Genomic DNA, 230,686 nt, shown 5'->3' with positions numbered 1-230,686 from the left:
ATGGTTTGCGTCGCCACGCGGCGCGCGAAGGCCATTTCGTGGGTGACGAGGATCATGGTCATGCCGTCCTTGGCGAGGTTCTCCATCACGGTCAGCACTTCCTCGGTCAGTTCGGGATCGAGCGCCGAGGTCACTTCGTCGAACAGCATCACTTTCGGCCGCATGGCAAGCGAGCGGGCAATGGCCACGCGCTGCTGTTGGCCGCCGGACAGCTGGTCGGGATAGGAATCGAATTTCTCCGAAAGGCCGACCAGCTGCAGGACCTCGCGGGCGATATCCTTGGTTTCCGATTTCGGCACATCCTTGACGATGCGCGGCGCCAGCATGATGTTTTCGCCGACCGTCAGGTGCGGGAAAAGATTGTAGCTCTGGAACACGATGCCGACGTCGGTGCGCAGCTTGCGCAGAGCCTTGGCATCTTCGCCGATCGCATGACCGGCGATTTCTATGCGGCCGGAATTGATCTTTTCCAGCCCGTTCATGCAGCGCAGAAGCGTGCTCTTGCCCGAGCCCGAGCGGCCAATGAGGGCGAAGACTTCACCGCGGCCGACCGAAAGCGACACGCCTTTGAGGACTTCCAGAGCGCCAAAGCTCTTGTGAACGTTTTCAACGATTACTTCCGGCATGAAGCCTCCTTTCCAGCCAACGCGACAGCTGGGACAACGGGTAGCAGACGATGAAATAAAGAATGGCCACGGCGACGAAGACGCGGAACGGCTGGAACGTGGCATTGTTGATGAGCTGCCCTGCTCTTGCCAGTTCGACGAAACCGATGATCGATGCGATGGACGTATTCTTGACGACCTGAACGGCAAAACCCACGGTCGGCGGCAGGGAAATCCGCATCGCCTGCGGCAGGATGACGTAGCCATATTGCTGGGCGCGGGTGAGAGCGAGTGATTCCGACGCTTCCCATTGCTGCTTCGGCACCGCCTGAATGCAGCCGCGCCAGATTTCGGCGAGATAACCTGACGTATAGATGGTCATCGACGCGCCGGCGGCAAAAAGCGGCGGCAGTTCCAGCCCGGCAAGGCTGAGGCCGTAATAGGACAGGAACAGGATCATCAGCACCGGAATCCCCTGAATGACCTGGATATAGGTGCCGGCGGCAATGCGCAGCAGCTTGCTGTCCGAGGTGCGGGCAAGAGCGATAAAGAAGCCGACGATGCCGCCGCCGATCAGCGCAATGATCGTCAGAAGCACGGTCCATTGCAGGGCGGTCAAAAGGAAGCCGAATTCGTTCCAGCCGAAAGTTCTAAGGGTCATGACTGCACCTCCGGCAAAGCGGTTATCGTCTTGCGGGCGACACGACGGCCAAACAGCCACATGCCGACAAGGGCAAGGATGAGCCGCAACGAAAGCGCCAGCGCCAGATAGATGAGCGTGACGACGATATAGACCTCGAAGGAGCGATAGGTTTGCGATTCCACGAAGGCTGCGGCCGCCGCAAGCTCATGGGTGGAAATGGCCGAACATATGCTCGATGCCAGCATCATCAGCACGAACTGGCTGCAGAGCGACGGATAGACCTTGGCGATGGCAGGCACGATGATGACGTGGCGATAGATCTGGTACTTGGTGAAGCCCAGCGCCTCGCCCGCCTCGATCTGCGACTTGTGCACCGCCTCGATGCCGGCGCGGATGATTTCCGTCGAATAGGCCGCGAGATTGATCGTCATGCCGATCAGCGCCGCGGTATCCGCCCCGACGCGAAAGCCCAGGCCCGGAAGGCCAAAATAGACGATGAACAGTTGCACGAGAAACGGCGTATTGCGGATCACCTCGACATAAGCGTCCACGATGATGCGGACGATGCCGCCATTGATGGAGCGAAGCGAAGCGAGAAGAATGCCGAAAGCGCAGCCGAGCACGATGGAGAGGACCGACAGTTTGATCGTCAGCCATATGCCGTTCAGAATCTCATTCTGATATTGGGCGAGTGCGCCGAATTGGAATGTGTAGGACATGCGTCACTCCGTTGACATTTCCCGGCCCGCCGGAAGCCTTCCCGGCGGGCGCGTTGAAAGGCTCAATCAGAAGCTTGGCAATTGCGGCAGCGGACGGCCGGTCCACTTGACCGAGATGCGGTCGAGATCGCCGGACATCTTCATGAGATAGATGGAGGTGTTCAGCCACTGGCGCAGCTCGAAATCCTCGAGCTTCGTCGCCATGGAGTTGCCCTGCTGGAAGAAGGTGAACCCAACCTGCAGACCGGCTTCCGGACGCTGTTTGATGATCGCCTCGCCGACTGTGGAGGGCAGTGCCACGGCATCGACCTGACCTGCAAGCAGTGCCTGGGCGCTGGTGGAATCGTCCTCGTAGACAACGATTTCCAGACCTTCGATATTGGCCTTGCGCAGCGCGGTTTCCTGCGAGGAACCGCGATTGACCGAAACGCGCTTGCCCTTGAGGCTGTCGAGATTTTCGAACTTCTGGTCCTTGCCGGAGATGATATCCATGTTGAAGGCGCTGTAAGGCTGCGTGAACATCACGGTCTTGGCGCGTTCGCCGGTCGGGGCGAGCGTCGCGACAAGGAAGTCGACCTTGCCGGTCTGAAGCGCGGGAATACGCGCCGGCGGCGTCAACGGCACCAGTTCGACCGGCAGAGACAGGTAGGAACCGATGAGATTGGCGACATCGACGTCATAACCGGAAGGATTGCCCTTCTCATCCACCATGCCCATGGGCGGTGCACCGGTCAGAACGCCGATCTTGACCTTGCCGCGCGCCGTGATCTCGCTAAGCGAGACAGCATGAGCGGATGTGCTGGCGGCAAGTGCCGCTGCGGCAACACCGACGGCAACGGTAATGTTTTTCAAAAATCTGGATATGCTCATGGTCTCTCCTCCAACCTTTTAAGCGGCTGCCCCACGCGGAACAGCGATCTTGCGCAAAGCGAAAAATGTTCTCGATAACATTTTACCGCGATTGACAAAAACTCCTCCCAAGAAAGAACGAAAGCTCGAAACGACGACATTTTTCGTTCTGTTTCAGCATTTTATCGGGGCGATCGATTTTCCTCTTGTCGACACTCTCTCTCGTTCTTGGCAGGATCAATAATGCATGTTATCGGTATCATTGCAAGTCTGATCTGCGGCCCTGTTGCATTGGACAGTCATTCGGGAGGAAAACCATGTATACACGCTCGGCAATTTTCGAAGGCAAGATCCACCCCGGCCGGGAGGAGGAGTTCTTCCGCATCGTCGAGGAAAAATTGCTGCCAGTCTGGAAACGTATGCCGAATGCACAGGCGGTGCGGGTGATGCGCACCGAGCGCACGGACCCGGACGCCGCGTCGATCATCATGGTGCAGGAAATCGACTATCCGTCGATGGAAGCAGTGGAGGAAGCGCTGGTTTCCCCCGTCCGGCTGGAAGGCCGGGCGCTGACGGATGAGATGATGAGCATGTGCGACGGGCGTTTTTATCATCTGGTCTATAGCCGCGTCGCATAAATCCGGTGCACGCCGCATTGATATCAAATCATACGGCGTGCTTTCCCTTGATATCTTCGTGTATGTCTTGTCCTGAACCGGTTCGAATTTCGGGAGACATGCTTTGGTGGAGCGCACGCCCTTGGCCGCAGCGTTAGTCACGTCAAAAAAAGCTACCATGAGCGACGTCTCGAAACTTGCGGGCGTCTCCAAGATGACCGTTTCGCGGGTGTTGGCCGATCCTGCCCTGGTGTCTGAAGAGACGCGCCAAAAAGTGATGAAGGCCATCGAGAAGCTTGGCTATGTGCCGGATCGAATCGCCGGTTCGCTCTCTTCCCGGCGCACTAATTTCATCACCGCTATCCTGCCAACACTCACCAACTCCAACTTCGCCGACAGCGCGCAGGGGATGGCCAAAGCGCTGCGCGCGGCCGATTATCAGTTGCTGATCGGTTATACGATGTATGACCTGCAGGAGGAGGAGCGCGTCATCCGCACCATGATGGAGCGCCGCCCTGATGCTATCGTCGTCGCCGGCACGGTGCACACCAAGATGGCGAGCGAAGTGTTGATGCGCGCCGGTATCCCGATCGTTGAAATCTGGGACGTGCCCGAACATCCGATCGACCACGCGGTCGGTTTTTCCAATTACGAAGTGGGAAGAACCGCCGCCAAACATCTGATATCGCTCGGCTTCAAGAGAATCGGCGCGCTCGGCTCCAGGGCCGATGGTGATGTGAAGGACTGGCGCGGCGAAAGCCGCTTGCTCGGTTTCGGGGCCGCCCTGCGCGAAGCCGGCATTTCCGACGATCTCATCATTCGTGAAGGCAGCGCGCCGGTCTCCTACGATCACGGGGCAAAGACGCTCGGTTCGCTGCTGACAAAGGCGCCGGATGTAGAAGGTATTTTCGCCGTCTCCGATATTTCCGCCGTTGGCGCGCTGATGGAGTGTCACCGCCGCGGCATTGCCGTGCCCGATCAGGTTTCCATTCTCGGCTTCGGAGATTTCGATATCGGCCGGCAATGTTATCCGGCGATTTCGACTATCCGGGTCGATGCGCAGATGATCGGTCGCAAGGCGGGCGAATTGCTGCTTTCGATCTTGGAGCCGGAAAAGGATGCTGCTGTTCCCGAAGGGGCACGAGTGGATGTCGGCTTCGAGCTGATCGTGCGGGAGACGACAAAGCGGCTGGCTCAGTGAAGCTTTAGCGTTTCAGAACGAGCGGATGTCGCTTGTTTCTTCTCCCCGCCAGGGAGAAGAAATATGCGGCACCGCTGTGGCGTACTCAACATTCCGCCTGAGTGACCTTTAACGCCCTTACCTCGCACCCCAGGTATCCGTCAGCCGATACCCCTCCGGCCATGGATCCGACGGATCGAGCATGTGCTGGTGTATTCCGGTGATCCAGCCTCGGCCGGAGATTTCCGGCAGGATGGCCGAGCGGTCGCCGACTGTTGTGGTTCCGAGGATACGGCCCGTGAAGGTCGAGCCGATCAGCGACTCCGCCGTCAGCGTTTCGCCTTCCTTCATTTCGCCGCGTGCATGCAACACCGCCATGCGGGCCGAAAGCGCTGTACCGGTCGGCGAGCGGTCCACCTTGCCCGGCTGGATGGCAACGGCCGCCCCTGCCCGCAGGCCCTCGGCTGTGCGTTCTACCTTGCCAGCGAAGAGGCAGAAGGAAAAATGTTTCCAGTCGGGGTTTTCGGGATGGTCGAAATCCAGAGCCTTGTTGGCGGCATTGGTGATGCGCACACCGAGGCGGGCGATCTCATGCGCCTCTTCCGGCTTCAGGCTGAAGCCCATCGCCTCGGCATCGACAATGACGAAACTATCACCGCCATAGGCGGTATCCACTTTCAACTTACCGAGACCTTCGACCTCAAGTTCCGCATCGAGCTTCGCGGCAAAGCTCGGTAGGTTCTGCACGAAAATGCGTTCGGCCTTGCCGTTACGGCATTCCGCGCGCACCTTCACCAGCCCACCCGGTGCTTCCAGCAGCATATGGGTTTCCGGCTCCTGCATCGGCACGATGCCGCCATCCAGCAGCACGGTGGACACGCAGATTGAGTTAGAGCCGGACATGGGCGGCGTATCTTCCGGCTCCATGATGATGAAGGCGGCATCCGCATCGGGATGTTTCGGCGGCACCAGCAGATTGACGTGGCGGAAGACGCCGCCGCGCGGCTCATTCAGCACGAAATTGCGCAGGGTTTCATCACGGGCGATGAAGCGGCTCTGTTCCCAGATCGTCTCACCCGGCGGCGGCTTCACCCCGCCAACTATCACATCTCCCACTTCACCTTCCGCATGGGCGGAGATGACATGAACGGTCTTGATACTGCGCATTAATTTCTCCTCAGGAAAGCCAGGAAGGAAGACGGGAAACGGCTTGGCCGGTCAGCGCGCTGTCGACACAATCGGCAAGGCTGCCGAAACGCACCGCGCGGCCGCTTAGACCAGGGCCGTAATGGGCGTATTTGCCGGAATTGGTCATGAGCGCACGGGTCTTCGTCGGAAAAACCGGCTCGGAAATCGAGCACCAGCAAAGGTCAGGCAGCACCTGCACGCCACTATCTTTCAGACGTTGCAGTGTGCCATCCTGTTTGGCCGCATCGATAATCTGCTGGCCGGCAGTCACGATGACGGCGACATCCGCATGGCGGTTGCGGCCGTTGAACGCGGCGGCAAGGGCGCGGCACTCTTCCAACGAGGCATGAGGGCTACCGATGGCAACGAGTTGCACCTCTTCCGGCCCCTCGTTCAGAAGCGACCACCCAGCGGCCATATCGGCGAGCGAAATGGTTACGGTGTCGGCGGTTTCGAGCGGCGCAAGCTCCGCCTCCGGCGTCACCCCCTCGATATGCAGCATGGGCGAGGCGGAGGTGGTGCCGAAAGCGGCGCAAAGCGCTTTCAGATCATCCCGCGAGGGCATTGCGGAACCGAGGCCGCGCAGCAGCGGAATGCAATCCGGCGCGGCCTTGCCGGCGAGATAGCCGACGAGCGGCCAGAAGGCGTCATCGATGCCAGCTGGCAACGCCACATCGATGATACGCTGCGGGCGGCGGTTTTCTTCGAGATACACCCCAGAAAGCGGCGCCCTGCCCGTCATCGCAATGCAGAGATCGAGAAAATCCGGGTGCTTTGCGGTGCGGGCACCGAGCACCGTATTGGCGAAAATCACCGCATTCGATTCGGCCCAGCCAATCGATTCGCCGGCGCCTGGAGCGCTATCCAGCAGGTAAGGCGAACACGTGAAGGTGGGACGACAGCCCATGCGCACATAGGCATCCGCCAGCCTTGCGGCCGGATCGCCGAATTCCTCCGGCACGCCTTGCGCCCGCCAATGCGCCTTGTCCACCGAAATGGCGTTCATGGTCGTCGCCACCCGCACCTTGCCGCCCATGTCAGCCATTTTTTCCGCAAAGGTTAGGTTGGCGGGACTGGCATAGATACAGCCATCGATATGGCCCTGCGTTACATTCACAAGCGCCGATGCGCCCTGCTGTGCGGCCATGGCGACGATGATGCGCATGGCCTGCCGTACAGCGATACCATCGCGACCATCAAGCATTGCCCCATCGTCCTCCTCAAGGTCGAGATGGGCCGTGGCCGGCGGCGCGATGGTAAGCGAGATACCGTCGGCCTCAATGGTGTTCTCGTTGATGCTGACATGCGCGGCACGCGAGAAGCGGTCGAAATTATCCGCATCAAGACGCACGACCGGCAAAGCCTTTTCGAACATTTCCGCCGCCACAAGCGCGCCGAGCGTCAGAACATCTTCAGCCTCACAGAAAACCAGCGCCGAGGGCGCACGGCCGGTGAGGATAAGATCAAGCAGAACGCCCGAACCTGTGCATGAGCCGCGGCTGGTCGGCATGAACAGCACGCCGCCGGTGAGACAGACGCCATGCAACGGGTGGTGAACGTCGATCACCTTGCCGGTAGCAGGATCGACCCCACCCCAGAAACTCAGCGCCTCGCTCGTAGCGATGACCGCGCCCTCGGCAACGCCCGTCAGAATGGCGTTTGCCTTAAGCGCGATGGTTGGCGAAACGGTAGAAGACATCGAAAATCCCCCTCATGTATTTCCGTCAAACCGTTTCATTGTTCTGCACCTGGAAATACCAAACAAAAGCGCCAAAGAATTTGTCCGTTGGTGGCTAGCCAAAACTCTCTAGAAACGTTGCGGCGAAAATGCCCCTGTATCGATCGCGGGTTTTTGGCCCGTCAGAAGATCGGCGACGATGCGGGCGGTGCCGGCGGATTGCGTCAGCCCCAGATGGCCATGACCAAAGGCATAAATCACCCTCGCCGTGTGCGCTGCTTCACCTATCGCCGGCAGGCTGTCCGGCAACGAGGGGCGAAAGCCCATCCACTGCTTGCCGCCTTCCGTTTTCAAGCCCGGCAGAAAAGCCTTCGCCTTGGTCAAAAGCGCCTCGGACCGGGCGAAATTGGCCGGAAGCTCCAGTCCGCCGAGTTCCACCGCACCGCCAACGCGAATGCCGGAGGATAGACGAGTAACGACGAAACCATGGCCACCGAAGGTGACCTGCGTGCGCAGGTCGAAAGCGCCGGACGGCAGGGTGGTATTATATCCCCTTTCCGTTTCCAGCGGAATTTTTTCCCCGAGCGAACGGGCGATGCGGTGCGAGAAAGCCCCCGCCGCCAGCACCACCTTGCCTGCCCTGCGCGTGCGGCCATCATGGCTCAACACCTCGACGCCATCGTCCAGGGGTCGGAGCGAGGCGACATCAAGGCATTCGATACGGCCGCCAATGGTGCGGAAGTGGTCGGCCAGCGCCAGCGTATAAAGCTTGGGATCGGCGATGGAATACCAGCCGGGCGTAAAGGTGCCGCAGGAAAAACGCGGCGCGATGCCGGGCTGTATCTCGGCCATCTGTTCGGCGTTCAGATGCCGGAACTCGATGCCATGGCGTTCGCGCGCCTTCCAGCCGGGAAGCGAGGCTTCGAATTCGGCCTCGCTTTCATAGACCTGAAGGTTCCCCTCCTTGCGCAGCATCGCAATCGTGTCCGTCTTTTTGAGGAACGGCTCCAGCTCTGCCTTGGAAAGGTCCATCAGCGCCGTCTGGGCGACGGTGGAATGTTCGACTTTCGATGCCGCACAGGCCCGCCAGAACCGGAGCATCCACGGCGTAATCTTCAACGCGTAAGAAGGTGGGACGCTGAGCGGACCCAGCGGATCGAGCAGCCATTTTGGTGCTTTCCACAGGATGCCCGGCGATGCGAGCGGCAAAATATCGGTAAAGGCAAATGCGCCTGCATTACCAGCCGAAGCGCCTGCGGCCGGTCCTTCGCGGTCGATAACGGTAACCGAAAGACCGCGGCCCTGCGCCGCGATTGCCGCCGAGAGGCCGACAACGCCGGCCCCGATGACGATGACATCATTTGCAGGCATTACCGAACGCTCGCCAGGAACTTCTGCGTCTCAGGATGCTGCGGCGCGCCGAAGAGCTGATCCGGCGTGCCGATTTCCGCCATCACGCCCTGATGGAAGAAGGCCACGCGGTTCGAGACATCACGAGCGAAGGCCATTTCGTGCGTGACGCAGATCATCGTCATGCCCTCATCCGCCAGCATCTTCAGCGTATCGAGCACCTCGCCCACCAGCATCGGATCGAGCGCGGAGGTGACTTCGTCGAACAGCATGTATTCTGGCGACATGGCGAGCGCGCGGGCAATCGCCATGCGCTGCTGCTGGCCGCCGGACATGCGGTTCGGGTAGACCTTCAGCTTTTCGGCAAGGCCGACATGGGTCAACTGTTTGACTGCGATTTCCTCGGCCTTTTCTTTGGAAATCCCGAGCACCTTGCGCGGCGCCAGCATGACGTTTTCAAGCACCGTCAGATGCGGAAAGGCGTTCCACTGCTGGAAGACGATGCCGACCTTGCGGCGCAGTTTGTTGAGGTCGGTCGACTTGGCGTGGACCTCGGTGCCGTCGATGACGATCTTGCCGCTGTCGATCGGCTCAAGGCCGTTGATGCAGGTAAGCAGCGTCGACTTGCCGGAACCGGAGCCGCCGATGATGGTGACCACCTCGCCCTTGTTGACGGTGAGGTTGATCCCTTTCAGAACCTCCAGCGGGCCGAAGGATTTGCGGACGTTTTCGATCTCAATCATTGGGGGACCACCGTCTTTCGAGATACCCGCCGAAACGGGCGATGGGGAAGCTGATAAGGAAGTAGATGGCGCCGCAGATCATCAGGATGGTCAGCGGTTCCTGCAGGCGGGTGACAAGGATCTGCGAGGCGCGCAGAAGCTCGATGAGACCGAGCCACAAAACAAGCGCGGAATCCTTCATCACGCCAAGCGTGAGGCCTATCCATGCCGGCAAGGATACTCGGGTAGCAAGCGGCAGGACGATGAAGCGCATGTCCTGTGACCAGGTCATGCCGAGCGACCGGCAGGCCCGGCGGGTGTTCGACGGCACCGCTTCGATGCCGCCACGCACGATTTCCGTGCAATAGGCCGCGGTATAGAGCGACAGAACCACGCAGGAAGTCGTGAAGGGTGGCCAGCCGAGCTTGGCGATCGACTGGAAGGCATTGCCGAGAACCAGCTGGATGAGCAATGGTACGGAACGGAAAATATCCAGAACGAAAGTCAGCGGCAGCGACCAATAGGGTCCGAACTGGAAACGGATGATGCCGAAGATGATCCCCATGATGGTGCCTGCCGAAACGGCAACGGCGGTGACGGCAAGCGTCATGCCGGCACCCTTGGCCAGGAAGACGAGATCACTCCAGGTGAGAGCGGTTTCAAACATGGCTCACCTCTCTCAGTAGCGGAACAGACGCGCGGCCAGCAATCGGGCGGCGAGCGTGACGATCTTGGCGATCACATAATAGATGACCGCGGCAAGCGCGAAGAACTCGAAGGTACGGAACGAGCGGGCGTTTAAGGCCTGCGTGACACCGGCGAGATCGGTGTTCATTCCAACCGTAACCCCGAGCGAGGTCATGAGGATCGCCCAGACCATCTGGTTTGTGGCAGGCAGAAAAGCAACGCGCAGCATCTGAGGCATAATGATGAGACGGAACGTCTGCATCGACGTCATGCCCAGCGAGCGGCCTGACCGCGTCTGCGTATCCGGAATGGCTTTCAGCGCACCGCGGAAATTCTCTGCGAGATAACCGGCATTGTTGAAGGCGATGCCGACGAGAAGGGCGGTATAGGGGCTGAGGTGAATGCCGAAATTGCCAAGGCCGAAATGCGCCATGTAGATCTGGAACAAGGCCGGCGTGTTGCGCGCGACTTCTACCCAGACAGCAGCGAAAGCACCCAGGATCCGGTTGCCGGAAAGCCGAAACAGCGTCAGCACAATGGCGCATGCGAGGCCGATAACCATCGACAATATGGCGATCTGGAGCGTCACCACCGCACCGTCCAGAAGCTGTGGCAAAGCCTTCAGCGCCTGATTCCAGTGGAATGTATAGTTGAACATGAAGGTCCCGCCTCCTCAGAAACGATCAACGGCGCGATCATTTCGACCGCGCCGTTTACGAAAAGTCCTGATTAGCGATAAACGCCGTTGACGGTGAGTGAAGGCACTTCGCCGCCAACCCACTTTTTGTAGAGTTCGGCGTAACGCCCTGTGCGGACCTGCTGATTGATGAAGAGGTTCAGATAATTGATGAAGCCGTATTCATCACGGTTGGTGAAGAGCGCGACATAGTCAATGTCGTATGGCGCCTTGCCGACAACGGAAATGCCTGCGAACTTGCCGCTCTTGACGTTCGACTGAGCAACCGTCGAGGTCGAAACGGTCGCGTCGATCTGGCCCTGGCTGAGAGCAAGGAAAACGTCAGCCTGAGTCTGGTACGGGCGGAATTCGCCGACTCCCCATTCCTTGACGGTCTTTTCAAGCGCGATCGCCTCGAAGGTGCCGGCAGTCGCACCAACCGTCTTGCCCTTCATGTCCTCGAACGACTTGACGCCCGACTTGTCGTTAGCAGTCACGGCCATTTCGAAAGCGAAATAAGGCACGGTCATGCCGACCGTTTTCGCGCGTTCCAGCGTATCGGAGGTCGAGGCAACGCCGACATCAACGCGGCCGGACATCAGTGCCGGAATACGCTCGGGGAACGGGGTCTCAACGATCTCAGCGGTGACGCCGAGCGCCTTGGCGAGATCGTTGCAATAGTCAACGTCAAAACCGATCGGGTTGTTGGCGTCGTCACGCGCGCCCATGGGCGGGAAGTCAAGGACGACGGCGCAGCGCAGCGTGCCGGACGAAATAATGTCGTCGAGCTTGTCGGCCTTGGCCGGGGTGATTGCGGAAGTGGCGGCCAACAGGCCGGCGAAAATGGCCGATTTTTTCATTTTTGATTTGCTCCCAGAATTGGTCTGCCCTTGAGGGCCAGGCCACTATTTCCCCACCCAAGCGAGAAATCAATATAAAAATACAAGGAGTATACAAAAAGAATTTTTGCACGTGCGAAATTGGAGGAGGCACCCGTTAGACTGGGTAGGAAAACCGCTTTGGAATCAATTGGGCAGGAGGGACAGCTCGACGCTGCCTCAAAGTGATGCTTTGCGCCGGCACTCACCCGATGCGCATTTGAATCTTTCGCGCCGATCAGCAGGTAGGGATTTGTTTGACTGGTCTAGATCTGCGAAAGCATTGGTAAATGGCTCGATTTTCGCCTCCTTATGCCTAAAGGAGCCGCGCGCTCTCGGAAGGATGAATAAAATGAACCGTTGCATTACGTCGCCCTTTGTATACTTTATGTATTCAAATTGTGCGATCCTGTTGGAGGACTATGATGAGCGACACGACCACCTTGACCGTTGAGGCACTCTTTCAGCGGGTCGAGTCGATTTTCCTGAGGGCCGGTCTCAATGATGTGCAGTCCGCTGCATTGGCGCGCGTCATCACAGCAGGTGAGCGAGATGCCTGCAAATCTCATGGAGTTTACCGTATCGAGGGCGCGTTGCGGACCGTTAAGTCCGGCAAGGTCAAGCCGGATGCAATACCGCAAGTCGCGGAGGACGATGGAACGGCAATTGTTAAGGTCAGTGCCAATGGCGGCTTCGCCAACCCCGCTTTCGAGCTTGGCCTGCCGGTTCTGGTGGAGCGCACGAAACGCCTCGGCGTCGCAGCGCTTGTCATCAATGACTGCACGCACTTTTCGGCACTCTGGCCCGAAGTTGAAGGGCTGACAGAAAACGGGCTCGCCGGGCTGGTGATGTGCCCGAGCTACGCCACCGTCGCACCCACGGGCGGTAGCAAACCCTTGCTCGGTACAAATCCCTTCGCTTTCGGCTGGCCGCGCAAGAACACCTCACCTTACGTCTTCGATTTCGCGACGTCGGTCGCTGCCCGTGGCGAGATTGAACTACACCGCCGCGCCGGTAAGGCCCTGCCAGAGGGTTGGGCCGTGGACTCCAATGGAAATCCCACCACAGATCCTGAAGCAGCCCTTGCCGGCGCCATGCTTCCTTTTGGCGGCCACAAGGGATCAGCCATCGGCACCATGATAGAACTTCTCGCTGGCATCATGATCGGTGACCTGACAAGCCCAGAAGTGCTTGATTATCTTGGCACGACCACACTTGCGCCCTTCCATGGCGAGTTGATCGTCGCCTTCTCGCCGGAAGCCTTCGCCAAGGGCCGCCCCGGTGACCCATTCCAGCGCGCGGAAGTGCTGTTCGAAGCGATCGTCGGCCAGGGTGCCCGCTTGCCCTCCGGCCGTCGCTTCGCGGCGCGTGCCAAATCCGAAAACGAAGGCATCACGCTCACCGCCGCCGAAATGGCCGGCCTTGACCGACTGCTGGAGAAGGGGCTTGACGCGGTCTCCTGACATTTGGATGGGGAAATGAAAAACGGCCCGCAATTGCGGGCCTTGATAGCGACAACGTCACTCAGCGTTTTTTTTGCGACTGCATAGCATCCCCGCGCCGGCACACCTGACTAGATCCGGCTTCCAGCGCGATCAAGTCCTTGATAGCGGAAAAGTCCTTTCACGGCGCAGACGCGCCGTGGCTGGATGCCGGATCTAGTCCGGCATGACGGAGGAGAAATATCAAGGCTCATCTCATGCAAAAAAGGCCCACAGTTGCGGGCCTTTCTTTCACAGCAGCGATATCTCAGGCAGCCTTGCAGGCCTGCACTGCGCCCGGAAGCTTGCTCCAGTCAGCGTACCAGCTGTTGAACAGCTTGAACTGCGCCTCGACATAACCGCGCTGGCTGTCGGTCAAGGCATCGGTTTCGTTGAAGTGGAGCGTGTATTCCTTGTCGCCCTTCAGCACCATCATATGCTTGAAGTAGAGGACAAGATCCGGGCCTTCATCGAAGGACGATAGTACGGCGAGCGCCTGCTCCAGTTCCAGCGCGCGGGCGCGGGCATCCGCATCACCCTTGGCGGCCGCCTGCGACAGCTTGCAGAGATGAATGACTTCCTTAGGGAGCACATTGCCGATGCCGGTGATGGCGCCGGTTGCGCCGCAATTGACGAAGCCATGGAAAACGGCGGTATCGACGCCAATCATCAGGGTCACGTCGTCGTCACGGCTGGTGATGTTTTCAGCCGCATAACGCATATCGGCGGGACCGCCGAATTCCTTGAAACCGACGAGGTTCTTATGCTCGGCGCGCAACGCGAAGAAGAGATCGGCGCGGGTCGCGAAGCCGTAATAGGGGCTGTTGTAGATGACGGCCGGGATTTCCGGAGCAGCCGAGAGAATGGCTTTGAAGTGGGCCTTCTGCGCAGCGATAACAGAACCGCGCGACAGGACGCGGGGAATGACCATCAACCCCTTGGCGCCAACCTTCTGGGCGTGGGCAGCATGAGCAACGGCAGATGCCGTGTTGACCGCCCCGGTACCAACGATGACAGGAATGCCAGCCTTAACCAGACGCTCGACGCCTTCCATGCGCTGCTCGTCTGTCAGGAGCGGCCAGTCGCCCATGGAGCCGCAATAAACGACGGCGGACATTCCGTCGGCGATGAGTTCCTTGCCCTTGCGGACAAGCGCATCGAAATCAGGTGTGCGATCTGCCTTGCATGGGGTCATCAAAGCAGGGATTACGCCGGAAAAAATGCTGGCCGTCATTATTAGCTCCTAAGGCACAGGGTTCTCAGGAATGGTCGCGGCTCCGCGCCACCCTTTCGAGGAGGACATTACTATCTTGTATTTTATTTGTCGACAAGAAATCGACAGGCTATAGACTTATTTCGAGGCGCTCGTTTCGCACCAGCAGTTTCTGCACCTGGCGAACGATCTGTTCCGCGTGTTCACGCGCCAATTTTTCTGAAAGAGCGATATCGCGCGCGGCGATCGCCGCGATCATTTCCTCATGGTCATCGACGAAGCGCTTAGGCAGGCGGTCCTCGTAGGATTGATAATAGAGCCTGAGGATACGTCGCCCCTCATCCAGCAGACGCTTGAAGAGGCTGGTGAAATAGGGGTTGCGGCCGGCCTCCGCTATCGAAAGATGAAGGGCGGCGTTGGTGGAGATCATTGCCAGTGCGTCCTGCTCCTCAACGGCTATGGCAAACTCCTTGTTATGCGCGCGAATGCCAGCAAGGTCCTCCGGCCGGTGGTATTGCGCGGCCAGTTGGGTCGTGACGCGGTACATCAAGACCAAAGCGTCGAAATAGGTGTGCATGTTCAAGAAATCGATATTCGACACCATGGTCGAGCGGTTGGGCAGCGTATCGATCAGCCCCTCACCCGACAGGCGCACCAGCGCTTCACGGATGGGCGTGCGTGACATTTTGAATCGTTCGGCCAGCTGCACTTCATCGATGGGGCTTCCCGGCGGCAGAACGAGATCGAGAATCTCGTCACGCAGCAGGTCATAAACCATTTTAACCCCGGAGCCGCGCTTGCGCTCTGCAGAAGCAATAATATCCGTCATCATTAATCCCTCTTGTCGACATAAAGAGTACTATTATTTTTTTTCGTTATCAACGCGGCGTGACACTGCTGTGACTTTGAATGCCGGAATAATCGTTCAAAAACAACAAAAAGCCGTCGCGGAAATTGCCCACGACGGCTTCAGATCATTCGATTTGTGTCGCAAGCCGGTCCAGAGCGCGGATTGTGCGATAAACGAGGATACGACTTGCTACAATGCTTCGGCCAGCGATCAGTTACGCAGACCGGTCGCCACGACGGAAATTTTGAAAGCGCCGTCGAGTGTCGGATCAAAAGACGCACCCATTACGACGTCCGTTTCCTCGCTGACGGCCTCGCGAACGAGCGTCATTGCTTCATCGATTTCGTAAAGGGTGAGGTCGTTGCCACCGGAAATCGAGACCAACGCGCCGCGGGCTTCCTTCAGCGAAGGTTCGCCGAGCAGTGGATTGGCAATGGCTGCAGCCGCCGCTTCCGACGCGCGCTTCTCTCCCTTGGCCTGTGCGGTTCCCATCAGCGCGCGGCCACCGTTCTTCATAACGTAACGCACATCGGCGAAATCAAGGTTGACCAGGCCTTCGCGCAGAATGAGATCGGTGATGCAGCGCACGCCGAGCGACAGAACCTTGTCCGCGGTCTTCAAAGCATTTTCAAACGTGGTGCCGGCGTCCGCTATGCGCAGCAGGTTTTGGTTGGGAATGACGATGACGGTGTCGGCCGTATTGAGCAGGTTCGCAAAGCCATACTCGGCAGCGCGCATGCGGCGCGCGCCCTCGAAGCTGAAAGGCAGAGTAACGACGCCGACGGTGAGGATGTTCTTTGCCCTGCAGGCTTCAGCGATCACCGGAGCAGCCCCGGTACCGGTGCCGCCGCCCATGCCGGCGGTGATAAAGCACATGTCGTAACCGCTGAGGTGGTCCATGATCTCATCGAGGGAATCGATCGCCGCCTGACGGCCGACCTCGGGATCGGCGCCCGCTCCCAGACCGCCCGTCAGTTCTGAACTGAGCTGGACGAGGCGGGGAGCGTTGGTCTTCTTCAACGCCTGCGCATCCGTATTGGCTGCAATAAAATCCACCCCGCCAATCCCTTCAGCGATCATGTTGTTGATCGCATTGCCACCGCCACCCCCGACGCCGACAACAGCGATATTGGGGGTATTGCGAGCAATGGTGGCGCGCGGAGACTGGGTCATCGTCTTGTTCTCTTTCTCAACTCATAGGGTCCGGCGCCGTAGAGATAATCGGCACCCGAATGATCGGCGGCATTGCAGCGCGTTCTTCCTGGGCGCAGGAACAACACGGTAACGCCTTGAAATTTCATGCAAGCCTTAAGGACAGATTGCGGCCAAAAGACTTGCGCACAAGCGGCGAAAGATGCGCTACGGCAACGTTCTCCCACCCCTTCCCCGGATGAAAACCAAACCGAATCAAATGCTTCACCATTGAGTGTTGATAGCCGAAAAGGGACATCGTTTACACTCCATTCACTATGTTTATCTCAAATTGGAACGAGTTACCCTCACGGGTGTTTGCTAGCCGACAGCGCCCGATGAGCGCATAGTATGGAGACAGGCAATGTTGGCAGACGTCTTGCAGAGAGAACCAGGTTACAGCACGCAACAGCCTCGCGTCCTGATCGTGGAAGACGAATTTCTGATTGCCATGGATATTGAAGACTCAATCATGCAGGCCGAAGATGATGCCAACGTCATCGGCATTGCCAACCGTCTGGACGATGCCATCGCACTCGGACGCAGCGCCGACGTCGCCTTTGTCGACGTCAATCTGGCAGACGGCCAGACCGGTCCTGAAATCGGCCGCAGACTTTCCGAGAGCGGTGTGGTCGTGATCTTCATGACCGCCAACCCTGAGGTCGTCGTTAACCTTGGTGTCGGGGCGGGCGTGATCTCAAAGCCAGTGCCGCAGGACGCGGTAGAACAGTGCCTCGCTTATGCCATTGCCAAACGCGCCGGCACCCACGCCGTGACCCCGATCGGCATGATGCCGTTCGAGTAGATCCACGTTTATAAAACGGGCTGAAAACAAAAAAGCCTGCCGCGGGAGGAGGTGCGGCAGGCTTTCTGAAAAAATGAACAGCGACTTGGGAGGAGGATAGGCGCTGTCCCCGGGGCAATCCTTTGGGAGGAGGAGTAGGATCGCCCGCTTCACGAAAAGGATGTGGGAGGAGGTACATCCGTTTCGATGAAATAAAGATACCATTTTTCTGCGCATTTGACAGGCACAAGGTTGCAGCACTGATATGCGCTGGACGCATACCCCTTGAGAGCAGTCGCCACTTGGTGGAGCGGCTAAACGGTTGCTGCCTCCGCCCGCTCTACATATTGGATTTGCGGCATGTTTTCATACCTTGGAGTAGTCGGCGAAGGCGAACCTCTCGCATGCTTTGTAGTGATCCGGGCGCTAAAGGATGAGGTCACATTCAGTGAAAAACAAAAACGCCCGCAAGGCGGGCGTTCGGGACTTGAAAATACGGAAGTGCCACTTGTTTATTTGCCAACAGCGGCGCGGGCAACGCTGGTAATCTGGCTGCGGTCGATACCGAGATCGTGCAGTTCACGGCTGCTCATACGGCCCAGTTCGTTGATCGTCTGACGATATTTGCGCCAATTGTTGAAGCTGCGTGCTACGTTCATGACATGACCCTTTCTAAGGTTTTGGTGACGTCAGTAACGTTTCGTTCCGGCGTCCTTCGATGACCTCTATATGCGCTTTTCAATGGGGACTTAACAGGCAGAATAAGGCAATCCACCCATGCGTCAGACGCAAGGGTTGCCGACCCGGCCCGGGTCGAAAAGTAACGTGGCTCAAATCCAGGACCTGGTAACGGAGCGCCTGCTTAGAACTTGTAGCGCACGCCGAAGACATTGGCGTTTGTCGCGCCCTTCATATTGCCCAATGTCTTGCCACCGCCAGACCGGTGGTGGAGGCGCCAGAAGAATTCCGTCGAGGAATCCTCGCTGAAGGAGACGTTGATCTCAGGCCCGAGATAAAACAGGACGTTGGCATTGCCATCATCCTTAATTTCCTGCTCGCGCTCGCGGCCCGGCTGTGCATCCGTGACGAGGCTGAGACCGGCGGTAAAGCTCGGGGTGATTAACAGTCGCTCACTGAGCCTGATCTGCTCATAACGCGCGACCGGGCCTGCCCACACCTCACCGGTAAGGCCCTTGCCAAATCTCGCAGCAATGCCGATTTCGCCACCCAGTTTTACATTGCCGATGCGGTAGGGATAAAACTGGTAACCGCCGCCCAGAATGACATTCTTTTCGTATTCCACGGGAATGAGGGCAGCGCTTTTCAGCATGTCTTCTTTCGTCAGCACACCGCCGAAACCAAATATCGCCTCGCTCGTCTCCGAAGCCATATCCTCCGACGCGAAAGATGGTGTCGCGGCCAGTGCGATGATAGCCACCAGCGACAAACGTGCGGCGATGTTCATCTTGTTACTCCACCAGAATGAGGTTTCCGTGTGCCGGCCGTCCTCATAACCATATTTGGCAAGGCAGAACACACCGTTACCGAACACAATTATTTTACACACGCTGGAGCCCCGCCAGGCTAACTGGACGGATGCGATGAGGCCAAAAATGGCGCTGCGGCAAAATCCACAGCGCCGTAAGCTAAAGCACCCTTACACCGCCCGCGCCCGTCTTACCTCCGCCTGCGTCCATTCCGGCAACCAGTCGCGATGGGCGAGAAGCAGATCGTCCACCATCGACCAGATTTGGTCGAGGTCGAGTTCGGCCGCCGTGTGAGGATCCATCATCGCGGCGTGGTAGATGTGCTCGCGGTTTTCGCTCATCAGCGCCCGCACCGTCAGCTCCTGCACATTGATGTTGGTGCGCATCAGGGCGGTGAGCTGCGGCGGCAATTCCCCGATGAAAGTGGGCTGCACGCCGTTATGGTCGACAAGGCACGGCACTTCCGCTGCACAATCCGATGGCAGCGAGGTGATGCAGCCATTGTTGCGCTGGTTGCCGTAAATAACCGAGGGTTCGCCCGTCCATACCGAGTTGATGATAGACGAGGCATATTCCTTCGACTGTTTGACCTCGATCTTGTCAGCCGAACGATAGGCCGCCGCTTGGCCCTTCCAGCGCTCGATCTGCTCGATGCAACGCTTGGGATATTCGTCGAGCGGGATGCCAAATTTCTCGATCAGGTCCTCGCGGCCTTCCTTGATGAAATAGGGCGTATATTCGGCAAAATGCTCCGAGCTTTCGGTGACGAAATAGCCGAGCCGCGTCAACATCTCGTAACGCACCTTGTTGGGGCAGCGCGGGTTCCAGCCGGGTTTTGGGGCACGACCCTCGCGATAGGCACGCAAGAGGTCGGGATAGAGGTTCTTGTAGCTGCCATCTGCCTGGCGGTGCTCGAACTCCAGGAAAAACGCCATATGGTTGATGCCGGCCGAACGATAACGGATTTCCTCATAGGGAATATCGAGATCATGCGCGAGTTCCATCGCCGTGCCCTGAACCGAATGGCACAGGCCGACCTGCCGGATCGTCGGGTATTTCTCCGCGATCGCCCAGGTGTTGATCGCCATAGGATTCACATATTGCAGCATGATCGCGTTTGGGCAGACCGCCAGCATGTCCTCGCATATCTTCCACAGATGCGGAACGGTGCGAAGACCGCGCATGATACCGCCGACACCGAGCGTGTCGGCAATAGTCTGGCGCAGGCCATATTTCCGCGGCACCTCGAAATCGGTGACCGTGCAGGGTTCGTATCCGCCGATCTGGAAAGCGACGACGACGAAATCCGCACCGGTGAGTGCTTTTTTCTGGTCGGTATAGGTCTCGGCTTTTGCCTTTGCCCCCAATGTCGAAATCAGCTTGTTGACGACGATGGCGCTTTCTTCCAGCCTTTCGCGGTTGATATCCATCAGGGCGATGGTTGCACCCGAAAGCGCCGGACGTTGCAGCACATCGCCAATGATGTTCTTCATGAACACCGTCGAGCCTGCGCCGATGAATGCAATCCTGGGATCTCTTGCCATGTTTACCTCCGGCATTGAAATTCAAGCGATTTCGAAGGCGGCCCGCACAAGCCGCTGAGTATATTCGGTTTTCGGATTTGTCAGCACGTCCTCGACAGGCCCTTGCTCAACGATCTGCCCGCGCTGCATGACGATGACGCGGTGGCAGAGCGCACGCACCACCTTCAGGTCATGCGAGATGAAAAGGTAGCTGAGCCCCCTTTCGTCCTGCAGCTTGCGGAGCAGATCGATGATCTGCGCCTGCACGGAAAGATCGAGCGCCGAGGTCGGCTCGTCGAGCAGGATGAATTCCGGCTCCAGCGCCACAGCACGGGCAATGGCGATGCGCTGGCGCTGGCCGCCGGAGAATTCGTGGGGGAAACGTGAGAGGATATTGCCGGGCATGCCCGCCGCCTCCAGCGCATCGCGCACGCGGTCCAGCCTTTCGGCCTTCGTTTTGCCAAGGCCATTGATGATGAGGCCTTCCTCGATGATCTGGCCGATCGTCATACGTGGATTGAGCGAGGCGAAAGGGTCTTGAAACACGATCTGCATACGAGACCGCAACGGTCGCATTTCAGCGCGGGAGCGGCCATCCACCCTCTCCCCGTCAAAGACCACCTCGCCTGCGACAGGTTCGTTCAGCCGCAGCAGGGATTGGCCGAAGGTCGTCTTGCCGGAACCGGATTCACCGACAAGCCCCAGCGTCTCATGCCGTCTTAGGGTCAAGCCGAGACTGTCGACAGCAATCAGTTCCTTCAATTCCGGTTTGAACAACCCGCCGTAGCGCATCATGAAAGAGACCCGCACGCCGCTTGCCGTCAGCAACACGCCGGAATTTTCCGGCAGCGGCTTTGCCGTTCCATGCGGTTCGGAGCCGAGCAGCCGTTTGGTATAGGGGTGCTGCGGCGCTTCGAAGAGCTTTTCGGTGGTGTTGTGCTCGCGCATCTCGCCATGCTGCATGACATAGACGTAGTCCGAAAACTGCTTCACGATCGTCAGATCATGGGTGATGAGCACCACGGCCATGCCGCGCTTCTTCTGCAGGTCGCGGATGAGGTTGAGTATCTGCGCCTGCACCGTCACATCCAGCGCAGTGGTGGGTTCGTCGGCAATCAGCACGTCGGGATCGTTGGAGAGCGCCATGGCGATCATGACACGTTGGCGCTGGCCGCCGGAAAGCTGGTGCGGATATTGTTTGAGCCGCGCTTCCGGCTCCGGTATCTGCACCTGCCGCAGGAGATCGAGCGCCCTCGCCTCCGCTTGCTTCTTGCTGAGTTTGGAATGAACCCGGATCGCTTCGATGATCTGGCTGCCGATCGTATAGATCGGGTTCAGCGAACTCATCGGCTCCTGAAAGATCATCGAGATGCGGTTGCCGCGCAGCGCCCGGCGCTGGCGCGACGAGAATTTCAGGATGTTGTCGCCATTAAAGCGGACGACGGCCGCCTTCGAGACCGTGGCACGTTTGGTCAACAAGCCCATGACAGTGCGGGCGGTGACCGATTTTCCCGAGCCGGATTCGCCGACGATGGCGATGGTCTCACCCCGGTAAAGCTGGAAGGAAATGTCCTTCACGGCCTGCACCATTCCGTGTTCCACCTTGAAGGTCACGGCAATGTTGCGGGCATCGATGATGGCGTTATCCTGACGATCATCGGCGTCGAAGCGGATGGCGGGGGCGAAGGTGTCGTTCAGGGCAGCTACCATGTCACGCTCCTCTCAATAGGGATCGACGGCATCGCGCAGGCCGTCGCCGAGCGCGTTGAAGGCAAAGACGGTGACCAGCACAAAACCGACCGGTGCAAGAATCCAGGGATAGGAGCCGATGACGGAATAGGTCGCGGTATCCTGCAGCATCAGCCCCCAGGAGATCAGTGGTGGCTTCACCGCAAAGCCGAGGAAACCGAGGAAGGATTCCAGCAGCACGACGCTAGGAATATGCAAGGTCACGGCCACGATGACATGGCTCATCACATTCGGCAGGATGTGCTGGAAGATGATGCGCCGGTCGGTGGCCCCGACAGCGATCGCCGCCCGGACATAGTCGATCCGCGCCAGTGCCAGCGTCTTGCCGCGCACCTCCCGCGACATCTGTGCCCAGCCAAGCGCCGACATGACGCCTACCACAAAAACAAGGAACACGGTGGTTGGTGCGGTGACGGGAATAAGAGAAGTCAGCGCGAGGTAGAGCGGCAATTGCGGGAAGGCGAGCACCACCTCCACGAAACGCTGCACCCAAGCATCCAGCGGCCCGCCGAAATAACCTGATATCAAGCCGACACTGGTGCCGATGACGGTAACGATGGCGACGACGCTCAAGGCAATGGCAAGGGAGATACGCGAGCCATAAATGGCGCGCGACAGCACGTCGCGTCCAAATTTATCGGTGCCAAGAAAATGCACTGGCTGGCCGTCGGTCGAGCCGAAGAAATGCCGGCTCATCGGAATGAGACCCAGAAGTTTGTATTCCGCACCCTGCACGAAGAAGCCGAGATAGACGGGATTGTCATAGTCCGGCCCGACGATGGGCTGGAAGGTAACAGGATCAAGCTCTTCCGTCTCCGCAATGGCATAGACGCGCGGCGCAAGGCTGAAATTGCCGTCCTTGTCGGTGAACCGAACGACCTGCGGCGGTGAAAAGCTGCCATGGGTTTCAAGCGGGTTCATCGGCGCAAAGAAATCCGCGAAGACGGCAATCAAGATCAGCAAGACGACAAGGACCAGGCCGACCATGCCGGTAAACGAGCGCCGGAGACGCCGCCAGACCAGTGCGAGATAGGTCTCGTTGCCATGGGTGGAGCGGTCGCGTTTCGCCGTGGCGGCAGTTTCGGTTTTTATCTCGTCAAACGCCATCATCTCAGGCCCTCCCGAATTCGCGGACGCGCGGGTCAAGCATGGCGAGCAGCATATCGGCGATGATGTTGCCGACGATGAGCGTGGCAGCCAGCACCATCATGAAGGTCGCGGTGACATAGACGTCCCCCACCGCCATGGAGCCGACGATGGCCGGGCCGACGGTCGGCAACGCGAAGATGATGGCGGTCTCGATCTCGCCACTCAGCATGTAGGGCAACACCACGCCCTGATACATGACGAGCGGGTGCACGGCATTTGGCACCGCATGGCGCATGATGACGGCGCCTTCCGAAAGACCCTTGGCACGCGCCGTCTCGACATATTGCGCGTTCAGCGTATCGAGCAGATTGCCACGCATGACGCGCATATTATAGGCGAGGCCCCCGAAGACGGCGATGGCGACCACCGGCCAGACATGGCTGACCAGATCGACGAATTTCGCCCATGACCACGGCGCACCGCCATATTGCGGTGAAAAGAAGCTGCCGATCTCCGACACGTCGAAATGAAACACCATGAGATACACGAGAATCAGCGCCATCAGGAAGCGCGGGATCGTCATGCCGAGGAAGGCAATGGTCGAGAGCAGGTTGTCGACCCAGGAATATTGCCGTGTGGCGGCCCAGATGCCGAAGGCAATGCCAAGAACGGATGCAAAGATATGGCAGACCAGCGCCAGCGCGATCGTGCGCGGCAGGCGTTCGCCAACCACATCGGCGACGGGCTTGTTGTAATAGAAGCTATAGCCGAAATCGCCGCGGGTGATGATACCGCCGATCCAGTTGAAATATTGGATGACCAGCGGCTTATCGAGCCCGTGTTCGATACGGTATGCCTGCGCCTGCGCTTCCGCCTGTTCGAAGGAAGCTCCGCCCTGGTTCATCAGTTGCGAGCGGATGTAGTCGGCGTAATCACCGGGCGGTGCCTGAATGATGGCGAAGGTCACCACGCTCAGGATCAACAGCACCGGAATGGCGGATGCCACGCGTATCGTCAGAAATCTCAGCATCGAACGGTCTTCCTCGGTTTGGACTGGCCGTGTGTTGCCGGCCGCGCTTCACGCGCGACCGGTACCGGGTGTGCTCCGGGAGGAGTTCTTCAGCGTCCTGGCGTTTTTCCGACGAAAAAGCGGTGTCCGCTTTCCTGGGAACGCTTTAGTTGATCGGCCCGCCCTCGCCCGGCTTGCCGGGAAGCTGCTCAGGGAAGAGTTCGTACTTGCCCTGCTTGTCGGCCGCGACCCACAGGCGTTCACGGATGATGGAATCTTCAGCCCAGTTGAACATGAAGATCGGGGTACCCTGCGGCACATTGGAGAACCGTTTGTTGACGATGAGCGCACCAGGATATTCGGTCAGGCCAATCGTGTAGAGGTTCTGCGTATAGACCTTCTGGTACTGCTTCATCAGCTCGGCCCGCTCGGCATTGTCCTGCGAAGAGATGAACTTGCGCACGATGTCGGCCATATCCTTCTCGAACGGCATCAGGTCGAGTTCCTTGCCTTCGGGTGCGCGGTGGTTCCAGCTGGTGCGCGGCCCGACAGGGGCCAGTTGCTCGGTATTCTGCACCACAGAGGAAAGCTCGGTGGAGTTGCGCCGCACCAGCCAGTCGAACTGCCCGCCATAATGGGCGGCGTCACGCTGGTTTGAATCGAGGCTATTGATGACAACGCGCAGGCCGAGTTTCGCCATCTGGCCGACGAGACCTTCCGCGAGGCTCTTGTCTGTTGCGTAACCGTTGTTAACGAGAAGGGTAATTTCGACATTACGACCGCCAAGCGTTTCCTTGGGGAAATTCAGGAAACCATCGCCGTCCGTGTCTTTCAGGCCAATCGAAGCCAGTGCAGCCTTGGCAGCCTCGAGGTTGAAGGGGTAATAGACCGTGGAAGCCCGATCATAGAAACTTGTCCCCGACGAAATACCACCCGGATAGATCGCCGTGAAAGGCCCCTTGACGAGCGAGTCACCGATCGCCTTGCGATCCAGAGCGGAGGTGACGGCCTGGCGGAAGACCTCGTTACGGTTCAGCTCGCGGATGGCCTGTCCGCGCTCATCCGGATTGCCCCAGCCATTGGCGGAAAAATTCATCTGCAGATTATAACCGATGAGCCGCGGCCCAAAGGCAAGGCGGGCCGGCGCATTAGGATCAGCGGCGCGTTTCAGCGAGGCTACGAAATTCTCCGGCTGCTCGAGATTGGAGAAATCGCCCGATCCCGCCACGGCCTGCACGTCGCGGTCCGCCCAGGTGGAGAGCTTGTAATGGACTTCATTGAGATAGGGCAACTGCTGGCCTTTCTCATCCACTTTCCAGTAATAGGGGTTGCGACGCAGAACGATGAGATCATCCGGCCGGTATGACACCGGCACCCAAGCGCCCATGACCGGCATGTTCATATACTCAGGCGGGAACGCGTTCTTGAACTGGTTATAGGTATTCTTGGAATATTTCGGATGCTGCGGTTTCAGAATATGCGACGGCCCAGGGCAGAAGCTCGGATAGGCCATGGTGTAGAGATATTGCTTCGGGAACGCCGCCTTGAACGTCCATTCGACGGTGTAGTCATCGACCTTCTTGAGCGTCGTGCCCTCACCGAAAGCCTCAGGTGATGCCCCGCCGCCAAGCGGTGAGACATTCGGATCGATGACGGCGTCTTCCCAGTAGAACATCACGTCATCGGCATTAAAGGGCTCCCCGTCCGACCATTTGGCACCCTTGACGAGATGCATCGTCAGCTTGTGGCCATCTTCCGACCATTCCCAGCTTTTCGCCAGATTGGGCAGCGGCTCGGTATCCTTGGCATCCACCTGGAACAGCGGGGCGGTGCGCGTCAGGCATTCGGAAAGGGCGATATCGATGCCGCCCCAGCCCTGACTCTGGCCGGCAATGTAGTTCCAGCCCTCCGGCCTGCCGCCAACCACATGGCGCATCGTATCGCCGTAAACGCCCATACCGTCGGGCATATTGCCTGTTTTGTAGACCAGCGGCTCCTCGGGCAGGCGCTCTTTCAACGGTGGCAGCTTGCCGGTCTTTTCGAATTTCTCGGTGATCCAGTCGGGTTCGCTATAATTTGGAAGCGCCTTGAATTGGAGGATCGAGTCGCGCGCTACATAGTTGATCTTGCCTTCGGCCGGAAATTGCGGCGGCTCGGGCGGCGTGGTGGTCTCGAAGGCATTCGCATTGAGTGCGATCATCGAAACACTTAAGCCCAGTGCCGCGATGATACCGATCCTGCGTTGAAGTAACATCGTTTTTCCTCCCAAATGGCAGCTCTTCGAGCGCCCACCCTCTGTGATCGTTAGACCGGACGGCGAACTCCCTTTCGCCGCCGGCCTGTTTCAATGCTTTTCCTCAGACAGCCTTTTTCAATGCCGATTTTTCGGCCCGCAACTCTTCGATGGAACGTACATTGCGGCGCGCAGCCCCCGCCCAGTCCCGCGTCTTGACGGTTGATTTCGCCAGCCGCTCCTTCGCTGCCGGAACGGCATCGTGATATTGCGGCAGCCAGCGCGCCTGCGCGACAACCATCTCGTCCACCATCTGCCAGACCTCCTCCGGCGTGGCGACAGCGCCGACCAGCGGATCATGCAACACGGCAAGTTTCAAAAGATCGATATCGCCGGTGACTGCCGCATGGACTGACATGCGCTGAACATTGATCGAGGCCATGCAGGTTGCCGCGCAAGCTTCTGGCAGCGTGATGCCCGATACCATGTTGATGCCGAAACGATCGACGAAACCGGGTGACTCGATAATGGCGTCCGCCGGCAGGTTGCTGATGACGCCATTGTTCTTGACGTTGAAATGGCCGCGATAGACACGCCCCGTCTCCAGCGCTTCGAGGATGTGGCTTGCGTGTTCGTTGGAGCGCTTTGCCGGATCGATCGGCTTGTCTGCCGAGGCGAGAAACTGCGGAAACTCGGTTTCAAACCAGTTGCGGGTCTCGGTGGAATGGCGCAGATAACCGCCGGTTTCGCCGTGAATCCAGTCGGACATATCGATCCAGCGAGCAATCTCTTCTGGCCGCTTCCGATACCAGGGCAGATATTCGGACAGATGGCCGTTGCTCTCGGTCGAATAGACGCCGAAACGCTTGAGAACATCGATGCGCAGCTTCTCCTGCTGCGAAAAGACCGGATGCGCCTCGAAAGCGGCGACCAGCTCATCTTTGCCGATCTTGCGGCCGTTAAGCCGCAGATCGATGAACCATGTCTGGTGATTGATGCCGGAGCAGATGTAATCGAGTTCCGCAGGGGATTTCGCACCGAGGATTTCGGCGATCTGTTCCGCACCGTGCTGAACGCCATGGCAGAGACCGACCGTATCCACCTTGCCATATTCGATGGCCGCCCAGGTGTTCATCGCCATGGGGTTGGCATAGTTCAGGAATTTCGCACCCGGTGCTGCGACTTCGCGGATATCCTTGCAGAAATCCAGAATGACGGGAATATTGCGCTGACCGTAGAGAATGCCGCCGGCGCAGATTGTATCGCCCACGCACTGGTCGATGCCGTATTTCAGCGGGATGCGGATATCGTCCGCATAGGCTTCGAGCCCACCGACCCGCACGCAGCTGATAATGTATTTCGCGCCCTCCAGCGCCCGGCGGCGGTCCGTATGGGCGGTCACCTTGACGGGGAAACCATTCGCCTCAACGATCTTGTCGAGGATCGCCCTGATCATATCGAGATTGTGCTGGCTGATATCCGTGAGCGCGACTTCAATATCGCGAAACTCGGGCACACACAGGAGATCGGTGAACAGTTTTTTCGTGAAACCGACGCTGCCTGCGCCAATAATAGCGATTTTGAAACTCATAACGCCACCTCTGTTGCAAATCGAACGGGTGAAACGGGCCGACGGATAATAAAATGCCGCTATAAGAAAATACCCGCGAGAATCCGGGAAAACCGGCTTTCTCGCCATTTTTTCAGCACCAATATCCTGCTGGCTGTCTCCTCGGATCGGGATTATGCTTATAAAGACATGTAGAACCAGAGAAGGATTATGCTTTTATGGGTAATTTTGTGCTGCGCGATCTGATCGATCAGGGACCGTGCATGCGCACTGTCTCCCTGCCCCGTGGACGCCAGACACTGCACACCATGCCGACCAGCAGCGGATATGAATTGCGCCGTAGCGGCAATTATGATTGGGACGGTCGCAAGCGCGGCCAGACGCCGTTTACCGTCCTGCAATACTGCATCAGCGGCCAGGGAAATCTGAGGTACGAGAACCGGCAATACGTCATCAGACCCGGGGAAACCCTGCTGTTGCTCATCCCTCACAATCACCGTTACTGGCTGGAAGAGGGCAAGGAATGGGAGTTCTTCTGGATATCCATGAATGGCGAGGAGGCGCTTCGCATCCACCGCAATATTCTTTCTGTCACCGGTCCGGTCCTCAAGCTACAGCCGGAAACGATCGACCACCTTGCAGAATGCTGTTCACGCCTCGTCAACGGTGCGGAAACACCTGGAGCGGCTTCTGCCGTTGCCTATGAAGCGGCGATGACGCTCTATGACGACGTTTTCGGGTCGCACCCCTCCTTCGGCGGCGAATATCGCACCATGCAACAGGTGCTGAGCTACATCGACACTCACCTCGGAGAACGCCTTTCCGTCAGCGATCTCGCAGCGGTGGCGGGGCTCAGTCGCGCACATTTCTCCCGTATCTTCACGGCGAGCGAGGGCCTGCCGCCTGCGGAATTCGTTCTTCAGCGACGTCTTCGCCGCGCTGCCAAGCTTTTAACGACAGCAGCCCACATCCCCATCAAGGAAGTTTCGGTCCTTTGCGGTTTCGAGGACCCCAATTATTTCTCCAAGGTTTTCAGACGACTGTACGGCACCAACCCGAGCGAATTCCGCACCACCGGCATGTATGCAAGCGTTCGTCAAGGTTGACGGCAATTCCGACTTGGTTTTGACATGTTTCGAGCGACTAACGATCGTTGTAGCGCCGTTGATGGAGACCGACCGAGGTGAACAGCAAAATCCGGAGGATCCTCGTCTTCCCCATTCGGGCGATCATCGTTCTCGCGCTGATCCTTGACGGAATTTTCCGTCCGCTCTATCGCCCGGTCATCAGGGCAATATCCCGTATTACATTCATCCAGAAGCTGCAGACCCGGATTGCCAGACTACCGCGTCTTGCCATTCTTCTCTGTCTTGCCGTCCCTTTTGCGATCGCCGAACCAATGAAGATCGTCGGCCTCGTCCTCATCGCCCATGGCGCTTTCAAGTCTGGCGTCGTTCTGACGGTACTTGCACATCTCTCGACTTTCCTCATTGTCGAGCGCATCTACCATGCCGGAAAGGAAAAGCTGCTGACCTACGGCTGGCTCGCCTGGATCATGCGCTATGTGCGCTTCGCACGCGCCTTTTACGATCGGGCCAAGGCCTCCGCGCTTAGCTGGATACGGCTGCGCCTCCTGGCGCAGCAGCGGTAACAATCACCGTTTGCGCCTCAACCTCTTCAGAAAATATTCCGCCAGGGCAGTGGATTGGAGCGAAACGAGGATAATGACAATGCCAAGTACAACGCGAGTTTCTGGCACCTCGTCGAAGAGAAAATATCCGACCGCAGTCACAAACAGGATCGACAGATAGCTGACCGGCGCAAGGACGCTTGCATCCGCAATGCGATAGGCCCGCAGGAAGCAATATTGTCCCATCTGCGCCAGCAATCCGATGCCGAGCAACGGAACCCAGTCAAATGACGCAACCGGCCTCCATGTCCAGATTGCCGGAATGGCGGTGATGACGGCGAGGCCCAACGTGTAGAACACCATCATGACAGTGGTGTTCTCCCGCCGCAGCGCCCGTGTCTGGATAACCGCAAGCGCACCGAACACCACCGATATCAGCACAACGATCACGCCCACGCCAAATTCCGCGCCGCCCGGCCCAATGACGACCAGAACGCCGACAAATGCAAGACAGGCTCCCGCCCAGCGAAAGCGGCTCACGCTTTCGCCAAGAAAGGCGACAGCCATCGCCATCGTCACCAATGGCCGGGAAAAACCAACGGCATTGACGGTCGCAAGCGGCAACAGGGTGATAGCGATGAAATTGCTGGTGAGTGCGATGGCATTGCAGCAGATGCGGAAAATGTTACGCCAGGGATATTGGATGCGCGCCATTTCTCCCCGGTGCCGCCAGATGAGTGGCAGGATGAACATCAGGCCAATCATCGCCCTGATGAAGACGAGCTGGAAGGCGGGATAGGTGACGCCTTGCGCCTTCACGAGCGCGGTCATACCGCCCGCAACAAGGGTCATGTCCAGCAACAGCCAGCCTATGCCCGCGCGGGTGTCCGTTTCGCGAGGGCCTTGCTGTTCTTCGCTTTGATCGTCGCCATTCACGCCGGTTGCACAAGATTGGCCATGAGGCGGAAAGCGCCAGGCACAAGCTTGTCCATCTGGTGATGCAGCACGAGGCTGGTATGGGTATGCCTACCCTTGCCGATGACGCCCGAAACCAGCGCACCCTTCAGCGGCTGCTCATCGACATCATGCATGGCGAGCAATGGCTCGTAGACATCATCCCAGCGCGAGGCGAAATAAAGCCCGCGCTCCTTGTCCCAGCCCCCCCAGTCAGCGGCATCAATCCTGTTCGGCCCGGCAAGCAGCGGATGGTCGGGCAAGAGCACCGTTACCTCCGCCTGAGGATCGGTCACACGCCAGCGCAGGGAAGGCTTGCCTATCTCAAGACGCCGGACTGGCGTCGTTTCCACATTCCACCCGTCAGTCGGCCGGTGATAGAGCGTGACCAGATGACCGCCGTTTTCCACGAAGCGGTGAAGTTTCTCCGTCTCGGCAGCGAGATCCCTGCGGATGCCGAAGGCGAAGATGCCAATAACGATCGTCGTAAAGGATGACAGGTCCCCGCCAAGCGCCTGAGCGTCGAGGTCGGTGACATCGAGTCCCATTCGCGACAGCCAAAGACCGACCCTGTCAGCACCACCACCGACATACCCGATCCGCGCCTTCTCGGGCAGCTTGAGGTCCAGCGAGAGGATTTTCAGAACGGACGGCGCCAAAAACCTTGCCCGACCGATGTGCGGATAAGCGATCGGCGTTATCTGAAAAGCGGGTTGGGCACCGACCAGCGCCTCGATCTGGGCAAGGCCCACGCGGGCCTTGCCGTTACGTTCGGCAATCCAGTCGCCGCCGTTCTTGCGCAGGCTCCAGCCGCCCGTATTCCTGAACGACAGCGACGCATCGGCTCCGTTTATATGCGCCTGAAAGACATGCGCCTCCTGCCCGTGTCCGAGCGGAACCAGAAGAGCGTCCGGCGCAATCGTCAGCGACTGCGCCGGCGTCACGAAAAACTGTTCCTCAAGGTCGAAGGCGGCCGAAACCGTTCTGCCTTCAACCGTTGCGGAAAGCCGCACCGAGGCATGGCCATTGCCGCCCATGGCTTTCCAGTCAGGCTGATACAGCCCGGAAACAGCTGCATCCTGATCCGCGACAAGCTTAAAGACCCGCGTCTCGCCAAGCGACTGGATGGATGACGATACACCTGATGGCAGGACCGGAGTGACCTCGACATCAATGTGAGCTGCCTGGTCTGAAAGCTCCACGGAAAGAACCGACGCTCCACCTGGTACGATCTCCGCCGGCGCGGCGTAGGCCCGCTCGAAAACATCAAGCGCCGTCAGGATGGCGGCATCGACCTGCGCCCGCTTGCGCCTGATCCGATGTCCGTGCAGTTCCGTGAAATCCGCAGTGGCGGATTCGTCCACCGTCTGCAAAAGCGCTGCCGCCGCGAGAAGTGACGCCGTGATCCGCTGCCTGTCGGGAAAGGCCGATATCGCTTCGCTTATCGCCTGTTCCGCCTTGACCAGCGCCTTTGCCAATTCGGTATCCAGGCCCGGGAACACCGCAAGGTCTGACAACGAAGACGGCAGCCCGTCGAGGATCGAGTGTTCTTGGCCCCCTGCATCACTGGCGAGTTCGAGATGCAGCGGCCAGACCTCCTGCGCCAGCTTAGGCCAATGTCCCATTCCCTGAGAAGCGTGATAATAACGCGACCATTCGCCGATCCGGTCATATTGCGCGCCAGTCGCCTGCTCCCTGCCGCGAGCATTTACCGTTACGGTCGTCTCCGGCGGCGGCACTTCGTCATCATAGGTGTCACCACCGCCCGACCACGCGGGAAGGTAATATTTCGCCACCTGCCACGGCTTCAGCCCCTCTGAAAGATGTTCAGGATAGGCCGCAGGGTCCGCCGCCAGCGCGATGGCGCTCTTTGCCGCACGCGTCATCGCTCGGTGGTGCCCATGTTGTCCCGGCACATCGAGAAAGGTCGGGATGACGATATCCGGCCGCTCCTTGCGATAGGCGCGGACCAGCCTTTCGACGATGCGCTGCTGTCCCCAGCGGCCAAAGGTCTGGTCGCCATCCTTGGAAAAACCAAAATCGTGGATGATATCCGCCGGTCCATGGCCGAGCCAACTGATATCCGCATCGATGACGCGGGCCGCCTCCTCTAGCTCCCGCGAGCGGATGACGCCGAGCGCGCCAAGCCTTTCCGGCCCCAGCGCATTCTGGCCGCCCTCACCACGTGTCGAGCAGGCGATGATGGTACGCATGCCAAGCTCCATTCGGAAATAGGCAAGCAACCCGTTCTGCTCGTCGTCCGGATGCGCGCCGGTATGCATGACGGTCACGGTAGACTTCAGCGCGCTCAGCCTGCGATGCAGGCGTATGAGCCACGGATCGGCCATCTGCCGTTCGATGCGCTCCCGGGGGTTAAGCATGGGCGGTCTCCTCCAATATTCAGCCGGGTGCCTGCGCTGCGGCTCCCATGGATGTCTCAAGTTTTGGCGTGACGATATCGAAAAGCGGCAAGGCGGCAGCGCCGAGGGCAGCAGTCAACTGCCCGGACTTGCCATGGATGACACGCGGAAGTTCCCGCTGCCTGCGACTTGCGACCGAGGTCGGCAAAGGCCCCATCCGTGCAATGATTTCACTGATGATGACCTCAGGCAGAGCGCCGCCGAGAATGACTGTCTGCGGATCGAGAATATTCTCGAGCATCGCCACCATGGGCGCCAGATGCGCCGCAGCTTCGTCGATCCATTCCCTCACCACGGGATGACCTGCCTTGAACAGGGCCTCCAGATCATCAAGTTCCGTATCTGCAACACCGGCGCATACAAGCTTTTCCTTCAGTACATAGACTGAGGCATAAGCCTCCAGGCACCCTCTCTGCCCACAGGAAGGACAAGGCCTTCCCCTCGGCGAAACAGTCACATGGCCGATTTCGCCGGCATTCCCGAATGCACCGCGATAGGGCGCACCATCCTGGATGATGCCGAGGCCGATACCGACGCCGAAATAGATCATGCAGAAATTCGGGATCGCCAGACCAGCACCAAACAGCCGTTCCCCGACTGCTGCGGCCGTGGCATCGTTTTCAACCACGACCGGCTGGCCGCAGGCTTCGCCCAGCATCTGCCGGGCATCAATACCGCCCCAGCCGGAAAGCGTCGTCGGTCCCACCGAAGTCATGCCATCGATCTCGAAGGGGCCGGGCATGACGACCCCGGTGCCGAGCAGCCTGCAGCCTAGATTTTTGGCAACGGCGTCATGCTCGGCGGCAAAGGTATTGAATATAGCATCCGGCGTCGTGTCCAAGAGCGGCGTGATGCGCTGCGTGCGAAGAACACCGGCGAGATCAAGACCGACGGTGACCATGTGGTCTGCGGCGATCTCGACGCCGATCGTTGCCCCGCCGTCAGGATTGACCGCGAACTGGATTGGCGGCTGCCCGCGCCCAGTGCGACGACGGCCCAGTTCCTTCAGCAATTCCTCGCCGACCAGCTCATCGACGATATTGGCAACCGCCTGCGGGGTGAGATGGGTAATCTTGGCAATCTGGGCGCGACCGAGTGAGCCGTGCCGCCGTACGAGGTCGAGAACGACTCGCCTGTTGTGCTCCCGGCTCCGCTCGGGATTTTTTCCGATTGCTACGGGATAATCGTCCACCGTGTGCACCGTCATCTCTTCAACTTCCCGTCCGTTAGAAAATTCATAGCGTCCAATTGGGGACAAGCGCAATATAATAATTCAAGTAAATTATCTTATTGACAAAAGCGCGCCTTCGGAGAACCGTAGAGGCCGACCGGGGGTCAGTCTTGTCGGGGCGAAAGAGGAAACTTCGCTGCCGGCAAATCGATGAGCGCGCGCGAAAGCGCGGATAATGGGAACGATCGCTCCGCATCCGGAAGACCGGGCGGAGGAAAAGGAGGCTTACATGCGCAGGGCAACTCTGTTCGCCGGCTTGGTTGCCGGTTTCAGCACATTTGCATTCAACGCCGCGCAGGCGGTTGAAATCGAATATTGGCAATATGTCTTCGACACCCGCGTGAAGGCCATGGACGAGCTGATCGCACAATTCCAGAAGGGCAATCCCGACATCACCGTTAAGCAGGTAACCTTCCCTTACGCCGACTATCAGACGCGCGTGATTGCCGCCAATATGTCGGGCAAAGGCCCAGACGTGATGCAGCTGTTCTACGGCTGGCTCGACAAGTTCGCAGCCGGCGGCATTTTGCAGCCACTGCCGACCGATACCTTCCCGCATGACAAGATCGAAAGCGAATTCTTCCCGATCGTCAGCGCCATGAAACGCGGCGACGACTATTATGGCCTGCCGACAGCGGTTCGTTCGCTGGCGCTGTTCTACAACAAGAAGCTCTTCACCGAAGCCGGTCTCGATCCCGCCAATCCACCGAAGACGCTCGATGAATTCATCGCCGCCGGGCAAAAGATCGCCAAGCACGATGCCGCCGGTAATCTCACCGTCGCCGGTTCCACGCTCGATATGGGCGGTCAGGATCACCAGTGGTGGCGTGAAGTGCTCATTCGCCAATATGGCGGCGAGCCCTATACCGACAACGACCAGAAGGTAGCTTATAACAGCGAGCCGGGCATCCAGGCGCTGAAATTCTACACCAGCCTGCAGCTTGAAAAGAAGATCGGCCAGGCGGGTTTCATGGATGAAGGTCAGGCCGCCTTCCGCGCCGGCAAGGCCGGCATGACCATCGACGGCACGTTCCGGCTGGGCTCGTTCCGCACCATCAAGGATTTCGAATGGGGCGTGACCGAGCTTCCCACAAATGACAAAAACATCCGCTCCAACTATGCCAGCTATTTCGCCAACGGCATCAGCGCCAAGACCACGGGTGAAGAGCTTGAGGCCTCCAAGAAGTTCCTCGCTTATATCTCCTCGCCGGAAGCCATGGCGATCTGGCTGAAGACGGTGGGTGAACTGCCGGCACGCCGCTCTGCGGCCCTGACCGAAGAAAATCTGAAGGACCCTATCTACGCGCCGTTCCTGAAGGGGCTGGAATACGCCCATACGACGCTGTTCATGGATGAAGCCGCCCAGCGGCAGAATGCCATCGACATGACCAACCGTGTGCTTCTCGAGGGCCAGTCGGTCGAGGATTCCATCAAGCAGGCCGCCGAGGCCGAGCAGGAAATCATCGACGCGGCGAAACCCTGAAAACCGCAGGTCCAACAATGACAGCGATCGATCAACAGGGCGCGGCATCCGGCCGCCCCGGCGGCTCCTTCGGAGATCGCCTTTCCATGCGCACCAAACGGCTTTTGTGGATCTGGAGCTTTCTGGCGATCCCGATCCTGTTTTACAGCGTCATCCGGTTTTACCCGACACTACAGGCCTTCTATCTATCCTTCACCAACTGGGACCTGCTGCGGCCGGCAAAGTTCATCGGCGTCGCCAATTACGTCAAGCTCTTCAAGGACCCGCAATTCTGGAAGGTGTTCAAGAACACCTTCACCTATCTCATCGTCGGCACGCCGATCAGCCTCGTGCTCGCCTTCGTCATCGCCTTTTATCTCGACCGCGTGCGCATCCTGCACGGTTTCATCCGCGCGCTTTATTTCCTGCCCTATCTGACGACGGCAGCCGCGATGGCCTGGGTGTGGCGCTGGTTCTATCAGCCGCCGCCCATCGGCATCATCAATGACGTGCTCGGCATGATCGGCATTCCCCAGCAACCGTTTATCCGCTCCACCGATCAGGCGCTTTATTCGGTCATGGTAACGGCCATCTGGGCGGGGCTCGGTTTCCAGATCATCATCTTCATGGCCGGCTTGCGCGCCATTCCCACGACATTCTACGAAGCCGCTCGGATAGACGGGCTGAGTGAATGGGCAATCCTGCGCAAGATCACGCTGCCGCTTCTGAAACCCACCACGGTTTTCCTTGTCGTATTTTCATCGATCGGTTTCCTGCGGATTTTCGACCAGGTCTATAACATGACCACCAATGATCCGGGTGGCCCGCTAGGCTCCACCAAACCGCTGGTGCTGATGATCTACCAGACCGCTTTCAATTCCTATGCGATGGGCTATGCGGCCGCGCAGACTGTGGTCCTCTTCACCATTCTTCTTGTCGTATCGCTGATCCAGCTCTGGGTCCTGAGGGAAAAGAAATGAGCGAAACCTCGCCACTCTCCCACGCCCGCATCCGCCCCGGCCGCATCATCGCCTGGACGCTGCTGTTGATCGGCGGCCTGATCATGGTCTCGCCGCTGCTGTTCATGTTCGCGACCTCGTTCAAGACGGCGGATCAGGTCTATGATCTGCGCCTCATTCCCTCTGCACCGACAATCGCAAACTACATGACCGTCATGGCTGATGGCCGTTTCCTGCGCTGGTTCTTCAACTCGACGCTGGTTGCGGTCCTCGTCACCGTCTCCAACTGCTTTTTCGACAGTCTGGTTGGTTATACCTTGGCGAAATTCGAGTTTCGCGGACGTTACTTCATCTTCCTAGCCATTCTTTCCACGCTGATGATACCGACAGAAATGCTTGTCATTCCCTGGTATCTGATGTCGAGCCAGCTGGGCTGGCTCGACAGCTACTGGGGCATCATGTTCCCCGGCATGATGACGGCCTTTGGCACCTTCCTGATGAAGCAGTTCTTCGAGACGGTTCCGAACGACTTTATCGAGGCCGCACGCGTTGATGGGCTCAACGAATTCCAGATCTGGTGGAAAGTCGCCCTGCCACTGGTGACACCGGCGCTCTCCGCACTCGCGATCTTCACCTTCCTCGGCAACTGGACAGCCTTTTTCTGGCCGTTGATCGTCACGACAAGCAAGGAGCTCTACACCCTGCCCGTCGGTCTTTCGAGCTTTGCCGTGGAACAGCAGATCCAGTGGGAAATGATCATGACGGGCGCAGCCATTGCGACCATCCCTACCCTCATCGTCTTCATCGTCCTGCAACGCTACATCGTGCGCGGTGTGATGCTGGCAGGCCTGAAAGGATAAATCATGGCCGATATCAACCCGCGCAAGTCAGATACCAGCAAGTTTCCCGACCCTGTCTACAAGGAAACCGTGCTGCGCCCGCTGTTTGACGGCGCCAAGAACCACCACGTCGATGGGTTCCGCCGCATAGACCGCGCCCACCTTGTCATGCTGCGCGAAACCGGCATTCTCGATGCCGAGACGGCGGCCAAGATCGCCGGCGCACTCGAAGACATCGACAAAACCATCGAACCCTCGGAGCTTGTTTATACCGGCGAAGTCGAGGATTTCTTCTTCCTGATCGAGAAGGAACTGAAAGCCCGCATCGGCGTCGATATCGCCGGCCGCCTGCACACGGCCCGTTCGCGCAACGATATCGATCACACGCTGTTCAAAATCGGCCTGAAGGAGAAGATTGACACGCTCACCGCCAAGGCGCGTGTTCTGCTGAAAGCCCTGATCGATGCCGCCGAGCGTAACCAATCCACGCTCATCGTGGCCTATACGCATGGGCAGCCGGCCCAGCCCACCACCTTTGGCCATTACCTTTCTGCCGCCATCGAAGTGTTGATCAGGGATATCGACCGCTTCGCGGAGGCGCGCCGCATCGTTGATCTGTCGCCGATGGGCGCGGCCGCCATAACCACCTCAGGCTTCCCCATCGACCGCGCACGAGTTGCCGAATTGCTGGGCTTTGCTGCACCGTTGCGCAATTCCTATTCCTGCATCGCCGCCGTGGATTATACGACAGCGACCTATGGCGCGATCGAGCTGATGTTCCTGCATCTCGGACGGCTCATTCAGGACTTCCAGTTCTGGACGAGTTTTGAGGTCGGCCAGATCTACGTGCCGAATGCGCTGGTGCAGATTTCCTCGATTATGCCGCAAAAGCGAAATCCGGTGCCGATCGAGCATCTGCGCCACCTCGCCAGCCAGACATTCGGGCGGGCGCGCACCGTGCTGGACGTGATGCACAATACGCCCTTCACCGACATGAATGACAGTGAGGGCGAGACGCAGGGCATGGGTTATGAGGCCTTCGCCTCTGCTGGCCGGGTTCTCGATCTGCTTGCCAGCCTCGTTGGCCAGATCAGCATCGATCCCGACAGGGTCGACCAGAACATCCGCCGATCCTGCATTACCATTACGGAGCTGGCGGATTCGCTTGTCCGCATAGAAGACCTGTCTTTCCGTCAGGCCCATGAAATTGCCGCGAATGTTGCCAAGAGCGTCGTCGCGCTCAAGGGCGATCTTCCGAACGACGGTTACCAGCCCTTCCTCAAGGCGTTCCACGAGCTGACAGGCCGGCATACCGGAATCGACGAGGAAAAATTCAGACAGATCGTCTCGCCCGAGCACTTCGTCGCCGTGCGCAGCCGTTTCGGCGGCCCGGCGCCTGAACCCATGCGGCAAGCGATTGCCAGCTATCGCAACACGCTTGCTGCATTCGAGGCGGAAGCACGGCGATCCGCCGATCACGAAGCGGCAAAGGCCGCGGAACTCGCAGAGAAATTCACCGCGCTGACGGGAGCCCGATGATGGCGACAATCGAACTCAATAAACTCGTGAAGCGCTACGGCAAAGTCGAGGCGGTCAAGGGGATTGACCTTGCCATTGAAGACGGAGAATTCGTTGTTTTTGTCGGCCCTTCCGGCTGCGGCAAATCCACCACCCTTAGAATGATCGCCGGCCTGGAAGAAATCTCTGACGGCGCGCTGAAGATCGGTGGCGACATCGTCAATGAGAAGGAACCGAAACAGCGCAACATCGCGATGGTCTTCCAGAACTATGCGATCTATCCGCACATGACGGTTCGCCAGAACATCGGCTTTGGCCTCTACACCTCGAAGCTTGACCGTGAAGAAAAGAACCGCCGCATTGAGGAGGCCGGCCGGGTTCTCGGACTGGAGGCCCTGCTCGACCGGCGGCCGGCGGCCCTGTCAGGCGGTCAGCGGCAGCGTGTCGCCATCGGCCGCGCCATGGTGCGCGATCCTGCCGCCTTCCTGTTCGATGAGCCCCTGTCTAATCTAGACGCCCAGCTGCGCGCTCAGATGCGTATTGAAATCAAGCGCTTGCATCAGCGTCTTAAGACGACAACCGTTTATGTCACCCACGATCAGGTGGAAGCCATGACCATGGCGGATCGCATCGTGGTGATGAAGGACGGCCACATCCTGCAGGTCGGCACTCCAACGGAGCTTTATGAAACACCCGTCGACATCTTTACCGCACGCTTCATCGGCAGCCCCTCGATGAACCTGCTGCGCGGAACCAGAGCCGGCGACTGCGTCGCGCCGTCCGCAACGGGTGAGCTTCTGATCGGCGTCCGGCCGCATGATCTGCTTGTTGGCGAGTCTGGGTCCGCTCAGGGAACGTTTACCTTGGAAGGAACAGTCACGGCAGTCGAGCCGCTCGGGCCGGAGACGCTTGTTCATCTGGACACCGACAACAGTTCGGTGATCGCCACGGCGAGAAGCAAAACTATTCCGGCCGTCGGCAGCCGGCTGCAATGCCAGGCGGAGCGAGGTTCGCTTTATCTCTTCGACGCCAAGACGGAAAAGCTTCTGGGCCGCGCATGATGTCAACGGAAAAAACTGCCGTCATCAGCGTCGGCCGGATCTATTGTGACCTCATTTTCACCGGTCTTAATGAACTGCCGGTGCTCGGCCGGGAACTGTTTGCCCGAGACATGAAAATTGCAGCCGGCGGCGGAGCCTTCATTGCCGCTGCGCATTTCGCCCATATAGGCCGCCCGGTTGCGCTGCTTGCAAGACTGGGCACCGATACGTTTTCGCGCGATATCGGTGAGAAAATGGCGCAGAGCGGCGTCGATCTGAAGTTTCTGGAACATGCAGCAGATGCCGGACCGCAAGTTACGGTGGCGACTGTGGTTGGTCAGGACCGGGCTTTTTTGACGCGCCGCGCCGGTGCCGCCCGGCCTTCGACGCTGGATGCCGCCTTTGCGTGGGATAACGCCCGGCATCTGCACATCGCCGAATTCGCCACGCTGCATGAGATGCCCGATCTGGTTTCACGCGCCAAGGCAAGCGGATTGTCGGTATCGCTCGATCCAAGCTGGGATGCTTCGCTGATCTACGACAAGGGGCTGCTCAAGGCCTGTGCCGGTGTCGACGTGTTTTTGCCCAATCTTGAAGAGGCGGAAGCAATCACGGGGCATTCTGACCCGGAACGAGCCACCCACGCCCTGTCAGAAGCCTTTCCCGTCGTGGCGCTGAAAGGCGGCGCGCAGGGCGCTTGGGTATCTTGTCGAAGGGGCTTGCAGCATCTGGCAGCCCAGGAAGTACCCGTGGTCGACACGACCGGCGCCGGCGATGCCTTTAATGCCGGTTTTCTTGATGCCTGGCTTCAAGGCTGGGACGAACAGCAATGCCTCACAGCCGGGGTTGCCGCGGGCAGTCTTGCCGTGCAGGCGGCGGGCGGCGCGCCGAGGGTGTCGACCACCGCTTGAGGCACCTTGCCGCCTCACTCGCCGCGCGGAAAACGCTGGTTTTCTTCCAGCACGTTGAGATCCATGTGGTTACGCATGTAGCGTTCCGAAGCCTTCTGCAAGGGTTGGTAGTCCCACGGGTAATAGGCGCCGTTGCGCAGCGCCTTATAGACCACCCAGCGTCGCGCCTGGCTCTCGCGAACAGCAGCGTCGAACACCGGCAACTGCCACCGCCGGCCAATTTCGGCGGAAAGCGACGAGAGCACGTCGCTGAAAGCGGGGTCGCCGGCGAGATTGGTGCGCTCTTCGGGATCGGCATCCAGATCGTAAAGCAGCGGCGGATCGACCTCACAGACGGACAATTTGTATCGGCCGTCCCTGATGGCGACGAGCGGCGAGATCGAGCCTTCGGCGGCATATTCCATCGGCACCGGGCCGCGCCCGCCGGTGCCAGCAGCCAACGGCGCCAGATCCTCGCCATCCGTCCAGCGTTTAAGCGAGGTGATATCAAGCCCCGCCAGACCGCACAGCGTCGGCGTCACATCCAGTGTCGAGGTCGGCGTATCGATCAATGCCGGCTGCCATCCTGGCGCGGCGATCATCAGCGGTACGCGGGCCGAGCCCTCGAAGAAGCACATCTTGAACCACAGGCCGCGCTCACCCAACATATCGCCATGGTCTGAAAGGAAGAGGACGATGGTGTCCTCCTCCATCCGCGTCGCCTTCAGGACGCCAAGGATTTCGCCGACCTTCTCGTCGATATAGGAGACGTTGGCGAAGTAACCGCGGCGTGCCCGGCGTATCTGCTCCGGCGAAATATCGAAGGCATTGTGGTCACAGGCTTCCAGCAACCGTTTCGAATGCGGGTCCTGCTGATCGAAAGCAATGGCCTCCGACTGCGGATCGAGCGCCGGGCAATCCTCATAGAGATCCCAGAATTTCCGCCGCGCCACATAGGGATCGTGCGGATGGGTGAAGCTGACCGTCAGGCACCACGGTCGTTCCTCAAGTCTACGAGACAGGTCGTAAAGCTTGCGTGTGGCGTGATAGGCCACCTCGTCGTCATATTCCATCTGGTTGGTGATTTCGGCAACGCCTGCACCGGTGACCGAACCGAGATTGTGGTACCACCAGTCGATCCGCTCGCCTGGCTTGGTATAGTCGGGCGTCCAGCCAAAATCCGCGGGATAGATATCGGTCGTCAGACGCTCTTCGAAGCCGTGCAGCTGATCAGGCCCGACGAAATGCATCTTTCCGGAAAGTCCGGTGTAATAACCCGCCGCGCGCAGATGGTGCGCGTAGGTCGGGATGTCGGAGGCAAACTCTGCGGCATTGTCGTAAACGCGGGTACGACTTGGCAATTGCCCGGACATGAATGACGCGCGAGCCGGTGCACAAAGCGGGCTAGCCGTATAGGTATTGGCGAAGCGGACAGAGCGCTCCGCCAAGGCTTTCAGATGCGGCGCATGGAGAAAATCGGCCGGTCCATCGGGAAACAACGTCCCGTTGAACTGGTCGACCATCAGAATGAGGATATTGGGACGCGGCATTTACACTTTCCGGCTCAGAGACCAAGCTTGCCCTTAACGGCATCCGCACCCGGTTTGCCATCCAGCGTATTTACGCCCTGCAACCAGCCATCCAACGCTTTGGGATTGGCCTTCAACCAGGCCGCTGCCGCAGCTTTGGAATCTTCGCCGCCGAGAATCGAACCCATCAGGGTATTTTCCATGCCAATATCGAACTTCAGGTTTTTGAAGAGCCCCGCGGCATTGGGGCATTTTTCCGGCCAGCCGGTGCGGGCAAGCGTATAAACCTCTGCACCGCCGAAATTCGGGCCAAAATAGGCGTCGCCGCCGGAGAGATAGGCGATATCGATCTTCTCGTTCATCGGATGCGGTGCCCAGGCAAGGAAGACCACAGCCTTTTTGTCCCTCCCCGCCCGTTCCACCTGCGCCAGCATGGCCTGCTCACCAGATTCGACGAGCTGCCAACCTTTCAGGCCGAAATCATTGGCGTCGATGATCTTCTGGATATTCTGGTTGGCCGGTGCGCCGGGCTCGATGCCGTAGATCTTGCTTTCGAATTCATCGGCATGTTTGGCGAGATCGGCGAAGTCCTTGACGCCCTTTTCCGCCATATAGGCCGGCACGGCGAGCGTGAACTTGGCGCCCTCGAGATTCTTCGTCAAGACCTCGGCAGCTTTCGCCGAATTGAGGTCATCTACGAAGGATTTCTGCGCCGGCATCCAGTTCCCGAGGAAAACGTCGATTTCGCCGTTCTTCATCGCCTGATAGCCGATGGGCACGGAGAGCGTCTTGACGTCGGCTTCATAACCCAGTGCATCGAGCAGTACCGAGGCGACGCCATTGGTTGCGGTAATATCCGTCCAGCCGGGATCGCTGAGACGGATGGTCTTGCAGGCGGCATCGTCGGCAGCCTGAAGCGGGGTTGAGAAGGCTGCCACTGACAGAAACAGACCGGCGGCAATGCGATGCAGATGAGACACTGTTTTCATTGCGGATCCCCCTTTATTAGTCCAGTTTATTGAACACCACGTTGCTTTCACCTGTGAAGCGGGTAATTTTCGATGCCTGATATAAAGGAATTTGATGGCAGAGCGACCTCTCGATCTTGGCTGGATGCGCATTTTCACCGAGGTGGCCCGCTGTGGCAGCCTGACGGCCGCGGCAGCATCGATGAGACTGACCCAACCGGCTGTGAGCTATCAGATCCGCAGGCTTGAGGATGAGCTTGGTGTCACTCTTGTCCGCCGACGACACCGCGGCATCGAACTGACGGCCGAGGGGCAGCGGCTGTTCGAGGTCGTTTCGCGCAATGTCGATGCCGTTGACCTGGTGGCGCAACAACTTCGCCGCACAAATGAGCGTCAGACCATTCGTCTGCATACCGACTATGCCTTCTCGTCGTTGTGGCTTATCCCGCGGATGCATGGGTTTCGTGCGCTCAACCCCGATATCAATATCCAGATCGTCGCCACGCAGGATCCGCTGGGTCAAGGCAAGCACGATAGCGACGTGATGATCATCTTCGGTACGCGGCAGGACGCTGGCGAGGGTTCAATCTTGCTGCTTTCGGAAAAAGTTACGCCGGTCTGCTCCCCGGCTCTTCTGTCGGACACACCGGCGCCAGCAACCATCGCGGATTTTTTACAGCGCAAACTCATTCATCTTGAAAACACGTCTCAGGCGCACTGGTTCGACTGGCCCGGCTATTTCAAGCATTTCGGCGCGCACAGGGGAGCAGAGAGCGACGGCAGCGATATCACCTTCAACAATTACACCATGGTGGTGCAGGCAACCATCGGCGAACAGGGTTTCGCGCTCGGCTGGGCCGGGCTCGTCGATCCCCTGCTCGAAGCAGGCGTGCTGGTAACGGCTGGCCCGAGTCTTGAGGCGCCGGGCCGCGGTTACTGGCTCGTTCGGCCGAAAAGCAGCGACAATGCGGTTAGAAAGCTTACGGCATGGCTGATCGACGAGCGGCGGTGACGCCGCTCGCCCTGCACATTTTCCGCTTCAGATGGGATAATGCAAGGGTCCGTCCTGAAGCGTTACCCACCGTAGTTCAGTAAATTCAGCTATACCGGCCGTACCGCCAAAGCGCCCGTAACCCGAACCCTTGACGCCCCCAAACGGCATTTGCGCCTCATCATGCACGGTCGGTCCGTTGACATGGCAAATACCACTCTCGATCCGCGCGGCAACGGAAAGCGCCCTTGCCTGATCCCTTCCGAAAACCGCCGCCGACAGCCCAAATTCACTCTCGTTGGCGATGCTGATGGCTTCATCGATCGTGCCTGCGCGGATAATCGACACGACTGGACCAAAACTCTCTTCGGAATAAAGGCGCATGGCCGGGGTGACGCCATCGACGGCAATCGCGTCAAGCATGGTGCCTTCACCACCGCCACCTGCGATCCGTCGCGCGCCTTTGGAGATCGCATCATCCACAAGTGAACGGATGCGCAAAGCTGCTTCACCCGTCACAAGTGAGCCGAGCGGTGTTTTGCCCTCACGCGGATCACCTGCGATAAGACCGCCCGCCTTTTTCGCAAAAGCATCGACAAACTCGTCAGCAATACTATCGAGCACGATAATGCGCTCGGTCGACATGCAGATCTGCCCTTGATTCATATAGGCACCAAATGCCGCAGCCGCGACCGCCGCATCGATATCCGCATCGTCCAGTACAATGAGCGGCGCCTTCCCCCCAAGTTCAAGCAACGCAGGTTTAAGATGTCGACCTGCCGTTTCCGCGATGACGCGTCCGACGCGCGTGGAGCCAGTAAAGTTGACACGCCTTACTGCCGGATGGGCAATAAGCGCTTCAACGATTTTTGCTGCGTCTTCCGGCGCATTCGAAACGGCATTGAGCACGCCCTTTGGCAGGCCTGCGGACGCAACCGCGTCAATGATCAGAGCATGAGTGCGTGGGCAAAGTTCGGAAGTCTTCATGACAATGGTGTTGCCGCAGGCAAGAGGCGTGGCGATGGAACGCACACCAAGGATGACAGGCGCATTCCAGGGCGCAATGGACAGGACAACGCCGGCAGGTTGGCGCAGCGCCATCGCCATGGTGCCCGGACGATTGGACGGAATAACTTCTCCCTTGATCTGAGTGGTGAGACTTGCCGCCTCCACCAGCATGTCACTGGCGAGCATCACATTGAACCCGGCCCAGGCCTCGGTTGCGCCGATCTCCTCCTTCATTGCTTCGATGATAGCGGGTCCAGTCGCGCGCAGCGCGTCTGCCGCGGCTAGAAGATGGCGCCGACGTTCACCGGGCGTTGTCGCGGACCACGTCGGAAAGGCGGCTGCGGCTGCATCGGCCGCTTTCGTTGCATCCTCGACAGACGCCGCGGCGGCGCTCGTCACGGCACTACCGGTAACTGGATTGTTACGCTCGAAGCGCTTGTCATTTGCAGCAGCGCAATGATCGCCACCGATGAAAAGATTGACGGTCTGCATATGTCTCCTCCTGCCGGGCCCACCTTCTCCTCAAGGTGTTTATGCCCGCAATACGCAAAGTTTAGCGAGGACATCGCCACAGGAAATGCACTAGTGTGGCTCGTTTTTGTACTTTTGAGAAAAAGATGGCGTCTCCAAATCACAAGTCCGTGGGCGGCCAGTCCACCCTCGCCCGAATATTGAGTTCACCGCTGCGGGCAAATGAGGTGAAACTCACGCCAGGCAATGCGCATCTGATCCTGCTCGCATCCGGAAACGCATGCATCACCGGCAACGACGAAGACCTTTACCTGCCGGCACCGGGCATGGCGTGGTTGCCGGCAGGGCACACCGGTCGCCTTCGGTTGGAAGCGGGAAGCAGGGCGTCACTGCTGTCCATCAACGATGTCTGCCTTGCGCATGCCTTCGCGAAGGGGACCAACGCACTTTTCCCGCGAAACGGTCTCGATCGCGTTTTGACAGAAACGCTTTCGCAGGAGCATCATGCGGAGTTGGCAGGCTATGTAAAAACCATTGCGTCCGAAAATCTCCGTCCGACGGCCGCGACACAGACGCTCATTCTCAACCTTCTATGTGTCGCATTGATCCGCATTTGCCAGTGTACCGCATCGGCAATCACAGCTACGTCCATGCCATCGAGTATCGCAGAACGTTTTGTTTTGCTGGTCGCTCAACACAAGCGCGACCATTGGAACGTTGAGACTTATGCACGCCATCTCGGCATCAGTCGTGACCGACTGGGCTCGATCATCAAAGCCGCAACTGGATTATCGCCGAAGGCTTACATCCACCGCGAATTGTTTTCAGAAGCGCGCGAGCTTCTTTTGAACTCGTCCTTTCAAGTGTCTGAAATCGCATATCGTTTAGGATTTCAAGACTCGGGTTACTTCAACCGATTTTTCACTCGGATCGAGGGGATATCGCCCGGGCGGTTGAGGCGGGCTGCGTTTCGGTTTCCTGCTGAACCTGCGCATTCTTTTGCAGCATGGCCTTGACTGCGATCAGCTATCGGCAATGCCATTTGCCTTCGTCAACACGCGATACCTTCCGATTGGCAGCATCATAGGTTTGCCGGAGGTGGGATCCTTGATCACCCGGCTTTCAATACCAAAAACCTCGCGGATATTTTCCTCTGTCAGCACCTCTTCGGACGAGCCATTGATATGCAGCTTTCCGGCGCGCATCGCGACAAGATGATCCGCATAACGCGCCGCAAGGTTGAGGTCGTGCAGCACCATGACGATGGTGGTCTGGCGGACCTGATTGAGATCTGTCAAAAGGTCCAGTACCTCAACCTGATGGCTGATATCAAGGAAGGTTGTCGGTTCATCCAAGAGCAAGATGTCTGTTTGCTGGGCTAGCGCCATTGCGATCCAGGCCCGCTGGCGCTGGCCGCCGGAGAGTTCATCGACAGGGCATTCGGCCAGTTCCACGGTGTCCGTGGCGGCAAGCGCCGCAGCTACCGCCTCATCATCCTCCCTTGACCAGCGCGCGAAGAGGCCATGATGAGGGTGTCGGCCTCGGCTGACGAGATCGGCAACAACGATGCCCTCCGGTGCGATCGGGGATTGCGGCAAAAGGCCCATACGTCTTGCCAAGTCGCGCGCGGGTAGACGATGGATCGACTTCCCATCAAGCAGGACCTGACCAGCGTGCGGCGTTATCAGCCGTGACATGCTGCGCAGGAGGGTGGACTTGCCGCACGCATTGGCCCCGACGATGACGGTGATCTTGCCGCGCGGGACAGTAAAATCCAACCCTTCGATAATGAGGTTTTCGCCGTAGCCGGCAGACAGGCCGCTGACAGAGAGGGAGTGGCCGGTCATAACGAGGCTCCGCTGCGGTTCACCCGCACGATCAGGTAAATCAGATAAGGCGCGCCTAGCGCACCAGTCACGACGCCGACCGGGTAGCGGCCTGGCAACAGGAACTGGCCGCAATAGTCACCCACCAGCACCAGCACCGCCCCAATCAGCGCGGCAGGAATGAGCAGTGAGCCATTGTTGCCAATGATACGCGCCGCAATTGGCCCAGCAAGGAAAGCCACAAAGGCTATTGGCCCGCAGACGGCTGTTGCAAAAGCAATCATGCCGACGGCGGCAATGATGACAAGAACTCGGGTTCGCCCGACCGAAACACCGAGCGCCGCAGCCGCATCGTCTCCCAGTCTCAAGGCTTCGAGATCGCGCGCGCGGCTGACAAGCAGGCCGCCGAAAAGGAGGAGCGCGATTGACAGGGGCAGAAGTTGAGCCATCTTCGCACCGTTGACGCTGCCGGTCAGCCAGCGCATCGCTTCCTGGAGCGACCAGGCCGGGGCAACTGAGAGAACATAGGCAATAAAGCTCTCCAGCATGGCTGACACGCCGATGCCAACAAGGATCAATCGAGTACCGGCTGCACCGTTGCGGAGGGCAAGAAGATAAACAACGAGCGCAACGCCGAGACCGGCGGTGACAGCGAAGACAGAGACCAGCGGCCCGCTCATCTCGAGGACAACGATGGCAAAGACGGCCGCGGCACTTGCGCCCGAGCTGATGCCAATAATATCCGGACTGGCAAGCGGATTGCGCAGCATGATCTGGAACGCGACGCCCCCGAGTCCGAAGCTCATGCCCGCCAGAAGCGAAAGCAACGCGCGGGGAAGGCGCAGCTGCCCGACGGTGAAGGTAACACCGGGAATTTCCTCCCCCATGAGAACGCGAATGACATCAGCGGGAGATGTGAAGGATTGCCCGACCATCAGCGTGACGGCCGAAGCGGCGATCAGGATCATCGACAGAATGGTGATGACAATGCGACGCCGGCTGTCGCGGGCTCGGCGATTAAGAACGAGGTTTTCGATGATGGGAGCGTGCATGGTCACAGTTCGCGCACCCTCTGGCGTCTGACGATCCAGATGAAGAAGGGCGCGCCGACGAGTGCAGTGACAATCCCGACATCAAGTTCGGAAGGCCGCGCAACCATGCGTCCGACAATATCGGCAGAGATGAGCAGACATGCCCCTCCCAGCGCCGAAAATGGTAGCAACCAGCGGTTATCCACGCCGACCAGCAGGCGGCAAAGATGCGGCACCACTAGCCCGACAAAACCGATTGGTCCGCAAACCGCGGTGGCCGCGCCGCATAGTAGAATAGCGCCCAACGAGGCGACGGCTCGGGCCAGCACGACATTCTCGCCGAGCCCGGCGGCAAGTTCGTCTCCCAGCGCGAGAGAGTTCAGCTTTCGCGCCGAAAGCAGGCTGATGATGAAACCGGCGGCCAGAAAGGGCAGCACGGTCTCGATGCGCTCGAAGGTCGCCCCGCCAACACCGCCGATCTGCCAGGATCGGACGCCGCCGGCAATATCGCTGCGCGGCAGGACGACGGCGATAACCAGCGACGAAAAGGCGACGGACGTGGCCGCGCCCGCGAGAGCCAGTTTTAATGGTGTCGCGCCGCCTCGCCCCAAAGAGCCGACGACATAAACGAAAACCGCGGACGCCCCCGCACCGGTAACCGCAGTGATGATAAAGGCCTGCGCCGAGGCAATGCCTAAGCAGACGATCCCGATGACGACGGCGAGCGATGCCCCCATGTTCACGCCGAGAATGCCCGGATCGGCAAGCGGATTGCGGGTAACGCCCTGCATGATGGCACCGGACAGCCCAAGTGCTGCCCCACACGTGAGGGCGAGCAGTGTGCGTGGTATTCGTACCGCGACCGCCGCCTCTGCAATAGTGTCCTTGCGACCGCTGAGCCCGCCAAGAATATCCAAGAAAGAAACGTCCCGCGTTCCGATGGCAACGGACAGCGCGCAAAGAAAGGCAAGAAAGGCCAGCGTGGCGCCAAGCCATATCGCGCGAACGCGGCTTGAGCGACTGCCGCGTGGCAGAGCCGTCGCTTTGCCTGGTTCCGATAGGGTCACTGCGATTTTCCCGAGGATTTGCTGGCGGCCTTCGCAAGCAGATCAGCATAGTCCTTCAAAACCCATGAAATCGAAAGCGGTGTGGGGTTCGAAGCCGTGCCAAGCGGATCGCGGCCAAGCATCACGACGGCATTATTGGAGACAGCAGGCATTCGGGCGAGAAGCGGATCAGCGCGCATGGCATTGAGAAGTGGCTCACTGCCATAGGTAACGAGGATGTCGACATCGTCGAACGCATCGACACTTTCCGCGCTGATGCCGGCTGCAAATTGCCCTGGCTTTGTTGCCTCCGCGACGCTTTTTGGAGAGCCAAGACCAAGATCGGAAAAGAACTTCACCCTGGTGTCGTTTGCCGTATAGAAATTGACGACGCTGAGATTTGTGGCGTCGAGATGAGTGACAAACATCGCCGTCTTGCCCTTCAGCTGCGGGTGGCCAGCAACGACCTGCTCTATCTCGCCCTGAATGCGTTTGATGAGTGCCTCACCCTCCACCGCCATGCCAAGGCCGGCGCTGTTCAGCCGGATCGTCTCGCGCCAGTCGGTCGCCCAAGGGGAAACCGGATAAGCAACAACAGGCGCAATCTGGCTCAGCGTATCGTAATCGGACTGGCTGAGGCCGGAATAGGCGGCAAGGATCACATCGGGCTGGGTTGCCGCGACCGCCTCGAAATCGATGCCATCCCCCTCGTCGAATAGAACCGGTTTTCCCGCATTGAGCTCGGCAAGCCGCTTTGTCACCCATGGCAGCAGCCCGTCGCCATCATCATCGCCAAAATTGGCTGCCGCAAAACCGACCGGCACGATGCCAAGCGCCAGCGGCACCTCATGGTTCGCCCAGGCGACAGTAGCGATCCGCTGCGGCTTTTTCGCGATCGTTGTCGATCCAAAAGCGTGTTTGATGACCACCGGATAGCTTGTCGCCTCCACCGCCGAGGCCGTGTGAGTTGCGATCACCGACAGGAAAAGCACAAGTGCTGGCACGAGGCCGCGGAACGGGTGAGGCATGACGAAGCTTTCAAAGATTTAAAAGTGGACTTGAGTTCTCAGCTTCAAATGCTCCCGTCAAGCCCAGGCGCGAAATACCGGTGTAGGGGTGGTGAAATTTCCGGGGTTTTTTACAAAACAGAAAAAAAATACAATACCGGACTAACATTCTCAAGTTATTGGGCGCGTCGAGAGTGGCCGTGGAAAGCGGCGATCGGGGCATCAAGGTCTGGGGCATACCAATGAACATCAAAACCGTAAGCAGGTATCGCAAAAGCGCGCGTCGTCGTTATCGGGACGCGGCGCTGCTAGCCTGCACTTCGCTGGCCGCCACCCTGCCCGGCTCCCTGTCGGCGCAAGAGGCGGCCAATACCGACAGTACCACGGTTCTGGAGCGCATCACCATCGACAGCGGCGATAATGACCAAAAGTCAATCGTTGCTACCCGCACGACGAGCGGTAGCAAAATGGCGACGGATATTCTCGACACCCCGGCTGCCGTCTCCGTTATCACTGCCAAGGAAATGCAGCAGCGCGGCGTTCAGAGCGTGGAAGAGGCGTTGCAGTACACGGCCGGTGTGACTACCGATTTTTATGGCTCAGACGACCGTTTCGACTACTTCAAGATTCGCGGTTTCGATGCCTATACCTATCGCGACGGCCTCACACTCGGCCGGCCTTTCGGTGCGTTGCGCGAAGAGACCTATGCCTATGAGCGTGTGGAAGTGCTGAAGGGCGGAAATTCCACCACGTTCGGCGTGTCGGACCCCGGTGGCTCGGTCAATTATTCCACCAAGGTCCCGAAACGAAGCCGTTTCGGCGAAGCTTATATCGCTGGCGGGTCTTATAGCCGCGCCGAGACAGGCTTCGATTTCGGCGACAACATCACCAGCGACGACACTCTGTCCTATCGTCTGACCGGCAAGCTCAGAAATGCCGATGCAGAATATGACCATTCGCGCGACGACGAAAAGTTCTTCATGGGTGGTTTGACATGGCGCCCGACCGACGCCACGAGCTTGACCGTCGTTTATGACCATCTCAACAAGGATGGTGTTCCCGGCGGCGGGGGCCATCCGGTAGGCTCACATTTCGATCGAAGCCGCTTTTTCGGCGAGCCGGGCTACAATTATCGCGGCACGAATCGCAATTCGCTAAGCGTGATGTTCGACCACGATTTTGGCTCTGGTCTAACCTTGAGTTCCAATGCGCGTTACAGCAAGGCTAATACCGATTTCGGATACGCCTATATCTCTTCGACGCCAACCAACGGTTCTACCATCGCCAATCGTTCCTATTTTGGCAACGATACCGAGACCGAGAACTTCCTGATCGATACGCGCCTGCAATATGACACGCGGTTTGAAAATGTTGAAAGTCGCAGCCTCGTCGGTGTTTTTTATAATGACTACGAATCCGGAAGCAAAAGCTACTTTGGGGCCGCGCCAAGCATCAATTGGATGAACCCGGTTTACACCGGCACGCCCTCTTCCGTTCCGCTCTATGCCAGCTCGCTTACTAACCAGAAGACAAAGGCGGTTTACCTGCAGCAGGACCTGACCTTTTTCGACAGGCTCATCGTCAGCGCCGGCCTGCGCAACGACTGGATCGATACGGACCAGACCAACCGCCTGAATAGCACGACAGCGAGCGGCGACATCAGCGAATTGACGAAGCGCATCGGGGTTTCCTACAAGATCACCAGTGAAATCGCACCCTATCTCAGCTATGCCGAGTCGGTGGTGCCGGCCTCCGGGCTAACGGTCGAACCCGAACGCGGCGAGCAAATCGAGCTTGGGATCAAATATAGGCCGGAAGCGTACCCAGCCCTGTTTACCGCCTCTATCTATGACTTGAAGAAGAACAATATCACAGTCACGAGCCCGATCACCAACCTGCCAACCACTATTGGCGAAGTGCGTGTGCGCGGTCTCGATCTCGAAGCAAAGGCGGAGGTGACGGACAATCTCAGCCTGACCGCGGCCTACTCCTATCTCAACGCCGAGATCACCGAAAACGGCACCGGCGGCAACGTCGGCAACCGCCCGCAATTTGTTCCCGAGCATCAGGCCTCGCTGTGGGTCAATTACACGCTCCAAGGTAATGATCACTTCGGAGACACGACCTTCGGTCTTGGCGGCCGCTACACCGGCGCCTATTATTTCGACAATGCCAACAAGGTCGAAACGGCAAGCAGCTTTACCGTTGACGCCGCGCTAAGCTACAAGATCCAGGAAACGGCCTCGTTGGACGTCAATGTCTCCAACATCTTCAATGAAAAACACGTTTCCTATGGCGGGTTTGGCGCTGACTTCTATAACCCGGGACGGGCGTTTTCCGTCACCTTACGAAAGACGTGGTGAGCCGACACGTTCCAAGACATGCTGGGCAGTTTCGGAACAATCAACTTATCCCGAGCCGATTCCCGAGGATGACCGAAAGTGGGATTTCAAACGAGATCGCGAGTAGACGCGATATCGATCCCACTCTCTAAAGCAACAGGTGCAACCGCCGCCACGCGGCGGGCGTGTTGCCCACTGATTGGCGGAAGGCTTTTGTCAGATGTGCCTGATCAGAAAAGCCGAGCTGAGCGGCGATATCGGCGACAGTTAAATCACTCTCCAGCAGAAGTTTCTGGGCGACGTTGATGCGCTGTTGCAATTGCCACTGCAGAGGTGTCTTGCCCGTGGTCTGGCGAAATACGGTCGCGAACCAGCTTTCCGAAAGCCCGACAATATCTGCCATTTCGGCGACGGTCACACGGTCGCCGCGCCTTTCTAACTTGGCATAGAGCTTGTTCAGTTGCGCCTGCGTCAGCCTGCCGTTCACCTGATCCCCCGGAAGACCAGGAATATCCAACAGACCGGCAACAATGCTGCCGACCAGACTTTCGGCGTAAACCGCATGCTTCGAGGGTTCCGCCAGTTCATCGACGAGCAAGCTGGCGAGGGTTTCCACAGAACCAATATCCTGAACCTCGACCGGGCGGCGTAGCGCCGCCATAGCCGCTGAACTACCAATGGAGGGCGCGAGGAAACGCAGCAAACGATCTTTATGGATATGCAGATTGAGATGCGAGAAGCGATGGGTGGCGCTGCTGCTCGTCCACATCGGCACTCCAGCAGGGACATAGATAGCCCGTGTCATCGGCCGTGCGTGATCGGTAGATTCGCCGTTGCTGTTGGACATGGTAATGCGGGAGGAGACATCATTGAAAAAAATCATGATGCGTGGGTCGGCTGCGAGATAATAACCCTTCGCCCCATCCTGGCTTTCGGCCTCCCAGAAAGCCCCGACCAGCCCGTCCAGCTGCCGCCATTTCACCGGTGCAGTAACACTGATCCCTTCGGTGTACCAGGTCATGGAATGCCAGAAACTCAATGCGCGTACCGTTCGATTTCGATTATAATCAGCTGGAATTAAATGAGGGGCGCGAAGCGCCCGTGTTTCCGCTCAGTCCAATAACATGAGTTCTTCATTCATGTTAATAGCGAAGTTTTTTGTAATGCGAAACATTTGCTGGGCCGCGAGTTCGGAACCTCTGTTGATCGCGACCGTTGAACTCACGAGACGATTTAACAAGGGAGATCATCATGGATAGCAAGAAAGAACCGGGCGATTTCGCCGAAAAGAAGCGCGAGGAGCATGGCCGTGGCGTTATCGTTGCGGGACCGGATGCCCACGAAAATGAAAAAAGCGAAAAGACGCCTACTGGACGTACGGAAAATTCCTCTCCGGAGCGCGACGTTCCCTCCTCCGACCGCCGATAAACGCGCCGATCCAGCGACCTCCGCCGGACGATTAAGCCAATCGCCTGCCGCCGTTGTCTGGCAACCAAATCAGCTCCAAAAAAACACCTCCCCGATCGCTCGGGGAGGTTTTTGCTTTGGCTGGATTGATGTCGACTTAGAGCAGGTCGAAACGGTCGGCGTTCATTACTTTCGTCCAAGCAGCAACGAAGTCGTGAACGAATTTCTCCCTGTTGTCGTCCTGTGCATAGACTTCCGCGTAAGCGCGCAGGATCGAGTTGGAGCCGATGACGAGGTCGACACGGGTTGCCGTGTATCTCGTGGCGCCCGTCTTGCGATCACGGATCTCATAGAGATTGCTGCCGGTCGGGACCCAGGAGAAGGCCATATCCGTGAGCGTCGTGAAGAACTCGGTCGTCAAAGCGCCCCGCTGTTCAGTAAAGACACCGTGCGCCGCCCCGCCATAGTTGGCGCCGATGACACGAAGACCGCCAATCAGTACCGTCAGTTCCGGTGCGGTAAGACCGAGAAGCTGGGCCCGGTCAAGCAGAAGCTCCTCAGGGCTGACCACATAGTCCTTCTTGATCCAGTTGCGGAATCCGTCAGCCAGGGGCTCAAGCGGCGCGAAGCTATCAGCATCCGTCTGCTCAGCGGTGGCATCGCCACGACCGGGCGCGAAAGGCACGGCGATATCGAAACCGGCAGCCTTGGCTGCCTGTTCAACGCCGTAATTGCCCGCAAGAACGATGACATCGGCGATGCTTGCACCGGCTTCATTGGCAATCGGTTCCAGAACCGACAGCACACGCTGAAGCCGCTCGGGCTCGTTGCCTTCCCAGTCCTTCTGCGGCGCAAGGCGGATGCGCGCGCCATTCGCGCCGCCGCGCTTGTCCGACCCGCGGAACGTGCGAGCGCTATCCCATGCAGTCGAAACCAGATCGGCAACGGAAAGGCCGGAAGCGGCGATCTTCGCCTTGACGGCAGCGATATTGTAGCTCGTGGAACCTGCCGGTACCGGGTCTTGCCAGATCAGGTCTTCAGCCGGAACATCCGGACCGAAATAGCGGGACTTCGGACCCATGTCGCGGTGGGTCAGCTTGAACCAGGCGCGGGCGAAAACCTCGGAGAAATGTTCCTGATCGTCCTTAAACTTCAGCGCAATCTCGCGATAGATTGGATCGACCTTCAAAGCCATGTCGGCATCGGTCATCATCGGGATGGTGCGGATCGAAGCGTCTTCGACATCGACGGGCTTGTCTTCTTCAGCGATGGTGATTGGCGCCCATTGCGATGCGCCAGCCGGGCTGTGCGTCAACGTCCACTCATGCTTGAACAACATGTCGAAAAAGCCGTTGTCCCACTTGGTCGGATGGCTCGTCCACGCGCCTTCGATCCCCGAGACAACAGTGTCACGGCCAATACCGCGCCCCTTGGTGTTCATCCAGCCAAGCCCCTGGAATTCAGGGCCTGCGGCTTCCGGATCGGGGCTGAGGTTTGCAGCGCTTCCGTTACCATGCGACTTGCCAATGGTATGACCACCAGCGGTAAGGGCGACGGTTTCCTCGTCGTTCATGCCCATGCGGGCAAAGGTCTCGCGCATTTGTGCTGCGGTCGCCATAGGATCGGACTTGCCGTTCACGCCTTCCGGGTTAACGTAGATGAGGCCCATCTGCACGGCGGCGAGCGGATTTTCAAGCGTCTCTGGCTTGGTCACGTCGCCGTAACGGCCATCACTCGGCGCCAGCCATTCTTTTTCGTCACCCCAGTAGGTGTCTTTTTCCGGAGCCCAGATATCTTCGCGGCCGAAGGCGAAACCGTAGGTCTTCAGACCTGCAACATCATAGGCAATAGTGCCGGCAAGAGCGATGAGATCCGCCCAGGAAATCTTGTTGCCGTATTTCTTTTTGATCGGCCAGAGCAGGCGGCGCCCTTTGTCGGTGTTAACATTGTCAGGCCAGGAATTGAGAGGCGCAAAACGCTGGTTTCCGGTGTTGGCGCCACCGCGACCGTCTGTGACGCGATAGGAGCCGGCCGCATGCCAGGTCACGCGCGCCATCATGCCGACATAGCTACCCCAGTCGGCCGGCCACCAGTCCTGACTGTCTGTCATCAGGGCGCGCAGATCGGCTTTGAGTGCCTCGACGTCGAGCGTCTTTAAGGCTTCGCGGTAGTTAAAGGAGGTTCCAAGCGGGTTGGTCTTGGTGTCGTGCTGGTGCAGGATGTCGAGGTTCAGCGCATTCGGCCACCACTCGGTCACCGATTTACCGGAAGCCGTATTGCCTCCATGCATGACGGGACATTTACCAGCCGGTTTAGAAGTTGCGTCCATTTCGCCCTCCGATGGGTTTTTACAATTAATCGTAACAGTCAACTCGACACATGCAGCAGCCGCCATCTGCAAGAGGCCGACGACAGCGCTAGTGATCTCTCACAACTACATCTTCTTTCTGTCACGAAGATGACTAACAGTCGGGTTCCATAATTTCCAATTGTATATTCTAAAGACTCCGATATGCTGAGCTTATGATTACCCTATCGATGAAACACCTCCGTTATTTTGACTCGTTAGCAAAGATTGGCCATTTCGGGCGCGCGGCGGAAGCGTGCGCCATCTCTCAGCCTGCACTTTCTTTGCAGATCCGGGAACTGGAGGAATTGATCGGTGCGCCGCTTGTCGAGCGTGGCAGCCGCCAGATCAGGCTGACCACCCTCGGTGAAGAATTTGCCGAGCGTACGCGGTCGATCCTGCGTTCTGTGGATGAATTGCAGGATCTGGCGCGCGCCGGTCAGGGCCCGCTGAGCGGTCGGCTGCGGATCGGGGTCATCCCGACGGTCGCGCCCTATCTGTTGCCGCAGGTCATCAAGACGCTGACCCGCCATTATCCGGACTTGGAAGCTCGGCCGCGCGAGGCCGTGACGCAGAAACTTATTGAGGACTTGCTCGAAGCCCGGCTCGACATGGCGATCGTTGCCCTGCCCGTCTCAGAACCGGCGCTCGAGGAGGTTCCGCTGTTTTCGGAAGAATTCATTTTGGTACGTCCTTCCGAGGACGAGGGAATGCCGGTACCGAGCGCTGACAAGCTGGGCGAAATGCGGCTTTTGCTCTTGGAGGAGGGTCATTGTTTCCGCAACCAGGCCCTTTCTTTTTGCAGCACCACGAACGCGCCGCCGCGGGTATTGATGGAGGGAAGCTCGCTATCGACATTGGTGCAAATGGTGGGCGCAGGGATCGGCGTGACACTCATTCCCCAGATGGCCGTCGATATGGAGACGCGGCAATCCTCCGTCTCGGTGTTCCGGCTGGCGGAGCCGCGTCCATCACGCACAATCGGCATGGTGTGGCGCAGAAGCAATCCGCTTTCGGCGCAATTTTCCCATATTGCGGAGATCGTTCGCGACTGTGGACTGCAGAAGGTTCAGGGCGGAGCCGTCCCTACCCGATGAAGCTCGCCAGAGCGGGCCACACAAAGCCGAGACAACAGGCGATTCTGATCCGCCTCTTTCGGCTGCTGGCGATATAGGTGGAACGGCAGCTTGCGGCTTACAGCTTTCCGCCGCTTTCTCGTTTCCTCTTGCCTTTCGGGCGGAAATCGACCAGCAGCGATTTCAGTTCAATATCCCGGACACGCCTTGCCGCTTCATCGGGGCGCACCCATTCCGAGACGCGTTGTCCGCGTTCCTTAAAACTGGCGTCAGCCTCAGTCACTTCGATCTGAAACACATCCACCATGCAGGGGACGACATCGCCGTTATCGAGCATTTTCAGATACGTATAGCGGCCGACGGCGTCCTTCCTGACGCGGCCGCGCACGCCCGCCTCTTCCCACGCTTCGATCGCCGCTGCCTGGTGCGGCTTCTTGCGTTTCATCGGCCAGCCACGCGGAATGATCCACCGGCCGCTGGTCCTGGAGGTAACCAGCAAAATCTCAACGCCCTCGCCATCGGCGGCATAACGGAAGCACAAGGCGGCATATTGCTGCCGAAAAGCGCCGGTGAAGAGCTTTTCGGGAACCGCAGCCAGTTGCTGGAGTAAGGTCAGTGGACGAGCCGGTCGGGATTTGCGGCGCTTCTTTGATGATTTCATATCCGTTGATAGTGCTGATTTTCCGGGTTGCATCAATGCCCCGCGTGGATTTATGACAGTTTTATGACAATCACCCCCAACAACTAATATAGCGCCATTGAGGGCCAATTCGCATGATGAGTATTTTTCGCAAGCTGATGCCGCGCGAGGACCGTTTCTTCGACATGTTCAGCAAACATTCCGAAACCGTCATCAAAGCGGCTGAAGCCCTTGACCAATTGCTGAGCGGGACAGACGTCGACAAGAACTGTGAGCTGATCGTTGCGCTCGAACATCAGGCTGATGACATTACCCGCGATGTGCTTCTTGCCGTCAGACGCAGCTTCATCACGCCATTCGATCGTGGCGACATCAAGGACCTCATCCAGTCGATGGATGATGCCATCGACATGATGCACAAGACCGTCAAGACAATCAGGCTTTTCGAACAGAGCGAGTTTGACCCGCTTATGAAAGAGATGGGCCATGAGATCGTGCGTGCAGCCGGACTGATCGCGGAGGCAATCCCGCTTCTCAACAAGGTCGGTGCGAACGCGCAACGCCTGTCGGCGATCGCCGAAGAGGTGACGCGGGTCGAGGGCCGCTCCGACGATCTCCATGATCAGGGGCTGAAGGATCTCTTCCGCCGCCATGGTGCGACCGGCAATGCGATGGCCTACATGATCGGCAGCGAAATCTATGGCGAACTCGAAAAGGTTGTCGACCGGTTCGAGGATGTGGCCAATGAGATCAGCGGCATCGTGATCGAGAACGTGTGATGGATGTCGCACTCGCCCTGCCGCTGCTTGTCGGCCTCATTGCCATCGCATTGTTCTTCGATTTCCTGAACGGTTTGCACGACGCCGCCAATTCCATCGCCACCATCGTTTCGACGCGCGTGCTGCGGCCGCAATATGCAGTCGCGTGGGCGGCGTTCTTCAATTTCATCGCCTTTCTCTTCTTCGGCCTGCATGTGGCAGAGACCCTCGGCACCGGCATCATCGATCCGGCCATCGTCTCACCGCAAGTCATCTTTGCGGCCCTCATCGGCGCTATCGTCTGGAACATCGTCACCTGGGTTTTCGGCATACCGTCCAGCTCGTCGCATGCCTTGATCGGCGGCCTCGTCGGGGCCGGCCTTGCCAAGGTGGGCTTTAATTCCATCGTCTGGTCAGGCCTATTGAAGACGGTTGGCGCGATCTTCATGTCGCCGGCCATCGGGTTCTTTCTGGCGCTCATTCTCGTACTGGCCGTGTCATGGCTTTTCGTGCGGCAAACGCCGTTTGCCGTCGACCGAACCTTCCGCGTGATGCAGTTCATTTCCGCCTCGCTTTATTCGCTGGGCCACGGCGGCAATGATGCCCAGAAAACCATGGGCATCATCGCCGTGCTGCTTTTCAGCCAGGGGCATCTTGGCGAAAGCTTCTATGTTCCGTTCTGGGTGGTGATCTCCTGCCAGTCTGCCATGGCGCTTGGCACACTGTTCGGCGGCTGGCGCATCGTGCATACGATGGGATCGAAGATCACCCGGCTCAACCCGATGCAGGGGTTCTGTGCCGAAACCGGCGGTGCGCTGACCCTGTTCGGCGCCACCTGGCTCGGTATCCCCGTTTCCACCACCCACACCATCACCGGCGCGATCGTCGGCGTGGGTGCGGCACGCCGTGTCTCGGCGGTGCGCTGGGGGCTTGCAGGCAATATCGTCATCGCCTGGGTCGTCACCATGCCAGCGGCGGCACTGATCTCCGCTTCGGTTTATGGACTGACCTCGCTCTTCAGCTGACATGTGACAAGCTTGGAAGGGGCTCCCGGAACAAAAGCTTATCGAGGCTGTTTGATCCGGGAGTTTAAAAAAGCAGGCGGATCTCCATCATGGCGCGGCAGGTTTTCTGGAAGGGTTATCTCAAACTGTCGCTGGTCACTGCATCCGTTTCGCTGACACCGGCAACGACGGAAAGCAATAAGGTTCGGTTCCACGTTCTCAACCGAAAAACCGGCAACCGCATCGAAAGCCGCTATGTCGATAGCGTCACTCACAAGCCGGTCGCCGCCAAAAACCAGGTGAAGGGTTTTCCCCGCGGCGAAGACGATTACGTTCTGCTGGAAGACGACGAAATCGACGCCGTGGCGCTGGAAAGCACCCGCACCATCGATATCAAGACCTTCGTTCCCAAGGGATCGATCGACTGGATATGGTACGACCGACCTCATTTTCTGCGCCCGGAAGATAAAATTGGCACTGAAGCCTTCAGCGTCATCCGTGAAGCGATGAAGGCGAACGACGTTTACGGCATAGCACGGCTCGTTATTTACCGCCGTGAAAGAGCCGTGCTCCTTGAGCCATCGGGAAAGGGCATTATTCTCTGGACCCTGCATTACGGCGAGGAGGTGCGAGACAGCATCGATGCGCTGGAACCAAAGATGAAGATCGAAAAGCCATTGCTGCAGGCGATGGAAAAACGCATCGGCAAACAGGTGACCGGCTGGAAGCCCACCCTCGTGCAGGACCCTATTCAGAAGAAGATCAAATCTCTTTTGAAGTCAAAGGGCGACGAGGTCTCCTCCTCGAAAAAGAAGAGCAGCAGCAAGCCTAAGACCGGCGGCAATGTCATCAACATCATGGATGCGCTGAAGAAAAGCATCGCCGCCGAAAAGCGAGGCTGAAGTCTGTCCGGCTCTGCATAGCGAGACAGTCATTAGCGCTTAGCGGCCTTTCTTTGGCAACGGTGCGGCAGCGGCGAAGAAGCCATCCCAGGGGTCTTTCTTCAACTTCGACAGGCGCGCGCCGATGTTGTTGACGGTAAAATAGGCGGGCCCTATGTCGGCGGTCAGTTCCGACCATTCCAATGGTGTCGAGACCGCAGCGCCCGGGCGCGCCCGCGTCGAATAGGCTGCCACCGCCGTATTGCCCCTGCCATTTCGGAGATAATCGATAAAAATGCGGCCCTTGCGTTTCGCTTTCGTGGCCACGGCGAGATATTTATCCGGCTCGGCCTTCGACATCTCCACCGCCATGGCCTTGGCGAAGGCCTTGACCGGCGTCCAGCCCGCCTGCGGCTTCAAAGGTGCGACGACATGGAGGCCCTTCCCACCGGAAGTTTTGACGAAGGCGGCCAGGCCCGCTTCCTCAAAACGCCGCTTCAGCTCGAGCGCCGCCGCGATCACCTCTTCCCACAAGACATCTTCGGCTGGGTCGATGTCCATGGTGATCATATCGGGCTTTTCCCAGTTGGCAGTTGTCGCCCCCCAGGGATGGATTTCGAGCGCCGCCGATTGCACGAGCGCCATCATGCCATCGAAATCAGTGATGCGGATCAGAGGTTCACCGCCTTTATCCTTGGGGTCCTTGATCTGCTCGATGGCTTTATTGATGCCACGCCAGGCATGTTTCTGGAAAAAGCGCTGGCCCCCGATACCCTCTGGGCAACGCAGCAGCGCCAGCGGTCGATCGACGACAAACGGTGCGATATACCGCCACACCTGCGCGTAATAATCGGCGAGCCCCTCCTTCGTTACGCCGTCATCCGGCCAATAAAGCCGGTCCGGATGGGTGAACTTGACCGACGATTGCGGCGCCTTGGTATCGGACACGGCTTTCTCCTCGCGTTCGATTTCTCCTGCGGGCTTGTCTTCGCGCAGGCCTCGGAACGAGGCGTGACGCAGATTTCCATCGCCTGACCAAGCGCGAAACTCCACCTCGGCCACCAGTTCAGGCTTCACAAAATGAAGATCGCGCCGGGCGAGCGCGGTGAGCTTTTCGCCGAAGGGGCTCTCCTTTTGCTGAAGCGGCTTCAGCCGCCCGAACAGCATCTCGGCCATTTCGACCGTATAACCCGTGCCGACACGACCGACATGCCGCAATTTGCCATCTTCATAGACGCCAAGGGCGAGCGATCCGATTGCCTGGTCTGACGTGGACGACACAGTATAACCGCCTATGACGAATTCCTGCCGCATCGAGCATTTAGATTTTACCCACTCGCCCTTCCGGCCCGACACATACTTGCTCGTCTTGACCTTGGAGATAACCCCCTCGAGGCTGAGCCTGCACGCGTGGTCGAGAACGAGCCCGCCGCTCTCTTCGAAATGCTGGCTGTAGCGGAGATGGGGGTCGCCGGCCGGCAGCAGTTTTTCGAGCAGGGCTTTTCGCTCAATGAGGGCGGCACCGCGCAGATCGCTGCCATCCAGATACAACAGGTCGAAGGCATAAAAGACGAAGCGATCGCTGCGGCCTTCACTCAGATCCTGTTGCAAGGCGGAAAAGTCGGAAGCGCCACTGTCGCGCTCTACGACGATTTCGCCATCGATCAGGGCCGTTTCAGCCGGCAGCGCCTTGAACGCCGCCGCAACCGCATCACCAAACTTCTCCGTCCAGTCCAGACCGCTGCGGGTCAGGAATTGAAGTTCGCCATGATCGAGGCGGGCCTGCAGGCGGTAGCCATCAAATTTGATTTCGTGCAGCCACCGGTCTCCCGCGGGCGGCTTTGGCTTCAGCGTTGCGAGCGCTGGCTGCACGAAGGCCGGCAACGCCTGTTTGCGCGCGCCTTTGGGCAGCGCGTGCGCCTGCTTTTTTCCCGAGGTCGATCCGACCGCCTTTTTTGAAACCGGCTTGGAATTCCAGGTATCTTTTGGCTTGGCCGCAACCTCCTCCACGCTTCGCCCGGTCTTTACCGAGTCCGGTCGTTCCTCCAGAATATCTGCACCGCCATTATGTCTGGCCTCCGCATCGTCACCTTTGATGAGCAGCCAGTTCTCGCGGCTTTCCCCCGGCTTTCCGTGCATCCGCACAAGATGCCAGCGGCCTTTCAGCTTCTCGCCTTCAAGTTCGAATTCCAGATGGCCCTTGCGGTAGCCTTTGCGCGCATCACCGATCGGCTGCCACACGCCACGGTCCCACACGATAACTGTGCCGCCGCCATATTGACCCTTCGGGATGACGCCTTCGAAGTCGCCATAGCTGAGAGGATGGTCCTCCACATGCACGGCAAGCCGTTTGTCTTCGGGATCGAGGCTCGGACCGCGCGTTACCGCCCAGCTCTTCAGCACACCATCCATTTCCAGGCGAAAATCATAGTGCAAACGGCGGGCGTCGTGCTTCTGCACCACGAAGCTTGAACCTTGCTTCTCCGCCTCAGTGCCTTTCGGCTCCGGCGTCTTATCAAAACTGCGTTTGGCGTTATAAGTCTGTAAGCCCATGGATCAGCTCGCTTTCCGGGAAGTCTTACGGCTTCCCGCTGTCGTTTTTTTCCTGCTGCCCTTCTCTTCGCCGGCGCTACGGCGCAACGCTTCTTTAAGATCGATAATGTTGTCTTCCTTGCGCTGTTGCGGCTTTTCGATCTTGCGGCCTTCGATCTTGGCTTTCACTAGCTCCGCCAGCGCATCGTTATACCGGTCGCTGTAGTCAGCGGGATCGAAGGCCCCAGCCCGCTTTTCGATGATGTGGCTGGCGAGTTCGAGCATCTCATCATCGAATTCGATATCAGGGATGGATTTGAAAACAGACGTTTCGGAACGAACCTCGTAACTGAAATTCAGCGTCGTCGCGACGAGTGCCTTGCCGCTGGGCCGGATGAGCAGCACGCGATTGCGGCGGAAAAGCACCGCTTCACCGAGCGCCGCCACCTTTTCGTCGTCCATTGCTTTTGCAAGAAGCGTCAGCGCTTCCTCACCGCCCTCGCCGCTTGGAGCCAAATAGTAGGACTTGTCGAAATAGAGCTTGTCGATCTCGTCACAGGGGAGGAAGTGTTTGATGCGGATGACCTTGTCGCTCTCCGGCATCAACTTTGCGATTTCGTCTCCCTCGATAATGATGTGATCACCATTGTCGAGCTCGTACCCTTTGACCTGATCGTCGCGAAGAACCGGCTCACCCGTATCGCTATCGACATATTGTCTCTCGACGCGGTGGCCGGTCTTGCGGTTGACGATATTGAAGGCAATTTTCTCGGCAGAGGTCAGCGCGGAATAAAGTCCGACCTCACAGTTGAAATCGGCGAAGGAAATATGTCCCCTCCAGCTGGCTCTACGGTTCATGTCCGCCGTTCCTCCTCCCGGCTGTGGGCCGACGCCTCCCGGCGCCGATCCCCGGCCAGAATGCGTTCGATAGCAGGCAGATCCGCTTCCGCCAGGACCGGCACCGGATCAGATGCCATGGCTTCGAGCACCTCTGGCGAGAGCCCGCCATTGCGAATGACCCACTCCATAGCCTCACGCGTCTGCCGCTCGGCTTTCAGCTGCGCATAAAGCGCCAGTATCAACCGGTCGCGGACATCAAAGCTTTTCAGGGCCCTGTCTGAACGTTCTGCCTGCCGTTTCATGTCGACACCCTCAAAGGTCATCTAACGACTGCGCGGGACTGCCTCAGGCAATTCCCCTGCCGCCGGTCACGCCATAAACCTCACCATTGATAAAGCTTGCATCCTGCGAGGCGAGCAGAACGTAAACAGGCGCCAATTCCACCGGTTGTCCCGGCCGGCCAAAATCGCTGTCCTTGCCGAAATTTTCCACCTTCTCGTCCGGCTGACCGCCGCTCGGCTGAAGCACGGTCCAGAACGGGCCGGGAGCAACGGCGTTGGCGCGCACACCCTTCTCGATCAGCTGTTTGGCGAGCGCCTTCGTGTAAGCAACGATGCCGGCTTTGGTGGTCGCGTAGTCCAGCAGGATCGCGGAGGGTTCATAGGCCTGAATGGAAGCGGTGGTGATGACGGAGGAGCCAGGCTTGAGATGGGGGGTCGCCGCCTGCGCAATCCAGTGCAACGCATAAAGGTTGGTCTTCATGGTGCGATCGAAATCGTCGGTGGAAAGCTCTGCGATATCTTCACGAAACTGCTGCCTTGCGGCGTTGATCACCAAAATATCGAGGCCGCCAAGATCACCGACTGCTTTCTCTACGAGTTCACGGCACCAAGCCTCGTCGGTGATGTCGCCGGGAAGCGCGATCGCCATGCGGCCTTCCGCCTCGATGAGGGCGACGACTTCTTCTGCATCGGACTCTTCTTCCGGCAGGTAGGATATCGCGACGTCAGCGCCCTCTCTCGCAAAGGCGATGGCGACGGCACGACCAATCCCGGAGTCGCCGCCGGTGATCAAAGCCTTACGCCCCGTCAGCTTGCCTGTGCCTTTGTAAGTTTTTTCGCCGTGATCTGGAAACGGCGTCATGTTCGTGACGAGACCCGGCATTTCCTGGGTGGGTGTCGAAAAGGGTGGGCGCGGATACTGGCTGCGCGGGTCCTGCGGCTCGAGGCGGTCTGTCATCTCGGTCTCTCCCATCGATAGAGGTTCTTCCGAGGCGCGCTGGGGACGGGATAAAATAACCCGCCAGGCTGATCATCGCTTGCGCTTGGGCAACCGCAACATCAACGCGCCACACGCCACCCTAACGATCTGACTTCGCTCTCGTTCCAAAGAATATCGACAGCGGGGTGACGACGGCTTCCTATCGCCGCCGTCATCTCCATTAAACGGATTGTTGCTTGCGTGTGGTGCTTTTGACAACCTGGGTCGGGGCCACATCCGGCTTTCCGAAAAGATAACCCTGGGCCTGCGCGCAGCCCTCATCGACGACCATGCGATATTGCGCGTCCGTTTCAATCCCCTCTGCCGTTACCGGCAGATCAAGGCTGCGGCCAAGGCCAATAACGGCGCGAACGATCGCGCGGGCGTTGTCATCGTCGCTCATTGCGGCGATGAAACTGCGGTCGATCTTGATCTTGTCGAAGGGGAAGCTCTGCAGGTTGCTGAGCGACGAGTAACCGGTGCCAAAGTCATCCATGACGATGGCCACGCCGAGCGCTTTCAACTGATTGAGGATGATCAGCGTCGTTTTGCGGTCTTTCAGCAATGCCGCTTCGGTAATCTCCAGCTCCAACCTGTTTGGTGAAAGCCCGGTCTGCATCAGCACCGTGCAGACGACATGGCCGAGATTGGCCAGCGAAAACTGCAGCGGCGATACGTTGACCGCGACCTTCAAATGCGGCGCCCACCCGGCTGCCTGACGGCAGGCCTCACGCAGGACCCATTCGCCAAGCGAGATGATGATGCCGCTCTCTTCCGCAATTGGAATAAAGACATCCGGTGGCACGGCCCCGCGTGTCGGGTGCTGCCAGCGCACCAGCGCCTCATAACCGACGACCTGACCACATTCGACTGACAGGACCGGCTGATAATTCAGCACCAGCTCGTCTCTGTTGATGGCAAGGCGCAAATCCGTTTCGAGTTGGCGGCGCTCGCGCGCTTCCTGATCCATGACGGGATCGTAGAACGACAAGATGCCTCGCCCGCCCATCTTGGCGCGGTAAAGCGCGAGATCAGCGGCATGCATGATGCTCTCCTGATCGTGTCCATCCCGAGGAAACACGGCAATGCCGATGCTGACGCCGACCGCCGTCGGATCGCTGGCGACATTCATCTTCACCGCGAACATGCCGAGGACCGTCTCGGCCAGCAGACGCGCCTCCTCCGCTCTGGTCTGCCGGGCCGTCAGGATCACGAACTCATCGCCGCCGAGCCGGGCAACCACGTCGCCTGGCCTTGCGCATTCATCGAGAATGGCGGCAACCTTCTTGAGAACGCGGTCGCCTTCGGCATGGCCGAATATATCATTGACGGCCTTGAACCGGTCGAGATCGAGCGCAAGCAATGCGAACTCATCCTCCTGGCTGCAATTCTCGATCTGCTGGTGAAGGCGGGTCTGGAACATGGTGCGGTTCGCAAGACCGGTCAGAACGTCGTGGCGCGCGAGATATTCGATCTCACGTTGCGCCTGCCGCTTTTCCGTCAGGTCGCGAATGGCCATGACTTCACAAGGGTGGCCGCGATATTCGATCGTACGCACGCTCAATTCAAACACCTGCGTCTGCCCGCCCCTTTCACGGATCGCTTCCACGGGCACATCGCGCGGCAGATAGGCTGGCTCTCCATCCACCGCCTTGAACAAATCGTCAGGGTTGCGACCCACCAGTGATGCTTCGTCCCGCCCAAGGAGCCCCGCAAACCGCGTGTTCAACTCGACGATACGCCCATCGCGGACGACGGCAAGACCATCGAGTGTCGCGTCGACCAGCCCCTTGAGATCGACAAGGTAACGATCAACGAGTGCCGCAATTGCTGTGGTGGCGAGGATGAGGAACGTGACGCCTGATATAGCTGCGATCATGATCAGTCGGGCGACGTTGTCGGGATCCGGACCTGCAACGGACGGATCTGGTATCAGCACTGTGGCCGACATAGCGGTAAAATGCAAAGCGCAGATGCCGAAGATGGCCGCACTCGCCGGCGCGGCAATACGTTTCCAGGAGGAGAGACGATGGAAGCAGTGAAAGGCGAGAACAAACACAGCCCAGGCGACCACAAAACCACCGAGCACCGCCCCCCATCGATAGCTTATCGTCGCCGCGACATCCATGCCGGCCATGCCGACGAAATGCATGATCGCAACCGAAAGCGTAATCAGCGTACCGATAACCGCGGCGCGGTAGCGAGCCGTAACTCGTATCATGAGCGCCAGCCAGAAACCAATAACGGCGAGAGCGGCCGACAGCGCTGTGAAGGCGAAGTCATAACCGATCGGAACCGCACCCTTGTAAGCAAGCATGGCAACAAAGTGCGTGGCCCAGACACTCAAGCCCCCGGCGAAGGCGGCAACCACCTCCCAATAGGGCTTACGGCCAGCCGAACTTTCCTCAGCGCGCAAGAGAAGGTGGAAAAAAGCAAACATGCCGAGCAGGCAGATTATTGCAGAAAGCAGAACGACTAAGTGATCGTGCTGGACAGCAACGCATTCCAATACCGTGAACATGATGCACTCTCCCAGCCTCTGAAGAACCGCTCACGGTGGCACTATGGGAGTGCTTTATTTATAAATCTCTAATACAACCATCGATAATTGTTTCAATATTTTTTCGCGTCGAAGAATCGCGCTGAGCCCGGCCCGTCGTAACGGTGTTTTCGGCGGGCGGGTCTCAAATGATGGAGCTGATATTCTTATTTCCAGCTTTGATAGTCGGCCGCCGCGCAGCCGAAAGGTGCCGGCCCATCGCCGAAACGCTCCTGCAGCCGGGCGCAGCCCCATTCGTTGAGTGCAGTCGGCAGCATGTTGTTGATATCCATGCCGGGCGAGGTGAATTGCGATGGGGCGCTGGTGACGTACCATAGCCAGTAGCCCATCACCGCAACGAAGATCACGGCTACGATGGCGACGAAGGTAAGCAGCCTGCGCGCCAGCCCCGGCCCCTTCCTTGTCGCCGCAGCCTGGGCTGCTGCAGCTTCCTGAGTTTCAGTTCCGACGACAGGAGAAAGCGACGAGAGAGCCTCCGCCCTTTCCGCGTCCGTCATCTCGATCTGCGTCAGTTGATCATCGAGCAGGACAGGCAGCGGACTATTGCCTTGCAGAACTGCGAGCGCCACATCGTGCTTGCCTGTATGGTCGATGACGACGGGAATGCGGCCGCGCTCAAGATAGGCAAAGGACTGACGCTTGGTCTTCGCCTCCCTGACCGTATCCGCAAAAGTGACGAAGAGACGGCTGCGTTTTTCCGCGACGGCCGTCAGTGCGACCGGGATAGCAGTCAACGGCGCCGGACGCCTGAGCCCAAGGCGGACCCGCAGAACGCGGATCAGGGTAAATAGCATTGCCAGGCTGCCGAACCCAAGCAGGGCGACAAACACGCCGAGCGTGATGATGCGGTTCCACAGCATATCGAGGCCGAGAGAAATCGTCGCAAGGTCGGGGTTCTTCTCAGAGATAACCAGACCAGTCTCGTAGTCGCCAGAATGGACGTCGACGAACATGACCTCGACATCCTTTTTGTAGCTTACGCCTTCGTAGCTATAGGAAAGATCTGCCTTGCACGTCGTGAAAATCGCCTTTCTAGTCTTGCAGCTGCCGCTGATATCGCCGTTCTCGATCTCAAGTGGGTCCTTGCTGATCCGATAATCGCGCATGACCCCCGGCCCTTCTGCAACAAGCATCACGACGAGGATCGCTACAAGCACCGGAACGGAGAAATAATAGGCGGCAGGCACCGAAATGGCGCCACGCTTCAGCGTCAAAGGCCGCGACGGAAGTTTTATTTGTGCAAGGTTCATGGTCGACAACGCATTTCTTGGGAGTAGACGGGCAGAGCCTGCGACTCTCACCCGGTGGAGAAGATTGCTGTCGGTCGGTCTAAACCGATCAACTTCTCGAGAAAACCCCCTGAAATTACGGGATAAAGTTGTAAACTCTTTCCCGGCCTGCTTGTAGGGACCGCAAAGTTTAGGAAGAGCTCAGTGCAGGTGCAGGAATGCTCCTGAGGCCATCCATGAATAAACGGGCGGTCAAGCCGCCCGTCGATTGTTTTAGAGCCTGCTGATGTTGTTCAGTCCTTCGTGACGTTTTCAAGCCGGGTCGTCTGGCTGGGATGGCCTACATAATCCTTGACGCGCGTATTCAGCACGATCGGCTCGAACCTCTCGAACATCGGCAGCACCGCCGGCTTCTGCGCAACGAACATCTCCTGCATCTGGGTGTAGATTTCCCCGCGCTTCTTGGCATCAGGCTCGAGCGACGCCTTTGCCGTGAGTGCGGTCAGTTCCGGAATATCCCAGGCCGAGCGCCAGACAAAATTGCCGGCGTTGTTGGCGGCAAGCGAGTTGTCCGGATTGCTGGAGAACTGTTCCATCGAGCCCAAAACATTCGGCATGTAGGCTCCGGTCTGCGGGATGAGCAGATCAAAATCCCGAGCGCGGTGCGCGGCAATCACGTCCGAGCCGTTACCCTGCTGGATATTGACCTTGATACCAATCTGGCTGAGCGTGGCCTGAATGGCAGTGGCGAGGTCGATGCGCGGCGTCTGCGCGATCGTCTTCAGATTGAGCGTGAAACCGTTCTCGTAGCCGGCCTCCTTGAGGAGTGCTTTTCCCTTCTCCACGTCGAGCTTCCAATCCGGGCTCGGAATAGCATATTCGAAGTTTTCCGGCACGGGCACCGTGCGCGCCCGGCCGTAGGGACCCATGATGGTTTTTTCCATGCCCTTGTAGTCGATGCCGTAGGCGATCGCTTCGCGGACCTTGGGGTTGGACAGGGGCTCCTTGCCGGCATTCATGGACAGGACGTAAAAACCGCCCGTCGGCACACGCTGAATCTGGAAACCTTCCTTGTTGTTGAAGATCGCGAGATCCGCAGCCGTCAGCGCGCTGGCGATGTCAATATCGCCGCGCTCCAGCATCAGGCGTTCAACCTGGCTTTCCGGCACATGCCGCACGATGACGCGGCGCATATTGGGGCTGCCGGCCACATAGTCCTTATTTGCCTCCAGAATGATGATCTCATTCGGCGACCAGCGGTTAAGGGTGAAAGGGCCGGAACCGGCCGAATTTGTTCTCAGCCATGCATTCCCCCAGTCATCATTGACCTCGTGGGACTTCAGTTCCTTGCTGTCCACCACGCTGGCAATGACCATGGCGAGGCGATAGAGCAGCAATTCCGACGTCGTTTCACCTGAAAGATCGACGCGAACCGTTCTTCCATCCGGAGCACTTACCAGCTTGTCGATATTGTCGGCATTATAGCCCACGCGCTTGAGGTTCGCTGCGGCCGCCTGGTTCATCTTCAGAAGGCGGCTGAGCGAATAAACCACATCGGCCGAGGTCACCGGGTTACCGGAGGCGAAATTCGCCTCGCGAAGATGAAAGGTGATGCCTTTCTCATCCGTTTCCCAGCGCTCGGCGAGCTGCGGTGAAACCTTGCCGGAACCGTCCACCGAGATCAGGCGATCATAAAGATTTGCCATGATTTCGTTGGCTTTTGCTTCGGTGGCCTGATGGGGGTCGAGTGACAGCACCTGGGCCAGTGACGTGCCGATAACCAGCTGGTCGTTGGGGGTTTTGGCCGCGACGGGCGATCCCTGCACGAGCATAGCGCCAAGAATGGTGGTGAATGCGAGACGGATCAATGTTTTTTTCATACCTGCTCCTCCTACAGATCGGTAATTGATGTTCGGGAAAAGCCGCGACGCAGCGGGGCGTCGCGGGCCAAAACGGTTAAAGATGTTTGTTATCAAGTGCTTCGATCAAGGCTGCGATGTAGCCGTAGCAGAAGGCGAAAGCGACGCCGACGGGGTCGCGTCCGGCAATCGTCGGCACATGGTCCGGCATGATCATGTAGCGATAACCGAGTTCGTGATAGAGTTTCAGCGAGCGCACCATGTCCATGTCCCCCTCATCGGGGAAAGTCTCCATGAAAGACAATTTCCCGCCGCTGATGTTGCGGAAATGGACGTTGAAAATCTTGTCGCGGCTGCCGAACCAGCGGATGATGTCGTCGATCTCCTCGCGCGGATTGTCGAGCATCTCGCCGATGGACCCTTGGCAGAAATTCAGCCCGTGATAGGGGTTTTCACGCATCTGCACGAACTTTTTCAGCCCATCGACTGTGCCGAGCACACGGGTGACGCCCCTGTAGCCCGGCGGTGTATAGGGATCATGGGGGTGGCAGGCGAGACGCACCCTGTTGCTTTCAGCAACCGGCACGACGCGTTCGAGGAAGTAGTCGATGCGTTCCCAGTTCTCGTCTTCGGACAGAACGCCGGCGAGGCCCGGTGCGGCATCATGGTCCGCCTTTTCCCAGCGCCATGCCTCGTTGAGCGAACCGCCACGGCCGCGCTCCATCTCCGTGCGCGGGATGCCAATGAGGTTGAGATTGTATTTCGCGGCAGGAATTCCGGCCCTCGCGATATTTTCGATCATCGCGCAGACGGCATCGATCTGCCGGTCGCGATCCGGGCCGGCAAGCAGAATATCGGGATATGACGCCTGCTCGATAGGCCGGGACGGCAACGGCAGTTGCACCATATCGAGGACAAGGCCAAAGCTTTCGACCTTGTCACGGTGGCGCTCGAAATCCTCGAAAGTCCAGCTCGCGGGTGCTCCGGGCGGATCCGCGCTGATGTTTTTGACGCCGAGCTGCGCCCAGACCTTGTAATCCTCGTCGTCGCGCGCAGCAACCTGGGTGCCGACATACATCGATTCTCTCCTCTCTCCATGCAAGTCATCATATGACATCGCATGAAATAAGATGAGTGTCGAGACGCTATTGCGCCTCCGCGAGCAGCCTGTATCGCCGCTGGCTTGCCAGCATGTGTTCACGCATGGCTTTTCGGGCCGCGTCGGGATCCTGCTCGACGATGGCGCGCAGGATTGCCTCGTGCTCGGCCTGGACTTTGCGAAGATAATTCGCGTCGCCGGTTTCAGGCAGCGTTGGGAACTGCCCACGCGGTATCGAGCGTGAACCGAACTGGCGCAATGCCTCGAGATAGAAGCGGTTATTGGTTGCGGTCGCGATGGCCGAATGGAATTCGTAATCCGCATCGACGGTCGATTCGCCAGCGTCGATGGCACGAGCCATTTTCCTGTGCGCCGCCGAGATTGCCGCTTCCTGCTGGGCCGTCCGGCGATAGGCTGCGATCGCCGCCGCCTCCCCTTCCGTTGCCAGGCGGAACTCCAGCATTTCCAGCGTCTCGGCAATGGTGCCAACTTCAGACTGCGTTAGTTTCACGCCGGCCCATTCACTGTCACTGCTGACAAAAACCCCCTTGCCCTGAATAGGGACGACGTAACCGGCAGAACGCAAATCGGCAATCGCTTCGCGGACCACCGTCCGGCTCACGCCATAAGCGCGTTCCAATTCCGGCTCCGTGGGAAGCTGGTCGCCATTTTTCAGTTTTCCACTGCGAATTTCTGCGCTGAGATTATCGATGATCTGTTGCGCCCGCCTCTCCCGCGGCCTCGCTTTGTCGCCAATCATGCCAGTCTTCCCTCTTGCAGAATACGAATCCCTTCGTTACTCATATTATGACATTGCGGCACGTCATATGTTTTCATGTTAACTCAGGGAGGGGTTGGGATGAAGTACCATCAAGAGTTTTTACAAAAGAGAATTGCGCGTCTGCGGCGAGCAGCGGGCAAAGGGCCGGCCGCTGACGGATTTCTCTCAAGAAAGTGCGGCCACCTATGACGGAGATTTCACTGCGCGGGCTTGGACATCGTTTTCTGCAACTGATCGTCAGCCTCTTCATCCTGCTCTGCATCACCTTCATCATAGGCCGTGTGATGCCGACCGATCCGGTCGGAGCAATCGTCGGCGAGCTTGCCGATCCAAAGGCCTATGAGGCCATGAGGGCGCGGCTTGGCCTTGATCTGCCACTTTATCAGCAGTTCTTCATTTATTTGCGTGGTCTGCTGCATGGAGATTTCGGTATCGCGATCCTGACGGGTAATCCCGTGACGCGCGATCTGGCGCAGGCCTTCCCCGCAACCTTCGAACTCGCGACCCTGGCGATCATCATCTCGACGATCATCGGCGTTCCCCTCGGTCTTGCAGCAGCTCTGTTTCGCGATACGTTCATCGACAAGTTCGCGCGTGTCTTTGCGCTGGTTGGACACTCGATACCTGTCTTCTGGTTCGGCATTGTCGGGCTCGTCATTTTCTATGCCGGTCTCAATCTGGTCGGAGGGCCTGGCCGGGTGGACGTGTTCTACGAGGGTCTTGTGGAACCCAGAACCGGCCTGATGCTGGTCGACAGCCTGCTTGCGGGCGAGACGGAAATCTTCTGGAACGCGCTCGGACATATCATCCTGCCGGCCGTAATTCTTGCCTATATGGCCATGGCCTATATCACCCGCATGACCAGGGCCTTCACCCTCGAACAGCTGAGCCAGGACTACGTCATCGCGGCGCGAGCAAAAGGTGTCAGTCCCGCACGCACCGTAACACGCCATGTACTGCCCAATATCGCCGTGCAGCTCATCACCGTTCTGGCAATTTCCTACGGCAATCTGCTGGAAGGCGCCGTGGTCACCGAGATCGTCTTTTCCTGGCCGGGCATCGGCCAATATATGACCAATGCGCTGCTCATCGGCGACATGAATGCAATCCTCGCCGCCACGATCGTCATCGGCTTCATATTCATGTTGCTCAACTTCCTCGCCGATCTGGCCTACACTACGCTTGATCCCCGCACACGGGAGGCCGCACGATGACCGATATCGCGCAAAACAATACAGTTGATCGCCCCGGCGCCCTGTCGCGCCTGTCGACCACAACCGTGCGGACACTTAGAAAGCTCGCAGACGAGCCACTTGGGATGTTCGGCTTCGCCATTCTGGCGGTTCTGGTTCTGGTCGCCATTTTCGCTCCGCTGATTGCGCCTTACGATCCTGCCCGCCAGGCGCTCGAAAACGCGCTTCAGCCGCCAAGCTGGGCGCATCTGGCAGGAACCGACGAATTTGGCCGCGATATTTTCAGCCGGCTCGTCTACGGCACCCGCATCACCATCCAGACCGTCCTGTCGGTCTCGGTCATCGTTGGTCCGATCGGCCTTGCGATTGGCGTCATGGCCGGTTTCTTCGGCGGGCGCACCGATGCCATCTTAATGCGCGCGACCGATATCGTCCTCTCCTTCCCCTCGCTCGTGCTCGCACTTGCCTTTGCAGCTGCGATGGGAGCCGGTCTCGGAACAGCGATCATCGCGATCTCGCTGACGGCGTGGCCACCGATTGCGCGTCTCGCTCGCGCGGAAGCACTGGTGGTGCGAAACACCGATTATGTGGCCGCCGCTCGCCTCTACGGTGCCTCGCCGCTGCGCATCCTGTTTCTCTATATCGCGCCGATGTGCATTCCCTCGGTCATCGTTCGCCTCACGCTGAACATGGCGGGCATCATCCTGACGGCTGCTTCGCTCGGCTTTCTCGGCCTTGGGGCGCAGCCGCCGCTGCCTGAATGGGGTGCGATGATCTCCAGCGGCCGCAAATTCATGCTCGATTACTGGTGGGTCGCCGTCATGCCCGGCATCGCCATCCTGCTGACGAGCCTTGCCTTCAACATCGCCGGCGATACGCTGCGCGACCTTCTGGATCCGCGTCATGCCCGTTCCTGACAGCACTCCCATACTCTCGGTACGCGACCTCAATGTCCGTTTTGGGCGCAATGCCATTTCCGCCGTTTCCAACGTCAATTTCGACGTTGGCCGCGAAAGGGTCGGTATCGTCGGTGAATCCGGTTCCGGAAAATCCACCACCGGCCGGGCCGCGATGCGCCTTTTGCCGAAGAGCGCGACAGTGACGGCGGAGAAATTGGATTTTCTTGGCGAACCGCTGCTCACAAAAACCGAACGGCAGATGGGCGCGATCCGCGGCAGCGAGATGGCGCTGATCATGCAGGACCCGCGTTATTCGCTGAACCCGGTGCTGCCCATCGGCAAACAGGTGGCGGAAGCCGCCGAACTGCATCTGGCGCTTACCGGCCAGGCGGCAAGGGCTGCGGCGCGCGACATGCTGCTGCGCGTGCGTATAAACGATCCCGACCGTGTCATGGCGCTTTATCCACACCAGATATCGGGTGGCATGGGGCAGCGGGTGATGATCGCCATGATGCTGCTCGCCAAGCCGAAGCTTGTCATCGCCGACGAACCAACCTCGGCCCTCGATGTCAGCGTGCGCAAGGATGTACTTCTGCTTCTGGACGAGATGGTGCGCGAGAACAATTCGGGCCTGATCCTCATCAGCCACGACATCCGCATGGTGGCGGCCTTCTGCGAACGCGTGCTGGTCATGTATGGCGGGCGCGTGGTGGAAACGCTGACGAAGCTTGAAGATGCGCAGCATCCCTATACGCGCGGCCTGATCGCGGCCATGCCCGATCCCCGCAATCCGGTCAGGCGTCTCAAGGTGTTGGATCGTCAGGCAATCGATGCGGAGGTGATGCGATGATCACGGTAGACAAGCTCGACGTCGTCTACGGCGCCAAGGAAAAACGAAACCACGTCGTGCGCGGCGTCAGCCTTACGGTCAACAAAGGCGAAACCCTCGGAATCGTCGGCGAAAGCGGCTGCGGAAAATCGACCCTGCTTCGCTCGCTGGCAGGTCTGGAGTCCGGCTGGACCGGCTCGATCAGCTTCAATGGCAAACCGGTCGGCAAGACCCGCAGCCGCGACGAACTGAAACTGGCCCAGATGGTGTTTCAGGATCCCTACGGTTCGCTGCATCCTCGCCACCGCATCGGTCGGGCACTGGCCGAGCCCATCCGCGCCATGGGGCTTGGCGACGGCTGGTCGAAGGTTCCCGCCGCCCTGCAACAGGTTGGCCTGCCTGTGCATTTTGCCGAGCGCTTCCCGCATGAACTTTCCGGCGGTCAGCGCCAGCGCGTGGCAATCGCACGCGCGCTGATCCTCGAACCACCTATCCTGCTGCTCGACGAGCCGACATCCGCGCTCGACGTTTCCATCCAGGCCGAAATCCTCAACCTTCTTGCCGACCAGCGCGAAGAACGCGATCTGACCTTTGTTCTCGTCAGCCATGATCTGGCTGTCATCGCCCATATGTGCGATCGCGTGCTGGTGATGCAGAACGGCGTTTTTGTGGATGAGCTGACCAAGGCCGACCTTGAAGCAGGCGTTACCCATGCCGCCTATTCAGGCGAGCTGTTCGAAAGCAGCTTTCTTTGAGATGATCGGTCGCGGAGATGGCAACGCCGCGGCTGGACCTGTCTGAACGCGCGCCGGGGCTCAGTTCAGCCGACCGCCGTTCTCGTCCGAAAACAGATGAATGCCGTCCAAAGACGGGGATATCCTTATCTCCTCGCCGACCGCCTGGCCTATGCGTTCGCGAAAAACGCCGAGCACCCGCGAACCACCCAGGGTCATGGTGACCTGTGTTTCCGATCCCAGCGGTTCGACAAGCAGGATCTCGGCCGGTACGCCCGAGGGATCAAGGACGAGGTGCTCGGGCCGGATGCCATAAGTCGCCCCTTTTCCCGCAAGAGCGGCGGCAGCGGCCGGCAATGGCAAGACCACACCGCCGGTTTCAAAACCGGCTTGCGATATCTCGCCGGGCAGAAAGTTCATGGAAGGTGAGCCTATGAAGCCGGCAACGAACTCGTTTGCCGGACGGTCGTAAAGTTCGAGCGGCGTGCCGACCTGTTCGACACGGCCGCCGTTCAGCACGACGACCCTGTCAGCCATCGTCATCGCCTCCACCTGGTCATGCGTCACATAGATCGTGGTGGTCCTGAGTTTCTGGTGCAAGGCTTTGATCTCGCCACGCATCACGACGCGCAGTTTGGCATCAAGGTTTGAGAGGGGTTCGTCGAACAGGAACACCTGCGGATTGCGAACGATTGCGCGGCCCATCGCAACACGCTGGCGCTGACCGCCGGAGAGCTGGCGGGGATAACGGTCGAGCAATGCGGTAAGACCAAGGATCTCCGCCGCCCAGTTCACCTTCTCGGCAATTTCCTGTTTGCTTGAGCCGCGATGCTCCAGCGAAAAGCCCATATTGGTTGCGACCGTCATATGCGGGTAAAGAGCGTATGACTGGAACACCATGGCGATGTCGCGGTCCTTGGGATCGAGATCGTTGACGATCCGCTCGCCGATCTTGAGTTCACCACCCGTGATCGTTTCGAGACCGGCGACCATCCGCAGCAGGGTAGACTTGCCGCAGCCGGAGGGGCCGACGAGGACGACAAATTCGCCATCCCTGATATCGAGATCGACGCCGTGAATGGTTTTTACCGCGCCATAGCTTTTGCGGATGTCGGACAGGGTTACGTTAGCCATCGATTAAATCCGGTTCTTCAGCCCTTGAGGCCGGTATGGGCGAGGCCTTCGACGAACTGCTTCTGGGCAATCACGAAGACGATGAGCACGGGCAGCGCCGTCAGCGTCGCTGCGGCAAGCTGGATATTCCACATCGGTCCGCCATAGGCGTCGGTATATTGGGTCAGCGCCTGCGGCAGCGTGAACATCTCTGCGCTGGAGAGAAAGACGATAGGCTCAAGGAACAGGTTCCAGGAGTGCAGGAAGGTGAAGATCGCAACCGAGGCCAGCGCCGGTTTTGCCAGCGGCAGCGCGATCCTGCGGAATATCTTGAAGCGCCCGAGACCATCGACACGCGCCGCCTCTTCGAGCTCGGCGGGCAGCGTCACGAAGAACTGCCGCATGACGAAAGTGGCAAAAACACTGGGCGCACCGAAGATCGGCACAAGAATGAGCGGCCAGTGTGTGTTGACCATGCCCGCCTTCAGAAACATCTGAAACAGCGGCACGATCGTGACCTCCGACGGAATGAGCAGGCCAAGCAGTACGACCATGAAAATGAGATTTGCGCCCGGAAACCGGATCCGCGCAAAAGCATAGCCTGCCATGGACGATATGATCATCGTTCCTGCCGTCACGACAGCTGCGATGTAGGCGGAATTCCAGTATTGCCGCACGAAAGGCTGCAACTCGAAGACCTTGGAATAGCTCGTCCAGTCCTGGTTTTGCGGGAAGAATTGCGGCGGGAAGGCGAAGATATCGCTGATCGGCTTGATCGATGACGTCACCATCCACCAGGTCGGAAAGACGAACGGGATCAGGAGCACGCACAACACCCCGTAAAGAGCGACTTGCATGCGTGGGGAAAGGTCAGCTTTCATAAAAGACGATTCTCTTGCGCATCTGCCACTGGGCGAAGGTCAGTACGGCGACGATCACAAACAGCAGGATGGACAGCGTCGAGCCGTAGCCAAAGAAATGAAACTGGAAGGCCTGCTGATAGAGGTAATAGACCAGCACCGTGGTCGAGAGACCTGGCCCCCCCTGGGTCAGAACTGCGATCTGCGCAAAAACCTGCAGCGAGCCAACAATCGTAATGATCGAGGTTAACAGGATCGTCGGGCTGATCATCGGCAGGGTAATGCGACGAAACTGCTTGAAGGCGGGCGCACCGTCGATGCGGGCGGCTTCGTAGAGTTCTTTCGGCACACCCTGAAGTGCCGCCAGAAACAGGATCATGTTAAGCCCGACATTCTTGAAGACCTGCACGACGATGACTGAAATCATCGCGGTCGTCTCCTCGCGCAGCCAGTTGGGGCCTTCGATGCCGGCCATCAGCAACATGCCGTTGATGCCGCCATTTTTCTGCAACAGGAACCCCCAGACGATCGTCCAGGCAACCAGCGAGACGACGACAGGCGAGAAGAACAGCGTCCGGAATATCGCGATGCCAGCTAGTTTCTGGTTCAGTAATACGGCCAGAAGCAGCGCCAGTGAAAGGTTGAACACGACGAGCCCGGCCGAAAAAATCGCCGTCGCGCCAAGGACGTCGCGAAGATTGTCGTCCTCGACCAACATCCGGTAGTTCTGCGCACCCGTATAGGTGAAGGTGTTGGCGAGCACATTCCATTCATGCAGCGAATACCAGAACACCAGCCCGAGCGGGATCAGAACGAAGATGACGATGCCGATCAGCTGCGGGGCGATGAACAGGAAGCCCGCAAGGCTGTCGCGCCGCGCGATGGTCCAGAACGCCGGGGCCGGACGATCCTGAGTACGGGCAATATCCTGCGCGACAGCCATGGTTTTCTCCTCAGCGCTTCAAGAGCGGCCCGATCTGGACGCAGATTTTTTGAAGCGCGCCGGCCACATCGGCCTGCGGCCGCCAGACGGCGTCGAGGTTCGAACGCACGATCTGCTGGATCTGCGCGAAACCGGTGTGGCCGGGCATGACCTTGCCAGTCGAGATGCCTGAGATGACAACCTTTTCGATCTGCTCCTCGCTGAGAAGCGGGTTCGTCTTTTTCAGCACCTGCGCATTCAGCAAAGACTTGCGCGCTGAAGGGAAGAACTGGCTGAGTTTGGCGGAATTTTCCGGATTGGTCATGTAAGCCACGAATTGCGCCGCGGTCTCGGCATTCTTGCCTGATTGCATGACGCCGATACCCGCCTGGCCGATCAGCGCATAATCGCCCGCAGGGCCCTTTGGAAGAGGCACGAGGTCCCAGCCAAATGGCTTGTCCTTCGGCAGAAGCGAGGCACGGCTGATCTGCGTAATCGTCATCGCCGCATTGCCAGCAAAAAAATCGACCGTCTCGCCGGGGCCCGGAATGGCCTTCTTGTCGAAGATGGCGTCGTGGATGAACGAAATGGCATCCGCCATCGGCTTTTCCGCCATGGTGCAGGTGGCGCCGTCAGCGCTCCAGGGTGAAGCCCCCCAGCCATTCCAGACGGAGGTGAGATATTGCCAGCTCTGGTAATTGAAATCGCGGACGACAAGCCCGCCCTTTCCGGTCTTGGCGACAGCCGACGCCGTGGCGATGGCGTTGTCCCAGGTCCATTCGCCGGCAGCGATCATGTCGGCTGGGGTTTTGGCCCCGGCAGCCTTGATAAGATCGTTATTGACGAAGACGGCGAAGGGCGAGGTCGAAAACGGATAGGCGTAAAGCGTACCGTCCTGCGACCAGCGTTCCGTGGCGCCGGCACCGACCTCCTCAAGATTATATCCCGGCGCAGCCTTCAGTGTGTCCGTCAGCGGGTAGAGCGCCCCGGACTTGACGAAATCATAAGCCGACGTCTCGAAAATCCAGGCCATGTCAGGTGCGTTGCCGCCCGCGATCTGTGTGGTGAGTGCAGTCGTGTAGGTATCGAAAGGCAGGGACTCATAAGTCACGCTGACATTTGGATGATCCTTCTTGAAACCGGCTGCGATCTCGTTGAAGAGCTTGAGATGCGCCTCGTTGGCGCTCCAGATCGTCATGCGCAGATTAACCGCATCCTGCGCAACCGCTCCGCCCGCAAACGCAAACGAGCCAATCAGGGCAAGCGCACAGGCCGTGGATTTCAGTTTAAAATGATTGTTCATTCCCGGTCCTCCTCCAAAGATGGGTTCGATGAGACGGCAAACCGCCGTCCTAATAGGCCGCGATATCAGGCCAGCGTATTTCGATGCCCTGACGGGTCAGCTGCGTCTGGAAGGCTTCCAGGCGGTCATCGTCTTCCTGCACCTGATGTGGCGTGAGGCCATTTTCCAGGCAGTGCGCCGCAAGCATCCCGGCCACTTCGCCGATGTTCCATTCGACCGGATGAAGGCGGTAGCAACCATTGGTAATATGCGTCGTGCCGATGTTCTTGCCGGCCGGGATCAGGTTTCTCACCCGCTGCGGGATCAGCGCACCGAGCGGTATTTCAAACGGGCAGGATGGCACGTCGATATAGTTGTCGCCGCCTGTCGATGGATGCAGGTCGATGCGGTACATGCCGATACCGATGCTGTCGCGATAGCGGACAGCGCCTCTTTCACCGCGAACCGTGTAGGAAAGATCCTGCTCGACGATGCGCGTCACCGGCTTGATACGGCGGCTTTCGCGAATGTAGGGTGCCATGGCAAGCCCATGGTCGGTACCGGTGATGTCGCCACGCAGCCGAAGCCCGCGGAACCCCTGCCCGCCATCAAGGCGCGGTGCTTCCGTCTGCAGCCAGTAAAACACCGAATAAGAAAGATCTGCCGCCGCCTTCAGGTGGCGCGCCTTTTCTTCCTCGGTCACATCGATGATCGTGCCATCCATGTAATCGATCATCGGCCAATTCACGAGGCAGATATCCGACTGATAGAAGCCGGGCGCAAAGTTTTTCCGTGCTGCGATGCGCCGGAAAATCCAGAGATTCTCATCACCGCCGCCCTTGCGCTGGTCGGCATCGACCAGCAGGGGATTATCATCGGGATTTGGCGTGAAGGAGCGGGTGGTATGCTCGAGCGTGCGCGGATGGGGCGCGGTGAAGCCGAGGAGCGGACCACCCCAGAAATGCGGCTGGTAGGAGCGCCAATAGTCGTAGTTCTCAGGCTTGTCGATCGTCTGGTCGCCATCGACATGGTCAATGGCAAAGCAGATTGAGACAGCCTGCACATTGTCCGGTTGAGCGTGCTCTGGCGCGCTCGGTTCTTCCGTGTCCGACTGCGCCTCAAAACCCTTGGCATATTCCGTGCCGGTTATCGGCAGCAGATCGCCAAGTTCGGTGGCGTCGAGTACGTAATCGGCGGATATGACGATTTCAGCGCCGCTGTCGCGATGGCGGAGGGTCACGGAGCGAACCAAGTCGCCGTCCACATCGGCCGCGACAGGACGCCAGGGCTTGAGTATCGTCAGGCGACCTGCGCCAATATAGGGCATCAGCATGCTTTCCATGACCGCGAGGCTGACACGCGGCTCGGCGCAGATGCGGCTCACCCATCCGCCGCCCGGATTAAGGTCACCCCACGCGCGCGCGCCTTCCGTCAGCGGATAATGGTCTCGATAATATTGCCGCACACCGTTGCGCAGCGCCCGGTAGGACCGGGTGATGCCGAACTGTTCAACCCATGTATGCTCGTCCGAAGGAACGGCCTGACTGGTCAATTGGCCGCCGATCCAGTCGTATTCTTCGGTCATGATCACGCGTTTGCCCACTCGTGCGGCCGCCAGTGCCGCCGCTACGCCGCCAAGGCCGCCACCGACCACGAGAATATCTGCTTTCATGTCTTTCACGACGTCACATCCGTTTTGTTGACTGAGGACTTGTTTGCAGAGCCGGTCGGGGCCGGCCCCAACGTCTCTCCCTTGACGGGTTCACATTTGAGAAGGATTTGCCCACCGGCGCTGCCGGTCTCGATGCGGTTGACCAGCATGGCGGTTGCCTGCCGCCCCATCTCCTCGCGCGGAATTTCATAGGAGGTGAAACGCACGGGGCTGCGTGCGGCCCTGATATGGCTGCCAAGCACGATCATCGAAAATGCGTCCGGCACGACAAGCCCCCTCGCCCGCGCCAGTGCCTCGACGCGCACGGCATCGGCCAATTCTATGAAGAAGGCGACTGTGGCCCCGCTCTCAATGATGGCATCAAGTATTTTCTCGGCCGGGCGGTTGACCGCCTTGATATGCAGGGCAATCATGGCCGCATCTGCGAGCGCCGCGCTGAAACCTTGCCAGCGATCGGCAATCGATTCTGCCGGACCATAAGGTCCGATATAGGCGAGCCTGGTGTGTCCCAGCGCGATGGCGTCTTCGACAAGCTGACGCGTGCCCGCGGCGTAGTCGCCGCCGACATAGGGAACCGGACCACCGGCATCTTCACGGCGGCCGATCGCGACGAAGGGATAGTCTTCCGAAACCAGCCGGGCGAGTTCCTTGCGATCGAACTCGCGGCCGAGAACCAGACAGCCGTCCGCAATCCGAAGCCTGTTGCCCTCCGAGAAAATCTTGCGGTTATCGCCGACACCGGCGCTCGTCAGCAGCAGAAGATCATAAGCCTGCTGTTGCGCCTCTTCTTCGATACCCAGCAGGAAGGGCGTAAAGAAATCAGCCTGGGCGCTCGGGAATGCTGGCTCATAGGTGAAAACGCCGAGGATCCGGTTCAGCCCCTTGGCCATGCGCCGCGCAATCGGATCGGCAACATAACCGGTCTGGCGAATGACGGCCTGCACCCTTTCCCGGGTTTCGTCCGGGATGCGCGCGACCGCTGCCGGCGCGCCGTTCAGAACAAGAGACACCGTTGCCTGGCTGACACCGGCAAGCTTGGCGATATCGTTCTGCGTGAGACGTCTGTGACTGGACACGCCATGCCCTCCTCCGGCATCCGTTCCCTGCTAATACGTATTAGCAGCTAATGCGTATTAGCACCATCTCCGCGTAGGGAGTCAAGCGATAAAGTGCATTCGCTGAAAGGGTCGCAGATTATCGCAAGCCTGCGCTGTAATGGCAAAACGCGGCAGAAACGGCAATGTCAGCTGTAAAAAACAGCGGTCGGCCCGAATTTACGGATTCGAGGGCGCTTTTTCGCCCGCAAGCTTCTTCTCAAGCAACCAAGTCCACATCGCCTCGTCGTTCAGCACCTTTCCCTCGACCGCCTGATGGTCAGTGTCCTCAAGCACGGTGAGCCGAACATAGCGCTTCAGCTCCTTAAGACGTTGCACGAGCACCACTGTATCGGACAGCGGGATCACCTCGTCATCTGCGCCATGAAAGGCCCAGAAAGCCGCCTTCTCGTTCGTTCGATTGAGGTAGTGCCGAATGCCGTCGCCGGCAATCGGAACCACCGCGGCGAATGTTTGAGGAAACTGCTCTGCCATGGACCATGCGCCGAACCCTCCCCGGCTATAGCCGATCAGATAGATGCGCTCCCGGTCCACCCGGTGGTTGGCCACCACCGCCTCAAGAACACTGGCGACACGCTCGATCGGGTAAAGTAGTTCCTCGCTCGGATTTTGGGGTGAAAACACCAGGAAGGGAAAGTCACGCCCCTCCTCTATCATTTTCGGCAAGCCGCTCGACCGTAGCTTTTCGACGTCGCTGCCGCCCTGATCGCCGCCATGCAGCCAGACGACAAGAGGATAGGTCTTGTTCGAGCCGGCGTAATCCTTGGGCGTATAAAGCAGGTAGTTGAGGTCAGAAGCGATGGTAACATCGGATTTCATCGCTTTCTGTTCGGCCTGTGCAAATGTCGAGGCAGTGATTGCGGCCAGAGCGATCAGGCAGAATTTAAGTCGTCTCATGATTTTTTCCTCCCAGTGAATAAGCCTCTTCCGGGGTAATGACCGTCAAACCTGATCGGGTTCAACGCTCCCGGAAAAAGCAGGAAAAGCGCCTCGAAAAACATGAAATATCTCTTTATTTCAAACCAATGAGACAACTGCCTCATCTGATTTCCGGCGATGCGCCGACAGCATATCCGCTTCCGCTGCTGAGGCAACATTCGCGGAAGAGACTTGAGAAATCGAGCTGTCAGGTGATGGCGCCAACCGGACTTGTGCAGCAAGGCCTTTACGTTCAGCATTTGTTCTGGCTTGCTGTTTGAGTCTTTGCTAATCATTGCGGCACGAAGGCGAAATGGCCGCGCGGGCTCAGTCGCCCGCCGTTTTCGGGCAGGCAACTTCGCCTAGAACAGATATCGAGGATTAGTGCAGGATGGCGGTTGCCTATCTGGAAAAACTGAACGAGCAGCAACGCAAGGCCGTGGAACATGGGGTTGGACTGGTGGATGGACATGTCGCCGGTCCGCTTTTGATCATCGCCGGCGCCGGTTCGGGCAAGACCAATACGCTGGCTCACCGTGTTGCGCATCTGATCGTGAATGGCGCCGATCCCCGCCGCATCCTGCTGATGACGTTCTCAAGGCGCGCAGCCTCCGAGATGGCGCGCCGTGTCGAACGGATATGCAAGCAGGTCCTCGGGGCAAATTCGGCAATCATGACAGATGCATTGGCCTGGTCCGGCACGTTTCACGGCATTGGTGCACGGCTGTTGCGCATCTATGCCGAGCAAATCGGGCTCAACATCGATTTCACCATCCACGACCGCGAAGACAGCGCCGACCTGATGAATCTTGCCCGGCACGAGCTGGGTTTCTCGAAAACCGAAAGCCGCTTTCCGACAAAGGGCACCTGTCTTGCGATCTATTCGCGCGTCGTGAATTCCCAGACACCACTCAAGGACATCTTGCGCCAGCATTATCCCTGGGTTGCCAACTGGGAAAGCGAACTCAGGGAACTGTTCGCGGCCTATGTCGAGGCCAAACAGGTCCAGAACGTGCTCGATTACGACGATCTTCTGCTCTACTGGTCCCAGATGGTCAGCGACCCCGTTCTGGCTGATGATATAGGCAACCGCTTCGACCATGTGATGGTCGATGAATATCAGGATACCAACCGGCTGCAGGCTTCGGTGCTGATGGCGCTGAAGCCCGGTGGCCGCGGCTTGACCGTGGTGGGCGACGATGCGCAGTCGATTTATTCTTTCCGCGCAGCGACCGTTCGCAACATCCTCGATTTCCCGGCTTCCTTCAGCCCGGCGGCCGATATCATCACGCTGGACCGCAACTATCGCTCCACGCAGCCGATCCTTGCCGCCGCCAACGGCGTCATTGATCTCGCGCGCGAGCGCTTCACCAAGAACCTCTGGACCGAGCGGGTATCGCTTGAGCGCCCAAGGCTCGTAACGGTGAAGGATGAAACCGAGCAGGCGAACTTCATCATCGACCAGATCCTCGCCAATCGCGAGAGCGGCATGACGCTGAAACAGCAGGCCGTGCTGTTCCGCACCTCCAGCCATAGTGGTCCGCTCGAGGTGGAACTGACCCGCCGCAACATCCCCTTCGTCAAATTCGGCGGCCTGAAATTCCTGGACAGCGCCCACGTGAAAGATATGCTGGCCGCGCTGCGTTTCGCACAGAACCCGCGCGACCGCGTCGCCGGTTTCCGGCTGCTGCAGATGCTGCCAGGCATCGGACCGAAGAAGGCTGGCAACATTCTCGATGCGATTGCGACAGACCCAGAGCCGCTGCTTGCCCTCGCCGAAATTCCGTCGCCGCCGAAGACCGGCGATGACTGGGCAGCCTTTACACAAATGCTTGTAGGCCTGCGGCAGGCGCCAAATGACTGGCCGGGCCAGATCGGGCAGGCTCGGCTGTGGTACGAGCCGCATCTGGAACGCCTGCATGAGGATGCGGACACCCGCAAGGCCGATCTGCTGCAGCTAGAGCAGATCGCCGGCGGCTACCCATCGCGCGAGCGCTTTCTGACTGAACTGACGCTCGATCCGCCGGACGCCACCAGCGATCAGGCCGGCGTGCCGCTGCTTGACGAGGATTATCTGAGCCTCTCGACCATCCATTCCGCCAAAGGTCAAGAGTGGCGCTCCGTCTTCATCCTCAATGTGGTCGACGGCTGCATCCCCTCCGACCTCGGTGTCGGCACCACCCAGGAACTGGAGGAGGAACGCCGGCTGCTCTACGTCGCCATGACCCGCGCCAAGGACAGCCTGTCGCTGATCACGCCCCAACGCTTCTTCACAGGCGGGCAGAGTCAGCAGGGTGACCGGCATGTTTACGCCGCCAGGACACGTTTCATACCGGCGACATTGCTGCAGTTTTTTGAGACGATGACCTGGCCACTGGTTTCAGCCGCCGCTTCCGAACGCAGCGCGCAGCAGATCCGAATTGATGTGGGTGCGCGGATGAGGGCGATGTGGAAGTAGGACTGGTTTTTTTTCGGCAATATCCACCTCTGCGCGGCGCCGATCGACGGGACGGCTATTAAACAAAGATTCGTTTCCTCTCGGCAGTCCGCCTCGATAGTACTCTTGGGGCGCTGAAACAGCTGACGAAGCCGAGGAGCGATCAGGCCGCGCCTCGGATCTGGATTCAGCGAACTTCTTGTGACAGCAGATCACTCGCTATACGTGAAAAACACGCCACGACCAACAGGCTGTCTTCGTGTTGTTCGTCGGCCCTCTGCTCAAGAACGACAAGGGCGAGCCAATTCAGCCGGGCGATCCACTTCTTGATGGCGCATTTAGGCAGGCTCACGAGCGGCGCCGAGCGCCCTCACCCACTAATTTGTCGACGCTCATAACGCTATATCGCGGCTCTTCAGATTTCCGCCACACCAAGGCTGTCACCCGTCAAGAATACGATCGATACCTTGACAAGATCCGGATGGAGTTCGGCCGCCTTTCCCTTGATGAACTCCAAAAACCTGCGACGCGCGGCAAGTTTAAGGAGTGGCGTGACGGCATGGCCGACAAGCCTCGCAGCGCAGACTTCGCATGGATGGTCTTGGTTCGTGTCCTGTCGTTTGCGAAAGACCGGGGAATAATTTCGGTCAACATCGCCGAGAGAGGCGGACGACTGTACCGATCGAAGAGACGCGATCGGACGTGGAGTGACACCGACGTGGCCGCGTTTGAGGCCGTTGCGCCTCCACACATGCGTTTAGCCATTCAGTTGGCCCTGTGGACCGGCCAGCGCAAAGGAGACCTTCTGCGGCTCTCCTGGAACGATTTTGACGGTTCCAATTTGCGGTTCTCTCAGTCCAAAACGAAGGCGCGCGTCTTGGTGCCTATGGGATCACTGGCTAGCGTCCTAAGCACTGAGATAGGCAATGGCACCATCCTTAAAAACAGCCGCGGCGGGGCCTGGACAAGCGATGGCTTCAACACCTCGTGGAGGAAATGTTGTGCGAAGGCTGGCGTCGTTGACCTCACGTTCCATGACCTTCGTGGAACGGCGATCACAAGGATGGCGTTGGCTGGCTGCACCATGCCAGAGATCGCTGCAGTTACGGGCTCGCAGCTGCAGTCATCAACGTCACGTACACGAGCTCTCCAAAGCTCGCTCTGGCCTGATTAGAGAAAAAGCCCAGGCCAACGACGCTCAAGACACCCGCTACTACCGCTGACAATGTGTAGCCTAGATAGATCTTGGCTATCGCCTTTAGTACACCCATCCGCTCGCCCCCCCCTATTGTTTGCACGAGACTGGCATACTCGGCGTGTAAAGCAACGAGAAAATCTCGCTCCGATTGAGTTGCGGCAGGCTCCGAGTTAGGCAATGTATGTCACATTCTACGTCACAAAAAAAATCACGGCTTCAGCGACATCTCATACGCAAAAGGAAATCTAAAGTGGCATTAATCGCCAGATGGATCCGGAATATCGTTGTGGGCTTCGCCATTTATGTGGCCGCCGTGGTGTCGACCGGGGCAGTAATGGCCTATGGCTGCATAAGCCGGATCGATGAGACGCAGGTTTTTGATGCAGCAAAGCGCGCGTATCTGAATAGACTGATTACAACCAAGAAATTAACGGACGACGATTTGCGATACGTTAAATGCGGGCCGCCTCAAACCGTTACCGATTACTTCTACGGTATCCCTATGGGTTCGGAATGGAGTGCATTCTGCGCGTACATAAAAGACGATGTCGTTAACGCATCCGAAGCGTTTCATATCAACGAATGCCAGCGAACTCGCCTTTGGGAACAGGTCGATGAGGGGTTCCCAAAACCACTGCGGGGAATAGGTTATGATCGACTTCTATAGCGGAGGCGCCCTTGGCTCAGCGAGCGGCAGCCATAGATGATGACCTTGGCACGTTTCATCTGCGGACTTTTTGCGGTTGTGGCCATCGTTATTTTCATTGGCCTGCTGACGGTAGATCAGTGGTTTACCATCGGGGAACGAGCGCAAGGTGATCACCCGACACGGACGCAGGCAGAACAAGCCGAGGCTGAAGCTAGGGTGAGCGCAGCGGCCGCGGAAGCCAGCAAGGCCGCCGATGAGACATTGAGGATCATAAATGGCAGCGATGCCGAGATGAAACGGGACCAGACCACGAAGCGTTGAGTGAGCACTAACCGATACTCAACTTTTAGGAGAGATACTCGAATCGCTATCAAGTTTTCAACTATGAAACATGATGGAATTTCGGGAATTGACCAGTAGCCGATTGAGCGGCTGTCTGAAGAGGGTAGAGGGTAAAGCAAATGTCGGTACGTTGGCTTGGGGTCACGGTCTCTGGAGATAAAGCAGTCTTGGTTGACGCAACGGTAACCGACAGACCGGCCCTATAAGGAGCTTCAACAAAAGCGAGGCGCGCATCTTCAGGCCTGTCGTCCAAGCCATTCTCCAGAACAGCAGAGCAGACCATGAGAGCGGTAACGTACGCCTGCGCCTCTGTGCTTCCGGGCCATCTGTGAAGGAGAACCCGCGCGAGGTCGGTGACGGTTTCAAGGGTTTCAAAATTACCCCAATTGATCGTGATCGGCTCTATTCTGAATTCGCTCATGGGGCGGAATAACACCGAAGCGTCAAACTTACAGATGAAATTGATACACAGCCGCGTGAATTCGACACCCTTGAGCAGCAACATCCCGCCCCGGATACGCTTGGGTTGCGGGTGTTGCCCATGTGCTACAGCATTTTTCGGAGAATTGTTATTTAGTTGATACTCAAATTTAGGAGTTCAGACCATGAAAAAGACATTCGCGACCCTGGCTTTTGTTTTGGCAGCGTCCACCGCTATGGCTGCTGACGCGGTCTCTGAAGTACCCGCAGCGCCTGTTGCTGATGTGGCACCAGCATTCAGCTGGACTGGCTTCACCATCGGTGTTCAGGGTGGCTACAACTGGAACAACCAGGACATCGAAATCAGCGGCACCGCAGGTAGCTTCTCGGAGGATTTTGACGGCGGTATCCTCGGCGGCTTCGTTGGTTACAACTATGACTTCGGCAACAGCTGGGTAGTCGGTCTTGAAGCTGATTTCGATAAGAACTGGGCGGACAACACTGCGTTCGACGGCGCACTGACCTACGGTTTCGACTGGCAGGGTTCGGTTCGTGGCCGCGTTGGCTACGCCTTTGACCGCGCTCTCGTGTACGGTACTGCCGGCTGGGCTTATGCTCGCGGCTATGCGGACGTAGCTGGCTTCGGCGAAGAAAAAGAAACCTTCAACGGCTACACCCTCGGCGTTGGCCTGGATTACGCCTTCACGGACAACGTATTCGCCCGTCTGGAATATCGCTACACCGACTTCGGCGACAAGACGTTCGATTTCGGCGGCACAGGTGGCGGCACCATCACCTCTGATATCGATCAGCACGCGATCCGCGTCGGCCTCGGTGTAAAGTTCTGATAGCTATTCGCTATAAGCATGAAAAGCCCGGCCTTAGTGTCGGGCTTTTTGTTTTTACCCCTACCTCGTCATCCTTGGCTAAGACTGATTTTCAACGATGCGATCGACACGCAAAGTCATTTTGTCGACCGCATCCTTCACGGCGCCAATAGCGCACATGATCTGCTCCGTCTGCTCGCGAAGGCCGGATTTGGAGACATAGGTTTCGGCCACATGGAGGCGGTGAGCCGCGAGCTCCTCCCGAGCTAGCGACGCCATCGCTGAGGCCACCGACGCCGCTGCAGACGCCTCCGTCTTTGCCGCGCTGATCTTCGCGTCAACGTATTTCCACAGACCGAAGATAAAGCCGAAAACCAGCACGAAGAAACCGACGGCGCCCATGATCTCGGCGCCAGTCATTGCGAACCTCCTTGCATTGTGATTCAATTAGAGAATCTAATCCGGTGAAATGAATGTTCGAAACGCAACAAGTCGGGCTGCCGTGCCCCAAATGCGCCCATAGGGCTGAGAAAACGATAGCCTGGATAAAGGCTAACGATGATTTTCTTTGCGAGGCGTGCGGCACGCATGTCTCGATGAAGAGCGAGCAACTCTTGGCTGGGATAAAAAAAGCTGAGCAGGGTATCGAGAAGCTCAGAAAGTCTCTCTGCCGCGCGTGAACGCCACGATGCAGGTTTAAGGCACCGTCTCCTCACGGTCCGGGCTTTCACAACCGTCATGGCTTTACCCCGCACAGCTTCTGCAGCTTCTCATTCTCAGTAAGGATTTGCCGCTTCGATTGCGGCGTCATCTGGTCATCGACAGAAGGACGCGCCGGGCGCGCGATGTCGCAGTAGTTACCGCTTGTCGCGCATCCACTTGCTAAGAGCGTCATCAACGCCAGCGTCATCCAAATTCCTGATTTCATTTTCGACATCCTCGGCCTTCTTGGTGGCCTTGGCATTTGCTGCGGCCTGTTCGTCTTTTGCCGCGGAGCGCCCTGCCCTCTGGCCATACAAAAAGACGCCCGCGAGGATCGCGAGCGCCGTACCGATTGCGGCTAGGTAGCCTTTGAGTTTTGCCCACAAGAGGATCAAACCACCACCTCCTTGCCGCGCCAGCTATTCCATCTGCGAGCGACGACATCGCGATGCGGTAAGCGACATAGGCAACAGCAACCACAGCGACGCCAGCGACGATCCACCCCCAAGGGAGGCCAGCCACGAAAGCAAGCAAGCCTGAGCTTGCGGCTGAGCCTAGCCGCGATCCGTCAGGCCGCCGAACGTTACGAACTCGCCATTGACCCAGACCTCGGCCAGGCCGCGCACCGGCAGGTCCGACAGCGCGATAACCTGCGTCAGATAGGCGTTCGGCGTATCCCCGTCCTGCCCCCACGTGTTGACGAACACGAGAGAGCCAGCGGTAGCGATGCGACCCAGGATGAAGGAGCGCGGAACATCGCCGCCGCCTTGCAGCGTGCCGTTGACAGAGAACGTCTGGTCTTTCGGATGGCCTGCAAGAGACTGCGCTAGAAGGCTATTGACGTTCTGGACCGAGAGGTTAGCGACGAGCGGAATGTCATCGATCTGCACCAGCGTTCCCGAACCGTACCAGTCACGCGTGACCGGCAAACCTGTGTCCGGATGCACGATGGCCGCAGACACGTTTCCGACGTCAGACCACATGCCATCGGTGACCGGCGCACCAGTCGCTCGATCGCGCGCAACAAACCAGAGGAAGTCGCGCGCCACCAGCTGCCGCGCCTCAAGCGCAGCAAGGTTTTCTGCTGAGATGTTTCTCATTGATTTCTCGTGGGGATCTGGCACCAAAAAGCCACCTCAGGTGGCCTAGACACAGACTTAGAGTTGAGCATAATCCCGCTACTGCTGGGGGATTTCATTTCGCAATAGCGCCCGAGCCTTATACGTGCCATGAATTCAGCAAGTGCGATGGGAACCGCGCAGTGGTGATTGAAAAGTCTGTCTTGGATTTTGAGACTAGGTTTATGGCGGTGTCGCTTACCACGTTCGCAGCGGCATTTTTCGGGGCATGGGTTGCTCCGCTTTTTCTCGCGAAGAAGGTGGTCGATTTCGCTGCTGCTGACTATTGGCTGATATGGCCCGTCAATCTGTACTACATTAGCCAGATCGAAGCCCACTTTGGCAGTCTCAATGGATGGGATACCTTTTTACTTTCCAACTACATCGCAAGTTTCCTGATGATTTGCAGATTCATCGCCTTGCTTGTATTGGAGTTGAACAGACCCAAACACACGTTTAACTGGGGAATTTCCGGCGTCTACGCGATGATTTTCCCACTGATGCTTATTGGCTTACTTCTTCCATTCGGCGATGGACACAGCAGGCGCGGCCTCACGTTTTATGACAGTCCGTTTGGCAACTCGTCGACGTCTACCCTTCTCGTCGCATTCTTCTATTTGAGCATCACCGATCCGCTCGTGAAGTTTACAAGCTGGATCAAGTTCATTGTGGTCAGCAGGCGAGAGTCGGAGATTTCATGAAGTACTTACTTATCACACTATCGGCCGCGTGCCTGACTGCCTGCCAACAAGGACCGATCGTGAAGTCAGAACCATTTGACTGGAAAAAAGCAGTCAACAGAAACGCCGAACGCTCTTGCCGTGACAAGAAGGGCACCGAGCAGTACGCGAAGTGCTTTGATCGTGAAGTTGCGAAGGGCACGCGTGAATCGAAGATGATGGCCGCACATTTGGGCGTAAAGCTTCAATGACTACCGGAGATTCCGTCGCTCTTGTGTGGGCGATTAATAAAGCGTTATTGACTGTCCCTGCCGATAAAGCCATATCACCTTGAGAGGCAGAGCAGACAGGATCCGCATAGTGCAACTAGAAGCATTAACGATACCAGGCTTGAAAAAGATAACTCCGGCTCGTTTCGGCGATAGCAGGGGTTACTTCAGCGAAGTTTTCAAGAGGGAATGGTTTCGCGAAAATATAGCGGATGTGGAATTCGTGCAGGATAATGAATCCCTGTCCGCACAGGCCGGGACCGTACGCGGACTTCATTTTCAGACAGCGCCTTTTGCGCAGGGCAAGCTCGTTCGCTGCATTCGTGGCCGGCTACTGGATGTTGCGGTGGATATCAGAACGGGATCGCCTACCTTCGGGCAATGGGCGGCTGTCGAGCTCTCACCAGAAAATGGCGAACAGCTATGGGTTCCAGCGGGATTTGCCCACGGTTTCATGACGCTCGTTGACGACACGGTCATCTCATACAAAATGACGGCGCCCTATAGTGCCGCCAATGACCGCGGCGTTAAATGGGATGATCCGGCCATCGGTATCAATTGGCCGAAGCTTGAGGGCTACGTCCTCTCCGAGAAGGACGGCAAGCAACCGCTTCTGTCGGAATTGCCTGAATATTTTACTTACCAAAACACTGGAAACTGATGATGCGCGTTCTAGTTACCGGCGGCGCCGGATTTATCGGCTCGGCCCTCGTACGTTATCTCGTGAGCGAGATCGGCGCGGATGTTCTCACCGTCGACAAACTGACATATGCAGGAAATCTGGCGTCCCTCAAGCCAATCGAAAATGCACCCAATCACCGCTTCCTTCAGGCCGACATATGTGACCGGGTTGCGATGAATGACGCATTCACGACATTCCAGCCGGATTACGTGATGCATCTGGCCGCCGAAAGCCATGTCGACCGTTCCATCACCGGCGCAGCTGATTTCATCCAGACCAACATCAACGGCACTTTCACGATGCTGGAGGCGGCGCGGCAATATTGGAGTGGCCTTGAGGGCGAGGCCAAGGTGAATTTCCGCATGCTTCATGTATCAACCGATGAGGTTTATGGCTCGCTCGGGGATCAGGGTCTTTTCGAAGAAACAACCCCTTACGATCCTTCATCGCCATACTCCGCCTCGAAAGCCGCAAGCGATCATCTCGCCACAGCCTGGCAGCGCACCTATGGCCTTCCGGTTGTCATTTCCAACTGCTCCAACAATTATGGACCATTCCATTTCCCGGAAAAGCTCATTCCACTGATCATTCTCAACGCTTTGGATGGCAAACCGCTACCAGTCTATGGAAACGGCGCGAACATCCGAGACTGGCTTTATGTGGAAGACCATGCCCGCGCCCTGTGGCTCATCGTTCAAAAGGGTCTTGTCGGCGAGAAGTACAATGTGGGCGGCAGAAACGAGCAGAAGAATATCGATGTGGTGAACTGCATCTGCTCCATTCTCGACGAACTGCGCCCTCAATCCAAACCCTATGCCGACCTCATCAAATACGTCACCGATCGTCCTGGTCACGATGCGCGCTACGCCATTGATGCAACGAAACTGGAAACCGAGCTCGGCTGGAAAGCACAGGAAAACTTTGCAACTGGCATCCGCAAGACCGTGCAATGGTACCTCGACAATGAATGGTGGTGGCAGCCGCTTCGCGAGGGTGTTTATGCCGGAGAGCGCCTTGGCGTTCTGACCAAGGGCTGAACGAATGCGGCTGGCAGTTACGGGCAAAAATGGTCAGGTCGTCAGCGCCCTTCAGGCACTGGCGAGCGCCGAACTGGAGATCGTGGCTCTCGGTCGGCCGGAACTCGACCTTGCGCAGCCTCAAACTGTTTTGAAGGCCCTGCGAGAGATAAAGCCCGATGCTGTGGTATCGGCTGCTGCCTACACCGCTGTCGACAAGGCAGAAAGCGAACCGGACGTCGCTTTTGCCGTTAATCGGGACGGAGCTAGGGCCGTCGCGCAGGCGGCAAGTGAACTTGGTATTCCCGTCATTCATCTTTCTACGGATTATGTTTTCGATGGCACCAAGGCAACGCCCTATGTCGAAAGCGATCCGACAGGCCCCACTTCCATCTACGGCCGCTCGAAGTTCGAAGGCGAACAGGCCGTTTCGGAGGCTACTGGCAATTACGCCATTCTGAGAACCGCATGGGTCTATTCGGAGTACGGCAACAACTTTGTAAAAACCATGCTCCGGCTGAGCGAGAGCCGCGAGGAGATCAATGTGGTCTCGGACCAGTTCGGATGCCCAACCTCGGCCAACGATATCGCCACCGCTATCGTAGCAATCGCAAGGAAACTCCTGGACGATTCCTCGATCCGTCTCCGTGGAGTTTTTCATCTTTCCGGGACCGGGGAAACGAACTGGGCGAATTTCGCGAAACAGATATTCGTATTCGCTGAAGAACACGGCGGGAAGTCGATGATCGTCAACGACATCACCACTGCACAATACCCTACCCCGGCCCGGCGTCCGGCAAACTCCCGGCTTGATTGCAGCAAGCTGGAAGAGGTTTACGGTATAAAGCTGCCGAGCTGGCAAACATCAACGCGCGCGGTGGTCACCGCTCTTGCGCAGAGCAAAAAGGAAATGCCATGAAGGGTATCATTCTGGCCGGAGGCAGTGGCACGCGCCTGCATCCGATGACATTGGCGGTCTCGAAGCAGATCCTGCCGGTCTACGACAAGCCGATGATCTATTATCCGTTGACCACGCTGATGCTGGCCGGCATCCGCGAAATTCTCATTATCTCTACTCCCCATGACATGCCGCTTTTTCAGTCTCTTCTGGGCGATGGCGCGAAATGGGGTCTTTCCATTGAATATGCGGTTCAACCCAGCCCGGACGGGCTCGCGCAGGCCTATATGATCGGTGCGGACTTCGTGGCCGGTTCACCATCTTGCCTTATTCTGGGTGACAACATCTATTATGGTCACGGATTGCCGGAGCTTCTGCAGGCTGGTACAAGCGTTAGCGACGGTGCTACGGTCTTCGCCTATCATGTGAACGATCCCGAACGTTATGGTGTGGTCGATTTCGATAGCGAAATGCGCGCGCTCTCTATCGAGGAAAAGCCGGCAAAACCCAAATCCAACTGGGCTGTCACCGGTCTTTATTTTTACGATGCCGATGTCGTCGACATCGCCGCCAATCTCAAACCGTCGCCACGCGGCGAATACGAGATTACGGACGTCAATCGGACCTATCTCGAGCGCGGCAAGCTGAAAGTATCCATCATGGGACGCGGTTACGCCTGGCTTGATACCGGCACACCGGACAGCCTCCTTGAGGCGGGCGAGTTTGTGCGGACGCTTGAGAAGCGGCAGGGCTTCAAGATTGCATGTCCGGAAGAGATTGCTCTGAGCAAGGGCTTTATCACCAGATCCGAATTCTCAGCACTCGCAGAAAATGCCGGCAAAGGTGATTATGGCGTATATCTAAGGAGACTTGCCTCCTGGTAAGCGCGGTAGAATATTTCTCCGCTTCGAGCTGAACACAACCGCATTCACACCTCCGCGACAGCAACTCATCAAAGGTTGCAAAGTGAGGCAGAATCGTGCGCCTGGTCTCTGGAGTCAAAATGGCTAGTTTGTCACTCTCGGACGTAACAGTGGTCTCTGTTTGCTACAAGAGTGATGCGCTCATAGCGGACATGATCGCGACGGTGCCCGAGGAAACACCAATAGTACTCGTCGACAACGGAAAAACTAATAGTTTTGCGAACCTCCCTGACGGCAGAAAAATCAGGATTGTTCAGTTGGAGGACAATCAGGGCTTCGGTCGCGGCTGCAATGCAGGCGCGGCGGTGGCGCAGACACTTTGGATCCTGTTTTTAAACCCTGACGCCCGATTGACCGCAGGCGCGATTGAAGCCTTGCTGGACGCCATTGATCGTCACCCGTCGGGCGTTGCATTTAATCCACGAATTTCCAACTCGGACGGAAGTGAATATTTCAAGCGGCGGTCCTGGTTATTACCACGCCGCCGCTACATGAAAAAGGGCTGGCCCGCAGTCGATACAGTCGTTCCCGTTTTGAGCGGGGCCGCTTTTTTTGTTTCAAGACAAAAATTTGACGCGGTCGACGGCTTTGATCCAGCTATCTTTCTTTATCACGAAGATGATGACTTATCGTTGCGCCTTGCAAAATTAGGGCAACTCATATTTGCACGCGATGCCCTTGTTTCCCATGCGGCTGGGCACTCGTCGGGCCGATCTCCAGAAATCGCTCGGCTCAAGGCGTTTCATATGGCGCAATCGAGAATTTATACCGGTATCAAGCACCGGCGGCCGCTTCCAAGACTTTCGACTTTCGTTCAAGCCTTCGCGCTGATCATGTCGCCCAGCGCTTTATTCTCAGCGCGCCGGCGGGCCAAGGCCGCCGGATTTCTCAAGGGCGCAGTCGAATCTATCAAACATCAATTATGAAGCGAACGAGCGCGTAATAGCGATCCTATTCGTGTTCCTTCAACCATGACCAGACGCCGGCAATCCCCTCTCTCAAACCTATCTTCGGCTCCCAGTCAAAATCCATCTTTGCCCGCTCTATGTCGAGAACGGATACCGGAACGTCGAGGCTTCGATGAGGCTTATAGACTATTGGAATGGGATTACCCGTAATCTCCTGTACGATTTCCGCTATGTGGAGGACGGAAGTCCCAGTTCCGCTACCCCCGTTGTAGACGCCGACCCTGTCACTGAGAAGCGCGGTGACGCATAGGCTGCTAAGGTCTTTAACGTGAATATAGTCGCGAATCGTGGAGCCATCTCCCCATATTTCGATGGGCTGGTGCTTAAGGGCAAGGTTGAGATATGTGCCTATTATGCCTTGGACGCCCAGGTTACCCTGATAGAGACCGTAAGGATTGGAGGCTCGGATCACAACAGGCCGTATACCGGCCTTGATCTCATAGAGTTTAAGATAGGACTCTATCGCAACCTTCACTACGCCATACGAACATATCGGATCGAGTATATGTCCCTCCGGAATCGGGACCTCCTGCGGCTTACCGTAGACAGTCCCACCCGACGATAGGTAGAGAATGCGGGTTACATTGCATGCTGCCATATCCTCGAGGAGGCTCAGGGTTCCGAGAAGATTAAGCTCAACATCCTTGCCAGGGTCCTTATCGCCCGTGGACGGCACCGTCCCACTGGCAAGATGCGCCACGGCGCCGACATCCACCAGAAGCTCGCGCATCAGCTGGCTATCAGCCAATTCTCCCGAAACATATTGCACTCCAAAAGGTAGTTGGCGGCTAGGACGTTGACTTCTCCCCAACACCACCACCTCATGTCCGGCAGCGATCAAATCTTCGACTAGATGGCAGCCAATAAAGCCGCCCCCTCCAAGAACCAATATTTTCATTAAACACCGTTACCTTACTGCCGCCGAATTCACTAATCTGCTATTACGGAGCGATAATGATCGATATACTCCCCCGCGAGGGCATCTATATCGTAGCCTCGTCCTATCACTTTCGCATGCACTCTGTATTTTTCACGAACATCTGCCTCCAAGATTTTCTCCATAGCCCTGCTAAGTGCACCGATGAATCGGCTGGTGTCGCTGTCATTCGGTATGATAATTCCTGCTTCCTGGCCATTGATCTGTGACATCGCCTTTATCTCGCCGACATCGGTGGAAACACAAGGCACCCCGACTTGAAGCGCCTGTATCAAGCATAGCGGGTAAGATTCACCTGGAAACCTTGTCGGGATCAGAGCGACGTCGCTGATACGATAAAGGCCGTATATCTCTTTCACAAAGCCAAAAAAATGGATTGTTGAATCCCCCGTTGCCAGGCGTTCAGCATCGTCAGCAGCCGGACCTTCGCCTACCATTAACAGTGCCATCTGGGCCTCCGGCCGCCGCTCCCTCAATGCGCGATAAGCCTTGACGGCTTCCACCCAGCCTTTGCCTTCAACTCCCCTCGCGACGAATGCGAACACGATAGCATTATTTGCTATGCCTAATTCAGCGCGAGTTCTCGGAAACGGCAAATCGTCAACAGGCATTGCATTTTTAATTTTTACGAATTTTTCCCTGTTGACCTGCAAATTATCGAACGGCCTAAGGTTCCGATCCGCGGTATAAGCAAATTTGTCAATCTTCTCGCTCCAACGGGCTATCCTGCGTGGGGAAATATCCATCGCTTCATAGGACCCATGCAGTGTAGAAATGAAGGGGACTGAAACGCTTGCTCTACGGAGCAGGAACGCTTCAACGTTTGCGACATGGGAATGGACGACGGAAATGCCTGCTTTCTTTATGAAGTTGGTTATACCAATATCTTGAACAAAGTTGGCCGTGTAAACGGGTATCCCCGGATCGAGCATAAGCTGAACGTCTTTGTGATCGTCCGCGCCATGCATCTGGAGAATCGATACTATTATTCCCTTGCGACGGAGCGCGTTCGCGAGGTGAATCGGAAATATTTCACCTCCGCCAAAAGAGAAGCCCAAGATGCCGATGAGCACATGAATTTGCTCACGCGAGATTTTTCGAAGGCTATCGTAATTTAAGACTCTTGCAAATTCTTGGGGCGGGAGGCCGGCGCCTCTTGCCACGCTACGACAAACATCGATAAATTGGGAGAGTGTGGCGTCAGGAATATCCCATCGCTTCTTCAAAGAAGTCATTAATTGAGCGTATTCTTTGTAGTATTCGGGCTTTGACTGGGCGCTTCGCCCAGAAGTATTACTCTCGTGAATTCGGAAATAGCTTACCGCACTTGGCTCATAGGCGATTTGCCCACCCCCTGCGACCACCGAATAGAGGTACCAGTCGCCCATTACTTTGAAACTTCTGGCTTCCTCCCACGCTTGCTCGGAAATCTCAAAACGTCGCCACAGGCTACCTCCGACATTTGCGATCACATTCTTCACGCCAAAGCCACCCTGGAACCATTCGGCCGCTGGGCGGATCCGACAGTCCTCCCATATGCCGGGCTCAGCATCCTCTCGGTAGTAATCAAGTCCGGCCAAGTATTCCCCTTGACTGTTCGCAAACTGAATACGTCCGAAGGCCATCATCACGCTTGGGTCGCGAAACGTGTTAACCAACCTCTCTACGAACGTGGGTTCGCAAAAATCATCACTTTCGCAAATCCAAACCAAATCGCCAGTCGCCAGCGAATGGCCTTTCTGCCACTGACGGAACACATTTCCAGAATTTTCAGTATTATAGACGGCTCTGATACGCTCAGGGAAACGCTTGATATATGAGTCGATTACGGATCGACTGTCATCACCGGAGTTATCATCAAGAACTACGATTTCGACAAGCGGGTATGTTTGCGCGAGAATAGAGTCGAGGCGCTGTGGAAGATACCGAGCGTGGTTGAAGTTTGGCACGATGGCGGTTACTCTGACTCCGCTGTGCGAACTTGTTTTAGAGCGGCTGGCAGCGATAACTTTGTTCGAATTTATCCTCTCGTAATATTCGACACAGAATTGGTCGACTTTGCGCGAGAGCAACATTGGGTCGCGCTTTTCCGCAGACTTCAAAAACTTCTGGCGTCTGCGACTGCCGAAAACGGTCATTTCAGACAGCGCGTACAGAAGGCGGGCATAAACCAAACGCTTTAAAAGCTTTGCGAGGGGCGCACTGCTCATCCAGTTGCTGCGCTGTAGCGCGTCTACTCGGCCAGAAATATGATCAACATCCTTCATGAGGATCTCGCTCCATTGAGCCTCATCAAAATTGAAATCGACCAATAATCTAGACCTTTGCATTTCGTGGGAAAATGTTTCTCTTATGCCGTCACTGTCCAACGGACAGTCCGATGCAATTCCGATAAAAGACCTCGATACAGAACTGCCGTTGGACGAGACGACGTCACCATCGTCGGCTTCAGCATATAGTGCAGTGCTTGTTTCAGACGAGATGATCGAGCCACTATCAAATTTTTGCTTATAAATCGATACAGATGCAAAATACCTAGTTAGAAAGTCACTAAGTGCACCCTGATTAAATTCGTTGCGGTGAGGATGACCTGACGGCGTCGAAACGGTCTCGGGTAATTCATCATCAATCGAGATGAGAAGCATCCCGTCGGCTCTCAAAACGCGTTTAATTTCGCGCATCAAGCTATCACGGGATCCGATCTGATCGAGCACTTCGAATACAGTAATGACATCCACTGAGGCGGACGGCAAGGGAATACTTTCATAGGACCCAGCACCGAAGGAGATATTTTCCGCATTTTCCATCGGTTGGACCGGACGAGCTGAATTCGCCGAGATGGCCATACGAATTACGGATCTGGCGGAATCCGCAAAAAGCGCTGCTCCTAAGCCCTCCCCGCTTACTATATCGAGAACGTCTTTTCCTTTGACGAAGGTCTTTGTCAGGTAATATCTGCGCATATGCTCGGGTAAATTAACTTCGCCTATCATGGGTGAATAACGTTCGCCGGTAAAATTAAGATCATCGCTCATACTTTCCTCGGCAAACTGCGTAACTAGTGAGATTTCTAGGCGGATACCTTATTCACGGATCCAAGTCGAGCCAATGAACCGCCTGCGGAGCCTCGTGGTTTCATATGAATCGATGCTACGGCATCGAAGGTGAAGCATCAAAGCGTCACTAGAAATCATCAAGCTCTTAGCGGCAAGCTGAACCGCTCAGAGCTCGAAATCCCACGGCATAAGTGCATTGTATCGTCCATAACGCCACCGAGTTGGGCGAGAGAGACAGCACAAGAGAGCAAAAATCAAGACCGCTCTTGACCGAAGGGCAAAACGCCGAAACTATCAATCCATGACATCAACCAGGCGAACGAAAGTCAACCCCACGAGACTGCCCCCGATTTAGTGGAACGGCTGTCCGGGATTTACCCGAAACGATGTTCCTGAACTGCCCCTACTTCCGACCGGACAGTCGGCGCAAACAGAAAGGCTCAAGCTGAAGCTTGGGTATAGGCTTGTCTCTAACGAGAATCAACACGTTGAATTGCTGACAAGTGATGTTTGCCGTAGGCGGTGGACAAGCGAGCAAAAGCTGACGATCATTGAGCAGAGTTTGAACCATGCTGAGCGGATCCCTCGGATGACACGCTGCAAATGCGCTTCTTCGATACGTCGTCCGGCCCGCACGACGATACCGTCAATGTCGATTTCGACGACGGGGTCGGGGTCAGGTGCGACGCTCTGCGGATCAACTGGTGCTGCTAGTCCAGACTCATCACTGCCCAACAGTTCTCTACGCAAGCGGTAGAGTTGAGACGGCAAGATACCGATCTGTCGCGCCACTGCCGACATGTTCACACCAGGCTGACAGGCCTGCTCAACCGCTGTGGCCTTGAATTCGTCGGACCAGAACCGCTGCAACTGTCGCGGAGACCCGTCCAGTCGATCGGGCACCGCCTCGATCATTCGCATCAACCCAAGGCTAGCCGCAGGTCTAGACATAGATCCTCACATTCAGAGAACTCGTATGCCCGACATACCCTACTCAGCATCAGCCGCGTCAGATGGGGGGTCCTTGCCGCTTACGACGGCGGCGCTCGAGAGACGTGATCACCTCAATTGGATGCTTCGTCATATAACTACTCCTGGTGTTACCACTAGGACTGGCAGTCAGAAGCCCTCTATCGCAAGACGGCCTTCACCGTGGGCTTACGGTCCACCCGAGGGATTCAATCCAAAGGCGGATTAGGTCGGCCTTGTCAAGCTGCCAACTTAGGCACTATTGCACCGGGCTCGACACTCTCCAACGGGATCAATGGGCTAATATTGGCGGCGCTACCGCCAGGTGAATACCCGAGTTACGGCGTAATTAAAAACAGAACTCATAAGTGCGCCGGCGAGCCCGGCTAAGGACGTCGCGTGTCGGAACTCGTATATGGTAGTCGCGACGGATATATTTGCTATGCCACCCAGAGAACAAATACAATAAAAGCCTAAAAGGCCGATCCACATATTGCGACCCTTAAGTTTCCTATCCGAATAGGTCAAAATATTATTGAGAAAGAAGTTCCAAGTCATAGCCACTAAGGTGGCCACTATCTGGCTTACAACAAACCCTTCAGCAAAAATCTTTGTAAACAGACCCAAAACCGTCATATGCACAACTATACCGCTTGCTCCGACCATGGCAAATAGTAGAAAGCTAGTTGGCAACAATCCGCCGGTTAGTTGTGACAACCATAGCCCAAGAAATTGAACGACGACGAGCGAACTCATCTTGCTTTCACCGGCATGGCGGGAACGAAATACGTAGGGCACCTCGGTGATTTTTAGGTCTACACCCTTCCTAAGCGCAATCACAACCATATCAAGCAAGATCTTGAAACCTTCCTTGCTAAGCATTGGCGCGATTACATCGAAAAGCTCTCTTCGTACCATGAAGAAGCCGCTCATAGGATCCGAGATATTACGACCAGTAACCATTGAAGAGAGGCGGGTGGCAAGTTGGCTCCCTTTAAGTCGGGCATTAGAAAGCCCGTCCCCTGCCGACCCTGTTGCAACGTAGCGAGAACCTATCACCAGATCCGCTCCCGCCGCCATTTCTCGAAGCATTTCCGGGAGTATGCGCTCGTCGTGTTGGTGATCCGCATCCATCACTGCAACATATGTGGCGGATGAGGATGCTATTCCCTCTACGCAGGCAGACGAAAGACCTCGCCGACCAAAGCGGCGAATACAGCGTATATTGCCGTATTCCCTAGCTAAAGCTTTGGTGAATTCCGCGGTTCCATCGGGACTATTGTCATCTACAACTATCAGTTCGAACGGGATGCTTCCTAGGGCGGCAACGATATTCTGATACAGCAGCTCTATATTGCCGCGCTCGTTGAAGCTTGGCACCACTACCGACAGCATCGGAGCAATCCGCCTTGTATTACTTATGTTGTTCGGTAGGATTGGTAAATTGTCGATAAGCACGTGATACTCCTTCGAGAGCGCTATATCCCAGACCATATCCTGCCTTCAAGCCCTTTGGCACATAAACGTTCCTGGTACAGACAGTCTGCGATCGAAGAGCCCTGCTAAGGTACAGTGGGATGGCAAATGGTTTTGCTCTGACATCGAATTTTGAAGCGTCCACGCGTTGATCACATCCATATAGCAGTCGGCCGTTTGCATCGTGGCTTCACCCACCGCAGCCATATCATTCGGCAGGCCAGCCGCAGGGATATCGTAGATGGTTGTCGAAAAATCGCAAAATGCAGGACAACAGCCTGATCGCAAGATATTGATGGTCGCGCTAATCACGGCCGTTGTTGGTTCGACATGCGCCTCACTAGCGCGTTCTAGTGGAGTGCCCCCGTTTCGCCGTTTCGCCGGACAGTCGGCATAAGCAGAAAGGCTCAAGCACAGGCTTGGGTATAGGCTTATGCCGACTGTCCGGTCAAAATGGGGGGCAGTTCATCTAGGTCCCGTGCGATCAACGAATTTCCAATCCACGAGCCAAGAAGTCTCCTCCCATATCCACCCGCGCGAGCGGAGACGGTAAACACGTAGAATATGACTAATAGCATGATCGTGTTTTGATCCCACGTGCCCTACCGATCACATGGACGGGCCCATATTTTGGCGATACGACCATTAGGCATTGTCAACGAATCCATCACTACGAAATTGGCTTGTTTCGCAGCGATCTCCAGGAGAGCGGTATTAACGTAAGGTGAAAATTCCGCATCCGCCCCCGGCGAGGTGAGAAGTACGCACGCTTTCTTTGCTGGACCTGAACTTAGCCAAGCCAGATAACCCTCTGTGCTTTCACCAGTTACCAATGGCTCGATCTGCGCGAAATAGAGTGGCTCCTGATTTCGTAAGCTATTCGTCAACCCGATTGTGTTGACGTTATATACAGCGTTTCTGAATCCAAAGGCGACTGTTCTGGTGGACCCTGCCAGTGGCATGACAGCGTCTAATGTATCCACATAAAGGCTCTTCCACGCCGCCGCAGTCTCTTGAGGCAACGCTTTGCCCGGCGAAGTCATATTTAGTCCATGGGCCGCTTCATAGACTTGCTGCGTACCACTCCCATCCGAATATACGACGTTACCATAACCGGGTAGCCAGTGCGTTGTCCTCGTCGAAACGACGGGGTTCAACGCAACCATGGGCACAAACGAATACGTTGCTATCAACGTTAACGATGCAGCCAACGCGCCCCTACAAACGTGACTGTTGTTCGCGAGTTTAAATAGTGACCACGTTGATAATAGGATTGTAGCCGGAAGGATCGGAGCAATAAACGCCGTACCTTTATTCTGGGATGAGCAAAGAACCAAGAAAGAAGACAAAACAAAAATTGAGAGCGGCGTTATCGGAGATGCCACATAATTCCAGAGCTGGCCAGGCGGACCGCGTAGTACGTTTTTGGCAAGTACGAGTAGCGCCATTGCCATCCCCAAGGAAATTGCAATAAAATGGGGAGCGTAGACTTGGTCGAGATAGACTTGGACCATGTAACGAATGCTGCCAAAATAGGACAACTTAGGCCCGAATTCCTGTGCTCTTGCGCCGTAGCCAAAACTAAAGAGGTACTCGGCTACATAACTACCGTTCCAAGCCAGCCAAGTTGCAGATGTCGCGCATGCGACTATTCCAGCCACAAAAAGCCGCCCAATCCGGGGCAATTTATCGACCGAAGACCCTGCTACGTATATGAAAGCGGCTATGCCGATGCAAGGAATGAATGCGATCGTCATCGTGCGTGCGAGGGGCATCAAGCCTACAAAAAAGCCGAATGCAACGATCCACGCCCAACGCGCGGCTTGTTCTGATTTAATCAGACACAGTAACGCTGCAGTCGTACAGGCGGTTGCAGGCATAGCAAAGTGAAAGCTACGTGAATAAATCACCAAGAGCGGCGTGGTGGCCACAAGCAAAGCGGTCACTGCGGCGAACGAGCGATCGCCGCAGTGCTTGGCAATGTAATATATGCATACGATGGAAACGATACATGCAAAAAGAGGCACGTATATCCCAAACGCTAAGCGTGGCCCCGTTGCCACAAATAATAGCGACGCGAGGGCAGACGTTAATGGGGACGCTGCGTTAGGAGACTCCACCATAAGAAGCCACGAAAGAAAGCCGCCATTAACGTAGGCAAAATAATTCTTGACCGCCATCATCAGGTAAGCAGATTCATCTATATCGAATAGGCCGCCATCTCTATAATTGCTGATCCAGTTCATATTGATAAGGGTGTAAAGCAGCAGAAAGATGCCAAGGGTGAAGGATGTTACTATCTTTTTAGTTCTCGCCATTGCCGACACCTTTTAATATCCATGCTGAGTGATAGGGCACCTTCCAGTGTATCCTCTGTAGCCAAATTTAGGCTTACACGGAGAGTTTGAATTTCCTACGCCTCAGAACCCAAGATCGCAGGAACTAAAGACAGCCCATGGGCAGGTCAAGAGCTTTTGAGGTGCCCCCTAAGTTTGGGCCACTGAACCGCACCAGGTTGCCGGAGGCCATTTCATTTAAGTTATGCGGCCACGGCCGGTGCGTACAGCATGACGTAATATCGTTCTTCGGCTTCGGCTGGCGGTATATTGCCGATCGGCTCCAGAAGGCGGCGGTTATTGAACATGGGGTAATCGCGGTGCGCGCCGTGCAACACTTTGCGGCTTGGTTGGATTGGTCCCTGTCAAGCACTCGACCGGAGGGAAGCAACGACTTGTTCGAACATCAACGATGGAGCAACGAGACATCCGCAGGCTGCTGATCATCGGCGCTATGGCTGTCATCCAGTGGGCCTCGCGCCGAGGAGCGCAAACTGGTTCTTGGTTGCACAGAATGATAGAGCGGAAGCCCATTATGCTGGCCGCGATGGCGCTGGCGAACAAGATGGCACGCTCGATCTGGGCCATGTTGACGAAGAATGAAGATTACCGGAATCCAGTCGTGGCTGTCTGATCAATCGATCGCGCAGCTATAGGACTGGATACGCAGGCATGTGAGGAGGTCGTGAACATGGAGGGCAATTGGTCGGTTCGATCGGGATCAGGAAATGCACCGAGGCTCCAAGAGTGGAAAGCTCGTTAAGTTAATTTGCGCCTGATCCGCGTATCTCCATGACGGCCAGCGGCTGCATCTGATGTCGCGCGAAAGGCCTGACACATGACCGCACCCGATCACATGCCGGAAATGTTCGAAAACCGCTTGCATGAACCGGGGCATCCACACAGAACCCTCCGGCAAACCCGGCGCGGTTCACTCAGGGCCGGACAGCACCTCTATCTTAGGTATGTGACTGGTCATAATGGGCACATTACTCCTAACACTTAACAAGTGGGAGATCGTGTCCGGAGATTTAGGGGCCACTACAGACTCGTGCCTAATTGCTTTCGCCTCGCCCACATCTACGGTCACACGGGTTGAATATGTCAGATAGAAAATGCGGCGTGTAGATTTAAGGGAGAAAGCAACCATCAATCGTTGTAGCGTTGCGATTTTGCGGAACGATGTGTAGAGATCCAGCCATAGTCGACAGTGATAGGCGTTGAAGATGACGAAAAATAACTACGACGAGTTGTCTGCGGAGGTAAGGAGGCTGGCCGAGGCGCTGGCCCTTACCACCGAGAACTACTCTAACTCATTGATAGAAAAAAATAATTTGCAAGTCGAACTTGCCTTCGCTCGCTCGCGCGCCCATCGCGTGTGGAAAGATTATCTACTATTTAAAACCCTTTCCTGGTTGGTTGCTAGCCCGCTGCCACTCTCGAATAGAACCCGGACGCGGTTCCGAAGAAGTGCCGAAAAACGAGATCCCAGGCGCTCGCTAGGTATGAGCGGTGTCGTTGGTAGTGTCGCAAATTGCGGACCTCATTCGGCCTTCCAAACCATTTCAACGTTGCCCGGGCGTTTGGCGAGAGACGGAGAGAAACGGAATGTGCTTTTGGTGAGCCATGAGGCCAGTAGAACTGGAGCGCCGATTCTCGTGCACAACTTGGCCCGGGCACTGTCCGATACTTACAACGTGACTGTGTTATGCATTCGAGGCGGCAACCTGATCGATTCGTTTCTCGATGTCGCAGTTGGCGTCGCCGTCTTAGGGGCCATTCCAGAAAGGGGAACGGAGGTTTGGACCCGGCTTCAAGACTTTCTCTCCACAAATAGTTTCTATTTCAGTGTCGTGAATTCTGTAGAATCACGTTATTTATTACCGCTACTACGTGAAACGAAGACTCCAAGCGTAATGCTTGTGCATGAATTTTCCGCTTATACCCTTCCGCGAACAGCATTCTACGACGTGATAAAGAACGCCGACGAGATCGTCTTTTCAACTTCGGTGACGCTGGAAAACGCTGTTGAAACCACAGGAATTGACGAGAACTATCAATTCCACATCTTTCCTCAAGGAAAATGCGAGGTCCCCAATGAGGGTGGCGCGCAAAATCAGTCTACCGCGGAACGAAGTCGTCTGAAGGCTCTTTTATCTCCTACAGGCGATGAAATCCTAGTTATTGGCGCAGGGACCGTCCAGTTGCGTAAAGGGGTCGACTTGTTTATCGAGGTTGCCCGTCGAGCACTTGTGCAAAATCAGCACAAGAGGATTAGGTTTGCCTGGATAGGCGCCGGTTTCGCTCCAGATTCTGACGCATATTATTCGGTATATTTGGCCGATCAACTTAAGCGATCTGGGTTCTCTGAAAGCGTTATAATCATACCAGAGACAAGTGACATTGAGTATGTATACGAGATAGCCGATTTTTTTGTCCTTAGTAGTCGGTTAGACCCACTCCCGAATGTCGCGATTGATGCAATGACTGTAGGTTTACCGGTTATTTGCTTTGACAGCGCGTCGGGAGTACCCGAAATCCTACGTAAAGGAGGCTTAGAAGAGCAATGTGTGGCCGATTACCTTGATACCAATGATATGGCGGATCGTCTCCTCCGCTTGGTAGAATCCAAAGCGATCTATGAAGATGTATCGCAAAGGACAAAGGCGCTTGCGAATGAGACCTTCAACATGAAAAGGTATGGGGGGGAAATCGAAACGCTTGGTATCGCAGCGGCCAAAAGGTTAAAAAATTTCACGTCCGACGTGAACGTGATCGTCAGCGAGCCCAGTTTCGATCCGGAATTTATGCTGCCGAAGGAATATGGAAAACGAAGCATCTCCTCCGCCGCCGAGCTTTATTTGAACGAACTTTCTGTGGGCCTGCATCCGCGAAGGCCTGAGCCAGGATTTAATCCTCTCGTGTATGCAATGCATCGTCCGGCCGAGTTCGGCCCGTTAGAATCGGATCCGTACGCTGACTTCCTGCGGAACGACCGACCTAACGGTCGATGGATCTACCCGATAATTCAACCATCTCCTCAGTCTCGCGCTAAGGTCGACGGTGGACGAACGAGCCATGATCTCAGATGTGCGCTGCACATACACGCGTTTTACATTGATGAGCTCGCAAAAATATTGCGACATTTATCTGCAAACGCGGTTCGTCCGGCGCTTTTTGTTAGCGTCATAAGCTCAGAGGCGGAAGCAGCTGCTCGAAAGATTTTAAGTGGATACGACGGGAAAATCGAAGTTAGAGTCGTTCCCAACATTGGTCGTGACATCGGTCCACTGCTGACAGCATTCGGAAAGGAACTCGTTCAAAGCTATGACGTTGTCGGACACGTCCACACAAAAAAGAGCCTAACGCTAGCAAACACCGAAATGGTTTCTGATTGGACTGGTCTTTTGTTTGAGAACGTTCTTGGGGGTGATACCGCAGGAGGAATGACAGATCTTATCATCGACCAATTTTTAGCCCAACCCAATTTGGGCATTGTTTTCCCAGCAGACCCACATGTAATAGGTTGGTCCAAAAACCGAAAATGGGCAATGAAGATCGCCACTCGTCTTCGATTAGAAAATCTTCCGAACGCGTTTGACTTTCCAATCGGAAATATGTTCTGGATGAGGTCTAATGCATTATCGCCATTCGTGAATTTGAACTTCAACTGGGATGATTATCCGTGCGAACCGGTGGCGAACGACGGAACCATGCTCCACGCACTCGAAAGATTGTTCGCAGTCCACACCTCTGAAATGGGTTTTGACAGCGCAGTAACCTACGTAAGCGGTGTTACACGTTAAACCGAAACATGTATGAATATCAGCCCTAGGTTGCATTTCCTCGCGACCCTATCAAGTTTGGAGTTCACTCTAAGGGTGTTTTGGGCTGTATCGGGGAATGGAGCCATTTGATTCCGCAGCAAGTGACCTGCCACTGAGAATTTCCTCCAGATTAGATTAGAGTCCGGCCCATCGTGATCTGAACCCTTCAAACTGGACCGTTTTTGGTTAGAGTTTTCCGGTGCATTTTCCTGGCTGGGAAAGGAACGGAAGACGATGAAGGCATCGCAGTTTTCGGACGCACAGAAGGCGTTCATTCTGAAGCAGGGTGATGAAGGCGTTACGGTTGCGGAGATCTGCCGGAAGGCAGGGATCAGCCAGGCGACCTATTTCAACTGGAAGAAAAAATACGCGGGCATGTTGCCGCCGGAGATGAAGAAGCTGAAGCAGCTGGAGGACGAGAATGCACGGCTGAAGAAGATCGTCGCGGATCTGACGTTGGACCGCGAGATGTTGCAGGACGTCATTCGCCGAAAGCTCTAAGGCCTGCTCGCAAGCGGGAGATGGTGAAAGGCATGTGCCAGGACTGGGCGATCTCGATCCGGCGTGCCTGTGGGGCGCTGGACTTCGATCGGTCGACCCACCACTACACCTCCCGCCGTGCCGATCAGGCCGGTCTGGAACGTCGGATTCGTGAGATCTGCGAGATACGTGTTCGCTACGGCTATCGTCGCGTGCATGTACTGTTGGAACGCGAGGGTTGGGGGACCAATATCAAGCGAACCTATCGCATTTACAGGGACTTGGGCCTGCAATTGCGTAACAAGACACCGAAACGCCGGGTGAAAGCGAAGCTGCGGGAGGATCGGCAAATGGCCGTCGGGCCGAATGATGTCTGGGCGATGGACTTTGTTCACGACCAGCTCGCCACCGGCAAGAAGCTACGCGTTCTGACCGTGGTGGACACCTTCTCACGCTACGTCCCGGTGCTTGATCCAAGGCACAGCTATCGCGGTGAAGATGTTGTGCAAACGCTCGAGCGGGTATGCCGCCAGGTCGGCTATCCCAAGACGATCCGCGTCGATCAGGGCACCGAGTTCGTATCACGCGATCTCGATCTCTGGGCCTATGCGAAAGGCGTCACACTTGACTTCTCACGCCCTGGCAAACCGACCGATAATGCATTCATTGAGGCGTTCAACGGCCGCTTCCGGGCAGAATGCCTGAACCAACATTGGTTCCTGACCCTTGCGGATGCCCGCGAAAAGATGGAGGATTGGCGTAGAGACTTGTATGAAGCGGTGTTTGTCAATCCTTCTTCCATCTTGCCCAAAATTGCTTTCCTCCAGTTATTCGCAGTCGTCTGGCGATCTGGCACACTGGTGCCTCGACTTGTATTCGGCTGGAGCCATTGCTCCCGACCATAATCCCGATTCATGGTGGCCAGGCGTCTGCTTGAAGCGCGTTACCAAACTACAACTCGGCGTCTGATGTCCATCTCTACGCACGGTAGCCGCGCTTCCCCTTCAACTGCCCGTCGGCAGTCAAACCTTACTTGGTGGCGACTGCTAGTGTAGCCCCTTCGGGGACTACGCCATCTTCGATAAACCGCCAGAACGCTATTGCGAGTTGTAAGCGGTGTCTTCCTCGCACATTTACCAAGCGCGATGGACAATTCCGAAGATTCCCGCTGCAACATTGAAGGCGAGAATGCGCCATTAGCGGTCATTGAAGCTGATGCTCTTGAAGTCGGCGGTCTTGCCGTCCCAGGTGCCGGACGTAAAGGCGGTTACCGAATGCCCTGTGGGCGGACCTTCATCCAGGCGACCCGCCGTTAAGCCGAGCTTGTCGAACAGTATGATCCCAGCAGAAATCGCAGCTCCCCCATTTAGCTGCTCCAATGCGCGGAGTACCTTTAATCCGTTCGTTTCGAAAATAGATATTCCTCGAAACATAACTACCCCAATGTCGTAGAAGGCTTCGATCTCGCGAACGCGATTTCCTCGATAACGCACGATTGGCGCTTTGGTACCGCGATGTTCACTGAACGTATCAGACCGAAGGCCTCGTCTTGACCGGTCTGGTGCTCCGATATGTGTGGCGACATCCTCTGGAGTCATGCCGAATTTTATGGGCCCAATTCCCGAGAAAGAGTGGATAAGCCATGTCATATCAGTCTTCTCCATAATCAATTAAGAAATTAGAGGATTCACAAAGTTGAGCAACCTCACTGACCGCCTTGGGCCGAAGCGGACTTCAACCGTTTGTTCGCCCGGAATAATTCCAAGGTAGCAGTTCATCGATCCGGTTCTGCTTATGGCCATTTACGATGGCGGCGAGTGTGCTGGTCACGTAGGCCAACGGATCGACGGCATTGAGCTTACAGGTCTCGATGAGCGAAGCGATGGTGGCCCAGTTCTCTGCTCCGGCATCGTGACCCGCAAAGAGCGCGTTTTTCCGGTTCAGTGCAATCGGACGAATGGTCCGCTCGACGGTGTTGCTATCGATCTCGATGCGACCGTCTGTCAGGAAGAGTTGGAGGCCATCCCAGTATTTGGCGATGTAGGCCAAGGCTTCTCCGAGCGGGGATTTTGCAGCGACACGGGCTCTGTTATGCGTGAGCCAAACCTGCATGTCGGCGACGAGCGGTGCAGACCGTTCCTGCCGCCCAGCAAGACGAGCCTGCGGATCAAGGCCGCGCAATTCGGCTTCGATCCGGTACAGCTCGCCGATCCGTTTGGCGCCGTCCTCGGCAATCGGTGCTATTCCGTTACGGGTGATCTCGACCAGCTTGCGACGAGCGTGCGCCCAGCAATAGGCAAGCCGAATGTCTGGGCCAATCCGGTCTGGACCGATCAGCCTGTTGTATCCGGCATAACCATCGACCTGCAGGACGCCGGAGAAGCCCCGCAATATCCGTTCGGCATGAATGCCTCCGCGACCAGGCGCGTAGGTGAAGGCGACCCCTGGCGGAGCACTGCCGTTCCACGGTCGATCATCCCGTGCCAACGCCCAGAAGTATCCGGTCTTGGTTTTGCGAGAGCCTGGATCGAGAACCGGAGCACGGGTCTCGTCCATGAACAGCTTGGTCGAGCGCTTCAGGTCGGCGATCAGCGCATCGAAGACGGGACGCAGCTCATAGGCTGCTCGCCCGACCCAGTCGGCAAGTGTGGAGCGGTCGAGATCGACACCCTGGCGGCCCATGATCTGGGCCTGCCGATACAGCGGAAGGTGATCAGCATATTTAGAGACCAGCACATGGGCGACCGTCGCCTCCGTTGGCAATCCAGCCTGGATTAATCGCGCTGGAGCAGGAGCCTGAACGACGCCGTCGGTGCAGGAACGGCAGGCATATTTGGGACGGCGGGTGACCAAGACTCGGAATTGCGCCGGTACGAGATCGAGGCGTTCGGAGACATCCTCGCCGATGCAATGCAGGCAGCCGCCGCAGGCGCACACCAGGCTTTCCGGCTCGATCACCTCTTCGACGCGCGGAAGATGTTTTGGAAGAGAGCCACGATTGGTCGTGCGTGGCTTGGTCGTCCTGGTTCCAGCAGGAGTGTCCGCCTCGTCCTCGGCATGGATCGCAGCCATCGCCGTTTCCAGGTCCTCCAATGCCAGATCGAACTGGTCGGGATCGGTCTTCTCGGATTTGCGCCCGAAGGCTGCCTGTTTGAAGGCGGCCACCAGCTTCTCAAGCCGTTCGATCCGCTCGTCCTTGCGAGCGATATGCTCGTCCTTACTTGCTATCGCGACGTCCTTTGCCGTCTCGCGTGCCTGGGCTGCGATCAGCATCGCCTTCAGGGCAGCAACATCATCGGGAAGATCGGCGGCGTTCAGCATGGCCGGGAACCTACCAAATTCTGTGCCGATTTGCCTTCGGAATCTGTTGTCCTGAGTCATCTTGCCGCAGCTATTCGATGGTCTCCGGCGTTCTCGTCCTGACGGCATGAACCCGCCGCCAATCAAGTCCCCCAAACAGGGCTTCGAACTGGGCGTGGGTGAGCGTCATCAGTCCATCCTTGATGCCGGGCCAGGTAAAGGCGTGCTCTTCCAGCCGCTTGTAAGCCAGCACGATACCGGAGCCATCCCAGTAGATCAGCTTCAGTCGATCTGCCTTACGAGACCTAAACACAAAGACCGTTCCAGTGAACGGGTCCCTGTGCAGCTCATTCTTCACCAGCGCTGCCAAGCCGTCATGACCTTTGCGGAAATCCACGGGTTTGGTGGCCACCATGATTCGAACCCGGTTTGACGGAAAGATCATGTCGCCGCCGCCAAGGCGCGAGCGATGGCAACGATCCGGGCAGCAGGCGCACCTTCCTCAAGACGGATGGTGACGGGACCGAGGACGATCTCGGGGCGACTGAGCATTTTAGGCGGCAGTTCCGAAACCGGCGGATCGACGATCACCGCCGCGAACTCTACCGCATCCTCCGGTGCGGGCAGGATCAGCTTGCCCTGCCGCGCCATCGTCCGCCAGGTGGAAAGGCTGTTCGCTCGCACTCCATAGCGTTGCGCAACTTCATTGACCGTCATGCCGGGCCTCAAGCTTTCCGAAACGATCTTCGCCTTGACTTCATCGGGCCAATGTCGGTGAACCTCACGTCCAGGCTTCCTGGTTGTGAGAAACTCCAATGAGGTCTCCATGGAGAAACTCCCGTTCATGATCCATGGAATGTCGATCACAGATCAGGCCGCGAAGGACAATGTGGGACCGAAACACCGGTTACTGCGAGTTTACGGGCCAAGGCGACTATTCCGACCTTCCCGGACCGACTTCCATGCCCCGAGAAGCGGGCGCGATACCAACGCGTCAGTTCGCTCTGTGGCTGGTATTTAAGCCAGCACCAGGCCAGTTCGACGAGCATCACTCGAGCCTGTTTGTTTCCGGCTTTGCTGATGCCTTGATCCCGATGGACCTCACCACTGGAATAGGGGCTGGGTGACAGTCCTAAGTAAGAGGCCAGATGCTTTCGGTTCTTGAATGTTCGATGGTACACTTCGGCGACCAACTGTGTGGCACCCACTTCACCGATGCCGTCAAGCTGCTTCAGCACCCTGATCTTCCCGCTGTCGTTGATGGCTCCTTCGGTCTCGCAAGCCTGAATGCGCTCCTTCTCTAAGCTCTTGAGCTGCGAGTGCACGAGATCGAGCCGTTCAAACTGGCGGCAAAGCTCAAGGAAGATGAACCGCCCTAATTCCCTGCCATCACCGGTCCGGATATTCGAAAGTGCCTCCTTCCAACGTCCTCCCCAAAGACCAGGAACAGAGCGGATACCGTGAAGTACGAGCAAGGCGCGGATACGATTGACGTGCCGCGTGCGCTCCTTCTTCAATTGTGTGCGTTCCCGAGAAAGACGCTTCGCGTCTTCTTCCGCGACTGAGGGCAGCCGAACTGGTCGACAAACTGACCTGTCTCCGAGCAAATATGCCTTCAGCGTAAACACCATCGCTTCGACATCGATGCGATCTGTCTTCACACGTCGGCCTCGTCGCGAAACCAGAAAGCTGGATGGGTCCAGGATTGTGGTATCGATGCCGCGATCGATAAGATAACGGGCAAGCCAGAAGCCGTCATAACCGGCCTCGTAGCAGACCCGCATCGACACCATGGTGCATTCTGGAGGCAACCGAGTTCCTGCCAGGCTTTCAATCCTTCCGAGCGCCGACAGAAGAGCTTCGGCGTCACCACCGGCAACCGTCATTATCTGAACCTTAACCGTGCCGGGCAGAAGAAAGCCGATCAGCCATGTGCGTTGGCTGAGTTCAAGGGCGACATAACAATCGTTGACACGTTCTGCGCTCATGATCATCCTCCATGGAAAAGCGGAGGCAGATTATCAAGCTCCGCGGCGAGCTTGCATAGGATCTACAATGAGGTTCGGCCACATGGCGCGATTGGAAACAAGGTCCCGATCGCACTGATGAATCCGGGAAGCGTAACCAGCCCGCCTCCCTGACTGAAGCCGGAAAACTCCAGCCTTCGCTGGTCCAATGTTTGGGGGCGGTTCAAAAAACTCAAGACTCTCCCGAAAACTGGAGGGAAGTCGGGTCTCAGGTCATCTGAGCAACCTAGGCGGGTGTCGTTCGATTATCCTTCGGGCAAATAACAGGCTTCTAAGTGAGAATTTCCTCGGTTCTATGGACGAGGATATCCTGCTTTTGAAGCCTGTTAATTCGCCGGAAATTACCCCTGCAAGTGCGCAACAAAATATCAAAGCGATAGGTTAAAGCCAAGCCGCGCAAATGTTGCCAAACTGCCAGTGCGCAGAATGATGCCTAGACATGGTACTCAGCCAATAGCTACTCATCGTCCGACTTCAAGATCTCACCAGGTCGCGCTGAGCAAACTTCTTCAATAATGCGGCGATACTTTTGCTTGGACGAGAAAAATAGTGAGAACGGAAACTTTCGAACTCGACCTGCCAACCGTTGCGCGCTTAAAAGGAAACCATTCAACCGCAATATTTCAGCCTGAAGAAATATAGATCGGGAATTTTCGCGCGCTAGTTCAGACTCGAGATACTGCGCTCGAGTGTTCCCAAGACGGATGGTTTCATTAAGTAGCCGAGTGGATTCCGCGTTTTTCTCGAGCTCTGCATAAACATCCACACGTATCGGCAGCTCGGAAAGCAGAAAGTTATATAGAGGGCCTTCGTTCGACTTTCCTGATGTTAGTTGATGCAATTCTGCTTCTTGTGCAATGAGATCACCCTTACACGATCGGAACGATGTCAAGCCAAGTTCGTGAAACAACTTTTCAAAAATGATATTCCACGTAACGAGTTCCTCATCTATCGGTCTGCCAATTAGCGTGACGTGACCCGAGAGAGTAATCAGAGATCTGAACACCATATATTCGAACGAAACCGGCCGCGAACGGATCCATTCTTTATCAAAAAAATGATACTCGAGTTGCTGGTCTCTTATTAGGTTTTGGGGAACGGCATCAATAAATTCTCCGCGTAGGACAAACGAGCGATTTGGAGAGCAGCTTTGCCTGTCCTCGCTTTCGCCAGTGGATACGGCACGTAGCACGGCACCGTACAGTTTGAAAAACTCAACTAGCTCGCGAAAATCCCAACCGTCCTTTGTTACGATTTTGACAAAGGCCTCTGATAAAAGGCTGCCGCTGATGTAGTTTGTTCTTTCCTCTGGGCTGAACGAGATATCAACCTCTTCCATGAGAGATTTTGAACCTAATCTACTGGATACAACTGAAATATTGCTGTCTTGTTCAATAACAAAAACCGTTTCCTTACAGAACGCCTTCTTCCGCCCAGTCGAGTAGTGATATGCTAGCGACTTCCGTTCATGCTCATTATCAACGCTTGTCTTCGCGATTAGCAAAAAGGAATTCGAGAAATCGCACGCTAGACCGTTACTCACGATCTGCGGCCAAACAAGCTCGGGTGCGAAAAGGGGCGTGTGCGGGAGCTGCGGATCACGTGGTGCGCCTTGCGCTACTAGTGCAGCAACATTGAATCCAGGTGTTTCGAATGCCTCGGCTGAAATTATCGATGTCGGAAACTTATAGTCCGGGAATGGCAACAAAAGCTTTGTATTTACAAAGCCGCTCTCGATTACCCTGCGCTCTAGATCTCGTCGCCCGAATGTCCGCACACCGCCAGCTATGTACCTCCCTTCAAGCCCGAGCATCCGGTGACCCAAATGATCCTCTTTTGCTCCTGCAAAATACTTAAGGCCAAGTTGGTTCTCGATTGCGATAATTAATCTGCCGCCGGGCTTTAGTAAACGACGGACCGTGTTGAGCATTTCTTTGACGGGATCTTCCGCGTCCGAATATAGGGATGCGTACTCCAGCACCCCGATAAGGGTTACTATGTCGAACCGCTTTTCTGTTTGGAAGTCGGAGAATCGCTCAGCTAAAACAGATACATTTTCAATGTCGCGGGTTCTGGATCGAGCGATCCTCGCGCGGCGAATTGACCCCTCCAATGCCACCACTTTAGCGCCGCTTTCTCCCAGAAAGCGGGTGATTGCACCGCATCCCGCCCCTATCTCCAGTACTTCGGAACCCTGGAGCGATTCGGAAAATGGCCGAAGGATATTTGCTCGTGTAGGTGAGAGATGGTAGGTGCTGGCCCAGTCGGTGCAGTGCTCTTTCAGCTCGTCAGACAAAACGCTTAAATCCGCTGCCCGCGACACAATCTCGTCCAGTCGATTCTCGGCATCGTCGCCGTCCGAATACGGAATTCCAGAATATCCAGGTCGCTTCAATATACCTAAATCTCCGTCAAATTCGTAATGCAATCCTAGGCTCTCAAGCTGCACATTTTTTTTCATATCTTCCCCAACTCAGCGAACGTGACCCAATTTCAGCGCATCGGAATACTCAATAAAGTCGTATTGCATCTCGGGCTTTACGAAGCAAGGAAATGAACAAGCCACTCACGTAGATGCTCTGAGACCAAACCTTAGATAGGTGTGAATTAGTGCCTTGGCACTCTGATCACGATGAATCATTGCGCGACCGCATTATGCAGCCGAACAGAACGTTCGGCGGGCAGGCGAAATTGCGGGCCTACATAGCTCGGATAGCTTCACCTCGCCAGCTGCATCGTGGAGGTAGTGCTAAAGCTGTTAGCCCCAAACGATAACGCGGCGATTAGTTTGCGGTACTTCCTCTCGAGGGTGGGCATGGCTCATTACGCGCTTAAGGACGCCAGTGTGACTCAACGCCACAAAGGTTGAGCAGGCCTGTCAGGCCAGTGTGAAAATATCTGCCGTGGGGCGGCAGATTGAAATTTCGCCTCTCAACTCTACCGCTGCCGTATAGAATTATTGGGCTCTGATGAGTCCGGGCAAGCACCATTAGCTGGTGAACCGCAGAGCGCCGTACCTGCCGCCGAAATCGTCTTTGACTATCCAGTCGGGAGCGACTGGCAGCCTCCTATTGGCGGTGCGCGATACTGAAATTCATCCTTCGAGCGGTTCGCGTTATGTCTACCGGGCCAAACAAGCAGACCGGATCAATAAGCCCGTTGGGATTTATCCGGAGTCTGCCTTTACGCCAAGCGCTTGCAGAACTCGCAGTTTGCTAGCCGGTTATGGGCCACAACTAATCCAACTCAACCATGCCCGCTCGTAGCGCACGTCGACAGCATGGACTGGAAACGGACCCGCTTGGTTGCGGCGAAACCGCCGGAGAGTGTTGAAGAAACGCCTGCGGCAAAGTGGGCCAACCGCCTGAAATGATATGAAAACCGCAACGAAATTATGCTTTAGTAGACATCATCTCCGGATGAAATAGAGCCAAGGTTGGAGTGAACCCCTCGGGCTGGACCACGGCACACGGAAAAACTGATACACTCTGCGGGCCTAAATCGGAGAAGGCTCATGAAGTCCCGAGGTCCATATCGTCGGCATTCCACGCCGTTCAAGTTGCAGCTTTGCCAGGATATCCGCAACGGCGTCATCGGACGCCGTGATGCACAGCGGACATACGGCGTTTCGGCCAACCTCATCCAGTTGTGGCTAACGCAGTTCGATCGCGGCGAACTGAACGATGAGGAGGCTGAGGCGAGCGTTATCGCCGAGTACGAGGCCCACATTGCGGCGCTGGAACGCAAGGTCGGCCAACTCACCATGGAACTGGACCTGGTTAAAAAAACTCCGCGTCAGCCGACCGCCGGCGACAGCGGGAGCTCCTCCATCATCACCGGTCCCCGGCCTGCTCTGTCAGACGGGGGTGCAAAATGATCGATCTTCCAAGAAGCACTTACTATTACCGATCAACGGCAAAAGCTTTAAATCTCGGCGACAGCGAACTCGTTGCAATCATCGAGGACATCCAGGACGAACTGCCTTGTTACGGATATCGACGCATAACACACGAGCTTCAGCGACGAGGCCATCTGGTCAACCACAAGCGTGTCGCTCGGATCATGCGAGCCAATGGCCTCGGGATTAAGCCCCGCAAGCGGTATGTTCGCACGACCGACAGCAACCACGATTCACCGATCTACCCGAACCTATATCGTAATGTGATCCCGGCGCGGCCCGATATGGTCTGGGTGGCCGACTTCACGTATATCCGCATCACCGTTGGCTTCTGCTACCTTGCTGTCATTCTCGACGCCTGCAGTCGCAAGGTTGTGGGTTACGCGCTGTCGAGACGACTGGATACACCGCTGGCATTGGCAGCGTTGCATTCGGCCATTGATAACAGAAAACCTCCTCCTGGCTGCATTCATCACACCGATCGCGGATGCCAAGGCAGATTCAACCGGTCGCCGCAACACCCCCAAACTAGGAGGTGTGAATGGCTACGGGAAGACGGAAATCGGAGCGATCAACGCGGCAGAAATTATCCTCGCCAGGCCGGCCGCCTGTATGGCAGCGTGAGAATTTGTGTCGGTTCTGGCGAAATATAGCGGCTGGCTTGTCCAGCGAGGATGCCGCTGTGGAAGCCGGCGTCTCTGCCCCTGTTGGGAACCGATGGTTTCGGAGTTCTGGCGGTATGCCTCCCACACATCTTTCACCCTCGGCGACACCACTGAGGAATCGCAGCCTGACGTTCCGAGAGCGAGAGGAAATTGCTTTGGAATGCGCCCGAGGTACTGGGATCCGTGCTATCGCACGTAAATTGGGACGATCACCGAGCACAATTTCACGCGAGATCAGGCGCAATTCAGCGACACGCGGCGGCGACTTCGACTATCGCGCCATCACTGCACAATGGCATGCCGATCGAGCGGCCCGACGACCGAAGGAGGCGAAACTGGCAACCAATGGCGCCCTTCGCGATTATGTGCAGGACCGGCTCTCGGGCCTGATTGCCACGCCCGGCGGCATCGCCTTTGGTGGGCCTGCCGTGGTATGGAAAGGACGACGGGCCGTTCATCGGCAAAGCCGACGCTGGTCCAAAGCCTGGAGCCCGGAACAGATTGCACAGCGTCTGAGATTGGACTTCCCCGAGGACGCGACTATGCGCATAAGCCACGAAGCCATCTATCAGGCACTCTACATTCAAAGCCGAGGCGCTTTAAAACGAGAGCTGTCGGCTTGTTTGCGGTCCGGACGAGCACTGCGTTTGCCCCGCGAACGTGCTCGCAATCGAGGCAAGTCCTTTGTCGGTAATGGAATCATGATCAGCGATCGCCCTGCGGAAATCGACGAACGAGCAGTGCCTGGTCATTGGGAAGGTGATCTTATTCTGGGGCTCGGCAGCTCCGCGATCGGCACGCTGGTCGAACGTACAACACGGTTCACAATGCTTTTGCACCTACCACGCATGCAGGGCCACGGGATCGATAAATCCGTCAAAAACGGTCCTGCGCTTGCTGGGCATGGTGCCGAAGCAGTCCGTGATGCGATCGCCGAAACGATCATGGAACTGCCAGCGCACTTACGCCAATCCCTGACTTGGGACCAAGGTGCCGAAATGGCTCAACACGCACAGCTTAAGATCGATACTGGTCTCGATATTTACTTCTGCGACCCTCAAAGCCCATGGCAGCGCGGTAGCAACGAAAACACAAACGGTTTGCTACGGCAGTACTTCCCCAAGGGTACAGATCTGAGCCAGCATGGAGCCGATGAACTAACCGCTGTGGCGCATGCCCTGAATAGCAGACCGCGCAAAACGCTGGGTTATCGCACGCCGGCAGAAGCGCTCGACGGACTGCTCAAATCGGATATGATCGAAGGTGTTGCGGCGACCGGTTGAATCTGCCCAATACGCAAGCGAGAGCTATCGCCGCGCACTCAATGCCGCTGGTCTACGGGCCTCCATGAGTGCGGTCGGAAACCCCTATCACAATGCTCAGGCCGAGAGCTTCATGAAGACGCTTAAAGTAGAGGATATCTATCCCGCCGGTTACGAGACCTTCGCAGACGTCGCCGAGAGATTGCCCAGGTTCATTGAAGATGTTTACAATGCCAAGCGGCTGCACTCAGCCCTTGGCTATCGATCGCCAGCAGAATTTGAAACCCAACTTGCCCAGCAGGCGGCTTAGTTTGAAGTGCGTCGCTGGTCCAGCCCGAGGGGTTCACTCCAGGTGAACTAAGTTGCATCACTATTTTGGACACGCCCAAAGCAGCAGCCAAGCGTTCAGCTCACATGACTACTTGTCATCGGTCGAAAGGGGTGAGGCTTTTGGTAAAATTCCCTCTGATCGGGCAGTATTGACTTAAGGATGGCCGCCGACTATTGCATGGCACGCAATCTGAACAAATCATCGCGCCGATCGCCCATCGACACATGAGCATCCCATATGAAGGTATCTTCACGGTTGCGATTGCGGGTAATCAGAGGCTTCGAGGCCTGGAAATGATTGGGCTGATAGAAATATCAGAACCCTTTTTGATACCAGTCTCGGTACGAAAATGATGAAACATTAGAGCTCCCAGTCATTTCAATCAGAATCGCAAGGACATCGAAGTGATAGGATCATTTTTGTCGCCAGACGACAAAAAGCTGTTAACGCGGCTATTTAAAGAGAACTTCAAAAAACACGTCGGCTGGTATTCTGCGGCGATCGCGGCGATGGTCGTTGTCGCTGGCATGACATCTCTTAGCGCGTGGATAATGCGTGATATTGTCAACAGCGTCTACCTGAAGCAAGGTTTCGATGTCGTCCTCGAGATTGCGTTTGCAGTTGCGGCTATCTTCGTAGTGAAGGGTCTTGCTACCTTTGTTCAGAGCTACTACCTCAGCAAAGCGGGAAACAGCATCGTCGCCGAGCAGCAGCGCAAAATCTATGACCGGCTCCTGAAGCAGGGCGTGTCCTTCTTCCAAAACCTGCCCTCCTCCGAACTCCTAGTCCGCGTGACGTATAATGCTCAAGCTGCGCGCAGCGTTATCGACACGATCGTTACGTCGTTCGTCCGCGACCTATTTTCGCTCCTCGGGCTCATCATCGTGATGTTTGCCCAGAACTTCCTTCTGAGCGCAATTTCCATGATTATCGGACCTATCGCGATATTCAGCGTCCGTCTCGTGCTGCGGCGCGTCCGAAAGATCATGGAAGCCGAACTTGCTTCGCTTGGTGAAATCGTCAACGTGGTCCAGGAAACCAGTATCGGCGTTCGCGTCATAAAAGCCTTCTCACTCGAGAAGCTAATGCGCCAGCGCATGAACAAGGCGGTGTCGGATGTTGAGCACCGTGCCAATGGGATTGCCAAGCTCGAGGCAGCTACGAGCCCGATCATGGAGACCCTTTCTGGCCTTGCCATCGCAGTGGTAATTGCTGTCTCTGGATACACCGTGCTCGAAAAAGGCGGCTCCCCCGGCGATCTGATGGCATTCATTACCGCTCTTCTCCTAGCCTACGAACCGGCTAAGCGGCTTGCGCGAATGCGCGTACAGATCGAAGGCGGGATGATCGGCGTGCGTATGATGTTCGAGGTTCTGGATGCGCCGCTGACACTGATGGAAAAGAAAGACGCAGTAGCGCTCCCGAAGGCAAGCGGCGATGTCGAACTCAAGAACGTCAACTTCGAATATGTTTCTGGCCAGCCCGTTCTCAGGGACGTCAGCGTCCTTTTCGAAGGCGGCAAGATGACTGCGCTGGTCGGCCCCTCTGGCAGTGGCAAGTCGACTATCATCAACCTCATGATGCGTCTTTACGACCCGCAGAACGGCTCTGTTGAAATCAACGGCACGGATCTGCGCGATGTTTCCTTCGCCAGCCTGCGCGAGCATGTTTCTTATGTCGGCCAGGAGACCTTCCTGTTCTCCGGAACGATCAAGCACAACATCTCCGTCGGTCGCGACAATGCAACGGAGGAGGAGATCATCGCTGCAGCCAAGGCCGCAAATGCGCATGATTTCATCATGAAGATGCAGGACGGCTACGACACCAAGCTCGGTGAGAACGGCTCCGGTCTGTCGGGCGGTCAGCGCCAGCGCGTGGCCATTGCTCGCGCAATGCTTCGAGACGCGGATATTCTGATCCTCGACGAAGCGACGAGTGCACTGGATTCCGAATCCGAATCCCTCGTGCGCGATGCGCTCGAGCGTCTGACGCTCAACAAGACATCCATCGTCATCGCCCACCGCCTTTCCACCATCAACCGGGCCGACAAGATTGTCGTAATGGATAATGGTGAAGTGGTCGAACAGGGCAGCCGGCGTGAATTGTTAGCGAATGATGGTCTTTACAAGCGGCTTCACAGCATCCAGTTCGACGCCGACGTCGCTTGACACCATAATGAAATCGGGCGGCTCTGCCGCCCGAATTTGCTTTTCGGCTATCTTGAGCTTGGGCCCCAAAATAGCCGGATTAGCTACCAGGCGATTTCCATGTCACTCGCAGCCCTTGCCAGAAGCGGCAATATCTCCGCCACACGCTCATCCGTAAGACGAGTTAGCGGCGCCGCCACGCTCATGGTTCCCACGACCTCTTTCCCCTGGCGAATGGCGACAGCAATTGCCCCCACTCCCTCCTCGGCTTCGCCAACTGCGCGGCCGTAACCGAGACCTGCAACGGCATCGAGTTCCCGGTTTAGCGCTTCGATGGTATTGATGGCGTTTGCAGCCTGCTGGCCGGGTTGGCCGAGCCCGGCTTCAAGGGCGATCCTCAGCGCCCTCTCCCGCTCCAGGCTCGCCAGCCATATTTTACCGTTTGCCGTTGCATAGGGCACAATACCGGCGCTCATATCGGGTTCAAACACCAGGCCTGAGCGGCGACCGCGAGCGGAGCCGACCCAGACAAGCGTATTATTCTGCACAGCCGTCAAACGAACAAGTTCGCGGGTGCGTTCGGCGAGCGCATTCAGGATCGGTTGGCGCAAATCCGAGACTTGCAGTCGCGCCAGTTGTTTCTGGCCCACCAGCGCCATGCGCATGGTTAGCGCGTAGCAATCGCTCTCGGGACTCTGCCAAGCCCAGCCATTCTCGATCAGGGAGGTGAGGATGCGATGACATGCGCTTTTCGGAATATCGAGTTGATGAGCCACATCGGATAGTTTGAGCGGCTCCTCGGCCAAGGCAAGAAGCTCCAGCATGGCGATCGTCCGCTCGACGCCACCGTTTGGTACATTGGTCGTCCTGTCCATTTCATTCTCCGGTCCCATATGCGTCGCGATTTTCAATCAAAAGACAACGCTTCATCAGGAAGACGCAGGGCCTTTCGCGTCTTCCTCTTTGGATACGTGAAAGGTCCATTCGTTTCAGGCATGGCGTTGCAAAATGCCGCGCGAAAGGAAAATCTCGGTAATCTCCTCGGATTTCTCGATGAATTCCGGCTCCCGCCGCGCCGCCAGCCCACGCGGCCGAGGCATGTCGATATCCAATATCCTCTCGATTCTCCCAGGTCTCGGGGTCATGACAATGACGCGATCCGCAAGAAGAACCGCTTCATCGATGGAGTGGGTGATGAAGACGACCGTCATTCGATTCTTCAGCCAGAGCGCTTCCAAATCGATACGCATCTGTTCGCGTGTCAGCGCGTCTAGCGCACCGAAAGGCTCATCCATCAACAACAGACGCGGTTGCAGAAGCAGAGCGCGGGCGATCGATGCGCGCTGCTTCATGCCGCCGGAAAGTTCATGCGGATACCTGTCCGCGAAATCCTTCAAACCGACGGATTCGAGAAGCGCAAGCGCATGCGGCCGCAATTCCTCGCGGTTCCGCCCGGTCATTTCGGCTGGGAACAGCACATTGTCGATGATCGTTCGCCAGGCGAGAAGTACGTGATTCTGAAAAACGATGCTCATACCGGGCGGCGGTTCCTTGGAAACGTCGCCGAAAACGGAAATCTCTCCCGTGCTGGCGTGAGAAAGCCGGGAGATCAGTCGCATCATCGTTGACTTGCCGCACCCCGACGGACCAACAATCGCGACAAACTCCCCGTCACCAATCGTCAGGTCGAGTTTTTCCAAGGCGACAACAGGCGCGTCCGCATGCCCGAAATATTTGCTAACACCCCTTAACAAGACGCCGGGTTCATAACCTGTCCTGTCTTTTTCCTTCTGTAACATGCGTTCCTCGCGCTGCATTTCATTCTTCTGCTGCTTCCGAAATAGCACTTGACGAAACATCAGTCCATATGGAACATTGTTCCAATAATACAAAATTGTCCGGTAACGAGCGGGCAATTCGGGAGGAAGCATGTTTTCGAAAGTCATCGGTGCCGTCAAAGGACAGGCCCACACCGTGGGCAGCCTCGTGGGCGCAGGCATTGTCTGGGAGATCGCGGTGCGTCTCCTCAATGTTCCGGAATATATCCTGCCAGCGCCAAGCAAGGTCTTTGCGGACCTTTATAACAACGTGCCTATCGTTTTTACCGCATCGTTCTACACGTTACAGCCCATGGTGCTCGGCTTCCTCGTGGCCGTCGTCATGGGAACGTTGCTTGCCCTGCTGGTCGTATATTCACGTGCATTCGAGGCAATCTTTTATCCGCTGCTGGTGATCCTGCAGATCATCCCCAAGATCGCCATCGCACCGCTCTTCATTATCTGGGTCGGCTTCGGCCTGCCTTCGAAGATACTGCTGGTCTTCCTGCTTTCCTTTTTTCCGATCGTGGTCAATTCCATCGTAGCGTTTAAGTCCATCGAACCTGACGTCTACGATCTCGCCAAGAGCTATCGCGCCGGACGACTGAAGATTTTCTGGAAGGTGGAACTGCCTGGCGCCCTGCCCTCGCTTTTTGCCGGCTTCAAGGTGGCTGCAGCACTTTCTGCGACGGCGGCAGTGGTGGCGGAATTCGTTGCCTCCGACAACGGGCTTGGATACCTGCTGCTGAACTATAACGGCAACATGAATACCAGCATGACCTTCGCCGTCATCATCGTGCTCAGCCTTCTCGGCCTTCTTCTCTACGGCATCGTGGAAATTATCGAACGCTTCGCGATCCCCTGGCACGTTTCGCAGCGCCGTGACGACTTCACCGTCGGGAAAAGCGCGACCTGAATTCGGACTTAAATTAAAAACGGGAGGATAGAATGTTCAATATTATAAAAAATACGCTTGCGGGCGGTGCGATCGCGCTCGCCGTGGGTCTGGCGGGAATTCAGCCAGCTGCGGCTGAAGACAAGGTGACACTCCGTCTCAATTTCCTTTTGAGCGGTGTCCACACCATCTTTTATTACGGTGCAGAAAAGGGTTTCTACAAGGAGGCGGGTATCGATCTTCAGATCGGCGAAGGCCAGGGCTCGGCGCGCACGGTCCAGTCGGTCGCAACTGGTGGCGATATGTTCGGCATCGCCGATGGCGGCAGCGTCATTGCCGGCGCTTCGAAAGGCGCGCCGGTCAAATCCGTGCTAGGTCTGCTTAACACCTCACCCTACGCCATGACGTTTCGCGCCGATTCCGGCGTAAAATCCATCAAGGATGTGGAGGGCAAGACGGTCGCGGCGAGCGCCGGCGAAGCTTCACTCGCCCTCCTGCCCGCTATCTGGAAAAAGAACGGCGTTGATGCGTCGAAGGTCAATATTCTGAATGTGGATGGACCCGGCAAGATCATCGCCATCATGCAGGATCGCGCCGCGGGCATTCTCGGCGGGCTTGAAAACCAGGTCGTGGTGCTCAATTCAAAGGGTCTGGAGCAGAAGGTATTTTCTTTTGCGGAGCTGGGCGTGAACACGCAGGGCCTGACGATTGTTACCAACACAAAGTTGATCGACAGCAATCAGGATCTGGTCAAGCGCTTCGTGGCGGCGTCGCTGAAATCCATAGAGGCAGCCAAGGCGGATCCTGACGCAGCAGTTGCTGCAGCCGTGAAGGAAAAGCCGACCGGCGATCCCAAGCTTCTGAAGGAGCAGCTGGAAGTCTCGCTCAAACTTCTGCCGTCGCCATCTGCCCCATCTGCGCCGCTCGGCGAAATGGCTGCGGCAGACTGGCAGCAGACACTCGATCTGATGAAGGAATATCAGGACATCAAGACCGATATGCCGGCAGACGCCTTCTTCACCAACAGCCTCATCGCAAAATAACTGCAGACGCCGAGAGCCCGGCAGATCTGCCGGGCTCGATGCGGAACAATGGTTTCAAACATGTCCACACACTATGATCTTGACGGCCGGGTGGCGGTCGTTACAGGTGCTGCCGGCGGCTTCGGTGCCGCGATCAGCCGGAGGTTACAGGACTGCGGCACCACGGTGGTTCACTGGGATCTGCCGACAGCTGTGAAAAGCGGTTACGTTGCCAACCTGCCCCATGCCGGCGTCGATATCACAGATGCACAAAGCATCGAAACCGCCACCAATGATCTGCAACAACGGTTCGGCAAGCTTGACATTCTCGTCAACAATGCCGGCATTGTCGGCAATGTCGCGCCCTTGTGGGAAATTCCGGTCGAGGAGTTTCGCAGGATCATCGACGTCAATCTCTTCGGCTCGTTTCTTGTCTGCCGCGCGTTGGTGCCGCTGATGATCGAAACGGCGAAAGAAAGCCATTTCGGCCGCATCGTCAACGTCGCCTCCATCCAGGCCAAGGAAGGCATGCATCAGGCAGCCGCCTACAGCGCCGCCAAGGCGGGGCTGGTGGCGATGACCAAAAGCCTTGGCAAGGAACTGGCAACAGCGGGTATTCTCGTTAACGCCATTACGCCTGCGGCCTCCATGACGGCAATGAGTGTTGATTCCCCGAGGGAACGACTGGACGATATTCTCTCCCGCATTCCCATGCGGCGTTTTCTCGACCCCGCCGAAGTCGCCAATATGGTGGCCTGGCTCTCTTCTTCCGAATGCAGCTTCTCGACCGGCGCGGTTTTCGACCTATCCGGCGGTCGCGCAACATATTGAGGTAACCAATGTCTCTCTTGGGAAAGGCCGTCGTCGCCATATGGAACGACATCTTGCCGGAAGGCCGTGATAATTTCATAGAATGGCACAATCGCGAACACATTCCCGAACGGGTATCGATACCAGGTTTCCTGCGCGGACGCCGTTATATCGCCGAGCAGGGAGTACCTGAGTATTTCACGCTCTATGAGGCCGCGGATGCGGAGGTGCTGGTCGGCCAGCCCTATCTTGATCGGCTGAACAATCCCACCCCCTGGACAAAGCGTTCCACCGCAGACTTTCGCAACACGACACGCGGTGTCTGCAACACCGACTATTCCCATGGGTGCGGCGACGGCGGCTTCATCGCCACTTTTCGTTTTGACGTCGCCGACAACGACAGGGCGACAATCCGATCCATGCTGACTGACGCTCTCTGCAAAACAGGCAAGCTGAACGGCATCAGCGGCGCCCATCTGTGCATTGCAGACAGTGGCGCAAGCAGCCTCGAAACCGCCGAACGCAAGGGCCGTCAGGTTGGCGTGCCCAACTGGATCATCATGATCGAAGGCGGCTCGGCCTCCTCCGTGTCCGATGCCGCAGACGACCTGGCACGAAAACTCTCAAGCGCCGACCTTGTCGGACCCGTGGAGGTCGGACTTTATCGCCTTGAATTTGCGCTTGGCGAAAATGCTCTTCAGCAATCAGCCGCATAGGAAAACAGAATGAAACTTCTTCGTTACGGTCCCATCGGCCTAGAAAAGCCGGCAGCGCTCGACGCCGAGGGCATTATCCGCGATCTTTCTTCGATCGTCACCGACATAGCCGGGACAACCCTCTCGCGCAATTCCCTTGCAAAACTGACAAAAATCGATCTTTCTTCGCTCCCGGCTGTACCATCTGATGTGCGGATCGGTCCCTGCGTCGGTTCTGTCGGCAATTTTGTGGCGGTTGGCCTCAATTACATCGACCATGCGCTGGAAACGAATACGCCGATCCCTGAAGAGCCTGTGCTTTTTAACAAACACACGTCATGCATTTCCGGCCCGAATGATCCGATCTGTCTTCTGAAGGATTCGGAAAAAACCGATTGGGAAGTCGAGATCGCCTTCGTTATCGGTGAGCCGGCCTATCATGTGCGGGAAGAGGATGCACTCTCCGTCATTGCGGGTTTCTGCGTCTGCCATGATGTCTCCGAACGCGCCTTCCAGATCGAACGCGGCGGCCAATGGACGAAAGGCAAAAGCGGACCGACGTTCGGTCCTCTCGGACCATGGCTGGTGACGCCGGATGAAATCGGCGACGTGCAAAATCTCGACCTATGGCTGGACGTTAACGGCCAGCGCATGCAGACAGGCTCGACGTCCAAGATGATTTTCCCGATCGCAACGCTGGTTTCCTATATCAGCCGCTTCATGCGTCTGATGCCAGGCGATGTGATCACCACCGGCACGCCGCCCGGTGTGGGCCTCGGAATGAAACCGCCCGTCTTCCTTAAAGCCGGCGACGTGGTCGAACTCGGCATTGATGGCCTCGGCACACAGCGCCAAATCGTTACAGCGTTCGGCGCGCGAGATCATCAGGAGACATGAGCGGAATGACGGCGATCGAAAAACTGGCGGAGCGTTTTGCAAAGGCTAGCCGGGAGGGTGATAGAATTGTTTTAGCTGAGCTGGAGGCGGAGGGCCTAGTTCCGGGCACGCTTGCAGAGGCGATGGCGGTTCAGCGAGACTTTGCAGGATATTTGGGAAAACCGATCGGCGGCTGGAAGCTGGCGATCCGCCCGGATGGCGAGGCGGTCGCGGCTCCCATGTTCGATTGCTGCCGGGTGAACGATGCCAATCTCGCTTCCTTCCCGCTGGCTGGTACGGAGGGAATTGAAGTCGAGATATGCTTTACGCTCGCTGCCGATATTCCCGCCGCGGCTGAAGGGCAGCTCACCAGGGCGGATATGATGCAGTATATCGACAAGGTGCATCTTGGTGTCGAGCTTCTCCGATACAGGCTGGAAGAGAAAAATCAGGTTCCGTTTCCGCTCTTTCTGGCAGATCGCCTCGCCAACCACGGTTTCGCCCTCGGGCCAGAAGTGGACAAGCGCATCGTGGATGTTTTTGCGGCTAATAGCGATGACCTGCCGCTGCTCATCGTCACCGAAGGTCCGGTGCAGATCTTCAATGCCAAGGTAAAACACACGAATATTGATCCGTTGGCGCCGCTTCTCGCCTTCGCCAACGCCGCACTCAACACAGGATATATGCTGAGAGCAGGCCAAGTGGTGACGACGGGCAGCCTCTGCGGTGCGTTGCCGAGTGCACTTTCTGGCGAGACCGGCATTATTCTGGAATCAGTTGGTGCTTTCACATTGTCAGGTCCGAAAGATTAAGCCGCCAACCTAACGGATACACTCACACGCGCCCGATCCCCAAGCATGAGAAGCAAACAGGCGCCGTTTCCAACCGTTATCTGTTTGCGTCGTTTTATTTCACCCGCCCGTATTCACCCAGAAAATCGAGCAGCGCCCGGATGCGTGAGGGAAGCGGCCCGCGTTGGCCGACATAGACGGCATGAAACATCTCCGTTTCGCCCGTATCGAGATGATCGAGCACCGGGACCAGCTGGCCGGCGGCGATATCGTCTATCACGGTGAAAGAGGCAAGACGCACTAGCCCGACACCGGCAAGAGCAAGACGGCGAAGACCCTCGCCATCGCTTATCTGCACGCGTCCCGTTGCCGGGATCACGACGGTCTTGCCGTTGTCCCGCAACGGCCATCCGTCGACTGACCGGGCATAACCAAACCCTAGACGATTGTGATCTTCCAGATCGGTGATTGTTTGCGGCACACCGCAGCGCTCCAGATAGTCAGGGGCGGCGGCGATGATCATCCTTGTCTCGCCGAGTTTGCGGGCAACGAGGCTGGAGCTTTTCAGCGGCCCCGCCCTGACCGCGACATCCATACGCTCCGCAAGAAGATCGACCACGAGATCCGTCTGGACGATATCGAGCGTGATATCGGGATAAAGCGCGAGAAAGCGTGGCAGGATGGGCGCAAGAACATGCGTTGCATAGGATGCGCTGGTGTTGATCCGAACGCGGCCGACAGGCTGCTCGCCCAAGCCGGCGGCGCGTTCGGCCTCCTCGAGATCGGCGAGGATGCGAGTGGCCCTTTCATAGAAAGCGCAGCCCTCTGGCGTTATCTGAAGCTGCCGGGTGGACCGGATGAGCAGACGCGCGCCCAGCCGACTTTCCAACCGAGCGATGAGCTTGCTCACCGCCGAAGGCGTCATGTTCGCAGCCGCAGCCGCGCGGGAAAAGCCGCCGAGTTCAACAACCCGTACGAAGATTTCCATCTCCCCTGCCCGGTTAATCTCCAGTCGCGCCATGATGACTTCACCTCACAAGTGATAGTATTTTCGACATTCTATTTCATTGAAGAGTAAGCGTCTATCTTCTGGGGCGTAGCAACCCACCACGGAATGGGTAAGCTCGACGCGGCAACATGCCTCGCTCGCCACCATCCCGAAGCAAGAAAGCAATACCCCAATGGAATATCGCTATCTCGGCAAATCCGGACTGAAAGTGCCTGCCTTAAGTTTCGGCACCGGAACCTTCGGCGGCTCCGGTCCGCTCTTCAGCAACTGGGGCACCTCTGATGCCACGGAGGCCCGTCGCCTTGTCGACATCTGCCTCGAGGCGGGCGTCAACCTGTTCGATACGGCTGATGTCTATTCTAATGGGGCATCGGAAGAGGTGCTCGGCGAGGCTCTCAAAGGCAGGCGCGATGGCGCTCTGATTTCAACCAAGACCAGCCTGCCGATGGGTGACGGCCCAAACGAGGCCGGCTCCTCCCGCTTTAGGCTGCTGCGCGCGGTGGATGATGCCTTGCGCCGTCTCCAGACCGACTATATCGATGTCCTTCAGCTCCACGGCTTCGATGCATTTACGCCGGTCGAGGAAGTGCTGTCGACGCTCGATACGCTCGTCCGGTCCGGCAAGGTGCGCTATACCGGCGTGTCGAACTTTTCAGGCTGGCAGATCATGAAATCGCTTGATGTCGCGGACAGATATGGCTGGCCGCGTTATGTGGTCAACCAGGTCTATTATTCCCTAGTTGGCCGCGACTACGAATGGGACCTGATGCCGCTCGGCGCGGATCAGGGTCTTGGCGCAATGGCCTGGAGCCCGCTTGGCTGGGGGCGATTGACCGGAAAAATCCGTCGCGGCGCGCCGCTGCCTGAAGGCAGCCGCCTGCATGAGACAGCCAGCTTCGGCCCGCCGGTGGATGATGAACATCTCTACCGCGTGATCGATGCGCTCGACGCTGTCGCGGAAGAAACCGGCACGACGGTGCCACAGGTCGCCCTCAACTGGCTGCTAAGACGCCCCACTGTTTCCACGGTCATCATCGGCGCGCGCAATGAGGAACAGCTTCGCCAGAACCTCGACGCCGCGGGATGGGAGCTGACATCGGCGCAGGTAGCGACGCTGGATGAAGCCAGCGAGACGACAGCGCCCTATCCGCATTTCCCGTATCAGCGCCAGGAGGGCTTTACCCGGCTTAATCCACCGGCCGTAGCACGTCAGACCATGCCGTTCTAAGGCACGGTCAGGCCGCTTGAACCACAGGCGGCCTGACGAATGCGGAGCTTCAGGCGGTTTTGTTGGCAGAGCCTGCGTCCACCCGGCCCGAAAACCAATTCGCCAGAATTGCACCGGATATATTGTGCCAGACGCTGAAAATGGCGCTCGGAACGGCAGCGAGAGGCGAAAAATAGGCCGTGGCAAGTGCTGCACCAAGGCCCGAATTCTGCATGCCGACCTCTATCGCAATGGCCTTGCGCTTGGCAAGCGACAGGCCCGTTGCCTTTGCCGCGAGGTAACCGAGCAGATAGCCAAGGCCATTGTGCAGAACCACGACGGCAAAAATCATCATCCCGGACTGGACGATGGACGCCTTGGATCCTCCCACGACCGCCGAAACGATGAGGACGATGCCGATGACGCTGACGAGCGGCAACGCCGGAACGGCGGTCTTGACGAGACCGGGCAGCAGCTTCTGCAGGGCGGCGCCGAGAGCGAGCGGAACCAGAACGACCTTGACGATGCTGAGGAACATGGCCCAGCCGTCAACCGGCAGGAACTGGCTCGCGAACAGCCAAACGAGGAACGGCGTCACCAGCGGCGCGGCAAGCGTGGTGACCGAGGTGCAGGCAACGGACAAGGCGACATCGCCCTTGGAGAGATAGGTCATTACATTGGAAGACGTGCCGCCCGGGCAGCAGCCGACCAGAATGACGCCCGCCGCGACTTCCGGCGGCATGGGAATGATGCGGGTAAGCAGCACCGCCAGAAGCGGCATGATGAGAAACTGGCCGAGCACGCCGATCGTCACATCGAATGGTCTTTTTACGACCTCCCTGAAGTCATCGACCGAAAGTGTGAGCCCCATCCCGAACATGATGATCGACAGAAGCGTGACGATCCACGGCGCAATCTGCTTGAACGTATCCGGAAAAAAGAAGCCGAGCACGGCAAACAGGATGACCCAGGCGGCAAAGGTCTTGCCTACAAAAGCCGAAACGGCTGCCAGTGTTTTCATTTTCATACTCCCGAGATGACTATGAAACCTCGTCTAGACTCCTATGGTGCCCTGTCAAGGTCATTACCCCGTTGCTAGACCTCGCGGTCGAAAACGATCCCTCAGCCGTGGTCCCACCGTCGCCGCAAGGCTGCAATTCGACAATGGCTCATCTATCCGCTTCCCGTTGCGCCGAAGAGAACCCGGAGGCCGCGCATACAGGGACTTGATGGGTCGGCGAATTGCCTTTTTACCGCAATTTCAGTCAGACGCGATCAAACATCTCCCTGAACTCCGGATCGGCGAAGTAGGCAAGTTTTTGCGCAAAAACCGGTCGTTGCCCTGCCAGGAACAGCACTTGTCCATTTGCGGGCAGGTTGCGCACCTCGTCCGGGGTGAGTAACGGCCGGCCGGTATGCTGCTGGCTGTAGGATATGCCGGTCTTATCGGAATCGAGCGCTCTCGCCATCGTCTGAAACACGACCGTTTCCTGCCCGAGCAAATCAGAAATAAGGCGGGCGCTGTCATGATCGTTAACACCGAAGACCTGCAGCACGCCGGCATTTGACAGGAAGGTTCCGGCGCGATGACCATATGTTGCGCGCAGCTGATGGATGTCCTGAAGGATAAGCCAAAGCTGGACACCGTAACCCGCCATCAGACCCATCGCACGTTCGATCGGGGCCAGATGCCCGAGCGATGCGAACTCATCGAGCAGATAAAGAACCGGTGCCGCCGGCTTTGCCGGATCGCGGGCCATTTCGAGCAGGCTTTGCGAGACAAGCAGTCGCAGCCAGCGCGAATAGGTCGAGAGGCGGTCGGGCGGAAGAACGAGGAACACCGTCATGTTGTTGCGCTTGAGATCGGCAAACCGGAAATCCGAGCGGCTGAGCACGGTCGTCATGCGCGGTGAATCAAGAAAATGCGTATGGCGTTGAGCCGCGGACAGAACGCCAGCGGCTTCGCGGTCGGATTTTCCGAGGTGGCGGTTAGCGGCACGCGCGACAAGACCGCTCGCCGCATCGCTGTCCTGCATACGCTTGAGCAACGCCGCGAACCGTTCCGGAGCAAGGGTGAGATAGTCGCGAAGTGTCGCAAGATGCCGGCGTCGCAAAGGTTCCGCCGCAGCGATCTCGAGCAGCAATCCGGCGATCAATGCTTTTGCCTCCTCGTTCCAATGCGCCTCTCCCGCCATACCCGGTTCGTCGAATACAAGAGCGTCGGCAAGCGCACTGGCGTCTTCCGCGACATCGAGGTTTTGGGGATCAAGCATGGCCAGGGGATTGAAGGCTGCAGAAGGTCTCCCGGTAACAGCAAAAGGATCGAGCACATGAACCGGTCCGAACTTTTGGCGGGCACGGCCGGTGATCCTTGCATTCTCGCCTTTTGGATCAACGCAGATCACCGAACGGCCGGCGGTCAGCAGGTTTGGGATGATGGTACCCACGCCCTTGCCGGTACGGGTCGGCGCCATGGTGAGGAGATGGGCCGGGCCATCATAGCGCAGAGGCTTGGCCGTTTTCGTATCACGACCGATCAGGAAGCCGGAGCCGGACGCGGTAAGAGCCGCTACCTCCTTGTCTGTCGCGAAGCGAGCGGAGCCATGGGTCTCATCGTCATTCTCCCCGAAATGCAAAATCAGTGGAGTGGTGATGAACCAGAAGGTGATAACGGCAAGCGCCGGCAGGGTTAAGAGACCTGGGATGATGTGGACAAGCGAGCCCCGCTCGAAACCCGTTTGCTCGAGGAAATGACCGCCACCCATGCCGATCACAAACGTGACGATAATAAGGATGAAGAGAAATCCGGCGAGCTGTTTCCATATCCGGAAGGGCATGGCAAGCAAAGATAGGACCGCCCAAAGCGGATCCCGCGCGGCGGCTTGCATCATGTTTTTAAATGCATGCCGGGCAAGTCGCAATCGGTTCATGGAGCACCCTGCCCACTGTCGCCACCCTCTCCCGTTCCCGGCAGTGCTGGTCCGATCATGTCGGCAAACAGCGTCTTGTCATTGTCGCGTGCCAGAAAGCCCGGCAGTTCGCGACGCAGCCATTCACCGAGTTGTTTGCTGAACTCCTGATCATCCGAGGTTTCGAGGTAACGCAGAACGAGTGAGCCGATCAGGACCTTGCGACGCATATCGTTGTTGCGCTCGGTTTTCGAAAGACGGGCCTTGAGCGCGGACCGTTGGGCATCCAGTTCAGCCAGGCGCTGTTCGATGGTTTTCCTTGCCACGATTGTTCCTTTCGATTGAGGTCGCACCGGAACTGCCGTTGTTGACCACGGCTTTGCTCCTGGAAGACAGACCAGTTTCTACGGGGAGATCGGCATTGCGATTGTGAGAGTCTGTTGGACCCTGTGGTTCATCACGCTACGGTGGCTGCTGCCTGAGCTCAGGATTATTCTGTCACCGGTAAGGCTCAGTCGGCGGCTTGTCCCGCGGCCTGTTTGAGCTTTTCGATGTGCTCACGGCAGAGCGTCTCAACCAGCTTGTGAAGTTCCGCCGTCCGCTCCTGAAGCCATGTCAGCGCCTCTTCGGAAACCTCGAAACGCTTCGAATAGCGTGCCTTGACGTAGGCCTCATTCAGGATGTTGTACCACGTGGTAAATCGCTGACGGTCGCGCGGCCAGATGTCAATCAGACGGTGGTCACGACCTTCGGAAAGTCCACGCAGGAATTTGAGATTGTGCGACGCGGGCGAATAGTTTGTCAGTGTCAGCAGGTAGCAGTTGTAAGCCGTCTCGACCGCCTGATGAAGATTGAAAGCCGCGTGATTTCGCTGATCATGGGTGATAGAATATAGAGCGAGTTCACGAAAGAATTTGGCGCTATTAAGCTGGGTACTGAAATGCTCCTCGGCCACCCTGAGTGCATCGGAAGGGCTGAGCGGTTTCGCTTCAGCCAGCGGCCTGTCGTCGAATTCGTAAAGAACAACACCTTCGCGGGCGAGGTCGACGAAGAAGTACTGGCCATCACGTAAAAAATTACTGATCTCGCGAGCGCCATGCACGATGAGACCAACGGGCGTCTCGATCTCCTTGTCCCACATCAGCCGGTCTGTCGCCTTGTCCCAGTATTTGGGATCGGCCAGTTCCTTGTTGCTGACGATGACGAGAATATCGAAATCCGAGCGATAGCCTTTCGACGTATGCGGTTCATCCACCCAGGTGCCGCGCGCGTAAGAACCGAACAGAATGATTTTGAAAATCCGTCCATCCTTCTTGGCGTCAGACTTCGAGCGCTCGACCAGATCAGCAAACTCTTCCTGGATAATTCCGACGACGCGCGCAAGCTCGCGTTGCTTTCGTTCCGGCAGGTGTTCAAGGCTGGTCTTCATGTCTGCTCCGTTTCTGGACGGTATCCTGTATGGTCCATTGTAAACTTCTTTGAAACTCCGATTTTTGGTAGCCGCCAATCGAATGCCTGTCTCCTGCACGCAAATTCTTCCGGCGGGTTGCCTGCGCCCTCTCCTGTTTTGTCGAGCCGCGCCTGCAATGTCTTCCTCCTCTCCTTCCTTCTCCCCGATCAGTCGTGCGATCGACATGCACCTATTGCCCTCCCCGCATCGATGCGTTTGTCTCCCTATTCAAACACGAGTAATTGCCACTTGGCGACTACTACTTTTAGTAGTCGAAATGCCCGTTTGATGTTGCTAACCTCGCGACCGGTAAACAGACAAGGGCGCACTTACGACTTGCACCGCAATTGAGCGCTGAATTTTCCCGTTTGCGGATCGGAGATTTCGGTTGGCGATTTATCATCTCAGCACCAAACCTGTCTCGCGCTCATCCGGCCGAAGTGCTGTGGCATCTGCCGCCTATCGTTGCGCGGTTCTTCTTACCAATCACCGCGATGGGCTCGTGCATGACTTCACCCGCAAAGAGGGCGTGGAGCATAAGGAGATCGTGTTGCCGGACGGTCTTTCTGCCGAATGGGCTTTGGATCGTTCGGCGTTGTGGAATGCCGCCGAGTTCGCAGAAAAGCGAAAAGACGCCCGCGTCGCCCGCGAATTCGAAATCGCCCTTCCGCATGAGCTGTCGCCAGAAGGGCGACTGAAGGCTGCACGCGCCTTTGCCCAGGATCTGGCAAACCGCTATGGCGCAGCCGTGGATTTTGCCATCCATTCGCCAAGCGAGCATGGTGATATCAGGAACTACCATGCGCATGTGCTGATGACGACGCGACAGCTTGGCAAAACCCGTCTTGGCGAGAAAACGTATCTTGAGCACAAGAACGCACGGCTGCTGGCAAATGGTATGGCGACGACCGACATGCAGCTTCGCGATATCCGGCAGGCCTGGGAAGGCATCGCCAACCGCCAGCTTCAGCGCGAAGACCTGGACGTTCGCATCGATCACCGGTCACATGTGGAGCGCGGTCTCGAGTTGTCGCCAACCGAGCACATGGGCGTGCATGCCTCGCAGATGCAGCAGCAAGGAATGGCAGTCGAGCGCGGCCGGCTGGATGACGAGGCGGCACGCCAAAATGCCGAACTGATCCGGCAAAAACCGGAGCAGGTTTTGACGCTGATCAGCCATGAGAAGAGCGTGTTCGACCGGCACGATATTGCCAAAACCCTGCATCGCTACATCAACGATGACGCCCAAATGTTCCGGAACGCCTTTGCCGCTGTGATGGCGTCGCCAGCGCTTGTCGAACTCCAGGCTGAGCACATCGATCCTGAGACGGGCGACGTCTCCAATGCGCGCTATTCGACGCGGGACATGATCGACCTGGAACTCGCAATGGCGCGATCGGCGGAGCGGCTGCATAAGGCGCAGTCCCATGGCGTCGATCATCGCCATGTCGAGCGTGCCATGGAGAGGCAGGATCGCTCTCTTCGGACAAGCTCTGGCGGAATGGTGGCTGCGAGCGATCCGTCGGCGGGATTGTCGGACGAACAGCGTCAGGCGATCGAGCATATTACCGGGCGAGAACGCATCGCCGCCGTGGTCGGTTTTGCCGGTGCTGGAAAGTCCACCATGCTGGCAGCCGCGCGCGAGGCCTGGGAGGCTGAAGGTTATCAGGTCCATGGGGCGGCACTTAGCGGAAAGGCAGCCGAGGGTCTTGAGGAAAGTTCCGGCATAGAGAGCCGGACTCTGGCGTCATGGTCTTACAGCTGGGACCATGGCCGGGATCTGATCGGCAACAGCGACGTGTTCGTCATCGACGAGGCCGGCATGGTCGGAAGCCGGCAGCTTGCCCGGTTCATCGGCGAGGCCGAAGAGCGTGGCGCAAAGATTGTTCTCGTCGGCGACCATGAGCAGCTTCAGGCAATCGGAGCCGGTGCCCCCTTCAGGGCGATTGCCGAGCAGATCGGCCATGTCGAGCTTTCCGACATTCGCCGCCAGCGCCATGATTGGCAGAGAGAAGCATCGGTTGCCTTTGCGACCCACAAGACAGCGGAGGGCCTGGCCGCCTATCGGGATCACGGCGATATCCACCTTGCGGAAAGCCGCGACGCGGCGATGGCAGAGATCGTGCGTGATTATGTTGCCGATAGTGAGCGGCGTGCCGATGGCAGCCGGGTTGCCATGGCGCATCGTCGCGCCGATGTGCGAGCCCTCAATACCGCTATCCGCTCCGAACTTCAGAACCGGCAAAGGATCGAGCGCGGCCACGGGGAGAACGTCGGTGCGGACCGAGGAGACCGTGGGGATGTTGAGGACCGTGGGAACAGTGAGAATGTTGGAGAACTCACCTTCCAGACCAGTAACGGCAAACGCGCTTTCGCTCTTGGTGACCGGATCATCTTCCTCGAAAACAACCGCGACCTCGGCGTCAAAAACGGCATGCTTGGCACCGTCGAGCATGTCGAGAAGGGTCGGATCGTTGCCCGGCTCGATGGTCGAGGCGGCGACAGTGTCAGCATTGCCACGGACAGCTACCAGGCGATCGACCACGGTTATGCGACGACGATCCATAAAAACCAGGGCGCGACGGTCGATCGCGCCTTTGTGCTGGCGTCCAGCACCATGGACCGGCATCTGGCCTATGTCGCCATGACAAGGCATCGCCACAGCGTGCAGCTCTATGCCGACATCACGGAGTTCAGCAATGCGGGCCGGCTGGTTGATCACGGCGTAGCGCCCTACGAGCATAATCCGCAGTCCCGGGAAAACTATTTTGTGACGCTGGAGAATGACAAGGGCGATCAGCGCACGGTGTGGGGCGTCGACCTCAAGCGGGCCATGCGAGATGCATCACCTAAGATCGGTGACAGGATCGGACTGCAGCATGAAGGCGCCACGCCTGTCACGCTTCCGGACGGTACAAAGGCCGAGCGAAATGCCTGGCGTGTCGTCAAGGGTGATGAACTCGCCTACCAAAAGCTGGCAAGCCGCCTGTCGCGTTCCGGCGCCAAGGAAACCACGCTGGATTACATCAGCGACTTTGCCGAGCGGCGCGGGATCGCCAGCGACCGTTGGATCGCAAGCGACCAGGGGATCGCAGGCGACCAAGAAATCGCGGATCACCTCGGGCTCAGAAGCGAGATTGAACTTGCTTCCGCCCAAAATGCGCGTCGAGAGGTCCTGTCCCGTGCGGCCCATCTGCAACTCGATCAGCAGGACCGGCCATCAGAGCGTCAGCAGGTTGACGAGGAACGTGCCGGCGATCTGCCCGGTCCTGCTCACCGCGAAAATCCTCGCAATCCGGTCGCCCGAGATATCGATGACGGACGGCGGGACGACCGGACAGAGGACAATAAAGGTTATCGCCGCATCAGGTGGTCCGACCTCATGTCGCAAGGCGGCGCCTTCCCTGCCCCCACAGAAACTGTCGGCCAGCAATCGTCACTGGAACCCGGTAAGCCAGCTCCGCTTGTGCCAGCAATCACCCGTTACGAAAGCAGCATCGAACAGGTGGCACAGATCAGGGCGATGTCCGTTATCGAGCAGCAATTCGATACGGTCGAATCTCTGGTGCGGCACGTGTTCCGTGATCCGGCCGAGGTCGCCGCAAGATTGCGCACCGCGATGACCGAGAAGGAAGGCAATGGCAAGATCATGGCGAAGGCCATGGCAGAGCAACCAGAGCGCTTCGGGGAGCTACGTGGCAAGTCAGGTCTGTTCGGATACAGCAGGGAGCGGAAGGAGGCGTTGCAATATGCCAGGTCTCTCGCTGCCCATATCGGCCATGTCTCCGAGGCATGGGAGCGCAGGCTTGGCGAAGAACGTCAAAGCGAACAGTGGCAGCGCGACAAGCGTGACGTGATCGAAGTGCCTGGACTCACGCCGCGTAGCGCCGAAATCATCAGCCAGGTGGAGAAAATGCCGGTCGAGAGGCGAAGCAAGTTCATCAAAGAGCTGCGATCATCGCCTGAGGGCCGGACCGCGCTTGATGAGGCCACGCTGGTGGCCGAAGCACTCACCCGGCGCTTTGGTAGTTCTGATCCTCGCAGGTTCGCCGAAGAGCTTACAGCACGTCCCGAGCTCGCAAAACAGGCCGAGCAGATCGAGGCAATCGCACGCATGGTGTATCGTACACGGCATGCCGAGCTTAGTCATGACCATACGCTGAAACAGCAAATGAACCGGTCTCGCGGGCTTGGATGGAGCCGTTAGCTAGCGCTGACTGCTACATAGCATTAACTAGCTGTTGCGCCGGTCGCCTCCGTCTTCTGGGCCGTGGACCCATCATGGCGGAGGCTAAGACAAACACTGATTAGAACCGGTAAGTTAGGCCCATCACAGGCCCGCTCAATCGGGACTCAAAAACATAACCATCGTCTGAATAATCGACATCGAGCACCTTATAACCGGCCGAGACCGACAATGAGTCGGTAAAGATGTAGTTGACCGTCGCCAAGGCGGACCAGGTGAGATCGGATCCCGCACCAAAGCCGCCGATATCCACCTGCGCCTGAACGGAGAGTTTATCCGTCAGGCCGAAAAAAGCGCGCGCGCCGATGACGGGATCAATCCAGCCAAAGCTTTCCTTATGGGTGGCGGACACGCTGCCGATCAAAGGATGGCTGGCGGTCACCGCCACCTCGTTGGAAATATGCCAGAAGCGAGCCCCGGCCAACGCGTCAAGCGAAAAACCATCTGCGTCAACGAGGCGGTATCCGGCCTGCAGCGTCGCCATGAATTCCTGCGTGTCGACATCTGCATCGATTGCAGCGCCTGCCGGCAAGGTCGGTAAACCGGGAATTTGAAGCGCTGGCAGCGGCCCGGCCGCCTTGCTGTCCGTGGTATCGACATACATGATGTCGCCGGAGAGGACGAAGCGGTCGTAACGGCCCCAGACGTTAAGAAAACCGCCGAAGTTGAGATCTTCCACAACGTCGGAGAAGGATTTTTCCACTTGAAGCGTCGGCGCCCGCCGGAACGGCGAGATGTTGCCGTTCAAACCAGTGGCCCATAGATAACCCGTGGCCTGAAACGCCCAATCGGCTCCATCAACCGTTGCGGGCGCGGCACGAACCTCATCCGCGCCTGAGGCCGCAGTTGCGGAAAAGGCCATAAAGACCGCAAAAACCGATAATTTTAGCAATGCCTTCTCCCCAACTAATCGCCCGTAGCTAAACCTATTTGACTCCCGCCAACAAGTCCGATCTTCTATCATACGCTGTATCTTGTACCGAAAGCACCGGAGACGTTTAAATGCGCCCGAAGACCCTGCCGCTTTTCTCTGCCTTCACCGCCGCCATGTTTTCCATCGCCACGCTCACCACGTCAGTTGCGGAAGCCTGCACGCGTTTCGTTTATCTGGGCGAAAATAATCAGGTGATGACGGCCCGTTCGATGGACTGGAAAACGGATGTGGGGACAAATATCTGGGCTTTCCCCCGCGGCATGGAACGTTCCGGTGAGGCCGGTCCGAATTCCATAAAATGGACGTCGAAATATGGCAGCGTCATTGCATCGGGTTACGACATTTCCACGACGGACGGCATGAACGAGGCAGGCCTGGCGGCCAACGTTCTCTGGCTCGTTGAGTCGAGTTATCCCGTCTATGACGGGAAATCTCCGGGCTTGTCTATCGCAGCATGGGCGCAATATGTACTCGACAATTTCGCGACCGTGGAGGAAGCGGTGCGTGCGCTCGAGAAAAACCCGTTCACGATCGTGACTGATAATGTCCCCGGCGAAGAGCGTCTGGCGACACTGCATCTATCGCTCTCCGATGGGAGTGGCGACAGTGCGATCGTTGAATATATCGATGGCAAGCAGGTCATCCATCACGGCCGCCAGTATCAGGTGATGACCAATTCGCCGACTTTCGACCATCAGTTGGCATTGAACGAATACTGGACGCAGATCGGCGGCACCGTCATGCTGCCGGGCACGAACCGCGCGTCCGACCGTTTCGCCCGCGCATCCTTTTACGCAAACGCAATACCCAAAAGCGAAAACCCGGTCGAAGCCATCGCAAGCGTGTTCAGTGTCATCCGCAACGTCTCCGTTCCTTACGGCATCACGACCCCGGACCAGCCCAACATATCCTCCACGCGCTGGCGCACGGTGATCGATCACAAGCGCAAGCTGTATTTCTTCGAATCCGCGCTGACACCGAATATTTTCTGGATTGACCTGACGAAGCTCGATCTTTCCAAAGAGACGGGTACGGTGAAGAAACTCGACCTCGGCCCCAATCAGATCCATATCTATTCCGGCATGGCGAATGACAGCCTGAAGGAGGCTCCACCTTTCAAATTCCTGGGGCTTTGAGTCTCATCCTGGCCGCTGCGGTTCCTGGTCGCCGGAGCGTCATGAAAAGCGGTAATGCAATCTCACACAGCCCTTGTCGATTGCCGTTGCACTTATCAGCGTCGGGCTTGCCCGATAACCGGTCAGAGGAAAGAGCGGCTGGCCGGAGCCGAGCATTTCCGGGATCACATATATTTCGATCTCATCCAGCGCGCCGCGCTCCATGAAGGCCATCTGCAGCCGCCCCCCGCCGAGCATCCAGACATCGCCGTCATCGAGAGCACGCAGTTCCTCGATCAGCGAATCCAGGTCGGCGCGCACTTCCAGCGCGCCTTTCGGCTGCTCGATCGGCCGCGACGTGACGACGATGACACGGTGGACGTCATAGGCCCAGGGGCTCTGCTCCCCGGCAATGAAATCATAGGTCGCCCGCCCCATGACCACAGTCCTTATCCCCTTCAGGAACAGGCGATAATCATGCTCGCCGAGGTCCGTGTCGTCATACTTGTAGAGCCAGTCGAGAGACCCGTCTCCCGCTACGATCAAGCCGTCCAGACTGGCAGCTATATATCCGCGAATGATCGCCATTCCACCCTCCTTGATTTATAAATGAATATTCGTTTATAAATATCCTCATGCCAAGACACAAGCTTGTTTCCGATGAAGAGGTACTTGACGCCCTGCTGCCGCTGATGTTGCAGACAGGGCCTGACGGCCTGACCTTTGCTGCCGCGGCCAAAGCCAGTGGCCTCTCTGCCGCTACGCTGGTACAGCGCTACGGCAACCGCGAAGACCTCGTGGAGTCTGTGCTGATGCGCGCGTGGGACAACCTGCTGACGCAGACGCGGACAGCGGACGAGGAGGAGCCGTTGACCCCACTGGGCGCGATATCCCTGCTGATGCGACTTATTCCGGGCGACGCTGCAGAACAGAACGCCTGTGACGGGCTCCTGCTGCTTAGAGAAGATATCCGCAATCCCAAACTCAGGGCGAAAGGTGCCCTCTGGGGCGAGATTCTCGCACAATCGCTGGGGCGCCGGGTCTCGAAAGATGAACAATCCGCAGCCAGTCTCGGCTGGCAGATGGCCGCCGTCTGGCAGGGCGCGCACACGTGGTGGGCGTTCACCCGCGGTGAAGATGCGGATTCGGCAATTCGAAGAGCGCTTCAGGATTGGGTAGACATGGTGGAACGGGCTGGGCGGTGAACAGAAATCCTCATGGTTGCAGCGACTTTTCGCCTTTAGATGGGGCAAAAACGACACGCTGTCCGCAAATAGCAAGAAGCACCTGTGATTTATTCAAGCAAAGGTTGACTCCCACCTCCAATCATCTCTAGCAAAGTCTCGCATATTCGCACATTCTAATGCTGGGGGGCATATGGGCAGCGGGCGTAGTTGGTGGAGTGACGTTGCCCGTGGTGCGGCGTCGAGTTTTCGTGCGATCCGGACGGCGGGTTCGCTGGGTCTGGCGCTCGTTACCGTTTCGGTAACGGCCAGCTTGGCCCAGTCTGTATCGGTTTCGGCTTCTCCAGCGACATTCAATGCCGAAGGGGACGGGGTCCGTTTTGATTACGTCATCGACCCCGGCTCTTACACTATTACGGGCATTAATCCCACCTCAACCTCTATCAAGGGCGCAAGTGTTTCCTGTCCGAGCCTTGGTGGTGGTCTCGAGTATCCGAACAAGTTGACATGCACCGCAATCTACTCTGTGGATTCCCTCGATGTCATGTCGGGACAATTCTCGGATTTTGCGACTTTCACCGGTACGCGAATTGGCGGCAACGGCAGCGTGACAATGACGAGCAACACGGTGGTGGTCCGAGCCGCTGCAGGCGGACCGGTAGTTATCTCGTTGACGTCGTCCCCGAATCCTTCCCAACCGGGAGAGGAAGTCGACGTTACCGCGACGGTCTCCTCGATGGGTTGCAACGCCGGCCAGTCGCCTCCAGGAAGCGTGAACATTTCGATCGGATCGCAATCGGCAAGTCTCGGCTTGTCACCTACAGGCCCGGTCAGCCCAGCATCTTCGGCAACGTTTCGCACTTCCGGCCTTGCGTCCGGCACGTATGCGGTAAGCGCGTCGTATTCGGGTGGCAGCGGTTGCAGTTCCGGAACGGCCTCCGGCTACAATCATACGGTTGAGACGAAACCGGCCGTGACTATCAACCAGGCGGCAACACAGGCTGACCCGACCTCTCTCTCTCCGATCCTGTTCGACGTCGTTTTTGATAAGCCCATCACCGGTTTCTCTCCTTCAGACGTTCAGCTTTCCGGAACAGCCGGCGCCACCACCGTGGCTATAACGGGGTCGGGACCGAGTTACAGCATAGCGATCTCGGGCATGAGCCAAGCAGGAACTGTGACTGCAACGGTTCCGGCTGGGCGAGTAACCACACTGGCTGGGCTCGCCAATGAGGCGTCTACGAGCACAGACAACACCGTCACATATGATCCGATAAAAATCACGCCTGTCACGCTTTCGACGCCTGTTTACAACCAGCCCTACGGACCGATGACCCTCACCGCTATTGGCGGTACGGGGCCTCACAGTTTTGCGGTATCGGCTGGTTCGCTTCCGCCCGGTCTCTCGCTGACAACCAACGGGGAACTCAGCGGCACCCCTACCCGAAGCGGCAATTTCCCATTTACGGTGACCGCAACGGATTCCACGGGCGGTACAGGCTCGCAATCCTATTCGATGGCAATCGCCGCTCCCGTCATCGAAATCAATCCGACCAGTCTTCCCGCGGCAACCTATGATACCGCCTACAGCCAGACACTGACTGCCTCGGGTGGCGCTCTCCCCCTAGTCCTTTCGGTAACCACGGGGGCTCTCCCGTATGGCTTGACACTGTCGTCCGCTGGCGTGGTCTCCGGTACGCCGTTAGCAGCTGAGAATACGGCCTTCACCATTACCGCAACAGATGCAAATGGCGAAACAGGTAGCCGGGCCTATTCCATCAACGTCGCCCCCACCGTTCCCGATGCGCCGACAGGCGTCTCTGCAACCGCTGGCGATACGCAGGCATCGGTATCGTTTCAGCCTCCGCAGAAAATCGGCGGCACCTCTGTTTCGTCCTACGTAGTAACCACAATCCCCGCAGATGTAGCGCCTGTAAGGGGGCAGAGCAGTCCAATCATTGTTACCGGTCTCACTAACGGCCTAAGCTACACCTTCACCGTTACAGCCGAAAACAGTGTAGGGTTCGGCTCTGCCTCTACAGCATCAAATAGCATTACGCCGCGTGGAACCCAAACGATAACGTTCGCCAATCCCGGCACGCAGACATTCGGTACGACGCCCACTCTGACAGCGACAAGCGATTCCGGCCTGACGCCTGTCTTCACATCCAGCACCACAGCCGTCTGCACGGTTACAACGACCGGCATCTTGGCATTTGTGTCGACCGGAACCTGCACGATCAACGCGGATCAGCCAGGTAACGACGATTACCTCGCCGCAACGCAGGTAACGCGTAGTTTCACGGTCAACCCAGCGGCGCCCATTGCAAACGATGTTTCGGTCACGATCCTGCCGGATTCATCCAACAACGTCCTTCCTCTTGACATAACGGGCGGCGCAGCGACCACGGTTAGTGTTGCGACTGCACCGGCGCATGGCACGGCGACCGCAACTGGAACCACGATCAGCTACACGCCGGCGCCGGGCTATGCCGGTCAGGACAGCTTTACCTACACTGCGGCCAATGTCAGTGGTACGTCTGCGCCAGCGACAGTCAATATCAATGTGACCGCAACGACACTTGTTTTTTCGCCCGCTCCCGGACGACTGGCCGATGCTTTTACTGCCGTACCTTACAGTGCCATCATCTCGGTTTCAGGTGGACGTGCACCCTATCAGTACGCCGTCGGCGGCACGCTTCCGAGCGGCTTGAGCTTGAATGCAGCAACGGGCGAAATCGCTGGCGTGCCGACGGCGGAAAGCGTCGCAAGCTTCAGTGTGACGGTGCGAGACGCAGATGATGTAATAGCGTCGGCGATTTACAACATCGCCGTGCTGACGCAGGCCCCGGTCGCAACCGACAGCGCAGTGACCGTGGCTGCTGACAGTACCGGTAACTCTGTCCCGCTAAACCTTTCCGGGGGCCGGGTCGACGCGCTGGTCCTCGTCGCTGGCCCGTCACATGGCACCGCAACGGTAGCCGGAACCAGTCTCACCTACAGTCCCGCAAGCGGCTACTCCGGTACCGACAGCATCACCTATACCGTCAGCAATTCGTCGGGCAGTTCCACCGCCACCATTACCTTGACGGTAACGCCGCCTCCCGGCGCGCTTTCACTCTCGCCCGCCGGCGGTGCACTGAAAGATGCGATGGCGGGTGAAGCCTACAGCCAGACCATAACTGCCTCGGGGGGCACCGCGCCGGTCATATACGGTCTCATCGGCGGAACGTTGCCACGCGGAATGGTGCTCAACGTGTCGACCGGCGAACTGACCGGGCCGCTAGAAACCGAAACAGAAGGCGATTACGCCTTTACCATCCAGGTGCGGGATGCGCGCGGAAGCACGCTTTCTGTTGGCTATACGCTGAAGGTGACACCACGTGAAGTGAGTGTCGAAGATCAGCTGATCGAGGTGAAAGACGGGGCACCGAAAAATGTCAATCTCACCGCAAAAGCCACGGGAGGCCCATTCACGGGCGCCGATCTGACGTACGTGACCCCACAAGGTGCCGGGCAGGCGTCTATCGTATATGGCGAGTTCGCGCAGGCTGGCCCGGTCCAATCGACGGGGTTATACCTGAAATTCGTACCGAACCCTGCGTTTAAGGGCGCCGCGAGGGTCGGCTTCCGTTTGAAAACCGCAACAGTAGTGTCAAACGAGGCGACAATCACGTACGATATCAAGACATATAACGAGGATGCGGTCGAACGAGAGATAGACCGCCTCGTGCACGGTTTCGTCAGCACAAGACAGAATCTTCTTGCTTCAACCATCAAGGTTCCGGGCCTTCTGGAACGCCGGCAGATGGCAAGTGCAACGGAGGCCGTGACCTCCCGCGCAACACCGTCCGGTGAAGGGATGGTCCTCGGCTTTTCCACCAGCCTCGCCCAGATTGAAGCTGCCCGCGAAAGGTCCGATGGGGTGACGGAGAGCGAACTGCCAGCCTTCAACATCTGGCTGGACGGGACGTTTCTGGTTCATAATCGTGATGAATCGGGCAGCAAATGGGGCAGTTTCGCCATGGTCTCGGCCGGCGTGGACTATCTGCTTTCCGACAAAGCTCTGCTAGGCTTCTCGTTTCACTTCGACCGGACGACCGACCCCACCGATGGTGACAATGAACTGACCGGCAACGGCTGGCTCCTAGGCCCGAACGCATCGCTCGAAATCGCTCAGGGAATTTTCTGGAACAGTAGCCTTCTTTATGGAGGGTCCGCAAATGACATCGATACGCCCTTCTGGGACGGGTCGTTCGATACCACACGTTGGCTGTTCGACACGTCGATTTCCGGTCGATGGGATATTGATGACGTTACGACTTTCACGCCGAAACTTCGTGGTGTCTATTTTTCCGAGACAGTTGACGATTACGCCGTGGGGAATGATGCCGGCGACAGGATAGACTTGGAAGGTTTCCGCGAAGAACAGCTCCGCGTCAGCCTCGGCGCGGAGGTTGCCCGTCAGATTGCGCTTGAGAACGGCTCGATCGTCACACCGAGATTCGGGGGTACTGTCGGTGTCTCAAGTCTTGACGGATCTGGCGCATTTGGCTCCCTCACGACGGGTGTTTCCATGGAGACGGCAGAAAACTGGTCGCTTGATGCAGCACTCCTTTTCAACATAGAGGGCGATGGGGAAACATCAGCAGGCGCGAAACTCGGCGTCAGCAAGAAATTCTAGGCGCAAAAGCAAGCAAACCGTATCGCCGTCCCGTTGGCTGGCCTGCCTCACCAGTACGGCGGCACGCCGTTGGCATGGCGTCAAAAAACCGCTTGACCTCAACCGCGATTGAGGTCCTAGAAGTACTGTCACCTTGTTTTCGCAAGCCTCTTTCATGCTCTTGAGCGAACAGTTGACAAAGGAATACCCCATGGCTTTCCAGCTTCCCGACCTGCCCTATGCCCATGATGCGCTCGCCCCCTCGGGGATGTCCGAGGAGACGCTGAAGTTCCATCATGATCTTCATCACAAAGCCTATGTCGACAATCTCAACAAGGCGATATCAGGCACCGAATGGGAAAACAGGAACCTCGAAGAGATCGTCCGAGGCACCTATGAGAAGGGTGCGGTGGCACAATCAGGCATATTCAATAATGCCTCCCAGCACTGGAACCACACTCTCTTTTGGGAAATCATGGGGCGTGAGCATCATGCGATGCCCAAGGTGCTGGAAGAGGCGCTGACACAGTCCTTCGGCTCGGTAGCATTGTTCAAGCAGAATTTCGCCCTTGCCGGCGCTTCCCAGTTCGGCTCCGGCTGGGCGTGGCTGGTGGTGGATACCGATGGTTCACTGAAAATCACCCGCACTGAAAACGGGGTCAATCCACTATGTTTCGGACAGAAGGCGCTTCTTGGCTGCGATGTGTGGGAACACAGCTACTACATCGATTTCCGCAATAAGCGCCCGGCCTATATCGAGAACTTCCTCGATAATCTGGTGAACTGGCAGGCGGTTGCCGGCCGTCTCTGACCTGATTGAACCAATCTGGCCGGCGCCGCTACCTCGTGCGGCCTGTCGGCTCAGGCGCAGCCGGACAGCCGCCGTCGGGCTGCCATTCCGTTCGAGCACCCAGATGCCCTATGTCGTCACCGAAAACTGCATCGCCTGCAAATATATGGACTGTGTGGACGTCTGCCCGGTCGAATGTTTTTATGAAGGCGAGAACATGCTCGTCATCCATCCCGATCAATGTATCGACTGTGGCATTTGCGAGAGAGAGTGCCCCGCCGCCGCGATCAGGCCAGATACGGAGCCGGGACTGCATGTCTGGCTCGACCTTAACCGCCACTATTCCGGCATCTGGCCGCGCGTGCATCAAAAGAGAGCGCCGCCAGACAATGCCGATATCATGAATGGCGCGGCGGCCAAGTTTTCCATTTTTTCGAAAAATCCGGGAGCGGGCGGTTAGCCCGGCGTCGCATGTCTCATAATCTCAAGCTTATCGATGGCGGTGCGGTCATTCACGCGCATCTTCCGCTGAAAGCCTCCGCTACGCCGGCAGTCTCACCACTTGAGTTCAAGGACGCGATGAGCGCCCTCGCCTTCACCGTCGCGGTGGCCTCATCCGCCCATGGGGGTGAGCGGATCGGACGCACGATCACCTCCTTCATGCCCCTCAGCGCTGAGCCACCGCTTCTGATGATCTCCATCGACGCCAGCAGCCGTATGGTCGACCTCGTAGCCGCAAGCCGGCGGTTTTCCGTCGCCGCGCTGTCCAGGGGCCAGGAAGAGATCGCCGACGTTTTCGCGGGGAAGGGAAACCTGCCGGATCGGTTTTCGATCGGCCAGTGGGATTCCTGGCCTTCAGGAAGCCCTCGGCTTGCCGGGGCGTTACTCTCCCTTGATTGCGAGCTCATCGGCTCCGTTGATGCCGCCGACCACATCCTGTTTGTTGGCGCCATCACCGAATCGATCCCGGATCCCTCACGCAAAGCCCTGCTTTGGAGCGATCGCTCCTACGCCGGCACAGAGATGAGGAGCTAACTCTATCAAGGGTTTTCCCGCGACGACCTCAGATACACAGCGTCTTTCAGAAGGCTTTAACACCCCACAAAGTGGCGAGAGCCCGGCAGTCAATCATGGGATTTGCAACCTGGTGGAAGAAAGCCAGCGACGAAATACCTGCCGCCGCAGATTTATGACCGAGTCTTCAGGCATATTACCGTCCGGTCGTCGCTGAACTCGTTGGATGTCGATCCCTTCACGGATGGGAATTCGTCGAGCTTGTGAAAATCCGCTGCCTCGACACGGGCAAATTCCGCCTCCCAATCGGCAACGTCTACACCGGTCGGCAATGACAGATAACCATCGGAGAAGATTTCGAGGCTTGTGATCGTGTCCTTGGCCAGGGACAGATCGACCAAGCCCTCCCCTGCCACCTGCCCACCGTTAATCGACGCGTAACCGAGAACATGGCCCTGCCTGTTTGCATAATGTGGCTGGACGCGAATGCCGCCCATCAGGAACTCTTCGACCGCGTCCATGTCGTTTTGGAGGCCGCTTGCGACGGCGGCTGCGGCGACGACGTTTTCGGCTTCCGGCATCGTCATAATCCCGGCTTTAACCGCAGCGCGAAGGCCGGAAAATATGGTGGCCCGGGTTTTTGCCTCAGCAGCATCCCCCTCCCCGAGCAACGCGAACAACTGTTTGAACACATGAATACGGGCTGACGTGCTAACCTTATCGATTATTTTAGAGTGCTGCAGCACCCTAGTGCCATTGAGACGCACACCGGAATCACCGGCTAGAAGCAGACGAAAACTGTCACCCAAATCTGCAACAATCGCGAGCGTCGTAGACGGCGGATGGCTTGCATTGATGCGGTTTGCCTCGCACTTCAGGATGTCGCTGATACCTTGAAACAGGGCTGCCGCCTCGCAGCTTTGCAAGGTGCCCTTTATGCTCATCTCGGCGACCGCGTTTGCTGCGGCAAGTGCGGCGATACGGCCGGAACTCAGCCCGTCATAACTGGCCCCGGTCGGATCGGTGGCGCCGTCAAAAACGGCCGTTACCCGTCCTGGAAGAATGATTGCCACATCGTCCCCCGGCGTTGCGGCATTCTTGTATTTCGATTGCGAAAAGCTCGCGATATTCATCTTGTTAATTTCCTTGCAGAGGGGAGCGGGCGGCGACACGTCGGTCGCCGCAGCTATTTTCTTTTCTGGAGCGTAAGAGGTCAGACGAAGGAGGCTTCCTTGTCTTCCGAAAGGCGAAAGACGACGAAGACGCAGATCCCGGTACTGACCAGAAGCACGGTCGAAAGCGCGGCCGCAGTCCCGAATTCGCCGTCGATCACCTGGATGTAGATCAGGACCGGCATGGTTATGGTGCGCGCCGTATAAAGGATCAAGGTCGAAGAGAGTTCGTTGATGGCGGTGATGAAGCTCATCAGCGAACCGATGATGAGACCGGGCAGCATCAATGGCACCGTCACCGACAGGAATGTCTTTGCAGGTGAAGCTCCAAGATTAACCGCCGCCTCCTCGATCGACGGTTTGATCTGCCTCAGGATCGATGTCGTGGATCGGACGCCGTAAGGCAGCCGGCGTATGAACACCAGAAGGATGATGATGAGCGCCGTCCCGGTGATATCGAAGGGCGGATACCGGAACGTCGTGACGTAACCGATCGCCATCACCACGCCCGGAATGAGATAAGGCACCATCAACAACAGATCGAGCGAGCCGGAAACGGCGTTGTCGCGCCTAACGACGATAAAGGACAGGAGCCCGGAGACAATCGCGATGAGCACCACTGCAGCCAGCGCGAAGGTAAAGCTATTGGCGATGGCCTGCGGGGAATCCCTCAAGATGCGAGCATAGCTGTCCAACCCAAAGCCACCGGTAAAGACGGGGCCGTTGGTCGCCAGGAAAGACGTATAGATGACCGTGAGAGAAGGCAGCATGGCAATGAACACCACCAGATAGCAGAAACCGTGCACGATGAATGACTTCAGCGGGCGCATTGACTGTTTGACGGGTCGGTTGGTCAGGGAGCTGGCGTAGCGGCGCTTGGCGAGAATGTGCCGTTGCAGAAGAAGCGCGGCCATGGAAATCCCGATCATCACCATTGAAATCGTGACGGCCATGGTCGGCGTGCCCGCCATTTCGGAGGTATATTGCGCATAAGCAATCGTCGACAGCGTCCGGATGCCCTTGCCGAGAATGGCGGGTGTTCCGAAGTCAGCGATCGAAAGCACGAAGCAGATGATCGCCCCGGTGCTGACGGCGGGAAAAACCAGGGGCAAGGTTATTTTGCGGAAGCGCTCGAAGGCTGTGCAGCCAAGGTTTTCCGCCGCATCCTCATAAGACTTGTTGATGGTGTTCAGAGCATTTTCCGTCATCAGATAGATGTACGGGAAGAACTTGAGGCTGAAGACCATGACGATGCCGGGAATTCCATAGATCGTTGGCAATGTGATGCCGGCAAAAGACAAAAGGTTGGTGACCGCACCGTTGGCGCCGAACAGCATGATCCAGGCATAAGCACCGATAAAGGGCGGCGCGCAGAGGACCAGAACCGCAAAGGTCGCGATGAATGTGCGTCCCTTGATGCGATAACGCGACGTGCAAAATGCAAGCGGAATACCGAGCAGACACGCGCCAAGCATGCCCAGAACGCCGATCAGCAAGGTGTTCCAGAGCGCAACGGTATAAAAACGCCGTGTGAACACCTCTGCATAGTTGCTGAGACCGAAGGCGCCCGTTTTGGCGTCAAAAAAGCTGATGAAGAATACACTGAAGATCGGCAGGATCAGAAAAATTGCCAGCAGGATCACGGCTAGCGCCGTGACACTTGTCCAGAAACCCGGCAGCCGCAGGCGGGAACTACCGGGCGTTGAAGCGGCGGTCATATCTGTCATGACAAGCGCTCCCCGGTCACACCTTCACCGAACAGCTGTGTGTCGGCCGCCCGCCAGGAAAAGGTTGTCTTCTGGTTCGGCTCAAGGGCGATAATCTCTGGCGACGGCTTGGTTATTGCCTCGATCTCCTCGCCCGAAGAGAGTACGGCCGCCACATTCATTTCACGTCCGGTGAAACTGACCTGACGGATGGTCACGGGCAATTCGATGCGGTCATGATCGGAGCTTGCAGCCGGGCCGACCGAGATCGCTTCCGGACGGATCGCTGCGACGATCTTCCTTTGTGGCGAAACCGCATCGGCCTGCGGCAATGCCACGTCATTGCCGGAGATAGACGTCTTTGTGCCCGCGCGCTCGAGCGTCAGAAAATTGTTTGCGCCCACGAAAGAGGCGACGAAACGATTGGTGGGATTGTTGTAGACTTCCCATGGGGGGGCAGCCTGCTGAATGACACCGCCATACATGACGCAGACCAGATCGGACATGGCAAGCGCCTCTTCCTGATCATGGGTGACATAAACCGTGGTGATGTTCATCGCCTGCTGGATTTCACGCAGTTCTCGTCGCAAGTCCACGCGCAGTTTTGCGTCAAGGTTGGATAGCGGCTCGTCCATCAACAGAACTTTGGGGTTGATGACGAGTGCCCGCGCAAGCCCGACGCGCTGCTGCTGGCCGCCAGAAAGTTCGTGCGGCATGCGCTTGGCATAGGGAGCAAGCTGAACAATATCGAGGATCTTGCCGACGCGTTCGCGGATTTCGGTGGAGGATGCTTTCCGCTGTTTGAGACCAAAAGCGACATTGTCGAAGACGGAGATGTGTGGAAAGACAGCATAGTCCTGGAAGACCATGCCGACGTCGCGCTTATGGGCAGGCACATGTTCGATTGCCTGTCTTTCGATACTGATGCTTCCACTGTCCTGCTGGTGGAAACCGGCGATCGTCCGCAACAGGGTCGTCTTCCCACAACCGCTCGGGCCAAGAAGTGTAAAGAACGATCCTGACGGAATGGAGATATTGATGTCGGAAAGAGCAACGACATCGCGGTAGCTTTTTTTGATATTGGTAATTTCAACGGCGGCCATGTGCTGCTCCATGACATATCCTGCGCGGCACACGACCACGGCGGACAAGACAAAAATGCTGAAGTGTACGAGATAAGCACGAGGCGGCGCGCTGACGCACCGCCTCCTGACTGTTTACTTACTGGACGTCGAGAAGGATCTCGTTCCATTTCTCCATCAGCCGCGCGCGGTTGTCAGCAGCCCACTTGAAGTCATACTTTGCGTCAGGAACATCCGATAGCGGAACCAGAGCCGCATTCGCGGGAACGTCAGTACGGACCGAGCGACGGCCGGCTTTCACGACGACTTCCTGCGCTTCCTTGGAGACGATAAAGTCGATGAAGGCCTTGCCGTTTTCAGCGTTCGGCGCGCCTTTGACGAGCGCCATTCCGTCAGGAGCAATTGCGGTGCCTTCTTTCGGATAGACGATCTCGACAGGAGCGTTGCCTAGCTTGTACCGCAGGGCAGCATCCTCAAGGGTGATGCCGACGGCTTGCTCGCCATCATTGACGAAACGCGGAACAGCGCCGGACGAGGTCGACAGGACGGAATTGCCGAGAATGCCGGTATAAATTTCCCAGCCCTTCTCTTCACTGTCGAAATCCTGCAATACCGTCGCCAGCTGGATGTAGGCGGAACCGGACTGGTCGGCTCGCGCCGACGAGATCATGCCCTTGTATTCAGGCTTGGCAAGATCGGCCCAGGATGTCGGAACCGGCGCGCCTTTAAGCGCTTCCTTGTTGACGATAAACGCAGTCACGACAGCGGTGAAAGGAACCCAGTTTGCACTGGGTGAGAATGAAGGGTTGATCGAGGCAGCTTCAACAGGCTTGTAAGGTTCGAACAGATCGGCAGAAAAGTCGATGACGGTGCCGTCAACGCTCCAGATCACATCGCCGGCGGCCTTGCCGCTTTCCGCCTTGATACGGTTCATCAGCTCGCCCGATCCGGCTTTAACAAGCTCGACCTTGGTGCCGGTCTTTTTCTCAAACAACGGCAGCAACTCATCCATGAGCTGCTGTGGGGCTGCCGAGTAGACCACGACCGTACCTTCCGCATGAGCAAGAGCGGCACTGGCAATGAATGCTGCGCCGGCAAAAAGGCGCGCGAAGAAAGTGCATGATTGACGCATAAGGGGCTCCGTTTTTTTGTTCCCTGACACACGAGGCCCTGCGATATTTTCTTGATCTTATTGGCATCGCCGCTCGCCGTCTGATATTTATTTTCTTTACGTAAATTAATAAGTCAAGGCGCATTTGCCGTAGATTGTCGGGAATATTTTAAAATGCTGATAAATAAAGATATTTGTGGGTACAGCGCCGTGCCTGGGCGGGCCATCTCGCTCTTAAGGAGGTGCAAAATCGCTGTACAATCGTTCAGTTTGCGCTATTCATCCGTTATTTCGTCTCGCAGGAGAATGGTGTGATCGACCTCGGCTACAATGAGCGGCGTCTGCTAGAAATCCTGCGCGGCAAGGGAGGCATGTCGCGCATCGAACTTGCGCGCGAGATGGATGTCTCCGCACCAACCCTCACCCGCCTGACGGCCAACCTGCTCGACTCTGGCCTCATCCGTGAAGCGGAGGAAGCGCGCAGTGAGGGAAAGCGGGGCAAGCCGTCCACCGCCATAGAAATCAACCCCGACGGGCTTTTCACCCTGGGAGTGTATTTCAATCCGGACGACCTAAGGGTTTGCGTCGCCGATCTCAACGGGACGATAAGGCAGGAATTCAGATCTGATCTGGAGGACTTCGGCTTCGAACACATTATGCAGATGGCAGAAAACGCTGCTCGGCACGTGCTGGAAAAGGCAAAGGTCAAAAAGAAAGACGTGCTTGGCTGCGGCATAAGCTTTCCGGGCCATTTTACGCGCGACCGCGGTCATGTCTTCCGTATCAAGCAATTCGAGAGCTGGCACGACATTGACGTCGACAAAGACTTTCAACCCTATTTCGATGTCCCCGTGTTTCACGAGAATGACGGCAATACCGTCATTCTATCGGAGCTCTATTATGGCGCGGGCCGGAGCATCCGTAACTTCGCGATGATCTGGCTGACCTATGGCATCGGCGGTGCCGTGGTGGTCCAGCGTCATCTTTATCGCGGCACGAACGGCAATGCTGGCGAATTTGGCGGCCTGTTTCCAAAATCACATCCGCGCCCGTCAGGACAGGACCTTTGCGACACGCTGGCCGCCCACGGCATGGATATCAGGCGTTTGAAGGATATTGATGAGAGCTACCGGGATCATCCCGCCGTGATCGCGTGGCTTGAACGGGCAACAGACCAGCTTCGCTTGCTGGCGCTGACCGTGGCGCGAACGATGGATCCCGGTGCCATCGTTTTTGGCGGATCGCTGCCTGACTGGATCCTCGACCATATCGTGCAGAGGATCGGATCCCTTGAGATGCTGGGCGAGGACTTTTTTGTCGAGCCACCGGAAATACGCAAATCCCTGATGAGCGACCTTCCTCACCTTGGTGCCGCCAGCATTCCCATCTACCGCGCCACAACGCCGAGCTACTACTCAGGGCGAGCGCTGAAGGGCTGGGCCTGATCCGACAACGGTTGAGCATTTTTGGATAGGTTTCCGCCCTTATATTGGTAGTTGCCGGCATCTACCTTTGTCTGAAAATCAAGAGCACCGAGCGTCAGCTCAGATCGACGCTGAAATGAAATCCATGCTGCGCTTCACGGCATCAGCAACATCTCTTAGGTCGTGCACTTCCTTGGCGAACGGCTCAAAGCTGTAGGCGCCATCGTAACCTGCCGCCTCAAGCGCTTTGATCTGCGCGACGTTCTCCAACCGGTCGTCTGCGTCAACAAGCACGCGGTGGGCGTCCAGCATGTCTGCAACGGAGACGGTGGGGTCGGTGACGCCGGAAATGTGTACGAGGCCTGTCCGCTCGGGAAAGAACACGCTCTCACGCGCCAGATGGTGATGGAAGGTGTCATGCACCAGCCTGTAGACGTTATGGCCGTCGGCTGCATCGATTGCCCTCACGGCCTCCGTTTTGGTGCGCAGAGAGGAGGCAGGAAAGCCGAGTGGTTCAATAAGACCGGTGAGGCCGCGGTCCAGAAGCAAAGGTTTCATAGCCTCTAGCGCCGCGACAAGCTCATCGAAAGACACCGCCGTGCCATCATTGAGCGGACACATGACAAGCGCCTTGGCGCCGCTTGCTTGCGCGTAATCGGCCATGGCGACGGCGCGCTGCGGCAGGTCACCCGACCAGACGTTAAAGGGATAAAGCGCGTTGATGGAGATGATCGTCACGCCGGCCTTTTCAGCCGCCGCCTTCACGGCAGCCGGCTCCACCGTGCCGACGATGTCAGGCAGGTCGCCGCGGATTTCGACTTCGGTGAGGCCGAGCGTGCGGGCAGTTGCAAAGAACAGCTCGAGGGAAAGCTTGGGCGCGGTGATGTGGTTGATGGCGAAACGCATGCAAACCTCGTTGATGAGAGGAGTTTTTCCAAGCGTAAAGCCGATCTGGCGACCAGTCCAGCGTCCACACATGCAAACGCCCGCGCCAACGGCGCGAGCGTTAAACGACCGGAATGATCGCCCAGGCTGAACGAGGATCAGACCCGCTCAAGTGCCACGGCAATACCCTGCCCGACACCGATGCACATGGTGGCGAGCGCCAGCCGTTTGCCGGTCAGCGACAGTTCAAGCGCCGCCGTGCCGGCGATGCGGGCGCCCGACATGCCGAGCGGATGGCCGAGCGCGATGGCGCCGCCATTGGCATTCACCCGCGCATCGTCATCGGCAATGCCGAGTTGGCGAAGCGTGGCGAGGCCCTGGCTGGCGAAGGCCTCGTTCAGCTCGATCACATCGAGCTGCTCCTGTTTCAGCCGGAGCCGCGAAAGCAGCTTGGCCGAGGCCGGCGCCGGGCCGATGCCCATGACGCGCGGGGGCACGCCGGCGGCGGCACCGCCGAGAATGCGGGCGATGGGGGTGAGACCATATTTCTTTGCCGCCTCGGCTGAAGCGATGATAAGGGCCGCCGCACCGTCGTTGACACCGGAGGCATTGCCCGCCGTCACCGTTGCACCGTCCCGCTTGTTCACGGGTTTTAGTTTCGCCAATGCTTCGAGACTGGTCGCGCGCGGATGTTCGTCCTTCGAAACGACAAGCGGATCGCCCTTGCGCTGCGGGATCGTTACCGAGACGATCTCCCTGGCGAGACGGCCATTGGCCTGCGCATCGGCCGCCTTCTGCTGACTGCGCACGGCGAAGGCATCCTGATCTTCCCGCGAGACCTGATAATCGACGGCGACATTGTCACCCGTTTCCGGCATGGAATCGACGCCATATTGCGCCTTCATCAGCGGGTTCACGAAACGCCAGCCGATGGTAGTGTCGTAGATTTCGGCGTTACGGGAAAAGGCGCTTTCCGCCTTTGGCATAACGAAGGGCGCGCGGCTCATGCTCTCGACGCCGCCGGCGATCATCAGTTCCGCCTCGCCCGATTTGACGGCGCGGGCGGCCGCGATGAGTGCATCCATGCCTGAGCCGCACAGCCGGTTGATCGTCGTTCCCGTCACGGAAACCGGCAGGCTGGCAAGCAGCAGCGACATGCGCGCGACGTTACGATTATCCTCACCTGCCTGATTGGCACAGCCGAAGATCACATCCTCGACGGCCTCCCAATCGAGGGAAGCGTTGCGCTCCATCAGCGCCTTCAGCGGCACCGCGCCGAGATCGTCGGCCCGCACGGAGGAGAGCGCGCCGCCGAAGCGGCCGATGGGCGTGCGGATATAATCGCAGATATAGGCTTCGGTCATCGGTGTTTCCTCAAAGTTCCGGCGCGACGAGATCGGCAACCGCGCCATCCACATGAAGCGGCGCGCCGGTCATGGCCTGCAATTCCTCGAATGTCATCGCCGGCAGCTTTTCGCGCAGCACGAAACGGCCGTCCACCACGTCGATCACCGCATGGCTGGTATAGATGCGAGTGATACAGCCGACGCCGGTCAGCGGGAAGGCGCATTTCTCGACGAGCTTCGGCTCACCATTCTTGGTCACATGTTCGGTGATAACGAAGACCTGGTTGGCGCCATGCACCAGATCCATGGCCCCACCGACGGCCGGCACACCCTTGGAACCGACGCGCCAATTGGCTAGATCGCCATTCTGGGCCACCTGATAGGCCCCGAGGATCGCCACATCCAGATGTCCGCCGCGCACCATGGCGAAGCTGTCTGCATGATGGAAGAACGCCGCACCCGGCTTCAGCGTCACGGCTTTCTTGCCGGCATTGATGAGGTTCCAGTCCTCTTCGCCTTCCGGCGGCGCTTCGCCGAAATTCAGGATGCCGTTTTCGGTGTGAAAGATCGCCTGACGGCCGGGCGGCTGATAGCGCGCCACCATTTCGGGAAAACCGATGCCGAGATTGACGTAGGCGCCGTCCTCGATGTCCTGCGCCGCACGCCAGGCGATCTGGGCGTTGGAAAGCTTGATGTCTTCGCGTGTGTCGATTGTCTGAGTCATGCGTAGGCTACTCCCGCGCGAATGAGGACTTCTTCCTGTTGCGGATCGGGAATTTCCACGACGCCGTTGACGAAAATGCCCGGCGTCACGACATGCTCCGGATCGATCTCGCCGGCGGCGACGATCTTCGAGACCTGCGCAATGGTAGTTTTCGCGGCCATGCACATCAACGGGTTAAAATTGCGCCCGGCCTTGTTGTAGATAAGGTTGCCATAGGTGTCGCCAAGCTCGGCCTTGACGATGGCAAAGTCGGCCTTCAACCAGCGCTCCTGCACATAGGAGCGGCCGTCAAACTCCGCGATAACCTTGCCTTGCGCCAGTTCAGTGCCAAACCCGGTCGGGGTGTAGAAAGCCGGAATGCCCGCACCGCCCGCGCGGATGCGCTCGGCAAGCGTGCCCTGCGGCACCAGTTCCAGCTCGATTTCGCCGGCCAGATAGCGATCGGTGAAGGCGCGCGGATCCGAAGAGCGCGGGAAGGAGCAGATCATCTTCCTGACCATGCCCGCATCGATCATCGCGGCGATGCCGATACGGCCATTGCCGGCATTGTTATTGATGACAGTCAGGTTCTTGGGGCCTTTGTCGATGAGTGCGTGGATCAGCTCGATCGGCGCGCCGGAGCCGCCGAAACCGCCGATCATGATCGTTGAACCGTCACTGACGCCGGAAAGCGCCTCTTCGGCGCTCTTGATTGTCTTGTCCATTCTCGAAACCTCCGTTCAGCCGAGCGGATGGACCGGCAGGGCTGCTTGGCCATGAAGTAAAGCCGAAATCGCCTGGACGGCAAGGAATTTGTGCGTTATATGACTTTTGTTCGCATATCGCACAAATGGAGCTCCGGAATGGCCGTCAGCGAAAGAGACATGATGGGCGGCCTCGCCAAGGGATTGCGGGTGATCGAGGCCTTCAGCGCCGAGCGCCCGCGGCTTTCCATCTCCGATGCCGCCGAGATCGCCGGGTTGGACCGCGCCACGACGCGCCGCTGCCTGCTCACGCTTTCGGAGCTTGGCTATGCCGCCTATGACGGCAAGTTCTTTACCGTCACGCCGAAGGTGCTGCGGCTCGGAACCGGCTGCCTCGCCACCATGCCGCTGCCGAAAATCGTTCAACCGCTCATCGACCATCTCTCTGAGGAGATCGGCCAGAGCACCTCCGTCTCCATCCTGGACGAAACCGAAATCGTTTATGTCGCCCGCGCCGCCCAGCAGCGGGTTATGTCCATTGCGCTGATGCCAGGGTCGCGCCTGCCCGCCTATTGCACCTCGATGGGCCGTGTTCTTCTTTCCGCTCAGCCGCCCGAACGCCAGCGCGACATTCTCGAAGCCTCCCGGCTGGTTGCCCGTACGGAAAAGACCATCACCGATGTTCAAGCCCTGCTCACCGAAATCGAGGTGACCGGCCATCGCGGTTATGCGTTGATCGATCAGGAAGTCGAAATCGGCCTTCGCTCCATCGCCGTGCCGCTGAAAAGCGTGCGCGGCCAGACGGTCGCTGCGCTGAATGTCGGGCTCGCCGCCTCCGTCGCTTCGATGGAGGAACTGGTGGAGCGTTACCTGCCGGCGCTTCTTTCCGTTCAGCGTGAACTGGCAAGAATGCTGGTCTGAGGCTGAGGCAGGGCCTGCCGCGTGCCGGTATCGCCCATTTTGCGCTGTTCTGCCAGACGCCAGGCGCGCGGTGTCATGCCGGTTTCCCGCCTGAAAAAGCGGTTGAAATAGGCGGGATCGGCAAAACCAAGCCCTTCGGCGATCATCTGGACGCTCAAGACGGTGAAGACCAGTTCCTGCTGGGCAATTTCGATCTGACGCTTGGCAATCAGCCGCTGCAGGCTGACGCCGGAGACCGAACGGACAAGCCGGTTGAGATGGGTCTCGGACAGACCGAGCTTCCCTGCATAAAACCCGGCTTTCCGCGGCTCGCGGATATGGCGGGCAATCAGCGACAGCAACCGTTCGAAACGCTGCTCGGCGAGGCCATCGCCGCTCGTTTCCGCAAGCGGCCGCGCCGCCCGCGAAAGAAGCGTGAGCACGGTGGCGAGCTGGCCTTCGATCATCGCGTCGCGGCCAATCTCGCGCGCCTCATATTCCGTAGAAATCCGTTCGAACCCGCTGCGCAGGCACTCCCCCTCGGCAAAATCCCGCAAGGGCAGAAGCACCGGCTGCTGAAAATTCCGCAGCAACAGCGCCTGCACCGATGGCGTCAGCGCGCCAGGCAGCATGGTGACGATCACGCCGCCGATATCGCGTGAAAAACGAAAGCCATGTTCGAAGCCAGGCGGCACGATGATGGCCACCGGCGGCCGGATGGGCTCGATGCTGCCTTCCAGCAAGGCATCACCCTCGCCACCAGAAATGTACAAGATTTGTAGAAAGGCGGCATGGCGGTGCAGACCGATTTCAAAGCGGTGCAGGCTGCTCCGAGAAAAAAGCGTCTCGCAATGGAAGCGAAAATCGCTGCCCTGTGCGGCCTCCTCGCCATAAAGCGCTTCGTTGGCGGTCGCCCGCATCTCATCCCCCTTCTGCGGCTGATGGTCGGATTGTGCAATTTACGGATCAGAAAGTCCATTGAGCTTCCGGCGACGCCTGGTCAATTTCTTGACCGCAGAGAAGTTCGGGAGGAAACAATGCGTACACAGGTCGTCATCATCGGTTCGGGCCCATCTGGGCTTCTGCTTGGCCAGCTTCTGGCGAAAGCCGGCGTCGAGACCGTCATTCTCGATCGGGTCAGCAAGGATTATATCCTCGGCCGTGTTCGCGCCGGCGTGCTGGAAGATGGCACCGTGCGGCTCATGAAAAAGGTCGGCGCGGATAAGCGCCTCCGCCGCGAGGGCCTGCCGCATGAGGGTTTTTCGCTGACCTTTGATGGTCGAGACCACCGCATCGATCTCTTCGATCTCACCGGCGGTAGCCAGGTCATGGTCTATGGCCAGACCGAGGTGACCCATGATCTGATGGATGTGCGCGAGGCAGCAAACCTCGTGACCATCTACGACGCCGCCAATGTCGAACCGCATGATTTCGATGGCGCAAGTCCCTATGTCACCTATCAGAAAGACGGCGTAAGCCACCGGATCGATTGCGATTTCATTGCCGGCTGCGATGGTTTTCACGGGGTGAGCCGCAAATCCGTGCCCCAAGGCGCGATCAAGGAATTCGAGAAGGTCTACCCCTTCGGCTGGCTCGGCATCCTCGCCGAAGTGCCGCCGGTCAACCACGAACTCATCTATGCCAACCATCCGCGCGGTTTTGCGCTCTGCTCCATGCGTTCGCACACACGCAGCCGGTATTACATTCAATGTTCGCTGGAGGACCGGCCGGAAGACTGGAGCGACGAGCGCTTCTGGGATGAAATCCGCCGTCGCCTGCCAGAAAGCCATGCGGATGTCATGGTGACCGGCCCATCCTTCGAAAAATCCATCGCGCCGCTCCGATCGTTCGTCAGCGAGCCGATGCGGTTTGGGCGGCTGTTTTTAGCGGGGGACGCCGCCCATATTGTGCCGCCGACGGGCGCCAAGGGCCTTAACCTTGCCGCCAGCGATGTCCACTATCTGAGCGAAGCACTGATCGAATTTTATCGCGACAGGTCGCAAGCCGGCATCGATGCCTATTCGCAGAAGGCACTTTCGCGCGTCTGGAAGGCCGTACGCTTTTCGTGGTGGATGACGACGATGATGCATCGTTTCCCGGACACGGGGGATTTCGGCCAGCGCATTCAGGAGGCGGAGCTAGATTATCTCGTGCAATCGCGTGCTGCCTCGACCGCGCTTGCGGAGAATTACGTGGGGCTGCCTTACTAAGAACCAGCCTCCGCCCTCCCATCCACCAACTCGCCCGCCGCCTCTCGGACGGCCTGCATCAGCAGCGAGAGCGGCAGCGAGGGCTGCGTATCGGCCCGGACCGTCAGTCCCACCGGGCCGCTGGTATCGCCGGTCTCGACCGGCAGAATTTCGAGGATGCCATCGGCCACATCCGCCGCCACGACTCCCTCCGAGATGATCCAGATCGCATCGCTGGTGCGCAGGAAAGCGCGGCCGAAGGCGTCGGATACGGTTTCGATGCGGATCGGCAGGGCCGGAACGCCATTGGCGATCAAAAACTGTTCGACGACGGGGCCGATGACGGATTGCCTTGTCGGCATCAGCACCGGATATTCCTGCAGGTGATCGAACACGGAGAGCCCGGGTGACAGCAGCCGGTGGCCGGCCCGCACCACGAAGCGCACCTTTTCCGAATAGAGGTGTTCAAAGGAAAAACCCGCCATCTTCTGCGGTGCGGCCAGACGGCCGACGACGAGATCGAGATCGCCGACGCGAAGCTGCTCCAGCAAAACGGCGTTTTCGCCCGTCACGATCTTCACCGGGCTGCCGGTCTTTTCCGCCAGGAAGCCCGCCATTGCCTTCGGCATGATGCGGACCGAAACCGTCGGCAGAGCGCCCACCCGTACCGGAGGACCGGCGCGCGCCGCCTCCTGCGACACCGAATCGACCGCCTGGCGCAGCGCCGTCATCGTCGCCCCGGCATGACGCAGGAAAACCTCGCCATAGCGGCTGATGCGAATGCCGCGCCCTTCCCGGTCGAACAGCGAAACGCCGAGAATCTCTTCGAGCTCGCGAATGGTCTTCGTCACCGCCGGCTGGCTGACATGCAGGATTTCTGCGGCACGGATGACGCTTTTTTGTCGCGCAACCTCCACGAAACTCTGCAGGTGCCGGAATTTGATACGCTGATCGACCATCGCTTTGTATAATCCACAGGTTATGATTTTCGTCTATAATGTCATTTTACTTAACCGGAACTGGCTTGCAATATACTTTGCAGGAGGAGGATGCCATGCATTTTCTGCGCTGCGACGACGCCGTCATCCATTACCGCGCCAAGGGATTGGAGACCGGCAAACCAGTCATCGCCTTCATCAATTCGCTAGGGACCGATTTCCGCATCTGGGATGCGGTGATCGAGGCGTTGGGTGATGACTACACCTACGTGCTGCACGACAAGCGCGGCCACGGGCTTTCCGACGTCGGTCGTGCTCCCTATTCGATCGACGATCACACACGCGACCTGATTGCGCTTCTCGATCATCTTGGCGTCAAAAACGCGGTCATCTGGGGCCTGTCTGTCGGAGGGCTGATTGCGCAGGGCCTTTATGCGCGCCGGCCCGATCTCGGACGCGCATTGGTGCTCAGCAATACCGCGCATAAGATCGGCACAGCCGAAATGTGGAATGCCCGTATCGACAAGATTGCCGCCGATGGCCTTGCGTCGCTGGTGGATCCCGTCATGGAGCGCTGGTTCACGCCCGCCTTCCGCCGTCAGGACAATGCCGCCTATGCCGGTGCCCGCAACATGCTTTCCCAGCAGCCCGAGGCCGGTTACAGCGGCACCTGTGCCGCCATTCGTGACGCGGATTTCAGCGAAGAGGCAGGCCGCATCGCCGTGCCGACGCTTTGTGTTGCGGGCGATCAGGACGGCTCGACCCCGCCGGAGCTGGTGCAATCGCTGGCGGCTCTTATCCCCGCGAGCCGCTTCCACACCGTTACCGGCTGCGGCCACATCCCCTGCCTTGAACAGCCGCTTGCCTACACGCAGGCAGTTAGCATTTTTCTGAAGACCTTGCCGGAGCACTGACCGATGGCGGACCATATCGACAAGAACGAACGTTTCGAACAGGGCATGAAAACCCGCCGCTCGGTGCTGGGTGACGCCCATGTCGACCGCGCGCAGACCTTGACGACGGCTTTCGACCAGCCGTTCCAGCAACTCATCACCGAAGGGGCATGGGGCACGGTCTGGTCCGGCACCCATTTCACGAAGCGTGAGCGCTCGATCGTCACCATTGCCCTGCTAGCAGCGCTGGGACAGGATGAGGAGCTTGCCATGCATGTGCGCGCCACCGTCAATACCGGCGCCACGGAAGCGGATATTCGCGAGGCGCTGATGCATGTGGCGATCTATGCCGGCGTGCCCGCTTCCAACCATGCTTTCAAGATTGCCAAGCTTGCCCTGGCGGGCATGAAAGCTGATAGTTTCAGTGAGGAGGAGACGAAATGAGCAACCAGCCGCCCGAAACGGGACCGTTCTTCGCACGCAACCGCGATATTCATCCGCTGGCCTATGCGCCCGGCTACAAGACCTCGATCCTGCGCTCGCCGCAGCGGGCACTGATCTCGCTTGAGGGCACCAAAAGCGAGATCACCGGTCCGGTCTTCGGCCATGGCATGCTGAACCCGCTGGATAACGACCTCATCCTCAACTATGCCCGCCCCGGCGAAATGCCGGTTGGTCCGCGTATTCTCGTTCACGGCCGGGTGCTGGACGAGCGTGGCCGCGGTGTCAATGGTGCGCTGGTGGAGTTCTGGCAGGCCAATGCCGGCGGCCGTTACCGCCACAAGAAGGAAAGCTACCTCGCCGCCATCGATCCGAATTTCGGCGGCGTCGGCCGCACCATCACGGATGAGAACGGTTACTACTGGTTCAAGACCATCCAGCCGGGCGCATATCCCTGGCCCAATGGCGTCAATGACTGGCGGCCGGCCCACATCCATTTTTCGATCTTCGGCCATGGTTTCGCCCAGCGGCTGATTACCCAGATGTATTTCGAAGGCGATCCGCTCATCTGGAAATGTCCGATCGTCAAGACCATTCCGGATGAGGATGCCATAAAACGCTTGATCGCACCGCTGGACATGAATGCGGCCCTGCCGATGGACATGCTGGCCTATAAGTTCGATATCGTGCTGCGTGGCCGCCGCTCGACCCTTTTCGAAAACCGCATGGAGGGCAACTGACGATGGTACAGCCGCTCAACTATTTCAAGGAAACCGCCTCGCAGACCGCAGGCCCCTATGTGCATATCGGCTGCACACCCAATTTCGTCGGCATCGAAGGCGTGTTCGAAAAGGATCTCGGTTCCGGTCCGCTTTATAACGACAAGGCCCGCGGCGAGCGCATCAGCGTGCGCGGCACGGTTTATGATGGTGCCGGAATGGCATTGAAGGACGCGCTGATCGAAATCTGGCAGGCGGATACCGACGGTTATTACAACAGCCCGAGCGAAACACGCGGCAAGGCCGACCCGAATTTCATCGGCTGGGGCCGCTCGCCCGGAGACATGGATAGCGGCGAATTCGTCTTCGAAACTATTAAGCCCGGCTCGGTGCCGTTCCGTGATGGCCGGCCGATGGCGCCGCACATCACCTTCTGGGTCGTCGCGCGTGGCATCAATATCGGCCTGCAGACCCGCATGTATTTCCCGGAAGAACAGGAGGCCAATGCCGCCGATCCCGTTCTCGCCCGCATTGAGCAGAAAAGCCGCATCGCCACGCTTGTCGCTAAAAAAGAAGAAGGCAACGTCTATCGTTTCGATATCCGCCTTCAGGGCGAGGGCGAGACCGTGTTTTTCGATATCTGACGCATATCGCGCAGAAGTGTGCAGCGGTTTTGCGACAACGATATGCGCAAATGAAAGCGAACCGGACGATGAGTCTTTCCCCCTTCGAGCATCCGTTCCTGTCGGGCCTTTTCGGCGATAGCGAAATCGTCGAACTTTTCTCGGCAAGGGCTGATATTGACGCCATGGTCCGTTTCGAGACGGCTCTGGCCCAGGCGCAAGCGGAGACTGGCATCATCTCCGAGGATGTGGCGGAGGCAATCGTCTCGGGGCTTTCGGACTTCGCCGCGGATATGACCGCCCTTCGTCATGGCGTCGCGAAAGACGGCGTGGTGGTGCCTGAGCTCGTGCGGCAGATGCGGGCAGCCGTCGCCGGCAAGGCGGCGGACAAGGTGCATTTCGGCGCAACCAGCCAGGATGTCATCGATACCAGCCTGATGCTCCGGCTGAAGGTCGCGGTCGAAATCATCGCCGCCCGGCTCGGCCACCTCATTGACACCCTGGGCGACCTGGCCTCCCGCGATGGCCACAACCCCTTGACGGGTTATACCCGCATGCAGGCCGCCATCGGCATCACGGTGGCCGAGCGCGCGGCAAGCTGGATCGCGCCGCTTGAGCGCCACCTCCTCAGGCTCGAAACCTTCGCGCAGAGCGGTTTTGCCCTGCAATTCGGCGGCGCCGCCGGTACACTGGAAAAGCTCGGTGACAATGCCGCAGCGGTGCGAGCCGATCTTGCAAAAGGGCTGGGCCTTGCCGACAGACAGCAATGGCAGAGCCAGCGCGACGGCATCGCCGAATTCGGCAATATTCTCTCGCTTGTGACAGGCTCACTTGGCAAGTTCGGGCAGGATATTGCGCTGATGGCCGAACTCGGCGCAGAGATCCGTCTCTCCGGCGGAGGCGGTTCTTCGGCCATGCCGCACAAGCAAAACCCCGTCAATGCCGAGACGCTGGTGGCGCTCGCCCGCTTTAACGCGGTGCAAATCTCCGCACTGCACCAGTCGCTCGTGCATGAACAGGAACGCTCCGGCGCCGGCTGGATGCTGGAATGGCTGTCGCTGCCGCAGATGGTGACGGCGACCGGCGCTTCGCTGTTGATAGCCGGTCGCTTGGCGGCGCAGATAGACCAGCTGGGGACGAGCAAAGACTAGCCGGACTGCTTTAGCCAGCTCTTTCAGTTGAAGTCTAGACGGCGAGGCGCTGCTCTGCCGCAGACTGGTCTAGTGACGACGAGCAAATTAAATCGCTACTTTAGTTGTTGATAATAAACGGCTTATTTGCCGCTCAATAACACTCGAAAATCAGTTCCAAGACTGCTTTTTCACCGCATGCACGGCTTGACACTAAAATGAACTAACTGGTACAAACATTATCAATAAGGCCGTACCCGGACGAGGAATGAGAGTTCCGGGATGAGCAGAACCGGGTGGAGGGCTCCGACGCGAAACATCGTCGAAGCAGTGCGGACAGGAGAATTACCTGTCCAAGCCCGGAAGGGTTGGAGGAAGAATGTCTTACAGTCTCGATTTTTCGGCGGTCATAGAGCGTCTGCCCGAGCTGCTTTTGGCCTGCCTTGCGACAATTGGGCTGGCTATTGCCGGCATGTCGCTCGCCACCGTCATCGGCGTTCTCGGCGTCGTTGCCCGCCGTTCTCGCTTTAAGCTGCTGCGCGGGCTCGTCATCGGTTTTGTCGAAGTCATCCGCAACACGCCGTTTCTGGTGCAGATTTTCTTCATCTTCTTCGCCCTGCCGCAGATCGGTGTCAAACTTAACCCGACGGCCACGGCGATCATTGCGCTTGCTCTGAACGGCGGCGCCTATGCGATTGAAATCATTCGCGGTGGCGTCGATTCCATTCCAAAGGGCCAGGTGGAGGCAGGGCTTGCGCTGGGGCTTCATCGCGCCGAGATTTTCCGTCACATCATCTTAAAGCCAGCGCTGCGGGCGGTTTACCCCTCGCTCACCAGCCAGTTCATCATGCTGACGCTGACGACCTCGGTCTGCACCTCGATCGCGGCTTACGAACTGACCTCCGTGGCTCAGAAAATCGAGGCGGATACGTTCCGGTCCTTTGAAGTCTATTTCTCGATCACGCTACTTTATCTGATCATTTCCTCGCTGATGATGGGCATTTTCGCGCTCATCTCACGCACATCCTTCAGCTATCCGGTCAAGTGAGGAGAAGACAATGGCATCCATCGGCCCCAACGAACTCTTCTTCCTCATGCAGGGTCTCAAATGGACCCTCGCACTGACCCTCATCGGCTTCATCGGCGGCGGCATCTTCGGTCTTTGCGTGGCGCTTGCCCGTGTGGCCGACAGGCCGGCAGTCCAGCGGGCAAGTGCCGCATTTATCGCCGTGTTCCAGGGCACACCGCTCCTGATGCAGCTCTTCGTCGTCTATTACGGCGTGGCGCTTGCCGGCCTCAATGTGGATGCGTGGATCGCGGTGGCCATCGCCTTCACCCTGCATGCCAGCGCGTTTCTGGGTGAAATCTGGCGCGGCGGCATCCAGGCGGTTCCAAAGGGTCAAACGGAGGCGGCCAACGCGCTCGGCCTACATTATGTGTCTCGAATGAAAGACGTGGTGCTGCCGCAGGCCTTCAAGATTTCACTGCCGGCCACCATTGGTTTTCTGGTGCAGCTGATCAAGGGCACTTCGCTTGCCGCGATTGTCGGCTTCGTCGAGCTCTCCCGCGCGGGCCAGATCGTCTCCAACCAGACGTTCCGTCCCCTTACCGTCTTTGCCATCGTCGGCATCATCTATTTCCTGATCTGCTGGCCGCTTTCCCTGTGGGGCGCCGGTGTCGAAAAGCGGCTGCAGGCCGCGTCCCGTTAATCATTAAAAATCATCTCATCAGCTTTGTAAGGAGGAGCAAAAGATGAAAACCACCACTATGAAATTCTCACGTCGTGCGATGCTCGCACTCGCCGCGGCAACGGTCGCCCTGCCCTTTGTGGCGCCGGTCGATGCCTTTGCCGGCACCGTGGAAGAGGCCAAGGCCAAGGGCAAGGTCGTCATCGGCATTCAGGGCGACAATTCGCCGTGGGGCTTCGTCAATTCCAGCGGCGTTCAGGACGGTCTCGATGCTGATATCGGCAAGGCTTTCGCCGACTATCTTGGCGTGAAGGTTGAGTTCGTACCGCTCGCTGTCGCCAACCGCATTCCGGCACTGCTGACCGGCAAGGTCGATGTCCTCTTCGCAACCATGGGCATGACCGCAGAACGCGCCAAGACCATCCAGTATTCCAAGCCCTATGCCGGTAACGTGCTCTCCGTTTATGGTCCCAAAGACAAGAAGATTGCTGATTACGACGATCTGACCGGCGTTGCCGTCGGCGTTCCGAAGTCGAGCGCCATGGACACGGCTATCACCGCCGGTGCAGGCTCCAAGGCCAACATTCTGCGTTTTGACGACGACGCCGCAAACATCCAGGCGCTGATTTCCGGCCAGGTTGAAGTCGTCGGCGGCAACCAGTTCTACGGTGACCGCCTGAACAAGGCTGCTGATGGAAAATACGAATCGAAGTTCGACCTGACGACGCTTTACAATGGCGCCGGCACCCGCCCGGGTGAAAAGGACTGGAATGAAACCATCAACGCCTTCCTCGACAAGATCAAGTCGGATGGCCAGCTCGCCAAGATCTACGACAAGTGGATGAAGCGCGAAGTGCCTGCATTCCCCGAAAGCCTGCCGGATATCCCGTTTACCGTGAAGTGACGCTTCACCGCGGTTGAAAGATCGAAAATCGGGAAACCGGTGCGAATCTTCAGACACAAGACGGCATCGCTCACCGCACTTGCCGTCGGATTGGCAGTCCTCCTGCCAATCCTGCCGCCTTCGGGCGAAAGTCCTTAATCACTGAAGAAGACGCCCCCTGTGCCGTCAATTGAAACTCCTGGTTAGCATGAAGGAAAGCTCCATGTCGCAATCCGCCGAACAGGCTCCGCTGATCGCCCTCGAAGGGGTTGGAAAGTGGTATGGAGCCTTCCACGCGCTGAAGAACGTCAACATGACAGTTCGCAAAGGCGAGAAGATCGTGCTTTGCGGCCCGTCCGGCTCAGGAAAATCAACGCTCATCCGCTGCATCAATCACCTGGAAGAAATCCAGGAAGGCAAGATCACGGTGGAGGGCACAACGCTCTCGGATTCGAGCCGCGCCATCGATGCGGTGCGCCGCGAGGTGGGGATGGTCTTCCAGAGCTTTAATCTTTTCCCGCACAAGACCATCATGGAAAACTGTACGCTTGCCCCGATGCGGGTGAAGGGCGTTTCGAAAGCCGACGCAGAGGCGACGGCACGCAAGTATCTCGAACGCGTACGGATTCTCAATCAGGCAGACAAATACCCGGCCCAGCTGTCCGGTGGCCAGCAGCAGCGTGCGGCGATCGCGCGTGCGCTGTGCATGGAACCGAAGGCCATGCTGTTTGATGAGCCGACATCGGCGCTCGATCCGGAAATGGTCAAGGAAGTGCTCGACACCATGATCGGTCTTGCCCGTGACGGCATGACGATGATCTGCGTGACCCATGAAATGGGTTTCGCCCGGCAGGTTGCCGATAGAGTGATCTTCATGTCGGAAGGCGAGATCATCGAAGAAGGTCCGCCGGACGAATTTTTCCGCGACCCCAAGCACCAGCGCACGCGCACGTTCCTCGGCGAAATTCTCGCCCACCATTGAGTTTCGCGCGCTCTTAAGGCGGGCGAGTACCGTCCCGCCTCTCCCACACCGTCCGATGAGCGACACCTGATCATGACAGAAAAAAAATCCTTCAAGGTCGGCCTGATAGGCGCCGACATCCAGTTATCGAAATCGCCTGCCCTGCATATGCGCGAGGGGGCGGCCCATGGTCTCGATTATTGCTATGAGCTTGTGGATGTCACCGCCCGTAAACCGCCGGAAACGGCGCTTCCGGAGCTTCTTTCCGAGCTCGAAGCACGCGGGTTTGCCGGCACAAACATTACCCATCCGTTCAAGCAGGCGGTCATCCCGCATCTGCATGAACTGTCGGACGACGCCCGGATGCTGGGAGCCGTCAATACGGTGGTCTTTCGAGACGGGCGACGGATCGGCCATAATACGGACTGGTATGGCTTTCACGAAAGCTTTGTCCGTGGCCTGCCGGATGCAAAGCGCGATCGGGCACTGCTGGTTGGCGCGGGCGGCGCCGGGGTCGCCGTCGCACACGCGGCGTTGAAGCTCGACATTGCCCGTCTTGATATTTTTGATCGGGATATGGCAAGGGCTGAGCGCCTGGCGCAGGATCTAAACGGTCGTTTTGGTGAGGGCCGCGCCTTTGCGATGACGGACCCGGCTGCGTCCCTGCCCTATGCAGATGGCCTGATCCACGCAACCCCGATGGGCATGCCCGCCCATCCCGGCATGCCTGTTGCCGCTGATCTCATCGAACAGCGGCATTGGGTGGCCGACATTGTCTACATGCCGCTCGTGACAGAGCTTTTGGCCACCGCGGCACAGAAGGGTTGCCGCACCTTGCCAGGCGGCGGCATGACCGTGTTCCAGGCCGTTGGCGCCTTCCGGCTGTTCTGCGGACGCGAGCCGGACGCTGAGCGCATGACGGCGCATTTCACCGAACTATGCATGGCGGAGGGCGTAGCATGAGCCTCTTTACGGTCCTCAACGGTCCCAATCTCAACCTGCTTGGCCAGCGTCAGCCAGAAATCTATGGCTATGAAACGCTTGCCGACGTCGAAGCAAACTGCCGCGCCATCGCCGACGCTGCCGGCCACACGCTGTTTTTTGCCCAGAGCAACCGGGAATATGAGATCATCGACTGGATCCATGAAGCCCGCGGCAAGTCAGCGGGCATCGTCATCAATCCCGGCGCGTTCACACACACGTCTGTGGCAATCCTCGATGCCTTGAATACCTTCGAGGCTCCCGTCATCGAGGTTCACATCTCGAACGTTCACAAGCGCGAGGCCTTCCGGCACCACTCCTATATTTCGCCCCGTGCAGAGGGCGTGATCGCTGGGTTGGGTATCGAAGGATACGAGGTGGCTCTCAGCCACCTTATCACGCGTCTTTCACGATCTTCGTGAGATGGGCGGGCGCCAGCACATAACGCAGCACCATGTCGCTGGCGTGCCGCGACAAGGTCTCCTGGCCATCATCGGTAAACAGGCTGTCGCCAAAGATAAACGAGAAGGTGGCGGCGTTGGAAACGTTGAAAAACGACAGAGCGCTGATCTGCCAATGCAGCTCCAGTGGATCGACGCCCTGCCGGAATACACCGCTCTTCTGGCCCCGCACGAGAACGCTTTCCAGCGCATCGATGGCCGGGCGGTTGAGCTGACGGATCGTTTCCGACGACTGCATGTGCCGGCCGTGATGGATATTCTCGATCATCACCATGCGGATGAAAGCCGGATTACGCCGGTGGTGATCGAAGGTGAACCGACAGAGCTTGTCGAGTGCCGCCACGGGCTCCAGATCGTCCAGTTGCAGATCGCTTTCACCACCACGAATCTTGGAATAGGCCTCCTGCAGCACATGCTGGTAAAGGCTCTCCTTGTCGGTGAAGTAATAATAGATCATGCGCTTGGACGTGCGCGTGCGCGCGGCGATCTCGTCGATCCGCGCTCCCGACAGACCGTTTTGCGAAAATTCCTCCATCGCCACGGACAGAATATCGCGCCGCACACCCTCCGGGTCCCGTTTCGCCGGGCGGGTCTCTGCTGTGCCTTTGGAAGTCGCGGTTTTCGTCATGGTCGATCAATCCACCCTTGGGCTTGCGGTTCCCGCCCACGCCCCTATTATTAACCAATCAGTACATAAGGCTGAAAAGGAAGGCAATATGGCGAGCTATGACACAGCAGGACACGGCATGCCAATGCGCACATCCATTGCAACCGTATCGATCAGTGGCGAATTCCCCGAAAAACTAGCGGCGATTGCCAAGGCAGGCTTTTCGGGCGTTGAGATTTTTGAAAACGATTTCCTGACCTATGATGCTTCGCCGCGCGAGGTGAAGGCGCTGGCCGCCGATCACGGCCTTGAGATTACCCTCTTCCAGCCCTTCCGCGACTTCGAGGGCATGCCGGAACCCCACCGTGCCCGCGCCTTCGAGCGCGCTCAACGCAAATTCGACATCATGGGCGAACTCGGCACCGATCTGATGTTGATCTGCTCGAATGTCTCACCGGTCTCGCTCGGCGGTATCGACCGGGCCGCCGCCGATTTCCATCAGCTGGGAGAGCTTGCTGCAAAACATGGCGTGCGCGTCGGGTACGAGGCGCTGGCCTGGGGCCGCCATATCAGCGATCACCGTGATGCCTGGGAGGTGGTGCGCCGTGCCGACCACGCCAACGTCGGCATCATCCTCGACAGCTTCCACACGCTGTCGCGCAAGATCGATCCCAATTCGATCCGTTCCATTCCCGGCGACAAGGTCTTCATCGTGCAGCTGGCCGATGCGCCGCTGATTGACATGGACCTGCTCTACTGGAGCCGCCATTTCCGCAACATGCCGGGAGAAGGCGATCTGCCTGTCGTGGATTTCATGCGCGCCGTGGCGGCAACCGGCTATAGTGGGCCGCTTTCGCTCGAAATCTTCAACGACCAGTTCCGTGGCGGCTCGGCCCGGCTGCTTGCCGAAGATGGTCACCGCTCGCTGATCAACCTCATGGACCAGGTCCGGCGTCTCGAACCCGATATCCGCATCGATGTACCAGCGATGCCGGAACGGGTGAACACGCAGGGCGTCGAATTCGTCGAATTCACCACGGCGCCGGAGGAAAAGGCCAATCTGGAAGCGTTGCTTGCCACGCTCGGCTTTGAGAAATCGGCGCAGCACCGCAATCGCACGGTCGATCTCTATACGCAGGGCGGCATCCGCATCGTCATCAATACCAGCGACGATGGCGACAGCTTCGCCGGTGCCTCCTATTCGATCCACGGCACGAATGCCTATGCCTTCGGGTTGAAGGTCGATGATGCCAAGGCGGCACTGGCGCGGGCAGAAGCGCTGGGGGCCCCGACCTTTGCCGAACCGCGCAAATCGGGCGAAGTCGCCGTTCCCGCCATTCAGGGCGTGGGCAACGGCGTCATCTATTTCCTCGATGCTTCGCCGGCGCTCGCCTCTATCTGGGACACGGAATTCGTGCCGACACAGGGGCACAAGACGGCCAGCGATGCCGGCCTGACGCGTATCGATCATCTCGCGCAAACAACGCATTATGATGAAATGCTGACCTGGCTTCTGTTTTACACCTCGCTGTTCTCCTCCCGCCGCACGCCGATGATCGATGTGGTCGATCCGGGCGGGCTGGTGCGCAGCCAGGCGATTGAAAGCGCACCCTCGCCGCATTTCCGCCTGACCATGAACGGTGCCGACAATCGCAAGACCTTCGCCGGCAAATTCCTGGCTGAAGGTTTCGGCACCAGCATCCAGCACATCGCCTTCGCCACCAACGATATTTTCGCGACGGCCAAGACGATGCAGGCGCGCGGTTTTCAGGCCCTGCCGATCTCGCGCAATTATTACGACGATCTGGAGGCCCGTTTCGGTCTGGAACCGGAATTTTCCGATGCGCTTAGAGCGGCGAGCATCCTTTATGACCGCGACGACAATGGTGAATACTTCCAGATTTACAGCCGCACCTTCGGCGAAGGCTTCTTCTTCGAGATCGTCGAAAGGCGTGGTGCCTACGGCGGCTATGGCGCCATGAACGCCCCCTTCCGCATCGCCGCGCAACGACGCCTTGCGCCGCCCGTCGGCATGCCGAAGGAATAAGTCTCGGCAGCGAAATCCGAACAGGCCGCAGCGGGCAGGAATGCCGCTGCGGCCTGTTCTCATTTATTCCAATGTCGTTATCTCGTAATCGCGTGGAATGGCAGAGGTCGACATAAACCACTCCGACGCCCGCGTCCGCCGCTGATGAAAATCAAAGGCGGCACGATCAGCAAAAAGCTCCTCAACCCGCCAGATCAGGGGATCGTCTGTCTCGGATACCTCAAAGGAAATGCAGCCGGGTTCCTCTCTCGTCAGACGAAGATGTTCAGGAAGGTGGCGCCGGACCAGTTCGACATCATCCCTGGACAAGCACCGTAGAAAGCCCCTGAGCCTAACTGCGCCTGCACTATTGTTCACGCTAGGCATTCCCTTTCCTCTTCATTCTTCTCAGCGTTTTAGTGACACCAAGGCGGAATACGCGCCTCTTTGCGCAGCATTATGCAAGATCACGCGTTCAAAATCGGTGCATTTGCGCATTTGTAGAGCAGTACACAAAAATTGTTCAACACTATGGACATGATTGTTCTGTTTTGTTAGCTTTTTCCATAAAACAAGGGCGGGGGAGAATAAGGTTTCATGCGCATTGTCGAATTGGCGTCCGGCGTTTCGCCTCGGGTGGCTGCCATGGATTTGACCGGCACGGCTGCGGCGGCATTACGGCTATTAATGCGGGGTATCGCTTGTCGTGCGGCTCCCTGTGAAAAAGCACCCTGAAGATGCGATCTCACCTGACATTTTCGACATTCCCGTCCGGCGTTGCGCGAAGCTCGCCTGACCATCACTCTTTTCTTTTTCCAGACCACCGCGCCCCCTCACCGGCGCAAGCCACGCCGGAGACACTGACATGACTGCCGCAAACGCAAACGCCCTGCTGTCCGTCGAAGGCCTGAGCGTCGAATTTGGCAACAGCCGCGTCGTGGACGATATTTCCTTTCGCGTCGAGCCCGGCCGCACGGTGGCGATCGTCGGCGAATCCGGTTCGGGAAAATCGGTCACGTCGCTCTCCACCATGCGCCTTGCGGACATGATGGGCGCGACCTACCCCACCGGCAAAATCATGTTTGAAGGCAGGGACTTGCTGAAGGTCTCTCAGAAAGAGATGCGCTCGATCCGCGGCAAGGAGATCGCCATGATCTTCCAGGAGCCGATGACCTCGCTCAACCCTGTGTTCACCATTGGCGACCAGATCTGCGAAGTGCTTGTCCTGCATGAGAAGATGAGCACGCAGGCAGCGATGGCAGAAGCACAGAAGCTGCTTGAAATGGTGCGCCTGCCCGATGCCGCCGAGCTTCTGAAGCGATACCCGCACCAGCTTTCCGGCGGTATGCGTCAGCGCGTGATGATCGCCATGGCGCTCGCCTGCCGGCCGAAGCTGCTGATCGCAGACGAGCCGACGACGGCTCTTGACGTGACCATTCAGGCGCAAATCCTCAACATCATGCGCGACCTGCAAAAGAAGCTCGGCATGGGCATGGTCTTCATCACCCATGACATGGGCGTGGTGGCGGAAATGGCCGATGACGTGGTCGTCATGTGGAAGGGCAAGAAGGTTGAGGAAGGGCCGGTGAAGGATATCTTCGCCAACCCACAGCACCCTTACACGCGCGCCCTGCTTTCCGCCGTTCCGCGCCTCGGCAGTATGGAAGGCGAAGAATACCCGAAACGCCTGCCGCTTACCGTCCTACAGGATGGCCAGCCGATCGTAATCGGAGAGGAACGTGTCCAAAACACCGTGAAATCTGGTGAAAAGCCGCTGCTCTCGGTCAAGGACCTGTTCGTGCGCTTCGATATCCGCAAGAACCTGTTCGGCAAGGCAACGCACCGCCTTAGCGCCGTGCAGAAGGTCAGCTTCGATATTCATCCCGGCGAAACGCTGGCGCTGGTGGGCGAATCCGGGTCGGGCAAATCCACCATCGGCCGCACCATCCAGCAGTTGCAGTCGGCCATCTCGGGCGAAATAACCTTCAACGGCCGCAGCTTTGCACAGATGTCGGCGGCGGAACGCTTCCGCATGCGCCAGGAAGTGCAATATATCTTCCAGGACCCCTTCGCGTCGCTCGATCCGCGCAAGACTGTTGGTTTCTCGATTGCCGAGCCGATCAACACCCATGGTTTGATCAACGATCAGAAGGCGGTACGCCGGCGGGTGGATGAATTGTTGGAGCGTGTGGGCCTCTCCTCCGAGCACGCCGCGCGGTATCCGCACGAGTTTTCCGGCGGTCAGCGCCAGCGCGTCTGCATTGCCCGCGCGCTCGCTTCCGATCCAAAGCTCATCATTGCCGACGAGGCGCTTTCGGCGCTCGATGTCTCCATTCAGGCGCAGATCATCAATCTGTTCATGGATTTGCAGGCCGAGCGCGGGCTGGCTTACCTGTTCATCAGCCATGACATGGCTGTCGTGGAAAAGATGAGCCATCGCGTCGCCGTGCTTTATCTCGGCCAGATCATGGAAATGGGCAGCCGCCGGCAGCTCTTCGAAACGCCGACGCATGATTACACCCGCCGCCTGCTATCAGCCGTGCCGGTGGCCGATCCGACCATAGAGCGCCGCATCGCGATGATCGAGGGCGAAATTCCCAATCCCGTGCGCCGTGTCGGCGATGAGCCGGCCATTCTCGCCCATGAGGAAATCAATCCGGGCCACTTCATCGCGAAGAGCGCCTGAATAACAACCAGAACCGCAACCATCTGAAGAGGAACAGGTAGATGACAATGATAAAGAAGGGGATGACGACAACGTTCGTCGCGCTTGCCATGGCCGCCACGGCCTTCACCGCCGCACCGGCTCTTGCCGCCGGCAAGATGACAATTTCCAGCCCGCAGGATCCGGGCAGCTGGGATCCGATCGATACCTTCCTCGTGCAATGGGCGGCTGTCGCCACCAACATCTTCGATGGCCTGACCTATCGCGGCCCGGACCTGAAGGTTGTGCCCGGCCTTGCCGAATCCTGGGAAGAGCTGGATGAGGGCAAGCGCATCCGCTTCAAGCTGCGCCAGAACGTCAAGTTCCACAACGGCGAGCCCTTCAACGCCGCCGCCGTCAAGTTTACCTTCGAGCGCCTCCTCGGCGAACAGGGTGCCAAGGGACCGCAGCGCTCTAACTATGTCGCCATCGAAAGCGTTGATGTCATCGACGATTATACCGTCGACATGAAGCTGAAGGCGCCGGATCCGGTTCTGCTCACCAAGCTTGCCGGTTATGGCGGCATGATCGTGCCGCCGAAATATATCCAGGAAAAGGGTGAGGACAACTTCAACCTCAATCCGGTCGGCACCGGCGCTTTCAAATTCGTATCCTATGCGCCGAAGACCAACATCAAGCTTGAAGCCAACCCGGATTATTGGGGCGGTGCGCCGAAGCTTTCCGAACTGGAATACCGCTTCATCTCCGAGCCGGCGACCGCCGTTGCCGAATTGCAGGCGGGCCGCGTCGATCTCGTCATTCCGCCGACCATACCGATCGGCATGATCCCGGTCATTGAAGGCGATTCCAAGCTTCAGATCGTCAGCGTTGCCGGCCCGACGGTCGATGCGCTGCGTTTCAACACCCGTGACGGCATTACCGCCGATCCGAAGGTGCGCAAGGCCATCATCATGGCGGTCGACCGCGGCACGATCGTCAAGTCGATCCTCGCCGGCCAGGCTTCCGAAATCGCCAGCTTCCAGAGTGCGCTGTCCTTCGGCTACGACGCCGATCTGAAACCGCTGCCCTACGATCCGGCAGGGGCAAAGAAGCTTCTGGCGGAAGCCGGCGTCAAGCCGGGTGCGGCGCTGCAAATCGATATCCGCGGTAATGACGCGACGATGAACGAAGTGGCGCAGGTCATTTCCAGCTATCTGTCCATGGTCGGCATCACCGCCACCATCAAGCCCTATGAGACCAACGTTCTCTTGAACGACATCATTCCGCAGGGCAAGACCGGCGCGATGTTCCAGCAGAAATGGGGCGGCTGGACCTTTGATTACGACAACACCGCCTATTCCATGTACCACTCGGGTGAAAAGTGGAACCCCTATGACAAGGACGAAAAGCTGGACAAGCTGCTCGAATCCCAGCGTCCGCTGACCGACCGTGCCGAGCGCGAAAAAATCCTCAAGGAGATCGGCAGCTACACCGCCGAGCGCGCGCTCGAAATCCCGCTTTACAACACCAATGCCATTTACGGCATCAACAAGCGCGTCAAGGGTTTCGTCGCACCGCCGGATAACCGTCTGAAGCTGACCGACGTCACCGTCGAATAATCAGGCTGGTTTTTCTGATCAACACACCTTGCCCGCCGCAACGCGGGCAAGGCCGGGTCTCTCTTCAAGGTAAAAAACGTGGCCGGTTTCCTCATCAAGCGATTGCTGCAGGCGATTTTTGTCGTCATCGCCATCACCCTTCTCGTTTCCTTCGCCATCCGCCTGACGGGTGACCCCGCCGTCACCATGTTCCAGGGCGGCGGCAGCATGACGGAAGATGATCTGGCGCGCATCCGTGCGGCGCTCGGCACCGACCAGCCGTTCTTCGTGCAATATTTCAGCTTCCTGAAGGGCCTCGTGACGCTGGATTTCGGCCGCAGCTTCACCGGCAGCACGCCGGTCTCGCGCCTCATCGCCGATGCCCTGCCCGCAACGCTGCTTCTCGCCTTCATCTCCATGGCGGTGTCAATTGCCCTTTCCATTCCGCTCGGCATCAAGGCGGCGACCTCGCGTGGCAAGACGGCCGATCAGGTGATCCGCATCTTCTCGCTCGTCGGTCTGTCCTTCCCGAATTTCTGGCTGGCCACGATGCTCGTGCTCCTGTTCTCCATCACGCTCGGCTGGCTGCCGCCCAGCGGCATGGGTGGTTTTGCGAGCTACATCATGCCCGCGGTCACCATGGGTGTCATCCTGACGGCCACCAATGTCCGCCTTGTGCGCACCGCCATGCTCGATACGCTGCGCTCGCAATATGTCATGGTGGCGCGCGCCAAGGGCCTGAGTGAAAGCAAGGTTCTCTACAAACATGCGCTGCGCAACTGTGCCATTCCGCTCATCACCTATTTCGGCCTGCAATTCGGCGGGCTGCTCGGCGGCATCGTCGTTATCGAGCGCGTCTTCAACTGGCCGGGCCTCGGAACGCTCGCCTTCGATGCCGTCGGTGCGCGTGATTATCCTGTGCTCCAGGCCGTCATCACCGTGCTGTCGCTGATGATCGTCGGCATCAACCTTCTGGTCGATATCGCCTACGGGCTTGTCGATCCGCGCATCCGCACGGAGTAAGTGACGATGGCTGCCAAAACCTCGCGTCTCGCGCGCTTCACCAATCTCGAATTCGTCCTCGGCGCGTCGCTGACGACAATCATCTGCCTCGCCGTCCTCTTTTCCGACGTGCTGTTTCCGGGCGGGGCCGACAAGATCGACCTGATGGCGCGCCTTGCCAAACCCTTCGCTAATGCCGCCCATCCTCTGGGCACCGATCCGCTCGGACGTGATGTGCTCGCCCGCGTTGTCGCCGGCGGCAAGATTTCGCTGCTGGTCGGTTTCACCTCGGTCATCGGTGCTGTCAACTTCGGCGTCGCTGTCGGACTTGTTGCTGGTTATTACCGAGGCTTCTGGGATATGCTGGTCATGCGCTTTGCCGATATCCAGCTCGCCATGCCCTTCATTCTCTTGGCCATCACCTTCATCGCCATTGTGGGCGGCAGCCTCACCAACACCATCATCCTCCTGATCGTCTCGCAATGGGTGCAATATGCCCGCCTTGTGCGCGGCTCGGTGCTGACGCTCAGGGAGCGGGAATTCATCCTTTCCGCCCGCGCTATTGGTGTGAAAGACTGGCGCATCATCCTTCAGCACCTGCTGCCGAACCTCATCGGCCCCGTCATCGTGCTGATGACGCTGAATGTCGCCAACAACATCCTGCTGGAAAGCAGCCTCACCTTCCTTGGTCTCGGCGTTGATCCGACAATTCCAAGCTGGGGCGGCATGCTGGCGGATGGCCGCACCTATCTGCAGACCGCGTGGTGGGTCAGCGTTTTCCCTGGCCTTGCCATCCTGCTCACCGTGCTTGGCCTCAACCTTCTCGGCGACTGGCTGCGCGACAGCCTCGACCCGACAGGCAGAACCTCGAGGTAATCAGATGAGCCAGATTTTCGACCAGACCTTCGAGCGTACTCTGGATACCTTGATCGCCCGCGCCGAGCCCGGCCAGTCCTTCGAGACATGGACTTTCGATGACGCCAAAAGCCGCCGCGAGACCGAAGAGAGGCTGAAGAAAAAAGGCGTCTGCGCCCGCATCCGCAGCGCCTACAAGCCGCTTCTCTTCACCTTTCTGGAAGAGATCAATCTGGATGGCGTTGACGCCATCGAGGTGCGTTACCCGGTGCACGAAAACGCCCCCGCCAACCGATTCCGGCTGGAGGCCTATCCGCTGGCGGCGCTGGTGGGCGATGCGAAGCTGGAATTCATCGCCCGTAAGGACGATGAATTCCATTATGACGTTACGCTAAGCCGCAACGGCAAAACGGAAACTCTCAAGGTTCTCGCTCCAAACCGGGTCCATACCGATATCGTGGGTGAAACCAATGTCTCCCCCACCGGCTGGTTCCGGCTTGCCGGTGATGCCTCGGGCGAGCGGATGGAGACGGAATACGAGCAGCTTTTCGAAGCAGCAATTCATGCCGTCGCCAATCATGGCTGGGGCAATGACGAGCCCTATTTCGAAGAACTGAACATCCGCGTCACGCATCCGGCCGAGGACTTGGCCCTCTCCGTTGGCGATGAGGTCGTCAGCCTTCGCGAAGCGCTGCATGAGGATTTTTACTTCTCGCTGCTCGAATTCTTCCAGAAGAAATCTGGGCGCCCGCTGGGTGACCGGGGCCTGAGACCCGGCCAGATCGTGCCGGAAATAGTCAAAAGCGAAGGTGAAATCTCCGTCCACATCGAGACCCGAAAGCTCACCAAAGCCTTCCTCGATGGCGGCGAGCAGCCGATCGACAAGGCCCGCGAACCGATCGCGGCTGGGCAACTTTTGGCTCTGCTGGCGGATATCAGTGGCGAGGCCTTCGATGCCCGCTCCCGCTCCGGCCGCATCCTTTCCGCCCGTTACGTGGCCGGCAGCGATGCCGCCGTGATGGTGAGCGGCGGCCAGCACCCGAACGAAACGACGGGCATCGTCGGTGCCATCCGCGCCGCGCGCAAACTCGCGGAGCGCAAGGGTGCGCATTTCACGATTTCTCCGCTGGAAAACCCTGACGGATATGCCCTGCACCAGCGCCTTCGCGTCGATAATCCCCGCCATATGCACCATGCCGCGCGCTACACGGCACTCGGTGATGATCTCGAATATCGCACGCCGGAAAATTCAGGCAGCCATCTGAGCGAGAAGGAAATCCGCTTCAAGGCGCAGGAGATAAGCGGTGCGAAGCTGCATGTGAACCTGCACGGTTATCCTTCGCATGAATGGACCAGACCACTATCCGGTTACGTGCCGCGCAATTTCGCCATGTGGACGCTGCCGAAGGGTTTCTTCCTCATCATCCGCCACCATGCGGACTGGGAAAGGCAGGCCGAAGCCCTGCTCGACAGGGTAACCCGTCATCTCGGCGCCATTCCCGGCCTGCTTGACTACAATAACCGCCAAATCGCGCTTTATGAGACCCACGCCGGCGAAACCGGTTTCCGCATCATCAACGGCTTCCCTTGTCTGTCTTCCGTCGACGACCGCCACACCGTGCCGATGACGCTGATCACGGAATATCCAGATGAGACCATCTACGGCGACGATTTCATCACCGGCCACACGGCGCAAATGGAAACGGTTTTATCGGCCTATGATGCCTGGCAGGAGATTATGTCCGCCGAAACCGCCTGAATTCTCAGCCGCCCCGCAGTGGGCGGCTCATTTCGCCGGATTCGCGGCAGCGAGCTTCTGATCCCGCTGCTTCTCAAGCAACTTCTTGCCCTTGCTGAGAATGTGAAGATTAGCAGCGTCGAGTTTGTTGTAACCGGCTTGAATGATATCGAGATCGGCGACATGGCCGATTGCCGCCAGATTGTGCATGACATCGCCAACCGCGACATCGATGCTTAGGGCTGGCTTAATCCCCATGTCCTTTGCCGCAGCTTGTAGGTCTTCTACCGTTCCGCCCATGGCGTGATACAGCGTGAGCGCCTTGCGCAGAAACTCTTCCCGTCGCTCCACTTTATTGTTGAGCATCTTTTCCCCGACGAGGGTCCGCATCAGCTCGACAGCTTTGTTCTGATATTCGCCCATCAAGACACCGAATAAAGTTCAAAAATATGCTTTGGGACACTAGCGACAATCCCCTTAGAACTCGTTAAAGCGTGGGTTGCACCCAGCGAGGGATCAGGCTGCGGCCTCAGCTGGTTTGCGACGCGGCCGCGCTCTGAAGTCCTAAACGCGAAGAACGCCAAGCGACAGCTTATTGATAACCATCAGGTTATCTATTTTCCCCCTTAATTCATTTTACATCAGCGACTACACTCCTCACTCTGCAGGCTGGGCCAGTGGATGGGAGCCAAGGGCCGCTTGGGAGGAAATCATGAAGTTGCCGATTATCGCCGCGCTCGCGGCCACTCTTTTCAGTTCCGTCGCCGCGGCAGACACGATCAAGGTCGGTGTCATTGGGCCGATGTCGGGCCCCTTCGCAATCCACGGCAAAAATTTCAAGGCGGGCATCGATGCATGGCTTGCGCTGAACGGTAACAAGATCGGCGATAACACGATCGAAGTTGTCTACCGCGATGTTCCGCAGCCGGACCCCGCGCAATCCAAGGCGCTGGCACAGGAACTCGTGGTCAAGGAAGGCGTGCAATATCTGGGTGGTTTCATGTTCACGCCCGATGCGATGGCCGTGACGCCGCTTTTGAAGCAGGGCAACGTTGCTATGGTTGTCATGAACGCGGCAACCTCCGCTATCGTCACCAAAAGCCCCTACGTCGTGCGCACCTCCTTTACGACATGGCAGACCTCGACCCCGATCGCGAAGGTGGCGTTTGATGGTGGTGTGAAGAAGGTGATTTCGCTTGTCACCGACTACGGTCCTGGCGTGGACGCCGAAAACGCCTTCAAAGCGGCATTCACCGCAGCGGGGGGCGAAGTGGTGGAAAGCATTCGCATGCCACTTGCCACCAACGACTTCAGCCCCATCATGCAGCGCGCAAAGGATTCTGGCGCGCAAGGCGTCTTCGCCTTCTTGCCATCCGGCCCCACGACGCTTGGCTTCGTCAAGGCATTTAACGACAACGGCCTGAAATCGGCAGGCATCAAGCTTTTCGGTCCCGGCGATCTTACGCAGGAGCCAGATCTGCCAGCGCTCGGCGAAGCCGCGCTCGGCATGCAGACGACCTTCCATTATTCAGTGTCGCACGATTCGCCTGAAAACAAGGCCTTCATCGAAGCTATCGGCAAGGCCATCGGTAATCCCAAGGACATCTCGTTCACGTCAGTCGGGGCTTACGACGGCATGTACGTCATCAGCAAGATGATCGAAGCGACCGGCGGAAAGCAGGATGCTGAGAAGGCGGTCGACGCCGTGAAAGGTCTGTCCTGGACAAGTCCCCGTGGCCCTGTCAGCATCGATCCCGAAAGCCGGCATATCACCCAAAACATCTATCTGCGTGAAGTCGCCAAGGCGGATGATGGGTCCTATTATAACAAGGAAACACGGACGTTCGAAAAGCAGGGCGATCCGGGCCTTGCGGCGGCGAAATAAAGCAAGGCTTCCAGCAAGCTTGTCGGGCCGCCGGTAGCGGCCCGTCTCCAGCCCACAGGGGCGTATGTGGCACGGGAGGAGCTCTTTCAGCATGCAGACGGTTTTCAGCATCCTCATCGATGCGCTCGCCTATGGCATGGTCCTGTTCATTATCTCCATCGGACTTTCCGTCACGATGGGGCTGATGCGTGTGGTCAACTTGGCGCATGGCGCCTTTGCCATGATCGGCGGCTACATCGCGTCCTACGCTGCCCATGGCCTTGGCCTTGGTTACGCCGTTGCGATCCTCGTCGCCATCGTCGGCACCATCGTCATCGCCATTCCGCTTGAGCGTTTCCTCTACCGTCGCATCTATGGTGCACCAGAGCTGACGCAGGTGCTGATGACCATTGGCATCACCTTCTGCATCATCGGCATCGCCAACTTCGTGTTCGGGCCGACGCTCAAGACCATCCCCTTACCGCCGCAACTCGCGGGGCCGACCGATCTCGGTTTCCGTACCATCGCGACCCACCGCATCTTTGCAATTGCCTGCGGTCTCGCCGTGGCCGGGGCGCTTTGGTTCACATTTGAAAAGACTGCATTTGGTATCAAGCTTCGGGCGGCGGTCGACAACGCCGCCATGGCGGCGGCACTCGGGGTGCGCACCGAGGTCATCTATGCCGTCAGCTTCGCCATCGCAGTGGGCCTTGCCGCCATGGGCGGTGTCATCGGGGCCGAGCTGCTGCCGGTCGAACCCTATTATGCGCTGCGCTACATGGTCACCTTCCTCGTGGTGGTTTCGGTCGGCGGCGCAGGCTCCATTCCGGGTGCGCTGATCGCGTGCCTCCTACTTGGCGCCATTGACACAACCGGGCGGTATCTTGCTCCCGAATACGGCGAATTCTTCTTTTATCTGGCGGTCATCGTGATTATCACGCTGTTCCCGCGCGGCCTTCTTGGAAGGGCGAAATGAGATGGCGGTGCTCATGAACGAAGCGACTGAAATTGCCGCAGCTTCCGCGGCACGCTCGCCGCTGCGCGCGCTCGTGGGACCAGCGCTCATTATCGCTGCCGCCACCATCGGCTACTTTCTGTTTCCCGATAATCTGGCGCTCCTGACCCGTATCATCGCCATTGCACTTCTGGTGCTGTCGATCGATCTGGTGACCGGCTATTGCGGTGTCGCGACGCTCGGACACGCCGCCCTGTTCGGCGCGGGCGCCTATGCCGCCGGCATCGCAGCCGCGCATTTTGAAATCACCGATCCGCTTCTCATGACAGCGATCGGCGCTGTCGCAGGCGGCATTTCCGGCCTTTTATCCGGCGCCGTGCTGCTGCGTGCCCATGGCCTGCCGCAGCTCGTGCTTTCCATCGCCGTCATCCATCTGTTTCACGAGGCGGCCAACAAGGCATCAGGCTGGACGGGCGGCAGCGACGGCCTCTCGGGCATTTCTCCCGACGCCCTTTTCGGCACGTTCGATTTCGATCTCTTTGGACGTACCGCCTATATTTATGGTGTGTGTCTTTTGCTCCTCGTCTTCGTAGCTCTGAAGATCGTGGTTCACTCTCCCTTCGGCATGTTATGCCGGGGCGTCAAGCAGGACAGCGTTCGCATCCAGGCCATGGGTGGCTCCGTCAACGGTACGATCTTGAAGATGTTCGTGATATCGGGAATCGTCGCCGGCATCGGGGGCGCGCTCAACGCTATTTCCACACAGGTCGTCGGTCTCGACAGCCTCTCCTTTACGCTCTCTGCCGAGGGCCTGGTCATGCTGGTGCTGGGCGGCGCAGGTTCCCTTTACGGGGCACTCATCGGAACCGTCACCTTCATGTGGTTTGAGGATGTCGTTTCCGCGGCCAATCCCTTCCACTGGCTCACAATTGTCGGCCTGCTGCTGATCGCAGTGGTGCTTTTTGCACCGCGTGGACTTTACGGTGCAGGTGAGCAAATCATTGCGCGCATCCGGGGAGGCCGCACATGAACGCCATTTTCGAGGTCTCTGGCCTCCAGAAAAATTTCGGTGGTCTCGTCGTCACCAACAATGTCTCGCTGTCGCTTTCGCCGGGCGACCGCACGGTACTCATCGGCCCCAATGGCGCCGGCAAGACGACCTTCGTCAACCTCGTCACCGGCAATATCAGGCCGTCAGCCGGCACGGTGCGCATTGCCGGGGAAGACGTCACCGGCCTCAGCGCCAGCCAGCGGGTCAAACGCGGCCTCGTGCGCTCCTTTCAGGTTACCCGTCTGTTTCAGGATATGACGCCGGAAGAACACGTCGCGCTCGCCATCCTCCAGCGTGAGGGCAAGACGGGTCGAATTTTCGGCCGTTACCGCACCATGCCCTCGGTCATGAGCGAAGCCCGCGATATTCTTGGGACGCTCGGACTCCTCACCCTTTCGCAATCCCGGGTGCGTGAGATTGCCTACGGCCAGCAACGGCTCATCGAGATTGCGCTTGCCATGGCACTTCGCCCGAAAATCCTGCTCCTTGATGAGCCCGCCGCAGGCGTGCCCTCCACGGAAACGGCGCGCATCGAACAGGCGCTCGACCGGCTGCCCGCAGACCTCGCCATCCTGATGATCGAGCACGACATGGATCTGGTCTTCCGTTTTGCCAAACGTGTGGTGGTGCTTGCTGCAGGTGCGGTGATCTTTGATGGTTCGCCTGAAGACGTCACCAGCAATGCGGAAGTCCGCCAAGCCTATCTGGGAAGTTACGCCGATGCCCGCAGCGCCGCTTGAAATCGTCAACCTCACGGCCGGTTATGGCCCGACAAAGGTCATCGAGGGCCTGTCGCTTTCCGTGCCATCAGGCTCGCGTTTCGCCGTGCTCGGCCGCAACGGCGTCGGCAAGACAAGCCTCTTCGCCACGCTGGCCGGCCAGACGAAACGCTTTTCCGGCGATATCCGCATCGGCGGACTGGATATTGCCACCCTGCCGAGCGCCGCGCGTGCACAGGCTGGCCTTGGTTACGTGCCGCAAACACGCGATGTCTTCCCGACGCTGACTGTCGAGGAAAATCTATTTGTCGGCCTCAAGGGGCGACCGAAATCAGCGATAGAGGAAGCCTACACGCTGTTTCCGCGTCTGAAGGAGCGCCGCCGAAATCTCGGTTCGCAGCTATCTGGCGGCGAGCAGCAGATGCTGTCGACAGCAAGAACGATTCTTGGCCAGCCGCGCGTGCTGCTCCTGGACGAGCCACTTGAGGGTCTTGCGCCGGTTATCTGCGAAGAGCTGATGGCCGCCTTTTCTAAACTCGCCCAGTCAGGCGAAATGACCATTCTTCTCGTCGAGCAGCGCATTCAGATGGCCATTGATTTTGCCGATCACGCCATTATCATGGAACGCGGCCGCATCGTCTGGAACGGGCCATCAGGCGATCTTGTTGAGAACCCTGCGCTCATCGATACCCATCTCGGAGTGGGTGGGCTGCACTGAGCGGCTTGCCTCTTGCTTCCGTGCCATGACGAGCAGGCACGTAGTCCGTTGTCTCATCACCGTAGTCATCGATCCGGTGCGCAAGGCGCCCTCGCTGATGAGGAACACCATCGATTATGCCGCCTCCTGCACCAGATGCCCGGCCGAAACTTCCCGATAACGTCGTTCAGGTGCCACATAGTCCACCGGCCGTATCGGGCTTTTGATCTCATCTGTCGCCATGTTGCGCTTGATCTGTCGCCGCGCGGGATCTGGCACTGGAACGGCGGACATCAATTTCTTCGTATAGGGATGTTGCGGGTTGTCGAAGACTGCCGCACGTGGGCCGATTTCAACAATTTCGCCCAGGTACATGACTGCCACACGATGGCTCACGCGTTCTACCACCGCCATGTCATGGCTGATGAAGAGAAAGGCGAGGTTCAGGCTTTGCTGCAGATCGAGCAGCAAATTGCAAACCTGAGCCTTGATTGAAACGTCGAGCGCCGAGACCGCCTCATCGGCCACGATGACCTTCGGATCGAGCATCAGTGAGCGGGCAATGGCGACACGCTGGCGCTGACCGCCGGAAAATTCGTGCGGAAAGCGCCGCATCATATCCGGATTAAGGCCCACCTTTTCGATCAGGTCAGCGGCTTTGTCACGCGCTTGCTGCTTACTGCCGAGCCGATGCTCCACGAACGGCTCCATGATCGCCGTGCCGACGCTCATGCGCGGATCGAGGCTGGCAAAAGGATCCTGAAAGATCATCTGCACGCTACGGCGCATCGTGCGCAGCATCATCCTGTCGAGCTTCAGCACCTCGTAGCCGTCGAGCGTAACATCGCCCGAAGTGGGCTCGACCAACCGCGTGATAGACCGGCCCGTGGTGGATTTGCCGCAGCCGGATTCGCCAACCAGCGAAAGGGTTTCCCCCTCAGCCAGATCGAACGAGACTTTCTCCACCGCGTGGACAGCGCCGGATTTGCGACCGAAAAGACCTGAACGAATATCAAATCGGGTCGTCAGGTCTTTGACCGAAAGGATCGGAGTCTTGCCGCCAGCAACCGTATCTTTCACCTCGACTGCCGGCTGGCTTTCGCCGGTCTTGATGTCGATGATCGGGAAACGGGCGGGGAGCACCCTTTCTTTCATTGAGCCAAGCTTCGGCACTGCAGAAAGCAGCGCGCGCGTATATGGGTGCTGGCCGCGATGGAAGATATCGTCCGTCGTACCGGTTTCCACCACATCGCCGCGGAACATGACGATGGTGCGATCGGACACTTCCGCCACAACGCCCATATCGTGCGTGATGAACAGAACCGACATGCCCTCCTCTTCCTGCAACTGCTTGATGAGGTCGAGGATTTGGCCCTGAATGGTAACATCAAGCGCCGTTGTCGGTTCGTCGGCGATCAGCAATTTCGGTTTGGAGGCCAATGCCATGGCGATCATCACACGTTGGCGCATGCCACCGGAAAACTGGTGCGGATAATCGTCGAACCGATTTGTTGCGTTGGGAATTCGGACCTTCTCGAGCAGGCGAATGACTTCAGCCTTGGCCGCCGAGGACGAGATATCATGATGCACGGTCAACGCCTCGGCGATCTGCTTGCCGATCGGAAAGATGGGGTTGAGGCTCGTCATCGGCTCCTGGAAGATCATCGAAATGTCCTTGCCGCGAACCTTGCGCATATCCTCTTCCTGCAGCGCCAGCAGGTCGCGTCCACCGAGCATGACCTTGCCTTCGATACGACTCGTCTTTCTATCGAGCAGCCGCATGATGGACAGCGACGTCACGCTTTTTCCCGAGCCGCTCTCGCCGACGATTGCCACCGTCTCACGCGGCGCAATGTCGAAACTCATATTGCGCACAACGGATTTCCAGCCGCCATCGACACGGAAGGACGTGGTGAGGTTTTGAACCGACAGGACCGGGCTTACCGAACCGCCAGTCTGTTCCATGGACGTTGCCGCCAAAAGCATGCCAATCTCCAAAAAAGCAGAAGGCGGCCATGTGGCCGCCGGATGTCTTATGCAGCAAGTGCGGTTTCGGCCATCGAAACCCAATAGCTGATGCCGTAAGGCAGCGCGTCGTCGTTAAAGTCATAGGCCGCGTTGTGAAGCCCTGCGGTATCGCCGTTGCCAATGAAGATGAAGGCGCCGGGGCGCGCTTCCAGCATATAGGAGAAATCCTCGGCGCCCATATGCGGATTGGGATTGGTGTTGACGGCATTCGCGCCGGCGACGCCCATCGCTACACCAGTTGCAAATTCTGTCTCGTCACTGTGGTTGAAGGTGACGGGATAACCGCGATCGTATTTCACCTCTGCCGTTGCGCCATGCGCCATGGCGGTGGCTGTCGCCACTTCTTTCAAGCGCTTTTCGGCGAAATCGCGGGTTTCCGGCAACAGGGTGCGCACCGTTCCCGTCAGTGTCACTGATCCGGGAATGACGTTGGAAGCCGTGCCGCCATGGGTGGTGGCGACGGTGACGACCAGCGACTTCAACGGATCCGTCTCGCGCGAGACGATGGATTGAAGCGCGATGATGATATAGGCCGAGGTCAGAACGGGATCGACGGAAAGGTGGGGAGCCGCCGCATGGCTGCCCTTGCCCGTAATGGTGATCTCGAAAGCATCTGCCGCCGCCATGGTGGAGCCCTTGCGGATCGCGAACTGGCCGACAGGAATGCCCGGCTCGTTATGCATGCCGTAGACCTGCGAGATGCCGAATTTCTCCATCATGCCGTCGTTCAACATGGCGAGCGCTCCCGCGCCCCCCTCTTCCGCCGGCTGGAAGATCACGGCCACAGACCCTCTGAAATTGCGCGTCTCGGCCAGATATTGCGCCGCCCCCAGAAGCATCGCCGTGTGTCCGTCATGACCACAGGAATGGGCCTTGCCGGGCGTCTTCGAAGCCCATGGTTTGCCGCTCGTCTCAAGGATTGGCAGGGCATCCATGTCGGAGCGGAAACCGATGGTCGGGCCATCTCCGTGCCGACCTTTGATGATGCCGACGACGCCGGTCTTGCCGATGCCAGTTTCCACCACGTCACAGCCGAAGGATTTCAGTTTCCCCGCCACGAATTTCGAGGTCTCGAAGACATCATAGAGAAGTTCCGGGTGCTCATGCAGATGGCGTCTCCAGCCGGCAACGTCTTCCTGCATTTCAGCCACACGGTTCAATATCGGCATTCTGTTTTTCCCTTTTTTTGTTCCCCGCCGGGTTGTCGGACGACATATTGCGTTTGGAATTTCCGCTTTTGCAAGCATGAATTTTGATAGATGAGCGAAAAATAGGCCAAAAGTAGAGCGGCTCAAATTTTGTTCATCAATACGACTTTTGGACTTGCTTTTCAAAAAAACTGACAATAGCATCACGTGGAATGAAGGATTATTCCTCAGCAAAGTCAAATACTTACAACAAGAGACCTTGCAGATGACGACGGGAAAAGCGTCAAACATTCAAACAGATAAAATCCAAACAGGGGAAAAATCACCATGAAGAAGCGCAGCATTCTCTTTGCCAGCACGGTGGCGGCTGTGGCCTTGGCAGGGTCTGCCGCCCATGCCGAGCGCGGCAGTGACGGCGAGTTGAAAATCCTGTTCTGGCAGGCCGTATCGACACTCAATCCCTACCTCTCAGGCGGCACGAAAGAAATCTACAGCTCCTCCGTGGTTATCGAGCCGCTCGCACGCTACGATGAAAAGGGCGAGCTGGTTCCGACGTTGGTGAGCGAGATTCCAACGGTTGAGAATGGCGGCGTCGCCAAAGATTTGCTCAGCATGACCTGGAAGCTGAAAAGCGACGTCAAATGGTCCGATGGCACACCGTTCACAGCCGATGATGTCGTGTTCACCTGGAAATATTGCACGGCGCCCGATGGCGGCTGCGCGCAGGCGGCGCAATATGAGGGTGTGAAGAATGTCGAGGCCATCGACGCCCACACGGTCAAGGTCAGCTTCACCGAACCGAAGCCCTACCCCTATTCCGCCTTCGTTGGCGCACAATCACCCGTCATTCAGAAGAAGCAGTTCGAAAACTGCGTCGGCGCTGCCGCCCCGGGCTGCACATCCGCCAATTTCGGCCCCATCGGCACCGGCCCATTCGTGGTCAAGGATTTCAAGCCGAACGACGTTATCAGCTACGTCGCCAACCCCAATTATCGCGACCCGGCCAAGCCCGCCTTCGCCACGCTTACGCTGAAGGGCGGTGGTGACGCGGCTTCCGCTGCGCGGGCCGTTCTTGAGACCGGTGAATTCGACTATGCCTGGAACATGCAGGTGGAGCCGGAAATTCTGGCCACCATGGTTGCCGCCGGTAAGGGCAAGCTGGAAACCGCCTTCGGCACCCAAGTCGAGCGCATCAACCTCAATTGGTACAACCCCGATCCTGCTCTCGGAGACAAGCGCTCCACCAAAGAAGCGGGTCCTCATCCGGCCCTGTCCGACCCGGCCGTCCGTCGTGCCCTCTCGCTTGCCATCGACCGCGACATCATCGATGAAGCCGGTTATGGCGAAGCAGGCAAACCGACCTGCAACATCGTACCGGCGCCTGAAGCCGTCGCATCGACAAAGAACGACAGCTGGTGCCTGAAGCAGGATATCGAAGGCGCCAACAAGCTGCTGGACGATGCCGGCTGGGTAAAGGGTGCAGACGGCATCCGCGCCAAGAACGGCGTGAAGCTCTCCTTCCTCTATCAGACCTCCACCAACTCCGTTCGCCAGGCGGCGCAGGAACTGGTGAAGGACATGTGGTCGCAGATCGGCGTTGCTTCCGAATTGCGTAACGTCAGCGCCTCGGTCTTCTTCGGCGGCGATCCGGCAAGCCCGGACACGTTCCAGAAGTTTTACGCCGACGTTGAAATGTACACCAACAATTTCGACGGCACAGACCCCGAAAAATATCTGGCGGAATGGCTGTGCGACAAGATTCCCGCCCCCTCTAATGGCTGGCAGGGTCAGAATATTCCGCGCTACTGCAACCCGGAATTCGACAAGCTGGTGGGCGTCCTGTCCAAGACCACCGATTTCGCCAAGCGCGCAGAAATCGCAAAGCAACTGAACGACATGTTGACGGAGGAAGGCGCGCATATTCCGCTCATCCACCGCGGGAATGTTTCCTCGCATTCACTGACGCTCGAAGGCGTTCGTATGAATGCCTGGGACTCCGAACTCTGGAACGTCGCGGACTGGTCCCGCAAGAAGTAACAGGCAGATGCGCCGGCCTCTCTTGCAGCGGCCGGCCTTTTGCATGCCCCCTGGACCATGACCTGAAGACACGGTTGCAGCGTCATTGCGGAAAAGCTCTCTCTTTTTGTCGCGCCGCGCTCCGGGTCTGGAGAGTTTCAGATGTTTACTTTTACGCTCCGACGGCTTGCCTTTGCCGTACCGACGTTGCTCGTCATCAGCTTCGTCATCTTCGCGCTGCTTGATCTCGCGCCCAATGACCCGACCGGCGACCTGCCGCTCACCATTCCGCCTGAGGTGCGCGAACAGATCCGCGCCTCGCTTGGCCTTAACGAGCCTTTCTTCATCCGTTACCTCATGTGGCTTCAGCAGTTCTTCATCAACGAACCGCTGAACCTTCTGGAAAAGCTGACCGGCTGGCAAATTGGCGATGGCAGCCGCACGCGGATCCTTTCCTGGGCGACGCGCAGCCCCGTGGTCGATCTTGTCATTCAGCGCATGCCGCAGACGCTCTGGGTCGTCGGCCTCGCCTATCTCTTCGGCGCGCTTCTGGCTATCCCGATCGGGGTCATCTCCGCCTATAAGCAATATTCGATCTTCGATCAGATCGGCACTTTCGTTTCCATGGTCGGTTATTCGGTGCCGACTTTCTTCACGGGCGTGCTCTTGGTCGTCATCTTCAGCTCATATCTGCAATGGTTTCCCTCGGTCTACGATACCAATCTCCAGGTAAGGGATTGGGCGAGTTTTGTGGCGCAGGTGAAGCAGATGTTCCTGCCAGTTCTGGTGCTGACACTCTACAACGTCTCGCAGATCAGCCGTTTCGTGCGCGCCTCAATGCTCGACAATCTGCACCAGGACTATGTTCGTACCGCGCGTGCAAAGGGCGTCAAGGAAAAGTCCGTTCTGCTGGTGCACGTTCTGCGCAACAGCCTGATCCCCGTCGTGACCGTCATCGCACTCGGCGTGCCGACGATCTTTTCCGGCGCTATCATCACCGAGCAGATTTTCCGCGTGAACGGCCTTGGTCAATTGCTGATAACGGCCGTTCAGGGGGCGGATATTCCGCTTGTGCAGACACTGACATTCATCTTTGCAGTGCTGATTGTGCTCTTCAACCTGATTGCCGACGTGCTTTACGGCATTCTCGACCCGAGGATCCGCTATGACTGATGCCACCATCGCAGCGCCGACAGTTGCGGCTACGCCCGTCAAATCAGCCCTCGCCGATATCTGGAAGCAGTTCCGCGTCCACAAGGGCGGCGTGGCCGGCCTTGTCGTCTTCATCTTCATTCTGCTCGCGGTCTATGTCGGCCCTTATATTCACACTGTCGCACCCAACGCCATCAATGTACGGGAACGTAATCAGTGGCCGTCGCTGGCGCATCCCTTCGGCACCGATAATCTTGGCAAGGACATGCTGGCACAGGTTTTGGCGGGCGGGCGCATCTCGCTTGCCGTCGGCATCACTGCCATGCTTCTGGCGCTGTTTCTCGGAACGCTGGTCGGCGTTCTCTCAGGTTATTTCCGTCGGCTTGATGGACCGCTGATGCGGTTGACGGACCTGTTCCTGGCTCTGCCGCTGCTGCCGCTGTTGCTCGTGATCCTGTTGCTGTTCCGCGACACGCTGCGTGCGGCCTTCGGGCCGGAAACCGGCATCTTCATCCTGATCGTCTTCGTGATCGGGATCACCAGCTGGATGCACACGGCCCGCATTGTGCGTGGCGACGTGCTGACGATCAAAAGCCAGGAATTCATCATGGCGGCGAAATCGAGCGGCATGCGCGAATATCGCATCATCATCAGGCATATTCTTCCGAACGTGCTGAGCTCGATCATGGTCTCCGCCACGCTTGGCATCGCATCTGCCATCATCACCGAATCCGCCCTCTCCTTTCTCGGCCTCGGTTTCCCGTCGGATTTCCCGACCTGGGGACGGCTGCTGTTCGACGGGGCGAATTTCCTGCAACTGACACCGTCGCGCGTGTTATGGCCGGGGCTGGCGATTTCGCTGACGGTTCTGAGCGTCAATTACATCGGCGACGCCGTGCGCGATGCGCTCGATCCGCGGGCGTTGAAGAACTGAGGAGACACGCGGCGCATCCCCGCGCCGCGTATCCGTCGTCAATGATAATTCACCTTTTCAGCATCCAGAATGCTGTCCGCATCCAGCGCCGCAATCGGAATATCTGTCCGCGCCGGAATATCGCCGGAAAGCTGAAGCGCGAGATAACGCCCGCAGCAGACCCGCAGGAACGAGGTGAAATTGCCGAGATCGTGCCCGGCATCGATCGATTCATTGTAAAGCTTGGCGATGAGCTGCACGCTGTTCATGCCATCGCGGCGCGCGATCTCGTCCAGCGTCGTCCAGAAGAAGTTCTCAAGCCGCACACTGGTCACCATGCCGTCGATCCGGAGCGACCGCGTATGGCTTTCCCAAAGCGCGGGGTCTGCCTTGATGAAAAGTTTGCACATGGTTTCCTCCCTCACCACGCCTCAAAAGATAGGCGGAAAACGGGGCTGGCAAAAGCCCCGTTCCACAGGTCTCATTTGGCAAGCACGGCCATGAATTGCGACAGCCAAGCCGGATGGGCGGGCCACGCGGGCGCCGTCACCAGCTTCCCGTCCGTCACCCCGCATCGATCGCAATATCCGCGTAGGTGCCGCCTGCCAGTTCCACCTCCGGGCGACAGGCGGGATAGGCGGAACAGGTGCGGCCCTTCAGGACGCCGGCCGCTGCCAGCAATTGCGCGCCGTGGCAGACGGCCGCAACAGGCTTGTCGGCCTCGAAGAAATGTCTCACCGCAGCCAGCACTTCCGCATTGAGCCGCAGATATTCCGGCGCGCGGCCGCCCGGAATGACCAGCGCATCGTAATCCGCCGGTTTGATATCGGCGAAGGTAGCGTTGAGCGCAAAATTATGGCCGCGTTTTTCCGAGTAGGTCTGGTCGCCCTCGAAATCGTGGATGGCCGTGGCGATGGTCTGACCCGCCTTCTTGCCGGGGCAGACGGCGTGCACCGTGTGGCCAACCGCAGCCAGGGTCTGGAACGGCACCATGGTCTCGTAATCCTCGGAAAAATCGCCGGTGATCATCAAAATCTTCTTCGGCATGTCTGCTCCTCCCGTTTTCGAATGCCTTTGGGCACCCTAACAGGCAGGATCGGGATGCGGGTATTATGGCAATACTACATGCCGAACAAAGGTGATATCAGCCGGCCGGCGGCTCCGGCCAGCGCCGGACACCGCCACCCCAATTCTCGAACGCTTTCGAAAGCCGGAGCACAAACAGGTCCTCATAACGCGGGCCGACAATCTGCAATCCGATGGGCATGCCGGATGCCGAGAAACCGCAATTGATCGAGGATGCCGGCTGTTCCGACATGTTCCACGGCACGGTAAAGGCGATATGTTCGAAGGGCCGTGCGGGATCATTGGTGGGCGAAGCCCAGTCGGCCGGATATGAGACGATGGGATTGGTCGGTGAAATCACCGCATCCACCGACTGCATCAACCGTCCGCAGGCCTTTCGCATTTCCATGGTCTGGTTGAAACCGAAAACGGCACGTGCACCGGAGACATTTGCGCCCTTTTCCGCCCATTCGCGAATATAGGGAAGGATCGCGGCACGACGATCCGCGCTCAGCGCCACCATGTCGCCCCAGAATTTCGCCCGCCAGAAATCGTCAAGCCCATCCAGCATATCCCGTGTCAGCACCGGCTCGACGGGAATGATGATGGCGCCCGCCTGTTCGAACAGCTTTGCTGCCGCCACCACCGCGTCACGCACCTCTTCATCCACAGGAAGGCCGCAGCCGGCATTCAGCATCAGGCCGATTTTCAGGCCTTTTACATCAATATCGAGATCCATCCAGTCGATGCTGTTCGGCGGCAGCGATGTGCCGTCGCGCCAGTCCGGCCGCGAAAGCGTTGCCATGGCATAAGCGGCGTCGGAAACGGTGCGTGTCATCGGCCCGGCACAGCGGCCTGTATAATAGGGATCGACCGGGATGCGGCCCTGGCTGGGCTTGAAACCGAAAAGCCCGGTCCACCCGGCGGGCAGCCGCACCGAGCCGCCAATATCCGTGCCGACATGCAGCGTGCCGTAACCCGCAGCGCCCGCCGAAGCCGCACCGGCGCTGGAGCCGCCGGGGTTCTGCGTCGGATCCCAAGGGTTGCGGCTGAGCTTATGGAAGCTGGAAAGGCCTGAGGAGAGCATGCCGTAATCCGGGCAGGTCGTCTTGGCATAGAGGATCGCGCCGTCTTCCCGGCAACGGGCAGCAACCGGTGCGTCCTCCAGCGCCGGCACAAGCTCCACCGCCTTTGTGCCGAGGGGTACCGGATGGCCTTTCGTGGCGATGAGTTCCTTCAGCGACACCGGAAGCCCATCGAGCGGACCCAGCGTTTCGCCCCTGTGCCAGCGCTCCGTCGAGGCCAGCGCCTGCCTGCGCGCACCCTCCGGATCATAAGCGTAAAGCGCGTTCACAACCGGCTCGAATGCCTCGATACGCGCCTCCACCGCCTGCCAATATTCCGACGGCGAGAGTTTCTTGGCCCGGTAAAGCGCCAGAATTTCGAGCGTGTTGAGGTGTATGAGATCGGTCATGGCATCGTCTCGTCATAAAAACAGGAAATAGCGGCGGTATCGGCTTGAAGCGATCAGCTGGTATCGCGCGGGTCGAGCAGATCACGCAGGCCATCGCCGAGAAGATTGAGGCCGAAGACAGCAAGCGCAATGGCAAGGCCGGGCATGATGGCAAGCCAGGGCGCCGCGCCGAGATAGGTCTGAGCATCCGCAAGCATGCGCCCCCAGGTGGCGGCGGGGGCGGCATGCCGAGACCCAGAAAGGAAAGGCCTGCTTCCGTCAAAATCGCCAGACCCAGCTGGATCGTCACCTGCACGATGATCTGGTTGGAAATATTCGGCACGACATGGAACAGCGTGATCTTGGCGCGGTTCTGGCCGATGCTGGTGGCGGCGGTGATGTATTCCCGCGCCCAGATTTGTAAGGCCGCCCCCAGCGTCAGTCGCGCAAAGACCGGCACCATGAAGGTGGCGATGGCAATGATGGCGGTAAAACGCCCCGTTCCGATAAATGCGCCGAGCATCATGGCCGACAGGATCGGCGGTACGGCGAAGATGATGTCGCAGACGCGCATGACGACGGTTTCGGTAAAGCCCCGCAGCGCCGCGACCGTGACACCGATCGCAGTGCCGATAAAGGCGCCGATGGCGACGGCGGCAATGGCGGTGGAGAGCGAGTTCCACGCACCGGCCATCAGCATGGAGAGCACATCGCGGCCGAAATGATCCGTGCCGAGACCGCCATAAACGAAAGGCGATTTCAGCTTTTGCACGATCTGCATCTTGGTGGGCGAGACCGGTGTCCAGACCAGTGACAAAAGGGCAACGGCGACGAGGAAGGCGGTGACGGCGATACCGATGACGAAAGCCGGGCGACGGCGGATCAATCGCATCATCGCGCACCTGCCCGCAATCTCGGGTCGATGAAGAGATAGGCGATATCGACCACGAAATTCATGAGGATGACCAGCGCCGAGAAGAACAGCACGACAGATTGCATCACCACGATATCCCGTTGCGTCAGTGCCTGATAGGCAAGCCGGCCGAGGCCCGGCAGGTTGAAGACATTTTCCACCAGCACCGCACCCGCAATAAGGAAGGTGAATTGCAGGCCGATCATGGTGACGACGGGGATCATCGCGTTCGGCACAGCATGCCGCCATAGCGCCACCCGCTCGCTCAGACCCTTGGCGCGCGCGGTGCGCACGAAATCCTCGTTCATCACCTCAAGCACAGCGGAACGGCAGACGCGGGTGAGAACGCCGGCCTGCGACAGTGCCAGGGCGATTGCCGGCAGAACCAGCGCCATGAGACCTGCCGAAACGCTTGGGCTCCAGCCGGGAAACCCACCTGATGGCATCCAGCCGAGCGTGGTGGAAAATACGATGATCAGCAGCAGCCCGACCCAGAATCCCGGCACGGCAATGCCCACATGGGAAAACAGCCCGGCCGCGAAATCCAGCGCGCCGTTGCGGTTCTTCGCCGCCGCCACGCCGAGAGGAATGGCGATGGTCACAGACAGGCAGACGGCAAGCAGCGCAAGCGGCAGCGTGACTGCCAGCCGCTCGACGATCAGGCCCGCCACGGGCACGCCATAGGTATAGGATTGTCCGAGATCGCCGCGGAACACGCCACCCAGCCAGTGGATGTAGCGCAGCAGCAGCGGCTGATCGAGACCCATCTGCTTCTGCAGCGCGGCGAGCGTATCCGGGCTCGCCGACGTGCCGAGCATGATGGCGGCCGGATCACCCGGCAGCAGGCCCATGACAAGATAGATGATAAGCGAGACGGCAAACAGCGTGATGACGAGGCTTACGAGACGCCGGATGAGGACGGCTGACATCTGGCATCTGCTCCTTGCGTGGTTCTGTTTGCTTTGGCGTCCGTCGCTCTCGTCCCCGTCATTCCGGCCTTGAGCCGGAATCCAGCCGTCGCGCGTCTGCGCGGCGAAAAGAGCCTTTTCAGCCCAACGACTTGGACTGGACTGGATGCCGGATCAAGCCCGGCATGACGGAGGACACGGCGACTGGCAAATCCTACTCTTCCCAATGCACATCCGTCAGCACATTCGAAGGAATGGGCTCGTTTTCCCACAGCCCCTTCACCTTCTTGTCCCATACCCCGAGCTTCGGCATCACGAACAGGAACAGCGCCGGCACATCTTCGGCGAGGATTTTCTGGGCGTCGCCATAAAGCTTTTCCTGCTCACCGGCATCCGCCGTCTTTTCGACGCTGGCGATGACCTCGTTGAAGGCCGGGTTCTTGTAGTTGAAATAATAGGGATCACGGGAGTAGATATCGATATCCATCGGCTCGGCATGGGCGACGATGGTCATGTCGTAATCCGCCCCTTTCAAAACATCCGCCACCCATTTGGCCGGAAATTCCGTGGTCTCGATGGTCATGGTGACACCGATTTCGGCCAGCATCGCCTGCAGGATTTGCGAGGTGCGCTGGGCATAGGCCATCTGCGGGGCCTTGATGGTGAAGCTGAAACCGTCGGCATACCCCGCTTCGGCAAGCAGGGCCCTCGCCTTGTCGACATCATAGGGATGAACGCCAGTCGTATCGATGTATCCGCGATCATTCGGCGTATAGTGACTGCCGATAGCCGTGCCGTAACCGGACCATGCACCTTCGATGACAGTTCCGCGATCCACCGCCATCATCAACGCCTGGCGTACGCGCTTGTCACTGAAGGGTTTGCGGGCGCTGTTCATGCCGGCCACGACCTTCAGTTCAGTATTGCCGACGAAGGTGCCAAGGCGTTTATCGCCTTCAAACGAGGTCATCAGTTCCGGCGCGCCGAATTCCGGGAAGGCATCGATATCGCCCGCCTTCAGTGCCGCTGCCTGCGCCTGCGGATCGGCGACGAAACGGAACGTCGCCTTTTCCAGCTTTACCGACACAGCCTTGTCCCAATAGGCGGCGTTCTTCTCCAGTTCCACCTTGTCGCCCTTGGCCCAGCTGACGAATTTGAACGGGCCAGTGCCGACGGGCGTGGTGCGGTTCGTCTCTGCGCTCTTGGGAGCGACCATGACGGATGCCGGCCAGCCGAGCCAGTAGATGAGGCTGCCGGCAGGCTGCTTCAGCTTCAGCACCAGTGTGTCGGCATCCGGTGCCTCGATGCTATCGATTGACGCAAAGAAGCGCTTCTGCGGATTGACGGAGGCTTCGCCGCGCGCCCGGTCCAGCGAGAACTTTGCGACCGAGGAATCGAACGCCTCGCCGTTATGGAAGGTGACACCCTTGCGCAGCTTGAATGTATAGGTCTTGCCATCAGGGGAAATTTCCCAGCTTTCGGCTAGCTGCGGCTTCACCTTGCCCTTGCTGTCGATGGTGACGAGACCTTCGAAAATATTCTGCCAGGTGACCTGGCCGATGGCGACGGGAGCGGCAATGGTCGGATCGAGACCGGTCGGCTCCACCGTCATGCCAAGTGTCAGGGCGGTTTTCGGCGCGGCTTCAGACTTGGCCACCGAAAGCGGCAACCAGAGCGCCGTGCCGAGAGCAAGCGTCAGCGCGGTGCGGCGCGAGAGCTTTGCCGCCTGCGAAAGATAGGTACGTGGCATCCTTAGTCCCCTGTCTGGCGGCCGGGGCATTTTTGCCCTTCCAAAGACCACCCGTTGCAAAAAGAGTGTCATGTTGCAGGCGCACACACAATCATGATTTTTGTGTGCTCCGTGTAGCTGAAATCGCTACACGGGAATGCGGATGGAAATCAACCTTTTGGGTTGAAATACGGGGAGCGTCTCCGCTCAGCCTGCCGTCACCTCACGCATGAAGCGCTCAATGAAATCCGCGAGCTTGGAAGCGGCGAAGGATAGTTGCCTGTCCGGCGCCACACAGAGGTCGATCTGGGTATGGATACCCTTTTTGCCGGAGAGCGGAACGGCGACCATCTGCCCGCTGCGGATTTCCCGCGCCACCGAAAGCGCCGGCAAAAGCGTGGCAGCGGCGTGGCCCAACACCAGCTCTTTCAGCATTTCCAGCGAACTGGTGATGAAAACGGGGTCAAGTTCAATGTCCGCCTCGGCGAAAAGGGTATCGAAGGCCTGCCGCGCGGCAAAACTTTTGTCCGGCAGGGCAAGCGGCAGCCCGGCCAGCTCCTTCAGAGAGACCTCAGGTTGACCAGCAAGCGCATGGCCGGCGGGAAAGATCACATCGTAATTGATGCGGGTTCGCGAACGCACCTTCACTCCGGCAACCTTTGGAGCGAAGAGGCTGACGACCAGGTCCGCTTCGGCAGCGCCCAGCGCCTCCAGGGCCTGGCGTGCACTGGTAATATGCACCTCGAAACGGAGCTTGGGGTATTTGAGACTGAACTGCGCCAGCACTGGCGCCAGAAGGTTCGCGACCGTGGCGCCATTGGCATAAATGGTCACCCGACCGCGCTGCAGACCCTTCAGATCGTCAATCAGCTGGTGTACGTGGTCGAGTTCGCGCAGCGTTTTGCCGGCACGGGCGGCGAGCAACTCACCCGCCGCCGTCAGCTTCACGCCACGGCTGGAACGCTCCACCAGGGGCGAGCCGAAATAATACTCGAGGTTCTCGATCTGCCGGCTCACCGCTGTCGGCGCGACATTCAGGTTTTCCGCCGCGGCGCGCATGGAATTGGTGCGGACGAGTTCGTCGAAATACATCAGGGCGCGCAGTTGCATGAGGGGTACCTTGTTTTGGCCGACACGGTCTGTCATGCCGGGCTTGACCCGGCATCCAGCGCGATCAAGTCATTGATCGCAATAGAGTCTCTGACGCGCGGTCGCTGGATTCCGGCTCAAGGCCGGAATGACGGAAGATGTCATTTAACCCGACTATAGCGGCGCCTCAAGCGCGCTTGAAACCCTCGCTCGCCACCAGCAGCTGCCTCGTATAATCCGCGCTGAATTCGCGGCTTTCCAGCGCCTCGGCCTCCAGCATTTCCACCACCTTGCCGCTTTTCATCACCGCCAGGCGGTCGCACATATGGCTGATGACACCGAGATCGTGGCTGACCATGACGAAGGTGAGGTTACGGTCCTTGCGGGCCTGTTCCAGAAGGTTCAGGATTTCGGCTTGAATGGACGCATCCAGCGCCGAGGTCGGCTCATCGAGCAGCAGGATCTTCGGCTCGACGATCAGTGCGCGGGCAATGGCGATACGCTGGCGCTGGCCGCCGGACAGCTGGTGCGAATAGCGGAAACGGAAACCGGAACCGAGACCCACTTCGTCCAGCGCACGCGCGATCCGTTGCTCGCGATTGTTGAGACCATGGATGACGAGCGGTTCCAAAAGCAACGCATCCACCGTCTGGCGGGGGTGGAGCGAGCCATAGGGATCCTGAAACACCATCTGCACATCGCGATAAAAGCTCTTGTCGCGGTGCTTGCCCGAATAGGAGCGCCCCGCCACCATCAGTGAGCCTTCATCGAAATGGTTGAGGCCGGCGATGGCGCGTAGAAGGGTCGACTTGCCGGAACCGGATTCGCCGACGATACCGAAGGATTCGCCCTCGGCCACATCGACGCTCACACTGTCGAGCGCGATGTAACCGTCGAAATCCACCACCATGTCTCGGACAGAAAGAACTGTGCTCATGCGCGCCACTCCAGCTTGCGTTCCAGAACGGGTAGCGGATGCCGGTGGCCGCCAATTTGCGGCAGACAGTTCAACAGGCCCTGCGTATAGGGATGTTTCGCTTCCTTGAGGTTTGCGGAAGCAAGCTCTTCCACCACCTTGCCGGCATACATAACGAGAACCCGGTCGCAGAAGGAAGAAACGAGCCTGAGATCGTGGCTGACGAAGATCAGCCCCATGCCACGGTCGCGCACCAGCTTGTCGAGAATGTCGAGCACTTCCAGCTGCACCGTCACATCGAGCGCCGATGTCGGCTCGTCGGCGATCAGCAATTCCGGGCCGCAGACGAGCATCATGGCGATCATGACGCGCTGGCCCATGCCGCCGGAAACTTCGTGTGGAAAGAGATCGAAGACGCGCTCGGGATCACGGATCTGTACTGCCTCTAGCATGGCAAGTGTGCGCTGGCGCGCTTCGCCGGAGCCAATCTTTTCGTGGGCACGCAGCGTTTCCATGATCTGGCGGCCGATGGTCATGACCGGGTTCAGCGAATATTTCGGATCCTGCAGGATCATGGCCATACGCTTGCCGCGCATGAGCCGTCGCTCTTTTGCCGATGCCTTGAGCAGGTCGATATCGCCAAAACGCAGCGTATCGGCTTCGATCCGGGCATTTTTCGGCGTCAGGCCCATGATGGCGCGGCCAGTCTGCGACTTTCCAGAGCCGGATTCGCCGACGATGCCAAGGCGCTCGCGCCCCAGCGTGAAGGACACGCCGCGCACCGCCTCCACCAACCCGGTGCGGGTCGGGAAGGAAACGCGCAGGTTCTCAACCGTCAGAAGAGACGCACTCATTGGCCCGCCTCCTTGGGATCAAGCGCATCGCGCAGACCGTCGCCCAAAAGGTTGAAACCGAGGCTGACGATCAGGATCGCAATACCCGGCATGGCAGCCACCCACCATTGATCGAGAATGAAACGGCGGCCCGACGCGATCATCGCACCCCACTCCGGCAGCGGCGGCTGGGCACCGAGGCCAAGGAAGCCGAGACCGGCTGCGGTGAGTATGATGCCCGCCATATCGAGCGTCACACGCACGATCAGCGACGACATGCAAAGCGGCATGACGTGTTTGAGCACAATGCGGAAGGGCGACGCGCCCATGAGCTTCACTGCAGCGATGAAATCCGAATTGCGGAAGGTCATGGTTTCGGCACGCGCGATGCGCGCATAGGGCGGCCATGAGGTGACCGCGATGGCGAGTACCGCATTTTCAATACCCGGCCCCAGCGCCGCAACCAGTGCCAACGCCAGAACCAGTTTGGGGAAGGCGAGGAAGATATCGGTGATGCGCATCAGGACTGCATCCACCCAGCCGCCGGCATAACCCGAAACGGTGCCGACGATGAGCCCGATGGGTGCGGCGATGATGGCCACCAAAAGCACGACGAACAGGGTCAGCCGCGAACCGTGGATGAGGCGCGAGAGAATATCACGGCCCTGATCATCGGTGCCGAGCAGATAACCGGCAGTGCCGGGCGGCAGAAGCCGGGCATTGCGCAGATCGCCCTGCACCGGGTTATGTGGCGCCAGCACATTGGCAAAAATCGCCACGAACAGCAGCGCAATGATGATGCCAAGGCCGAGCAGCGCCAGACGGTTTTCCGAAAAACGCCGCCAGATCACATAGGCGCGACCAAGCCTTGCCTGCCTGCGCGACGCCGGTCGGTCGGAAAGCAGCCATTCGCGGCTGTAGGGTTTGAGTGTATCGGTCGAAATCGTCATCGGCTGCGCGTCCTTGGATCGAGCGTCCGGTAAAGCAGATCGGAGAAGAGATTGATGCCGACGAAGATGGCGCCGATCACGATCGTGCCGCCGAGAACGGCATTCATATCCGCGTTCTGCAAGGAATTGGTGATGTAGAGGCCAAGCCCCGGCCAGGCGAAGATGGTTTCGGTCAACACCGAACCTTCCAGCAGGCCGGCATAGGAGAGCGCAATCACGGTTACCAGCGGCACCGCGGCGTTGCGCAGCGCGTGGAACCAGATGATACGCGTTTCCGAAAGCCCCTTGGCGCGGGCCGCAACGATATATTCCTGGGCGAGCTCGTTCAGCATGAAGGAGCGCGTCATGCGGCTGATATAGGCCAGCGAGAAATAACCGAGCAGCGAGGCCGGCAGGATGATGTGACGGAAAAGATCCCACAATACGTCCCATTGCCGCTGCCAGATCGCGTCGATCAGGAAGAAGCCCGTGACCGGCGTGAAGGTGAATTCATAGACGATATCCATTCGCCCGGGATAAGCCACCCATTGCAGCCGGGCATAAAACACCAGCAGCGCGAGCAGGCCGAGCCAGAAGATCGGCACGGAATAACCGATGAGGCCGATGACACGCACCACCTGATCGGCAAAACTGCCGCGTTTCACGGCCGCGAGAACGCCGAGCGGTATCCCGAAGACGGCGCCGATGATCGTGCCGATCGTGGCAAGTTCGATCGTCGCCGGGAACACCCGCTTGATATCCTCCATCACAGGATTGGTGGTGAGGACGGAGGTCCCGAAATCACCCGAAAGAGCCTGCTTGAGATAGATAAAAAACTGCTGCCAGAGCGGCAGGTTGAGGCCGAGCTGCTCACGGACGCGCTCGACCACATGCGCAGGCGCACGGTCGCCGACGATCGCCAGTGCAGGATCGATCGGCACCACGCGGCCAATGAAAAATGTGACCGCCATCAGCCCCAGAAAGGTGGTGATGACGGTGACGGCGAAGCCGAGAATGGCCTTCGCACGGGCGTTGGCACGGCGTTTGCCCTGCCTCGCCCGGCTGTTTGCTTCAACGATGCTCAAGAGACCGACCCTTCCGGATCATTCCTTGGAGATCGTGTAGACGTAGTTGGTGTCGAAGCTCGGACCGAGCTTCAGGCCCTTCAGCTTGTTCGAGTAACCGGCAACTTCCGTCTGTTGGAAGATGATAACGAAAGGACCCTTCGCCAGGACTTCCTTCTGCAGGTTTTCATAGATGGCGGCGCGCTTGGCGCTATCCTTTTCCAGCAGAGCCGACTGCGTTTCCTTGGTCAGATCAGGAACATCCCAGGCATTGCGCCAGGCGAGCGTCTTGTTCTTGCCTTCATCCGAATTGTCGTAGTTGATGGTGAAGGTTTCCGCATTCGAGTTCGGGTCGAAATAGTCCGAACCCCACTGGCCGATGTAGATATCGTGCGTGCGGGCACGGTACTTCGTCAGCGTCTGCTTGCCGTCGCCGGGGATGATTTCGAGCTTGATGCCGGCCTGTGCCAGCGTCTGCTGCACGCTTTCGGCAATGCCCGTCACCGGCTGGGTGTTGCGAACGTCCATTGTCACCGTGAAGCCGTCCTTCAGGCCGGCCTTGGCCAGAAGCTCCTTCGCCTTGGCGACGTCGAGCTTGTAGGGGTTCTCATCAAGCGCGCCAAGCTGGCCCTTCGGCAGGAAGGTCTGGTGAATTTCGCCGATGCCCTTGATGATCGTTGCGCCGATCGCGTCATAATCGACGAGATATTTGAAGGCTTCGACGACTTCGGGCTTCTTCAGGTTCTCGTTCTTCTGGTTGAGGCTGAAGTAATAGACGGTGCCCTTGGGCGCAGAGGTGACGGCAAGGCCTTCCTTCTTGGAAACGGCTTCCATGTCACCCGGTTCGAGGTTACGGGCAACATCGATATCGCCGTTCTCAAGCGCCAGGCGCTGGCCCGAGCTTTCCTTCATGTGGCGATAGACGACGCGCTTCAGCTTCGGCTTCTCACCGTAATAGTTGGGGTTGGCCTCCAGAATGACGGCTTCGTTGGCCTTCCAGCCAAGGATTTTGTAGGGGCCGGAACCGGCATAACCGGTCTTCAGGAACTCGTTGCCGAAATCGGTATCATATTTGTAATCGGCGCTCGGGGTAACCGATTTCGCCTTCTCCATGACCAGCTTCTTATCGACCACCGAAGCGACGGTCGCAGTGAGCACGTTCAGCACAAAGCTCGGCGCATAGGGCTTGTCGACTGTCAGTACGAAGGTGTTCGCGTCTGTTGCCTTCGCCTTTTCGTTGACGTTGTCGCCCTTGAGGCCGAACTGAGTCAGCAGGAAGGCCGGCGACTTGTCGAGCTTGACGGCACGTTCAAACGAGAAGGCTACATCGTCAGCGGTGACCGGATTGCCGGAAGCGAACTTCAAACCGGACTTCAACTTGAATGTATAGGTCAAGCCATCCTCAGAGGTCGTCCAGCTTTCGGCGAGGTCGCCGACAACCTTTGAAGTGTCGTTGAGATCGATGGACACGAGCTTGCTATAGGTGTTGCCGGTAACTTCGGCAGCAGACAGTTCGAAAGCCTCACCCGGATCGAGCGTGATGATGTCGTCGATGGCGAAACCTTCCACCAGCGTATCGGCCGGCGTGGCGGCAAAAGCATGCGGTGCAGACAACATCATCAGCGACAGGGCAGCGCTGGTGCTGAGGATCCGCATGGATTTGTTGAGCGATTTGATCATAGGATCTCCCCTTTTGTTATGAGATTGATTTGGTTCGCTTAAACTGTTTATCAGGCCGCTTCGTGCCAGGCCTCAGACAAAACGCGCAGCCAGTTTTCCCGGCATATTTTTGCAAGTTCTCCATCACCGTAGCCTGCCGATTTCAGCGCCGCAACCAGATTGTGGTTGCCGCTGGCATCGGTAATTCCAACCGGTACGGTCGCGCCATCGAAATCCGATCCGAGCGCCACGCAGTCGATGCCCATGCGCTCCACCATGTAGTCGACATGGCGCACCATATCGGACAATGGCGTATCGGCAATGTCTCGCGCATCGTCTCGCAGCATAGTCACGGCATAGTTCAGGCCGACGAGACCGCCGCTTTCCTTGATGGCATCCATCTGCTTGTCGGTGAGATTACGGGCGACCGGAGTGAGCGCATGCGCATTGGAATGGCTGGCGACCAGCGGCTTGTTAGTGGTCTTTGCCACATCCCAGAAGCCTTTTTCGGTAATATGCGCGAGGTCGATGAGAATGCCGAGGCGATTGCATTCCTTCACCAACGCAAAACCGGCATCGGTAAGACCGGGCGCGGTGTCGGGCGACATGGGATAGGAAAAAGGAACGCCATGGCCGAAAATATTGTGCCGGCTCCACACCGGGCCGAGCGAGCGCAGGCCGGCGGCATAAAACACTTCCAGCGCGTCGAGATCGGCGCCGATCGCCTCGCAGCCTTCCATATGCAGCACAGCGGCGAAGATATCCTCTGCAAAGGCCTTGCGGATGTCGGCCGTGGAACGGCAGAGTCGCCACGCGTTAGCCTGATCGAGCCGCAGCGCAATCGCCGCCTTTTCCATGGCAATATCAAGGGAAGGCAGGCGCTCCAGCGGCGCAGCGAGCGGCGTGTCGTAGTGCCCTTGCGCGTCGGGTTCCTGCAGGATCAGATCGCCGGACGGGATATAGATTGCGCAGATGCCCCCGGCCAGGCCCCCTGCCCGCGCACGGGGCGCATCAATATGGCCTTCGCGCGTGCCGTTCTTGAATTCGGCCACGGGATCGGCACCGGCCTTGCTGTTGCGCCACAATCGAAGCAGCACATCATTATGACCGTCAAACACTGCATGCATGGGAAGAAATTCCAGTAATCGGCAAGAACAAAGGGAGCGGGCAGACGCCGGGATGAGACCGCGCGAAAGCAAACCGGCGCAATTTTCGCCGACCGCTATTGTCTGTCGAAGATGATCTTAGGACGATCCCCCGGAGCTTCGCAAGACGGAAATTAGGCACCGGTGAAATTATCACCACTTGCCTTTTACCGGAACCTGCGCTTCGTCAAGCGCGCCAGCCGCCTTCCGCTTTTGTCAGCAGCGGCGTCGCGAAAACACCCCTCACCCGTTCCGGCCACTCCGGCCCGAAGGCGGCGATTTTTTCCCGCCAGCGATCCGATTGCAGCATGGCCGCGCCGATGACGGCGGGCCGAATGCCGGAGGCCGCCAGAAGCGAAAGACCCGATATGATGGAACTACCGCTGGAGATGACATCATCCACCAGCGCCACTCGCCGGCCCTCGATCAAAGGCAGCATCCGCGGATCGATATAAAGCCGCTTTTCCTGCCTTGTGGTGATGGAGGACATCGGCACCGACAGCTCATCCAGATACCAGAACTTGCGCGAAGTACCGAGCGGCACATAACGGGAGTGACCGAGATGGCGGGCAACAGCGGCGGCGAGCGTCAAGCCCAGCGTCGGCAGGCCGACCACCACATCCGGGCTGAAGGGCTCAAGCCTGGCGGCAAGATCGGCGGCCAGCGCCTCCAGCACCTCAAACGAGGCCTGATTGACGATGAGCGAGGCGAGCGCATGCTCACCATCCGCAAGCGGCCGAATGGGCAGGCAGATCTGTCTCTTGTCATCCAGTTCCGCCGCAAAGAAGCCGGAATGCAGACCTGCCGTTGCAAAGGTGCCGGGTGGATGAATATCCTGCCAGAACTCGTGCGGCGCGGCGGGAGACTGGGCGGCGGGCGATGCGGATGACGGCATCGGTTCTCCTTTCAGGATCGGGATGGCGCAGCACGGCGGACATTGTTTCCGCCATGCCAATCCAGTTCGGCACATTTGTCATTTTAACAACCACAGAGACGCTGCGGGTTCATTTCATTGGCTTTTTACTTTAGAAGAGAAAATAGCAACAGGCATTTGGACAAACCCACCTATGACGCGGGTTTTTCCGCTATTCAAGGACAAGCTTCCCATGAGACTGCTGGACCGGATCGGCGAGGACATGCCATTTCTGACGGAGCTTCGTCATGATCTGCACGCCCATCCGGAATTGGGTTTCGAAGAGGAGAGAACGAGCGCCATCGTCGCCGATCTTCTCGAGCGCGCCGGGCTGAAGGTGCATCGCGGTCTCGGCGGCACCGGCGTCGTCGGCACGTTGCAGGTGGGCAACGGCACGCGCAGCATCGGCCTGCGGGCCGACATGGATGCGCTTGCCATGCCGGAGATGCCCGAGCGGCCCTATAAATCGAAATTTCCCGGCAAGATGCATGCCTGCGGCCATGATGGCCACACCGCCATGCTGCTTGGTGCGGCACGTTACCTCGCCAAGACCCGTGATTTTTCCGGCACCGTGCATTTCATTTTCCAGCCAGCCGAAGAAGGCCGGGGCGGCGCGAAAAAAATGGTCGAGGATGGGCTGTTCGACCTTTTTCCCTGCGATGCTGTCTATGGCCTGCACAACATGCCGGGGCTGGGCGTTGACGAAATGGCCGTGGTGGAAGGCCCGCAGCTCGCCTCTTCCGATAGTTGGCGCGTCACCTTCAAGGGCATCGGCACCCACGGCGCCAAACCGCATCTCGGCCGCGATCCGGTAACGGCGGCGGGCACGTTCCTCGCCTCGCTGCAAAACATCGTCGGCCGCGTCATCGATCCGCTGCAACCGGCCGTCGTCAGCGCCTGTTCGGTGCAGGCGGGCGATCCGAAGGCGCTCAACGTCATTCCCGATCTCGTCGAAATCGGCGGCACGGCGCGCGCCTATGCGGCTGATGTGCGCAACCAGCTGGAAGCGGAAATCGGCCGGCTCGCCAGGGGCACCGCGGCGATGTTCGGCATCGAAGCAAGTTATGAATTCATCCGCCGCATTCCTCCCGTCATCAACGAGGCGGACGCGACGAAGCGGGCTCTGCGCGCCGCCAAAACCGTCTTCGGCAACAAGGCCCGCACCACCTTCTCGCCCTCGACCGCCGGCGACGATTTCGCCTTTTTCGCGGGGCAAGCTCCCGGCTGCTATGTCTGGCTCGGCAACGGCCCGGCGGTGGACGGCGCGCTGCACCACAACACCTCCTACGACTTCAACGATGCGGCCATCGTGCCCGGCGTGGCATTTTGGGCGACATTGGTGGAGCAGGAACTGGCGGGGGAATAGACCCATCTTGCTGCCCGCCGTTTTTCGAACGGCAACATCCCGGACGCTTGTGGCGAATCATCCGGCGCGGTAAATTCCGCGCACAGGCTCGACCCAAGCCTCCCCCCTCCTTTCGGGGAAGCATTCGACATGCGGGGCAATCTCATCATTGAACCATCTGTTCGGGCATTCGCATAAGGAGGGATTGCGTTTCAGACCCGCAATAGAGGTCTTGTGGTGAAACTTTCTACTCCGATTTTTCAGTTGAAACGACGGGCCAAACTTATGGTCCGAAACAATGCCATTCCCCTGCATGAAGCGCTGGACCAGATTGCGCGTGAGGAAGGATTTGCACGGTGGAGCCTCCTTTCCGCTCACATTGCGGCGGGCTCCCTGTCCGAAGACCTGTTCTCGCGCATCGTGGATGGCGACATGCTTCTGCTTGCCGGCCGGCCAGGCCAGGGTAAGACAGCGCTTGGGTTTGACCTTTTGCGCGCGGCAGCCGACGACGGGAGGCAGTCTGTTCTTTTCACGCTCGAAATGACGGAGAAACAGGCAAGGAAGCGTATCGAAAAACACGCGGCCGGTCAGAGAGAAACCGAGATCATGACATCGGACGAGATATGCGCGGATTACATCATCCGCCATTTGTCACCGGCCACACCCGGCACCTTCGCCGTCATCGATTACCTGCAAATACTCGACCAGCAGCGGCACAAGCCGGACCTGTCGCAACAGGTAACCGCCCTTGGGGAATTTGCACAAAAGACCGGCGTCATTTTCGCATTCATCTCGCAGGTTGACCGCTCGTTTGATCCTGAAGTCAAACGGCTTCCAGATATGCGCGATATCCGCCTCCCCAACCTTCTGGATTTGGGCCTCTTCACCAAAGCCTGCTTTCTCAACAATGGCGAAACGCAGCTTCACAATGTGAACTGATATGCTCCGGCTGCCACGACAGGGACACCGCGGCAGCCGGTCCTGACGTCCTTATCCCAAAACCTCGATCACCGGGGTTTCCATCACCTTGCCCGTTAGAACATCGGCGATGCCCATATCCGTCTGGTGGGGGCCGATATTGCAGGCGAGCGTGGCGCCGAAGCAGGCTTTGAAGACGAGATAGGGTGGCTGCCATTCCACCACTTGGCCGACAGCGTCGCGTACCTCCTGAAAGCCCCGCGCCACCTCTTCGAGGGGCGCATCGGAAACGAGGCCGGAGAGCGGCAACGGGAGAACTGCAGTGACCTTGCCTTTGGAGGCGACGGCCATGCCGCCGCCGGTCTCGATCACTGCATTGGCCGCCAGCGCCATGTCGTCTGCATTGCCACCGAAAACGGTGAGGTTGTGGCTGTCATGCGAGACGGTGGTGGCGAAGGCGCCCTTCCAGCGTCCCCAGCCCGTGAGGAAACCGGTTTTCGTGACGGGCTCGGCCTTGCCGTGGCGGTGGGTGACGGAAATCATCGTCGCCCCCTCGGGCGGAACGACGAAACCGTCCTTCACGTCGGCCTCCACCTTCCCCCATTGCGTGAAGCGCGGGCGGTCGATGGTGGCGAGGCGGACCTTTTCGCCTCCGGATTTAACTCGGAAGTCGTCTGCCGAGCGCGACGGCAGCTTCATCGAGCCTTCGAGCGCCGTTGTATCACAGACGTGAGCGTCTACGATCATGCGCCCGTATTCCGCAACAGCCTTTCCCCCGGCCAGGACGTGGCGCGCCGCGAAACCGCTCAAATCCTCAAAAACGACGATATCGGCGCGGCGACCGGCGGCGATGAGGCCTAGATCGGAGCGGCCGAGCCTTTGGGCGGCATTCAGTGTTGCGGCGCGCAGCGCCCATTCGGGCTTCAGGCCATAACGTACAAGACGGCGCACCACATCATCCAGCCCGCCGCCCTTGAGCAGGTCGTCGGGGAAGACATCGTCGGTGCAGAGTGTCACCGTCTGTGGCAGGTGGCCGAGCTTATTCAGTGCCTCCACAAATTCCGGCAGCAGGTGATCGTGCGAGCCGCGCAGCTCGATCGTCAGCCCTGCCCTGAGCTTCGCCATGAGGTCTTCGCCCGAGACCAGTTCATGATCGGAAGAGACGCCCGCCGCCATGAAGGCATTGAGGTCGGCGCCACCAAGACCGCGTGCATGGCCGCAGACCAGTTTCCCAGAGGCAAGTCCGGCCTGCACGATGCCGCTCATGCGCGGATCGCGTTCGATGACGCCGCGCATGTTCATGATTTCCGCGACGCCGCCGATTTCCGGCCACGAGAGGAGATCGGCGAGAGTAGCGGCGTCGAAATCCGCACCGCCACGCTCCAGCCCCGGTGCCGACGGCACACAGGAAGGGGCGAGCAGAATGGCGCGCAGTGGCAGGTTTTCGATTGATTTCGCCGCCCAGCGTACGCCATCGACACCATGCACATTGCCGAATTCATGCGGGTCCCAGACGATGGTGGTGACGCCGCGGGCGACAACCGCTGCCGCATAGGCTGCCGGCGTGATCATCGAGCTTTCGACATGCATATGCGTGTCGATCAGCCCCGGCGACACGTAGCCCCCGCCCGCGTCGATCAACTGCGCGGCATCCCTGCGGCTTACCGGTTCGTGCACGCTGGCGATCAACGCACCGACAATGCCGATATCGGCGGGGCGAAGCTCGCCCGTTACCACGTCCAGTAATGTTCCGCCGGTGATGAGAATGTCAAAAGGCTGATCGCCACGCGCGGCGGCAACCGCACGGGTGCGCAGGGCCTCATTGTTGAGATCGGCGGGTTCCGCCAGGCGGACTTTCGCGCTCATCGGGCGGCCTCCCGGCGCAGTGCCTCCAGTATGGCCACCTTCGCGGCTACAGCATCAACGGTCACGGCAAACTGGGCGTTAAAGCCTGTCACCTTCTCCGCACGTGCCTCGACCACGGTCCTTCCCCGCGTCAGCGAGGCATGGAGCTCGACATCGATGCGCGCCTGCTGCCAGCCAAGATGATCGGAGGTGAAGCCGACTGCGGCGACGGGATCGTAAAGCGCCATGGCATCTCTGCCGCGGCTGGTGGCAATGCCGATGAAACCTTCCAACAGATCGGCAATCAGCCCGGCATTCCTGCCGCCGGCAGCGCGGATCGGCAGCACATCGGCGGGCGAGGCCGTGACCTTGCGGCAGGCATCGAGATCGACCATGCGCAGCGGCAGGCCGTGGGAAAGCACGATCGCCAGCGCCTCGGGATCGGCAAAGGCGTTGAATTCGGCCGATGCCGTGTGGTTACCGCTGGTGAGCCCGCCACCCATCCAGGTCAGGTCGGAAATTCTGGCAGCAAGATCGGGTCGCGCGAGACACAGGGCGGCGATATTGGTGAGCGGGCCGAGCGCGAGAATGCGCTTTTCGCCCTCTTCTTCCAGCCAATTGCAAAGTGCGGCAAAGGCATCGCTTTTCGGCAGAGCCGGCGCATCCGGCAGGCTTTGGCCGACGGTCGGAATGCCGCTATCCCCGAGGATCGACTGCGCGGTTTCGAGCGCGCCGAGCACAGGCATGGCGCGGCCCTGATGGATTGGCATGGACCAGCCGAAGCTTGCTGCGGCACCGGCGGCGTTGCGGCAGACCGCCTCCAGCGTCGCATTGCCGAAGACCAGCGAGATTCCGTCAATGGCAAGGCCTGCCGACTGCACCACCATGATGGCGGCGATATCGTCGAAGCCCATATCGGTATCGATCCACACACCCATGGTCAGTTGAACACCTTTAGGGCCGCCGCTTTCTCGACCGGCAGGTCGAAAGCAAGCGTATCACCAATGGCGTGAGCGCCAAGCGCCGCATCGGTTTCCGCCTTGATGGAGCCAAGCGGCGTATCGAGCAGATATTCGCGGCTGTTTCCGGCAAAGGATGTACCGCGCACGGTTCCCTGGAAAGGACCTGAACCGAGGGTAACCATGCGCGGCCGCCAAGCCAGTCCAGATGCTGAACGGACTGGTCCGGGAAGCTGTGTTGTGCCTGTGGCGGTTTTCAAAGCGCCGCCTTCCAGCGCGAAGATGTTTTCAAAGCCGACAAAGTCAGCCACGAAAGAGGAAACCGGCGCGTTATAAATCTCTTCGGGCGTGCCGATCTGCTCAATCTTGCCGCCCTTCATGACGACAATGCGGTCGGCAAGCGCGAGCGCCTCGATCTGGTCATGGGTGACGAAAATCATCGTCACACCCGTCTCCTTCTGCACGCGCTGCAGTTCGGTCCGCATTTCAAGGCGCAGGCGGGCATCGAGATTGGAGAGCGGCTCATCGAGAAGCAACACTTTCGGCTCCATGACCATGGAGCGCGCCAGCGCCACGCGCTGCTGCTGGCCGCCTGACAGTTCCGCCGGCTTGCGGGAGGCGAAATTGGAAAGTCCTACGGATTTCAGGCCAGAGGCGACCTTTTCCTCCAGCGCCTTGCCGCTCATGCCCTTGAGTTTGAGGCCGAAGGCGACGTTTTCATAGACAGTCAGATGCGGGAAGAGCGCGTAGGACTGGAACACCAGCCCGACGGCGCGTTTGTTGGCCGCGACGCGGGTAATATCCGCGCCATCGAGATCGATGCGCCCACTCGCCACAGGCATCAGCCCGGCAATGGCACGCATCGTCGTGGTCTTGCCGCAGCCTGAAGGTCCGAGAAGCGCGAGCAATTCGCCCTTGCGGATATCGAGATTGAGATCCTTGACGGCGACATTGCCGCCATAGGCGAGCGAGATTTTTTGGAGCGAAAGATAGTTTGCGTCAGACATAACGGGAGAACCCCAGGAAACGTTCGGCCATGAAGACGATGCCGATGGAAAGGAAGGCGAGCAGCGATGAAAGGGCAGCCACGGAAGGATCGAAGACGATTTCCATGTAGCCCAGCATATCGATGGGCAGCGTGCGCACACCGGGACCGGACAGGAACAGCGACACCGGCACCTGATTGAAACTCGTCACGAAACCGAGAATGAACGCCGAAAGGATACCACCGCGGATATTCGGCAGCACCACGCGGAAAAATGCGCCAAGCCGCGACGAGCCGAGCAGCACCGCCGCCTCCTCGATATCGGAGCGCAGATTGTTGAGGCTGGCTGACACCACGCGCACCGCATAGGGCAGGATGAGCGCGGTGTGGGCGAGAAACAAAGCAAGCGTGATGCCGATGCCGAAGGGCACGACGAAATAGCGTAGCAGCGCGAGACCCACGATGATGCCGGGCACGATGATCGGCGCGGAAACGATGGTGCGCACGGTTTCTGCGAAGGGGAGCTTGTAGCGCGACATGGCGTAGGAAGCCGGAATGCCGAGGATGAGCGCCGTAAACGTGCCGCCGATGGCAAGGAACATCGACATTGCGAAGCTCTCGCGAAAACTTTCCACCGTGAAGACCTTTGCGATCCATTTCAGCGAAAAGCCCTGCGGCGGAAAGGCGAGCGTATCGCCGGCCGAAAAAGAGGCCGCGACGATGATGAGGAACGGCCCGATCAGGAAGCCGACGACAAGAAGAAGCGTGAGCGGAATGAAGAGCTGCCGGGTCATTTCTTGTTCCTCGCGGTGGCGATGCGCTTCAAGAGGATATTGGCGGCAAAGCTCATGACGATCAGGATGAAGGCGATGACGCTGGCGGCGACGAAATTGTTGGAAACCGTGACCTGCTGGTAAAGCAGGGTTTCCAGCATCAACACCTTCGAACCACCGAGAATGGCAGGCGTGATATAGGCAGTCAGCGAACCGGTAAAGACCAGCGTACCGCCAACAACCAATCCTTCCTTGGTGAGCGGCAAAATGACCTTCCAGAACACCTGAAACCAGTTTGCGCCGAGCACGCGGGCGGCCGCGATCGTATCCTTCGGCATGTTTTCCAAGGCGCTGATGAGCGAGATGATCATCAATGGCAGGAAGAGTTGCAGAAGGCCGATGAAGACGGCCGTTTCGGAAAACAGGATGCGGATCGGCCCGTCACTCAGGCCCACCGCCTGCAGCGCCTGGTTAACGATGCCGGTCCTTCCAAGAATGACGATCCAGGCATAGGTGCGGGCAACCGGCGAGATCATCAGCGGCAGCACGACGAGATTGACGACATGGCCCTTCGTGCCCGGCGACAGGTTAACGATGGCGAAAGCCGCCGCATAGCCCACCACCGCCGAAACGACAGTGACGAGCGCGCCGAGCTTCAGCGTACGCAGGAAAACCGTCTGGTTCAGCGGATCGGAAAAGAAAGCGGCATAGGCCGATAACGTCCAGCCGTCAGCGGTGCGAAAGCCCTCCGACAGAAGCATGAAGACCGGCACAAGAAAGACCGCCGCCGCGAAAATTGCAGCGGGCAAGGCAAGCGCCAGCGCTTCGGCCCGGTTTTGAAACATGGGTTACTTCCTGAACGGCCATGAAGCCGGTTGTTACGGCAGCCGGACGGACCGGCCTATGATCAAAAGAGGCGGAAAAGCGGTCAGGGGACGACCGAACCGCTTTTCCGGGAATGGAGCTGCCCTTCCGGACGATGCCCCATTCCAAACGGTAAAACGACTTACTGGCCGACCTTGGCGTTCCACTCCGACAGCCACTTGTCGCGGTTATCGAGCGTCACGTCGGAAGGAATGAGCTGCAGGCTCTTCGCGGTCTCGTCGCCATAGGTGATGTTGTTTGCCACCTCGTCGGAAACCTTGACTTCCCTGTTGGTCGGGCTGTCCACCAGCTTTTCGGCGAGAGCCTTCTGAACGTCGGTCGAAAGCCAGAAATCCATGAACTGCAGCGCGAGATCTTCGTTTTTCGTACCCTTCGCTACGACGAGCACGTTCATGCCGCCGGTCTGGCCTTCCTTGGGCGTCGCCCAGGCAAGCGGCAGATCGAGCTTGGTGAACGGCGCCCAGGAGAAGCGGCCAATCGGCGCTGCCCAGATTTCTTCCTGCTGCATGAGCTGCACCAGCTGCGAGGACTTGACGTAGAAGGTGACGATATCGTCCTTCTTCTCACCCACGGCTTCGATTGCGCCGGCAAGATCAGGCGTATCCTTGCCGATGGCCTTGCCCAGCATGTAAAGCGCCGGCGGGCCCTGATTGGTGGTAACGTTCGGGAAGGCGACGTGATCGACGATGCCGTCCTTCAGGAGATCGGCCCAGCTGTCGATCTTCATCTTGTCGGTGCGGTAAACGATTGAGGTAGCGTAGAAATTGACGCCGACGCTCATGCCGTCGCCATTCGGATCCTTGGCGATGTCATAGAGCTTTCCAATATTCGGAACCTTGGAAGCATCGATCTTCTGGATCAGGTCCTTGCGGGTGGCCGACAATGCATCGGCCATAGAAACGATAGCGAGATCGACAACCGGATTGGCCTTGTTGGCTTCCATCTTGGCCAGACGCTCGACGCTGTTGCCGGTCTCGACGACCAGCTTGCAGCCGCATTGCTTTTCGAACGGCGTATAGACCAGTTCCTTGAATTCATCCTGCGCGAAGGCATAGACGGAAATCGTCAGAGTCTTGTCCTGCGCCTGCGCCGCTCCCGTCGTCAGCATCAGGGCGGTGCCCGATGCAAAAATGAACTTTTTCATGGTGTGAGTTCTCCTGCTGTCGTTTTTTTGGCTTCAATCGCATCATGCTTTGTCTTGCCGGTGGAGCCCCGCATGATCAGCGCCATCGGTACTTTCGAAATATCAGCGGTCACTTCGCCCGCGATGCCGTTTTCGCCCGCGCTGTCGATGGCGCGCAGCAAGGCTCCAACCGCCAGATCGGCGATGCGGCCCATATCCATGCGCATGGTCGTGAGCGGCGGGGTGACGACGGCGGAAAAGATGAGATCGTCAAATCCGGTGACGCTTGCCTTCTCCGGCACCTCGATACCCTCGCGCTGCAATTCGGTTAGCGCCCGCAACGCATGCAGGTCGGAGATGGCGGCAAAGGCGGTGAAGCCTTCCGCAACCAGATCGGCAAGTCCCAGCCGGCAGCCGGCACCATCAACCTCTTCGAGGCTGTCGATCCAGAGCGTCCGGGTCACACAGGTCTTGCCGAGACCATCACGAATGCCGCCGAGACGGTCGTTCTGCACGTTGGATTCGCGGTTCTTGCCGACAAGCACCACCTTGCGGTGCCCAAGGCTTGCCAGATAATCGCCCACCTGCCGCCCGCCATCCCAATGGTCGGCGGCGACGGTGTTTCCGGGCGTTGATGGGCTGTCGATGACCGCAACCGGACAATCGACGTTGGCGATACGCGTGCCGCGGCGGGGAACGATGACCATGCCATCCACCCCGCGCTCAATCAGACGGTTGATGGCATCCGTCTGCATGGCGATTTCGCCGCGCGCATCGGCAATCAGCACGCCGTAACCGGCATTGACCGCCGCCTTTTCGATGGCCTGGGCGATCTGGGGGAAAAGAGGGTTGGCGATATCGGGCAGTACCAGTCCCAAGACGCCCGATTTGCCGGTGCGTAGCGCCCTGCCCGCCGAACTCGGCACGTAACCCAGTTCGCTTGCCGTCCTGCGTATACGCTCCACCAGCTCCGGTGAAACACGGCCCTTGCCGGAAAGCGCATTGGAAACGGATGCCACCGACACGCCGAGTGCCGCTGCTATCGCGCTCAGATTGGTGGCAGGCCGTGACGATGCCATGAATGGTCCGGAGAGTAGATTAAACGTTTAATCAGAATAAGCGAGGCGTGCCCCGCTGTCGAGTCCTGCCCCGTCAAAATAAGGCGAAAAGCTGGGCACACCGGTTAAATGCCCGAAAAAAGAGCGATTATTTTTACAGGGTCGGTGTGCTGGCGGCGCGATAAGCCTCTACCTGGCGCACCAGCCAATCCCGAAACAGAACGACCGGAACGTGATTGGCGCGCGAAAGCGGCGCCACCGCATAATAGGAACTGGGACTTTTTGCCTGATGGTCGAAGGCTTTGACCAGCTGCTTGGATTTCAGCTCGTTGTCGATCAGGAACAGCGGCATGAGCGCCACGCCAAGCCCGGCGATGCAGGCCTGCGCGACGCTTGAGAACTGCTCAAACCGCATGCCCTGCGGCAGGGCGAGTGACAGGCCGAGGCTTTCGAACCAGTGCCCCCATGCCCCCGGTCGCGAGGCCATGTGCAGCAACGGCAGGGCGGCGATATCGTCGCCGCTTTCCACCGGGTGGGCGCTGAGGAATTGCGGGCTGCACACCGGGGCGACCATTTCATGCATGAGAAAGGTACTCTCCGCCCCCGGCCAGTCGGCCTGACCGATATGGATTGCCATGTCCAGCTGCTCGCGCTCAAAGTCGAACTGGCCGATGCGAGTGGCGAAATTGATGGTGATTTCCGGATGGTTCGCCACGAAGTCCGGGATGCGCGGCAAGAGCCAGCGGGTGCCGAAGGTGGGCAGCATCGCGAGGTTCAGGGTATTGCCATGCGTTTTGGTCATGATCTGAAGCGAAGCGGAGCGTATCTCGCCAAGCGCCGCCGCGATCGATTTTGCGTAGACCCGTCCTTCGGCGGTCAGCGCGACGCCTCGGGCACCGCGCTCGAACAGGCGCACACCAAGCTGTTCTTCGAGTGACATAACCTGCCGGCTGATCGCCCCCTGCGTCAGCGCCAGCTCATCGGCGGCGGCGGAGAAACTGCCCAGCCGCGCCACGGAATCGAAAGCGGCGAGCGCGCTGGTGGATGGCAGGAGTTTACGGCTGAGTGATGTCATGAGCTATTACTATAGGTAATGCAAAAATGAGTAAACATGGCTTGTGTGCAGGGGGTCGGATAAGAATAATCCGGCCAGCAAATCCGGAGGCATCACGTGAGCGAACGCGCAGCATTCAATTGGCAGGACCCTTTTCTGCTGGAAGACCAACTGACCGATGATGAGCGGATGATCCGCGACGCCGCCGCAGCCTTCGGCAAATCGGAACTTATGCCGCGTGTGTCCGAGGCCTATCTTTCCGAAACCACGGAACCGGAACTCTTTCGCCTGATGGGCCGCACCGGCCTGCTTGGCGTTACCCTGCCGGAGGAATATGGCGCGGCCAATGCAAGCTATGTGGCCTATGGTCTCGTCGCCCGCGAGGTGGAGCGGATCGACAGCGGTTACCGCTCAATGATGAGCGTTCAGTCCTCGCTCGTCATTCACCCGATCTTCGCTTACGGCTCGGACGAACAGAAGAGGAAATACCTGCCAGGCCTCGTTTCCGGCGAACTGATCGGCTGTTTCGGCCTCACCGAGCCGGATGCCGGCTCCGATCCCGGCGGCATGAAGACCCGCGCCGAGAAGATCGAGGGCGGTTATCGCCTGCGCGGGTCGAAGATGTGGATTTCCAACGCCCCGATCGCCGATGTCTTCGTGGTCTGGGCGAAATCCGAAGCCCATGACAACCAGATCCGCGGCTTCGTGCTGGAAAAGGGCATGAAGGGCCTTTCCGCTCCCAAGATCGGCGGCAAGCTTTCGCTGCGCGCCTCTATAACGGGCGAGATCGTCATGGATGGCGTGGAAGTCGGCGAAGACGCACTGCTGCCCAACGTCTCCGGCCTGAAGGGCCCGTTCGGCTGCCTCAACCGCGCCCGCTACGGCATTTCCTGGGGCGTGATGGGCGCTGCCGAAGATTGCTGGATCCGCGCCCGCCAATATGGCCTCGACCGCAAGCAGTTCGGCAAACCGCTCGCCGGTACCCAGCTTTACCAGAAAAAGCTCGCCGACATGCAGACGGAAATCGCGCTTGGCCTTCAGGCATCGCTGCGCGTTGGCCGGCTGATGGACGAGCACAAGATGGCACCGGAGATGATTTCCATCGTTAAGCGCAACAATTGCGGCAAGGCGCTGGACATTGCCCGCCAGGCCCGCGACATGCATGGCGGCAACGGCATCCAGATCGAATATCACGTCATGCGTCACGCCCAGAACCTCGAAACGGTCAACACCTATGAGGGAACGCATGACGTCCACGCGCTGATCCTCGGCCGGGCGCAGACGGGAATTCAGGCGTTTTTCTGAGATCCATCGCGAACATATCTTTTGCTGGAACGCGAAACCGCCCGGGCACGCCAGCCCGCGCGGCACAGTTTCATACCAAGTCGGGTGATTCCGCGTTATCGGCACCTCTCCCCGCCTCCGATAATCTCTACGCGCAACCCAAAGGAGTGGCGGTTCACACCGGCCCTCAGGCCTTCACTCCCGCTCCAGTTCCGGCCGACTTCGCGCAATGCGGGCAAAATGGCGTTCTAGTCGCCCGTAGACTCCATATTAAAAAGCTCCATTCCCGTCATCCGAGTGAAACAATCGACCGGTACGCACCTATCTGGAACGATTCCAGATTGAACGGTGGAGACACGGATATGACCAACATCGATAAAAGCAAACTGTCCTGGGACGAGTGGGACGAACTTCAGAACCCTCCGCCGGCCGAAACCGACTTCGACCGAGTCGTTGAGACCGCACTTTCCCGCCGCGGTTTTCTCGGCGGCGTACTCGCCTTCGGTTCGGCCGCAGCCGCCATGGGCACGCTCGGCAATCTGATGAGCAGCACCTCTTCTGAGGCGCAGGAAGCCGCCGTCGGCCGTTTCCCCTTCAAGCCGGTTGCCGCCGCCACCGACCACACCATCCATGTTCCGGAAGGCTATAACTGGAAGCCGCTGGCGAAATGGGGCCAGCCGCTGTTCTCCAACATTCCCGATCTCGACCCCGCCAAGGGCGTCAGCGTTGAAAACTCGGACAAGGTCTTCGGTGAAAACACCGATGGCATGGAGCTTTTTGTCGTCGGCAACCATCAACTGATTGCCGTCAATCATGAATATGTAAACCCGGAAACCAACCTGCCGCACACTGACAAGGGCAATCCGAAGACGGCTGACGACGTGAAGATCCTGCAGAACATGCAGGGTGTCACCGTCATGGAAGTGGCGGAAGACAAGGATGGCTGGAAGATCGTTCTCGACAGCCCCTTCAATCGCCGCATCCACCACAATACGCCGATGAAGCTTTCCGGCCCGGCCGCAGGCTCCGACCTCGTCAAGACCGCCGCCGACCCTGATGGTGTCGACTGTCTCGGAACCTTCAACAATTGCGGCGCCGGCCGCACGCCCTGGGGCACCTATCTCACCTGCGAAGAAAACTTCAATGGCTATTTCGGCACCACCGACGCCGCCTTCAAATTGCCTGACGATTACAAGCGTTACGGCATCGTCGCCGAGACGCGCTACGCCTATGAGAAGTTCGACAAGCGCTTCGACGTCGCCAAGAACCCCAACGAACCGCGCCGCGCCGGTTACGTGGTCGAGATCGATCCTTCGGACGCCAAATCCACCCCCATCAAGCGCACTGCGCTTGGCCGCATCAAGCATGAAAACGCCGCCGTGGTGATTGCCCGTGACGGCCGTGTAGTCGTTTACATGGGCGATGATGAACGCGGTGAATTCCTCTATAAATTCGTCTCCAACGGCATTTACGTGCCCGGCGGCGACACCTCTAAGCTGCTCGACGAAGGCACTCTCTTCGTCGCCAAGTTCTCCGATGACGGGGCCGGCGAATGGCTCGCCCTGACGCCGGAAACGACAGGCATGAAGATCGACGAAATCTGCGTCCTCACCCGTCAGGCCGCTTCCAAGGTCGGTGCGACGACAATGGACCGCCCGGAATGGGTTGCCATCAACCCGGTCGCCATCGAAGCCTATTGCGCGCTGACCAACAACAGCCGTCGCGGTGAAATGAAGGACGGCAAGCTGCGCAGCAATGCGGGCGGCGACGCCATGGCAATCAATGCCGCCAACCCGCGCGAAAAGAACGAATACGGCCAGATCGTGCGCTGGTACCCCGAAAATGACGACCACGCGGACACAAAGTTCAAGTGGGACCTGTTCTGCATGGCCGGCAACCCTTCCGTTCACAAGGATGCCTATGCAGGGTCCTCGAACATCAACGAAGGCAACATGTTCAATTCGCCTGACGGTATGATGTTCGATAGCACCGGCCTGCTCTGGATCCAGACCGATGGCGAGGACACCAACGAAGGCAATTTCGCCGGCCAGGGCAACAACCAGATGCTGGCAGGCGACCCGGCAACCGGTCGTATCGAGCGCTTCCTGACTGCACCGAAGGGTTCCGAAGTCACCGGCCAGACCTGGTCGGCGGACAAACGCACTCACTTCGTTGGCATCCAGCATCCCGACGCGCCCTTCCCCGACGGCGAGGGAAAGCTGCCACGCTCTACCATCATCGCCATCAAGCGCGACGACAACGTGAAAATCGGCTGATCAGCACAGCATGGAGGCTCAGCCTCTTTGCTGTCTCGTCGCAACACTTCAGAACACCGCGCATCTTCAAAGTGCGCAGTGTTCCTCATGTGCGGTAAATAGGCCGCTTGGAAATGCTAAAGCACGGCAAGTCTGTGTCAGCCGTCGGGCCTGCTCATCCTCCAGCCATTGCACAGTCCGCCTTACCCATGACGTTTCTGCTTGCAGCAGCTCTAAGAGCCCGGAGCCTGATCGCTCTCTCCCGGGACGAGCAGCATCGGCCAAATGCAATGCCTGGGCTGATCGGGATAAAAGGGCGCGTAAGCCGGCATGGTCGATAACAATGTCTGTGCTACAGTCACACCGAGATCGTGCAGGGACATGCGAAAACTGGTGAGGCGCGGTTCCAGAAACTGGCCGCGCGGCCCGTCGCGGAAGCCGACCACGGCAAGATCCCGCCCCGGTTTCAGACCAGCTTCGGCAAGGCGGCGATAGAGACCAACAGCCATCAGCTCGTAGATCAGCACGATCGCGGTTGGCCGGGGCCGCATCTGCAGCCATTCGCTGGCGGCGTGATAACCGCCTTGCTCGCTGGATTTCGCCCGGATGACCAGAGAGGAGTCATAGGCAATGCCGTTGTCTTCGAGCGCCCGCCTGTATCCTTCGAGGAAAACGTAACCGAGATTGATATCGCTGTCCGGTGCGGCAACCGCGATCGAACGATGCCCGGCAGCGACAAGACGATCGACGGCACATTTTGCTACCCCCTCGAAATCGAGATCGATCCAGGCGTGATTGTCGCTGGAGGCCGTGCGGCCGAGCGACACGAAAGGCAGCCGGTTCTGCTTCAGGAAATCCACGCGTTTGTCGGTACGCCGGGTGGCGGAAATGATCATAGCATCCACCATGCGCCGCGCGACCATGCGCTTCAGATATTCATCCGGGTCCTCTTCACCTGGGCAAGGCAGAACGATGAGATCGAGATTATGTGCTGAAAACACGCTTTGCAGACCATCCGTCACGCCCAGGAAGAAGTTGTCGGAGTTTTCAACCGTCTGCGCGTCGCTACCGGTCATCAGGCCGATGACATTCGTGGTTCCCTGCCGCAGGCTGCGGCCGGACTGGTTTGCGACATAACCCAGTTTTTCGGCCGCTTCCAGAACACGCCGCCGCGTCTCTTCGTTCACATCCGGCTTGCCGTTCAGAGCGCGGGAAACGGTGCCTATCGATATCTCCAGATAATCGGCAAGCTGGCGAATTCCTTTCATGCACTCCCCTCCCTGGCCCGGCGCGCAAACAACGCGCCCCTCAACGGTATTGACATATCTAACATCATCGTCATAGTCTCGTAAACGTTTACGACGCTCTGCGCAAATAGGAGTTTGCGCAAGAGCCCGGGGAGATGAGATGACCTTTAATGCCGTTTTATGCGGGTGCGGAGCCATGGCCAGAGGCTGGTTGCGCGCCATTCAATCGACGCCAGACATTGCCGGCGCGATCAAGATCGTCGGTCTGGTGGATCTGAACGAGAACACGGCCCGCGCGCTTGCCGAAGAATTCGCTCTTACCGATGCGGTCATCGGCACCGATCTTCGCGCGGTTCTTGCTGAAACGAAAGCCGACATCCTTTTCGATATCGTCATCCCGCAGGCGCGCTTCGCCGTGGTTGAAGCCGGTCTTGAGGCCGGGTGCCATGTGCTGAGCGAAAAGCCGCTTGCCGCCTCGATGGAAGAAGCCGCGACTCTGGTGGAACTGGCGAAAAAAGCCGGCAAAATTCATGCTGTGGTGCAAAACCGGCGGTTCGTAGCCGGTATCCGGCGGCTCCGCCGCGCACTGGAAGACGGCATCATCGGTGATCTGACAGCCATCCATTGTGATTTCTTCCTCGGGCCCCATTTCGGCGGCTTCCGTGAAGAAATGAAGAACGTCCTGCTTCTCGACATGGCGATCCACACCTTTGATGCGGCCCGTTTTGTCGCCAATGAAAGGCCCCTCTCCGTCTTTTGCGTGGAGAAGAACCCTGCTGGCTCCTGGTATGCCCATGGCGCGAGCGCCAACGCCATATTCGAGTTCTCGAATGACGTCGTCTTCACCTATCGCGGTTCCTGGTGCGCCGAAGGCGAGCGGACCAGCTGGGAAGCACGCTGGCGGCTGATCGGTTCCAAGGGCATGATCGTCTGGGACGGGGAAGACAATTTCTCCGCCTCCGTGGCCGGCGAAGACCGAGGGCTTCTGCGCGGATACAAGACCGTAAACGTTTCCGATAATGTTTCCGAGAAGGATACGCGAGGCCATGCCAGCGTCATTCTCTCGTTCCTCGACTCCATTCGCACGGGTGAGATGCCGGAAACGGCCTCCTTCGACAACATCAACAGCCTTGCCATGGTAATGGGCGCGATCGAAAGCGCCCGCCTCGGCCAGCCTGTGTTAATTGCAGCATAAGGACTGAAACGTGAGCAATCCGGCAACATCCATCCGCATCGGCACCATGGTCAGCGCCAGCAAAGGCCAGGCGGCCGAACGCATCGGCCAGATCGCCGATCTCGGCTTTGAAAGTTTCGAGCCGTTCTTCTGGCAGACGACCAACGGTCAGGACCTTGCCGAGCTCGGCAAGCGCTGCCTTGACGCCATCGGCGAGCGCGACATCACCATCGGTACGCTCGGCATGTTCGGCAATCCGCTGGAAGAGACCGATATCGACCTTGAGACATTGCAGGGCTGGAAAGACTGCATCGACAACGCCCATCATTTCGGCGCCACCTGCGTTGCGGGTTTCACCGGCCGCCTGCGGGGCAAACCGCTGCCGGAAAGCCTGCCTCGATACAAGGAGATCTGGAGCGAGCTTGCCAAGCGCGCCGCCGACAAGGGCATAAAGATTGCCTTCGAAAACTGCGCCATGGACGGTAACTGGCAGACCGGAGACTGGAACATCGCCCATAACCCCGATGCCTGGGAGATGATGTTCAACGAAACGCCGGACGACAACATCGGCATCGAATGGGAACCCTGCCACCAGATGGTCTATCTCATCGACCCGCTGCCGCAGATCCGCAAATGGGCAGACAAGATTTTCCACGTCCACGGCAAGGACGCGACCATCCGCTGGGACGTCATCCGCGAACACGGCATTTTCGGCAAGGAGAAGTTCGTCTTCATGCGCACGCCGGGCTTCGGTGACAGCAACTGGACGGACATTATTTCTGAACTGCGGCTTGCCGGCTGGTCCGGCTCGATCGACATCGAAGGCTGGCATGACCCCGTCTATCGCGATGCGCTTGAGATGACGGGGCAGGTTCACGGCATGAACTATCTGAAAAAATGCCGCGGCGGCGATTTCGTCGTCGACCCGACATAACCGAAACCTTTTGGGAGAAGGTTTCCAGAGATTGCAAAGACGATAACCAAAGGAGGAGATTATGGGTA

Annotated in this window: 202 protein-coding genes and 5 pseudogenes (2 of these 207 cut by a window edge); 94 read left to right on the top strand and 113 right to left on the bottom strand. The window is 58.1% G+C overall.

Annotated features, from left to right (window positions below; genetic code table 11):
• The 4 genes from AT6N2_RS23020 to AT6N2_RS23005 form a co-directional block, all read right to left on the bottom strand.
• On the bottom strand, positions 1 to 626 hold the 5' portion of the coding sequence (locus AT6N2_RS23020) for an amino acid ABC transporter ATP-binding protein (protein WP_209091607.1). Its footprint begins 106 nt before the window's first position; only the first 626 of its 732 coding nucleotides appear in the window; the start codon lies at positions 624 to 626; its stop codon lies off the left edge, out of view.
• Positions 607 to 1,266, bottom strand: a complete 660-nt coding sequence (locus tag AT6N2_RS23015) for an amino acid ABC transporter permease (protein WP_209091605.1) — start codon at positions 1,264 to 1,266, stop codon at positions 607 to 609. The genes AT6N2_RS23020 and AT6N2_RS23015 overlap by 20 nt, the downstream gene beginning before the upstream one ends.
• The gene (locus AT6N2_RS23010) at positions 1,263 to 1,967 is read right to left on the bottom strand and encodes an amino acid ABC transporter permease (protein ID WP_063951675.1); all 705 of its coding nucleotides are present in this window, start codon (positions 1,965 to 1,967) and stop codon (positions 1,263 to 1,265) included. Before AT6N2_RS23010 ends, AT6N2_RS23015 begins: the two co-directional genes overlap by 4 nt.
• A gap of 66 nt (positions 1,968 to 2,033) precedes the next feature.
• Positions 2,034 to 2,837: a transporter substrate-binding domain-containing protein gene (locus AT6N2_RS23005; protein ID WP_209091603.1), complete on the bottom strand. Its 804-nt coding sequence runs from the start codon at positions 2,835 to 2,837 to the stop codon at positions 2,034 to 2,036.
• A 296-nt stretch (positions 2,838 to 3,133) separates the two neighbouring features.
• On the opposite strand from AT6N2_RS23005, the gene AT6N2_RS23000 reads away from it, so the two are divergent.
• Positions 3,134 to 3,454 carry a hypothetical protein gene (locus AT6N2_RS23000; protein ID WP_063951673.1) on the top strand — a complete coding sequence of 107 codons (321 nt, stop codon included), beginning with the start codon at positions 3,134 to 3,136 and terminating at the stop codon, positions 3,452 to 3,454.
• 157 nt (positions 3,455 to 3,611) lie between these two features.
• Positions 3,612 to 4,634: a LacI family DNA-binding transcriptional regulator gene (locus tag AT6N2_RS22995; protein WP_063951672.1), complete on the top strand. Its 1,023-nt coding sequence runs from the start codon at positions 3,612 to 3,614 to the stop codon at positions 4,632 to 4,634.
• Positions 4,635 to 4,751: 117 nt separating this feature from the next.
• On the opposite strand, the gene AT6N2_RS22990 is transcribed toward AT6N2_RS22995, so the two are convergent.
• From AT6N2_RS22990 to AT6N2_RS22960, 7 genes are all read right to left on the bottom strand, one after another.
• Positions 4,752 to 5,780, bottom strand: a complete 1,029-nt coding sequence (locus tag AT6N2_RS22990; protein ID WP_063951671.1) for a trans-3-hydroxy-L-proline dehydratase — start codon at positions 5,778 to 5,780, stop codon at positions 4,752 to 4,754.
• 10 nt (positions 5,781 to 5,790) lie between these two features.
• Positions 5,791 to 7,500 carry an aconitase X gene (locus AT6N2_RS22985; protein WP_209091600.1) on the bottom strand — a complete coding sequence of 570 codons (1,710 nt, stop codon included), beginning with the start codon at positions 7,498 to 7,500 and terminating at the stop codon, positions 5,791 to 5,793.
• A gap of 108 nt (positions 7,501 to 7,608) precedes the next feature.
• Positions 7,609 to 8,850, bottom strand: a complete 1,242-nt coding sequence (locus AT6N2_RS22980; RefSeq protein ID WP_209091598.1) for an NAD(P)/FAD-dependent oxidoreductase — start codon at positions 8,848 to 8,850, stop codon at positions 7,609 to 7,611.
• Positions 8,850 to 9,572: an amino acid ABC transporter ATP-binding protein gene (locus AT6N2_RS22975; RefSeq protein WP_004444624.1), complete on the bottom strand. Its 723-nt coding sequence runs from the start codon at positions 9,570 to 9,572 to the stop codon at positions 8,850 to 8,852. Before AT6N2_RS22975 ends, AT6N2_RS22980 begins: the two co-directional genes overlap by 1 nt.
• A complete protein-coding gene (locus AT6N2_RS22970; RefSeq protein ID WP_063951668.1) occupies positions 9,565 to 10,218 on the bottom strand; it encodes an amino acid ABC transporter permease in 654 nt (217 codons plus the stop codon). The genes AT6N2_RS22975 and AT6N2_RS22970 overlap by 8 nt, the downstream gene beginning before the upstream one ends.
• Positions 10,219 to 10,230: 12 nt before the next feature.
• On the bottom strand, positions 10,231 to 10,896 hold the full coding sequence (locus tag AT6N2_RS22965) for an amino acid ABC transporter permease (protein WP_063951667.1): 666 nt from the start codon (positions 10,894 to 10,896) through the stop codon (positions 10,231 to 10,233).
• Positions 10,897 to 10,967: 71 nt separating this feature from the next.
• Positions 10,968 to 11,774 (bottom strand): transporter substrate-binding domain-containing protein, encoded by an 807-nt coding sequence (locus tag AT6N2_RS22960; RefSeq protein WP_063951666.1) that lies wholly within the window; start codon positions 11,772 to 11,774, stop codon positions 10,968 to 10,970.
• Positions 11,775 to 12,217: 443 nt separating this feature from the next.
• On the opposite strand from AT6N2_RS22960, the gene AT6N2_RS22955 reads away from it, so the two are divergent.
• Positions 12,218 to 13,255, top strand: a complete 1,038-nt coding sequence (locus AT6N2_RS22955; protein ID WP_209091596.1) for an Ldh family oxidoreductase — start codon at positions 12,218 to 12,220, stop codon at positions 13,253 to 13,255.
• A 286-nt stretch (positions 13,256 to 13,541) separates the two neighbouring features.
• On the opposite strand, the gene AT6N2_RS22950 is transcribed toward AT6N2_RS22955, so the two are convergent.
• From AT6N2_RS22950 to ftsZ, 3 genes are all read right to left on the bottom strand, one after another.
• Complete coding sequence (locus tag AT6N2_RS22950) at positions 13,542 to 14,507, bottom strand: dihydrodipicolinate synthase family protein (RefSeq protein WP_209091595.1); 966 nt, start codon at positions 14,505 to 14,507, stop codon at positions 13,542 to 13,544.
• 109 nt (positions 14,508 to 14,616) lie between these two features.
• The gene (locus AT6N2_RS22945; protein WP_063951805.1) at positions 14,617 to 15,315 is read right to left on the bottom strand and encodes a GntR family transcriptional regulator; all 699 of its coding nucleotides are present in this window, start codon (positions 15,313 to 15,315) and stop codon (positions 14,617 to 14,619) included.
• A 231-nt stretch (positions 15,316 to 15,546) separates the two neighbouring features.
• Positions 15,547 to 16,509 carry a cell division protein FtsZ gene (gene ftsZ / locus AT6N2_RS22940; RefSeq protein ID WP_003521714.1) on the bottom strand — a complete coding sequence of 321 codons (963 nt, stop codon included), beginning with the start codon at positions 16,507 to 16,509 and terminating at the stop codon, positions 15,547 to 15,549.
• Between the two features lie 382 nt (positions 16,510 to 16,891).
• Here ftsZ and AT6N2_RS22935 point away from each other — a divergent pair, with 382 nt between their 5' ends.
• Positions 16,892 to 17,332: a response regulator gene (locus tag AT6N2_RS22935; RefSeq protein WP_144579208.1), complete on the top strand. Its 441-nt coding sequence runs from the start codon at positions 16,892 to 16,894 to the stop codon at positions 17,330 to 17,332.
• A 491-nt stretch (positions 17,333 to 17,823) separates the two neighbouring features.
• On the opposite strand, the gene AT6N2_RS22930 is transcribed toward AT6N2_RS22935, so the two are convergent.
• The 8 genes from AT6N2_RS22930 to AT6N2_RS22895 form a co-directional block, all read right to left on the bottom strand.
• Positions 17,824 to 17,970, bottom strand: a complete 147-nt coding sequence (locus AT6N2_RS22930; protein ID WP_003505647.1) for a DUF1127 domain-containing protein — start codon at positions 17,968 to 17,970, stop codon at positions 17,824 to 17,826.
• Between the two features lie 203 nt (positions 17,971 to 18,173).
• Positions 18,174 to 18,776 (bottom strand): hypothetical protein, encoded by a 603-nt coding sequence (locus AT6N2_RS22925; protein WP_209091973.1) that lies wholly within the window; start codon positions 18,774 to 18,776, stop codon positions 18,174 to 18,176.
• Between the two features lie 192 nt (positions 18,777 to 18,968).
• On the bottom strand, positions 18,969 to 20,342 hold the full coding sequence (locus tag AT6N2_RS22920) for an alpha-glucosidase/alpha-galactosidase (protein ID WP_209091593.1): 1,374 nt from the start codon (positions 20,340 to 20,342) through the stop codon (positions 18,969 to 18,971).
• Between the two features lie 21 nt (positions 20,343 to 20,363).
• Positions 20,364 to 22,031, bottom strand: a complete 1,668-nt coding sequence (locus tag AT6N2_RS22915; RefSeq protein WP_209091590.1) for an ABC transporter ATP-binding protein — start codon at positions 22,029 to 22,031, stop codon at positions 20,364 to 20,366.
• Between the two features lie 12 nt (positions 22,032 to 22,043).
• Positions 22,044 to 23,180, bottom strand: a complete 1,137-nt coding sequence (locus AT6N2_RS22910; protein WP_209091589.1) for an ABC transporter permease — start codon at positions 23,178 to 23,180, stop codon at positions 22,044 to 22,046.
• Between the two features lies 1 nt (position 23,181).
• Positions 23,182 to 24,189, bottom strand: a complete 1,008-nt coding sequence (locus AT6N2_RS22905; RefSeq protein WP_209091588.1) for an ABC transporter permease — start codon at positions 24,187 to 24,189, stop codon at positions 23,182 to 23,184.
• A 145-nt stretch (positions 24,190 to 24,334) separates the two neighbouring features.
• Positions 24,335 to 26,422 carry an ABC transporter substrate-binding protein gene (locus AT6N2_RS22900; protein WP_063951653.1) on the bottom strand — a complete coding sequence of 696 codons (2,088 nt, stop codon included), beginning with the start codon at positions 26,420 to 26,422 and terminating at the stop codon, positions 24,335 to 24,337.
• A 103-nt stretch (positions 26,423 to 26,525) separates the two neighbouring features.
• Complete coding sequence (locus tag AT6N2_RS22895) at positions 26,526 to 27,992, bottom strand: alpha-glucosidase/alpha-galactosidase (protein ID WP_209091587.1); 1,467 nt, start codon at positions 27,990 to 27,992, stop codon at positions 26,526 to 26,528.
• A gap of 197 nt (positions 27,993 to 28,189) precedes the next feature.
• Here AT6N2_RS22895 and AT6N2_RS22890 point away from each other — a divergent pair, with 197 nt between their 5' ends.
• Positions 28,190 to 29,077 (top strand): AraC family transcriptional regulator, encoded by an 888-nt coding sequence (locus AT6N2_RS22890; RefSeq protein ID WP_063951652.1) that lies wholly within the window; start codon positions 28,190 to 28,192, stop codon positions 29,075 to 29,077.
• A 77-nt stretch (positions 29,078 to 29,154) separates the two neighbouring features.
• Positions 29,155 to 29,622, top strand: coding sequence for a hypothetical protein (locus tag AT6N2_RS22885; protein WP_209091586.1), 468 nt, complete (start codon positions 29,155 to 29,157; stop codon positions 29,620 to 29,622).
• A 3-nt stretch (positions 29,623 to 29,625) separates the two neighbouring features.
• Here AT6N2_RS22885 and AT6N2_RS22880 read toward each other — a convergent pair whose 3' ends face one another.
• The 3 genes from AT6N2_RS22880 to AT6N2_RS22870 are packed head-to-tail and all read right to left on the bottom strand — an operon-like array spanning position 29,626 to position 34,182.
• A complete protein-coding gene (locus tag AT6N2_RS22880; RefSeq protein ID WP_209091585.1) occupies positions 29,626 to 30,537 on the bottom strand; it encodes a DMT family transporter in 912 nt (303 codons plus the stop codon).
• The gene (locus AT6N2_RS22875; protein ID WP_209091584.1) at positions 30,534 to 32,936 is read right to left on the bottom strand and encodes a PIG-L family deacetylase; all 2,403 of its coding nucleotides are present in this window, start codon (positions 32,934 to 32,936) and stop codon (positions 30,534 to 30,536) included. The genes AT6N2_RS22880 and AT6N2_RS22875 overlap by 4 nt, the downstream gene beginning before the upstream one ends.
• 19 nt (positions 32,937 to 32,955) lie before the next feature.
• Positions 32,956 to 34,182 carry an ROK family transcriptional regulator gene (locus AT6N2_RS22870; protein WP_063951648.1) on the bottom strand — a complete coding sequence of 409 codons (1,227 nt, stop codon included), beginning with the start codon at positions 34,180 to 34,182 and terminating at the stop codon, positions 32,956 to 32,958.
• A gap of 253 nt (positions 34,183 to 34,435) precedes the next feature.
• On the opposite strand from AT6N2_RS22870, the gene AT6N2_RS22865 reads away from it, so the two are divergent.
• The 6 genes from AT6N2_RS22865 to AT6N2_RS22840 are packed head-to-tail and all read left to right on the top strand — an operon-like array spanning position 34,436 to position 40,935.
• Entirely contained in the window at positions 34,436 to 35,689 is a 1,254-nt protein-coding gene (locus AT6N2_RS22865) for an extracellular solute-binding protein (RefSeq protein WP_209091583.1), read from the top strand.
• A 17-nt stretch (positions 35,690 to 35,706) separates the two neighbouring features.
• Positions 35,707 to 36,648, top strand: coding sequence for a carbohydrate ABC transporter permease (locus tag AT6N2_RS22860; protein WP_063951647.1), 942 nt, complete (start codon positions 35,707 to 35,709; stop codon positions 36,646 to 36,648).
• Entirely contained in the window at positions 36,645 to 37,487 is an 843-nt protein-coding gene (locus AT6N2_RS22855) for a carbohydrate ABC transporter permease (RefSeq protein ID WP_063951646.1), read from the top strand. The genes AT6N2_RS22860 and AT6N2_RS22855 overlap by 4 nt, the downstream gene beginning before the upstream one ends.
• Before the next feature lie 3 nt (positions 37,488 to 37,490).
• On the top strand, positions 37,491 to 39,005 hold the full coding sequence (gene argH / locus AT6N2_RS22850) for an argininosuccinate lyase (RefSeq protein ID WP_209091582.1): 1,515 nt from the start codon (positions 37,491 to 37,493) through the stop codon (positions 39,003 to 39,005).
• A complete protein-coding gene (locus AT6N2_RS22845) occupies positions 39,005 to 40,045 on the top strand; it encodes an ABC transporter ATP-binding protein (protein WP_209091971.1) in 1,041 nt (346 codons plus the stop codon). Before argH ends, AT6N2_RS22845 begins: the two co-directional genes overlap by 1 nt.
• Positions 40,042 to 40,935, top strand: coding sequence for a carbohydrate kinase family protein (locus AT6N2_RS22840; protein WP_209091580.1), 894 nt, complete (start codon positions 40,042 to 40,044; stop codon positions 40,933 to 40,935). The genes AT6N2_RS22845 and AT6N2_RS22840 overlap by 4 nt, the downstream gene beginning before the upstream one ends.
• Positions 40,936 to 40,949: 14 nt before the next feature.
• On the opposite strand, the gene betC is transcribed toward AT6N2_RS22840, so the two are convergent.
• Complete coding sequence (gene betC / locus AT6N2_RS22835; RefSeq protein WP_209091579.1) at positions 40,950 to 42,464, bottom strand: choline-sulfatase; 1,515 nt, start codon at positions 42,462 to 42,464, stop codon at positions 40,950 to 40,952.
• 14 nt (positions 42,465 to 42,478) lie between these two features.
• Entirely contained in the window at positions 42,479 to 43,432 is a 954-nt protein-coding gene (gene choX / locus AT6N2_RS22830; RefSeq protein ID WP_063951641.1) for a choline ABC transporter substrate-binding protein, read from the bottom strand.
• A gap of 94 nt (positions 43,433 to 43,526) precedes the next feature.
• On the opposite strand from choX, the gene AT6N2_RS22825 reads away from it, so the two are divergent.
• Positions 43,527 to 44,423, top strand: coding sequence for a choline sulfate utilization transcriptional regulator (locus AT6N2_RS22825; RefSeq protein WP_063951640.1), 897 nt, complete (start codon positions 43,527 to 43,529; stop codon positions 44,421 to 44,423).
• Between the two features lie 27 nt (positions 44,424 to 44,450).
• Here AT6N2_RS22825 and AT6N2_RS22820 read toward each other — a convergent pair whose 3' ends face one another.
• Positions 44,451 to 45,902 (bottom strand): aldehyde dehydrogenase, encoded by a 1,452-nt coding sequence (locus tag AT6N2_RS22820; RefSeq protein ID WP_209091578.1) that lies wholly within the window; start codon positions 45,900 to 45,902, stop codon positions 44,451 to 44,453.
• 95 nt (positions 45,903 to 45,997) lie between these two features.
• Between AT6N2_RS22820 and AT6N2_RS22815 the strand changes: the two genes are divergently transcribed.
• A complete protein-coding gene (locus tag AT6N2_RS22815; RefSeq protein WP_233282576.1) occupies positions 45,998 to 46,897 on the top strand; it encodes a helix-turn-helix transcriptional regulator in 900 nt (299 codons plus the stop codon).
• 6 nt (positions 46,898 to 46,903) lie between these two features.
• Here AT6N2_RS22815 and AT6N2_RS22810 read toward each other — a convergent pair whose 3' ends face one another.
• Genes AT6N2_RS22810 through AT6N2_RS22795 form a run of 4 tightly spaced genes read right to left on the bottom strand, consistent with a single transcriptional unit; the run spans position 46,904 to position 50,812 of the window.
• A complete protein-coding gene (locus AT6N2_RS22810; RefSeq protein WP_209091577.1) occupies positions 46,904 to 47,728 on the bottom strand; it encodes an ABC transporter ATP-binding protein in 825 nt (274 codons plus the stop codon).
• On the bottom strand, positions 47,725 to 48,759 hold the full coding sequence (locus AT6N2_RS22805) for a FecCD family ABC transporter permease (protein ID WP_209091576.1): 1,035 nt from the start codon (positions 48,757 to 48,759) through the stop codon (positions 47,725 to 47,727). The genes AT6N2_RS22810 and AT6N2_RS22805 overlap by 4 nt, the downstream gene beginning before the upstream one ends.
• A gap of 2 nt (positions 48,760 to 48,761) precedes the next feature.
• On the bottom strand, positions 48,762 to 49,805 hold the full coding sequence (locus AT6N2_RS22800; protein WP_209091575.1) for a FecCD family ABC transporter permease: 1,044 nt from the start codon (positions 49,803 to 49,805) through the stop codon (positions 48,762 to 48,764).
• Positions 49,802 to 50,812 (bottom strand): iron-siderophore ABC transporter substrate-binding protein, encoded by a 1,011-nt coding sequence (locus AT6N2_RS22795; RefSeq protein ID WP_209091574.1) that lies wholly within the window; start codon positions 50,810 to 50,812, stop codon positions 49,802 to 49,804. Before AT6N2_RS22795 ends, AT6N2_RS22800 begins: the two co-directional genes overlap by 4 nt.
• 221 nt (positions 50,813 to 51,033) lie before the next feature.
• Between AT6N2_RS22795 and AT6N2_RS22790 the strand changes: the two genes are divergently transcribed.
• Positions 51,034 to 53,154, top strand: a complete 2,121-nt coding sequence (locus tag AT6N2_RS22790; protein ID WP_209091573.1) for a TonB-dependent siderophore receptor — start codon at positions 51,034 to 51,036, stop codon at positions 53,152 to 53,154.
• A gap of 127 nt (positions 53,155 to 53,281) precedes the next feature.
• Here AT6N2_RS22790 and AT6N2_RS22785 read toward each other — a convergent pair whose 3' ends face one another.
• The gene (locus AT6N2_RS22785; RefSeq protein WP_209091572.1) at positions 53,282 to 54,172 is read right to left on the bottom strand and encodes a helix-turn-helix domain-containing protein; all 891 of its coding nucleotides are present in this window, start codon (positions 54,170 to 54,172) and stop codon (positions 53,282 to 53,284) included.
• Between the two features lie 212 nt (positions 54,173 to 54,384).
• Here AT6N2_RS22785 and AT6N2_RS22780 point away from each other — a divergent pair, with 212 nt between their 5' ends.
• Positions 54,385 to 54,561, top strand: a complete 177-nt coding sequence (locus AT6N2_RS22780; RefSeq protein WP_077225235.1) for a hypothetical protein — start codon at positions 54,385 to 54,387, stop codon at positions 54,559 to 54,561.
• 136 nt (positions 54,562 to 54,697) lie between these two features.
• Here the strand turns inward: AT6N2_RS22780 and katG are convergent, their stop codons facing one another.
• Positions 54,698 to 56,869, bottom strand: a complete 2,172-nt coding sequence (gene katG / locus AT6N2_RS22775) for a catalase/peroxidase HPI (RefSeq protein WP_063951632.1) — start codon at positions 56,867 to 56,869, stop codon at positions 54,698 to 54,700.
• 194 nt (positions 56,870 to 57,063) lie between these two features.
• On the opposite strand from katG, the gene AT6N2_RS22770 reads away from it, so the two are divergent.
• Complete coding sequence (locus AT6N2_RS22770) at positions 57,064 to 57,984, top strand: hydrogen peroxide-inducible genes activator (protein ID WP_209091570.1); 921 nt, start codon at positions 57,064 to 57,066, stop codon at positions 57,982 to 57,984.
• A 97-nt stretch (positions 57,985 to 58,081) separates the two neighbouring features.
• Here the strand turns inward: AT6N2_RS22770 and AT6N2_RS22765 are convergent, their stop codons facing one another.
• Positions 58,082 to 58,624, bottom strand: a complete 543-nt coding sequence (locus AT6N2_RS22765) for an NUDIX hydrolase (RefSeq protein ID WP_063951630.1) — start codon at positions 58,622 to 58,624, stop codon at positions 58,082 to 58,084.
• 113 nt (positions 58,625 to 58,737) lie between these two features.
• Here AT6N2_RS22765 and AT6N2_RS22760 point away from each other — a divergent pair, with 113 nt between their 5' ends.
• From AT6N2_RS22760 to AT6N2_RS22750, 3 genes are all read left to right on the top strand, one after another.
• On the top strand, positions 58,738 to 59,382 hold the full coding sequence (locus AT6N2_RS22760) for a DUF47 domain-containing protein (RefSeq protein ID WP_063951629.1): 645 nt from the start codon (positions 58,738 to 58,740) through the stop codon (positions 59,380 to 59,382).
• Positions 59,382 to 60,386 (top strand): inorganic phosphate transporter, encoded by a 1,005-nt coding sequence (locus AT6N2_RS22755; protein ID WP_063951628.1) that lies wholly within the window; start codon positions 59,382 to 59,384, stop codon positions 60,384 to 60,386. The genes AT6N2_RS22760 and AT6N2_RS22755 overlap by 1 nt, the downstream gene beginning before the upstream one ends.
• Positions 60,387 to 60,475: 89 nt before the next feature.
• Positions 60,476 to 61,267, top strand: coding sequence for a Ku protein (locus tag AT6N2_RS22750; protein ID WP_063951627.1), 792 nt, complete (start codon positions 60,476 to 60,478; stop codon positions 61,265 to 61,267).
• A gap of 39 nt (positions 61,268 to 61,306) precedes the next feature.
• Here the strand turns inward: AT6N2_RS22750 and ligD are convergent, their stop codons facing one another.
• The 9 genes from ligD to AT6N2_RS22705 all read right to left on the bottom strand — a co-directional run bounded on the left by ligD (position 61,307) and on the right by AT6N2_RS22705 (position 73,385).
• Complete coding sequence (ligD, locus tag AT6N2_RS22745; RefSeq protein ID WP_209091569.1) at positions 61,307 to 63,799, bottom strand: DNA ligase D; 2,493 nt, start codon at positions 63,797 to 63,799, stop codon at positions 61,307 to 61,309.
• Between the two features lie 3 nt (positions 63,800 to 63,802).
• Positions 63,803 to 64,636 (bottom strand): Ku protein, encoded by an 834-nt coding sequence (locus AT6N2_RS22740; protein ID WP_209091568.1) that lies wholly within the window; start codon positions 64,634 to 64,636, stop codon positions 63,803 to 63,805.
• Positions 64,633 to 64,920, bottom strand: a complete 288-nt coding sequence (locus AT6N2_RS22735) for a hypothetical protein (RefSeq protein WP_063951624.1) — start codon at positions 64,918 to 64,920, stop codon at positions 64,633 to 64,635. Before AT6N2_RS22735 ends, AT6N2_RS22740 begins: the two co-directional genes overlap by 4 nt.
• Before the next feature lie 43 nt (positions 64,921 to 64,963).
• Positions 64,964 to 65,857, bottom strand: coding sequence for an SDR family oxidoreductase (locus AT6N2_RS22730; protein WP_209091567.1), 894 nt, complete (start codon positions 65,855 to 65,857; stop codon positions 64,964 to 64,966).
• 202 nt (positions 65,858 to 66,059) lie between these two features.
• The gene (locus AT6N2_RS22725) at positions 66,060 to 68,399 is read right to left on the bottom strand and encodes a bifunctional diguanylate cyclase/phosphodiesterase (protein WP_209091566.1); all 2,340 of its coding nucleotides are present in this window, start codon (positions 68,397 to 68,399) and stop codon (positions 66,060 to 66,062) included.
• A 185-nt stretch (positions 68,400 to 68,584) separates the two neighbouring features.
• Complete coding sequence (locus tag AT6N2_RS22720; protein WP_209091565.1) at positions 68,585 to 69,688, bottom strand: hypothetical protein; 1,104 nt, start codon at positions 69,686 to 69,688, stop codon at positions 68,585 to 68,587.
• A 272-nt stretch (positions 69,689 to 69,960) separates the two neighbouring features.
• Positions 69,961 to 71,499 (bottom strand): ABC transporter substrate-binding protein, encoded by a 1,539-nt coding sequence (locus tag AT6N2_RS22715; RefSeq protein WP_233282602.1) that lies wholly within the window; start codon positions 71,497 to 71,499, stop codon positions 69,961 to 69,963.
• Positions 71,500 to 71,623: 124 nt separating this feature from the next.
• Entirely contained in the window at positions 71,624 to 72,604 is a 981-nt protein-coding gene (locus AT6N2_RS22710; RefSeq protein WP_209091563.1) for a mannonate dehydratase, read from the bottom strand.
• Positions 72,605 to 72,671: 67 nt separating this feature from the next.
• Positions 72,672 to 73,385, bottom strand: a complete 714-nt coding sequence (locus AT6N2_RS22705; protein ID WP_209091561.1) for a FadR/GntR family transcriptional regulator — start codon at positions 73,383 to 73,385, stop codon at positions 72,672 to 72,674.
• A 206-nt stretch (positions 73,386 to 73,591) separates the two neighbouring features.
• On the opposite strand from AT6N2_RS22705, the gene AT6N2_RS22700 reads away from it, so the two are divergent.
• Genes AT6N2_RS22700 through AT6N2_RS22685 form a run of 4 tightly spaced genes read left to right on the top strand, consistent with a single transcriptional unit; the run spans position 73,592 to position 77,082 of the window.
• Positions 73,592 to 74,620, top strand: coding sequence for an ABC transporter permease (locus AT6N2_RS22700; RefSeq protein ID WP_209091559.1), 1,029 nt, complete (start codon positions 73,592 to 73,594; stop codon positions 74,618 to 74,620).
• Positions 74,617 to 75,516, top strand: a complete 900-nt coding sequence (locus AT6N2_RS22695; RefSeq protein WP_045533899.1) for an ABC transporter permease — start codon at positions 74,617 to 74,619, stop codon at positions 75,514 to 75,516. Before AT6N2_RS22700 ends, AT6N2_RS22695 begins: the two co-directional genes overlap by 4 nt.
• Positions 75,503 to 76,348, top strand: coding sequence for an ABC transporter ATP-binding protein (locus AT6N2_RS22690; protein ID WP_209091557.1), 846 nt, complete (start codon positions 75,503 to 75,505; stop codon positions 76,346 to 76,348). Before AT6N2_RS22695 ends, AT6N2_RS22690 begins: the two co-directional genes overlap by 14 nt.
• Positions 76,345 to 77,082 carry an ABC transporter ATP-binding protein gene (locus AT6N2_RS22685; protein WP_209091556.1) on the top strand — a complete coding sequence of 246 codons (738 nt, stop codon included), beginning with the start codon at positions 76,345 to 76,347 and terminating at the stop codon, positions 77,080 to 77,082. The genes AT6N2_RS22690 and AT6N2_RS22685 overlap by 4 nt, the downstream gene beginning before the upstream one ends.
• Before the next feature lie 60 nt (positions 77,083 to 77,142).
• Here AT6N2_RS22685 and AT6N2_RS22680 read toward each other — a convergent pair whose 3' ends face one another.
• The 7 genes from AT6N2_RS22680 to AT6N2_RS22650 all read right to left on the bottom strand — a co-directional run bounded on the left by AT6N2_RS22680 (position 77,143) and on the right by AT6N2_RS22650 (position 84,922).
• Positions 77,143 to 78,195 carry an ABC transporter ATP-binding protein gene (locus AT6N2_RS22680; protein ID WP_209091555.1) on the bottom strand — a complete coding sequence of 351 codons (1,053 nt, stop codon included), beginning with the start codon at positions 78,193 to 78,195 and terminating at the stop codon, positions 77,143 to 77,145.
• A gap of 17 nt (positions 78,196 to 78,212) precedes the next feature.
• Entirely contained in the window at positions 78,213 to 79,055 is an 843-nt protein-coding gene (locus tag AT6N2_RS22675) for a carbohydrate ABC transporter permease (protein ID WP_209091554.1), read from the bottom strand.
• Positions 79,045 to 79,977: a carbohydrate ABC transporter permease gene (locus AT6N2_RS22670; protein ID WP_209091553.1), complete on the bottom strand. Its 933-nt coding sequence runs from the start codon at positions 79,975 to 79,977 to the stop codon at positions 79,045 to 79,047. The genes AT6N2_RS22675 and AT6N2_RS22670 overlap by 11 nt, the downstream gene beginning before the upstream one ends.
• Before the next feature lie 10 nt (positions 79,978 to 79,987).
• On the bottom strand, positions 79,988 to 81,259 hold the full coding sequence (locus tag AT6N2_RS22665; RefSeq protein ID WP_209091552.1) for an ABC transporter substrate-binding protein: 1,272 nt from the start codon (positions 81,257 to 81,259) through the stop codon (positions 79,988 to 79,990).
• 49 nt (positions 81,260 to 81,308) lie between these two features.
• Entirely contained in the window at positions 81,309 to 82,910 is a 1,602-nt protein-coding gene (locus AT6N2_RS22660; protein WP_209091967.1) for an FAD-dependent oxidoreductase, read from the bottom strand.
• Positions 82,911 to 82,915: 5 nt separating this feature from the next.
• Positions 82,916 to 83,986, bottom strand: coding sequence for a LacI family DNA-binding transcriptional regulator (locus tag AT6N2_RS22655; RefSeq protein WP_209091551.1), 1,071 nt, complete (start codon positions 83,984 to 83,986; stop codon positions 82,916 to 82,918).
• Between the two features lie 198 nt (positions 83,987 to 84,184).
• The gene (locus AT6N2_RS22650; RefSeq protein ID WP_209091550.1) at positions 84,185 to 84,922 is read right to left on the bottom strand and encodes a prolyl oligopeptidase family serine peptidase; all 738 of its coding nucleotides are present in this window, start codon (positions 84,920 to 84,922) and stop codon (positions 84,185 to 84,187) included.
• 38 nt (positions 84,923 to 84,960) lie between these two features.
• On the opposite strand from AT6N2_RS22650, the gene AT6N2_RS22645 reads away from it, so the two are divergent.
• The 5 genes from AT6N2_RS22645 to AT6N2_RS22625 all read left to right on the top strand — a co-directional run bounded on the left by AT6N2_RS22645 (position 84,961) and on the right by AT6N2_RS22625 (position 89,548).
• Positions 84,961 to 85,224, top strand: a complete 264-nt coding sequence (locus tag AT6N2_RS22645) for a hypothetical protein (protein WP_209091548.1) — start codon at positions 84,961 to 84,963, stop codon at positions 85,222 to 85,224.
• Between the two features lie 110 nt (positions 85,225 to 85,334).
• A complete protein-coding gene (locus tag AT6N2_RS22640; protein WP_209091546.1) occupies positions 85,335 to 87,401 on the top strand; it encodes an ATP-dependent helicase in 2,067 nt (688 codons plus the stop codon).
• Between the two features lie 238 nt (positions 87,402 to 87,639).
• A complete protein-coding gene (locus tag AT6N2_RS22635; RefSeq protein ID WP_209091544.1) occupies positions 87,640 to 88,554 on the top strand; it encodes a tyrosine-type recombinase/integrase in 915 nt (304 codons plus the stop codon).
• Positions 88,555 to 88,828: 274 nt separating this feature from the next.
• On the top strand, positions 88,829 to 89,245 hold the full coding sequence (locus tag AT6N2_RS22630) for a hypothetical protein (protein ID WP_209091543.1): 417 nt from the start codon (positions 88,829 to 88,831) through the stop codon (positions 89,243 to 89,245).
• A 45-nt stretch (positions 89,246 to 89,290) separates the two neighbouring features.
• A complete protein-coding gene (locus tag AT6N2_RS22625) occupies positions 89,291 to 89,548 on the top strand; it encodes a hypothetical protein (protein WP_209091542.1) in 258 nt (85 codons plus the stop codon).
• A gap of 61 nt (positions 89,549 to 89,609) precedes the next feature.
• Here AT6N2_RS22625 and AT6N2_RS24295 read toward each other — a convergent pair whose 3' ends face one another.
• On the bottom strand, positions 89,610 to 90,074 hold the full coding sequence (locus AT6N2_RS24295; protein ID WP_233282575.1) for a DUF982 domain-containing protein: 465 nt from the start codon (positions 90,072 to 90,074) through the stop codon (positions 89,610 to 89,612).
• Between the two features lie 100 nt (positions 90,075 to 90,174).
• On the opposite strand from AT6N2_RS24295, the gene AT6N2_RS22615 reads away from it, so the two are divergent.
• Entirely contained in the window at positions 90,175 to 90,837 is a 663-nt protein-coding gene (locus AT6N2_RS22615) for an outer membrane protein (protein ID WP_153776276.1), read from the top strand.
• Between the two features lie 78 nt (positions 90,838 to 90,915).
• Here the strand turns inward: AT6N2_RS22615 and AT6N2_RS22610 are convergent, their stop codons facing one another.
• From AT6N2_RS22610 to AT6N2_RS24290, 3 genes are all read right to left on the bottom strand, one after another.
• Positions 90,916 to 91,236, bottom strand: a complete 321-nt coding sequence (locus AT6N2_RS22610) for a hypothetical protein (RefSeq protein WP_209091541.1) — start codon at positions 91,234 to 91,236, stop codon at positions 90,916 to 90,918.
• Positions 91,237 to 91,673: 437 nt separating this feature from the next.
• A complete protein-coding gene (locus AT6N2_RS22605; protein WP_233282574.1) occupies positions 91,674 to 91,904 on the bottom strand; it encodes a hypothetical protein in 231 nt (76 codons plus the stop codon).
• 168 nt (positions 91,905 to 92,072) lie between these two features.
• Complete coding sequence (locus AT6N2_RS24290; RefSeq protein ID WP_233282573.1) at positions 92,073 to 92,618, bottom strand: hypothetical protein; 546 nt, start codon at positions 92,616 to 92,618, stop codon at positions 92,073 to 92,075.
• Between the two features lie 161 nt (positions 92,619 to 92,779).
• Here AT6N2_RS24290 and AT6N2_RS22590 point away from each other — a divergent pair, with 161 nt between their 5' ends.
• The 7 genes from AT6N2_RS22590 to AT6N2_RS22560 all read left to right on the top strand — a co-directional run bounded on the left by AT6N2_RS22590 (position 92,780) and on the right by AT6N2_RS22560 (position 98,030).
• A complete protein-coding gene (locus AT6N2_RS22590) occupies positions 92,780 to 93,337 on the top strand; it encodes a hypothetical protein (RefSeq protein ID WP_209091539.1) in 558 nt (185 codons plus the stop codon).
• Positions 93,334 to 93,567 carry a hypothetical protein gene (locus AT6N2_RS22585; RefSeq protein WP_209091538.1) on the top strand — a complete coding sequence of 78 codons (234 nt, stop codon included), beginning with the start codon at positions 93,334 to 93,336 and terminating at the stop codon, positions 93,565 to 93,567. The genes AT6N2_RS22590 and AT6N2_RS22585 overlap by 4 nt, the downstream gene beginning before the upstream one ends.
• Positions 93,568 to 93,676: 109 nt before the next feature.
• Complete coding sequence (gene rfbC / locus AT6N2_RS22580) at positions 93,677 to 94,246, top strand: dTDP-4-dehydrorhamnose 3,5-epimerase (RefSeq protein WP_209091965.1); 570 nt, start codon at positions 93,677 to 93,679, stop codon at positions 94,244 to 94,246.
• 2 nt (positions 94,247 to 94,248) lie between these two features.
• Entirely contained in the window at positions 94,249 to 95,304 is a 1,056-nt protein-coding gene (gene rfbB, locus AT6N2_RS22575) for a dTDP-glucose 4,6-dehydratase (protein ID WP_174151414.1), read from the top strand.
• A gap of 4 nt (positions 95,305 to 95,308) precedes the next feature.
• Positions 95,309 to 96,202, top strand: a complete 894-nt coding sequence (gene rfbD / locus AT6N2_RS22570) for a dTDP-4-dehydrorhamnose reductase (protein ID WP_209091537.1) — start codon at positions 95,309 to 95,311, stop codon at positions 96,200 to 96,202.
• A complete protein-coding gene (gene rfbA / locus AT6N2_RS22565) occupies positions 96,199 to 97,065 on the top strand; it encodes a glucose-1-phosphate thymidylyltransferase RfbA (RefSeq protein WP_113382245.1) in 867 nt (288 codons plus the stop codon). Before rfbD ends, rfbA begins: the two co-directional genes overlap by 4 nt.
• A 119-nt stretch (positions 97,066 to 97,184) precedes the next feature.
• A complete protein-coding gene (locus tag AT6N2_RS22560; RefSeq protein WP_209091534.1) occupies positions 97,185 to 98,030 on the top strand; it encodes a glycosyltransferase family 2 protein in 846 nt (281 codons plus the stop codon).
• A 25-nt stretch (positions 98,031 to 98,055) separates the two neighbouring features.
• Here AT6N2_RS22560 and AT6N2_RS22555 read toward each other — a convergent pair whose 3' ends face one another.
• From AT6N2_RS22555 to AT6N2_RS22535, 5 genes and pseudogenes are all read right to left on the bottom strand, one after another.
• A complete protein-coding gene (locus AT6N2_RS22555) occupies positions 98,056 to 98,970 on the bottom strand; it encodes an NAD-dependent epimerase/dehydratase family protein (protein WP_209091533.1) in 915 nt (304 codons plus the stop codon).
• A gap of 32 nt (positions 98,971 to 99,002) precedes the next feature.
• Positions 99,003 to 102,044: a glycosyltransferase gene (locus AT6N2_RS22550; RefSeq protein WP_209091531.1), complete on the bottom strand. Its 3,042-nt coding sequence runs from the start codon at positions 102,042 to 102,044 to the stop codon at positions 99,003 to 99,005.
• 750 nt (positions 102,045 to 102,794) lie between these two features.
• Positions 102,795 to 102,980, bottom strand: a pseudogene (locus AT6N2_RS24285) (transposase); the annotation flags it as partial.
• Between the two features lie 369 nt (positions 102,981 to 103,349).
• A complete protein-coding gene (locus tag AT6N2_RS22540; protein WP_233282601.1) occupies positions 103,350 to 104,429 on the bottom strand; it encodes a glycosyltransferase in 1,080 nt (359 codons plus the stop codon).
• 683 nt (positions 104,430 to 105,112) lie between these two features.
• Positions 105,113 to 106,828 (bottom strand): ArnT family glycosyltransferase, encoded by a 1,716-nt coding sequence (locus AT6N2_RS22535; protein WP_209091525.1) that lies wholly within the window; start codon positions 106,826 to 106,828, stop codon positions 105,113 to 105,115.
• Between the two features lie 356 nt (positions 106,829 to 107,184).
• Between AT6N2_RS22535 and AT6N2_RS22530 the strand changes: the two are divergent.
• From AT6N2_RS22530 to AT6N2_RS22520, 3 genes and pseudogenes are all read left to right on the top strand, one after another.
• Positions 107,185 to 107,480 (top strand): annotated as a pseudogene (locus AT6N2_RS22530) (transposase); the annotation flags it as partial.
• 592 nt (positions 107,481 to 108,072) lie between these two features.
• Entirely contained in the window at positions 108,073 to 110,652 is a 2,580-nt protein-coding gene (locus tag AT6N2_RS22525; protein WP_209091523.1) for a rhamnan synthesis F family protein, read from the top strand.
• Positions 110,653 to 110,907: 255 nt separating this feature from the next.
• A pseudogene (locus tag AT6N2_RS22520) lies at positions 110,908 to 111,917 on the top strand (IS3 family transposase); the annotation flags it as partial.
• 432 nt (positions 111,918 to 112,349) lie between these two features.
• Here the strand turns inward: AT6N2_RS22520 and AT6N2_RS22515 are convergent.
• From AT6N2_RS22515 to AT6N2_RS22490, 6 genes are all read right to left on the bottom strand, one after another.
• Entirely contained in the window at positions 112,350 to 112,802 is a 453-nt protein-coding gene (locus AT6N2_RS22515; RefSeq protein WP_209090529.1) for a hypothetical protein, read from the bottom strand.
• An 85-nt stretch (positions 112,803 to 112,887) separates the two neighbouring features.
• Complete coding sequence (gene tnpC / locus AT6N2_RS22510; RefSeq protein WP_209090528.1) at positions 112,888 to 114,474, bottom strand: IS66 family transposase; 1,587 nt, start codon at positions 114,472 to 114,474, stop codon at positions 112,888 to 112,890.
• 70 nt (positions 114,475 to 114,544) lie between these two features.
• On the bottom strand, positions 114,545 to 114,898 hold the full coding sequence (tnpB, locus tag AT6N2_RS22505) for an IS66 family insertion sequence element accessory protein TnpB (protein ID WP_209090527.1): 354 nt from the start codon (positions 114,896 to 114,898) through the stop codon (positions 114,545 to 114,547).
• A complete protein-coding gene (gene tnpA / locus AT6N2_RS22500; RefSeq protein WP_209090526.1) occupies positions 114,895 to 115,281 on the bottom strand; it encodes an IS66-like element accessory protein TnpA in 387 nt (128 codons plus the stop codon). The genes tnpB and tnpA overlap by 4 nt, the downstream gene beginning before the upstream one ends.
• Before the next feature lie 35 nt (positions 115,282 to 115,316).
• A complete protein-coding gene (locus AT6N2_RS22495) occupies positions 115,317 to 116,441 on the bottom strand; it encodes an IS110 family transposase (RefSeq protein WP_209091521.1) in 1,125 nt (374 codons plus the stop codon).
• Positions 116,442 to 116,937: 496 nt separating this feature from the next.
• A complete protein-coding gene (locus tag AT6N2_RS22490) occupies positions 116,938 to 118,941 on the bottom strand; it encodes a class I SAM-dependent methyltransferase (RefSeq protein WP_209091520.1) in 2,004 nt (667 codons plus the stop codon).
• A 1,053-nt stretch (positions 118,942 to 119,994) separates the two neighbouring features.
• Here AT6N2_RS22490 and AT6N2_RS22485 point away from each other — a divergent pair.
• The 5 genes from AT6N2_RS22485 to AT6N2_RS22465 all read left to right on the top strand — a co-directional run bounded on the left by AT6N2_RS22485 (position 119,995) and on the right by AT6N2_RS22465 (position 124,804).
• Complete coding sequence (locus AT6N2_RS22485) at positions 119,995 to 120,357, top strand: transposase (RefSeq protein WP_209090412.1); 363 nt, start codon at positions 119,995 to 119,997, stop codon at positions 120,355 to 120,357.
• A complete protein-coding gene (locus AT6N2_RS22480; protein ID WP_233282572.1) occupies positions 120,354 to 121,031 on the top strand; it encodes an IS3 family transposase in 678 nt (225 codons plus the stop codon). Before AT6N2_RS22485 ends, AT6N2_RS22480 begins: the two co-directional genes overlap by 4 nt.
• Positions 120,920 to 122,326, top strand: coding sequence for an IS30 family transposase (locus AT6N2_RS22475; RefSeq protein WP_209091519.1), 1,407 nt, complete (start codon positions 120,920 to 120,922; stop codon positions 122,324 to 122,326). Before AT6N2_RS22480 ends, AT6N2_RS22475 begins: the two co-directional genes overlap by 112 nt.
• The gene (locus AT6N2_RS22470; protein ID WP_273545426.1) at positions 122,307 to 122,615 is read left to right on the top strand and encodes an integrase core domain-containing protein; all 309 of its coding nucleotides are present in this window, start codon (positions 122,307 to 122,309) and stop codon (positions 122,613 to 122,615) included. The genes AT6N2_RS22475 and AT6N2_RS22470 overlap by 20 nt, the downstream gene beginning before the upstream one ends.
• A 425-nt stretch (positions 122,616 to 123,040) precedes the next feature.
• Positions 123,041 to 124,804: an ABC transporter ATP-binding protein gene (locus tag AT6N2_RS22465; RefSeq protein WP_209091517.1), complete on the top strand. Its 1,764-nt coding sequence runs from the start codon at positions 123,041 to 123,043 to the stop codon at positions 124,802 to 124,804.
• Between the two features lie 83 nt (positions 124,805 to 124,887).
• Here AT6N2_RS22465 and AT6N2_RS22460 read toward each other — a convergent pair whose 3' ends face one another.
• Entirely contained in the window at positions 124,888 to 125,658 is a 771-nt protein-coding gene (locus AT6N2_RS22460) for an IclR family transcriptional regulator (protein ID WP_209091516.1), read from the bottom strand.
• Between the two features lie 114 nt (positions 125,659 to 125,772).
• The gene (locus AT6N2_RS22455) at positions 125,773 to 126,600 is read right to left on the bottom strand and encodes an ABC transporter ATP-binding protein (protein ID WP_233282571.1); all 828 of its coding nucleotides are present in this window, start codon (positions 126,598 to 126,600) and stop codon (positions 125,773 to 125,775) included.
• A 112-nt stretch (positions 126,601 to 126,712) separates the two neighbouring features.
• Between AT6N2_RS22455 and AT6N2_RS22450 the strand changes: the two genes are divergently transcribed.
• The 6 genes from AT6N2_RS22450 to AT6N2_RS22425 are packed head-to-tail and all read left to right on the top strand — an operon-like array spanning position 126,713 to position 131,710.
• Positions 126,713 to 127,516 (top strand): ABC transporter permease, encoded by an 804-nt coding sequence (locus tag AT6N2_RS22450; RefSeq protein WP_209091515.1) that lies wholly within the window; start codon positions 126,713 to 126,715, stop codon positions 127,514 to 127,516.
• Between the two features lie 32 nt (positions 127,517 to 127,548).
• Entirely contained in the window at positions 127,549 to 128,538 is a 990-nt protein-coding gene (locus AT6N2_RS22445; RefSeq protein ID WP_209091514.1) for an ABC transporter substrate-binding protein, read from the top strand.
• Between the two features lie 60 nt (positions 128,539 to 128,598).
• Complete coding sequence (locus tag AT6N2_RS22440; protein ID WP_209091513.1) at positions 128,599 to 129,348, top strand: SDR family NAD(P)-dependent oxidoreductase; 750 nt, start codon at positions 128,599 to 128,601, stop codon at positions 129,346 to 129,348.
• Between the two features lie 8 nt (positions 129,349 to 129,356).
• A complete protein-coding gene (locus AT6N2_RS22435) occupies positions 129,357 to 130,043 on the top strand; it encodes a DUF4286 family protein (protein WP_209091512.1) in 687 nt (228 codons plus the stop codon).
• Positions 130,044 to 130,052: 9 nt separating this feature from the next.
• Complete coding sequence (locus tag AT6N2_RS22430) at positions 130,053 to 130,919, top strand: fumarylacetoacetate hydrolase family protein (RefSeq protein ID WP_209091511.1); 867 nt, start codon at positions 130,053 to 130,055, stop codon at positions 130,917 to 130,919.
• Between the two features lie 5 nt (positions 130,920 to 130,924).
• The gene (locus AT6N2_RS22425) at positions 130,925 to 131,710 is read left to right on the top strand and encodes a 2-keto-4-pentenoate hydratase (RefSeq protein WP_209091510.1); all 786 of its coding nucleotides are present in this window, start codon (positions 130,925 to 130,927) and stop codon (positions 131,708 to 131,710) included.
• A 94-nt stretch (positions 131,711 to 131,804) separates the two neighbouring features.
• Here AT6N2_RS22425 and AT6N2_RS22420 read toward each other — a convergent pair whose 3' ends face one another.
• The gene (locus AT6N2_RS22420) at positions 131,805 to 132,710 is read right to left on the bottom strand and encodes a LysR family transcriptional regulator (RefSeq protein ID WP_209091509.1); all 906 of its coding nucleotides are present in this window, start codon (positions 132,708 to 132,710) and stop codon (positions 131,805 to 131,807) included.
• 160 nt (positions 132,711 to 132,870) lie between these two features.
• Here AT6N2_RS22420 and AT6N2_RS22415 point away from each other — a divergent pair, with 160 nt between their 5' ends.
• A complete protein-coding gene (locus tag AT6N2_RS22415) occupies positions 132,871 to 133,926 on the top strand; it encodes an aldo/keto reductase (RefSeq protein ID WP_209091508.1) in 1,056 nt (351 codons plus the stop codon).
• A gap of 49 nt (positions 133,927 to 133,975) precedes the next feature.
• Here the strand turns inward: AT6N2_RS22415 and AT6N2_RS22410 are convergent, their stop codons facing one another.
• The 4 genes from AT6N2_RS22410 to AT6N2_RS22395 all read right to left on the bottom strand — a co-directional run bounded on the left by AT6N2_RS22410 (position 133,976) and on the right by AT6N2_RS22395 (position 138,243).
• Positions 133,976 to 134,926: a bile acid:sodium symporter family protein gene (locus tag AT6N2_RS22410; protein WP_209091507.1), complete on the bottom strand. Its 951-nt coding sequence runs from the start codon at positions 134,924 to 134,926 to the stop codon at positions 133,976 to 133,978.
• A 244-nt stretch (positions 134,927 to 135,170) separates the two neighbouring features.
• Complete coding sequence (locus tag AT6N2_RS22405) at positions 135,171 to 136,835, bottom strand: type IV secretory system conjugative DNA transfer family protein (RefSeq protein ID WP_209091506.1); 1,665 nt, start codon at positions 136,833 to 136,835, stop codon at positions 135,171 to 135,173.
• Positions 136,832 to 137,140, bottom strand: coding sequence for a mobilization protein (locus AT6N2_RS22400; protein WP_209091505.1), 309 nt, complete (start codon positions 137,138 to 137,140; stop codon positions 136,832 to 136,834). The genes AT6N2_RS22405 and AT6N2_RS22400 overlap by 4 nt, the downstream gene beginning before the upstream one ends.
• A 185-nt stretch (positions 137,141 to 137,325) precedes the next feature.
• Positions 137,326 to 138,243, bottom strand: a complete 918-nt coding sequence (locus AT6N2_RS22395; protein WP_004438992.1) for a nucleotidyltransferase and HEPN domain-containing protein — start codon at positions 138,241 to 138,243, stop codon at positions 137,326 to 137,328.
• Between the two features lie 409 nt (positions 138,244 to 138,652).
• Here AT6N2_RS22395 and traA point away from each other — a divergent pair, with 409 nt between their 5' ends.
• Positions 138,653 to 142,471, top strand: a complete 3,819-nt coding sequence (traA, locus tag AT6N2_RS22390; RefSeq protein ID WP_209091504.1) for a Ti-type conjugative transfer relaxase TraA — start codon at positions 138,653 to 138,655, stop codon at positions 142,469 to 142,471.
• A 100-nt stretch (positions 142,472 to 142,571) separates the two neighbouring features.
• Here the strand turns inward: traA and AT6N2_RS22385 are convergent, their stop codons facing one another.
• Complete coding sequence (locus tag AT6N2_RS22385) at positions 142,572 to 143,372, bottom strand: hypothetical protein (RefSeq protein ID WP_209091961.1); 801 nt, start codon at positions 143,370 to 143,372, stop codon at positions 142,572 to 142,574.
• Between the two features lie 140 nt (positions 143,373 to 143,512).
• Between AT6N2_RS22385 and AT6N2_RS22380 the strand changes: the two genes are divergently transcribed.
• Complete coding sequence (locus AT6N2_RS22380; protein ID WP_209091503.1) at positions 143,513 to 144,580, top strand: linear amide C-N hydrolase; 1,068 nt, start codon at positions 143,513 to 143,515, stop codon at positions 144,578 to 144,580.
• 39 nt (positions 144,581 to 144,619) lie between these two features.
• Here AT6N2_RS22380 and AT6N2_RS22375 read toward each other — a convergent pair whose 3' ends face one another.
• On the bottom strand, positions 144,620 to 145,147 hold the full coding sequence (locus AT6N2_RS22375) for a dihydrofolate reductase family protein (RefSeq protein WP_209091501.1): 528 nt from the start codon (positions 145,145 to 145,147) through the stop codon (positions 144,620 to 144,622).
• Between the two features lie 47 nt (positions 145,148 to 145,194).
• Here AT6N2_RS22375 and AT6N2_RS22370 point away from each other — a divergent pair, with 47 nt between their 5' ends.
• From AT6N2_RS22370 to AT6N2_RS22350, 5 genes are all read left to right on the top strand, one after another.
• A complete protein-coding gene (locus AT6N2_RS22370) occupies positions 145,195 to 145,764 on the top strand; it encodes a TetR/AcrR family transcriptional regulator (RefSeq protein WP_209091499.1) in 570 nt (189 codons plus the stop codon).
• Between the two features lie 292 nt (positions 145,765 to 146,056).
• Complete coding sequence (locus AT6N2_RS22365) at positions 146,057 to 150,427, top strand: putative Ig domain-containing protein (RefSeq protein ID WP_233282570.1); 4,371 nt, start codon at positions 146,057 to 146,059, stop codon at positions 150,425 to 150,427.
• Between the two features lie 190 nt (positions 150,428 to 150,617).
• Positions 150,618 to 151,217, top strand: a complete 600-nt coding sequence (locus AT6N2_RS22360) for a superoxide dismutase (RefSeq protein ID WP_209091495.1) — start codon at positions 150,618 to 150,620, stop codon at positions 151,215 to 151,217.
• A gap of 103 nt (positions 151,218 to 151,320) precedes the next feature.
• The gene (fdxA, locus tag AT6N2_RS22355) at positions 151,321 to 151,656 is read left to right on the top strand and encodes a ferredoxin FdxA (RefSeq protein ID WP_004438973.1); all 336 of its coding nucleotides are present in this window, start codon (positions 151,321 to 151,323) and stop codon (positions 151,654 to 151,656) included.
• 11 nt (positions 151,657 to 151,667) lie between these two features.
• A complete protein-coding gene (locus tag AT6N2_RS22350) occupies positions 151,668 to 152,231 on the top strand; it encodes a flavin reductase family protein (protein ID WP_209091493.1) in 564 nt (187 codons plus the stop codon).
• A gap of 152 nt (positions 152,232 to 152,383) precedes the next feature.
• Here the strand turns inward: AT6N2_RS22350 and AT6N2_RS22345 are convergent, their stop codons facing one another.
• From AT6N2_RS22345 to AT6N2_RS22330, 4 genes are all read right to left on the bottom strand, one after another.
• A complete protein-coding gene (locus AT6N2_RS22345) occupies positions 152,384 to 153,343 on the bottom strand; it encodes a hypothetical protein (RefSeq protein ID WP_209091491.1) in 960 nt (319 codons plus the stop codon).
• A gap of 80 nt (positions 153,344 to 153,423) precedes the next feature.
• On the bottom strand, positions 153,424 to 155,109 hold the full coding sequence (locus AT6N2_RS22340) for an ABC transporter permease (RefSeq protein WP_209091489.1): 1,686 nt from the start codon (positions 155,107 to 155,109) through the stop codon (positions 153,424 to 153,426).
• A complete protein-coding gene (locus AT6N2_RS22335; RefSeq protein ID WP_233282569.1) occupies positions 155,106 to 156,203 on the bottom strand; it encodes an ABC transporter ATP-binding protein in 1,098 nt (365 codons plus the stop codon). The genes AT6N2_RS22340 and AT6N2_RS22335 overlap by 4 nt, the downstream gene beginning before the upstream one ends.
• 106 nt (positions 156,204 to 156,309) lie before the next feature.
• Complete coding sequence (locus AT6N2_RS22330; RefSeq protein ID WP_209091487.1) at positions 156,310 to 157,302, bottom strand: ABC transporter substrate-binding protein; 993 nt, start codon at positions 157,300 to 157,302, stop codon at positions 156,310 to 156,312.
• A gap of 290 nt (positions 157,303 to 157,592) precedes the next feature.
• On the opposite strand from AT6N2_RS22330, the gene AT6N2_RS22325 reads away from it, so the two are divergent.
• Positions 157,593 to 158,726, top strand: coding sequence for an ROK family transcriptional regulator (locus AT6N2_RS22325; RefSeq protein ID WP_209091485.1), 1,134 nt, complete (start codon positions 157,593 to 157,595; stop codon positions 158,724 to 158,726).
• 99 nt (positions 158,727 to 158,825) lie between these two features.
• Here AT6N2_RS22325 and AT6N2_RS22320 read toward each other — a convergent pair whose 3' ends face one another.
• The 4 genes from AT6N2_RS22320 to AT6N2_RS22305 form a co-directional block, all read right to left on the bottom strand.
• On the bottom strand, positions 158,826 to 159,611 hold the full coding sequence (locus tag AT6N2_RS22320) for a TIM barrel protein (protein WP_209091957.1): 786 nt from the start codon (positions 159,609 to 159,611) through the stop codon (positions 158,826 to 158,828).
• Positions 159,612 to 159,748: 137 nt separating this feature from the next.
• Entirely contained in the window at positions 159,749 to 160,954 is a 1,206-nt protein-coding gene (pcaF, locus tag AT6N2_RS22315) for a 3-oxoadipyl-CoA thiolase (protein WP_209091483.1), read from the bottom strand.
• 10 nt (positions 160,955 to 160,964) lie between these two features.
• On the bottom strand, positions 160,965 to 161,660 hold the full coding sequence (locus AT6N2_RS22310) for a CoA transferase subunit B (RefSeq protein WP_209091482.1): 696 nt from the start codon (positions 161,658 to 161,660) through the stop codon (positions 160,965 to 160,967).
• A complete protein-coding gene (locus AT6N2_RS22305) occupies positions 161,657 to 162,364 on the bottom strand; it encodes a 3-oxoacid CoA-transferase subunit A (protein WP_209091481.1) in 708 nt (235 codons plus the stop codon). Before AT6N2_RS22305 ends, AT6N2_RS22310 begins: the two co-directional genes overlap by 4 nt.
• A gap of 138 nt (positions 162,365 to 162,502) precedes the next feature.
• On the opposite strand from AT6N2_RS22305, the gene AT6N2_RS22300 reads away from it, so the two are divergent.
• Entirely contained in the window at positions 162,503 to 163,264 is a 762-nt protein-coding gene (locus tag AT6N2_RS22300; RefSeq protein ID WP_209091480.1) for an IclR family transcriptional regulator, read from the top strand.
• Here AT6N2_RS22300 and AT6N2_RS22295 read toward each other — a convergent pair.
• Entirely contained in the window at positions 163,234 to 164,163 is a 930-nt protein-coding gene (locus AT6N2_RS22295; RefSeq protein ID WP_209091479.1) for a helix-turn-helix domain-containing protein, read from the bottom strand. The genes AT6N2_RS22300 and AT6N2_RS22295 overlap by 31 nt on opposite strands.
• Before the next feature lie 117 nt (positions 164,164 to 164,280).
• Here AT6N2_RS22295 and pobA point away from each other — a divergent pair, with 117 nt between their 5' ends.
• The gene (pobA, locus tag AT6N2_RS22290; protein ID WP_209091478.1) at positions 164,281 to 165,453 is read left to right on the top strand and encodes a 4-hydroxybenzoate 3-monooxygenase; all 1,173 of its coding nucleotides are present in this window, start codon (positions 164,281 to 164,283) and stop codon (positions 165,451 to 165,453) included.
• On the opposite strand, the gene pcaQ is transcribed toward pobA, so the two are convergent.
• A complete protein-coding gene (gene pcaQ / locus AT6N2_RS22285; protein ID WP_209091477.1) occupies positions 165,450 to 166,391 on the bottom strand; it encodes a pca operon transcription factor PcaQ in 942 nt (313 codons plus the stop codon). The genes pobA and pcaQ overlap by 4 nt on opposite strands.
• 95 nt (positions 166,392 to 166,486) lie before the next feature.
• On the opposite strand from pcaQ, the gene pcaD reads away from it, so the two are divergent.
• From pcaD to aroQ, 11 genes are all read left to right on the top strand, one after another.
• Entirely contained in the window at positions 166,487 to 167,284 is a 798-nt protein-coding gene (gene pcaD / locus AT6N2_RS22280) for a 3-oxoadipate enol-lactonase (RefSeq protein ID WP_209091476.1), read from the top strand.
• Between the two features lie 3 nt (positions 167,285 to 167,287).
• The gene (pcaC, locus tag AT6N2_RS22275; protein WP_209091475.1) at positions 167,288 to 167,707 is read left to right on the top strand and encodes a 4-carboxymuconolactone decarboxylase; all 420 of its coding nucleotides are present in this window, start codon (positions 167,288 to 167,290) and stop codon (positions 167,705 to 167,707) included.
• The gene (gene pcaH / locus AT6N2_RS22270; RefSeq protein WP_209091473.1) at positions 167,704 to 168,444 is read left to right on the top strand and encodes a protocatechuate 3,4-dioxygenase subunit beta; all 741 of its coding nucleotides are present in this window, start codon (positions 167,704 to 167,706) and stop codon (positions 168,442 to 168,444) included. Before pcaC ends, pcaH begins: the two co-directional genes overlap by 4 nt.
• Before the next feature lie 2 nt (positions 168,445 to 168,446).
• Positions 168,447 to 169,067: a protocatechuate 3,4-dioxygenase subunit alpha gene (gene pcaG / locus AT6N2_RS22265; RefSeq protein ID WP_209091471.1), complete on the top strand. Its 621-nt coding sequence runs from the start codon at positions 168,447 to 168,449 to the stop codon at positions 169,065 to 169,067.
• Between the two features lie 68 nt (positions 169,068 to 169,135).
• Positions 169,136 to 170,197, top strand: a complete 1,062-nt coding sequence (locus tag AT6N2_RS22260) for a 3-carboxy-cis,cis-muconate cycloisomerase (protein ID WP_209091956.1) — start codon at positions 169,136 to 169,138, stop codon at positions 170,195 to 170,197.
• 358 nt (positions 170,198 to 170,555) lie between these two features.
• On the top strand, positions 170,556 to 171,224 hold the full coding sequence (locus tag AT6N2_RS22255) for an amino acid ABC transporter permease (RefSeq protein WP_209091469.1): 669 nt from the start codon (positions 170,556 to 170,558) through the stop codon (positions 171,222 to 171,224).
• 10 nt (positions 171,225 to 171,234) lie between these two features.
• Positions 171,235 to 171,885: an amino acid ABC transporter permease gene (locus tag AT6N2_RS22250; protein ID WP_209091468.1), complete on the top strand. Its 651-nt coding sequence runs from the start codon at positions 171,235 to 171,237 to the stop codon at positions 171,883 to 171,885.
• Positions 171,886 to 171,928: 43 nt separating this feature from the next.
• The gene (locus tag AT6N2_RS22245; protein ID WP_209091467.1) at positions 171,929 to 172,768 is read left to right on the top strand and encodes a transporter substrate-binding domain-containing protein; all 840 of its coding nucleotides are present in this window, start codon (positions 171,929 to 171,931) and stop codon (positions 172,766 to 172,768) included.
• A gap of 202 nt (positions 172,769 to 172,970) precedes the next feature.
• Positions 172,971 to 173,729, top strand: a complete 759-nt coding sequence (locus AT6N2_RS22240) for an amino acid ABC transporter ATP-binding protein (RefSeq protein ID WP_063947049.1) — start codon at positions 172,971 to 172,973, stop codon at positions 173,727 to 173,729.
• Between the two features lie 72 nt (positions 173,730 to 173,801).
• Complete coding sequence (locus AT6N2_RS22235; RefSeq protein WP_209091466.1) at positions 173,802 to 174,671, top strand: shikimate dehydrogenase; 870 nt, start codon at positions 173,802 to 173,804, stop codon at positions 174,669 to 174,671.
• Positions 174,668 to 175,111, top strand: a complete 444-nt coding sequence (gene aroQ, locus AT6N2_RS22230) for a type II 3-dehydroquinate dehydratase (protein WP_209091465.1) — start codon at positions 174,668 to 174,670, stop codon at positions 175,109 to 175,111. The genes AT6N2_RS22235 and aroQ overlap by 4 nt, the downstream gene beginning before the upstream one ends.
• Here the strand turns inward: aroQ and AT6N2_RS22225 are convergent.
• A complete protein-coding gene (locus tag AT6N2_RS22225; protein ID WP_209091464.1) occupies positions 175,086 to 175,778 on the bottom strand; it encodes a TetR family transcriptional regulator in 693 nt (230 codons plus the stop codon). The two genes, aroQ and AT6N2_RS22225, sit on opposite strands and share 26 nt — an antisense overlap.
• Before the next feature lie 124 nt (positions 175,779 to 175,902).
• Between AT6N2_RS22225 and AT6N2_RS22220 the strand changes: the two genes are divergently transcribed.
• On the top strand, positions 175,903 to 177,804 hold the full coding sequence (locus tag AT6N2_RS22220) for a bifunctional sugar phosphate isomerase/epimerase/4-hydroxyphenylpyruvate dioxygenase family protein (RefSeq protein ID WP_209091954.1): 1,902 nt from the start codon (positions 175,903 to 175,905) through the stop codon (positions 177,802 to 177,804).
• A 63-nt stretch (positions 177,805 to 177,867) separates the two neighbouring features.
• On the opposite strand, the gene AT6N2_RS22215 is transcribed toward AT6N2_RS22220, so the two are convergent.
• Complete coding sequence (locus AT6N2_RS22215) at positions 177,868 to 178,170, bottom strand: putative quinol monooxygenase (protein WP_209091463.1); 303 nt, start codon at positions 178,168 to 178,170, stop codon at positions 177,868 to 177,870.
• 478 nt (positions 178,171 to 178,648) lie between these two features.
• Between AT6N2_RS22215 and AT6N2_RS22210 the strand changes: the two genes are divergently transcribed.
• The 5 genes from AT6N2_RS22210 to AT6N2_RS22190 all read left to right on the top strand — a co-directional run bounded on the left by AT6N2_RS22210 (position 178,649) and on the right by AT6N2_RS22190 (position 185,641).
• Positions 178,649 to 180,469 (top strand): ABC transporter ATP-binding protein, encoded by a 1,821-nt coding sequence (locus AT6N2_RS22210; RefSeq protein ID WP_209091460.1) that lies wholly within the window; start codon positions 178,649 to 178,651, stop codon positions 180,467 to 180,469.
• 41 nt (positions 180,470 to 180,510) lie between these two features.
• On the top strand, positions 180,511 to 182,046 hold the full coding sequence (locus AT6N2_RS22205) for an ABC transporter substrate-binding protein (protein ID WP_209091458.1): 1,536 nt from the start codon (positions 180,511 to 180,513) through the stop codon (positions 182,044 to 182,046).
• Between the two features lie 78 nt (positions 182,047 to 182,124).
• A complete protein-coding gene (locus AT6N2_RS22200) occupies positions 182,125 to 183,048 on the top strand; it encodes an ABC transporter permease (protein WP_209091456.1) in 924 nt (307 codons plus the stop codon).
• A gap of 6 nt (positions 183,049 to 183,054) precedes the next feature.
• Positions 183,055 to 183,903, top strand: coding sequence for an ABC transporter permease (locus AT6N2_RS22195; RefSeq protein ID WP_209091454.1), 849 nt, complete (start codon positions 183,055 to 183,057; stop codon positions 183,901 to 183,903).
• A gap of 4 nt (positions 183,904 to 183,907) precedes the next feature.
• On the top strand, positions 183,908 to 185,641 hold the full coding sequence (locus AT6N2_RS22190) for a M14 family metallopeptidase (protein WP_209091452.1): 1,734 nt from the start codon (positions 183,908 to 183,910) through the stop codon (positions 185,639 to 185,641).
• Positions 185,642 to 185,668: 27 nt separating this feature from the next.
• On the opposite strand, the gene AT6N2_RS22185 is transcribed toward AT6N2_RS22190, so the two are convergent.
• Positions 185,669 to 186,043, bottom strand: coding sequence for a hypothetical protein (locus tag AT6N2_RS22185; RefSeq protein WP_209091450.1), 375 nt, complete (start codon positions 186,041 to 186,043; stop codon positions 185,669 to 185,671).
• Between the two features lie 289 nt (positions 186,044 to 186,332).
• Between AT6N2_RS22185 and AT6N2_RS22180 the strand changes: the two genes are divergently transcribed.
• The 5 genes from AT6N2_RS22180 (at position 186,333) to AT6N2_RS22160 (ending at position 190,927) form a co-directional block, all read left to right on the top strand.
• The gene (locus AT6N2_RS22180; RefSeq protein ID WP_209091448.1) at positions 186,333 to 187,505 is read left to right on the top strand and encodes an ABC transporter substrate-binding protein; all 1,173 of its coding nucleotides are present in this window, start codon (positions 186,333 to 186,335) and stop codon (positions 187,503 to 187,505) included.
• A gap of 91 nt (positions 187,506 to 187,596) precedes the next feature.
• A complete protein-coding gene (locus AT6N2_RS22175) occupies positions 187,597 to 188,460 on the top strand; it encodes a branched-chain amino acid ABC transporter permease (protein ID WP_209091447.1) in 864 nt (287 codons plus the stop codon).
• Position 188,461: 1 nt separating this feature from the next.
• A complete protein-coding gene (locus AT6N2_RS22170; RefSeq protein ID WP_209091446.1) occupies positions 188,462 to 189,469 on the top strand; it encodes a branched-chain amino acid ABC transporter permease in 1,008 nt (335 codons plus the stop codon).
• Entirely contained in the window at positions 189,466 to 190,230 is a 765-nt protein-coding gene (locus tag AT6N2_RS22165) for an ABC transporter ATP-binding protein (RefSeq protein WP_209091445.1), read from the top strand. The genes AT6N2_RS22170 and AT6N2_RS22165 overlap by 4 nt, the downstream gene beginning before the upstream one ends.
• Positions 190,211 to 190,927, top strand: coding sequence for an ABC transporter ATP-binding protein (locus AT6N2_RS22160; protein WP_209091444.1), 717 nt, complete (start codon positions 190,211 to 190,213; stop codon positions 190,925 to 190,927). Before AT6N2_RS22165 ends, AT6N2_RS22160 begins: the two co-directional genes overlap by 20 nt.
• Positions 190,928 to 191,041: 114 nt before the next feature.
• Here the strand turns inward: AT6N2_RS22160 and AT6N2_RS22155 are convergent, their stop codons facing one another.
• Positions 191,042 to 192,892, bottom strand: coding sequence for an ABC transporter ATP-binding protein (locus AT6N2_RS22155; RefSeq protein ID WP_209091443.1), 1,851 nt, complete (start codon positions 192,890 to 192,892; stop codon positions 191,042 to 191,044).
• A 47-nt stretch (positions 192,893 to 192,939) separates the two neighbouring features.
• Positions 192,940 to 194,103: a M20 aminoacylase family protein gene (locus AT6N2_RS22150; protein WP_209091442.1), complete on the bottom strand. Its 1,164-nt coding sequence runs from the start codon at positions 194,101 to 194,103 to the stop codon at positions 192,940 to 192,942.
• A 306-nt stretch (positions 194,104 to 194,409) separates the two neighbouring features.
• Here AT6N2_RS22150 and AT6N2_RS22145 point away from each other — a divergent pair, with 306 nt between their 5' ends.
• The 3 genes from AT6N2_RS22145 (at position 194,410) to AT6N2_RS22135 (ending at position 198,184) form a co-directional block, all read left to right on the top strand.
• Positions 194,410 to 196,119 carry a peptide ABC transporter substrate-binding protein gene (locus AT6N2_RS22145; RefSeq protein WP_209091441.1) on the top strand — a complete coding sequence of 570 codons (1,710 nt, stop codon included), beginning with the start codon at positions 194,410 to 194,412 and terminating at the stop codon, positions 196,117 to 196,119.
• 141 nt (positions 196,120 to 196,260) lie between these two features.
• Positions 196,261 to 197,271, top strand: coding sequence for an ABC transporter permease (locus AT6N2_RS22140; protein ID WP_209091440.1), 1,011 nt, complete (start codon positions 196,261 to 196,263; stop codon positions 197,269 to 197,271).
• A complete protein-coding gene (locus tag AT6N2_RS22135) occupies positions 197,264 to 198,184 on the top strand; it encodes an ABC transporter permease (RefSeq protein WP_209091438.1) in 921 nt (306 codons plus the stop codon). The genes AT6N2_RS22140 and AT6N2_RS22135 overlap by 8 nt, the downstream gene beginning before the upstream one ends.
• A gap of 38 nt (positions 198,185 to 198,222) precedes the next feature.
• Here the strand turns inward: AT6N2_RS22135 and AT6N2_RS22130 are convergent, their stop codons facing one another.
• The 14 genes and pseudogenes from AT6N2_RS22130 to AT6N2_RS22065 all read right to left on the bottom strand — a co-directional run bounded on the left by AT6N2_RS22130 (position 198,223) and on the right by AT6N2_RS22065 (position 212,761).
• The gene (locus AT6N2_RS22130) at positions 198,223 to 198,573 is read right to left on the bottom strand and encodes a ribbon-helix-helix domain-containing protein (RefSeq protein WP_107339536.1); all 351 of its coding nucleotides are present in this window, start codon (positions 198,571 to 198,573) and stop codon (positions 198,223 to 198,225) included.
• A gap of 71 nt (positions 198,574 to 198,644) precedes the next feature.
• A pseudogene (locus AT6N2_RS22125) lies at positions 198,645 to 199,210 on the bottom strand (DJ-1/PfpI family protein).
• Positions 199,211 to 199,307: 97 nt separating this feature from the next.
• Entirely contained in the window at positions 199,308 to 200,702 is a 1,395-nt protein-coding gene (locus tag AT6N2_RS22120; protein WP_209091436.1) for an amidase, read from the bottom strand.
• Positions 200,703 to 200,755: 53 nt separating this feature from the next.
• Positions 200,756 to 201,576: pseudogene (locus AT6N2_RS22115) on the bottom strand (ABC transporter permease).
• The gene (locus AT6N2_RS22110) at positions 201,573 to 202,523 is read right to left on the bottom strand and encodes an ABC transporter permease (protein ID WP_209091434.1); all 951 of its coding nucleotides are present in this window, start codon (positions 202,521 to 202,523) and stop codon (positions 201,573 to 201,575) included. Before AT6N2_RS22110 ends, AT6N2_RS22115 begins: the two are co-directional and overlap by 4 nt.
• A 193-nt stretch (positions 202,524 to 202,716) precedes the next feature.
• The gene (locus AT6N2_RS22105) at positions 202,717 to 204,252 is read right to left on the bottom strand and encodes an ABC transporter substrate-binding protein (RefSeq protein ID WP_209091432.1); all 1,536 of its coding nucleotides are present in this window, start codon (positions 204,250 to 204,252) and stop codon (positions 202,717 to 202,719) included.
• A gap of 186 nt (positions 204,253 to 204,438) precedes the next feature.
• Positions 204,439 to 205,341 (bottom strand): LysR family transcriptional regulator, encoded by a 903-nt coding sequence (locus tag AT6N2_RS22100; protein WP_209091430.1) that lies wholly within the window; start codon positions 205,339 to 205,341, stop codon positions 204,439 to 204,441.
• 166 nt (positions 205,342 to 205,507) lie between these two features.
• A complete protein-coding gene (locus AT6N2_RS22095; protein ID WP_209091428.1) occupies positions 205,508 to 206,257 on the bottom strand; it encodes an ABC transporter ATP-binding protein in 750 nt (249 codons plus the stop codon).
• Positions 206,254 to 207,090 carry an ABC transporter ATP-binding protein gene (locus tag AT6N2_RS22090; RefSeq protein WP_209091426.1) on the bottom strand — a complete coding sequence of 279 codons (837 nt, stop codon included), beginning with the start codon at positions 207,088 to 207,090 and terminating at the stop codon, positions 206,254 to 206,256. Before AT6N2_RS22090 ends, AT6N2_RS22095 begins: the two co-directional genes overlap by 4 nt.
• Positions 207,087 to 208,019: an ABC transporter permease gene (locus tag AT6N2_RS22085; RefSeq protein ID WP_004445289.1), complete on the bottom strand. Its 933-nt coding sequence runs from the start codon at positions 208,017 to 208,019 to the stop codon at positions 207,087 to 207,089. Before AT6N2_RS22085 ends, AT6N2_RS22090 begins: the two co-directional genes overlap by 4 nt.
• Positions 208,016 to 209,083: an ABC transporter permease gene (locus AT6N2_RS22080; RefSeq protein ID WP_063946956.1), complete on the bottom strand. Its 1,068-nt coding sequence runs from the start codon at positions 209,081 to 209,083 to the stop codon at positions 208,016 to 208,018. Before AT6N2_RS22080 ends, AT6N2_RS22085 begins: the two co-directional genes overlap by 4 nt.
• 18 nt (positions 209,084 to 209,101) lie before the next feature.
• On the bottom strand, positions 209,102 to 210,742 hold the full coding sequence (locus AT6N2_RS22075) for an ABC transporter substrate-binding protein (RefSeq protein ID WP_209091424.1): 1,641 nt from the start codon (positions 210,740 to 210,742) through the stop codon (positions 209,102 to 209,104).
• Between the two features lie 50 nt (positions 210,743 to 210,792).
• Positions 210,793 to 211,848, bottom strand: a complete 1,056-nt coding sequence (locus tag AT6N2_RS22070; RefSeq protein ID WP_209091422.1) for a dipeptidase — start codon at positions 211,846 to 211,848, stop codon at positions 210,793 to 210,795.
• Between the two features lie 205 nt (positions 211,849 to 212,053).
• Entirely contained in the window at positions 212,054 to 212,761 is a 708-nt protein-coding gene (locus AT6N2_RS22065; RefSeq protein WP_209091420.1) for a phosphoribosyltransferase, read from the bottom strand.
• A 211-nt stretch (positions 212,762 to 212,972) separates the two neighbouring features.
• On the opposite strand from AT6N2_RS22065, the gene AT6N2_RS22060 reads away from it, so the two are divergent.
• On the top strand, positions 212,973 to 214,145 hold the full coding sequence (locus AT6N2_RS22060) for a M20 aminoacylase family protein (RefSeq protein WP_209091418.1): 1,173 nt from the start codon (positions 212,973 to 212,975) through the stop codon (positions 214,143 to 214,145).
• 216 nt (positions 214,146 to 214,361) lie between these two features.
• On the top strand, positions 214,362 to 215,063 hold the full coding sequence (locus AT6N2_RS22055; protein WP_063946952.1) for a DNA helicase: 702 nt from the start codon (positions 214,362 to 214,364) through the stop codon (positions 215,061 to 215,063).
• 51 nt (positions 215,064 to 215,114) lie between these two features.
• Here AT6N2_RS22055 and AT6N2_RS22050 read toward each other — a convergent pair whose 3' ends face one another.
• From AT6N2_RS22050 to AT6N2_RS22015, 8 genes are all read right to left on the bottom strand, one after another.
• Entirely contained in the window at positions 215,115 to 216,908 is a 1,794-nt protein-coding gene (locus tag AT6N2_RS22050) for an adenine deaminase (protein WP_063946951.1), read from the bottom strand.
• Complete coding sequence (locus tag AT6N2_RS22045) at positions 216,905 to 217,825, bottom strand: nucleoside hydrolase (protein ID WP_209091417.1); 921 nt, start codon at positions 217,823 to 217,825, stop codon at positions 216,905 to 216,907. Before AT6N2_RS22045 ends, AT6N2_RS22050 begins: the two co-directional genes overlap by 4 nt.
• Before the next feature lie 2 nt (positions 217,826 to 217,827).
• Positions 217,828 to 218,853 (bottom strand): ABC transporter ATP-binding protein, encoded by a 1,026-nt coding sequence (locus AT6N2_RS22040; RefSeq protein ID WP_209091415.1) that lies wholly within the window; start codon positions 218,851 to 218,853, stop codon positions 217,828 to 217,830.
• Positions 218,846 to 219,625 carry an ABC transporter permease gene (locus tag AT6N2_RS22035; protein WP_006315562.1) on the bottom strand — a complete coding sequence of 260 codons (780 nt, stop codon included), beginning with the start codon at positions 219,623 to 219,625 and terminating at the stop codon, positions 218,846 to 218,848. The genes AT6N2_RS22040 and AT6N2_RS22035 overlap by 8 nt, the downstream gene beginning before the upstream one ends.
• On the bottom strand, positions 219,622 to 220,449 hold the full coding sequence (locus tag AT6N2_RS22030) for an ABC transporter permease (RefSeq protein ID WP_209091413.1): 828 nt from the start codon (positions 220,447 to 220,449) through the stop codon (positions 219,622 to 219,624). Before AT6N2_RS22030 ends, AT6N2_RS22035 begins: the two co-directional genes overlap by 4 nt.
• A gap of 161 nt (positions 220,450 to 220,610) precedes the next feature.
• Positions 220,611 to 221,633 carry an ABC transporter substrate-binding protein gene (locus AT6N2_RS22025; RefSeq protein WP_209091411.1) on the bottom strand — a complete coding sequence of 341 codons (1,023 nt, stop codon included), beginning with the start codon at positions 221,631 to 221,633 and terminating at the stop codon, positions 220,611 to 220,613.
• Positions 221,630 to 222,691, bottom strand: a complete 1,062-nt coding sequence (locus tag AT6N2_RS22020; RefSeq protein WP_209091410.1) for a LacI family DNA-binding transcriptional regulator — start codon at positions 222,689 to 222,691, stop codon at positions 221,630 to 221,632. Before AT6N2_RS22020 ends, AT6N2_RS22025 begins: the two co-directional genes overlap by 4 nt.
• A gap of 133 nt (positions 222,692 to 222,824) precedes the next feature.
• Complete coding sequence (locus tag AT6N2_RS22015) at positions 222,825 to 223,745, bottom strand: LysR family transcriptional regulator (RefSeq protein ID WP_209091408.1); 921 nt, start codon at positions 223,743 to 223,745, stop codon at positions 222,825 to 222,827.
• A gap of 96 nt (positions 223,746 to 223,841) precedes the next feature.
• Between AT6N2_RS22015 and AT6N2_RS22010 the strand changes: the two genes are divergently transcribed.
• Together AT6N2_RS22010 and AT6N2_RS22005 are read left to right on the top strand one after the other, a co-directional pair.
• Complete coding sequence (locus AT6N2_RS22010; RefSeq protein WP_209091406.1) at positions 223,842 to 225,029, top strand: acyl-CoA dehydrogenase; 1,188 nt, start codon at positions 223,842 to 223,844, stop codon at positions 225,027 to 225,029.
• 341 nt (positions 225,030 to 225,370) lie between these two features.
• Positions 225,371 to 227,284, top strand: a complete 1,914-nt coding sequence (locus AT6N2_RS22005) for a PhoX family protein (RefSeq protein ID WP_209091404.1) — start codon at positions 225,371 to 225,373, stop codon at positions 227,282 to 227,284.
• A gap of 212 nt (positions 227,285 to 227,496) precedes the next feature.
• On the opposite strand, the gene AT6N2_RS22000 is transcribed toward AT6N2_RS22005, so the two are convergent.
• Positions 227,497 to 228,531, bottom strand: a complete 1,035-nt coding sequence (locus AT6N2_RS22000) for a LacI family DNA-binding transcriptional regulator (RefSeq protein ID WP_209091402.1) — start codon at positions 228,529 to 228,531, stop codon at positions 227,497 to 227,499.
• A 139-nt stretch (positions 228,532 to 228,670) separates the two neighbouring features.
• Here AT6N2_RS22000 and AT6N2_RS21995 point away from each other — a divergent pair, with 139 nt between their 5' ends.
• The 3 genes from AT6N2_RS21995 to AT6N2_RS21985 form a co-directional block, all read left to right on the top strand.
• Positions 228,671 to 229,705: a Gfo/Idh/MocA family protein gene (locus AT6N2_RS21995; RefSeq protein WP_209091400.1), complete on the top strand. Its 1,035-nt coding sequence runs from the start codon at positions 228,671 to 228,673 to the stop codon at positions 229,703 to 229,705.
• Positions 229,706 to 229,715: 10 nt separating this feature from the next.
• Complete coding sequence (locus AT6N2_RS21990) at positions 229,716 to 230,618, top strand: sugar phosphate isomerase/epimerase family protein (RefSeq protein ID WP_209091398.1); 903 nt, start codon at positions 229,716 to 229,718, stop codon at positions 230,616 to 230,618.
• A 61-nt stretch (positions 230,619 to 230,679) separates the two neighbouring features.
• A protein-coding gene (locus AT6N2_RS21985; protein ID WP_063946939.1) for an ABC transporter substrate-binding protein crosses the window boundary here: on the top strand, positions 230,680 to 230,686 show its start. It continues 1,226 nt past the right edge of the window; the window shows 7 of its 1,233 coding nt (coding positions 1–7); it begins with the start codon at positions 230,680 to 230,682; the stop codon falls past the right edge of the window.

The sequence above is a fragment of the Agrobacterium tumefaciens genome, assembly GCF_017726655.1.
Lineage (GTDB): Bacteria > Pseudomonadota > Alphaproteobacteria > Rhizobiales > Rhizobiaceae > Agrobacterium > Agrobacterium tumefaciens_B.
The sequence above is the reverse complement of the archived record's forward strand: the minus strand, read 5'-3'. Positions and strand labels throughout refer to the sequence as shown.

Coding starts and splice junctions, on each gene's coding strand:
- AT6N2_RS23015 (WP_209091605.1), bottom strand. CDS start 1,266: ATGACCCTTAGAACTTTCGGCTGGAACGAATTCGGCTTCCTTTTGACC.
- AT6N2_RS23010 (WP_063951675.1), bottom strand. CDS start 1,967: ATGTCCTACACATTCCAATTCGGCGCACTCGCCCAATATCAGAATGAG.
- AT6N2_RS23005 (WP_209091603.1), bottom strand. CDS start 2,837: ATGAGCATATCCAGATTTTTGAAAAACATTACCGTTGCCGTCGGTGTT.
- AT6N2_RS23000 (WP_063951673.1), top strand. CDS start 3,134: ATGTATACACGCTCGGCAATTTTCGAAGGCAAGATCCACCCCGGCCGG.
- AT6N2_RS22995 (WP_063951672.1), top strand. CDS start 3,612: ATGAGCGACGTCTCGAAACTTGCGGGCGTCTCCAAGATGACCGTTTCG.
- AT6N2_RS22990 (WP_063951671.1), bottom strand. CDS start 5,780: ATGCGCAGTATCAAGACCGTTCATGTCATCTCCGCCCATGCGGAAGGT.
- AT6N2_RS22985 (WP_209091600.1), bottom strand. CDS start 7,500: ATGTCTTCTACCGTTTCGCCAACCATCGCGCTTAAGGCAAACGCCATT.
- AT6N2_RS22980 (WP_209091598.1), bottom strand. CDS start 8,850: ATGCCTGCAAATGATGTCATCGTCATCGGGGCCGGCGTTGTCGGCCTC.
- AT6N2_RS22975 (WP_004444624.1), bottom strand. CDS start 9,572: ATGATTGAGATCGAAAACGTCCGCAAATCCTTCGGCCCGCTGGAGGTT.
- AT6N2_RS22970 (WP_063951668.1), bottom strand. CDS start 10,218: ATGTTTGAAACCGCTCTCACCTGGAGTGATCTCGTCTTCCTGGCCAAG.
- AT6N2_RS22965 (WP_063951667.1), bottom strand. CDS start 10,896: ATGTTCAACTATACATTCCACTGGAATCAGGCGCTGAAGGCTTTGCCA.
- AT6N2_RS22960 (WP_063951666.1), bottom strand. CDS start 11,774: ATGAAAAAATCGGCCATTTTCGCCGGCCTGTTGGCCGCCACTTCCGCA.
- AT6N2_RS22955 (WP_209091596.1), top strand. CDS start 12,218: ATGAGCGACACGACCACCTTGACCGTTGAGGCACTCTTTCAGCGGGTC.
- AT6N2_RS22950 (WP_209091595.1), bottom strand. CDS start 14,507: ATGACGGCCAGCATTTTTTCCGGCGTAATCCCTGCTTTGATGACCCCA.
- AT6N2_RS22945 (WP_063951805.1), bottom strand. CDS start 15,315: ATGACGGATATTATTGCTTCTGCAGAGCGCAAGCGCGGCTCCGGGGTT.
- ftsZ (WP_003521714.1), bottom strand. CDS start 16,509: ATGACCCAGTCTCCGCGCGCCACCATTGCTCGCAATACCCCCAATATC.
- AT6N2_RS22935 (WP_144579208.1), top strand. CDS start 16,892: ATGTTGGCAGACGTCTTGCAGAGAGAACCAGGTTACAGCACGCAACAG.
- AT6N2_RS22930 (WP_003505647.1), bottom strand. CDS start 17,970: ATGAACGTAGCACGCAGCTTCAACAATTGGCGCAAATATCGTCAGACG.
- AT6N2_RS22925 (WP_209091973.1), bottom strand. CDS start 18,776: ATGAACATCGCCGCACGTTTGTCGCTGGTGGCTATCATCGCACTGGCC.
- AT6N2_RS22920 (WP_209091593.1), bottom strand. CDS start 20,342: ATGGCAAGAGATCCCAGGATTGCATTCATCGGCGCAGGCTCGACGGTG.
- AT6N2_RS22915 (WP_209091590.1), bottom strand. CDS start 22,031: ATGGTAGCTGCCCTGAACGACACCTTCGCCCCCGCCATCCGCTTCGAC.
- AT6N2_RS22910 (WP_209091589.1), bottom strand. CDS start 23,180: ATGATGGCGTTTGACGAGATAAAAACCGAAACTGCCGCCACGGCGAAA.
- AT6N2_RS22905 (WP_209091588.1), bottom strand. CDS start 24,189: ATGCTGAGATTTCTGACGATACGCGTGGCATCCGCCATTCCGGTGCTG.
- AT6N2_RS22900 (WP_063951653.1), bottom strand. CDS start 26,422: ATGTTACTTCAACGCAGGATCGGTATCATCGCGGCACTGGGCTTAAGT.
- AT6N2_RS22895 (WP_209091587.1), bottom strand. CDS start 27,992: ATGAGTTTCAAAATCGCTATTATTGGCGCAGGCAGCGTCGGTTTCACG.
- AT6N2_RS22890 (WP_063951652.1), top strand. CDS start 28,190: ATGGGTAATTTTGTGCTGCGCGATCTGATCGATCAGGGACCGTGCATG.
- AT6N2_RS22875 (WP_209091584.1), bottom strand. CDS start 32,936: ATGCTTAACCCCCGGGAGCGCATCGAACGGCAGATGGCCGATCCGTGG.
- AT6N2_RS22870 (WP_063951648.1), bottom strand. CDS start 34,182: ATGACGGTGCACACGGTGGACGATTATCCCGTAGCAATCGGAAAAAAT.
- AT6N2_RS22865 (WP_209091583.1), top strand. CDS start 34,436: ATGCGCAGGGCAACTCTGTTCGCCGGCTTGGTTGCCGGTTTCAGCACA.
- AT6N2_RS22860 (WP_063951647.1), top strand. CDS start 35,707: ATGACAGCGATCGATCAACAGGGCGCGGCATCCGGCCGCCCCGGCGGC.
- AT6N2_RS22855 (WP_063951646.1), top strand. CDS start 36,645: ATGAGCGAAACCTCGCCACTCTCCCACGCCCGCATCCGCCCCGGCCGC.
- argH (WP_209091582.1), top strand. CDS start 37,491: ATGGCCGATATCAACCCGCGCAAGTCAGATACCAGCAAGTTTCCCGAC.
- AT6N2_RS22845 (WP_209091971.1), top strand. CDS start 39,005: ATGGCGACAATCGAACTCAATAAACTCGTGAAGCGCTACGGCAAAGTC.
- AT6N2_RS22840 (WP_209091580.1), top strand. CDS start 40,042: ATGATGTCAACGGAAAAAACTGCCGTCATCAGCGTCGGCCGGATCTAT.
- betC (WP_209091579.1), bottom strand. CDS start 42,464: ATGCCGCGTCCCAATATCCTCATTCTGATGGTCGACCAGTTCAACGGG.
- choX (WP_063951641.1), bottom strand. CDS start 43,432: ATGAAAACAGTGTCTCATCTGCATCGCATTGCCGCCGGTCTGTTTCTG.
- AT6N2_RS22825 (WP_063951640.1), top strand. CDS start 43,527: ATGGCAGAGCGACCTCTCGATCTTGGCTGGATGCGCATTTTCACCGAG.
- AT6N2_RS22820 (WP_209091578.1), bottom strand. CDS start 45,902: ATGCAGACCGTCAATCTTTTCATCGGTGGCGATCATTGCGCTGCTGCA.
- AT6N2_RS22810 (WP_209091577.1), bottom strand. CDS start 47,728: ATGACCGGCCACTCCCTCTCTGTCAGCGGCCTGTCTGCCGGCTACGGC.
- AT6N2_RS22805 (WP_209091576.1), bottom strand. CDS start 48,759: ATGCACGCTCCCATCATCGAAAACCTCGTTCTTAATCGCCGAGCCCGC.
- AT6N2_RS22795 (WP_209091574.1), bottom strand. CDS start 50,812: ATGCCTCACCCGTTCCGCGGCCTCGTGCCAGCACTTGTGCTTTTCCTG.
- AT6N2_RS22790 (WP_209091573.1), top strand. CDS start 51,034: ATGAACATCAAAACCGTAAGCAGGTATCGCAAAAGCGCGCGTCGTCGT.
- AT6N2_RS22780 (WP_077225235.1), top strand. CDS start 54,385: ATGGATAGCAAGAAAGAACCGGGCGATTTCGCCGAAAAGAAGCGCGAG.
- katG (WP_063951632.1), bottom strand. CDS start 56,869: ATGGACGCAACTTCTAAACCGGCTGGTAAATGTCCCGTCATGCATGGA.
- AT6N2_RS22770 (WP_209091570.1), top strand. CDS start 57,064: ATGATTACCCTATCGATGAAACACCTCCGTTATTTTGACTCGTTAGCA.
- AT6N2_RS22765 (WP_063951630.1), bottom strand. CDS start 58,624: ATGAAATCATCAAAGAAGCGCCGCAAATCCCGACCGGCTCGTCCACTG.
- AT6N2_RS22760 (WP_063951629.1), top strand. CDS start 58,738: ATGATGAGTATTTTTCGCAAGCTGATGCCGCGCGAGGACCGTTTCTTC.
- AT6N2_RS22755 (WP_063951628.1), top strand. CDS start 59,382: ATGGATGTCGCACTCGCCCTGCCGCTGCTTGTCGGCCTCATTGCCATC.
- AT6N2_RS22750 (WP_063951627.1), top strand. CDS start 60,476: ATGGCGCGGCAGGTTTTCTGGAAGGGTTATCTCAAACTGTCGCTGGTC.
- ligD (WP_209091569.1), bottom strand. CDS start 63,799: ATGGGCTTACAGACTTATAACGCCAAACGCAGTTTTGATAAGACGCCG.
- AT6N2_RS22740 (WP_209091568.1), bottom strand. CDS start 64,636: ATGAACCGTAGAGCCAGCTGGAGGGGACATATTTCCTTCGCCGATTTC.
- AT6N2_RS22735 (WP_063951624.1), bottom strand. CDS start 64,920: ATGAAACGGCAGGCAGAACGTTCAGACAGGGCCCTGAAAAGCTTTGAT.
- AT6N2_RS22730 (WP_209091567.1), bottom strand. CDS start 65,857: ATGACAGACCGCCTCGAGCCGCAGGACCCGCGCAGCCAGTATCCGCGC.
- AT6N2_RS22725 (WP_209091566.1), bottom strand. CDS start 68,399: ATGTTCACGGTATTGGAATGCGTTGCTGTCCAGCACGATCACTTAGTC.
- AT6N2_RS22720 (WP_209091565.1), bottom strand. CDS start 69,688: ATGAACCTTGCACAAATAAAACTTCCGTCGCGGCCTTTGACGCTGAAG.
- AT6N2_RS22715 (WP_233282602.1), bottom strand. CDS start 71,499: ATGCTCGTGCAGGGATCGCCCGTCGCGGCCAAAACCCCCAACGACCAG.
- AT6N2_RS22710 (WP_209091563.1), bottom strand. CDS start 72,604: ATGTATGTCGGCACCCAGGTTGCTGCGCGCGACGACGAGGATTACAAG.
- AT6N2_RS22705 (WP_209091561.1), bottom strand. CDS start 73,385: ATGATTGGCGACAAAGCGAGGCCGCGGGAGAGGCGGGCGCAACAGATC.
- AT6N2_RS22700 (WP_209091559.1), top strand. CDS start 73,592: ATGACGGAGATTTCACTGCGCGGGCTTGGACATCGTTTTCTGCAACTG.
- AT6N2_RS22695 (WP_045533899.1), top strand. CDS start 74,617: ATGACCGATATCGCGCAAAACAATACAGTTGATCGCCCCGGCGCCCTG.
- AT6N2_RS22690 (WP_209091557.1), top strand. CDS start 75,503: ATGCCCGTTCCTGACAGCACTCCCATACTCTCGGTACGCGACCTCAAT.
- AT6N2_RS22685 (WP_209091556.1), top strand. CDS start 76,345: ATGATCACGGTAGACAAGCTCGACGTCGTCTACGGCGCCAAGGAAAAA.
- AT6N2_RS22680 (WP_209091555.1), bottom strand. CDS start 78,195: ATGGCTAACGTAACCCTGTCCGACATCCGCAAAAGCTATGGCGCGGTA.
- AT6N2_RS22675 (WP_209091554.1), bottom strand. CDS start 79,055: ATGAAAGCTGACCTTTCCCCACGCATGCAAGTCGCTCTTTACGGGGTG.
- AT6N2_RS22670 (WP_209091553.1), bottom strand. CDS start 79,977: ATGGCTGTCGCGCAGGATATTGCCCGTACTCAGGATCGTCCGGCCCCG.
- AT6N2_RS22665 (WP_209091552.1), bottom strand. CDS start 81,259: ATGAACAATCATTTTAAACTGAAATCCACGGCCTGTGCGCTTGCCCTG.
- AT6N2_RS22660 (WP_209091967.1), bottom strand. CDS start 82,910: ATGAAAGCAGATATTCTCGTGGTCGGTGGCGGCCTTGGCGGCGTAGCG.
- AT6N2_RS22650 (WP_209091550.1), bottom strand. CDS start 84,922: ATGAGACGACTTAAATTCTGCCTGATCGCTCTGGCCGCAATCACTGCC.
- AT6N2_RS22645 (WP_209091548.1), top strand. CDS start 84,961: ATGACCGTCAAACCTGATCGGGTTCAACGCTCCCGGAAAAAGCAGGAA.
- AT6N2_RS22640 (WP_209091546.1), top strand. CDS start 85,335: ATGGCGGTTGCCTATCTGGAAAAACTGAACGAGCAGCAACGCAAGGCC.
- AT6N2_RS24295 (WP_233282575.1), bottom strand. CDS start 90,074: ATGTTGCTGCTCAAGGGTGTCGAATTCACGCGGCTGTGTATCAATTTC.
- AT6N2_RS22615 (WP_153776276.1), top strand. CDS start 90,175: ATGAAAAAGACATTCGCGACCCTGGCTTTTGTTTTGGCAGCGTCCACC.
- AT6N2_RS22610 (WP_209091541.1), bottom strand. CDS start 91,236: ATGACTGGCGCCGAGATCATGGGCGCCGTCGGTTTCTTCGTGCTGGTT.
- AT6N2_RS24290 (WP_233282573.1), bottom strand. CDS start 92,618: ATGAGAAACATCTCAGCAGAAAACCTTGCTGCGCTTGAGGCGCGGCAG.
- AT6N2_RS22585 (WP_209091538.1), top strand. CDS start 93,334: ATGAAGTACTTACTTATCACACTATCGGCCGCGTGCCTGACTGCCTGC.
- rfbB (WP_174151414.1), top strand. CDS start 94,249: ATGCGCGTTCTAGTTACCGGCGGCGCCGGATTTATCGGCTCGGCCCTC.
- rfbD (WP_209091537.1), top strand. CDS start 95,309: ATGCGGCTGGCAGTTACGGGCAAAAATGGTCAGGTCGTCAGCGCCCTT.
- rfbA (WP_113382245.1), top strand. CDS start 96,199: ATGAAGGGTATCATTCTGGCCGGAGGCAGTGGCACGCGCCTGCATCCG.
- AT6N2_RS22560 (WP_209091534.1), top strand. CDS start 97,185: ATGGCTAGTTTGTCACTCTCGGACGTAACAGTGGTCTCTGTTTGCTAC.
- AT6N2_RS22555 (WP_209091533.1), bottom strand. CDS start 98,970: ATGAAAATATTGGTTCTTGGAGGGGGCGGCTTTATTGGCTGCCATCTA.
- AT6N2_RS22550 (WP_209091531.1), bottom strand. CDS start 102,044: ATGAGCGATGATCTTAATTTTACCGGCGAACGTTATTCACCCATGATA.
- AT6N2_RS22540 (WP_233282601.1), bottom strand. CDS start 104,429: ATGCTGTCGGTAGTGGTGCCAAGCTTCAACGAGCGCGGCAATATAGAG.
- AT6N2_RS22535 (WP_209091525.1), bottom strand. CDS start 106,828: ATGGCGAGAACTAAAAAGATAGTAACATCCTTCACCCTTGGCATCTTT.
- AT6N2_RS22525 (WP_209091523.1), top strand. CDS start 108,073: ATGACGAAAAATAACTACGACGAGTTGTCTGCGGAGGTAAGGAGGCTG.
- AT6N2_RS22515 (WP_209090529.1), bottom strand. CDS start 112,802: ATGACATGGCTTATCCACTCTTTCTCGGGAATTGGGCCCATAAAATTC.
- tnpC (WP_209090528.1), bottom strand. CDS start 114,474: ATGCTGAACGCCGCCGATCTTCCCGATGATGTTGCTGCCCTGAAGGCG.
- tnpB (WP_209090527.1), bottom strand. CDS start 114,898: ATGATCTTTCCGTCAAACCGGGTTCGAATCATGGTGGCCACCAAACCC.
- tnpA (WP_209090526.1), bottom strand. CDS start 115,281: ATGGAGACCTCATTGGAGTTTCTCACAACCAGGAAGCCTGGACGTGAG.
- AT6N2_RS22495 (WP_209091521.1), bottom strand. CDS start 116,441: ATGAGCGCAGAACGTGTCAACGATTGTTATGTCGCCCTTGAACTCAGC.
- AT6N2_RS22490 (WP_209091520.1), bottom strand. CDS start 118,941: ATGAAAAAAAATGTGCAGCTTGAGAGCCTAGGATTGCATTACGAATTT.
- AT6N2_RS22485 (WP_209090412.1), top strand. CDS start 119,995: ATGAAGTCCCGAGGTCCATATCGTCGGCATTCCACGCCGTTCAAGTTG.
- AT6N2_RS22480 (WP_233282572.1), top strand. CDS start 120,354: ATGATCGATCTTCCAAGAAGCACTTACTATTACCGATCAACGGCAAAA.
- AT6N2_RS22475 (WP_209091519.1), top strand. CDS start 120,920: ATGGCTACGGGAAGACGGAAATCGGAGCGATCAACGCGGCAGAAATTA.
- AT6N2_RS22460 (WP_209091516.1), bottom strand. CDS start 125,658: ATGGACAGGACGACCAATGTACCAAACGGTGGCGTCGAGCGGACGATC.
- AT6N2_RS22455 (WP_233282571.1), bottom strand. CDS start 126,600: ATGCAGCGCGAGGAACGCATGTTACAGAAGGAAAAAGACAGGACAGGT.
- AT6N2_RS22450 (WP_209091515.1), top strand. CDS start 126,713: ATGTTTTCGAAAGTCATCGGTGCCGTCAAAGGACAGGCCCACACCGTG.
- AT6N2_RS22445 (WP_209091514.1), top strand. CDS start 127,549: ATGTTCAATATTATAAAAAATACGCTTGCGGGCGGTGCGATCGCGCTC.
- AT6N2_RS22440 (WP_209091513.1), top strand. CDS start 128,599: ATGTCCACACACTATGATCTTGACGGCCGGGTGGCGGTCGTTACAGGT.
- AT6N2_RS22435 (WP_209091512.1), top strand. CDS start 129,357: ATGTCTCTCTTGGGAAAGGCCGTCGTCGCCATATGGAACGACATCTTG.
- AT6N2_RS22430 (WP_209091511.1), top strand. CDS start 130,053: ATGAAACTTCTTCGTTACGGTCCCATCGGCCTAGAAAAGCCGGCAGCG.
- AT6N2_RS22425 (WP_209091510.1), top strand. CDS start 130,925: ATGACGGCGATCGAAAAACTGGCGGAGCGTTTTGCAAAGGCTAGCCGG.
- AT6N2_RS22420 (WP_209091509.1), bottom strand. CDS start 132,710: ATGGCGCGACTGGAGATTAACCGGGCAGGGGAGATGGAAATCTTCGTA.
- AT6N2_RS22415 (WP_209091508.1), top strand. CDS start 132,871: ATGGAATATCGCTATCTCGGCAAATCCGGACTGAAAGTGCCTGCCTTA.
- AT6N2_RS22410 (WP_209091507.1), bottom strand. CDS start 134,926: ATGAAAACACTGGCAGCCGTTTCGGCTTTTGTAGGCAAGACCTTTGCC.
- AT6N2_RS22405 (WP_209091506.1), bottom strand. CDS start 136,835: ATGAACCGATTGCGACTTGCCCGGCATGCATTTAAAAACATGATGCAA.
- AT6N2_RS22395 (WP_004438992.1), bottom strand. CDS start 138,243: ATGAAGACCAGCCTTGAACACCTGCCGGAACGAAAGCAACGCGAGCTT.
- AT6N2_RS22385 (WP_209091961.1), bottom strand. CDS start 143,372: ATGGCCTTTTCCGCAACTGCGGCCTCAGGCGCGGATGAGGTTCGTGCC.
- AT6N2_RS22380 (WP_209091503.1), top strand. CDS start 143,513: ATGCGCCCGAAGACCCTGCCGCTTTTCTCTGCCTTCACCGCCGCCATG.
- AT6N2_RS22375 (WP_209091501.1), bottom strand. CDS start 145,147: ATGGCGATCATTCGCGGATATATAGCTGCCAGTCTGGACGGCTTGATC.
- AT6N2_RS22370 (WP_209091499.1), top strand. CDS start 145,195: ATGCCAAGACACAAGCTTGTTTCCGATGAAGAGGTACTTGACGCCCTG.
- AT6N2_RS22360 (WP_209091495.1), top strand. CDS start 150,618: ATGGCTTTCCAGCTTCCCGACCTGCCCTATGCCCATGATGCGCTCGCC.
- fdxA (WP_004438973.1), top strand. CDS start 151,321: ATGCCCTATGTCGTCACCGAAAACTGCATCGCCTGCAAATATATGGAC.
- AT6N2_RS22350 (WP_209091493.1), top strand. CDS start 151,668: ATGTCTCATAATCTCAAGCTTATCGATGGCGGTGCGGTCATTCACGCG.
- AT6N2_RS22345 (WP_209091491.1), bottom strand. CDS start 153,343: ATGAATATCGCGAGCTTTTCGCAATCGAAATACAAGAATGCCGCAACG.
- AT6N2_RS22340 (WP_209091489.1), bottom strand. CDS start 155,109: ATGACAGATATGACCGCCGCTTCAACGCCCGGTAGTTCCCGCCTGCGG.
- AT6N2_RS22335 (WP_233282569.1), bottom strand. CDS start 156,203: ATGGAGCAGCACATGGCCGCCGTTGAAATTACCAATATCAAAAAAAGC.
- AT6N2_RS22330 (WP_209091487.1), bottom strand. CDS start 157,302: ATGCGTCAATCATGCACTTTCTTCGCGCGCCTTTTTGCCGGCGCAGCA.
- AT6N2_RS22320 (WP_209091957.1), bottom strand. CDS start 159,611: ATGCGTTTCGCCATCAACCACATCACCGCGCCCAAGCTTTCCCTCGAG.
- pcaF (WP_209091483.1), bottom strand. CDS start 160,954: ATGACCGAAGCCTATATCTGCGATTATATCCGCACGCCCATCGGCCGC.
- AT6N2_RS22310 (WP_209091482.1), bottom strand. CDS start 161,660: ATGACTCAGACAATCGACACACGCGAAGACATCAAGCTTTCCAACGCC.
- AT6N2_RS22305 (WP_209091481.1), bottom strand. CDS start 162,364: ATGGACAAGACAATCAAGAGCGCCGAAGAGGCGCTTTCCGGCGTCAGT.
- AT6N2_RS22300 (WP_209091480.1), top strand. CDS start 162,503: ATGGCCGTCAGCGAAAGAGACATGATGGGCGGCCTCGCCAAGGGATTG.
- AT6N2_RS22295 (WP_209091479.1), bottom strand. CDS start 164,163: ATGCGGGCGACCGCCAACGAAGCGCTTTATGGCGAGGAGGCCGCACAG.
- pobA (WP_209091478.1), top strand. CDS start 164,281: ATGCGTACACAGGTCGTCATCATCGGTTCGGGCCCATCTGGGCTTCTG.
- pcaQ (WP_209091477.1), bottom strand. CDS start 166,391: ATGGTCGATCAGCGTATCAAATTCCGGCACCTGCAGAGTTTCGTGGAG.
- pcaD (WP_209091476.1), top strand. CDS start 166,487: ATGCATTTTCTGCGCTGCGACGACGCCGTCATCCATTACCGCGCCAAG.
- pcaC (WP_209091475.1), top strand. CDS start 167,288: ATGGCGGACCATATCGACAAGAACGAACGTTTCGAACAGGGCATGAAA.
- pcaH (WP_209091473.1), top strand. CDS start 167,704: ATGAGCAACCAGCCGCCCGAAACGGGACCGTTCTTCGCACGCAACCGC.
- pcaG (WP_209091471.1), top strand. CDS start 168,447: ATGGTACAGCCGCTCAACTATTTCAAGGAAACCGCCTCGCAGACCGCA.
- AT6N2_RS22260 (WP_209091956.1), top strand. CDS start 169,136: ATGAGTCTTTCCCCCTTCGAGCATCCGTTCCTGTCGGGCCTTTTCGGC.
- AT6N2_RS22255 (WP_209091469.1), top strand. CDS start 170,556: ATGTCTTACAGTCTCGATTTTTCGGCGGTCATAGAGCGTCTGCCCGAG.
- AT6N2_RS22250 (WP_209091468.1), top strand. CDS start 171,235: ATGGCATCCATCGGCCCCAACGAACTCTTCTTCCTCATGCAGGGTCTC.
- AT6N2_RS22245 (WP_209091467.1), top strand. CDS start 171,929: ATGAAAACCACCACTATGAAATTCTCACGTCGTGCGATGCTCGCACTC.
- AT6N2_RS22240 (WP_063947049.1), top strand. CDS start 172,971: ATGTCGCAATCCGCCGAACAGGCTCCGCTGATCGCCCTCGAAGGGGTT.
- AT6N2_RS22235 (WP_209091466.1), top strand. CDS start 173,802: ATGACAGAAAAAAAATCCTTCAAGGTCGGCCTGATAGGCGCCGACATC.
- aroQ (WP_209091465.1), top strand. CDS start 174,668: ATGAGCCTCTTTACGGTCCTCAACGGTCCCAATCTCAACCTGCTTGGC.
- AT6N2_RS22225 (WP_209091464.1), bottom strand. CDS start 175,778: ATGACGAAAACCGCGACTTCCAAAGGCACAGCAGAGACCCGCCCGGCG.
- AT6N2_RS22220 (WP_209091954.1), top strand. CDS start 175,903: ATGCGCACATCCATTGCAACCGTATCGATCAGTGGCGAATTCCCCGAA.
- AT6N2_RS22215 (WP_209091463.1), bottom strand. CDS start 178,170: ATGCCTAGCGTGAACAATAGTGCAGGCGCAGTTAGGCTCAGGGGCTTT.
- AT6N2_RS22210 (WP_209091460.1), top strand. CDS start 178,649: ATGACTGCCGCAAACGCAAACGCCCTGCTGTCCGTCGAAGGCCTGAGC.
- AT6N2_RS22205 (WP_209091458.1), top strand. CDS start 180,511: ATGACAATGATAAAGAAGGGGATGACGACAACGTTCGTCGCGCTTGCC.
- AT6N2_RS22195 (WP_209091454.1), top strand. CDS start 183,055: ATGGCTGCCAAAACCTCGCGTCTCGCGCGCTTCACCAATCTCGAATTC.
- AT6N2_RS22190 (WP_209091452.1), top strand. CDS start 183,908: ATGAGCCAGATTTTCGACCAGACCTTCGAGCGTACTCTGGATACCTTG.
- AT6N2_RS22185 (WP_209091450.1), bottom strand. CDS start 186,043: ATGGGCGAATATCAGAACAAAGCTGTCGAGCTGATGCGGACCCTCGTC.
- AT6N2_RS22180 (WP_209091448.1), top strand. CDS start 186,333: ATGAAGTTGCCGATTATCGCCGCGCTCGCGGCCACTCTTTTCAGTTCC.
- AT6N2_RS22175 (WP_209091447.1), top strand. CDS start 187,597: ATGCAGACGGTTTTCAGCATCCTCATCGATGCGCTCGCCTATGGCATG.
- AT6N2_RS22170 (WP_209091446.1), top strand. CDS start 188,462: ATGGCGGTGCTCATGAACGAAGCGACTGAAATTGCCGCAGCTTCCGCG.
- AT6N2_RS22165 (WP_209091445.1), top strand. CDS start 189,466: ATGAACGCCATTTTCGAGGTCTCTGGCCTCCAGAAAAATTTCGGTGGT.
- AT6N2_RS22160 (WP_209091444.1), top strand. CDS start 190,211: ATGCCCGCAGCGCCGCTTGAAATCGTCAACCTCACGGCCGGTTATGGC.
- AT6N2_RS22155 (WP_209091443.1), bottom strand. CDS start 192,892: ATGCTTTTGGCGGCAACGTCCATGGAACAGACTGGCGGTTCGGTAAGC.
- AT6N2_RS22150 (WP_209091442.1), bottom strand. CDS start 194,103: ATGCCGATATTGAACCGTGTGGCTGAAATGCAGGAAGACGTTGCCGGC.
- AT6N2_RS22145 (WP_209091441.1), top strand. CDS start 194,410: ATGAAGAAGCGCAGCATTCTCTTTGCCAGCACGGTGGCGGCTGTGGCC.
- AT6N2_RS22140 (WP_209091440.1), top strand. CDS start 196,261: ATGTTTACTTTTACGCTCCGACGGCTTGCCTTTGCCGTACCGACGTTG.
- AT6N2_RS22135 (WP_209091438.1), top strand. CDS start 197,264: ATGACTGATGCCACCATCGCAGCGCCGACAGTTGCGGCTACGCCCGTC.
- AT6N2_RS22130 (WP_107339536.1), bottom strand. CDS start 198,573: ATGTGCAAACTTTTCATCAAGGCAGACCCCGCGCTTTGGGAAAGCCAT.
- AT6N2_RS22120 (WP_209091436.1), bottom strand. CDS start 200,702: ATGACCGATCTCATACACCTCAACACGCTCGAAATTCTGGCGCTTTAC.
- AT6N2_RS22110 (WP_209091434.1), bottom strand. CDS start 202,523: ATGTCAGCCGTCCTCATCCGGCGTCTCGTAAGCCTCGTCATCACGCTG.
- AT6N2_RS22105 (WP_209091432.1), bottom strand. CDS start 204,252: ATGCCACGTACCTATCTTTCGCAGGCGGCAAAGCTCTCGCGCCGCACC.
- AT6N2_RS22100 (WP_209091430.1), bottom strand. CDS start 205,341: ATGCAACTGCGCGCCCTGATGTATTTCGACGAACTCGTCCGCACCAAT.
- AT6N2_RS22095 (WP_209091428.1), bottom strand. CDS start 206,257: ATGAGCACAGTTCTTTCTGTCCGAGACATGGTGGTGGATTTCGACGGT.
- AT6N2_RS22090 (WP_209091426.1), bottom strand. CDS start 207,090: ATGAGTGCGTCTCTTCTGACGGTTGAGAACCTGCGCGTTTCCTTCCCG.
- AT6N2_RS22085 (WP_004445289.1), bottom strand. CDS start 208,019: ATGACGATTTCGACCGATACACTCAAACCCTACAGCCGCGAATGGCTG.
- AT6N2_RS22075 (WP_209091424.1), bottom strand. CDS start 210,742: ATGATCAAATCGCTCAACAAATCCATGCGGATCCTCAGCACCAGCGCT.
- AT6N2_RS22070 (WP_209091422.1), bottom strand. CDS start 211,848: ATGCATGCAGTGTTTGACGGTCATAATGATGTGCTGCTTCGATTGTGG.
- AT6N2_RS22065 (WP_209091420.1), bottom strand. CDS start 212,761: ATGCCGTCATCCGCATCGCCCGCCGCCCAGTCTCCCGCCGCGCCGCAC.
- AT6N2_RS22060 (WP_209091418.1), top strand. CDS start 212,973: ATGAGACTGCTGGACCGGATCGGCGAGGACATGCCATTTCTGACGGAG.
- AT6N2_RS22050 (WP_063946951.1), bottom strand. CDS start 216,908: ATGAGCGCGAAAGTCCGCCTGGCGGAACCCGCCGATCTCAACAATGAG.
- AT6N2_RS22045 (WP_209091417.1), bottom strand. CDS start 217,825: ATGGGTGTGTGGATCGATACCGATATGGGCTTCGACGATATCGCCGCC.
- AT6N2_RS22040 (WP_209091415.1), bottom strand. CDS start 218,853: ATGTCTGACGCAAACTATCTTTCGCTCCAAAAAATCTCGCTCGCCTAT.
- AT6N2_RS22035 (WP_006315562.1), bottom strand. CDS start 219,625: ATGACCCGGCAGCTCTTCATTCCGCTCACGCTTCTTCTTGTCGTCGGC.
- AT6N2_RS22030 (WP_209091413.1), bottom strand. CDS start 220,449: ATGTTTCAAAACCGGGCCGAAGCGCTGGCGCTTGCCTTGCCCGCTGCA.
- AT6N2_RS22025 (WP_209091411.1), bottom strand. CDS start 221,633: ATGAAAAAGTTCATTTTTGCATCGGGCACCGCCCTGATGCTGACGACG.
- AT6N2_RS22020 (WP_209091410.1), bottom strand. CDS start 222,691: ATGGCATCGTCACGGCCTGCCACCAATCTGAGCGCGATAGCAGCGGCA.
- AT6N2_RS22015 (WP_209091408.1), bottom strand. CDS start 223,745: ATGACATCACTCAGCCGTAAACTCCTGCCATCCACCAGCGCGCTCGCC.
- AT6N2_RS22005 (WP_209091404.1), top strand. CDS start 225,371: ATGACCAACATCGATAAAAGCAAACTGTCCTGGGACGAGTGGGACGAA.
- AT6N2_RS22000 (WP_209091402.1), bottom strand. CDS start 228,531: ATGAAAGGAATTCGCCAGCTTGCCGATTATCTGGAGATATCGATAGGC.
- AT6N2_RS21995 (WP_209091400.1), top strand. CDS start 228,671: ATGACCTTTAATGCCGTTTTATGCGGGTGCGGAGCCATGGCCAGAGGC.